The following is a 212808-nucleotide window of genomic DNA, read 5'->3' as shown; positions in this document are numbered from 1 at the left end:
TTAATATTGTTATAGATATTATAACTCACCTCTTTTACTTTTTCTTGAATAATAACATCTTTTTTAAAAGGTTTTTTTTTAGGTTCATCTATACAAGAAATAAATAATAATGAAATTAGAATAATTAGGTATTTCATTTGAATTTTATTTTAAAATTTATAAAAAATAACATTATCGCAAATAAAACAGTTGAAAAAATTAATCCAAATTTATAATCCGTTTTAGTTGCCTCAATATAATAATATAATCTATTTGAATAATTTTTGAATTCAGATTCTTTAAAAATCACGTCTTTAATTCTAAAACCATTTCCAGATGTTCTAACTCTTTCACCAAAATAAGTTTCATAATAAATTGAAGCGATAGGAGTACTGATCGGATAATTGTTTTTGTTAGAACTTTGGATTAAATTGGAATTGTTTTTAGGTAAATAACTGAATTTTCCGAGATGTTCTAAGCTAAATAATAATAAAAAGCCGGCAATAAATGATAATAAAAAAACACCTAATATTTTTTTATTTATAGTAATTGTTTTAGTAGTTTTCATTCAATTCAATATTTAATTGTAAATTAAAAAAATTTTTATGACGAAAAAAGAGCTAAATAAAGTTATTCAAAATAATAGCTACACATTAGAGGATTATCAAATTATTCTGTGTTTTTGTGAAAAATATTACAGAGTTTTTACAAATCCCGATTTTTTTAATGAAGATCTAAGTTTAAACCAATTAAAAGAAAAATTCCAGGATTTTATCATAACGATTTCTAATAAAAATGGAATAGAGCCAAGAGGAATTCTGCAATTTGACATGCTTCTTATTGAATACCAGCGGAAAATCGAACTTGAATTCAAATCGTAATTTTATTTTTTTTATTACTGCTAACACCGTTTAGACCAAAATCTACTGTATTTGTAAGTTTAAATTCAACTTCTTCACCATTATTATTTTGAGAATTTGTGATTTTACCTTTAGTATTTAATAAAAATCCTACTTGCGCGCCAAGATCTAAACTCACATTTTTTAGAAAATATATTTTAGCTTGAACCGGAATATCAATATAATCAAGATCTGTTTCGATAGAATAAAATTCAGAAAAGCTTTTGTCTTTAACATCAATCAAACCACCTTTTCTGTTATAAATAATTTCAGATTGAAGCGAGAATAAATCGTTTAATTCTAATTCGGCAACACCGCCAAAATTTATTCCTGAATTTCCGGTATTAATACTTTTCCCTGTGTGAAAACCGGATAAGTTTCCGCCGGCTTTAATACCAAAGTGAATATTTTTTTGCGCAAAGCCTGAAGTTGAAATTGCCAAAAAAAGAAGAATTAAAATAAATCTACACTTCATAATTAATGAATTTATTTATACGAATGATTAAAAATAAAAAACCCGATTAAAAAATCGGGTTTTTTCGGTCTCTTTTTAAAAGAATTATTTATTGGTTAGCTAAAATCCAATCTCCATTTTCTAATAAAGGAATGGCTTGTTTATATTTTAGCGTTTTATTTTCACCGCTCACTACATTTTTTATGGTTACTTTATCATTTCGACCAATTTTGGGTTGTTCTCTAACAATAGTCTCAGTAACTTGTGGTTGCTGTTGTGCTTGTTCTCCTGCAGCTCTGTTTTGAGCGGCACGTTCATCTATATTGGGGATTTCTTCCTTACTAGTTTCAAGCTTTTCTTTAGGACGTGTTTCACGCGCTTCTTGAATATTATTATTTTCCTGTTGCGGAATTTCACCTTTAAATAAGAATGAAATTACGTCTCTATTCACATTTTCCAGCATTTCTTTGAAAAGTTCAAAGGCCTCGAATTTATAAATAAGTAACGGGTCTTTTTGTTCGTGAACCGCTAACTGAACGCTTTGTTTTAATTCATCCATTTTTCGAAGATGTGTTTTCCAAGCGTCATCTATAATGGCGAGTGTAATATTTTTTTCGAAATCGGTGATGAGTTCTTTTCCTTCGGTTTCGTATGCTTTTGCCAAATTGGTAGCTACTTGCAAGGTTTTGTTTCCATCAGAAAAAGGTACAGCAATTCGCTCGAATCTGTCGCCTTGCTCTTCATAAACACGTTTAATTACCGGGAAAGCTAATTCAGCATTACGCTTCATTTTTACCTGATAATGTTCGTAAGCGTTTTTATAAATTTCAGCTGAAATTTTTTGAGCAGACATTTTTCCGAATTCTTCCTCTGTAATTGGAGAATTCATCGAGAAATAGCGAATTAATTCAAATTCAAAGTTTTTATAATCTGCAGCGTTTTTATTTGTTTCCGTAATCGATTCAGAAATATCAAACAGCATATTTGCGATATCTACGCGTAATCGTTCTCCAAATAAAGCGTGGTAACGACGTTTGTAAATTACTTCACGCTGGGCGTTCATTACATCATCATATTCTAATAAACGTTTACGAACACCAAAATTATTTTCTTCAACTTTTTTCTGCGCACGCTCGATAGACTTTGAAATCATTCCGTGTTGAATAACTTCACCTTCTTCAAGTCCCATTCTATCCATTAATTTAGCGATACGTTCGCTACCGAAAAGACGCATTAAATTATCTTCTAAAGAAACGTAGAATTGTGAACTTCCCGGATCTCCTTGACGACCTGCACGACCTCTTAACTGTCTGTCGACACGTCTGGAATCGTGACGCTCGGTACCAATAATTGCTAAACCACCGGCTTCTTTTACTTCTTTGCTTAATTTAATATCGGTACCACGACCTGCCATGTTTGTAGCAATTGTTACGATACCAGATTTACCGGCTTCTTCTACAATATCGGCTTCTTTTTTGTGCAATTTCGCGTTTAATACATTATGCGGAACGTTTCTGATTTTAAGCATTCTACTTAACAATTCAGAAATTTCTACCGATGTTGTACCAATTAAAACCGGTCTTCCGGCACGTGATAAATTGGTAACTTCTTCGATAACCGCGTTGTATTTTTCACGTTTTGTTTTGTAAACTAAATCTTCTTTATCTTTTCTAGCGATGGGTCTATTGGTTGGGATTTCAACAACATCTAATTCGTAAATTTCCCAGAACTCTCCAGCTTCCGTTACGGCAGTACCCGTCATTCCAGAAAGTTTATTATACATTCTGAAATAATTCTGAAGCGTTACCGTTGCGAAAGTTTGCGTAGCATCTTCAATTTTTACATTTTCTTTCGCTTCAATTGCTTGGTGTAAACCATCGCTGTAACGACGCCCGTCCATAATACGACCGGTTTGTTCATCAACAATTTTTACTTTATTATCCATCACCACATATTCGGTGTCTTTTTCAAATAAAGTATAAGCTTTTAGCAATTGACGTAAAGTGTGAATTCGTTCACTTTTTACGCTAAAATCTCTGAATAATTCTTCTTTTTTCTCTGCTTCTTCTTCTTTCGATAAATTTTGATTTTCGATTTTGGAAATTTCCATTCCCATTTCTGGCATTACAAAGAAATCAGGATCTTCTTTACCGGATAAAAATTCAACTCCTTTGTCGGTAAGATCTATTTGGTTATTTTTTTCTTCAATTACAAAATACAATTCAGCATCAACCTTTGGCATTTCGCGGTTGTTGTCTTGCATGTAATGATTTTCTGTCTTTTGAAGCAATTGTTTAATTCCTTCTTCACTTAAATATTTTATAAGTGCTTTGTTTTTTGGAAGTCCGCGGTAAACTCTTAACAATAAAAAGCCGCCTTCTTTTGTATCGCCGGCAGCGATTAATTTTTTTGCTTCCGCTAAAACACCTACTAAATATTTTCGTTGAACTTCAACAATTTTTGAAATCTGTGGTTTTAAAACGTCAAATTCGTGAACATCCCCTTTTGGAACCGGACCGGAAATAATTAATGGCGTTCGAGCATCATCAATCAATACTGAATCGACCTCATCGACAATAGCATAATTATGTGGACGTTGAACCAAATCACTAGGTGAGTGGCTCATATTATCACGCAAATAATCGAAGCCAAATTCATTGTTAGTTCCGTAGGTAATATCTGCATTGTAGGCTTTTCTTCGCGCTTCAGAATTTGGTCGGTGATAATCTATACAATCTACACTTAAGCCGTGAAAATTAAATAGCGGTGCCATCCAAGCGCTATCACGTTTTGCTAGATAATCGTTTACGGTAACCAAATGAACACCGCGACCGGTTAATGCATTTAAATATACAGGAAGCGTTGCCACTAAGGTTTTACCTTCACCGGTTTGCATTTCGGCAATTTTACCTTGATGCATTGCCACACCACCAATTAGCTGAACATCATAATGGATCATGTCCCACTTAATTTCTTTTCCGGCAGCGTCCCAAGAATTTTTCCAAATGGCTTTTTCTTCTTCTAAGGTTACATAATCTTTAGTTGCAGATAATTCCCTATCGAATGGGGTAGCGGTAACTTCGAGTGTTTCGTTATGAAAAAATCGTTTTGCCGTTTCTTTTACTACGGCGAATGCTTCAGGAAGAATTTCATTTAAAACGTCTTCAGAAATTGTTTTCACTTTTTCTTCTAACGCATCAATTTGAGCATAAATATCTTCTTTTTCACTAATATCTTCTGAGGCTTCAGATTTTTCTTTTAGCGATTGGATTTCTGCTGTAGTTGCTTTGGTAGCTTCAGAAATTTTTTCTTTAAAGCTTACGGTTTTGTTCCGCAGTTCGTCTAAGGAAATTTTTTCTAATTCGCTCTCGAAGGATTTTATTTTATCTACAATGGGCTGGATTGCTTTTACATCTTTTTCAGATTTATCGCCCACGAAAATTTTTAATACAGAGTCTAAAAAACTCATAACGTTTAATGGTTTTAAATAGTATTCAAATGTAAGCAAAAAAAAAGCCTCGAATTGAGACTTTTTACTATTGTTTTTTTGCTTTTCTAATATTCATCTTCATTCCAAAGATAATCATCATCTGTGGGATAATCGGGCCATATTTCTTCGATTGAATCGTATGAGTCCCCTTCGTCTTCGATCGATTGTAGATTCTCTACAACCTCCAGCGGAGCTCCGGTTCTAATTGCGTAATCAATTAATTCATCTTTCGTAGCCGGCCAAGGAGCATCACTTAAATAAGATGCTAATTCTAATGTCCAATACATTTGATTATCGTGTTTAATTTTTGCAAAAATAAATTTTTCGACGTAAATGTCAAGTAAAAAATCTATTATTTCACTATTATTTTTAAGAACTTATGGTTTATAGTGCTTTGCACACTTTTTCTGAAGTGTTTGTGTGTTAGCTTTTTTCGGGCATCCACTTAATTTCTTCAGCGTTTAAATCTTTAGTCAACTTTCGTGCCAGCACAAATAAATAGTCTGATAAGCGATTGAGGTATTTTAAAATATGCTCATCGAAAGCTTCAATGTCATAAAGCGCACTTGTTAAACGTTCGGCTCTTCGACAAACGCAACGTGCTATGTGACAATATGACACGGTTGTATGACCGCCGGGAAGGATAAAATGCGTCATTTCTGGCAAATTTTTATTCATCTCATCGATTTCATTTTCTAATTGCTCGAGATGTGAAGTATTAATTTTTGAAATGTTAAGGCGTTCTTTCCCGTTTTTAAGTTTTGCTTTTGCAGGATCGGTTGCTAATTCTGCTCCGAGTGTGAAAAGATTTTCTTGAATTTGCTTTAAGATAGATTTGGTGTGCTGGTCTATTTCTTGATCTCTAACCAAACCAATATTTGCGTTAAGTTCATCTACGGTGCCATAACTTTCAATACGAATGTGGCTTTTAGGAACTCGCGTACCGCCAAAAAGAGCAGTTGTACCTTTATCTCCGGTTTTTGTATATATTTTCATTGTTTTTCTGTTGAAGTGCTAAAGGTAAAAAATAGAATAGAGAAGTGGTAATTTCTTTCAGGTTGATTCTGGTTACGTTAAATTTTCATTTTCTTCTTCCCGTTCTATTTTTCTTTCTTTTATGCGCTGTTTAAAACTTTTTGCGCTTCGGTTTTCACGGCGAGATTTATTCCTTTTATTGTTGGCGATTACCAAAAAAAATAATACTGCTAGAATAGCAAAAACAAAAAATAGTTGGGTTAGGGGAGAGAAATCTTCAAAATTCATAGGTGTTATTTATGGCGTTCATCGCTTTCAATAATTCCATCGCGTAATCTAATAATTCTATGGGCGTGTTCTGCAATATCTTCTTCGTGAGTTACTAGAATTACGGTATTTCCTGCGGCATGAATTTCATCGAAAAGTTTCATGATTTCAACGGAAGTTTTTGAATCTAAATTTCCAGTAGGTTCATCGGCTAAAATGATGGAAGGTTTATTTACCAACGCTCGTCCAACGGCTACACGCTGGCGTTGACCCCCCGACAGTTGATTTGGTTTATGATCCATCCGATCGCCCAAACCAACATTTTTTAAAACTTCTTTGGCTCTTTCATCTCGATCTTGTTTCGACTTTCCCGCATAAATCATGGGTAAAGCTACATTATCGAGCGCGGTAGTTCTGGGTAATAAATTAAAGGTTTGAAAAACAAAGCCGATTTCTTTGTTTCTTATTTCAGCTAATTCATCATCGGTTAATTTACTTACATCGTGATTGTTTAAAATATAGGTGCCAGAAGTTGGCGTATCTAAACAACCGAGCAAATTCATTAAAGTAGATTTTCCGGAACCGGAAGGGCCCATAAAAGCAACGTATTCTCCTTTTTCGATAGTAAGATCAATTCCTTTTAAAACTTTTACGGTTTCTTGCCCAAGTTGAAAATCTCTTTTTATTTCTTTAATCTCTATTACGTTGCTCATTGCAGTAAACTGTTTTTGGTATGACGTTTTTTAAGATAACTTGTTACAATTACAAACGTATTTTAAAATGCTCTTTGTTTTGTTCTTTTCTGAAAAAAACTAAACCTAAATAAAAAGTATCGATAGTTACAGTAACATTTTTATTTTCTTTTATTTCTTCCCAAGCTTGGTTCATTTCTTTCGACCAATGAAGTCCTTCCATAATCACCAAGCTATCATTATGAATTTTTTTTAGTGCTTCTTCAAAAAGATGAAGTGTGCTTTCTTTTTTTCGCGTATTGCTAATAAAAAAACAATCTATTTTTTTTCGATCTACAGAAATTTCTTCCTGAATAAATTCTTGTCGGCAAAACTCAATATTAGAAAATTCGTGTTTTTCCAATTTTTCTCGCGCTACTTTTTGGGTTTCCTCGCAATTATCAATCGTTACGATTTCGCAGTTTTTATTGGAAGCAAAGCACGACGTTCGAATTCCCATTTGGGTACCAATTTCTAAGACGCTTTTAAATTCCAAATAGTCTATTAAGCGCGTGAGAAATTTGCTCCTTTTCCAAGAAGTGGCATAAACTTTTGCGAGTTTAGAAACTTTATAGGTATTCGCTTTAAAAAAAGTGCTGCAATTTGGTTGAATTTCAACTTTTTGTTCTTCTTGAAATAAATCTTTTCGGTATTCACCAATTTTTCTATATTCCGGGCGGTTTTTTCGATTGTAAAAACACTTGGTAACTAACTGATAGATAAATGGTGAATGAACTCCATGTTGATTGGTAGCTGAAAAAATAAAATTAAAATAAGATTTAAGCTGATACCATCTCATTAGCTTTCCATTTTTGCCGACAAATCGAACCAACGTTCGGTTTTCGCTTCAATTTCATCAATAATCGTTTGTAATTCTTGCGATTTTTTATTGATTTCATCTTCAGCTAAATCGTTTAAAAATTCTTGTTGAAGCTTTTCTTTTTCGCGTTCTAGTTTAGCAATTTCTCGCTCTAATTTTTTATATTCTTTTTGTTCGTTATAGGTTAGTTTTTTCTCGTTATCTGAAGTTTTCCAGTCTTTTTTAGTAACTGTTTCTTCTTTCTTTTCTGAAGTTTCGGGTGAACTGCTTCCTTCATAAGCACGATAATCTGAATAATTTCCAGGGAAATCTTCAATAATTCCTTTTCCTTTAAATACGAATAAGTGATCTACAATTTTATCCATAAAATACCGGTCGTGCGAAACCACGATTAAACAACCCGGAAAATCTAACAAGAAATTTTCGAGTACATTTAAGGTCACAATATCCAGATCGTTAGTAGGTTCATCGAGTATTAAAAAATTAGGGTTTTGAATAAGAACCGTACATAAATATAAGCGTTTTCGCTCTCCACCGCTTAATTTTTCAACAAAATCGTATTGTTTTTTTCTGCTGAATAAAAACTTTTCTAAGAGTTGTTGTGCAGAAATTTGCCGACCTTTTTTTAATGGAATATAATCGCCAAATTCGCGAATCACATCAATTACTTTCTGACCGGGTTTTACCTCGATTCCTTTTTGTGTGTAATAGCCAAACTTTATAGTTTCGCCAATTACAATTTTTCCGTTATCGGGTTTTTGACTTCCAATTAATGTGTTGAGAAAAGTAGATTTTCCTGTTCCATTTTTACCGATGATTCCCAAACGTTCGCCTTGCTGAAAATTATAACTGAAATTTTCAAACAATAATTTATCATCATAAGCTTTTGAAATATTATGGAGCTCGACTATTTTATTTCCGAGACGTTCCATGTTAATTTCTAATTGAACTTTTTGCTCATTTCTGCGTTTTGAAGCGCGTGCTTTTATTTCAGAAAAATCATCTATTCGAGATTTAGATTTTGTGGTTCGCGCTTTGGGTTGGCGCCGCATCCAATCTAATTCTTTTTTATAAAGTTGTTTTGCTTTTTCGGTGTTGGTTTTTTCATTTTCAATTCGCGCATCTCGTTTTTCAAGATAATAGCTGTAATTTCCTTTGTAACTGTAGAGATTTCCTTCGTCTAACTCAATTATTTCATTGCAGACGCGCTCTAAAAAATAGCGGTCGTGCGTAACCATAAAAAGGGTGAAATTCTCTTTTTTAAAGAATTCTTCCAGCCATTCGATCATTTCTAAATCTAAGTGGTTTGTAGGTTCATCTAGAATTAAAAGATCGGGTTTGTCGAGCAACGTGTTCGCTAAAGCAAGCCTACGTTTTTGTCCGCCGGAAAGTAAGTTGACTTTTTGGTCGAGATTTTCGAGCTTTAATTTTGAAAGAATTTGTTTGTATTGCGTTTCGAAATCCCAAGCTTGTTTTGCATCCATTAAATCGAATGCTTTTTGATAGTTTTCGGTATCGTGCGGATTTTTTAGTGCTTTTTCATATTGAGCAATAATGCGCAGGGTTTCATTTTCAGAAGCGAAAATGGTTTCTTCTACCGTAAGATTTTCATCTAATTTCGGGTCTTGTGCTAAAAAAGCGGTTTTTAGATTATTACGGTAATTTACTTGACCGCTATCGGGAACATCATCTAATGCTAAAATATTGAGCAGCGAAGTTTTTCCGGTTCCATTTTTAGCGATGAGTCCAATTTTTTGACCTTCATTTATTCCGAACGAAAGATCTGAAAATAGCACGCGTTCTCCGTATGCTTTGGCAATATGTTCTACTGAAACGTAATTCAAGATGTTTTTCTTGCAAAGTAAAAAATAAAATGCTCAGGAAATTAGTTGCGGTAGGGAATTTTGAAAAAAATAGTTGAAAATGATAATGATTTAGTTAATAATAAAATTTCGTTCAAATTTTATTTCAACTATATTTAAAAAATATAGCTTTTTATTAAACCATTCTAAACTTTTCATCGTATTATTATGCATTTAACCGATAACTTATTATATTAAAAATAAATTTACAAAAACATAATTAAAAGTACGAAAATTTACCCCAATAAATATGTACAAATTAACTGAGAAAGATAATAGAGAAATTCATCACATTCAGTTTAATAAAGAAATTAATCCCTACGGGATATGTGTAAATAAGATAGAATATGAAGAAGATGCGAGCCGAATAGCAAAAATTTATAGGACTTCATTTTATAGAATGATATGGGTTTGTAAAGGAAGTGTTTCTGTAGAATTAGATATGAATACAGTTGAATTAACAAAAGACCATTGTTTATTCATTGGGAAAAACCAAGTCTTTAAGCTCAAGAATTATAAACATTTTGATGCTTATATTGTGGATTTTACAGAAAGTTTTTATGCCAGAACCCAGTTGGATAGTGAACTTCTTCATCAGAGTAACCTTTTTAATAATAAGAAAGGAGTGGTGAAACTTTACTTAGAAGATCCTTATAAAGAGATATTGATTCGTTTTTTAGGTTTTTTCCATAATATAAGTAAAGCAAATTTCAGTCCGTTGTTATATCAATTAGCGCATAATACTGTAGAACGAATGTTGCTTTTTGCAGAATGGAATTTGCAGCAACATGAAAATAGCGAACAAATAAAATCAAATAGTAAAGGATATAGCTTATTAAATAGATTTCAAACCTTAGTAGCAAATCACTTTGTAAAAGAAAAAACAGTAGGGTTCTATGCTGATGAGCTTAAGATTAGCTCTAGAAATTTAGCTAAAATTTGTTCTACATTAAATAAACCCTCTCCCAAAAAAATAATTACCGAACGTATTATTACTGAAGCGAAGCGATTATTAAAATTTACTGACTTGAGTATTAAAGAAGTTTCGTTCCGTTTAGGTTACGAAGAGCCAAATACTTTTATAAAACTGTTTACTTCTAACGTCGGTTTAAGTCCATTAACTTTTCGCGAAAAATATCGAGATTAAACAATTTTACATCTTTTAAGTGTTAATTAAAAGTTAACGAAAATCCATAAACTGTTTTATTGAAAAACTTTAACATTTTTTAATTTAAATCAAATAATTGAAAATCAGTTAATTATGTTATTTAACAATTTTTGTCCATTAATTTAAACTGTTTTTATTGCTCTTAATCGATAAAAATTTATACTTTTGACCCATAGATAAAGTGTAAATTTAATCGATAAAGTGTTAATTAAAAATTTTACATCAATATTGTTACTTATTTTGTTGTGCAGCCAATACGGATATGCACAACAAAGTGCTGATGTAAACTTTAGTGTTAGATTAGGAGATTTTCAAAGTATTGTAGTAAATTCATCTCAAAAAAATGTCGGTGTTGAGATTAATTCGGTCAAAGAGGCTACAAACGGGAAATCTCTCGATAAACAAAACCATATTAAAGTAACGAGTACTTCAAATTATGAAATAAAAGTTTCAACATCAAGTAATCTTAAAGGAGAAAATTCAGAACTGCCTTCTAATTTAATTAAGGTAACTCCTTCTTCCGGCAGTTTTACCACTCCAAATAGTAATTTGAATTATTCACCTGTGTCATTATCATCTACAGAGCAAACTATTATTAGTTCTGGCTCTGGTGATATCGAGCGCTCTTTTAATATGAATTATTTTGTATCGGGTGCAGAAAAGCTATTAAACTCTCCTAAAGGAAATTATTCAACTACAATTTCTTACAGTATTGTTCCTAATTAGTTTTTTAAAAATCTGAATATCAGGTATTTGTGTTAATTTTGTAAAAAAGTATCGTAAAAACGTATTTTTCTACTACAAATAACCTTTTTCATCGTCATATATTTGCATCGTTAATTAAAACACTTTGACCGATGAAAAAATTAATAAACACTTTATTTGTAACTTTTGGACTTTTAGCCTCAGTATCAACTTTTGCTCAGAATTCATCTGACGATACTGAATTAACTGTAAATATTGGAGAAAGCTATTCTATTGAAGTTAACCAAGCAACGGTAGCTATTGATATGAATTTACCTTCTCACTTTACAGGGGGAAATGAGTCTGGCGTTCAAGATAACCACGTAAAAGTTACTGCAAGTGGAGCTTATTATGTAGAAGCAAAAACTTCTGGTGCAACTTTTAATGGACCTTCTGGAACTAGTACATTAGATGTAAGTAATGTTGAATTGGTATTAACAGATGGTGGAGATTTATCTGGAAATCAATCAACTTTATCAAATATAAATTCTCAGGCAACTAATTTAGCACTTTCTGTAACTGAGCAAGAAGTTGTAAATGTTGATGGTGGAGATTTAAATAGAGGTTTCGATGTAAATTATTTAATTCCTGCTGCTAATGCTTCAAATTTTTTGAACCAAGCAAATGGAAACTACACAACTACAGTAACTTATACTATAGTTCCTAACTAAGAAAAGATTTTAATTAAATTATAAATTAGACCTAATCTTTTCAGTATCTAGAATTATACTGTTATGATTAGGTCTTTTATTTGTTAACTTAAAATCTTTTTAAGGTGAACTTATTTTTAAAATCTTTAGGGTTAATAGTAGGTTTATTTCTTTTTTCTTCTCAAGTTTTTGGACAGGTTCAACAAAAAGATGAAGTAGAAATAAGTACTTATATTGGTGATGTGCGAAGCATTAAGATAAATCAGTCGCAATTTAATGTGAACTTATCGATAGATAATCTAGCACAATTAATGAATGGACAATCGCTTACACAACCCAACCATATTCAGGTAACAAGCACATCAGAATATCAAATTGAAGTAGTTGCTTCATCTGAACTACAGGGGAAAACCACTACAATTCCGGTAAACACGGTAAGTATAATTCCGAGTTTAGGGAAATCAAGTACTTATGGTAACACCATTTATTTATCGCCGGTTTCGTTATCTACAAATGAGCAAAGTATAATACAATCGTTTAGTGGAGATGTGTTAAGAACCTTTGATGTTTCCTATCACATTTCGAGTTGGGCAAAATATGTGAATGATAATCCTTCAGATACTTATAGAACTACGATTACGTATAGTATTGTAGCGAATTAAAACTGAACTATTGAAAAAATCTCATTACATATTAATGTTAAGTTTCATTTGGCTTTCTTCTTTTTCAAGTAAAGCACAAATAGGTTCTGCGGCTTCTCAGGTAAATTTAGTAGTTAATGAACTTATGTCACTTGAAATTGAACAGTCTTCGGTAATGATAAATATGAATTTACCTTCGCATTATAAATTTGGAAATAATTCCGGAATTCAGCAAAATCATGTGAAAGTAACCGCTACATCTAATTATACCTTAGCTGTTTCAGCTACAAATCAGAATTTTACACTAAATGGTTTAAATACAAATTTACCTGTCAATATTATTAAAATTGAAGCAAATACTGGAAATTTAAATCCTAATTTCAATTCGGGACAGGTCTCGATTAATTCTGGCGTTTATTTAAATGCATCACAAACTAATTTATTGAATTCCCATTCTAGTGAAACGCTACAAAGTTTTGATGTAAATTATGTAATACCCACAAGTGCTACTCCCAATTTTTTAAATATTCCGTCAGGAAATTATAAAACTACGGTGATTTATACCATAATACCTCAGTGAAATAGAGTGTTTCAATTTAAAATGTACCTTTGTTTTTATATGAGAAAATTATTTAATTATGAAAAAAGCTATTGGTTTATTAGTATTACTTCTTTTTAGTGTAACTTCAACAGTATTCGCACAAGCCGGTATTGCCGTAACCCCTGGAAGAGTTTATTATAATTTAGATCAAGGAGCCGAAGGTTCACAAGTTATTAAAGTTACTAACCCGACAAATACCGAATTAGAAATTGGAGTTTCCTTTAGCGACTGGAATTATTTACCTTCTGGAAGTAATAATATTAAAGAAGCCGGCACGCTAGAAAATTCTTGTACAGATTGGCTTCAAATATTACCCGATACTTATTTTGTCTTAGAAGCCGGCGAAACTAAAAATGTAGAAGTAGCAATGAAAGTTCCTGCTGATGTAGATAAAACTTTACCGGTTAGAACTTCCATGATATTTTTTACACAGTTAAATCCTGGAAAGGCGCAAGATCAAGAAGGCGCTTCTATTCAAGTAACCGTAAGAATGGGTGTGAAAATTTACCATTCTTTCAACACACAATCTTCTAGCGAATTAGAAATTGTAGATTTTAAAAATTATAAAGACGAACAGGAGAATAAAATTGTTCAAATAAACGTAAAAAACAGCGGAGATATTTGGACAAGCGGAACGGTAGAGTGGGAGATTTTCAATAAAAATACAGGAAAAACCCAAACCTTAGCTAAGAAAGAATTTCATACCTTACCGAACGATTTACGGGAAATAAAACAAATTTTACCCGAAGATTTAAAAAGTGGAGATTACACCATTTCAGCAATTTTAACCTATGGCGATAGCGATACTATTAATATCGCCGAGTTAGACTTTTCATTATAAAATTTCATGAAAAATTTCCCCCAATACATATTTTTACTTTTTTTAATTTTTGGTTTTAAAGCTAGTTCATTAGCGCAGGGAAATTCACAAATTTCGCTCGCTGCTGAAGATGGCGGGCAACTTCAGTTTAATACGAATAGCGAATTGGCTAACGGAAAAAATTACCCCAATCAAGTTAGAGCGAGAATTCAAAAATATAATGGAACTAATAACACAAATTATTGGAAACTTACCGTTCGCTTAGCCAGCGATTTTTATCATCAAAACGGAAATTATAGTGTAGATGCTTCTCACGCAAAACTTATTTTTAATCAAGAAAGTAATTATAGTACCAATAATCAATTAATTAATCCTTCAAATGTTCCCGTTCCGTTAAATAAATTTAATGAAGTTTCCCTCATTGAAAGTAACGTTCCTTTAAATACACAAACCCATCGAACCTTCAGTTTTAATTTTTATGTTGAAGGCGGAACACATTTATTAACGATTCCTAATGGGATTTACCAGACTGCTTATGAATTTCGTCTCTACGGAAAACAAAATTTAAGCGATAATTATACGTTAATAGACAATTTTACAACCGGTCAAATTGCACGTTTTCACATAAACTATAACGGAAATTACGGAACGCAAAGCATTTCTTTACAAAATTCAGCTAATGTATTTAATTTCAATTTTTCTACGGCTACCGATTATGCCAACGGAAAATCTAAAACCATTAATCAAGGTTTAAAAATTACGAGTTACAATACACATCAAATTTTGGTAAAAACTTCTAATAGCGTGTTTACCTCTTCAACTTCTTCCGCGACAATTCCGGTTTCAAAATTAAAAGTAAATGTAAATTTAAGCTCGCCCGAAAATAATGTGCAAACTTTCGGACCTTTAAGTTTATCGGCTACAGATCAGGTTCTTATCGAGCGTTCTGCAACCTGGCCGCAAACTTTACTATACGATCTTGAATTCTCGATTCCACCAAATGCTTTGCAAGCAGAAGATATTCAGCATGGCGGGACTTTTAGCGCTTACGTTTTTTTTACAATTGCTCCTAACTAGCAAAACTGAAGTTTCATGCAAAAGCAGCAAGGCTTTTCCATTTTTTTTGCCTTCATTTTTTTCAACTTAACGTTTGGGCAAAGCAATATTTCCTTTGAACTTTCAGAGAAAAAACTGCAAGCTTCTAACGGTGAGATTGTGAGCTTTTATGTAAAGTTGGTCAATTACGAAAATGAAGAAAAAAACGTTTTTGTTGATTTTAAGTATGACGAGCAAAGTATTCGTTTAGCTAATACAAAAGAATCTGCTTATTCTTTATATGCGCGTGATAGTATTTTTATTCCCATTAAAGGAATTATTGCTCAACGTGCCGAAGCGGGAAAAACTACTTTAATTGAAGCGAATTTATTAAATGCTGAAAAGCAATTATTGCATTCAGAAAAAATTTCAGTAAATGTTGAAGAACGAAAAATGATTCGTTTTTACCTGAACAATGAAAATTTAATTTTCGAAAATATTGGCGATACGCTTTCCTATGAAGTAAGAATCGATAACCTCGGCAATACAAAACAGCGCATAAATTTATTATCTCGATTTCCTAAAACGCCAACTTCAGATCAATTAGAGCGCAAAAGAATTGAAATTGAATCTTTTCACGATACCATTATAAAACTCACGCAAATTGTCGATAAAAAAATGTTGAAGCTTGATGATTTTGAAATTTCACTGAAAGCTTTATATGATAACGGCGATATTTTTGGAACGGGAAGAATTCACGTAAATTCTGTAAAACAATCGCGACGTTATCAAGAAGATTTAAAACAGTATGACCCGAATAGTTTTGCGCAAAATAATATTGTAAGTTTCAGCGGACAAAAAAGTAGAGATAATTATCAATATTTTTTTTATGCGAATAATCAATTTCAGTTAAAAAAGGGAACCATTCAATCGAATATCGATTTGAATTGGTGGCAAACCAACGAGCTATTATTGGTGAGAAACACCTGGGTAAAATACGATTCTGATCACATTGGCGTGAAAGCGGGAAATTTATTTCGTTCAGATGTGGTAAATTTAATTGGGCGTGGAGTAGAAGGTTATTATAAAGATAATCATGATAATCGATTAGAAATTGGCGGTTTAAACAAATCTTATACGTTAATAAATAATACACAAAATTCTTACGGAAACGCGGGTTGGGTAGATTTTTCTAGAAAAGGCGGTTGGCTAAAAGATGGTTACAATGTGAGTATGATTTATGATGACGATCCTAATCAAGATTACAAATTGTATATCGGAACTGCGCAAACCAATATTATAAATAAAGAAAAATTAAAACTGAAAGCGAGTACTTCGGTAAGCAGAAGTGAATTACATTCTAACGATAGTATTTCTAAAGATGGCGCTGCGGCAGAACTTATCTTTTTCGCTAAAAAGGGAAGATTTACGTTCAATAGTAATAATTACGCTAGTTCGGGTTATTACGCAGGATTACGAAAAGGAGCTTTAAATTTTACTGAACGCTTAACTTATAATGCCGATAAATTTAATTTTTGGGGATTGTATAATTATTTGCGTTTCGACCCAAAGCAACTAAATCCTGATTATTTTACATTACGTGATTTTACTACAGTTCAATATAGTTTAGGAGTTTCTAGAAGAATGAAAAAATTTTCTATTTCATTAGTTCCTAATTATTATATAGAAGAACGAAGCGGTTTATTAGGTAGTGGAACTAATCTTGAAAAACACCAATTAAAAGCGAAACGAGTTTCTATAAACGCAAGTTATAACGACGCCATAAGTCAACAAAATATTTCATTTAATTGGGAAGGCGGTTATTATTCAACCGATTTAACTAACGAAGAAAAACCGCATTTTAAATTCAATTTAAATTATAATTGGAAATTTTTTAATCTCAGTGCTTATTATCAATACAATAGTTTTTTCTTAGGGGAAGTTTTCTCTAAAATCCGTTTTAATACCACCGATAAATATGAAATTTTAAACCTCGTCCCAACGTTGCAAAAAAGTTTTTTCGATAATAAACTACAAATTCGCGGTGGTGTTTCCTATACGTCAAGCACTTTTACCGATCCTTATTTACAATTAAACGGAAGAATAGATTACCAACTTCCGGCAAATTTCAATGTTTATTTTTCAACCTTTATGAGTGACTTTTCAACCAGTTATTATAATACATCAACTATGCAATTTGGCGTAATTAAGCGTTTTTCGAAGTTGAAAATTGATGAGAAAAGACACGATTTAAAAGTTTACGTTTATTATAATAATCAGAACGATAGTTTAGTGCGAAAACCAGCGGCGGGAGAATTATTGTTGGTAAATGGAAAAGCGTTTAGAACTAATGACAAAGGAATGATTCGTTACAAACGTTTACCGGAAGATTCGTATAATATTCATATTTTTAATACAAAAGAATGGTACGCCGCAGACCAAACTGTCGATCTAATTGATGATACCGAAATAATTATCGGAATGGATAAAACCGTTACCGTAAAAGGAAATGTAAGCTACAAATCTTCAGAATTAAGTTATAACGTACCGCGTGAACTTTCCAGTTTAACGGTGACTTTAATTAACCAAAAAGGCGAAACTTTTAAAGCAAAAACCGATGCTCGAGGAAACTTTAGAGTTTACGTTCCTGAAGGTAAATATAAAGCTTCTATAGAAATGTATAATAGCGCAAGTCGCGTAGAAACTATCGGGCAAAACCAAACGCTAGAGGCTAAAACGGGCGAATTAAAAAATATAAGTTTTACCTTTAAAGTACGCGATCGTAAAGTAGAACGGAAAAAATTTAAATCTAGTGGCTTTTAAATGTTAGACTTTTTTTCGGTTTCTCACTACAGCGAAAAGAAAAATAAATAAAGTTAAAAACTGAGCGATTCGCGCAATATAATCGCCAAAGCGAACATAAAAAGTTTTCTCATTATTTAGCTGAACATTTCCTTTTAAGCTTCCACGTTTTTCATAACCAAGCGATTGTGTAATTTCTCCTTTCTGATTTATAAACGCTGAAATTCCTGTATTTGCGCTTCTCACCACATCGCGTCTTGTCTCAATTGCCCGCAAACGCGCGTAACTTAAATGTTGTTTATGTCCTTGCGTATTTCCCCACCAAGCATCGTTCGTGATAATACTTAAAAACTCGGCGCCGTTTTTTACATAACCTGTTACATATTCGCCATAAACCGACTCGTAACAAATAATAGGAGCTACTTTAGCTGAATTTGATAACGTGAAAACTTCGCGGTTAGGTTGTGTAGTTTTCATCGCTACGGTTCCGCCAAGATCGATCATTATGTTTCCTAAAATAGGTTTTAAAGTAGATTGATAGGGGAAATTTTCTACACCAACCACTAATTTTGATTTATGGTAAAGTTGCTCTTCAGAAGTAGTATTCAATAAAAAAGCTGAATTATAATCGTTAAACCAAATACCTTCTTGATAAAAGTTAGATTGCGGCGTAATATTTTCTTCCTCGTAAATGGTATCGACAAATGAAATTCCGCTTAAAAAATTGAGGTTTTTATTTTTTAGGCTAATCTCTTTTCCGTAGAAATAAGCGTTCGATTGTTTAAATTTTTTCAATTGCGTTCCGTTTGCAAAAACAGTTTCAGGAGCAACAACTAAGGACGTATTATTACTTACTTTTTCTGCTGAAAGTTGCGTTAATAATTCGCCAATTCTACGATCATTCGTGTTGTATTTTTCGGTATACGGATTTATGTTGGGTTGTAAAATAACAGCTTCTAACGACGAATTTTTATCAATTTCATACGCGTCATAAATCATAAAAGAAACCCCTATCGGAAGAAGAATGAGAATTAAATTTTTTAAAATCCCGCGGTATAAAATTCCTTTTTCTCGATATTGAACGTAAAGTAAAAAAGATTTAAAAATGCTGAAGTTTACAAAAAGCACCCAAAGCGTTCCGCCAAAAGTTCCTGTATATTCGTACCACTGGATCCAAGAATAATATTCAGAAAATCCATTTCCCAAATTTAGCCACGGCCAAGAAAATTCCCAACCTAAATGAAGTTTTTCGAAACAAATCCATAAACTGATAAAAAAAGTTGCACCGGCTAAAAAATTAACGCGTTTGGCAATTAAATGATAAATTAAAAAAACCAAACTCATTAATAAGCTGTTGGCTAAAACGGCAAACCACATTCCGAAAGGCGTTGAAAAATAAAGCCAATTTGTAGTAATAATATTCCATGTCAAAAAACTGAGGTAGCTTAAGGCGAAAATTTTTAACCCTCGTTTGTGAACTTCTTTAGTACGAAGTTGAAATTCTGCTAATAATAGTGGAACAAAACCTAAAAATAATAAAGCCGGAAAACCATAGGTTGGCCAACCGAGCGCGAGTAAAATTCCGGTAATAAGGGCAAGAATAAAATATTTCATGCGAGGTTTTTGAGTGATTTCAAAAATAATAAAGCTAGGATGAAAATTACGATTTTATTGAAATTATCTAAAAATACTCCAATCTACCTTTAATGAAAAAACATTAGAATATAAAGCAACGCTTTGATCGCCAATATCAGTAAACGCGTAATCTACATGAATTCCTTTGTATTTAAAACCAACTCCAAAACCAGGTTGAAAACCTACGCGGTAATCGCCGTTAAATTGTTCTACATTTTGAAAATTACCAACGCCGCCGCGTAAATAAACTAAATCTATATAACCGATTTCAAAACCAAGTGCCGGCGAAACGCTCACCGCGCTGGTAGAAATTAAATCGTTGGTTTCAGCAAAGCGCATATTTAAATCTACTTCAGTTTTAAAATCGAAATCGTGGCGAATGGTAAAAGTTTTTGCTAAACCTACTTGTAATTTTGGAAGTGTAATTTCTGTAGTTTCAGGAAGTTTTTGATTTTCTCCCGGAACCGCATTTTGTATCGTTTTAAATTCATCTTCATCTATATTCCACGTGTTATAAGTTGTGGTAATATCGCGTGCCATTGCACCAAATTGCCAGTTATTTCCGGCATCAAATTGAATTCCGACATCAAAACCGAATCCCCAAGAAGTGGCAAAATCACCAATAATTCTTCGAATTACTTTAGCGTTTACACCATAGGTAAAACCATCTAGCGGTAATTTTCTGGCGTAAGAAAAAGTAAAGGCGTAATCTGCTGCTGAAAAAAGACTAATTCTATTGTAATCTATATTTCCTTGTTCATCGATAAGTTGTGTGGTGTTTAAAATATCATCGACCCCGAAGCGAATAACACTAAAACCAACCGCGCTTTTATCATCTAACGGCATTGCGCCGGCTAAATAATCGTAATTGGCAATATTTGCGAAATAACTCGCGTGCATTAAGCCAATTTCGTTGTCTCCCATTTTTACTAAACCTGCGGGATTCCAATAGCCAGAATTTACATCGCCCGTGGTTGCAGTAACGGCATTTGCCATTCCAAAAGCTGCAGCATCGACTCCAATATTCAAAAATTCATTTGAATATTTTCGAACGCTTTGAGCTGAAACCGTCAAAATGTTTAGAAAAAAAATGAATAGAAGTAAATTTCTCACCAAGCTTAAATTTTGCGCAAATATCTTTATTATTTTACAATATAACTTTAATTATACCGAGTTATTGCCTAAAAATGTAAAGTGTAGTTCTAGTTTTGTATTTTAGCATATCTTAAAAACCTGTTGCTAAATGCTAAAAAAACATATTCCGAACATTATTACCTTATTAAACTTACTTTGCGGAAGTATTGGGGTTATTCTGGCTGTTCAAAATAATTTGATAACCGCAGCTTTATTTGTAGGTCTCGGTATTTTCTTTGATTTTTTTGATGGGTTAGCTGCTCGTAGTTTAGACGTACAAAGTGAAATAGGCTTACAATTAGATTCGTTAGCCGATATGGTTACTAGTGGTTTAGTACCGGGAATTGTAATGTTTCAATTATTGAATAATGCTATTGAATATCAACCTGAAACGGCAGTAGTAGATTGGTCGGCTACCAATTATTTAAGTTTCGATATGCCAATTTTACCGTTATTAGGTTTATTAATAAGTTTAGGTTCTGGCTATCGCTTAGCAAAATTTAATGTAGATGAACGCCAAACCGATTCGTTTATAGGTTTGCCCACGCCGGCAAATGCAATTTTAATTCTTAGTCTTCCATTAATTTTAGCTTTTCAGCCTCATCCTTTTGCGGTTGAACTTATTTTAAATCAATGGGTTTTAATAGGCTTAACTATTTTTAGCGCTATTATTTTGAATGCTGAATTACCGTTATTCGCTTTAAAATTTAAAACTTGGGGCGTGAAGGAAAATTGGTTTCGCTACGGATTTTTACTCTTGGCTTTAATTTTATTAGTTACCTTACAGTATCTAGCCCTACCAATATTAATTATTAGCTATGTACTTTTATCAATAATTTTATCGGGAAAAAATAAGAAAGCGTAATTTATTTAAGCTTTTTGAGTTCTTCCAACAGTGAAATAAATAAGCGATCCGGGAAGATGGAAGAAAAATACTATAAAAAACCAATAGAGTTTTTTGTTTCTTCTTAAATTACTTTTTGCAATATCAAAAGCGGCAATTACACTTGGGATAAAGCTTAGAATAAATGCAGTAATTAATATGTTGCTGAGGAAAGGATTCATTCGCTGAAAATTTTATTTATTGAAATAATTTTTTCTTCCGAAGTTCGAAATTCTGACCAAGATATACTTTTCTAACCATTTCATCTGCGGCTAATTCTTCCGGTTGACCGTGTTTTAGAATACTTCCTTCAAACATTAAATAAGTTCTGTCAGTAATTGCTAAGGTTTCTTGGACGTTATGATCGGTAATTAAAATCCCAATATTTTTATTTTTAAGTTGCGCTACAATTCGTTGAATATCTTCTACCGCTACGGGGTCTACACCGGCAAAAGGTTCATCTAATAAAATAAATTTTGGATCGGTCGCTAAAGCGCGGGCAATTTCAGTTCTTCTTCGTTCACCACCCGATAATAAATCGCCTCGACTTTTACGAATATGACCTAAACTGAATTCTTCAATTAAACTTTCCATTTTTTCTTCACGCTCTTTTTTAGAAAGGGAAGTGAGTTCTAAAACACTCATAATATTATCTTCAATACTCAACTTTCTAAAAACTGAAGCTTCTTGCGCAAGATAACCGATTCCGTTTTGAGCCCGTTTGTACATCGGAAATTTGGTAATATCAGATTTATCTAGATAAATTTTACCGGAATTTGGTTTAATAAGGCCAACAATCATATAAAAAGAAGTAGTTTTTCCGGCGCCGTTTGGTCCTAAAAGTCCAACGATTTCTCCTTGGTTTACTTCAACTGAAACGCCTTTTACAACTTTTCTGCCTTTATATGCTTTTACAAGATTGTCTGCTTTTAATTTCATAGATAGTTATCAAAAAAATTAGAAGTGAATTTTATTCTTCAGCTTCGGAATGTTCTTTTTTCTGCTCTAAGATTTCCCAATATTCAAATGCTCTTCTTAAATGCGGAATGACGATTGTTCCACCAATTAATGTGCCAATACTTAAGGTTTCTACAACTTGCTCACGCGTTACACCAGATTTGTAGCTCGATTCTAAATGATATTTTACACAATCATCGCAGCGTAAAACCACCGAAGCAATTAGTCCTAAAAGTTCTTTGGTATTTTTATCTAACGCTCCTTCCGTAAAAGAATTGGTATCTAAATTAAAAATTCGTTTTAATACTTTATTGTTTTCGCCTAGAATTTTATCGTTCATTTTCTGGCGGTAGGCATTAAACTCATCTACTTTATCGATCATTTCTTACTCCTTTTTTGTTAATTGATTTCTAAGTTCTCTTTCGTTGCCTTTTTAAAACTATTCTGGAAATAAAAATACTTATTTCGTATAAAATTAATACCGGAATTGATACAATTACTTGACTAGCAATATCTGGCGGCGTAATTACTGCGGAAACAATTAAAATTCCAACTAAAGCAAATTTTCTATACTTTTTTAAAGCTTCCGGTGTTACAACGCCTAATTTTGTAAGTAAGAAAATAACTATGGGAAGTTCAAAAACTATCCCGCTGGCAAGAGCAGAAGTTCGTACCAAGCCCATATAACTACTTAAGTCGATATCATTAAAAACTTCTTCGCTTACTTGATAACTCCCTAAGAAATTAATCGAGAGCGGAGCTACAATATAATATCCAAAAAGAACGCCTATAAAAAATAATAAAGATGAAATTATGATGAAACCTTTTGAGGCTTTGCGTTCATTTTCGTGTAACGCGGGAGAAAGAAATCGCCAAAATTCATATAAAATATAAGGAAAAGCAATAATGAAACCTGCGGTAATTGCGGTCCACATATGTGCGCTAAACTGTCCCGCCATGGTTCTACTTTGTATTCTAAACGGAATTTCTGTAAAACAAAAACTTTCATCTAAGCTTAAAAATTGAGCAGCTCTGCACAGGATATCATACGTAACAAAATCTGCTTTTTTAGGTCCGAATAAAACAACATCAAAAATAAAACCTTTTGCTAAAAAGGCTATTCCGGCAGCAATTACCACTGCTATTGTAGATCGTATAAGATGCCACCTTAATTCTTCAAGATGGTCGAGAAAAGACATTTCATCGGCACTTTTTTTAACTTTTTTTGCCATACTATATAATTCCTTCTTTTATTAAATTATGAAGGTGCACAATACCTTTATATTTTCCGTTTTCTTCAGCAATTAATTGAGAGATTTCATTTTTCTCCAACAAATCGATCGCATCAACAGCCATCGCATTATTCGAAATTAGTTTAGGGTTTTTTCCCATAATATCTTTTGCGGTTAATTCTGAGAAATCGATGTTTTTAGAAAGCATTCTTCTTAAATCTCCATCGGTTATAATTCCCACAATTTTATCGTTATCAATTACCGCAGTTACTCCAAGCATTTTTTCAGAAATTTCTACAATTACTTGATTAATCTTCGTATTTGGAGTGACTTTTGGTTTTTTATTTTCTGAAGTAATATCACTAATTCGTAAATATAATTTTTTTCCTAAAGCGCCACCGGGGTGATATTTTGCAAAATCTTTACTGGTAAATCCTTTTAAATGCAACAGGCAAACCGCAAGCGCATCGCCAATAACTAATTGCGCTGTTGTACTTGTGGTGGGAGCTAAATTATTAGGACAAGCTTCTTCTTCAATATAAGCATTGAGTACAAAATCTGCTTGTGTTCCTAAAAAAGATTCTTTATTCCCTGTAATGGCAATGAGTTTATTTTTAAAATTTTTAATAAGCGGAACCAAGACTTTAATTTCTGGTGTATTTCCACTTTTAGAAATACAAATCACAACATCTTCTTCTTGTATCGTTCCTAAATCGCCGTGAATCGCATCTGCAGCATGCATAAAAATTGCAGGCGTTCCGGTAGAATTTAATGTCGCTACAATTTTAGTAGCAATAATTGCACTTTTGCCAATTCCTGTAATAATTACCCTACCTTTGGAGTTATAGATATATTCAACGGCATCGGAAAATTCTTGATCTAATAAATTTTTGAGATTTTCAACAGCTTTTGCTTCGTTGGAAATTGTTTCTTTTGCAACCGAAAGTATGTTGTTTTGAAGCATTAATTTTGTAATATTTGAATTTGTAAGTACTAAAGAAATATGTATCTTTAGTATGACAAAGGTATGTAAAATTGTAACATAAAAAATCAGTTTGACAGAAATCGATTTACACCACGAATTAAAAAAATATTTTGGTTTTAGCCAATTTAAAGGATTACAAGAAGAAGTAATTAAAAGTATTGTCGCAAACGAAAATACGTTTGTAATCATGCCAACAGGAGGCGGTAAGTCGCTATGCTACCAACTTCCTGCGCTTATAAAAGAAGGAACCGCCATTGTGGTTTCTCCACTTATCGCGTTAATGAAAAATCAGGTAGATGCTATTCGCGGAATTTCATCTGAACACGGCGTTGCGCATGTTTTAAATTCTTCTTTGAACAAAACCGAAGTAAAACAAGTAAAAGCAGATATTTCTAACGGAATAACAAAACTGCTTTACGTTGCGCCCGAATCGCTTACAAAAGAAGAACATATAGATTTTCTTAAAAAGGAAAATATTTCTTTTTTAGCGATTGATGAAGCTCATTGTATTTCAGAATGGGGTCACGATTTTAGACCCGAATACCGAAATTTAAGAAGAATTATCGGTAGAATTGGAGATAATATTCCCATAATTGCGTTAACAGCAACCGCTACACCAAAAGTACAAGAAGATATTCTTAAAAACTTAGGCGTAACTGATGCAAATACATTTAAAGCTTCTTTTAACCGACCGAATTTATATTATGAAATTCGTCCAAAAACGGCCAATGTCGATGCCGATATTATTCGTTTTGTAAAACAGAATTCAGGAAAAAGCGGAATTATTTACTGCTTAAGCCGAAAAAAGGTTGAAGAATTAGCTCAAACACTTCAAGTAAATGGTGTTTCGGCGATTCCTTATCATGCAGGTTTAGATGCTAAAACACGCGCGAAACATCAAGACATGTTCTTAATGGAAGATGCCGATGTTGTGGTCGCTACAATTGCCTTCGGAATGGGAATCGATAAACCCGATGTACGTTTTGTAATTCATCATGATATTCCAAAAAGTATCGAAAGTTATTATCAAGAAACCGGTAGAGCGGGAAGAGATGGCGGTGAAGGTCATTGCCTCGCCTTTTACGCCTATAAAGATATCGAAAAGCTCGAAAAATTTATGAGCGGCAAACCGGTAGCCGAACAAGAAGTTGGGCATGCACTTTTGCAAGAAGTAGTTGCTTATGCAGAAACTTCTATGTCTCGTAGAAAATTTATTCTTCATTATTTTGGAGAAGATTTCGATGATACAACCGGCGAAGGAGCCGATATGGATGATAATGTAAGAAATCCAAAGAAAAAACACGAAGCAAAAGAAGAAGTTGAGTTATTGCTGAAAACCGTAAAAGCAACCAATCAACTTTATAAAAGTAAAGAAGTAGTTAATACCTTAATTGGAAAATCTAACGCTTTAATAAAATCCCATAAAACCGATGAAAATGCGCTTTTTGGAAAAGGAAAAAATAAAGACGCTAATTTCTGGATGGCATTAATTCGTCAAGTATTGGTTGATGGAATGTTGCGTAAAGATATTGAAACCTACGGTGTAATTAAGTTAACAAAAAAAGGAGAAGAATTCTTACAAAATCCTTCTTCATTTATGATGACCGAAGATCATATTTATGATACCGATGATGCTGAAAATATAATTACTCCCAAGAAAGGCGGCGGGTCTGCAGACGATAGATTAATGAAAATGCTTAAAGATCTTCGAAAAAAAGTAGCGAAGAAAAAAGAAGTTCCGCCATTTGTAGTTTTTCAAGATCCGTCTTTAGAAGATATGGCTGTAAAATATCCTATCACAATGCAAGAATTAATTAATATTCATGGTGTTGGAGAAGGGAAAGCCAAAAAATACGGACGTGAGTTTCTTCAACTTATTGAAAGTTATGTAGCCGATAATGACATTACCCGTCCAGACGATTTAGTGGTGAAATCTACCGGTGCCAATAGTGCGTTAAAACTTTACATTATTCAAAATGTAGACCGAAAATTGCCGCTTACTGATATTGCAGATGCAAAAGGAATGGAAATGAGCGATTTCATAAAAGAAATGGAAGCTATTGTATATAGTGGAACCAAACTTAACATTTCCTATTGGATCGATGAAATTCTAGATGAAGAACAACAAGAAGATTTACACGAATATTTTCTAGATTCTGAAACCGATAATGTAGAAGAAGCCATGGAAGAGTTTGATGGTGAATTTGAAGATGAAGAAATAAGACTTTATCGAATTAAATTTATAAGTGATGTCGCTAACTAAATTTAAAAATCCGAAGTTTTCTTCGGATTTTTTTGTGCTCCAAATTTATTAGGAAGCCGTTTTAGAAGACCTTATATTTGCACTTTCAAAAAAATAACAATTCATGGAAAACGGTTTATACGCAAAATTCAACACTACAAAAGGAGAAATTTTAGTGCAATTAACTTATAAAAAAACGCCGGGAACGGTTGGTAATTTTGTAGGTCTTGCAGAAGGAAAAATAGAAAACAAAGCCAAAGCTGAAGGTGAACCGTACTACGACGGACTTAAATTTCATCGTGTAATTCCAGAATTCATGGTGCAAGGCGGTGATCCAAAAGGAACCGGAACCGGGGGACCGGGTTACCAGTTTGATGATGAAATTCATCCAGAATTAACGCATCATAAACCGGGAATTCTTTCAATGGCAAACGCCGGACCTGGAACAAACGGGAGTCAATTTTTTATTACGCATTTAGAAACTCCATGGCTAGACGGGAAACACACTGTTTTTGGAGAAGTGGTTGAAGGTCAAAATGTGGTAGATTCTATTCAGCAAAACGATAAAATTGAAAGTTTAGAAATTAAACGAGTAGGAGAAGAGGCCGAAAATTTTGATGCTGCAAAAGCTTTTGCAGAATTTAATGAAAGCAAAGCAAAAAGAGAAGCGGAAGCCAAAAAGGAGCAAGAAGAAAAAATCGCGAAAGTAACTCAAGGTTTTGAAAAAACAGAAAGCGGTTTATATTATAAAATCACCCATAAAACCGAAGGAAAAAAAGCTGAAAAAGGAAAAACCGTAAAAGTTCATTATAAAGGAATGTTGTTAGACGGGACCGTTTTCGATTCTTCATTTAAACGAAACGATCCTATTCAATTTCCGGTAGGTGTTGGTCACGTAATTCCGGGTTGGGACGAAGGAATTTTATTACTTGCTGAAGGCGAAAAAGCTGAGTTCGTAATTCCATCAGAATTAGGATCTGGTGAGCGTGGAGCCGGTGGAGTTATCCCGCCAAACGCGGTTTTAATTTTTGAAGTAGAATTAATTTCAGTTTCCTAAACTTAAATAAATATTAAAAGAGAATGTCTGAAAAGGTTAAAAAAAACGTCATTCTAAATTTATTTTAGAATCTCATCTTGCTGAAATACAAATCAGGATGAGAACCTGAATCAAGTTCAGGTTGACGGAAAATAGACTTTTTAGACAGTCTCTTTTTTCTATTGTTCTGCTACGCTTTTTCCTTGTTCCACAAAATTTTTGAAATCTTCCATATATTTTTTGGACTGTTTTTTAAAAGCACCTGGCATTAAAAATCCCATTACTTTTAAAGCCAAACTGCTAAATTGAAATTCACTGTGAGAAATCCATTTTGTTTTTCCTTTGGGTAATTCTTCAAAAAAGTTCTTCTGAATATTATGAACGCCTTTGGTATCGTAAGTTGCATGAAATTCTTCCGGTAAATTATTTTTTAGAACCGTTTCAATCATTTCCATATCACGTTTTCCGAATTTATACTTTAAACGCATTGTAGAACCTTCTTTACCAACTTCACCAGATAGTGGTTTTGCCTCTAGAAGCCCGTGTTGCCAATGCTTTAGATTTTCAACGCTATCCATTTTTTCAATTACTTCAGCTCGTGGAGCGTTAATTATTATTTCAGTGGTATATTTCATGCTTAAAAAAATAAAATTTTAATCACTAAAATACTTAAAATTATTAATCTACGTTAAGCTATAGCTTGCTAAAAGCAATTGTTTTCTTATTTTTGAGCGCATTAACAGAAATCTTTTCAATGAAAAAAATATTCGCGTTACTTTTTATACTTGCCGTAAGTTTTGCAACGAAAGCTCAAGAGGCAGATGAGGTTTTAATGACTATCGATAATAAACCAATTTACAGAAGTGAATTTGAACAAGTTTTTTCGAAAAACCTGAAACTTATTGAAGATAAATCGCAAGAAGATGTCGACAATTATATCGATTTATTTGTGAATTATCAATTAAAATTAATGGCTGCTGAAAAAATGGGCTTAGATACGCTCGAAACCTTTCAGCGGGAATTTTCTCTATATAAGAATCAGCTTGCGAAAAAATATTTAAAAGATAGCGAAGTAACCGAAAAATTGGTGAACGAAGCTTATAAACGTTTGCAAGAAGAAATTAATGCGAGTCATATTTTAGTGCAAGTAAGTGATCAAGCTACTGCAAAAGACACGTTAAAAGCTTATAAAAAAATTGAAGAAGCGCGAAACAAAATTTTAAGTGGTGAAGATTTTGTGACGGTTGCTAAGGAATATTCAGAAGATCCTTCCGTAAGAGCAAATGAAGGAAATGTAGGTTGGTTTAGCGTTTTTAAAATGGTTTATCCTTTTGAAACTGCTGCTTACAATACTAAAGAAGGTGAAATTTCAAAACCTTTTAAAACCCGTTTCGGGTATCATCTTGTGAAAATTAATAAGCGTAGAAAAAATGATGGCGAAGTAAATGTAGCGCATATTCTATTAAATACAAAGGATAAAGATTCGGTAAAAGTAAAACAGCAAATTGAGTTAATTTACGATAAATTACAAAACGGAGCAGATTTTGCCGATCTAGCAAAACAGTTTAGTGAAGACGAAAATACAGCTGTAAATGGCGGAAAGTTGCGAGCGTTTATGCGCGGAACTTTAAACTCTGAAACTTTTCAAGAAAAAGCATTCGCTTTGCAAGATAGTGCCGATATAACCGAACCTTTTCAAACAAAATACGGTTGGCATATTATAAAATTATTCAGCAAAAAACCGATTGGAAGTTTAGAAGAAGAGCGACCACATTTGGAAAATAAAATAAAGTCAGATTCCCGATCACAATTAATAAATGAAAATTTAATTGAAGATATTGAAGAACTTTATGCCGTTAAAGAAAATGAAAATAGAAAGGCGGTTTTTGAGAAATTCAGCAATAAAATAGATCCGAAAATCGAAAATGCAGATGAACTTTTAATCGCTATAAATGGAGAAGGAAAAACGTTTCAGGAATTTGCAGATTTCGTTGAAAAAAAATATTCGGTTTCAAAACGAGGCATAACCGATTTACAAATTCAAAAAGCCTATGAAAATTATAAAAACGATTTTTTAGTCAATTATCATAAAGCACATTTAGCAGAAACAAATCCAGAATACGCTTCCATCGTAAAAGAATATAAAAACGGATTATTACTTTTCGATTTAATGCAAAAGAAAATCTGGAATCCTGCCACGGAAGATACACTTGCGCTTAAAAAATTCTATGAAAATTATAAAGAAAATTATATAAAAGCGACCAGTTATGACGCGGTAATTTATTCTTCAGAGGATAAAAAAACTGTAAAAAAGGTGAGACGTGAATTAAAGAATGAAGATTCGAAAGAAATAATTTCAGAAAAGTTCGATAAAGTCATCATCACGGAAGGGAAATTCACCGAAAATTCGAGCGCGCTTCCTGAAAAATTTAAAGCAAATAAAGGCATTTCGAAAGTATATAAAAATAATGGTGTATTTCTTGTAGTTTCTGTTCACGAAAAAGAAGAAAAAAGACAAAAAACTTTTGAGGAAGCACGCGGAGCGGTAATTTCAGACTATCAAAATACCTTAGAAAAAGAGTGGTTAAAATCGCTTAGAGAAAAGCACGATATCGAAATTAATAAAAAGGTGCTAGAAAAAACAAAGAGAAAATTTGAATAAAACAGCTTACATAATTCTTTTAATAATTAGCCTTAGCAGTTGTTCTTATTTTCAAGAAGAAGAACCGAAACAGGCGTTGGCGCGTGTAAATGATTCTTATTTATATGAAGAAGATTTAAAAAATTCGCTTTCACAGAAAATTTCAAAAGAAGACAGTCTGTTAATGGTGAATAATTTTATAACACGCTGGGCGACAGAACAATTATTAATGGATCAAGCAAAATTAAACCTTCCGTTAGCGAAACAGGAAAAGTTTGAACAACTTGTAGCTGATTACCGAAAAGAACTTTATATCGAAGCTTATAAAGATATTATTATCGGGAAACAACTCGATACCACGCTAACCGAAAATGAAATTGAAGCTTATTTTAACGCAAATCGTGAGAATTTTAAACTCAACCAAGATTTGGTAAAACTGCGTTATATTCATTTAAATAAAAATTTTCCGAAGCTCGACAAAATTGAAGAACGTTTTAAACGTTTTGAAGAAAAAGATATCAAATTTTTAGAAAAAGAATCTTTAAAATTTAAATCTATCTCTTTAAACGATAGTATTTGGGTAAGTGCAAGAAATATTTATGAAGAAGTAAAGCCTTTAAACATCGAAGATAAAGAAGCTTTTTTACAGAAAGATAATTTTTTGCAACTTCAAGATTCTACAGGAGTTTATTTAGTTAAAGTTAAAGACGTACTTTTGCGAAAACAACAAGCGCCTTTAGAATATGCAAAACCTACGATAAAACAAATTTTGCTGAACCGTAGGAAATTAGAATTGGCAAAGAAAATTGAAAAAGAAATAACAAAAGATGCAATTAAAAGCGAAAAATTTGAAATTTATAACTAAGCACTTTTTACTCGTGATATTCCTTCTCGGCGGAATTCACGTAAACGCACAAAATTTAAAAGACAGTACGTTAGTTGTTACTGGTGAAGAAAAAGAAGTTCCGCTAGTAAAAAAAGATACCGTTCAGAAGAAAAAAAGAATGAAAGCCGACGGTGTTGCTGCCGTAGTTGGCGATTATCTTATTTTAGAAAGCGATATCACTAAAATGCGAGAAGATATGAAAAACCAAGGTTTATCTTCTGAAGAAATCACCAATTGCCAATTAGCCGGTCGTTTAATGGAAAATAAATTGTACGTGCATAAAGCCCAACAAGATACTACTATTTTGGTCTCTGAAGCTAGAATTAGCGGAATGACAGACCAACAATTAAGCAGAATGGAGCAACAAATCGGTAGTATGGATAAACTTTTAGAGTTTTACCGAAAAGAAAGCGTAGAAGAACTTCGGAAAGAATTAATTCGAATTAATAAAGAACGTGAGTTAGCCAATTCGATGCAAGATAAAATTGTTGAAAATATAGAAGTAACGCCAGAAGAAGTGCGTGAGTTTTTCAATAAAATTCCAGAAGATGAACGTCCAAAATTTGGTGATGAAGTAGAAATCGCACAAATTGTCATCGAACCTGAAATTCCAGAGGAAGAAAAGCAAAAAGTAATCAAGCAATTAAATGATATTAGAAATGATATTATTGAAAATGGCGCAAGTTTTGCCACCAAAGCTGTACTTTATTCAGAAGATGGTACCAGCGCAAAAGGAGGTAAATTAACAATTACTAGAGAAGATCCGTTAGATAAAGATTTTAAGCAAATTGCATTTAGTTTACGCGAAGGAGAAATCAGCAAACCATTTAAATCTGAATTTGGTTATCATATTGTAACCGTAGACAAAGTCCGCGGACAAAAATTAGATATTCGACATATTATCATCACACCGGAAGTTACTGAGGAAACGGTGAAAAACGCACAGAAAAAAATAGACAGTATCCGAACAGAAATTGTAAAAGGAAATATCTCTTTCGATGAAGCTGCGAGAACACTTTCAGATGAAGAAGAAACCAGAGGGGACGGTGGTAAATTAATAAACCCAACGACAGGAGATACTCGTTTTGAATTAACCAAAGTTGATCCAATAATTTACGATCAGGTTGTAAATTTAAAAGAGAATGAAGTTTCGTTAATTTTAACCGATCAAACCAATACCGGAAAAAAATTCTTCAAAATTATTACCGTAACCAATCGCTATCCAGAACATATCGCCGATTACGCAAAAGATTATTCTAAAATTAAAGAATTAGCTTTACGTGAAAAAAAATATAAAGCGGTAGAAAAATGGCAAAAAGAAACCATTGCAGAAACCTACATTAAAATAAACGGCGAATACAAAAAATGTTCTTTCAATAGTAATTGGCAAAAAAAATAAATTTATATGTCTGATGTTAAAGCAGTAGAAGAATTGGTAGCAAAATATGCCGATTTAAAAAGAGAAATTGCAAAAGTAATTGTTGGTCAAGATGAAGTAATTAATGAAATTTTACTTTCGGTTTTTTCCGGCGGTCACGCATTGTTAATAGGTGTTCCCGGTTTGGCGAAAACGCTAATGGTAAACACAATTTCTCAAGCTTTAGGATTAGATTTTAAACGAATTCAGTTTACGCCAGATTTAATGCCTAGTGATATTTTGGGCTCAGAAATTTTAGATGAAAATAGAACGTTTAAATTTTTAAAAGGACCTATTTTTTCAAACATTATTTTGGCAGATGAAATTAACCGAACGCCGCCAAAAACGCAAGCCGCTTTATTAGAAGCGATGCAAGAAAAATCGGTTACCGTCGCGGGTCACAATTACAAACTTTCCCAGCCTTATTTTGTACTAGCCACGCAAAACCCAATTGAGCAAGAAGGAACATATCCTTTACCCGAAGCGCAGTTAGACCGTTTTATGTTTTCTATTTTTCTGAAATATCCAAGTTTTCAAGAAGAAATAGACGTAGTAAAAAATACGACAGCAGATAAACAAGTAACAATCGCTCCACTTTTCACTGCGGAAGAAATTATAAAATACCAACAGCTTATTCGTAAAATTCCGGTTTCTGATAATGTGGTAGAATATGCGGTAAAATTAGTAGCGAAAACTCGTCCTAACGGAGAATACGCACCAGAAATCATAAAAGAATATGTAGATTGGGGCGCCGGACCGCGAGCTTCACAAAATTTAATTTTAGCGGCAAAAGCCAATGCTGCTACAAAAGGAAAATTTTCACCTGATATTGAAGATGTTCAAGCAGTTGCTAACGGAATTTTGCGTCATAGAATTATAAAAAATTATAAAGCCGAAGCCGAAGGTTATTCAGAAGAGCAAATTATTGCGGAACTTGTTTAGGTTTATTTTTCATATATTTATTAAAAATAAAATAATGAAAAATTATATTTATATATTACTAATTATTTCCATTTTTTCGTGTTCTAGCGACGATGATTCTATTGAAATTAAAGATAGCACTTCAAAAATTGAGCTAGAAAATATTACCACATCATCTGTTAATGTAAAGTGGACGATTAGTGAAGACGATAAATTAGATGGCTCTTTATTTGCCTTATATTTAAATGATGACTTGATTGATGATGAAGTTTCATCTAATGAGTATTTTTTTCAAAATTTAACCCCATCAACTCAATACTCTGTCAAAATTAGTTATGAAAATATAAATAATAACCTTGTTACTTTACAAGAGGATTTTTCCACTTCAGCTACAGGAAAATTATTATTAACCAATTATATTTTTTTGTACTCTTCAGGTAGAGATTCAATAAGTTTAACTTATAATGAAAATGAACAATTGACTCAGAAATTATTTCCTAGAGCCATTCATCCAATTTCTTCTAATTATTATTATAACGATGATAATAAAATTAGCAAACTTAACCGTTTTCCACATTTGAATAAGGTAACCTTTAATTATTCTTCGAATCAAATCGATGAGATAACTATTCTTAAAGGAGATAGTGATGTTTATTATGAATTCTATTATAGTAATTTTACAAATAATTCCTATAATGTAATTCAAACATTAAAAAGATTTGGTGGTAGTGAAGATTTTATTAATGAAAAAAATATCGATTACACATTAAATAGTGATGATTGTCTGTCTAAATTAACGATAACAAATCTAAATACTCAGGAAGTAAATAGCTTAACTTTTAAATATTCTAAAGCTGGAAATCTTATTGAAATGGATTTTGATGGAAATGTATTAAATATTGAATATGATAATAGTAATAATTTCCATACTTATGATGCTTTTCTATTAGATAGCCGTATTTATAATTTTAAAGACTCGGGAGGTTTACTTTTTTTGAATGATGAGTTTATAGAGGTTATAAAGTACCTGCCATTTTTTATAAATAAAAATGTAAATAATCCTACTAAATATATACTTAACGGTAATCTAATAAGAACATTTGATTATGAGTATAATGATTTAAACTACCCTTCGAAAATAACAATTCAAGAGGTAGATTCGAGTATCACTTATCCTGAAATTGAACTACATTATATAAATAGTAAGACTTTATAAATTTTATTTGGACCAAGGTAATCTATGTAAATTAACTTAAGCGCTAATGGTATTATTTTTTCGCATTTAAAAACTCATCGTTCTATTTTGATAATATTTTCTTTAAAATTATTGATTCATTAGATTATTGAAGCCATTTCCTTTAATTCGAAGTAGATAAAATTTTCACGGATTTTTTATCGATTTCCTATTTCTATTATTTAAAATTATGAATATGATAAATATTCGTACCAAATCACTTATTTGGATTCATTATAATTAATTTTTTCTCTATTTAATTGATTTTTTTTAAGTGAATAAGTAAAATCAATGCTTATTTTTAAAATTCATTATAATTCCGTAATTTCGCATTTGTTCAAAAAAATAATTCTATGGCATACGATATTGATATGATAAAAAAGGTTTACGCTCAAATGGCTGAACGTGTTGAAAAAGCACGTAAAGTTGTAGGTAAACCATTAACACTTTCAGAAAAAATTCTTTATTCTCACCTTTGGGATGGCGTTGCAGAGCAAAAATACGAGCGCGGAAAAGATTATGTAAACTTTTCTCCAGATAGAATTGCTTGTCAAGATGCAACAGCCCAAATGGCTTTATTGCAATTTATGCAAGCCGGAAAAAAGAAAGTTGAAGTTCCAACTACCGTTCATTGTGATCACTTAATTCAAGCGAAACAAGGAGCCGCTAAAGATTTAAAAAGCGCAAATGAAACTAGCCATGAAGTTTTTGACTTTTTAGGTTCGGTTTCTAATAAATACGGAATTGGTTTCTGGAAACCAGGAGCAGGAATTATTCACCAAGTAGTGTTAGAAAATTATGCATTTCCTGGCGGAATGATGATTGGTACCGATTCGCATACTGTAAATGCCGGTGGATTAGGAATGGTTGCCATTGGAGTTGGTGGAGCAGATGCTGTAGATGTAATGGCAGGAATGCCTTGGGAACTTAAATTCCCACGTTTAATTGGGGTTAAATTAACCGGAAAATTAAACGGGTGGACCGCTTCTAAAGATGTGATTTTAAAAGTAGCCGGAATTTTAACCGTAAAAGGTGGAACCGGAGCAATTATAGAATATTTCGGGGAAGGTGCTAAAAACCTTTCTTGTACAGGAAAAGGAACCATTTGTAATATGGGAGCTGAAGTTGGGGCAACAACTTCAACGTTTGGTTATGATGATTCAATGGAGCGTTTTTTACGTGCTACAGATCGTAACGATGTTGCCGATGCTGCAAATGAAGTTCGTGAACATTTAACTGGAGATGATGAGGTTTACGCAAATCCTGAACAATATTTTGATGAGGTTATCGAAATTGATTTATCAGAATTAAGACCACATTTAAACGGACCGTTCACGCCAGATTTAGCAACGCCTATTTCTGAAATGAGTAAAAAAGCGAAAGAAAACGATTGGCCAATTGATGTAGATTGGGGATTAATCGGTTCTTGTACCAATTCTTCTTATGAAGATTTAACGCGTGCTGCTTCTATTGCAAAACAGGCGGTAGATAAAAAAATTAAAGCAAAATCTGATTTCGGAATTAATCCTGGTTCAGAGCAAATTCGCTACACTGCAGAGCGTGATGGTTTATTAAAGATTTTTGAAGATCTTGATGCCACTATTTTCACTAACGCTTGCGGACCTTGTATCGGCCAGTGGGATAGAAGTGATCGTAAAGGCGAAGAAAAAAATACAATTGTACATTCCTTCAACAGAAACTTCTCGAAACGAGCTGATGGAAATCCAAATACCCATGCGTTTGTAGGTTCACCGGAAATGGTTGCCGCAATCGCGATTTCAGGTCGGTTAGATTTTGATCCTACTCGTGATAAGTTAATCAATGAAGATGGTGAGGAAGTGATGTTAGAAGAACCACAAGGTATAGAACTTCCTTCTCAAGGATTTGAAGTAAAAGAAAACGGTTATGTTGAGCCACTTGAAGATGGTTCTGGTGTTAGTGTAAGTGTGTCAGAAGATAGCGAACGTTTACAACTATTAACTCCTTTTGAACCTTGGGATGGTAAAAATTTACTAGGCGCAAAATTATTAATTAAAGCAGATGGTAAATGTACTACCGATCATATTTCTATGGCTGGACCTTGGTTACGTTACAGAGGTCACTTAGATAACATCTCTAATAACTGTCTAATTGGCGCGGTAAACGCTTTCAATATGAAAACTAACTTTGTAAAAAGTCAGTTGACAGGAGAATATGGAGGAGTACCGGATACCCAACGTGAATACAAAGAAAAAGGAATTCCTACAGTAGTTGTAGGAGATCATAACTATGGTGAAGGCTCTTCTCGTGAACATGCAGCGATGGAGCCGAGACACTTAGGTGTAAAAGTGGTTATCGTAAAATCTTTTGCTCGTATTCACGAAACCAACTTGAAGAAACAAGGAATGTTAGGGCTTACTTTTGCTAATGAAAATGATTACGATCTAATTCAAGAAGATGATACCTTCAACTTTATTGATTTAGAAGATTTTGCAGAAGGAAAACCTATCACCGTGGAAGTAGTTCACGCTGATGGAACTAAAGATTTGATTAAAACAAATCACACTTACAACGAAAACCAAATTGAATGGTACAAAGAAGGTTCTGCCCTTAACTTAATCAAGAAGTTAAACGCATAATCAAACTTTATAAATAAGAAAAACTCCTGCTGAAAAGCAGGAGTTTTTTGTTTTTAGTTGAAAATAAAGCTTAGTGAAATTCAACTTCTAAAATATTAGGCTTTCCTTTCTTACCTTCATTGGAAATAAAGATTCTATTATCGGGACTTATGGTAATTCCTTCCGGTTGGTTAAACTCCTCTTCGTTTAAGTGATAAAGCTTTTTAAGGTTTCCCTCTTTATCTGAAATTAGAAATTTAGGTTGAGCCCCATCTAAGTAATAGATTTCTTCTGCATCATTGGTAAAGGTTAGTGCAGAAGGTCGCATAAGTTTATGGGTTTTCTTTACCGCTAAGTTTTTAAAAATTTCATCATTTAAATGTATTTTATATTCCGGTAAAAATTGGAACTTCTTTGTTGCTAAGTCAAGGGCGTAGATTCCTTTAAAGGCTTTCTCCTCGTGCTTTTCATCTTTTACCGCAAGTAATAATCGGTTATGCACTTTATCTAAGGTTAAACCTTCTACATTTCTAGAATCATCATTAAAAGTAGCATATTCTGTTACCGTTGGGTCAGTAAGGTAATTTTCTACACCAAAAATAATCCCGTCGCTTCTTAACACGTAAGCATCCTGATGGTTGATTACAATATCTTCATAATCACCTTTATTGGCAAAATCTATGGTATCTTCTAGTTGAGAGGTTTTTAAATTGTAAATAAAGATACTCCCTTCTTCATCTTGAATACAGGCAACTTTATTATTTCCTATCCAAGAAATACCGGAGACTTCTTCTAAAATTTCGGGTAGTTCCCAACGATTAAGAATAGTGTATTCATAATTTTCCTTGGGTTGTTCCAATCTTTTATTGGTAAAAGCAAATACGGTTAGCCCAATAATAAGAAAGAGTCCTAGAATAATTTTTAGTTCAGTTTTCATAGTTGTCGTTTTTTAATCCCAAATGGGGATAGTATTTATTAAATTTCCGTTTGCGTTAAAAAGCTTTTTCAATTCTGTGAACGATTGTTCTATCTCTAGTTGATAATAATTTCTTCCCCTGATATGTATTTGCTCAATTTCATCTAATTGATTCAATTCAAAATTTTCATTTAAAATTTGCTTTAAGTTTTGGGGAAGTTGTGAATAGGAGCAATCTTTTTTATACTTTAAAAGTTCTCCTTTTTTATTGAAAAGTGCTTTATATTCTATAGAGGCTAGTTCAAATTCTGCTTCAAAGTTTTTACCTACCACTTCCCATTCCAATCCTATCGTATTTTGAAAGTTAGATTGAAAGGTGCTCGCTACTACCGACGGCACAGTGGTAAAAGAATGGTCATCCTCTTCTTTGCAAGCTATTAGAAGAAGGTATATGCTTAAGAAGTAGAATAATTTCATCGTTTCTGTTTTTAAATCTGGTGCTAAATTCAGAAACGATTCTGGAAAGAATTTGGAAAGTAATTAGGTGACTTGTGAATTTTTAGTGAAATCTACTATAAATAGGTGGTGACGATCATAAGTGTAAGTAAGCGCTAACCCATATTTATCTGCTATTGCTTTTGCAATGGACAGTCCTAATCCTGTTGAATTTTTACGGGTGTTAACTTTATAAAATCTGGAAAATAATTTTTGATGGTCTAGTTTTCCGGTTTCAGATTCATTTTCAATAATCACTTTTTGCTTGTGAATTTTAATTTTGATAATAGAATTTAGGGAAGCATGAACTATTGCATTTTTGATGAGATTGGTGAATAAAATAACCGCCAAATCTTTATTCATGAATTTTTGAATAGCATCTTGCGAAGAAATACTGATTTTTATATTTCTATGCTTCGCAAAATCTGAAAAATCATAGACAATTTGATTTATAATTTCAGGGATATTTAAATTTTCTTCTTCTACAAATTGTTTATTATCGATTTTAGAGAGTAAGAGCAGTGCTTGATTAAGCCTGGTCATTCTTTCTAAATTCTCTAATACCGAAGCTAATAATGCGATATTCTTAGGAGAAAGCTCCTCTTTTTCAGCAAGTAATTCTAATTTATTAATGCTAATGGCAAGAGGGGTTTGCAATTCGTGAGAAGCGTTTTCTATGAACTGTTTTTGAGCTTTAAAACTATCAATAGATTTTTGTAATAACTTTTTTACCTGAAGGTTTAGTAATTGAAATTCTTCAATGTTAGTTTTTTCGAAATCAATACTTTGTTCTTTCTCAATATTGAAGTTTTTGAGTTTGTTTAATAATGAATAAAACGGTCTCCATAACCTTTTTAAGACCCAATTGTTCAATAAAAGGACTCCAACAATCAACCCAATATAAAGCCATAAAATAGAATAGAGGAGATCTTCAATTAAGTCATCTTCCTCTACCATGGAAGTAATTACTTTTAATTTGTAGTAATTATCATCTTGTCTAAATGCAGTTTCTAAAAGTCTAACCGGCTCATAATCTTTTTCATTTAACATATACATTAATGTGTCCCGATAAGAATCTTTTACATTCCTGATTTCTGAATAGGTGGTAGGATGAATGGTGTAATAGCCATCTTCAAAACTAGTTTTATGGAGGATAGTTGGATCTTTTTTGGCTCTATTAATGACAAGTATTTTTTGATTTTCAAGCCCATCGTCTAGACTATCATAAATCTCGTCCAACATCTGAAAATAGAAAATCAAGGTAAATATTAAAAGGGCAAATAATAAAATTGCCGCAAAATATTTGGTGGTATAATTCAGTAGTTTCATAAACTTACTAACTTGTAGCCAATACCATAAATAGCTTTCACCTCTACTTGCGCTTGGTGATCTTTTAATTTTTTTCTCAGGTTTTTAATTTGAGAATAAATAAAATCAAAACTATCAGTTTGATCAATATGATCGCCCCAAACGTATTCAGCTAAGGCAGTTTTGTTAACCAAGCGGTTTTTGTTAGAAGCAAGGTAAAAAAGAATATCAAACTCTTTTCGGTTCAACAATAATTCTTCTCCCTCAACAAAAGCAATTCTGTTTTCTATATCTATTTTTAGATTTTCAATTTCTATAAAAGTATCACCTTGTAAATTTCTTCTTCTAAAAATAGCTTTGATCCTTGCATTCAATTCGGCCATATGAAAAGGTTTTGGCAGATAGTCGTCGGCACCTAAGTGAAGCCCTTCCAATTTATCATCCAAAGAGTTTTTAGCAGAAACAATAATTACTCCATCTGAAATCCCTCTCTTTTTAAGCTCTTTTAAAATTTCCAATCCGCTTTTACCGGGAAGTGAGATATCCAATAAAATGCAGTCATAATCATAAACACCAATTTTTAAAAAAGCCGAATCATAATCGGTGGCCGTTTCTATTAGATAATCTTCTTTTTCTAAAGTTTGCTTCATATTTTGAAGCATTTCTTCTTCATCTTCTATAATTAAAACTTTCATAGAAATTTAATTTCATGCAAAGATACTTTCAAAACTGGAAAGAAATGGGAAAAGTAAATCGATAAATCATTCCCAATTTATTTCAGATTTGTGTTTTTCTTTTGAGCCGAATTAAAAAATAAAATACTATGAAAATTTTAAAAAGTTTAGTCCTTTTACTATTTATTGGTTTTACTGTAAATGCTCAAGACATGGCTTCTTCTGAGGTACCAACTGCTATTCAATCTCAATTTAAAAAAGCGTATAAAAACGCTACAGATATTGAATGGGAAAAAGAATTGGATAATTATCAAGTAGAATTTGAAATTGAACGAATGGATTATGAAGTTTGGTACACATCTAATGGAAAGCAGGTAAAACTTGAAAAAGAAATTATGCCTAATGAATTGCCTACCGCTATAAAAAGTGCAATTAAAAGTAAGTATAGCGATTACAGTATTGATGATTGTGAACTTCGTGAAGAAAAAGGAAAAACTACTTATTTAGTAGAATTAGAAAAATGGAACGATGAAATTGATGTCGTCTATGATGCTAAAGGAAAACTAATAAAAGAAGTTAAGTAAAAATTAAAAAAAGCTGTCTTTTCAGACAGCTTTTTTTATTTTCGATAATTGAGGTAAATACTTCAATTTTGAATCAAAAATGATAAAATATTTCTTCTTAATTCTTCGGGTTTGTCGAGAAGAAATTTAATTGAATAAATTTCTAAAAAATGCTTTTATAAAAGCTACTGAAAATAAAGACCCCATTATTCTTAAATCTTGCGGAATTTCTGTCTCTTCATCTAAATATTGAAAAATATCTTGAATAGTATTTTTACTGTAAAATTGTTCAAAAATCCATTTTCCTTTTTCGTTTTCTTCCGCTAAAACACTTAAAAATAATTTATCGTAATACTGAAATTTTTTATCGTATAAATCTTTTGTCGGGTTATCTAAATCTTTTAGGTTTTCAATAAGTTGAGCGACTTTTTTTTCGGTGCTTTTAAACGAATATCCTGTAGAAGCTTTTACCCAACCGCCGGCAGTTCCTATTTTGGTGATTTTTGAAGTATTATATTTCTCAAAAGGAAAATCGGTCATCGGGATAATTCCGAATTCTGTTTCAAGAATGCTGTAATTTTCTATATTTAGAAATTGAGCGATATATTGTTGAAGCATTTTATCATATACATTTTCTTCGACTAAAAAAGGCGTGAAAAATGTAAATTCTACAAAAGCTTTTGTCGGTGAAATTGGTAAAATGTAGCTAAAACTGGTTGAATTTTTCCATTGCAGTCGATAATCCATCATTGTAAATGTGGAATCATTAAAAACGGGCTTTTCCGTTTCAATCATCCAGCCTTTAAAATGTTGCTGAATTTTAATAGAATTATTCGGCTGAAAGAATTCTGGTGGAATTCTGCTGTCAAATAAATGCTTGCAATTGTATGAATTTTCTTTTCCGTGAAGTGTAACAGTTTCGTTTTCTTCAACTGCATTAATTTCATCTAAAATAAAAGTGAAATTCGAATGCGAACTAATTTTTTCTTTAGCGAATCGGTAAAAATCAATAGACCGAATCATTTTATAAGAATAGGGTAGAAGCGCTAAATCTATTTTTTTTCTGTCGCTTATAAATTTGCCTTTTTTCCAAGTTTTGAAAATAATTTCATCCCATTTTCCATTTCCTTTTTCCCAAAAACACCAGGTTTTATCGTTTTCACTTTTAGCAGATTTATCGATTAAAGCAATTTTCTTTTCCTTAAAAAATTCATCTTCAGCAAAAGCGAGCGCAAGTTGAAGGCCTGCGAGACCGTTTCCTGCAATTATATAATCGAAATGAGAAGTTGCCATACGCGAAAATACGGCTATTTATTTTTGAAATATTTTAACGGAACAAAGAGCATCCCGAAATTTTCACCTTTTTCTTTTCCTAAATGTTTATGATGAATCTTATGCGCACGACGAATTCCTTTTGCGTACCAATTGTTGGCGTTTCTAAAAAGCTTAAAGCGTTGATGAATAAAAATATCGTGAACGGTAAAATAGGCAATTCCGTAGGCTAAAATTCCTAAACCAATCGGTAAGGTAAACCATACATTTTCGTATTTCCACAGTAAAAAACAACCAATACTTACCAGCGCGTAAAACACAAAAAATAAATCATTGCGTTCCCACCAACTGCTGTGATCTTTGTGATGATGGTCTTTATGAAGTGACCATAAAAAACCGTGCATAATAAATTTATGGGTAAACCACGCCATAAATTCCATAAAACAAAACGTTCCTAAAAATATAAGAATCCAATACAGGGTTTGCATACTAAATTAAATTTAATCGGTACGATATATATGAACGACACAATAATCCTGCCTTTTGATAATCTGAGACCCGAATTCGTTTTTTTCTGATTTCTAAGGACGGAGTTTTTTTTAGTTTACACAATAATTTTGAATAATAAATGTAAGCCGTATAAACGCCAAGTTTTGCTTCAACGGGAAGTTTCGCGATTCCGTGCAAGGCTTGTTTAAAATCTGCCTCGATTTCATCTATAATTTGTTGCTTTGTGGTTTCGTCTAACTGCTCAATATTTGCATTCGGAAAATAGGATCGGCTTAATTCTTCATAATCTGCTTTTAAATCGCGTAAGAAATTTACTTTTTGAAAAGCAGAACCCAACTTCATTGCATCTTCTTTAAGTTCTTCATACTTTTTTTCATCACCTTTTACAAAAACCTTTAAACACATTAAACCAACCACATCTGCGCTTCCGTAGATATATTCTTGGTATTCTTCATCAGAAAGGTAAACCGATTTATGCAAATCTAAGCGCATGCTTTTTAAAAATGCTTTGTATAATTCAGGTTGAATATTATACTTATGAACCGTTTCCTGAAAAGCGTTTAAAATTGGGTTTAAACTAATTTTCTGATCGATCGCTTCATATAAATCTGACTGAAATTTGTCGAGCAAATATTCTTTGTCGTAAGCATGAAACGTATCTACAATTTCATCTGCAAAACGCACAAAACCATAAATATTGTAAATATCTTGCCGAATTGAGGGTGCAAGTAACTTGGTGGCAATTGAAAAAGACGTGCTGTAAGAATGCGTTACCGCTTTACTGCATTGCCTTGATACGCTGTCAAAAAGTGATTTCATAGGTGTTTAATTATGTTTTTCAATAAGATCGGCCACTAATTTTCCTGAAATTAAGGAAGGTGGAACGCCTGGTCCGGGAACGGTTAATTGTCCCGTAAAATACAAGCTTTTTACCTTTTTACTTTTCAGTTTCGGGCGTAAAAATGCCGTTTGAAAAAGTGTATTTGCCAATCCGTATGCGTTGCCTTTATAGGAGTTGTATTCTTCTACAAAATCATTTACGCAAAAGCTCTTTTTAAATATAATATTTTTTCTGACTTCTTGTTCGGTTATGCTTTCAAAACGTGTAATTATCTTTTCGAAATAACGTTCTCTTAACGAATGTTCATCATTTAAGCCTGGCGCTAGCGGAATTAAAAATATTCCGGCTTCTTTTCCTTCAGGAGCAATTTCGTGATCTGTTTTTGAAGGAAAACTTGCGTAAAATAAAGGTTTCTCCGGCCATTGGGGATTGTCGTAAATCGCATTGGCGTGTTTACCAAAATCGACATCAAAAAATAAGGTATGATGATTTACATTCTGAATTTTCTTATCGAACCCGACATAAAATAATAATGAAGATGGCGCGAAAGTTCTGCGTTCCCAATACGTTTCAGAATATTGGCGGTGTTTTTTATCGAGCAACGTTTCAGAATGGTGATAATCGGCGCCGCTGAGTACAATATCTGCTGAAATTTTTTTTCCGTTGGAAATAATTCCGCAGGCTTTATTTTCTTCAACAAGAATTTTTTCAACTGGTGAATTGGTATGAATTTTTACCCCAAGTGATTCCGCTAAATTTTTCATCGCTAAAATAACTTGATACATTCCGCCTTTTGGATGCCAAGTTCCCAATCCGAAATCGGCAAAGTTCATAAAACTGTAGAATGCCGGCGTATCGCTAGGTTTAGCGCCTAAAAATAAAACCGGAAATTCTAATACTTGAATTAATTTAGGATTGCTGAAAGCTTTTCTTACATCTTGGGCAATCGTACTAAAAAATTGATTGAGTTTTTTAGCGGTTTGTGGCGTAATTAATTCGAGAGGAGAAACTCCAGGCCGATAAACCAAATCTTTTATGGCAATATCATAATTTTTTTTTGCTTTATCGATAAATTTTTGAAGCGCTGCTGAACTTCCCGGTTCAATTTCTTCAAAAGCTTGACAAATTTTTTCTAAAGTATCGCCAATAGTAATGCTGTCCTTTTTTCCAAAGAAAACTTTATAAGCGGGATTCAATTTTATAAGCTCGTAATAATCACTAGGTTTTTTATTGAAATCGGCAAAAAAACGTTCAAAAACATCGGGCATCCAATACCAAGTTGGACCAATATCAAATGTGAATCCTTCATTTTTATATTGTCTGGCTCTTCCGCCAATATCATGATTTTTTTCAAAAATTTCAACTTCATACTTTTTTTTCGCTAAATACGAAGCTGCTGCTAATGAAGAAAAACCGGAACCAATTATAATTACTTTTTTCTTCATTACAGGTTTAATATTAATTGATCGATATTTTTAAAAGTTTTAATGCTCTCTGGAAAAGTACTGGTATCTAAGTTTTCTGTTTTTCTCCCTAAAATCCAATAATTGCAAGATACTTTACTACAAATTTCATTTTTAAATTCATTAATGTAGCCTAAAATATCATCTGGTTTTACGGTAAAATAACTTACAAAATGAATATTTTCATAATTTTCAGTAAGATAGCGTAAATCTAGCATTGGTAAACTATGCCCTAAATATATTGTTTTGTAGCCGTGACTTAAAATTTCGTAGGTAACATATAAAAGTCCTAAATCATGAATTTCATCTTCTGGAAGAAATAATACGAAAATTTTATCGGTTTTGGAAGGATTTTGCGTTTGTAATCTTTCAATATTTACATATAATTTTTGCCGAATTAAGTTGGAAATGAAATGTTCGTGTGCTGGATTTATGGTATTTGTTTGCCATAAAGTTCCGATTTCATTTAATAGCGGCATTAAAACTTTTTGAAAAATTTCCCTAAAGTTTTTAGTCTCGAACAGGCTATCATAGGTTTTTATAAATAGCGATTGGTCGAAATTGAACATTGCAACTTTTAACGCTTTAATCGCTCGACTTTCATTGCTATTTAATGTTGAAATACTATTTACAAGCTGGTTTACCTCTTTCTCATTTAATTTAGAGATTCGAGAAATTTTATAGCCGTTTTCGTTTAAGAAAGCGATGTTTAGAATTCGTTGCAGGGCAGAAACATCATACATTCTAATATTGGTGTCGGTTCTGTCTGGCGAAAGTACATCGTAACGTTTTTCCCAAATACGTATGGTATGCGCTTTTATTCCGCTAAGGATTTCTAAATCTTTTATGGTAAAACGTTGTTTAATGTAAGTCATTTTCGATATTATTTCATCAAAAATAAAAATATAACTTATTATTTTGTTTAAAAAATTAGTTAAAAGATTAAACAATATTTTTTATTTAAATTTAATTATGGATTGAATTAAGATTTAAAGTTAAATAGTAATCTTTTTAATGGCTTTATTATTTACTATTTTGGAGTTATTCTGAAAATTATATTGGCTAGATGAAAACGCACTTTTACTAGTAGCTTTCGGACTAAAAATTTTAGCGATTTTATTAACGATTTGGAAGATTTTAATAAGACGCGAGTTTAAATAGATAAGTGAATTCTGAGAAAAAGAATGAGAAATGAGATATTCTTCAGAAGAATAATAGTTATTGATTAAAAACTAATTATTTTTTCTGTAGGTTTTGTAAAAAGAATTGAATTTAAAAAAGTGCCCAGGATGGGAGTCGAACCCATACGCCCTAATGGACACATGGCCCTCAACCATGCCTGTCTACCAGTTCCAGCACCTGGGCTCAGGTTCTCTGCGGAAATTTCTATAAATATGAAGAACAAGAAGTGATCTGGCTGGGGCTCGAACCCAGGACCCTCTCCTTAAAAGGGAGATGCTCTACCAACTGAGCTACCAGATCGTTTGGTAATATCAATAAAAAGTGATCTGGCTGGGGCTCGAACCCAGGACCCTCTCCTTAAAAGGGAGATGCTCTACCAACTGAGCTACCAGATCAAAAAAATATCCGCTGTGCGAATGCGGGTGCAAATATAAAACCTATTATTAATTTATCAAGTCAAAATTGCTATAAATTTGTAAAACTTTAAAAAAACTTCAAATTTCGGTAAATTATAGGGTATGAAAATAGTTTTATGTGGTTATATGGGAAGCGGAAAGAGCAGTGTTGGTAAATTGTTAGCCAGTGAATTAGGCTTAGAATTTATAGAATTAGATCAGGAAATTGAAAAAATAGAGAAAAGATATATTTCTGAAATATTTTCTGAAAAAAGTGAGATTTATTTCAGAAAAAAGGAAAGTGAGGTCTTAAAAAATGTATTGAAAGAAGAAAAATCGATGGTAATTTCACTGGGAGGCGGCACGCCTTGTTATGCGAATAATCTTGAAATTCTTCAACAGAATGAAGAAGTAACTTTAATTTATTTAAAAGTTTCCGTAGAAAAGTTAACTGATCGTTTATTTTCAGAAAAAGCTACACGTCCTTTAATTGCAGAAATTTCTTCAGAAGAAAAACTGGAAGAATTTATACGTAAACATTTATTCGAGCGTCAGTTTTATTATATGCAAAGTGATTTAATTTTAGATACTACAACTATGAAGCTAACTGAAATTGTCGCTATTTTAAAAGAAAAATTAATGTAATTCAACTTTATTGGGCTCGTCAAAACTAACTCGAACCATTTCACTTAAAGAAGTGGAAAGGGAAATTCCTTTAAAATCAGCTTTTACAGGATATTTTTTATGACTTCGATCGACCAAAACAGCGGTTTGGAATTTTTTCAGCGGAACTTCTAAAAAATGTTTTACACCGTAAATTAAAGTTGTCCCGGAATTTAAAACATCATCTACTAAAATAATTGATTTGTTCTCGTAATCGGTAGAAGAAAGTGAAGTTTTTACAGCATTTAACGGCTTTTTCTTGTCAATTTTCACTTCACAGATTAAAATTTTTATGGGTGAAATTTCTTCGAGAAGCGTTTTTAGTTTTTTGGCAAGTTCAAAACCATTACTTGCAATACCGGCAATTATAATTTCTTTTTCATCGAGATTGCTTTCATAAATTTGATAAGCAATTCTTCTTATTTTTTGCTGAATTTGATGCTGATTTAAAATAAGGGTAGTGGCAGTTTGCTTCATAATTATTTTTTTCAAAGATACTTAAATTAGTAACTAAATTTCTTCTTCTGGACCGTTTTCAAACCAATCATCAATATCGCGTCTGTCTTTTTTGGTTGGGCGTCCTGTTCCTTTTTTACGATAATAATCTTTTGAATATTTTAATAAATCTAATTTTTCCAAATTCTCTTTTGGTGTAATGTCATTGGCATAAATATTTACCAATTTAGCGCCAACCCTAGATTCTGGAATATCTAAAACTTCAACAATATAATTAATTTGATTTTTCCGAACCTCAATTTTATCGGTAGGAAAAACTTCCCGCGAAGGTTTCACTTTATCATTATTTACACTTACGTGTCCTTTTTTACAGGCATTTGTCGCAATACTCCGTGTTTTAAAATAACGTATGCACCACAAATATTTATCAACTCTCATAGGCAAAGTATTTAATTGTAATTCACTTCAACAAAAATATAAGAAAATTGTATCTTGCACCCTCAAAAATAAGCAATGATGAAATTAATAAAAATAAGCTTCTTCGTACTATTATCTCTTTTTATTGCATGTTCTCCAGATGACGATAATGGCGTAAAATTAAGAGATCAAGCTGAAGTTGCCGCAGAAGACCAACTTGAAATTGTAGAATACTTAGAAACACATTATTTTCAATTAATTCCTGTTGCCGGAAATACAGACTATCGAGAAATTAAATTCTTTGAAATTACTGAAGAAACACCAGATGAAACACCATTAATCGATTCGGAGTTTTTAAAGTCTAAAATAATAACCCAGAATGAAGTAGATTATACACTATATTATTTACAGGTTAGACAAGGCGCAGAAACTGAATATAAGCCAAGTTTTGCTGATCAAGTAATAACGACATTTAAATTAGAAACTTTAGAGGGAGAATTAGCCAATGAAACGGTTACTCCAGTAAAATTAGATTTACCAATAACCGATATTGCCAGAAGAGGTTTTTCTGAAGGTTTAACAGAATTTAGAGGCGCTTCTGAAGTGACTGAAAATGCAGATGGAACCGTAACTTATTCTGATGATTACGGAATTGGCGCTGTATTTGTTCCTTCAGGTTTGGCATATTTTGCAAATCCACCGCTTTCATCGCCTATTGGTCAATATGAACCTATTATTTATTCATTTCAGTTATATAAAGGAATTCAGACCGATCACGATAACGATGGAATTCCTTCAGAATATGAAGACTTAAATGATGATGGTGTTTTAAATAGCGATGATAATTCTAACCGAGACAATCAAGAAAATTTTATAGATCCAGATGACGATGGTGATGGGATTCTGACTGCCGATGAAATTGAAGTAAACGATTTAAATGGCGATGGAATTATTACGTTAGATGAAATTAATTTTATCGACAGTAATAATGATGGAACGCCAGATTATTTAGATCCAGATATGTAATTCGGTAAAAAACTCAAAGTTTTAAATTTTAAAATAAAAGTACATTTCACCCGTTTCTACCAATGTAAATCTGTTTAGTTAACCCTATGGCAAAAAATCGGGTACTTTTTTTACTTCTTATATTTTTTTGCTCCACTGCAATTGCGCAAATAGGAGGGAAGTATACCTATCAGTTTTTAAATTTGGTAGCTTCTCCACGGCAAGCAGCATTAGGCGGAAAAAACTTTACGATTTACGATTACGATCCTACTTCAGCAATTTTTAATCCCGCGACGATTAATGCTAAAATGGACAATCAACTTTCTGTAAATTATGTGAATTATCTGGGTGATGTAAATTATGGAACGGCTTCTTATGCCTATTTATACGATAGAAGAACACAAGTTTTTCATACCAGCGTAAATTATATAAACTACGGAACTTTTGACGGTTATAATGAATTTGGAGAATCGACCGGAGAATTTGGTGGTGGCGAAGTAGCACTTTCCTTTGGCTACGCGTATAACATTCCATTTTCAGATTTTTATATCGGTGCAAACTTAAAATTAATCTCTTCCAAATTAGAGCAATATACATCGCTTGGTGGAGCGGTAGATCTTGGTATTACTTATTATTATGAAGATTGGGATTTAGTGGTTTCCGGTGTAGTGAGAAACGCAGGAACGCAATTTACGGCTTATGATGAAGTGTATGAAAAACTTCCGTTAGAAGTCGGTTTAGGAATTTCTCAACAAGTAAAAGATATTCCAATTCGATGGCACGTAACTTTAGAAAACTTACAACAGTGGAAGTTAGCTTTTAGAAATACGGCCAGAGATGAAACCGATTTAGAAGGAAATGTGCAAGCAAACGACCCTGGTTTTTTTAATAATATTTTGCGACACACTATTTTAGGGGTGGAACTTTTTCCTGAAGGCGGTTTTAATATTCGTTTAGGCTATAACTTTAGAAGAGGGGAAGAATTAAGAATTGAAGACCAACGTTCTTTTGCGGGCTTAAGTGGCGGTTTTTCTGTTAAATTTAATAAACTTCGCTTAAGTTATACCTACGCACGTTACAATAGTGCGGCAAGTTCCAGCTTTTTTGGGTTGAATTTAGATTTGAATTAAGTTAGTTAAAGCTAAAGCCTATATTAAATTTTAGAGCAATATTATCTTCAAAATCTTCTAAATGATAATTTCCATAGCGATAAAAAGCTCCGGCGCCAAATGTAATGAAACCTACATCAAAGTAATTCAATTTTAAAAGTCTTCCTAATTCCAATCCACCTTCTAAATAAATATCTTCTTTGGTTTCGAAATTATAAAGGACGTAGTCGTTATTTAAATCTCCCCAGCCTAAATTGTGATGAACAATAATTTCCGGATTAAATTTTCCGGATTTAAATAATAAAGAACCAAAATTGTGGCTTAAAAATACATCTACATAACGATCACTTAAAAATTCATAAGGCAACATCGTTTGGAAAGTATTTTCAATTACTACCGGGAAATCATCATCGTGGCTTCCTTCGCCGGTAAATAATAAGTTTCGAGGTAAAACTTCATCTATATAACCCGCTTGAATTCTATAAGAAGTCTTTCCGAAGTTTTTTAGAAAAACATTTTGCTCAATTCTCGCTTCTATTTTGTGGTAGTTAAAATCACCTTCAAATGAACCGTCAAATCCTTGAGTGTATTGCAAAGTAAGAATAGGGAATTGGGTACCTAAACTCGTTTTTTGATAAGGAGTTTGTATAAACTTTTCGCCATACGCATAGCGTAGTTTTATAGAAGCACTTGTATGGTAAAATGGATTGAAATTATAATCTGGTGCTTCAAAAGTATAATTATTGAGTGGTGTAATTTTAGCCTGATTTAATTCAATTTCAGTTAATAAGTATTTAAAACTTCTAAAACCACCGGAGAAGCTGTATTTTTGAATATGGTCTACTTTTTCGATCATAAAATCACGTAGGCCATTAAATATTTCTTCAGAAAGCGATAAACCATAACTGCCAATTTCTTGAATATCGTCCTGATAAGCAGCTTTGACAAAAATATCATTATCCTTAGAAATGATGTATTTTGCACTTAGGCCATATTTCCATTTGTAATCATTAAAACCATAACCAAAGTAACCTCCTAATTCTGTATTTTTGATTAGGTTTTCATTTGTATATAATCCTGCTCCAAGTCTTGTGCCTTCATGTTTATTGTAACCAAACAATTTTGTTAGATCTAAGTCTATCTTGCCAATTGGTATTTTACCCTGTGGAAGTTTATTTGTATAAGAAATAATTTTATCTATTTTCAATTTTTCGCCTAAACTATCTACTACACGATAGGTAATGCTTTCCTCTTCGCTTAACGGAACGGTCCTGTTGGTTTCCCAATATAAATTGTCTTTTTTAGTAGCTTCTTCATCTATTTTTAAGACTACCGCAGAAAAATTTTTGGTGGTTAAATTAGGCTGAAGGTTTACATTGCGGATGTAACTTTTTCCTTCAGCAATAATGAAATTATTACTCTCGCCGGCATCAGTAGAAAACTTTAATGAATAATTTAATTGTTCGGGAAACCATACCTTCTCCGGTAAATATTGATATTGTTGCTGAATTTTTAAATCCATTTTCATTTCTTCAAATGGCGTAGCGATTACATTTTGAATCGCATAGCCTTTTGTGTTGATATAAAGCAAGCCTTTTAATCCTTCAATATTTTTTCCTTCTTTAGGTTGAAATGAAATTAAATGAATTGTATCATTATTTTGAAGAAGCGTTTCTTTTAATTTATAATCGTATTTATTTAAAGCCCCATCACTTATAGGGTTTAAAAAATGCATGTCCATTAATTTAATTACTTCATCATAGAAAGAAAAAGGTTGCATGTTGGTAGCAATGGTGGTAAACATTGGGTTTTTAAATCCCGAAACTTTATTAGCAACGACCGTTTCATTGGTAAGTCTGGGGTGTTTAAACTCTTTTTTAGTGATAGATTCCATCACTAAAATATGGCCTCCTTTAAAAACTTTGTTAAAAGCAGAATCTATTTTTTTTCCATCGCTTTCCACATCAAAAATTACTTTGTTGTAATAATCGTGAGAAAATTCAGGTAAGTTTTCTGGGTGATTTTTCTCTCGATTAGCAATCACTTTTTTTATGATTGGAATAGCGGGATTTTCAGAACTAAGTATTATTTCGCTCAATTGTTCTTCCGATGGTTTTAAAGAAATATTAAGGGAAGAATCGCCAGTAGTAACTTTGATGACCTTTGTTTGAAAACCAATATAGGAGAATTTAAGTTCAGCAGAATTTTCATTCAATGCTATTGAAAATTTTCCGTCAATATCACTAATGGTTCCTATTGAAGGATTATTTTTAAAAGTTACGTTTACAAATGCTAGCGGCTCTTGTGTTTCTTCATTTACAATAATTCCTGAAATTTCTTGTTGAGCAAAAGAAATTAGCGTTATAAAAAACAGAAATAAACTCAATATATTTTTTACCATAAGAATAAGAGCCGTTTAATAAAAGGTGAGTTACTTTTATATTTTCTTCAAACTGATATAAATTAAATAACGCTCTTATTTATATATTATTATTCTTTTTCAATCGGTTTAAAACCGGAAGAATTTAATTCATATTGCATTCGTTTAAAATGACCGCTACCATAAACCAATGCAATTTTTTGTTGTTTTGAAAAACGGATTCGTTCTAAAATATATTCATTTCGCAATTGCATAACAACATAATCATTTTCATAGCTATCATCACAATTATATTTTTCATAAAGTCCGGTTTCCCAATCACAATCATTCAGTTTTATTTTAATTCGATCTTCTTCAAACCTTTTAATTAATTTATCAATCGGAATATCTACTTTATAATCACAATCGGTAATTCCGGTATTTTTCTTCGTTTGGTTTATATATTTTTTTGTGTTGCGAAAAGCACTTGGTAGTGATTTATTTTCCTTTTCTTTATAACCGTGCCCAAGATGAAATCCCATTAGTTTACGTATTTTTCGATATAAAGTATCTTTTTGTAAACTATCTAAATCATTTTCTTTAGTTAACGAAACACCTTCATAAAAAATAACAAAACCTTCATTTCTTAACGAATCTACTTTAAACTTTACTTGCTCATAAAATTTGGGCTTTGCAATATGAGTCATCGGTAAAAATGCTAAGGTTTTCCCCGTCATATTATGTTGTAAAACTTCAAGTTTAGGCTCATCTTTAATAAAAATATCCATTGCCAAACGTGTACAAGAAAAACATGCTAAACAAACAAAAAATAGGAAAAGTATTTTTTTCATTCTAAGGTTTGAAATTGGTGAGTTCTCTAAAATAGCATTATTTTCGCGTATCTAAAAACTGCTCACTTTGAAAAAAATAATCATCGCCATCGACGGGTTTTCATCTACAGGTAAAAGTACCGTAGCCAAACAATTAGCCAAAAAGTTAGGTTACGTTTATGTAGATACCGGCGCAATGTACCGAGCAGTTACGCTATATGCAATGCAACATAATTTCATTTCAAAAGAATATTTTAAAAAAGAAAAGCTTATAAATTCTTTAGCTGAAATTAAACTAGAATTTCATTTTAATACCGAAAAAGGTTTTGCTGAAATCTATTTAAACGGAAAAAATGTTGAAAACGAAATAAGAACCTTAAGCGTTTCACAATTCGTAAGTACAATTGCCGCAGTTCCTGAAGTTCGAAAAATGCAAGTAAAACAGCAACACGAACTTGGTGAGAAAAAAGGAATTGTTATGGATGGTCGCGATATCGGAACGGTAGTTTTTCCACAAGCAGAATTAAAAATTTTTATGACCGCTTCCGCGGAAACGCGTGCGAAACGTAGGTTTGATGAATTAATAGCAAAAGGTGAAAACGTTACCTTTCAAGAAGTAATTCAAAATATTGAAGAGCGCGATAAAGTTGATAGCTCCCGAAAAGATTCGCCTTTAAAAAAAGCTGAAGACGCCATTGTGGTCGATAATTCTCACTTAAATCCAGACGAACAATTCCAAAAAATTCTTCAGTTAGCAAAAGAAAAAATAAAAGCTTGAGGCTTAGTAAAATAGATTTCTTCTAAATATTTGAATATCAAAAAATAAGTTGTATTTTTGCACTCCTTTTTCGCGGCAATTCGGAAAGAGAAAGGGATAAAACTTAATTTTTATAAACGCTTCTATATTTAGCTGTTTAATTTTCCGAAGAAATATAGAATACAAATTTTTAGATCAGCAATGGCTGAAGAAAACAAAAACACTAAAATTCAGGAAGTAGAAGGAATGAAAACCGATTCTCAACCGGCACCTTCTAAACAACAAGAAAATCCTGAAAAATTCTTAGAAGAATTTAACTGGCACAATTACCAAGAAGGAATCGACCCGATTGATGATAAAAAGCTAGAAGAATTCGAACAATTAGTAGCAGAAAACTTTGTAGACACATTAGATGACGAAGTTGTAGAAGGAACTGTAATTAATATTACAGATCGTGACGCAATTATAGATATCAATGCAAAAAGTGAAGGTGTTGTTTCATTAAACGAATTCCGTTACAACCCAGATCTTAAAGAAGGTGATAAAGTTGAAGTACTTATTGATGTGCGTGAAGACGCAACCGGTCAGTTAGTATTATCTCACCGTAAAGCGCGTGTTATCAAAGCTTGGGAACGCGTAAACAGAGCTCACGAAGAAGGAACTATTGTAAACGGTTTTGTAAAATGCCGTACAAAAGGTGGTATGATTGTAGACGTTTTTGGAATTGAAGCGTTCTTACCAGGTTCTCAAATTGATGTGAAGCCAATTAGAGATTACGATGCTTACGTAGGAAAAACAATGGAATTTAAAGTGGTGAAAATTAACCACGAATTTAAAAACGTTGTAGTTTCTCATAAAGCACTTATCGAGGCTGATATTGAAGAGCAGAAAAAAGAAATTATCGGTCAATTAGAAAAAGGTCAAGTATTAGAAGGTACTGTGAAGAATATTACTTCTTACGGTGTGTTTGTTGACCTTGGTGGAGTTGACGGATTAATCCATATTACAGACCTTTCTTGGTCAAGAATCAATCATCCAAACGAGATTGTAGAGCTTGATCAGAAATTGAATGTTGTAATCTTAGACTTCGATGAGGCTAAGACAAGAATTCAATTAGGTCTTAAGCAATTAAGCAAGCATCCTTGGGAAGCTTTAGATCAAGACTTAAAAGTTGGTGATAAAGTAAAAGGAAAAGTAGTTGTAATTGCAGATTACGGTGCGTTTATTGAAGTTGCAGAAGGTGTTGAAGGATTAATTCACGTTTCTGAAATGTCTTGGAGCACACACTTACGTTCAGCTCAAGATTTCGTAAATGTTGGTGATGAAGTTGAAGCGCAAATCTTAACTTTAGATAGAGAAGAGCGTAAAATGTCACTTGGTATTAAGCAATTAACGCCAGATCCATGGACAGATATTACTTCTAAATACCCAGTTGGTTCTCGTCACACAGGAGTAGTAAGAAACTTTACTAACTTTGGTGTATTCGTAGAATTAGAAGAAGGTATCGATGGTTTAATTTATATCTCAGACCTTTCTTGGACTAAGAAAATTAAGCATCCATCAGAATTTTGTAACGTTGGTGATAAGTTAGACGTTGTTGTTCTTGAACTTGATGTTGAAGGGCGTAAACTAAGCTTAGGTCACAAACAAACAGAAGATAACCCTTGGGATAAGTACGAGCAAGAGTTTGCAGTTGGAACAAAACATACTGCAAAAATCGATGAAATGGTAGATAAAGGAGCAACTATCGAATTTAATGAAGATATTACTGCTTTTGTACCAACTCGTCACTTAGAAAAAGAAGATGGTTCTAAACTAGGAAAAGGTGATGAAGCTGAATTTATAATCATTGAATTCAATAAAGAATTCAAGAGAGTTGTAGCATCACATATGTCTATTCATAAAGAAGAAGAGGCTAAAATTGTGAAGCAAGCAGCTAAGAAATCTCAGCAAGAAGACAAGCCAACCCTTGGTGATGCAAACGCAGATTTACAAGCCTTAAAAGATAGAATGGAAGGAAAATAATTTTCTAACTATTTTATAAATATATTAAAAACCCTTTCGAGCAATCGAAAGGGTTTTTTATTGGTTTGGATTTTTAAAAAGTGGAATTAGATACTGTTTTTAACTTTCATAAAAAGCTTTACAACTAAGAAGCACATAAAACCAAAAATTAAGCCCATGATAAATTCAGCGATAATCGAAGGAATTGCATGCGGAATAATATCATGTAGAAAATCTAAGTTATGAACAAAAATACCACCGGAAACTAAAATTAGTGCGATGGTACCAACAATAGTCAATCCTTTAATTACTTTGGGAAGCGCCGCAACTAGAAATTTTCCTAATTTTACTTTAAATCCAGATTTTTGATCACTTTTTTCAATTAAGTAATATCCGGCTTCATCCATTCTAACAATTAAAGCTACAATTCCGTAAACGCCAATTGTTGCAAGCATTGCAATAACACTAACCACAAGAATTTGTTCTACTATCGGTTCGCCAACAACCGTTCCAAGGGCGATAATTACAATTTCTACCGACAATATAAAATCGGTTACGATAGCAGATTTTACGCGTTCTTTTTCAATTGCAAGAATTTCTTCTTTGGTTTTCGCTTCTTTAAGCTCTTCCTTTTTAGATTCGGTATGTGGAACAAAAAAATGATAAATTTTTTCGGCTCCTTCAAAGCCTAAATATAAACCACCGAGAAGTAAAATAATGGTGATTGCGATGGGCAAAAAAGCACTTAATAAAAATGCGATGGGTAAAATAATAAGTTTATTCAGTAATGAGCCTTTAGTAATTGCCCAAAGTACCGGTATTTCCCGAGAAGAAACAAAGCCCGATGCTTTTTCAGCATTTACAGCTAAATCGTCTCCTAAAATACCGGCTGTTTTTTTTGCGGCTACTTTGCTCATTGTAGCCACATCGTCCATTAAGGCAGCAATATCATCTAATATTGCAAAAATTCCTGATGCCATAAATTTATTGAGGTTGAATCTTTAAAAACTTATAGAGATCTTACTTTTTTAAGTTTCTCTTTCCACGTAGCTAATTGTTCTTTGTGGCGTTTTATGTTATTAATAACCTCTTTTACCAACGGATTGCTTTCGTCTGCATTCGAGAAAAATTGCATATTATTTTCTAACTGATTGATTTCAGCTTTGGTTTCGGTAATTTTTTTCCGTAAGAAAAATTCTTCTTTTTCAATTTTTCGATCATCGTCGGCTTCATCTAAGGCTTGAATTCTATTTTCATATTTCATCATTTCAGCCTGCTTTTTATCAACATCTAATTGACTGAAAAGATGATCGAGCGCTTTGTTGAATTTTCCTTCGATATAGCGTTTATTATAGGGTACGCGACCAAGTTCTTTCCATTTTGCAATTTGCTCTTTAATGGTAGAAAGGTCTTTTTTGTGCTCGCCCGATAATTCTAAATTTTTAGTTTCTTCTAATAATTCTTTTTTATTATCAAAAGCTTCCAATTCTTCCTTATTTTCTTCTTTCCGCGAAGCGTGCATTTTATCGAAATAATGGTTGCAAGCTTTTTTAAAGCGTTTCCAAATTTTATCGCTGTCTTTTCGAGGAACGTGACCAATTTTTTTCCAATCGTCCTGAATTTTTTTCATGATTGGAGTCACTTCTTTGTAATCCTCACTATCTTGATGTTTTTCAGCAATTTCGACAAGCGCTAATTTCTTCTCTAAATTTTCGTATTGGTCTTTTTTAAGGTTTTTATAAAAAGCGTTTTTCTTTCTGTTGAATTTTCTAACCGCTTCTTTAAATGCAGACCACGTTTCTTCATTTACATTACGCGGCACTTTTCCCGCTTTAAAAAATGATTCTCGAAGATTTTCAATTTTTTTAATATTTTGCTGCGCTTGATTGTGAGCGTTAATATCTTGCTCGGCGATTTCTTCAATATTTTTAATAATGTCTTGTTTTACCTCAAGATTTTTTTCTTTTTCTTTATCGAGTTCAGCAAAATGCGCTTGTCTATTTTCGTGAATTTGTTTGGTAGCTTCACTAAATTTATCCCAAATATCTTCCCGGTATTCTTTGGCAACGGGTCCGAGATCTTCTTTCCACATTTTGTGAAGCATTTGTAATTCTCTAAATGCTCGATTAATGTTTTTTTCTTGGGCAAGCTCTTCTGCACGAGCGATAATCTTTAATTTTTGTTCAAGATTATGCTTAAAATCCATATCTCTAAACTCGCGATCGAGATGAAGAAAATCGTAAAAATGTTCTACGTGATGATGGTAAGTTCGCCAAATATCTTTGTACTCTTCACGCGGAACGGGTCCAGCTTTTTTCCAGCGATCTTGTAATTCTTTAAATTGCTGAAAATTGCTGTTCATATCTGCGCCGACGCCAATCATTCCTTTTAATTCTTCAATTATTCCTAGGCGTTGTTTTAAATTTTCGTTGAGGTTTTGTTTAAGCTCTTGGTAATATTTATTTCGTTTTTCTTTATAATCGAAATAAACGGTATTGAATTCTTTTTTTACGGGACTCGAGTAGTGAAAATCGATAATGTTTCCACCTTCTTCCAGAAAATCTTCTTTTTTCTGTTCCATTTCTTCTTCAAACTTCGCATCGAATTCCGTTTTTATTTCTTGAACGTGTTCGCGAATGGCTTGAATTTTTTCATTTTTTACCAGGCGTGAAAGTTCGCTTACCAATTCGCCCATATTCATGGCGTGGTAATCTTTCATTTCTATGTCGTGGCGTTTTCCGTTTTCTTCATCTTCACTATCTTCAGCAAGCGAATCGTCCATTTCTTCATGGACATCTTTGTCTTTTGAAGAATCTTCATTTTCTTCAGCTTTTACAGGAGTTTCTTCAGTTTTATCTGAATTTTCTTCTGTATTTTCTGAAACTTCTTCAACTACCGCTTGTTCTGTATTAGAAGGTAGGTTTTCTTCTTCAGAAATTTTTTCAGGAGAAGGTTTTTCTTCAGTTGAATTTTGATCTTCAGAAGTTTTTTGCTGTTCTTCTTGTGCTTTTTTTGCTTCTTCGCTTTCCGGATTTTTTTGCTCTTCAGACATATCTTTCAATGTTTAGGTTCAATTAATTATAGACTTGAAAGATAGTAACTCCCGTTATACTCTGCAAAAAAAAGTAAGAAATGCTTTTGTAAAGCTACATTTTAGCGTTCATTCCAAATATTCCAGGCTTGTTCGGCTTGATATTCCAGCATTTTTTGTCCATTAGAAATTTTACTTCCTTGTTTTTTTCCGTTTGCTAAAAATGTGGTAAGTGGCGGATTGTAAACTAAATCGTACAAAAGATGACGATTATTTAAATATTTATACGGAATTGCCGGCGCATCATTTATATTGGGTGAAGTTCCTAACGGCGTACAATTTATAATTAACGGATGGTTTTGAATGATTTCTTCCGTTAAGTTTTTATAAGAAAGCTGATTGTTTTTTGAGTTTCGTGAAACTTGCTGAAATTCTATTCCCAATGAGTTTAACGCGTGCGTAACAGCTTTAGAAGCGCCGCCTGTTCCTAAAACGAGGGCTTGCGTGTGTTGTTTTTCCAGCAGTGGAAATAAAGATTTCATAAAACCTAAACAATCGGTATTGTAGCCAATTAATTTTTGACCTTCAATTTTTATGGTATTTACCGCTCCAATTTTATAGGCTTCTCCATCTATAGAATCGAGGTAGGGGAGTACCGCTTCTTTATAAGGAATGGTGACGTTTAAGCCTTTTAATTTTTCTTTTTTGGTGATTTTTTTTAGCTCTTCAATCGTATCGATATCAAAATTTTGATAAGTGGCATCGATGTTTTGAGCTGCAAATTTTTTCTCGAAATAATTCTTGGAGAAGGAATATGAAATGTTCTTACCTATTAAACCAAATTTATTCATGAGAAGTTGAATTTTTATTTCCGTAGCGTTCTAAACCAATTACTATTAGAATTCCTATTATAATAAAAAAAATGGCAATCCAAGTGCTTGAATCTTGAATAGTTGGAATATATCGGTCATAATTATCCAATACTGCATTTCCGTTAGCATCTCTTAAGATTTCACCAGAAATATTTTTCTTAAAAATTTTTTCTTTCCACGGCCAAACTACACCCAAAGATCCGGTAATAAAACCAATAATTACAGCGTAGGTTGTATTTTTATAATGCTTTAAAACATAACCCAACAGATGCGATAAAGTTACTAAACCAACTACCGAACCCGCGGTAAATGAACTTAAAACTTGCAACAAACGTATACGTTCTGAATTTTCAGTAAACGAAAAATCTAATTTTACAAGATCGGTTATCGTATCAAATAAAGCGTTAACAGAATCGACTAAAAGTAATACATAATTTCCGATTAAAATAAGAATAAACGAACCGGAAAGTCCCGGAAGTGTCATTCCAGAAACACCAATAATTCCACAGAAAAAGACAAACCAAAGATTGTCGTTTTCGGTAGCGGGTTCGAGTAAACTTATACCGACACCAGCTACAATTCCTATAAAAATAAAAATTAGATTTTTTACCGATTTTAGCCTGAAATCTTTCCCGATATAATAAATAGAGCCGATAATCATTCCGAAGAAAGTCGCCCAAACATAAAGTTCGTAATGTTCGATTAAAAAGTCTAAAATTTTAGAAACACTAAAATAACTAATGATCATTCCGAGCATTAGTAGCCCTAAAAATTTTCCATTGATGTAGCGGTACAAACTATGCCATCTTCCTTTTAGTAATAAGAAAAATGCTTTTCCGTTTACTTTTTGAAGCGAATAAATAAATTCTTCGTAAAAACCGACCACAAAAGCAACCACGCCACCGGAAACGCCGGGAACTTTATTGGCGGCTCCCATTGCTAAGCCTTTTAGTACAAGAAAAAATTTATCTTTAAACGTCCGTGTTTGCTGCATTTGTTTCTGGCTTCTTTTCAGCTAATTTCTCTAAAATAAGGATTAAAAAGAAACCGGCAAGCATTAAAATTATCGCAAACCATAATTGCGGATCTTCGTTATAATTCCAAGGTAAAACCGACTGTTCTTTCGTTACAATTTCTTTATCGTCTAAGGTTATACTTTCTAAAACTTCTTTCCACGGCCAAATTTTATTTAAAGAACCGGCGATAAAACCGGTAAGAACCGCCAACGTAATTGTTTTATAATAGGTAAATAACCATTTTAAAAGTTTAGAAAATGCTAAAAGACCACAAATTGCTCCTAAACCGACAAGGCCAATTTTTTTAAAATTGAAATCGTGAACTGCTTGCGTAATTTCTTGATAAGCGCCTAGTAAAACTAAAATAAAAGCACCTGAAATTCCGGGTAAAATCATAGCGCAAACGGCTAAAGAACCAGAGAAAAACAAATAAATTAAGCTATTATCTGAAGAAGCTACAGGAATTGTAGTTACGTAATATGCTGCAACCGCGCCAATAATTAAAGCCGCGACAGATTTTATATTCCATTGTTCAATTTGTCTGCCAACGTACCAAATACTGGCAATTACCAAACCAAAGAAAAACGACCAAATTAAAATAGGATGATGTTCTAACAGGTAATTTGCCAAACGCATTAACGTAAATACGCTAATTAAAATTCCGCTAAGTAAGGCCAGAACAAAATTACCGTTAAAGCTTTTCCACATTTCTTTAAAACCGTGGTTTTTCCACGTTTTTAAAAGTGATAAATTTACATTGCTTATACTGGTAATTAATTCTTCGTAAATTCCTGAAATAAAAGCGATTGTTCCGCCCGAAACGCCGGGAACCGTATCTGCCGCACCCATTGCAATTCCCTTTAATGAAACAATAAAGTAATCTTTAAAACTTCTTTCTTGCATAGTTTGTAAGTGAAGCGATAAAAGTAATAAATTCTATACAGTTGAAGTTTTTAGTTTGCTTAAATTTAAACTAAATACTCGAGATTCAATTGCTTGAAAAATGAAAATTTCAAAAAGTATAACTTAAAAAAGCAACTATTATTTATTTTGATATTCTTCAATAATAGTTTTTACGCTTTCTCTGTTGAAAATTATTGGAAATAATTCTTCCATTACAATAGCATATTCAGCATCTAATGATAAAGCGTTTTTTAAATGGTAATATCCTTTTGTTCCTTCATTTAAGGTGAAATAAAGTCCGGCTAACCTGAATTCAATTTCGGCAATTTCAGGATAAAATTCAGCAGCTTGAAATAAAACTTTTACCGCGGTTTCATATTCACCTAAATTAATAAGTAAATCGCAACGCGTGATCCAAGTTTCGAGTTCGTAGTTTCCTAATTCAAGACTTTTTTTATAGCCTTTTTCGGCCTCTTCATAAAAATTAAGACGATTATTTATTTTTGCATATCGTTTCCAATACAATACGTTTTCTTCATCAATCGCAATAGCTTTATTGATGTAATAAAGCGCTTTTTGATAATCGAGTTTTTTAAAATGAAAATCGGTAATGGCAAGCCAAGCTTTATCGAGTAACGGATCTTCATTTACCGCTTTCGTATAGTATTGCAAAGCTAGATCTTGATCTTTTATTTTTTCGTAACATTTTCCGATTCGTAAATATGCAAACGCTGTAGGATCGTCTAATTTTAGAGTGATGTGGTAATTTTCGATTGCTTCATTAAAACGCTTCATTTTTTCGAGCACTTTTCCTTTTTCCATGTAAGCACCAATAAATGTATCATCAGAAATAATTGCGAAATCGAAGGCTGTTAAAGCACGATCGTAATCTTTTAAATCGAAATATTGCTTTCCGACTTGATGCCAAGCTACTTCAGAATAAGGATTTTTATCTAAATACATATTTAAATAATCAATCGCTTCTCGTTGTTGTTCTAAAAAGTCGAAACAGTAAATTATGTTGTAAAGTGCCGCATAATCTTCATTGTCTAATTCTAGACATTTCATGAAGTTTAATTTAGCGTTTTTGTAATCTTCTAAAAACATATATTCCATGGCGATAAGCGCGTGAATTTCGGCTTCATCGGCAGAAATATCTAACGCGGTTTCCAACATATTTATGGCTTGTTGATGCGCATCGCGTTTTGAAAAAATATTTGCTTTTTGAATGTAAATTTCTTCGTTAGAAGGCTCAATTTCGTGTAAATTATTTAGAATTTCATCGGCTTCTTTTAATTTATCTTCAAAAATTAGAATTTCAACTTTAAATAATTGAAGATTTGTAGCGTGCGGATGTTGCTCTAAACCAAGCTTTACAGCTTTTTTGGCGAGAGCAAATTTTCCATTTTCTAAATAATGATATATGATTACTTCAAATTCATTTGAATCGAAAAACAAAATATCATTCGTTTTTAACATCGACTCAAATTTCGTAAGAGAGAAATTGTGTTCTTCGTTTTGACTTAAATGCATACACGAAATTTTACTGATTTCTACAATATTAAAGTTAGGTAACCCATTGCAATAATATTCTAAAATCGATTTTTTGTTGTTAACAAAGTAATTAACAGGTAATTTTATTCGATAATCGAGATTAAAATATTAGGAAATTTCTGTAAAAAATAGAAATGAATTCTATAAATTTTTAAGATTTTCCCCCGGCATAAATTAATCAATAGAATCTAAAATTTTCAAAATTATTTTAATCCCTTCTTCCAATTCATTTTCAGAGATGGTTAGCGGTGGTGTTATTCTTACAGCTTTTTTTTCGAACAACAACCAAAACAAAATGAGGCCTTCTTCTTGTGCTTTTAAAATTAATTCGTTCGCAATTTCTTCTGAAGAAACGATGAGCGCCAGCATAAGACCTTTTCCTCTAATCTCTTTAATATGACGATGAACAAGCCTTTTTCTTACAAAATTTTCCTTTTCAATGGTCTTAGCCATTAAATCGGAAGTGGTAATTTCTTTTAAAGTCGCTAAAGCCGCCGCGGAAATTACCGCGTTTCCGCCAAACGTAGTAATGTGTCCCATTTTAGGATTGTCGCTTAACGTATCCATAATTTCTGCGGAAGCAATAAAAGCACCAGCCGGTAAACCGCCAGCCATTCCTTTACCAATTACCAAAATATCGGGAACAATATTATAATGTTGATAGGCAAAAAGTTTTCCGGTTCGCCCAAACCCCGGTTGAATTTCATCTAAAATAAGTAACGCGCCAACTTCTTTACAGCGATTTTTTACCTTTTCTAAATAATTTGAAGTGGGTAAAATAAATCCTGCGCCACCTTGAATAGTTTCCAAAACCACCGCAGCAGTTTTTTCAGTAATTTGCTGAAGATTTTCTTCGTTATTAAAGTTTATAAAATCTATTTCAGGCAATAACGGTAAAAATGGTTTTTTGCGTTCTTCAAAACTCATTAAACTTAACGAACCCATTGTATTACCGTGGTAAGCATTTTTTGCGGCTAAAATTTGTGTTCTTCCTGTGTAACGACGTGCCAATTTTAAAGCTCCTTCTATTGCTTCGGTTCCGCTGTTAACTAAATAGGTTTTTGCTGAGGCAATTTCACTATGTTTTGCAATTAATTGTGAAAATTCTACCGCTGGTTTTTGAGCATATTCGCCATAAACCATCACGTGTAAATATTTTTCTAATTGCGTTTGAATGGCCGCAATAACTTTAGGATGCCGATGTCCTAAACTACAGGCAGAAACGCCGGCTACAAAATCTAAATATGCTTTTTTATCGGTACTGTAAATATAACTTCCTTCAGCCGATTCGATTTCTAGACCGAGTGGATGTGGCGTAGTTTGTGCTTGATATGTTAGAAACTCTTTTTTCAACAGGATAATTACTTATTTTTTAATTGAAGCGTAGTTTTTTCTTCTTCATTTTCTTTGGATTGATGCTGAAGCTTTTCGGGTGTTAATCTCGATTTTTCATTCAGCAGCGGATCGTCGCCTTCTTTCTTTTCATCAAAAAAAGTATCTTCTTCTTCGGGTAACGGAATTCCTTTAATTTTTGGAAGTTTTAATGGGGGTTCATTTAAAAATAAATCTGATTTTTTAGTGAGTTGTTCGTCACCTCGCCAATTAAAACCTCTTAATTTTCGAGCATTTTCAGGAAAATTTTCAGGTAACATCATATCACCTTCAGGATTATTGTAATAATAGATGTTGGTAACCGCTCGGTCTTCAAAAAGAATTTTTATACTTGAGGAAAGCATTTTGTCAATACCGATTAGATTTTTTTCTTCATCTCTTGAATAATAAATGGTTTCAGTATTTTTAATGAAGTTGGCTTCAGAAAGCTCATTTTCTTCATTAAATAATCCGTACATTTCTTTTCCTTTCACTTGATTAAAACCTTTAATGCTGTCTTTTTGAATCATAAAGGCATCGTAAAAAACTTTCAGGCTATCTAATTTGTCGGTTATGGTATCATTTAATAAATGAATGGTATCGCCGGTAAGTTGGTTATTTCCTGACCAAACTACTGGTTTTCCTAACATTTGAGTTAATCCGCTTGGTTCGTCAATATGAATAGAATCGCATTTTCCGCTCATATTGGTTTTGTATATTCTGGTATCATAAAAACCTCGAATAACTCGTTTCTTTGTTTTTCCAGTAATCATTAACGTATCGCTATGAATGTGAATAGAATCTTGTTCTTGTTTCATAGACGCGACGGCGCGTTTCGTGATAAAAACAGAATCTTTAGCTCTAAAAACTTCAGCATAATGACCTTTTACAACAGAACTATTCGCTGTATCGGTAACTTTAATATTATTGGTTGCAGAAGCGAAACTGTTTGTTTGATCGAAAAATATACTATCGCCTTCCAGTTTTCGATTCTCATAATATACCGTAGAATTTTTAACAAAATATCCTTTATCATTTCGGGTATCGTAAAAACCACGTTCGCAATAGACTTTACTGTTTTCGCTGGTAATCGTTGAAGGTCCGTATAAATACGCGTGACCAGTATTGGTATAAAAATCTAATTGTTGCGAATTAATGATGTAATCTTTGTTGGTGACCACCACATCGTTCACAAACGAATATTTTTCATCTTGCATAAAATACCTGCCAATTACACTTTTAATGGTACTCGCGGTATCTTTTACAGTTCCGCCGCTACGGTAAAACGATTCCTGTTTTTTTCGGTCGAAAAATAACGTATCGGTCGTTAAAGTGTTGGATGGAGTTGATAATTTTACATTATTACTGGCGAAAGCAAATTGCGTATTTCCATCATATTCGGCGTATTTGCTGGTTAAGGTTACGGTGTCGCCTTGTTGCATTCTTACATTTCCGAAGGCTTTAAAGAAATCGTCTTTTTGATAAAAAATAGCTTGGTCGCACCAAACTTCAATTCCTTCGTGTGTAAAATAAACTTGCTTATTTACTTTACTGAAAATAAGTGCGCCGGGATATTTTTCTTCATTTTTAATGGTTCGTTCACTATCGTAATCAATTTTTTTTTGCGCTTGTAGTTGTAAAGCAAAAAAAGTGAAAGCGAAAAATATATAGACTTGGAGGTTTTTCAATCGTTTAATTTTGTTCAAAAATACTAATTAATAAGAAAACTATATGAAAGTTGCTCTAATCAAAAAACGCTCCAAAATTTTATTGAAGCGTTCTTTTTAAAAATTATTTCTTTTAAGATCGTAAGATCGTTTGTTTTCTATCGGGTCCTACAGAAATTATGGTAATAGGAATTTCAAGTTCTTTTTCAATAAAAGCGATATATTTTTTGAAGTTTTCAGGAAAATCGGCTTCACTGCTAATTTTAGTGAGATCTTCTTTCCAGCCTTTTACTTCCGTATAGATTGGAGAAATATTTTCTTCTTCAATATTATACGGTAAATGATGAATGGTTTTGCCTTTATATTTATAACCTGTACAAACTTTTAGGGTTTCAAAACCGCTTAACACATCGCCTTTCATCATCATTAATTGCGTAACGCCATTTACTTGAACAGCATATTTTAAAGCGACTAAATCTAACCAACCGCAACGTCTTGCTCTTCCAGTTGTGGCTCCAAATTCATTTCCGATTTTTGCCATTCGCGCGCCATCTTCATCGAAAAGCTCGGTTGGGAAAGGACCGCTTCCTACACGCGTGGTGTACGCTTTAAAAATTCCGTAGACTTCATTTATTTTATTTGGTGCAACGCCTAATCCTGTACAAGCTCCAGCAGCTGTTGTGTTGCTGGAAGTTACAAATGGATAGGTCCCAAAATCGATATCTAACAGTGAACCTTGCGCTCCTTCTGCTAAAATGCTTTTTTCTTCTTTTTGCGCTTGATGAAGGTATTCTTCAGAATCGATGAAAGTCAATTTTTTTAAACTCTCTACAGCTTCAAAAAATTCTTTTTCTAGTTCTTTTAAATTGTATTGAATATCTACATTATAATAAGCAATCATCGATTCATGCTTATTGGCAAGTGTGCGGTATTTTTCTTGCCAATTATCCATTTCTAAATCACCTATTCGTAAACCGTTTCTTCCGGTTTTATCCATATACGTGGGACCGATCCCTTTTAAGGTTGAACCGATTTTCGCTTTTCCTTTGGAAGTTTCAGAAGCAGCATCTAACAAACGATGCGTTGGTAAAATGATATGAGCTTTTCTGGAAATTAATAATTTGGAAATATAATCTAAGTTGAATTTTTCTAGATTATCAAGTTCTTTTTTAAAAATTACAGGATCGATTACCACGCCATTGCCAACTAAGTTTATTGCTTTATCATGAAATATTCCTGAAGGAATGGTGTGTAAAACGTGTTTTATACCGTCGAATTCTAAAGTATGACCCGCATTCGGACCGCCTTGAAAACGTGCGATAATATCATATTTAGAGGTGAGAACGTCAACGATTTTTCCTTTTCCTTCGTCGCCCCACTGTAATCCTAGTAGCAAATCTACTGCCATAAAAAAGTTATTTGGATGATTTTTTATTTCCGTAAAAATAGAGGGAATGATTGGTGATTTCGATATCAAAAACCTCTTCTATTGTTTGTTTAATCGATTGAATTCTGGGATCACAAAACTCGATAACTTCCCCGGTATCGGTTAAGATCACGTGATCGTGTTGGCGGTCGAAATATGATTTTTCGTACTGCGCCTGATTTTTACCAAATTGATGTTTTCTTACCAAACCACATTCCAATAAAAGTTCAATAGTATTGTAAAGTGTGGCACGACTTACGCGGTAATTTTTATTTTTCATGGTAATGTAAAGCGATTCGATATCGAAATGCTCTTCACTATCATAAATTTCTTGAAGAATGGCAAACCGTTCGGGTGTTTTGCGGTGTCCTTTTTCTTCTAAAAACTTTGTAAATACGTTCTTTACAACGGCTTGGTCGTTATTATTTTTTTCGGTACTCTCCATAATTCAGGTTGCAAATTTACGCTTTATTCGCGTGTTACCTTATCAATTCCACTTATTTTTTTAAGGCGATCGATTAATTTTTTTAAAATGGTTTTGTTCTTTACAATTACGGTTATTTTTCCTTCAAAAACACTTTGGTTACTCTTAAATGCAATATCTCGCATATTTACATGAAGGTTGTTCGAAATCTCTTTGGTGATTTCGCTTACCAAGCCTAAATTGTCGAGACCGGTAAGTTTAATAACCGCTTTAAAGTCTTCTTGTGAAGAGTCGATCCATTTTGCCGGCATAATGCGATATGCATAATTACTCTGTAACTGAATGGCGTTTGGGCAATCTTTTTTATGAACTTTAATTCCATCATTTACCGTTACAAAGCCAAAAACAGGATCGCCCGGAATTGGGTTACAGCAATTTGCGAGATTGTATTCAAATTTTTCTTCGTCTTTGCCAAAAACCAATTGGTCGTAATTGGTGGTAATTTCATCTTTTTCTAAATCTTCAGAAACACTCGGTTTTCTACTAATTTTACTTTTGAAGAATGAAACCAGGGCGTTGCTTCGCGAAGCTGCATATTCTTTTAAAGCCGAATTATCGATCGTGCCAATTCCAACGCGATAAAATAAATCGAGACTTGTTTTTAGTTTAAAATACCGGACAAGTTCGTTTACGGTTTTGTCATTAAATGGAATTTTTTGGGTGCGTAATTTTCGGATTAAAACGGCTTTACCGTCTTTGGCTATCGATTTTTTCTCTTCCTTTAAAGAAGATTTAATTTTAGATCGCGCTCTTGCAGTCGTCGCATAATCTAACCAGTTATTATTCGGTTTTGCTTGAGAAGAAGTAATAATATCTACTTGATCGCCACTTTTTAATTCGTGACTCAATGGAACTAATTTCCCGTTAACGCGAGCTCCACGCGTTTTCATTCCTATTTCGGTATGAATGCTGAATGCGAAATCTAAAGGCGTTGCTCCTTTTGGTAATGATTTTAAATCGCCTTTTGGCGTAAAAACGAATATTTCTTTGGCGTATAAATTCAGTTTAAATTGTTCAACAAAATCTACCGCATTCACCTCACTATTTTCTAACGCTTCTTGTAATTTATTAAGCCATTGATCGAGGTTTTTGTCATCTTGCTGTTCGCCGTGTTTGTATTTATAATGCGCGGCGTAACCTTTTTCGGCAATTTCGTTCATCCGTTGGCTACGAATTTGAACTTCCACCCAGCGGCCTTTGGGTCCCATTACCGTGATGTGTAAAGCTTCGTATCCGGTAGATTTTGGTGAAGAAATCCAGTCGCGAAGTCGGGTAGGGTTGGGGCGAAAATGATCGGTTACAATGGAATAAATTTTCCAGGCGATAAATTTTTCGTTTGCCGGTTCGCTTTTATAAATAATTCTGATAGCGAATTTGTCATAAACTTCATCGAATGAAATATTTTGTTTTAAAATTTTCTTCCGAATGGAAAAAATAGATTTTGGTCGACCTTTAATTTCGTATTCTAAATCTTCCTTGTCAAGTGAATCTGAAATAACTTTAGAAAAAGCATTTATATATTCATCTTGCTCTTCTTTACTTTCTTTAATTTTATTTAAAATATCTCGATATACTTCCGGTTCGGTATATTTTAAACTAAGATCTTCTAATTCGGTTTTTATATTGTAAAGTCCGATTCTGTGGGCAAGTGGAGCGTAAATGTATAAAGTTTCCGAAGCGATTTTAAGTTGCTTGTCAGACCGCATCGCATCCATTGTTTGCATATTATGAAGACGATCTGCGATTTTAATGATAATTACGCGAATGTCATCATTTAGCGTAAGTAACATTTTTCTAAAGTTTTCCGCTTGAAGCGAAACATCTTTTTCTGACTTTAAATGACTAATTTTTGTAAGTCCGTCAACAATTCGCGCTACCACTTCGCCAAACATTTGTTCAATATCGGCTAAGGTATATTCGGTATCTTCAACAACATCGTGTAACAAGGCAGATGCAATAGAAGTCGCGTCTAAACCAATTTCTGAAGCTACAATTTTTGCTACCGCAATTGGGTGAAAAATATAAGCTTCGCCCGATTTTCTACGCTGATCTTTATGCGCATCTACCGCAATTTCAAACGCGTGGCGAATAAGCGCTTTGTCTTCATCACTAAGTGAGCGGTAACTTACCCGAAGCAATTCTTTATATTGCTTGGCTATTTTTTTATTTTCTTTTTGAATGTCTTCTTCAGTCATCATCATAGCAACTAATATACTAAAAAGAATTTGTCTTGTTATGGTTTAAATTTTGAATTCGTTGCAATAAAGTTGGATGCGAATAATGAAAAAATACGTAAGCTTTATGCGGTGTTAAATTGCTTAAACTTTTGCTCGATAATTTTTTTAAGCTCGAAATTAAAGCGTTTGCATTAAAAGTGTTTTTAGCGTAATTATCGGCTTGATATTCAAATTTTCTGCTGAGCCAATTCATCACTAAACCTGTAATTTCTGAAATAGGCGTGTATAAAATACCGAAGGTAATTAACCCGATATGGAAACTCGGTTGGTTTACACCTAATGCTTCGGAAAGTAATGGATTTCCCACAAAAAGTGAAAGCAACCATAATGTAAAACCTGTTGTAATTATAGAAGTTATTAGATTGAAAATGATATGTTTTTTCTTGTAATGACCAACTTCGTGCGCTAAAACTGCAACAATTTCATCTTCCTCTAAATCGTTCACCAAGGTATCGAAAAGAGTGATTCTTTTTTCTTTTCCGAAGCCGGAAAAATAGGCGTTGGCTTTGGTGCTTCGTTTAGAACCGTCGATAATAAAAATATTGTCTAAGGTAAAACCGACACTATTAGCGTATTCTTCAATTTTATTCCGAAGTGAGCCTTCTTCTAAAGGAGTTTGTTTATTAAAAAGCGGAACAATTAATTTACTGTAAAACATATTCAGGAATAATGAAAAAACGGCGACTAAAATCCACGCGAAAATCCAAAAGTTTTCTCCCGTTAATTGATAGAACCATATGATAAGCGCTAAAATTCCGCCGCCTAAAATAGCACCCATTAACCAGCCTTTTAGTTTATCTAAAATGAAGGTTTTTTTAGTGGTTTTGTTGAACCCGAATTTTTCTTCAATTACAAAAGTACTGTAATACGAAAATGGCGTGGTCAAAATATCGCTTCCGAACATGATAATTCCAAAGAAAATTAAAGCGATTAAAATAGGGTTATTACTGATGTTTCTGGCGAATTCATCTACTATAGCAAAACCATCGAGAAAGAAAAAAGTTAAAGTCAAAATCAAGGAAAACGCAGAAGTAAGAATCCCGAATTTATAGCGTGTTTTTTTGTACGCTTGCGAACGTTCATATTCTTCTTCATCGTACACATCATCTAAAACTGCGGGAAGTTTATCGTTATAATGTTTTGCATTTAACGCATCTAAAGACTGATCGACAATAAAATTAAGGATGATAATACCAATTAATATATAAAATAAGGTTTCTGGGGTCATAAAGGAATTGAGTAATAAATTAATTTTCAAGCAAAATTAAAATTCTTAATCGAAGTTTCGCTGTCTTTTCGCTTCAAAAATTAAAATTCCTGCGGCGACAGAAACGTTCATCGAATCGATCTTCCCTTGCATCGGGATATGAATATTTTTTGTTGCAGCTTTTCGCCATTCTTCACTTAATCCATCGGCTTCGGTTCCTATGATAATTGCGGTTGCTGAGGTGAAATCTTGATTAGTATAAATTTCAGAATCTTGTAAAATAGCGCTGTAAATCGCGATATTTTTTTCCTTTAAATAAGAAATTATTTCTGAAGTATTTCCGCTAGCGATTTGGTTGGTAAAAACACAACCCACGCTAGAACGAATAATATTCGGATTGTAGATGTCGGTTTTTGGGTTTGCTATTAAAACAGCATCAACTTTTGCAGCGTCGGCAGTTCGCAAAATTGCTCCGATATTACCGGGTTTTTCCGGAGCTTCAGCTACTAAAATTAAGGGATTTTCAGTCTTAAATTTTAAACTTGCTAAATCATTTTCTTTTGCTTTTGCGATTGCTAAAATACCTTCAGTGCTTCCGCGGTAAGCAACTTTTTGATAAACTTCTTTAGAAAGTTCAACTACATTTAATGCTGAAAAATTTTCAGTAAATAATTCTTTTTCCTGAAAAATTTTGTTACAAAAATAAATAGTTTCAAGTTCATAACTTGCTTCGATTGCTAAGGTGATTTCCCGAAAACCTTCAATTACAAAACGTTTTTCTTTTCTTCGGGTACGCGATTTTTCTTGTAATTGTGTAAGATATTTTACGGTTTTATTTTGAAGACTACTAATTTTCTTTTCCATAATTATAAATTTCCCTCTTTTTCAAAATAATTCACCAACAACGCAACTACATAATTATAACTATCGATTCCTTGCGGCTGATTGTTGGCTTGCAAATATCCGCCATAAAATTCTTTAAAATAGGGTTCTAAGGGATTTTCGTGTTTTTTCCAAAATAAATCGACTTCCTGATAATTTTTTTTAATCCCGATTGGCAATACAGCGATTAAATTTTCAGCCTCACACGGGTCTTGCAGAAGCAAATCGCCTAAAGAATATTTTAAAGCAAACGTGTAGCCGGCGTAACGCATTTTAATATTTTTATGATTCATCGTATTTAAACACGCTATAAAATTTGCTTCATTTTCTTTCGCATAACCTAATTGATGTCCTATTTCGTGGCTTATTGTGGTGGGAAGTTTAAATTCTGGAATCCAATTATTTATTTGTGCTTCTCCCGTTAACGGATTCAAATACCCATTAAAACCCATATACGTTAGCGGAATTGTAAAAAGTGAAGGTTTTATGCTTTTTCCGCGATAATGCAGTTCAGGATATTCATTTTCTAAATCGTGATAACCTTGTAGCGCTAAATTTTTTAATTCCGTATGACTAAAGTTGAAATCTACTTTTACCGTATCATTTTTTACAATTGCGTGATGTAAACTTACCGTGCGTTCAATTAATTTTTTACTGAAATTTTTTAATTCCGTTTTTGAATATTCTTTTTCTATGGAAAGTGATTGGTGCAAAGGCAAACGGTAATAATTTAATCCCCAAAAAATGTGAAAAGAAAAATACAAAATCGATAAAAAAGCAAATGTTCTTAAAACCCATTTTTTTGGATTTTTAAAACGCGTTTTTATGCGAATAAAAAGAAAGCGCAGCATTAAAATCAACAAAAACGCATATAAAAAATCGCCGATAGAAAACGGAATCCAGCCTAATAAATACCTGAAAAATTTTGAAATGTGAGGGTAAATTCCTTTACTGTAATAGGTTTCAATAAAATTTGGATGATCTGCTAAAATAGAAATTCCCGCTACTTGAAGAGGGAGTAAAATAGCTAAAATGAGTTCGGTTTTTTTCTTCACAAGTTAAAAATACAAACTAAATCAGCTTCTACAAATTTTATAGTTGAAAGGAGAAACAATATCTTTGTGAAAATTGAAATTTAGTTATGCTGAAGCTTACTCAGAATTACACTAAAATGAATGAAACTCTGTAGTAAATTCAGGTTAAAAAACTTTAAAAAATAAAAAATGAATCAAGAAATAAGAAATTTAGAACCAAGTCAAGTATGGAATAAATTTGCCGATTTAAATGCGGTTCCGCGCCCTTCAAAAAAAGAAGAACGCGTGATTGCATTTATGAAAGATTTCGGTAAAAAATTAGGATTGGAAACCATAGAAGACAGCGCAGGAAATGTAATTATAAAAAAACCTGCAACTTCAGGTTATGAAGATCGCCAAACAATTGTGTTGCAATCACATTTAGATATGGTTCATCAAAAAAATAATGACACCGATTTCGATTTTTCTTCCCAAGGAATAGAAATGCATGTCGATGGCGATTGGGTTCGTGCAAAAGGAACAACTTTAGGTGCCGATAATGGGTTAGGAGTTGCTACAATGATGGCGGTTTTAGAAAGTAAAGAAATTGAGCACCCGGCTATTGAAGCACTTTTCACCATCGATGAAGAAACGGGAATGACCGGAGCAAAAAAATTAGACGAAAACGTACTCGACGGACAAATTCTTTTAAATTTAGATACCGAAGAAGATGATGAAATTGGTATCGGTTGTGCCGGCGGTGTAGATTTAACAGCCACCAAAAATTATACTGAAGAAACGCCGAAAGAAAATTCAAAAGCTTATAAAATTGCGGTAAAAGGTTTAAATGGTGGACATTCGGGAATGGATATCATTAAAGGTTTGGGCAACGCTAATAAATTAATGAACCGAATTTTATACGGATTACAAGAGCAAATCGACATACAAATTGCTAATATTCACGGTGGTGGTTTACGAAACGCGATTCCTAGAGAAAGCGTGGCTGAAGTTGTAGTTGCTGAAGCAGGAGTTGAAGCATTTCAAAAAACGCTTAACGATTTAGCGGAAGCTATTAAAACCGAATACAAATCATTAGAAGAGAATATACATATTGCTGCGGAAGAAATTTCTATGCCGAAAAAAGTAATGGAAGCATCTGCGCAAAAAGAGGTTTTAAATGCATTGTATGTTACGCATAATGGAGTTTATAGAATGAGTCCAGATATTGAAGGTTTGGTAGAAACTTCTAATAACATTGCAAAAGTCAGTCTAGAAAACGGAACGGTTGAAATTTCTTGTTTAACACGATCTTCAGTTGAATCTAACAAATGGGATTTAGCAAATTCATTACGCGCAGGATTTGAACTTGCCGGCTTTAAAGTGAATTTTTCAGGTGAATACCCGGGTTGGGCGCCAAATCCAGATTCAGCTATTTTAAAAGTTTTAGACGAATTGTATGAAAAACAAATAGGAGAGAAGGCCGATGTTGCTGCTTGTCACGCTGGTTTAGAATGCGGAATTATAGGAAGTCACTACCCAAATCTCGATATGATTTCATTTGGACCAACTATTCGCGGAGCGCATTCTCCAGATGAACGTGCCAGTATTTCTTCAATGCAGAAATTTTGGAAATTCTTTTTAGAAGTGCTAAAGAATATTCCAAAGAAATAATCGGGTTTTATTCCGAAAAAATGGCTGTTTGAAAAGTCTATTTTCATACACCTCAAATAAATTCAGAATGAGGTTTTCTTCTACTTTTCAAACAGCTTTTTTTATTCTTCTTTCCATTTAATATTACAACCAATACTTGGTTTTTGCTCTTCTGGAATTTTGCGATTATTTAAAATCGCATCTAAGGTTTCGCGAATGCTTCTTCCGGTAACAGGAATTCCGTTTTTTGGTCTGGAATCATCTAATTGTCCGTGATAAACTAGTTTTAACTCTTCATCAAAAACAAAAAAGTCTGGCGTGCAAACGGCTTGGTAATCTTTTGCTACTTGTTGCGTTGCATCAAATAAATAAGGAAATGTATAATTATATTTTTGGGCAACTTTCCACATCATTGCAGGTTGGTCTTCAGGATATTTTTCGATGTCATTGCTGGAAATTGCTATAAAACCAAAACCCAAAATTCGATAATCATTCGCTAGTCGTACAATTTCTTCTTGTACGTGTTTTACAAACGGACAATGGTTGCAAATAAACATAATTATTGTTCCTTTTTCTCCTTTAAGTTTATTTAAGCTATAGCGATTATTTCTAACCACATCAACTAATTCAAATGATGGAGCTTTGGTTCCTAACGGTAAATCTTTGGAAGTTGTTAATGACATAATTATTTTATTTGAAGAGGTAAATTAATGATTTTTCACGTATTTTTCGGCTAAAAATATTATGGAAATTAATTGGAAAGATTTTCAGAAAATTGAAATGCGTGTCGCAACTATTATAGAGGTTGAAGATTTCCCTGAAGTTAAAAATCCAGCGTATAAAATGCACTTAGATTTTGGCGAAGAAATAGGAATTAAAAAAACGTCAGCACAACTCACAAAACGTTATCAAAAAGAAAATTTATTAGGAAAACAAGTAATTGCGGTGGTGAATTTTCCGAAGAAACAAATTGCAAATATAATGAGTGAATGCTTAGTTTTAGGAGCGGTAAACGGGGGAGATATAACAATAATTCAACCGGAAGCAAAGATTGAAAATGGTTTAAGAATTGGATAAAAAAACAATAATACGGATTAAATGTGTTTTTATGTGTATATTTAGTTAAATTTATTAACTAAAATTATATTATTATGAAAAAAACTATTTTTATCGTATTGTTTTCAATTTTTTTTATAACAAGTAATTCTTATTCGCAATCTTTGGTAAAAACAATTAGTAGCAACTATGACTATATGATGCAACCATCTATTGAGAGTTATGGAAATAATTCTGTTATTGTAAGTACAGTTTCGGATAATGCAAATACAACACTTGGTTATACTGAAGTCTTAGTTAAAATGATTGATAATAATGGAAATCTTGTTTGGTCAAACACATTTAATAGCGGTGGAATACAGGCTTTTGCAGGCTCAGTAACAATTGATTACGATTCTGATGGGAATGGCAAGGAATTAATTGTTGTAACAGGTTCTGTTGTTCAGCCCTCAAACAATACTTATAAGCATATTTTTATATTAAGATTGAATCCAAACGATGGGAGTATTCATGATTTTGATTTTTATCATGGGCAGAATGATACAAGTGTTTTTGGTTTTGATATTGAAACTACTAGTAGTGGTTACATCGTGGTAGGAAGTAAAGTGTTTGACGGTCCTACAGCTAAAGAACAAAGAAAAACAGCATATGTATTTAGTGTTGATAAAAATCTTGAAGAAATTTGGACAAAGAATTATGATACGGAAAACATCAATAATAATTTAAATTTTAACTATCATAACTCTTTTAATCATATTATTAAAGCAGAAAATCATCCGCGCGGTGAATTATATTTCATTTCTGGTAGCGGCACCTCTACGAAAGATAGTGAATCTATTGCAGCAATGGATCTCATTTTTACTAATGGGCAATCTATTTGGGAGGATATGGGAGGTCCTAAAAGCTATGAGTTTCAAAATTTAGGTTTATCACGTTATGATAATTATGCCAATCAGGCATTGTATAATTCTATAACAAATGAATTCTATATAGTTACTAGAGAAGTTGAAAATTGGATTAATATATTAGTTTTAGATGGGCATAGTGGGGATCGCAAACTTTCAAGAGAGGTTATACTTCCATTTGGTTACATGTATAGATGTTGCGCTGCGATTAATTTAGTGAATGGAATAGATTGGTACTCAATGAATGACAATTCTATTCTTTTATCGGGTAATATTTTTTACGATAATAACAAAATGGCAATTTCAAATTATGTCCATCAGTTTTTGATAAAACTAGATATGAGTAGTACAACTGGTAATTATGACTTGTTAGTTTTTGAAAATATAAATCAAAAGAATAAATTATTAGATATAGATTATGATTATATGGTAAAACCAATTACCTATTTGGATCCTAATGATGATTTAAATTTATATCAATATTTTTATAAACCTAAATCATTAGTTTATAATGAAAATACTGACAAAATAAATTTTGTAGGAATGGTTTTTAATGACACTAATGGGGGACAGAATTTAAATTTTTATTCTCTTACTGGAATTCAAAATGAAACCTGCTCAAACTTGGTAACAGATGTAAAAGACGAAATAAACTCTTACATTGAAACTCCTTATTTTAAAGGAATGTTTATTAATCAAGGGATAATTAACCTTGAGGATATGTTCAGTCAAAACATATCATTAAATTTGGATGAGTATTGTTCTATTTTTGCAAAACCAGAAAAGCTTAATTTAGAAAATGAAGATTTTAATAATAAAGTTAGGATTTTCCCAGTACCCAGTAATAATGTTATAAATATTTCTTCACAATTTAAACTACTAAACAATTCTACAGCCTATATATATGATTTAAAAGGAAGAGAAATAATGGATCAAAATATTAATCAAGACAATAATGTAATGATTGATATTTCTAAAATAGAATCAGGTATTTATTTTATAAAAATTATAAATGAAAAGAACGAACTAATTAAGCAGCAAAGAATTATTAAAAAGTAAACAGAAATATAGATAAAAAAAATCTCGCCTTAATAGCGAGATTTTTTAATTTATAATAAAATTAATATTTTAAATATCATCGAAACTTACATCTGTAAAATCATCAGTTGAGGTTTCGCTACCATTTTCAGATACGGTTTCGTATTCTTTTTTAAAGTCTTTTTGGTGACGTTCACTTATAACTTCTTCGCCTTTTTCGTCGATAATATAATCGGTCATTTCTTTTAAGATTTCTTCAAAACCAGCAAAATCTTCTTTGTAAAGGTAAATTTTGTGTTTTTTGTAGTAGAAAGATCCGTCTTCGTTGGTGAATTTTTTACTTTCCGTAATCGTTAAGTAATAATCATCAGCTTTAGTGGCTCTTACATCAAAGAAATATGTACGCCTTCCGGCTCTTAAAACTTTAGAAAATATTTCTTCTCGCTGCATCGTTCCTTTATCGCTCATAGTCGAAAGATATTAGTGTTACGTTTTTACTTTTGTCAAAAATCTTAAAAAAATTAACATCTGCCAAAAAAAATCAACTTTCTTTTTCACTCAATTGCTTTAAATACAATTCTTGATAATAGCCTTTTTTATTTGTGAGTTGATTATGAGTGCCTTGCTGAATAATTTCGCCATCTTCTAACACAATAATTTTATCTGCATTTTTTGCTGAAGAAACCCGGTGACTAACAATAATTGTAGTTTTATCTTTCGAGATTTTATGAAGATTGCTTAAAATTTCTTCTTCTGTTTCGGTATCTACAGCAGAAAGACAATCATCAAAAAGTAAAATATTAGGATCTTTAATAATTGCTCTCGCGATAGAAACACGCTGTTTTTGTCCACCGGAAAGCGTAATTCCGCGTTCGCCTAAAATGGTATCATAACCTTTGCTGAAACCTACAATATTTTTATGAACTGCAGCGTTTTTAGCAGCTTCCATAACTTCTTCATCACTAGCTTCTTCTTTTCCAAATTTTATATTATTTTTAATAGAATCGCTAAAAAGAAACGCATCTTGCGGAACATAACCTGTTGCTTGCCGCAATTGTTTAAGATTATATGCTGTAATCGGTTTGTTGTCTATAAATATGGTTCCTTCAGAAACATCGTATAATCTGCCGATTAATTCTAAAATAGTGGATTTTCCTGAACCGGTTTTCCCAATAATTGCTAAGGTTTCCCCGGGATTTATTTCAAATGAAATATTTTTTAACGCGATAATATTGGTATCGTCGTAAGTAAAGGTGACGTTTTTGAATTTTATTTCTCCTTTTACCGGCGTGTCATTTTCAGTAGGATTTGTAATTTCTGGTTTTTCTTGTAAAAATTCATTGATACGTTTTTGAGAAGCTTCCGCTCGTTGAACCATATCTGCAACCCAACCTACCGTTGCCACCGGCCACGTAAGCATATTCACGTATAAAAGGAATTCTACAATGGTTCCTACGTTTTCAATTTCACCTTCAATAAATCGTTTTCCTCCAATATAAATTACCAGAATATTACTTAATCCTATTAATAAAACCATCAGCGGAAAAAAGAAAGCCTGAACTTTCACCAAATCGATATTTTTCTCTTTGCTAGTATTCGAAAGTCCTACAAAATCTTTATTAATTTGCTGTTCAAGTCCGTAACTTTTAATTACCGAAATTCCGCTAAAGCTTTCTTGGGTAAAGGTACTTAATCGAGAAAGATATTGTTGAACAATGGTACTTCTTTGGTTTATTGCTCTACTTAATTTATAAATGGCGAATGATAAAATTGGAAGTGGTGCGACGGTATAAAGCGTAAGTAGCGGTGCCTTACTTATCATATACGTTAAAACTACTACAAAAAGAGTAATGGTTTGTACACTGTACATTAAAGCTGGTCCCGCATACATTCTCACTTTCGAGACATCTTCGCTAATTCGGTTCATTAAATCACCGGTTCTATTTTTTTTATAAAAATTCAGTGATAAATTTTGGTATTGTTCAAAAACTTCATTTTTCAGATGAAATTCAATATAGCGGGAAACCACAATAAACGTCTGCCGCATTAAAAAAGTAAGAAAAGCCGACATTAATGTCGCGCCGAGAATTAGCAAAATATTGGTGATTAATTCTGATCTAACTGCCGGAATACTTGTGACTTCACCGTTAATATACTGTTCAATAATATTGGTAGAATCCCCAATAAATTGTGGAACATAGAGCGCAAAAATCCTCGCTGCTACGGTAATAATTAGACCAACAAATAAACGGCCTTTGTATTTTAAAAAATATTTATTGAGGTGTTGTAATTCTTTCATTAAACTATAGCTACGTAAAATAATTGATGAATTCTCATTTTAACATCCCAGAATGAATATATAATTTAAATATTCATTATTTTTGCGTAAAATTTTGAGAATAATTTAATCATAAAACATCACAGCTTATGACTGCTGAAATTTTAAATGCAAATGAACTTCACAAAGCCGCACCGGTTTTTGGGCAACTTTCATTTGATGACCACGAACAAGTGGTTTTTTGCAACGACAAAGATACAGGATTAAAAGCAATAATCGGGATTCATAACACAGTTTTAGGACCTGCGCTAGGTGGAACCAGGATGTGGAATTACCAAACCGAATGGGAAGCGTTAAATGATGTTTTACGCTTATCGCGTGGAATGACCTTTAAAAGTGCAATTACCGGACTTAATTTAGGCGGTGGAAAAGCAGTTATAATTGGCGATGCGAAAACCCAAAAAACACCTGAATTAATGCGTAGATTTGGGAAATTCGTAGATTCGCTTAGCGGAAAATATATTACCGCGGAAGATGTAGGAATGGAAACTGCCGATATGGATACCGTTCGCGAAGTTACCAAACACGTAACCGGCATTTCAGAAAGTAAAGGTGGTTCTGGGAATCCTTCTCCTGTAACAGCTTACGGTGTTTATATGGGAATGAAAGCAGCTTCTAAATTCAAATTTGGTTCAGATAAATTAGAAGGAAAAAAAGTGATGGTTCAAGGAATTGGCCACGTAGGTGAAACCTTAGTTGAATATATTGCTAAAGAAGGAGGAAAGGTTATTATCAGCGATATTAATCAAGAACGTTTAGAAGAAGTAAGCAAAAAATATGGCGCTACCATTTATCAAGGTAATGATATTTATGCTGAAGATGTAGATATTTATGCTCCTTGCGCGCTTGGAGCAACCATTAATGATGAAACTATAAGCCGTTTACGTGCAAAAGTTGTTGCTGGAGCAGCGAATAATCAATTAGCTCATGAAATTACGCACGGTCAATTATTAAAAGAAAAAGGAATTGTTTACGCACCAGATTTTTTAATAAACGCTGGTGGAATTATAAATGTTTACGCAGAATTAGAAGGTTACGATAAAAAAGAAACTATGCGTAAAACCGAAAATATTTACGATACGACTTTAGAAATTTTAACCGCTGCAGAACGTGATGAAATTACCACACATCAAGCAGCTTTAAAAATTGCACAAGGAAGAATCGATGCTCGTAAAAAAGAAAACAAATAAGCATTCACTTTCCGTAAATAAAATCATATTTTTGCAGGGCGAAATTAAATTTTCGCCCTCTTTATTTTAAAAATGTTCTTTCAAAAAAAGCTATGTTAACACGAAGACATATCAGAGTAAAAGTAATGCAGAGTTTATACGCATTTGAGCAATCGAAAAATGAAAACCTGCAAGCTGAAGAAAAATTTCTACAAAAAAGTATGGAAGAGATGTACAATCTCTTTTTATTGAATCTTTCCTTGTTTATAGAAATTAAAAACAATGCTCAAGATTTCTTAGAAAAATCCCAACAAAAAATACTAGCTACGGAAGAAGACAAAAATCCGAATCTTAAATTTGTTGAAAATCGCGTTATTCAATTAATAGAAAATAGTGACAAACTATCAAATTTATTAGAAGACCGAAAACTAAATCATTGGAAAAAAGATGATGAATACGTACAAATAATTTGGAAGGAAATTCAGGAAAGTGAAATCTATAAAAATTATTTGGAAACCCGCGATTCCACCTTTAAAGAAGACAAAGATTTTATAATCGATATTTTTAAAAATATAATTGCTCCAAACGATAAACTTTACGAGTATTTAGAAGACAAAAAACTTACCTGGTTAGACGATTTGCCTATTGTAAATACTACACTTTTAAAATTATTGAAAAAATTAAAAGCTTCAGATGAAAGTATTTTTATTCCTAAACTTTTCAAAAATATAGAAGATAAAGAGTTTGCTTCAGAGTTATTAAAGAAAACTTTACTAAATCAAGACCGTTACGAAGAAGACATTACCGGAAAAACACCCAATTGGGATAAAGACCGAATTGCAGAAATAGACTCGGTTTTACTTAGAATGGCGGTATGTGAATTTCTTAAATTCCCTTCAATTCCCGTAAAAGTTACAATTAACGAATATTTAGAAATAGCTAAAGAATACAGCACGCCAAAAAGTAGTATTTTTATTAATGGAATTTTAGATAAACTTTCTAAAGAATATAAAGAACAAGAAAAATTGAATAAAATTGGACGAGGATTAATGTAATAAATGAATTTTTCTTATTTTTAGCGATCGAAAAATATAATTACAAACAATTAAAACCGTAGAAATGAAAAAAGGATTATTAATGTTAGCTGCTGTTGCGGCTATGGTATTTACTTCTTGTAAAGACAACAACGCTTCAGAAAAAGTGGATGAAGAAAATGCAAAAGAAGTAGCAGAGCGTGATGCAAAATCTGATGAATTTGCTAAAATGACATTTGAAGAAGAAATGCATGATTTCGGTACAATTCAAGAAGGAGATGTTGTAGAACACACTTTTTCGTTTACTAACACTGGAGACGCTCCTTTAGTGATTACAAATGCAAAAGGAAGCTGTGGTTGTACAGTACCATCTTGGCCAAAAGGAGAAGAAATTGCTCCAGGTGAAAAAGGAGAGATGACTGTAAAATTCAACTCTAAAGGAAAGCCAAACAACCAAATGAAAACTGTAAGAATTACAGCTAATACTGAATCTGGACAAGAAATGATTAAAATTAAAGCATTTGTTGAGCCACAAGCTAAAGCTGCTTCAGGAAACCCAGTACAGTAATTAATTTATGAGTTTAGAAGGAATCACAGGTTTGTTGCCTTTTTTATTGTTATTTCTAGTGTTCTATTTCTTTATGATTAGACCACAAATGAAAAAACAAAAAGAAGAAAAAAAGTTTGCAGCAGACTTGAAAAAAGGAGACAAGGTTGTTACAAAAAGTGGAATGCACGGCAAAATTATTGATTTTAGCGAAAAGCTAAACGCGGTTATTTTGGAAACCGGAGCTGGAAAAATCACTTTCGATAAAAGTTCTATTTCCTTAGAATTAAGTAAACAACTTAACGCTCCAAAAAAAGAAGAAAAAAAATAAGTATTTATTTTTTCAGTCAATAAAAAAGGATCTCAATTTTGAGATCCTTTTTTATTAGTAACGGCCAAAGGTTTTAATATTCCGAGGCTTAGCTCGAAATTGAATATTTGTTCCTAACGAATGTCTCCGTGGGTTTGCCTCGAGATATTTTACTTTCTATACTTATCATTTAAACCAACTCCATTTTTTATAAGCGGAATTATTTTTTCTAATCTTTTCTGTTTTGTAATGTCGCATTTCGCTTCGGAAATATAATCTGCAAATTCTCGCTGCTTTCCTTTGGTTAACTTTTCAAAAGCAAGTTTTGTTTCACGATCTTCTTTTAACTTTTGTATTAATTCCGGAGGAATGTTAAGTGGTTTAGATTTATTTATTTCTACTTTCTTTCCGTCAAGTTGTAATTGAATAGCTTCTTCAATATATTTCTTTAAGGTATCTAGCTTAGGTTTTTCATCTTTATTAAACCGAATTTGTCGCAAGGCTTTTGTTTTTCCTTCTTGAGTATTTACTAATAATTCAGTGTTCTTTTTTAATAACGATCCGTTAAAAAACCATAATGCATAATGATTTTTAAATGCTCCTAAGCCAATCACATTTTTTTTGTTTACAGTATAAGTTGGCGCGCCCCATTTTACAGTTTCCTCGAATTCGGGAAATGAATTTAAGAAAGTTCGTAATTGAGAAAGTTCATTTTTCCAATGGGAATGTTTTTCTATAAAATCTTCAACTTTTTTTGCAGTCATCAGTTTTATATTTCATTAAATAAAGATACATTTTTTCTCATAGAATTTTTTGCGGCCGTGATGGTAGCGATAGCTTATATAGAGAAAAAATCCTAAAAAAATAAGGTTGGTAGAGCGACTAAAAGAAGCTCCTGCCAACCTTTACTTTTTTTATTTTTTTAAAAATATAACTATAAGCGAACAGCACGAAAAGCCGCTCACAACATGTTAAGCATATTTTTTTGCAGTGAGCTCTGCAATTTTAACGATTACTTCTGTAGCTTTAATCATACTTTCTACGGGAACATATTCATAACGCCCGTGAAAGTTATGACCGCCAGCAAAAATATTTGGGCAAGGTAAACCCATATACGAAAGTTGCGAACCGTCGGTGCCTCCACGAATTGGTTTAATATTTGGTTTCACGTTAATTGATTTCATGGCTTCTTCGGCAATGGCTACAATATGCATCATCGGTTCTACTTTTTCACGCATATTAAAGTATTGATCTTTTATTTCAATTTCAATAACTTCTTTTTCGTGTTGGCCGTTAATTTCTGCCGCTAAATCGAGCATTACTTTTTTACGGGCTTCAAAATGTTCTTTATCGTGGTCGCGAATAATGTAATGCATGTTTGTCTCCTCAACTTTTCCTTCAATTTGAGTTAAGTGGAAAAAACCTTGTCGATCTTCGGTATGTTCGGGTGTTTCAAATCTTGGTAAGGAATTAATGAAATCTTGCGCGATATACATACTATTCACCATTTTTCCTTTGGCATAACCTGGATGAACAATTTTTCCGTGTACTTTAATATCGGCAGACGCGGCATTAAAATTTTCATATTCCAATTCTCCGATTTGGCTTCCGTCCATCGTGTAAGCCCATTCTGCTCCAAATTTTTTCACGTCAAATTTATGTGCGCCACGACCAATTTCTTCATCGGGTGTAAAGCAAATTCTAATATCACCGTGTTTAATTTCAGGATGTTGCATAAGATATTCTGCTGCGGAAACAATTTCGGTGATTCCTGCTTTGTCATCAGCTCCTAATAACGTGGTTCCATCTGTGGTGATTAGCGTTTGCCCTTTATATTGAAGCAAATCTTCAAAATAATCTGGAGAGAGTACAATATTTTTTTCTTTGTTTAAAATGATGTCTTTTCCGTCGTAGTTTTCTACAATTTGTGGATTTACATTTTTTCCGGTATAATCTGGCGAAGTATCAAAATGCGAAACAAAACCAATAGTTGGAACTTTATGCGGAACGTTAGAAGGGATAGTCGCCATAACATAAGCGTGTTTATCAATACTAACGTCTTTCAGTCCTAATTCTTTTAATTCTTCAGCGAGTTTATTGGCTAAATCCCATTGTTTTTCTGTACTTGGTGTGCTCTCACTTTTTGGGTCACTTTCGGTATCGATAGTTACATAACTTGTAAATCTATCGATAATATGTTTTTTGTCGATCATTTTAATATTTTTTTCAAAAATACACATAACAAAAGCAGTTACAAAGTCTTTCTAATAAAGTGGGAGGTTTTTTTATTTTGAAGTACTTTTGCTGAAACTACAAAACCATGTATAAATCTCTTATTCGGAAAGTACTTTTTAAATTCGATCCGGAAAAAGTTCATTATTTTACGTTTTCATTTCTTCAAAAAGCCATTAAAACGCCGGGTGTTTTAAAAGTTTTAAAGAAAAAATATCAAGTAGAAAATAAAAAATTAGAACGAGAAGTATTCGGATTAAAATTTAAAAATCCTGTGGGTTTAGCCGCTGGTTTCGATAAAGATGCAAAACTCTACAAAGAACTTTCAGCATTAGGTTTTGGTTTTATAGAAATAGGAACGTTAACTCCAAAAGCACAATCCGGGAATCCTAAAAAAAGATTATTTCGCTTAAAAGAAGATGAAGCAATTATTAACCGAATGGGCTTTAATAATGGTGGAGTAGAAGCGGCAGTTGAACGCTTAAAGAAAAATAATGGAGAAGTTTTAATTGGGGGAAATATTGGAAAAAATAAAGTTACGCCAAACGAAAAAGCTGTAGAAGATTACAAAATTTGCTTTGAAGCTTTATTTCCTTATGTAGATTATTTTGTGGTAAATGTAAGTTCACCAAACACGCCAAATTTGCGCGCTTTACAAGATAAAAAACCACTTACCGAATTATTACAAACCTTACAAGATTTAAACGCGAAAAAGAAAAAAGTAAAACCTATTCTCTTAAAAATAGCTCCCGATTTAACCGATGAACAATTATTGGATATTATCGAAATCGTAAACCAAACGAAAATTGCCGGCGTTATTGCTACAAATACCACCATTTCTCGAGAAGGTTTACAATCTGAAAATAAAAACGAAATTGGCGGTTTAAGCGGAAAACCTTTAACTAAACGTTCCACAGAAGTGATTCGTTTTTTAGCTGAAAAAAGTAATCATGCTTTCCCGATAATTGGAGTTGGCGGAATTCATTCAGCTAAAGATGCCTTAGAAAAGTTAGAAGCCGGTGCGAGTTTAGTTCAGCTTTATACAGGATTTATTTATGAAGGTCCAAAATTGATTAAAGAAATTAATCAAGCGATTCTGGAAAAATAATTTTGAATGTTGAAATTTTAATATCATTTACTCTAGCGGTTTTTGCTTTGGCAATTTCTCCTGGCCCCGATAATATTTTTGTATTAGTGCAAAGTATTCGTTTCGGTAAAAAACCTGCGTTAGCGGTAGTCGCTGGTTTAATGACAGGTTGTTTAATTCATACTTCTTTAGTTGCCTTTGGAGTTTCGTTATTAATCGTAAAAAACGAAACACTTTTTACCATTTTAAAAATTTTTGGTGCGTGTTACTTATTGTTTTTAGCCTATAAAGTTTTTAAATCTTCAGATGCTATTAAGTTAAACGATGAAAATTTAGAAGCGAAATCTCATTCAAAATTATTCCGACAAGGTTTTATTATGAATGTGCTAAACCCCAAAGTATCTTTATTTTTTTTAGCACTTTTCCCCGGATTTTTATTTAATGAAAATTTATCTGAGACACTTCAGTTTTTCATTTTAGGCGGAATTTTTATTTTAGCTTCGTTTGTTGTTTTTGGAAGCATCGCTTTATTAGCAGGATCGTTAAAAAAATATATCGAAAAACACCCACATTCTGGAAGATTTTTAAAATGGTTGCAAATCTTCGTCTTTATAGGAATTGCACTTTTTATATTGATTTAAAAAGCTTTTACACCATCATATTCTTTTTTATCTTTGAAGTCTATGAGCGAAACCATAAAACTTATCGAATGCCCGCGTGATGCGATGCAAGGAATCAAAGATTTTATTCCAACCGAAAAAAAAGTTCAATATATTCAATCTTTACTGCGTTGTGGTTTCGATACCATCGATTTCGGAAGTTTTGTTTCTCCCAAAGCCATTCCACAAATGGCAGACACAAAAGAAGTTTTAGCACAATTAGATTTAAGCAACACGTCTAGCAAATTATTGGCAATCGTAGCGAATTTACGGGGTGCGCAAGATGCGGTGCAACATCCCGAAATTAATTATTTAGGATATCCGTTTTCTATTTCTGAAAACTTTCAGATGCGAAACACCCATAAAACAATTGCGGAATCAGTCGATATTTTAAATGATATTTTAGCTCTAGCTGAAAAGCATAATAAAAAGGTGGTCGCTTATTTATCAATGGGTTTTGGAAATCCGTATGGCGATCCGTGGAATGTGGAAATAGTAGGCGAGTGGACCGAAAAACTTTCGGCAATGGGAGTGAAAATTTTATCACTTTCAGATACCGTAGGAACTTCAGATCCTGAAACAATTACGTATTTATTTTCAAACTTAATTCCGGCTTATCCCGAAATTGAATTTGGCGCACATTTGCACACCACACCTTCGAGTTGGCATGAAAAAATTGATGCAGCTTTTAAAGCAGGTTGTACACGTTATGATGGAGCAATACAAGGTTTTGGCGGTTGCCCAATGGCGAAAGATGAATTAACGGGAAATATGCCTACCGAAAAAATGGTTTCCTATTTTACTTCAGCAAAGGCAAATCTTCCGATAAAAATGGGAAGTTTTGAATCTTCTTATAATGAGGCTTCAAAGATTTTTAATCAATATCATTAAAAAACGGCTAGCAAATTAATCGCTAACCGTTTTCTCCTCAAAACTTACTTAAACTTAGTTCAAAATTAATTTTTTGGTGGTTGTGTAATTTCCGGCTGCATATTTTAAAATATACGCTCCAGAACTTAAACTTGATAAATCTAGTGACTGATTATAAAAACCATCGGTTTCAATATTTTGCTGAAATACTTTTTTACCGGTCATATCATAAATTGCTACTTTTGCATTTTCAGCTGAATTATTTTCGTATAAAAGTGTAATTCTTTTGTCGGTTGATGGATTTGGGTAAATACTAAAAGAATTTTCAGCATCAAAAACAGTGGTTGATAATGCGTCGGTTACGTCTTCCGTAGTAAAACTTAAATTTCCTGTAGAACCGCCTTCAAAATCTGTAAAATGCAATCGATAGATTGATCCGTCGGCATATTTTACATAGTAGAATAATTCAGGATCAAGTTCATAAGCGCTTCCGTTAAAACTTTTCCAATCGTAACCGATGGTATTAATATCGGTTGAATACGATAAATTACTGGTGTCTCCATTTCCATTAGCTTCAATATTTTCAGCAACGCTTACGTCTGGATTATGAAGCGTTCCAGTTACGGTGTACATCATTCCTCCACCAACATCGGTGGTGTATTTTTTAAACACAAGATCCCAATCTTCCGCTGTAGGAGATGCAATTACTTCACTACCGGTCGATAAATTGTAATAATTGAAAATTCGGTTTGGATTAGAAGTATTGGCTACCGTTGCAGTTGTTTCATTTTCCCAAGTGGAATTTGTTTCATTCCAAGTAGCGTATTTAAATGTGTAAGCTCCAAAATATTCTTCTATGAATAATTTTTTAAATGAACCGTCGGTATATTTCAATACAAAAATAATAGAACCGGTAACTGTATGATCACTCATATTGTATTCTCCCCAGCCCCACGTAGCAGAACCATTATCTAAGGCACCGATTCCCCAATCGGTATCGCTATTATGCAATTGCGTAAAATTAGCAATATTGGCAACGTTTATGTTTGCCCAATCTGAAGGAGTATTGGAAGCTTCATAGACTTCAATACCTTTGCCTTCATTTACACGAATTGCTTTATTACTGTTGTCGATTCTTAAAAATGCCAAATCCCAGTTTTCAGCCGAATAAGTTTCGGTATGATCGGTTGAAATTTTGTAATAAACTTCATCTGAATAGTTGGCTTGAAGGCTTAAATTTACGGTGGTTTCTTGTGCGTTTGCTATAAGAATTCCGCAGAGAATAAATAAAATTGTTATTCTTTTCATGATTAAAATATTTATGGTTGTTTAGAATTAATTTAAAAGTTCATATTCAAAAGAAGGATAACCACGCACGCCGTTTTCATTGACAAAAGCGGTAAATTTTAATTTGTAGATATTTCCTTCGGTATCTTTAATGATGTAAAAACGATCAGTGTGAAGTCCGGTAAAAACATCGCGCCAATTTGCGCCAATTACCCGTTGATCTAATTCAAATTTTTCTTCCTGAACGTTTGAGAAAGAAAAATCTTCAAAATTAATATCGTCCTCAGGTTTTTTAAGTTGATATGCTTGAACATTTGCCAGCGTATTAGTCACTACATAATCTGAAAATCCGTATGCGCCTAAACCACCTTCAGGAAGATCTAGAACTTCTGTAAAAACCGTAAAATTTAAATCCCAATCTTGTTTTTGCGGTTCTACTTCTACTATGTTTTCTGTATTAAAACTGAAAAAAGTAAAGTTGGTAGATGGTGTTTTTGGAATATTTATTTCCTGGTAAGAAGTAGCGTTTAAATCGGCATAGCGTAAAATATATTCATCATTTTCTCGAATAATTTGAATTTTTTTCCAGCCGCGTGCTTCTCCGCCTACTGCAACGCTTCCAATTTCAGGTGTTGCGGTTCCTGCTTTATTGCCAAGTTTTAAAAGATAAATTTTATTTTCGTTTTCATTAATTGAAATTTCATCAATAGCGGTGGCTAAAATATTTCCATCGGGAGCATCTACATATTCGTTAGATCCCGGTACTAAAAATGCCATCTCTTCTTGCAGACTTTCAACATTTGTTTCATTAACTTCGTCAATACTTACATTTCCTAAAGGTGCTGCCATCATAAAAAGTGAAGCATTTAATTTTACCCGAAATTCTTCTCCGGAATAAAAAGCTAAATCCCATTTTTCGCGAAATACTTGTGTCGTATTTTTTCCGCTTAAATCTATATAAACTTGATTTTCTTCATTGGGACCGCCAACTTCGGGAGAAATACTTCCGCCGAGTGAAGCAACATCAGAAAAATTAATTTTGGTTGAAGTGTTTCCTTGCGTAAAAGCATTTTCCAAATTTATTTCTGAAATTGAAAATTCAATAAATGGATTTTCAGTTGAAAAATTTGTATCTGTTTTTGTTAAGTTAAATGAAGTTTCTGTTGCATTTTCTGAAAAGGGAACAATAATAGTTCCTTCTTTTATGGAAGGATTTGTAGAAAACTGATTTTCTTCAACATTATTTAAATTATACGTAATCTTAATTTCGCCATTTTTTGGCGCCGGTGAAGCAAATACTAATGAAATAACTATTTCATTTTTTTCAGCAGAAAAATTTTCTGAAGGATTTTCAAAAGCGACAATAAAATCTTCTTGAGTTGTCGCGTCATCTTTTGAACAAGAACTTAGTATGAGTAAAAAGATGAAAACACTTAAATTTTTTAGTTGTCTTTTCATAATATTTAGAAATTAAGGTTGTATAATAGTTTTATGAAATAAGATCTTCCGTAGCCGAATAGTTGACTTCCTGTTGAGGTTTCGTGTGTGCCGCCACCGATAACTGAAGTATTTACTTGTGTGATATCGAGCATATTTCGTGCGCCTAAAGTGACTTCAAAATTAGTATCGAAAAATGTTTTTCTAACCGAGGCGTTTAGCCAACCATAACCTTCTATTTTTCCACGTTTAACAACTGTTTCTCTTTCGTCATTAAGCTCATTAAAAAATTGTTGCTGCGGTCCGTTGTATTTAAAATACGTTGAAAATGTGGTGTTCCACTTAGGAATATTGTATGAAAGGTTGCTATTAATTTGAAATGCGTAGAGGTAATCATCGTTATAAACTCCAGCACTTTTTAGAATTTTTGATTGTCCCGAAAATCCTACGCCTAAGGTCGCGGTAAATTGATTATAGTTTATTGAATTCCGAAGTGAAGTACCCCAGGTTCTGTATAAATCAATATTATTGTATTGATAGGCCAAGGGAGCATTTTGAATAACAATTAGATCAATTTTGTCTTTTACATCTAAAAACCAGAGCGATAGTTTTGGGGTGAATTTTAGTTCATAATTTTTGCTCCAGAAATTCTTTTTAAGGTGAAGAAAAATTGATTTTCCATATTCAGCATTTAAGTTTTCATTTCCTTGCACATTATGATTTGAGTCCACTAAATAAAAATATAGTTGTTCATAATTGGGGATTTTTGGCGCACTTCCTACAATTGCACGGAGTTGATAGTTGTTTTTAAAGCGGTATTTTCCACTTAAAGAAAGTGCCATTATTGGGTTGAATTTTGAAGAAAAAATTACTCTTGCACCTGGGCGAATAGATAAATTTTTAAAGGGCTCGAGTTCTGAAGAAGCAAAAAAACTATAAGAATTAAGTTGATTACTTTTTGTACGTTGTTCTATATTTTGAGAAGCTAGTCCACTTGCAGAACCAGCATCGATGGTAGTTTCATAACCTAATTCTATATTTGCCTTGTCTGAATCGAAAAAATTATTAAATGTTCCACGTGAGAAAAAGCCTTTTCTTGTATTATAATCATACTGCTCAAGCGTATTTTTTTCTTCGGTTTTAAGTCGATAACTATAACGCTTATAATTTTTTATTTGTTCTTGATAAGCTGCAGAAATATTAAAATTAACTTTTTCATTAATTTTACCTGAAGTATTTAAATGATGATAAAAACGTTCTGAAGTAAAAATCTCATCATTTGCGGTTGGGTTTATGGTTTCCGTAGAAGGATTGTAATTAGAATTAGCGTTGTTAGCGTATTTATTGGTTTCTTCCGTAAAATATTCAAACTTATAGAAAGCTTTAAAATTTTTGTTATCGGTAAAATTTAAAAGCGCTTTTATATTATTTTGTTCTTTTGGTAACCATTCGTAACCTCTTAAACTATCATTTTCTCTAGCACGATTGTAATAACTGATTCCTTTTTTATTATTTAAAAATCCTTGGAAATCATTTCGCGTGTAGAGAATATTTCCGTAGAGTTCATCAGAAAAATTATGACCGATTTTTATAGATTGAATATGGCGACCTTCATCAAAAAAACTGTATTCATTTCCAATAGTTTCTTCTTGAATAAAAGGTGTGATTTGCCAATCGTGTTTTCCACTTTTTTTAGTGATAATATTCACAACGCCGGTAACCGCATCGGCACCATATTGAACGCCCATCGAACCTTCAATAATTTCAATTTGTTCGATATCATCTAGATTTATTTGGCTAATGTCTATTGCGTTTCCAAAACCTTCATCGCCTACAATCGGTACATTATCAACTAAAATTTTTACATATTCTGAATTAAAACCAAATTGCTTAATTCCCGATCTTCCTTCTCCGGCTTGCGGAACAATATTCATATTTAAGGTTTGATTAAGAACATCAGCAAGATTATTGGCAGCCAGCATTTTAATATCTTTTTGAGAAAGAACTTCAACTTCAAACACAGACTTATCTACCGATTGCCGATTATATTGACCGGTTAAAACTACTTCTTTAAGCGAATTATAATGCAGCGAATCTTGACGTAACGAATCTATTTCTTGCGCTTTTGTCTGAATAAAAACTAAAAGTGTCGTTAGAAAAAAGTAACGTTTAATCATTATTTAGAATTGGTCTTAATTAAAAATTTTCAGCAAATATATATTTTATTTTTAACCAATCTAAATAAATTTAATATTTTTGTGCCAAGAAATTTTAACCAAATCTTACCAAAATGAAATTAAAACACTTATTTACAGGAGTATTTGCCGTTGCTTTCGGCTTGTTAGGAAATGCTCAAAAATCTTCGGTTAAAGAAGATAAAAAGGCAATTAAAGAAATGTGCGGTTGCTTTGAAGTAACTTTTAAATACACTGAAACTTTTGCTCCGGAAATAGATTATGAAAAAGCTTACGATTATACTGCAACAGCTTTAGAATGGGCAGAAATGATTGAAGAAGAAGATGATAAACTTTCTATTCAGCATTTATTAGTTATTAACGATACTACTATTATTAAGCACTGGAGACAAGATTGGACTTATGAAGATAGAACGCGTTATGAGTATGATAAAAACAATCATTGGAAATTTGTAAAAGCTCCTAAAAGGGAAGTAAAAGGGCAGTGGACGCAAAGTGTTTATCAAGTAGATGACAGTCCTCGTTACGCTGGTTCTGCAACCTGGATTCACGCCGACGGAAGACATTATTGGGATAATGAAACAGATTCGCCTTTACCCCGAAGAGAATATTCTAAACGAAGCGATTACAATGTAATGAATAGAGGAAATCATGTAGAAATTACAGATTACGGTTGGTTACACGAGCAAGACAATAAAAAAATTATCCGCGAAGATGGAGAGGAAGATGTACTTTTAGTACAAGAAAAAGGCTATAATGTGTATAAAAAAGTACCTGATGAAAAATGTTTAGCGGCTAAAAATTGGTGGACAGAAAACCAAGAATTTTGGGCAAAAGCAAGAAATCAATGGGATGATATTTTTAATAAGAATGAAGATTTAGCCTTAAAAAAAGAAGTTGACGAGCAGCCACTTTTTATGCATCTTTTCCCGATGGATGTAAATACAGATGAAGAAAAAATAGAAGAAACCATTCAACAATTTATTGAAGAGTAAGCAATGAAAAAATTAGCCATTATTCTCATTCTACTTGTTTCTTACGCTTTTGTTGCAATTCCACAAAACGAATTGCAACAAAAGTTCCATAAAGCAATTCGAGGAACCTATAACATTGAAAAATTCGATTTAGCTGAAGTTAAAGTTTCTGCAGAAATTGCAGCCCAAGCAAGTGTAGAAATGAATGAAGGAAATTTATTTAAGATTAAGCAAGAGGAAAATATAATTGGATTCGCTTATTTGGGCACCGCGCCGAGTAAGAAAAAGGAATTTGAATATGTGGTTTTGTTTGATGAATACTTCATTATTAAAAAATCTAAAGTTTTAATTTATCGCGAAAATTATGGTCTGCAAATAGGAACCCAACGCTGGCTGAAACAATTTATAGGAATATCGCCAAAAGATGAAATTGTGTATGGAGAAAATATTGCGGCAATTAGTGGAGCAACAATTTCGGCTTCCTCAATGACGCGAGCTGTAAATAAAGTTTTAAAAACCATAGAATTATTACAGCAGAAAGAAATTTTATAAAATGAATTTAGAAGGAAAATTACATACATTTCCAAAAGCACTAAAATTATTAATCGGCACTTTTCTAATTGTGTTAAGTGTCGGTTATTTTACCGGTTTAACATTTGTGGGAGAAACCACATCAAATTCAGCTAAAGGAATTCAAGAAAATTATCTAGGAAACGAAAATGATGAAAATGCCGAGGTAATGAAGTTCAAAAAATCTGAACGAGAAATGCTCACTATTGTGCATACGCATATTTTATCGATGTCGGTTATATTTTTTTTAGTGGGAGGGTTGGTTTATTTAACTAAAGCGAATTTAAGTATTAAAAAATTTTTAATGATTGAACCTTTATTTTCGGTTCTTTTAACCTTCGGCGGAATTTATTTTATGTGGCAAGGTTTTCATTGGATGCGCTATATTGTAATCTTTTCAGGAATTTTAATGACACTTTCTTTTACTTTGTCTGTACTTCTTATTTTTAGTCAATTAATAAAAAAATGACCATCTGTTTATTAGATGGTCATTTACTATTTCTTGAGTTAAAATTATTTTTTAATAATTTTTAAAGTTTTTGAACCTCCATCTGTTGAAATTTTAACTAAATATATTCCGCTGCTTAACTGCGAAACGTCTTCCGAAGTTTTAGAAGCATTAATTTCTTTTTGAATAAATTTCTTACCTAAAATATTATACACTTCTACAGTCGAAATAAGATAATTATTTTCGATGTAAATTGTATTTTCTACAGTAGTCGGAAAAATACTTAGATTTTGTAGAGAAGAATCTGAAACTCCTAAGGTTTCTGTGACAATAATATCTAATAGCTCACTTTCACAACCATCCGTAGTTTGGCTTACATAATAAGTAGTTCCATCAACTAATTCAGTTGTATCAGGCAAAGGAGTTGTACCATCTGAATCTGAATACCACTGCAAGTTTTGTCCTGTAACATCTAAATCAGCTAAGGTTTCTCCACTTTCAAAAGTTTGGCTATTATTACCAACCGGCATAGCTGGGTCGGTTACAATAATAGCCTCTTCTACTCTAGATGAGTAACATTCAGTTTCTGTGGTGATTTCCCAATTATAGAAATAGTAATAATTTTGACTACCTGGGTTACCATTGAGAATAGCTGAGGTAATAGAACCCACATTATCAATTGATAATGGGTAGTAATTGTTAGGAAGACTATTACCTAGCTCTCTAACCATTTTAAAATCTATAGTTTGTATTATCCAATATGTTTCATTAGCTTGAAGATCGAAATCTACAGGAATCACATGTGGAGTAGTTCCTGAGCCAGCTGGAACATTAAAAGTATGCGAATCGACAACAGCTCCAGAACCATCCCTTAGTTCAACGGTAGTAGATCCAGCTGCTCCATCGTGATAAACTTCGAAAGAATTAAGTGTAAAATTCTGAGTGACATTAATCACCAATCCGCAACCGCTATTATCTATTGAATATTGACCATTTCCTGCTGGAGCAGATCGAGCAGAATTTACAGTAGCCGAACCATAATTTATAGCTTCAGCCCAATAAGATGCATCTGAAGTTAAAGTTGGTGTTGTAAAAGGGCTTCCCATACCAATTTCGTTTCCTCCTGTTGCGGCATCATACCATTTTACTTCTTGTCCATCATGGGTAACGGATAAAGTTGCAATTTCTCCTACACAAATAGAACCCGGTCCAGAAGTCGATGTTATTACTGGATCTGTACATTGAGCCAAAGAAATTCCTGGAAACGATAGTGAAATTATTAATATCAGTTCAATAAATTCACTTTTAAAGTATTCTTTTTTCATCTTATTTGGTTTTTTATAGTTATAAATATAATAATTTTATTAAAATTTTAATATTAATTTATTAAAATAAATTAATTGTTGTTTGCTTTCTATCTAATTTAAAAAGCCTAAATTTGCATGCAATTAAATATTTAATTGCTATGACTGCACACGAAAATAAAATTGTAGGTCAAGGACTAACGTATGACGATGTTCTTTTAGTTCCTGCTTTTTCTGAAGTACTTCCCCGAGAAGTAAATATTCAAACAAAATTCACTAGAAATATTACCATTAATGTCCCTATTGTTTCCGCAGCAATGGATACGGTAACTGAATCTCGAATGGCAATTGCAATTGCGCGTGAAGGAGGAATTGGAGTATTGCATAAGAATATGACTATAGAGCAACAAGCGCTTAAAGTTAGAAAAGTGAAACGTGCAGAAAGCGGAATGATTATCGATCCTATCACTTTACCAATTTCAGCTAAAGTGAGAGATGCTAAAGAATTTATGCGAGAGCATAGCATTGGCGGGATTCCGATTGTAGATGACGAAGGAAAATTACTCGGAATCGTTACTAATAGAGATTTGCGGTTCGAGAAAAATAATGAGCGTGCTATTTCAGAAGTAATGACTTCAGAAAATTTAGTAACCGTTGCAGAAGGAACTTCTCTAGATGAAGCTGAAGATATTTTACAAGCCAATAAAATTGAAAAACTTCCGGTCGTTAATAAAAATAACAAATTAGTTGGTTTAATAACCTTTCGAGATATAACCAAACTTACCCAAAAGCCAACAGCAAATAAAGATCAGTATGGAAGATTGCGAGTTGCCGCAGCATTAGGTGTTACAGCAGACGCAGTGCAGAGAGCTGAAGCTTTAGTAAATGCGGGAGTTGATGCTGTAGTTATCGATACCGCTCACGGTCATACCAGAGGTGTGGTTCACGTCTTGAAAGAAGTAAAAAATAAATTTCCAGATTTAGAAGTAGTGGTAGGAAATATTGCCACCGCAGAAGCAGCAAAATATTTAGTTGAAGCTGGAGCAGACGCTGTAAAAGTCGGTATCGGTCCAGGATCTATTTGTACTACAAGAGTAGTCGCTGGAGTTGGATTTCCTCAATTTTCAGCGGTATTAGAAGTAGCCGAAGCTATTAAAGAAACAGGAGTTCCAGTAATTGCCGATGGGGGAATTCGTTATACCGGCGACATTCCAAAAGCTTTGGCAGCTGGTGCAGATTGTGTGATGCTTGGTTCATTATTGGCAGGAACAAAAGAATCTCCAGGGGAAACGATAATTTATGAAGGACGTAAATTTAAATCTTACCGTGGGATGGGTTCTGTTGAGGCAATGGAAAAAGGTTCTAAAGATCGTTATTTCCAAGATGTAGAAGATGATATTAAAAAATTAGTGCCCGAAGGAATTGTGGGAAGAGTTCCTTATAAAGGTGAATTGGTAGAAAGTATGACTCAATTTATCGGTGGTTTACGAGCTGGAATGGGGTATTGTGGAGCGAATGACATCGATAGTTTAAAGCGAAATGCGAAGTTTGTTCAAATTACATCTTCAGGTATTTTTGAAAGTCATCCCCATGATGTAACGATTACCAGAGAGGCGCCTAATTATTCGAGATAATAAGAGAGTTTATTTTATAAAAAAAGAGATTTATTTTTTGGAGACTTTCTTTATAATTTTTCCTTCTGAAGTTTGAATTTCAGCTAGGTAAAGACCAGTTGGTAAAGAGGAAATATTGATATTGTTTCCGCTTCCTGACCAAATTTTTTTACCATTAAGATTATAAATTATGACAGAAGTTATAGGAGTTTTACTTTCAATAGTTAAGTCTCCTTGTGTGGGATTAGGAAATAAATTTAACGAAATGGTATTTACATTAGATAATGATAACACTTGATCTCTATTCTGAATATAGGCAGAAACAGGAATATATCCCTCTTGATTTACAAAAACCGCATCGGGAACATCTAATTTTATGGTATGATCTCCAGCTTGTAACGTTCCTAAATTAATCACGCGAATTGGTATTTTATCTCCAGGACACCAATTACTATCACTCCAGTCATTTCTATTGGGGTATCCCTGTAAATCACATCTTAGGTAAATACAGTTAGGCTGAGTATTATAAATTCTATAAGGCTCGCATGATTCACCGCCAGGTTTATACATATGAATTTGATTATCATCTAAATAAACAAAATGATTACGTCTGTTATATTCCTCACCTCCGGTATTTGCACCATGATTTGAAGTAATCAAATACAAATTGGCGTTTTCTATTGTTTCAGTTAAATTGAAATCTAAAATTCGGGTAGTTTCTCCCTGTACATCGGTTGCATTATAGTTATTAAGATCTTCTCTACAAGATAAAGCCAATAAAAAATTATCATCTGCATAATCAGGCATATTTGCGTTTTGTGTAGAAGTGAATTCTAGCGTTCCGTAGAAAGTGTCAATTCTCCCTGCACATCCCGCTACCTCATTTTGAGCTGCATAAGGAACACCAAATACTTCAAATTCTACCCAAATATCATATTGTGAAGTTAAATTAGAATCTTTTAAAATTTCTACTACATTATTTAAGTTGAATTCATAAGGAACTTCGGTGGGAGAAACATTTTTATTCATAAATGGAGTAATAATTCTAGCCACTTCAATTCGCATTACTTGAGATGGATCGTAAGTTTGTGTTCCTGTTGGTACAAACGACAAATAAACATGACCAAGACGATCGTAATTATCGCAAGCTGCTTTTAATGTGATATCTAAATGAAGCGTATTTCCTAAGCTATTTAGTTGAGATTGCGTAAGTTTTTTTGCGTATAAAGAATTTTTGTGTCTTATTACTCCGTTAGGAACTGGTTCGTTGACAGTTGCGGCGTAACCATCATAAAATAAGATTTCATCAAAAACTGTGAAGGTAGTTTGCGCTTTTGCTATAAAGCAAACGAATGTAAAAACTACAGTTAAAAGTATTTTTTTGTGCATAAGGGTTGAATATTAGCGTATTATTAATCCAACTAATATAGGGTATTTTTGAATATTAACTTAACAAAAAAAAGATCAGTAACGAATAATTACTGATCTTCTCAAAATTCTTAATACTTATTATTTATTCATCGTAAATATTGCTGTAAGAATTTCCTTCGGTCACAAAAAATTCTCCAGTTACATATCTAAAATGTTTGTCAAGCTTTTTAATTTTTTCTAAATCTTCTTTATCCAAAGAAACTTCAGCGCTTTCTAAATTTTCAACAATACGTTTTTCGTTGGTAGATTTGGGAATAACAGCCGTTCCACGTTGAACTGCCCAAGTGATTAAAATTTGTCCAGCAGAGGCATTATGTTTTTCAGCAATTTCTTTAATAGTATCATTCTCAAGTAATGATGGTTCGTTTTCCGCTTTCATATCATCACTTCTATCGCCACTTCCTAAAGGAGAATAAGCCGTTAGGTGAATATTATTTTCCTTGCAATATTTCAATAATTCATCTTGATGTAAATACGGGTGCAGTTCAACTTGATTCATTTCTGGAATTTGTGAAGTTTCTTTACTTAAACTTTTCAGTTTATTGATGCTGAAATTTGAAACCCCAACATGTTTAACCAAGCCTTGTTTTTTTGCTTCTAACATTGCATTCCAAGTTTCGATTAAAGGAACTTCTTCTAATGATAAAAAATCTTCATCTTTTTCTGGAAAACCTTCTAATCCAGGTCTAAATGCAACCGGCCAGTGCATTAAATAAAGATCTAAATAATCTAATTTTAAATCGTTTAATGTGTTTTTTAAAGCGGGAATAACATCTTCTTTTTTATGAGCGTTGTTCCAAAGTTTAGAGGTTACCCAAACCTCTTCTCGTTTTACTTTTCCTTCTTTAAAAACGTTTTGGAGTGCATTTCCCACTTCAGTTTCATTTCCGTAAACTGCTGCACAATCAATATGTCTATAGCCATTTTTCAGGGCGTGTTCAACAGCTTTTTCTACTTCTTTTGGTTTAGATTTCCAAGTTCCTAAACCAATTACAGGCATTTTATCTCCATTTTTAAATTCTAAATTTTTCATAGCGTTCTAGTTTTTTTACTAATATAAATAGGGAAGTGGGAGATAGAAAAGTTTACAATCACTTTAGCAATACTTTAATATTCAGCTTATCATATATCAATTTTTTTTCATCCGTGGATGAAATTCTTGCACTACTTTTTTTAATTTAGATCGATCGGTATGCATATAAATTTCGGTGGTGGTAATACTTTCGTGTCCTAGCATTAATTGAATTGATCTTAAATCGGCACCGTTTTCCAACAAATGAGTTGCGAACGAATGGCGAAACGTATGTGGACTTATGTTTTTCTCCAATTCCGCTTTTTTCGCTAATCGTTTTATGATGGTGAAAATCATTGCGCGCGTAAGTTGCCGACCTCTTCTATTTAAAAAAAGAGTGTCTTCAAATCCTTTTTGAATGGTTAAATGCGAACGAATTTGAGAAATATAAATATTGATAAGTTTTATTGTATAATTGCTAATGGGTACAAAACGCTGTTTGTTTCCTTTTCCGCTCACCCGAATAAAACCTTCTTCAAAAAATAAATCTGAAAGTTGTAGGGTAATTAATTCTGAAACACGTAAACCACAACTATAGAGTGTTTCTAGAATAGCTTTATTTCTTTCACCTTCAGCTGTACTTAAATCAATTTCTCTAATAAGTAAATCAATTTCTTCCGTAGAAAGAGTGTCAGGTAATTTTCTTCCAATTTTAGGAGCTTCAATTAATTCTAAGGGATTATTGGTTCTATAATCCTCAAAAATTAAATAATCAAAAAAGCTTCGTAAACCCGAAATTAATCGAGCTTGCGTTCTCGCATTTGTATTTTTTTTGGCGATTTCATAAATAAATTGTTGGAGTGTTTCTTCTGAAACAGTTTCAGGTTTTTCATTAGAGTCATTTTCCTCTAAAAATTTAATGAATTTAACAATATCATAAGAGTAATTTTGAATGGAATTGCTGGATAATCCTCGTTCAATTTTAAGGTAATGTTGGTAATTTTTAAGCAGTTGCCTCCATTTATTTCCACTCATATTCGTTGTTTTAAGCCTTTTTCACTTTAAGTCAAATTTAATTTTTATTTGGGAATAATTTTGCAAACTCACTTCTACATTTGTCAAGAATTTAAAAAACAAAAAGCAATGAAAAAATTAATGTTAACAGCTGCATTAGCAGTTTTAGGATTAGGAAGTGCAAATGCTCAAGCCGATTCAGATTTAGTTCAAGTAGGAGTAAAAGGAGGAATTAATTTTTCTAATCTTACAGGTGATGATATTGGCGACACAAAATCTAGAACAAGTTTTAATGCTGGTTTTGTAGCTGAATTACCAATTACAGAACGATTTTCTATTCAACCAGAGGTTTTATATTCTGGTCAAGGTTTTGATATCGAGCAAAGAGATCAAGAAAACTTTTTAGATAATGACGACAATATTGAAGCACAGTTAGACTATATTCAAATTCCGGTATTAGCTAAAATTTATTTATTTGATGGTTTTAATATTCAGGCAGGACCACAAATCGGATTTTTAATTAATGAAGAAATAGACAACGCTCCGCTAGACGATTCTGGTGATACCGATACTGATTTAGCTGAAGATATCGATTTCAGTTTAGCCACAGGAGTCGAATATAAATTTGATAACGGATTCTTTATACAAGCAAGATACAACTACGGATTTACAAAGGTTTTTAAAGAATCAGATTTATTTGGAGATCCAGACATTCATAATTCTGTATTTCAAGCAGGAATAGGTTTTATGTTTTAAACAAACTATAATAACCAAGTTTTGAAAAAGCTGAATTCAACTTGAATTCAGCTTTTTCATTTGAATAAATATAGATATTCTGAACTTTATGATTAAACACACCTAACGGATTCATTTAAAAATAATTTTCTCTTTTTATTTAATATTCAAAATAAATTTTATATTTGTTTTAACAAATCAAAATATTTAATCTATTTATTATGAAAAAAATGTTACTAACAGCTGTAATTGCAGCATTGGGAATTTTTGGAGCAAACGCTCAAGAGGGTTTTAAGTTAGGTGCTCACGTTGGTTTACCAATGGGAGATGCTGAAGACATTACCACATTAAATTTAGGTGTTGATGCGAGTTATCATTGGAATGTTGGAGAGGGTTTTGATGTAGGACTTGCAACTGGTTATACAACTTTTTTAGGAGATGATATTGATACTCCATTAGGTACGGTTGAGGCAGAAAATTTAAGCTACATACCCGTTGCCGCTTCAGCCCGTTATAGTTTTACCGAAAGTATTTTTGGAGGGCTAGACTTAGGATATGCTTTAAGTACTGATGATGAAGTTAGTGATTCAGGATTCTATTATCAGCCTAAAGCAGGATTCCAAACTATTAATTTTGATATTTTTGCATTCTATAAAGGTATTAGTGTGGAAGATGCTACTGCTAGTGCTATAGGTGTAGGCTTTGCTTATAAATTTTAGACTGAGAAAATACTTTTTATATAATTAAAAGCGAAGATGTAAAGTCTTCGCTTTTTTTACGGAAAATACTATCTTTAGCCTATGAAGATATTAATTATAAACGGTCCTAATTTAAATATTTTAGGAAAGCGCGAGAAAGAATATTATGGAACCGAAAACTTCAATGATTATTTTACGCGGTTACAATTTAAGTTAAAAGATGTTGAACTTTCTCACGTTCAAAGTAATAGTGAAGGAGATATTATTACATCAATTCAAGAAGCATCAACTAATTTCCATGCGATTGTTTTAAATGCTGCCGGATATACACATACTTCCATAGCTATTGCAGATGCGGTAAAAGCAATTTCTATTCCGGTTATAGAAGTTCATATTTCAAATGTTTATGCTCGCGAAGAATTTCGTCATAAATCATATATTGCTCCTTATGCTAAAGGAGTAATTACTGGATTCGGTTTAAAAAGTTACGAATTGGCTATTCTTAGTTTTTTAGAACTTGATAAAAATGATTAGAGCCTATTTAAATTGGAGTAGTGGTAAAGATGCAATGTTAGCACTTCACTTACTTCAGGATGAAAAAAAAATCGGTATTGAAAAATTGGTAACCACGGTAAATACAGATCTTAATCGTGTTTCTATGCACGGCTTGCCAATTAAACTACTACAGCAGCAAGCAGATTCTTTACAAATTCCATTGCATCAAATTCCGCTAAGGGGAAATGTTTCCTTAAAAAGCTATAATGAAGTAATGCTGAATCATTGTAAAAAACTTCAAGAGCAAGGATTTACACATTCAGTTTTTGGTGATATTTTTCTAGAAGATCTCAAAGAATATCGTCAACAACAATTAGAAAAACTACAGTTAACACCTGTCTTTCCACTATGGAAAAAAGATACGAAGAAACTTATTAGTAAATTTATTGAGTTAGGTTATAAAGCGATAGTGGTTTGTGTAAATGCAAAATTATTAGATAAATCATTCTGCGGAAGAATTATTGACCATAGTTTTTTAAATGATTTACCAGAAAATATTGATTGGTGTGGAGAAAACGGGGAGTTCCATACATTTGTTTTTGACGGTCCATTATTCAAAAAACCTCTTTCCTTTCGCGTAGGAGAAAAAGTTTTAAAAGACTATAATCCATCTGAAGGAGACGATTGTTTTAAAGATGAAAAAGAACAAAATTGGGATAATAAATTCTGGTATCAAGATTTAAGACCGCAATAATTGACTAGCAATATCAATATTAAAGTTTTCTTATGAATTTTTAACGAGAAGTTGAGAGATTGTCCATCATAATTTTTATTGCTTTGGAGCAAACAAAAAAACTATGATTATGAATAAAAGAATTTTTTTATTACCTGTATTATTTTTAGGACTGCTTTTAGGATCTTGTAATGATGATGACGCAGAAGACGTTGTAGATAGAATTCGCACAATCGACGATATTCCGGTTAGTGAAACAGCAACGATCGATTATCTACCTATAAATATTTTTGAAGTTCCTGTTGAAACCGACATAGATTTGCGTCAAGCACTTGAAAATGAAACCGGAACCGATGAAACAATTAATCAAGTTGAAGAAATTCAATTAGATGATCTTGATATTACATTGGTAAGTGCCGACGATCAAGAAAATTTCGATTTTGTAAACTCTGTAACTCTAGGAGTGCGAACCGATGAATTAGAGTATAAAGAAATCGCACATTTAGATGAAGTTCCTACCGGAAAAACAATGATAGAACTTTCTACAACCGACGATTACTTAGATAACTATGCAAAATCAGAAAGCTTAAAATTAGTCGTTAAATTTGAAAGTACTCAAGATGCTAATAATCTAGAAGTTCGATTAGATATGGAATTCGACGCTAAAATAAACCCTTCCCTGTAAGCGATCGACAATTAAATAGTAGTAGAAAAATCCCGATTTAAAATTCGGGATTTTTTCATGATAGTAGGAAAAAATAATAGTTAAGTGTTTTAATTTAAAACAACCGAATAGTTTTATTTTTCAAGAAAAAAACTACTTATTTTAAAACCAAACGTTATGAAATCTAAACTTTTACTATTGTTTATTATCCTAATTACTTTTTCATCTTGTTCCGATGATGATAAAACAGAAGAAGCAACTCAAATTGGGAAATATTCTATAAAGGGAAAATTTTTAGCACCCAATTCTGTAGATCCCATTGCGCAAGCAAATGTTCATTTATTTTCCAGTAATGCTGAATTAGCAAACACCTTAACGAATGAAACAGGGGAATTTTCCTTTAGTCAATTACAAGAAGGAGAATATAAAGTATTGTTGGAAAAAGGTCATTTTTCTAGTGAAGAAACAGTGGTTATAAATGAAAGCAACAGCGTAAATTCTATTGATATAGGAGATATTGATATTCAAACCTTTCCCAAAATTGTTGTGGTCACTGGACTAACACGTTTTATATGATATTGGTTTAGTAAACCCCATCACAAACGATCCTTTATTTGATATTATTGATGGCGGTTTTGGAAGTAGACCAGAAAAAAATAATGCAGAACACGTTCATCGTTCTCAATATCAAGGACGAAGTAATAACAACACATTAAGTTTAGATGCCAACGTTAATTTTACTTTTCCTGAATTATTAAATGATCCCGCTCTATTAGCTGAATATGACATATTATTTTTCAATTGTGGTTTAGATACTTCGCAAGCTTTTGAAAATTCAAATCTTTATGATTATGTAAATAACGGCGGAATTTTATACGTAACCGATTGGGCATTTCCGTTTTTAGAGCAAATTAATTCATTAGATAATACCAATTATATAATCTATGCAAATCCCTACAAAAGCGGAGTTTCTTTAAGCACAGATGCTACAATTCTGAATAGCAGTTTAAGCAATTGGTTAGATACAAATTTCGGAATCGGTGTAAATGGAGTAGTAACAATAGATGAATTTCTTGGCAGTTGGCAAGTTGTAGAAACCTATGATAACGCAAATGTTATTCCGTGGTTAAATGGAAGTGTAGAATATTTTGACGGAACAACTAACGTAATTAATAATAAAGATTTAGCTTTCACCTATTTAGTAGGAAATGGAGGGGTGTTTTATTCTTCTTTCCATACTGAAAATGAAGAAAGTGGTTTTTCTGACGTAGACAGAATTATGGAATATATGGTATTTGAATTATCCACCTTTCAAACAGTAAATGAAGAAGATTAATTTATAAGCTATCTCAGCTGAAAATAAAAAAGTCCCAATTCTTAGTTGGGACTTTTTTTATGAATAAAATTTTATTTTTAAATATGAATTACTTCATCATAAGCAGCAGCTGTAGCTTCCATCACTGCTTCACTCATGGTTGGGTGAGGGTGAACCGCTTTTAAAATTTCGTGTCCTGTAGTTTCCAGTTTTCTAGCTACAACAGCTTCAGCAATCATGTCGGTTACGCCGGCGCCAATCATATGGCAACCTAACCATTCACCGTATTTTGCATCATAAATAACTTTTACAAAACCTTCTTTTTTCCCTGCAGCACTCGCTTTTCCAGAAGCTGAAAAAGGGAATTTTCCAATCTTTAATTCATAACCAGCTTCTTTTGCTTGCTTTTCTGTCATTCCCACACTTGCGATCTCTGGTGTCGCATACGTACAACCCGGAATATTTCCGTAATCAAGCGCTTCAACCTTCATTCCTTTAATTTTTTCAACACAAAGAATTCCTTCGGCAGAAGCAACGTGTGCTAAAGCAGGACCGGCAACAACATCGCCAATTGCATAAACTCCAGGAACGTTAGTTTGGTACCATTCGTTTACAACAATTTTATCTTTATCGGTTTTAATACCTAAATCTTCTAATCCAATTTTTTCGATATTGGTTTTAATTCCAACGGCAGAAAGAACTACATCAGCTTCGAGCGTTTCTTCACCTTTTTTAGTTTTAACTTTTGCTTTCACAGTTTTTCCTGAAGTATCTACACTTTCTACTGAAGCGTTGGTCATTACTTTTATACCCGCTTTTTTAAATGATTTTTCAAATTGTTTTGAAACATCTTGATCTTCTAGCGGAACCAAATTCGGTAAATATTCTACTACGGTAACTTCAGTGCCCATTGCGTTATAGAAATGTGCAAATTCTACTCCAATAGCTCCAGAACCAACCACAATCATTTTTTTAGGTTGCTTTTTAAGCGTCATCGCTTCACGGTAACCAATTACTTTTTCACCGTCTTGTTTTAAGTTTGGTAATTCGCGAGAACGCGCTCCCGTAGCAACAATTATATGGTCTGCTTCGTAATCTTTTTTATTTCCGTCTTTGTCTTCAACGCTAACTTTTTTACCGGATTTTAATTTTCCGAAGCCGTTTATAACATCAATTTTATTTTTCTTCATCAAGAACTGAACACCTTTGCTCATTCCTTCAGCTACATCTCGGCTACGTTTTACAACAGCATCAAAATCTTTATCTGCTTTTTCAACTTTAAGTCCGTAATCTTCAGCATGATTTAGGTAATCAAAAACCTCTGCACTTTTTAGTAATGCTTTTGTTGGAATACAACCCCAATTTAAGCAAACGCCACCTAAACTTTCTTTTTCAATTACTGCGGTTTTAAAGCCTAATTGTGAAGCTCTAATTGCGGTTACGTAACCTCCGGGGCCACTACCTAAAACGATTATATCATATTTACTCATATCTGTAATTTTTTAAGCTGAATTAAGAATTGCGAATTTAAACAATAATCCCCATAACGAAAAGTTATAGGGATTTTTTAATAGTACGAGAATGTTAGTACTTATTTTTATTTCTCTATGGAAATTGTTTTTAACTGAAAACCTTGCTTTTGAATTGATTGTTGTAACGCTTCAAAGGTTTCAATATTATTGGTAGGATCATTCGCAAAATCTGATGGTACGATTACGGCTCTAAAAGATTGATTTCTGGTATAAAGATTATATTCTTGATCTGTAAATTGTCCAGGATCAAAATTCGCATCAATAATTATTTGAACATCATAAAAGGTATGATTAAATACATATTGAATAATGTTTCCATCATTTAAAAAGAAATTGTGTGGTAATTGAGTCCAAATAGGATTTCCATCATTATCTCTATTTTCAAGTCTATAAACCAACACAGCATCAGAATTTAAAATTTCGAATGGTAAATTTAAAAAAGTTCCATAAGTTCCTGTTTGCCCATTATAATTTAAGTTCACATTAGTATATTCTTGTGTGGTTCCAATTAAACCATCTTGACCATCGAATCCCGGAGGACCTTGTGGACCGCGATCACCTTCACAAGCAGAAAGTACCAAGACAGAAATACAAAATAAAAACAGTTTTTTCATAATTATATAGTTATTAGTGGTTATCAAAATTTATACTGGCAGAATTTACGCAAAAACGCTCACCGGTTTCGGTAGGACCATCATTAAAAACATGCCCAATATGTCCTCCACAATTTGCACATAAAATTTCAGTTCTAATCATTCCAAAGGTTGTATCTTTTTTATATTCAATACTTCCTTCTAAGGCTTTATCGAAACTTGGCCAACCGCAATTGCTCTTAAATTTTGCTTCGCTTTCAAAAAGTTTATTTCCGCAACCGGCACAATAATATTTTCCATCTTCAAAATGCATATTATATTTTCCGGTATGTGGAGCTTCAGTTCCTTTTTTTCGTAAAATTCTATATTGTTCTTCAGAAAGTTCGGCTTTCCAATCTTCTTCAGATTTTTCTATGCTGTATTTTTTCATAATTATTTATTTTCTGATATAAAATCCATGGCGTCACCATTCATACAATAACGCTTTCCGGTGGTTTCCGGTGGACCGTCATTAAAAACGTGACCTAAATGACCGCCGCATTTTGCACATAAAACTTCGTTTCTGGTGTAGCCTAATTTATTATCGGTAGAATAAAAAACGCCTCCATCAATTGGTTTATCGAAACTTGGCCAGCCAGTACCACTTTCAAATTTATTTTTTGTTTTATAAAGCGGATTTTTACAAGCGGCACAAACAAATGTACCGGGTTCTTTAATTTTATTCAACGGACTAGAAAAAGGTTTTTCTGTTCCGGCTTGTCTTAAAATATAATATTCCTCATCACTTAATTGCGCTTTCCATTCCTTTTCAGATTTCTGAATTTCAAACTGCTCGTTCTTAGGTTTTTTCTGAGCATTTCCTTGGCAACTTAGTAGTAAGGAGCAAGCGATAAGAAGGAAACTGAATCTTTTCATAATTAATTTTTAAGTAAACTTACAAATATTGAGCCATTTTATTTTTAGTCGTTTTGTTAAAGCGATGATAAACTTTTAATAGTGTAGAAATCATTTTTGTAATTTTAATTCCAACTAAAAAATCAACCCTTATGAAATGGAAAAATAGCAGTATAATCTTAGCTTTTTTGCTTTTACTAATTTCTTGTAACAAAAATCCGTTTACAGGAAAAAAAACCTTGGCATTGGTTCCGAATTCTGAAATTTTACCCATGTCATTTCAGCAATACAATGAATTTTTAAGCAATAATAATGTAGTAAACGGAACTGCTGAAGCGCGCATGGTGAAAAATGTGGGACAAAAAATTGCAACCGCTTCAGAACGGTGGTTAAATGCAAACGGTTATGAAGGTTATTTAGAAAATTATAAATGGGAATATAATCTTGTAAAAGACGATGCAGTGAACGCTTGGTGTATGCCAGGCGGTAAAATTGTTGTTTATACCGGTTTATTGCCAATCGCACAAGATGAAGCTGGTTTAGCAGTAGTAATGGGACACGAAGTTGCCCACGCGTTGGCCAATCACGGTCAACAGCGAATGAGCGCCAGCCAATTACAACAATTAGGTGCTGTTGCAGGAAGTGTAGCTTTTGAAGAAAATCAGCAAATATTTAGTACAGCGTATGGTTTAGGAACGCAAGTAGGAGTGATGTTGCCTTTTAGCAGAAGTCACGAAACTGAAGCCGATAAAATAGGGTTGACACTAATGGCGATTGCAGGTTATAATCCAGATGAAGCTGCAGAATTATGGCGAAGAATGCAAAAAAACAGTGGAGGTCAAGCTCCGCCAGAATTTTTAAGTACGCACCCGTCTAATGAAACACGAATAAATAATTTAGAAGCTTGGGCTGCAGAAGCAAAAGCTGAGGCTAGAAAATACGGTGTTACTTCTTTTTAAGATTAAAATAATGAGAAAATAAAAAAAGCTCGGAATTTTTTCCGAGCTTTTTTTATTGGCACCGCCAAAGGGTTTAAGACCCCGAAGGCTTGCCTTGTAATTGAAAATTTATTTCTAAAGAAAGTCTTTTAGGCTTTCCCTGAGGTAGTTTATTCATTTTCTGAAGAGAAAGTGGCTTCTACAATTTTTTGTGCTTCCTCTAAATGGGATCGTTCCACCAATAATTGAACTTGTCCCGGAAGTCCGCCACCAAAACCTGCTCGCAAACCAGATTCAAAATTATTTTTTACAATAGAATGAATACTGGCTTTTTTCAAAATAGATTGTAAGTATTGAATGTTTACTTCGCTGCCTGTGTAAACAGTTTCATAGGTAGATTCTTCGTTGCTCATAGTTTTTTGTTTTACGCAATAATTGAAAATTAAAAATCCCGAAGTTTCCTTCGAAATTAAAGTCTAACTCAGGATTTTATTTTTAAGATAACTTACTTAAAAGTAGTGATTTTCGGTTAAGCTGAAATTTCCTTTAAGTAGAGTTTAACGAAAAAAAATTACAAATCTACTTCTACTTGATTGTGCAGCAAGTCTTCAAAAGTTTCTCTTTTTCGAATTAATTTTGCTTCGTCATTATGCCATAAAACTTCAGCAGGTTTAAATCGCGCGTTATAATTACTTGCCATTGAAAAACAATAAGCACCGGCATTTTTAAACGCTAAAATATCGCCTTCTGAGATTTCAGGAATCGGTTTATTATTCGCAAACGTATCGGTTTCGCAAATATAACCTACAACTGAATAAAATCGTTTATGTTTAGTTGGGTGAGTTATATTCATAATTTCGTGCTGCGTTCCATAAAACATCGGACGAATAAAATGGTTAAAACCAGAATCTACTTGCGCAAAAACAGTTGAGGTAGTTTGCTTTACAGAATTTACTTTTACCAGAAAATAACCGGCTTCGCTAACTAAAAATTTTCCAGGTTCGAAGGTTAATGTTAATTCTTTTCCGTAGGTGTTGCAAAATTGATTAAAACGCTTGCTCAATTTTTTTCCGAATTCTTCTACATTGGTGGAAATATCGTTTTCGTGATAAGGAACTTTAAAACCACTTCCGAAGTCTAAAAATTCTAAATCCTTGAAGTTTTTAGCCGCGTCAAATAAAATTTCAGAAGCGTATAGGAAAACTTCAACATCCAGAATATCGCTTCCGGTATGCATGTGAATTCCGTTTATATTCATTTTCGTATTTTCTACAATACGCAATAAATGTGGCATTTGATGAATAGAAATTCCGAATTTAGAGTCGATATGACCTACGGAAATATTTGTATTTCCGCCTGCCATAACGTGTGGATTTATACGAATGCAAACCGGTGTTTTTGGAAATTTTGTTCCGAATTGTTCCAGCACCGATAAATTATCAATATTTATTTGAACACCTAATTCTACTGCCATTTCCAGCTCTTCCATAGAAACTCCGTTAGGCGTATAAATTATTTTATCGGGCGTAACGCCTGCTTCCAAACCTAATTTTATTTCCTGAATAGAAACCGTATCTAAACCGCTGCCTAAATTTTTTAATAATTTTAAAATGTTGATGTTCGAAAGAGCTTTTACCGCATAATTTATTTTAAGATTTTTTACATTTTTAAAAGCGCTGGTCAAACGTTTATATTGTGAACTTATTTTCGCGCTGTCGTAAACGTAAACTGGACTGCCAAAATCTTCTGCAATTTGTAAAAGGTCTTTGTTTTTCATGATAAAATTAAAAAGTTATAAAATAAATTGAGGATAAAAATACTACTTTAAGAAGTGAAAAGACTATAAATTACTTCTTAAAATAATTCGGTTTAAACCGTTTCGAAAATGGTTTTCGTTTTAATAAAAATGGAATAAAAGCAACTGATTTTATTTGTGAAAATGTGGGAAGTGAAGCTAAACTTGTAGCTAAGCCAAAAATAAAATTTGCTTTATTTTGAGTATTAAAAACCATTTGGCGTCAAAACTACGCATTAATGTAGTTGCTTTTCCAGATGGAAGTGTTAAAATTCTTTCCTTTTTTGAAGCCATAAAAAATTGCCATTCCTGCAATCCATTTAAACATAAAAAAAGCGATCATTAGAAATTCTGCGCCGGTTTGGTGGTTCGTAAATAAATTTGAAGGCAATAAAGCGGTAATCGCTACACTAAGAATAAGTAATAAAAGCAGAAAATTTTCGAGACTTTTAAACCACCACATTTTAAATTTCCGAAAAGGGCTAATATCATTTCCCCATTTGTGAATTAAGTAATAATAGCCATTCCCAATTGGAGCGAATAACAACGGGTCGTCTGCATTTTTAAGTTTAAATGCTCTAGATGGCGCCATTATTTTAAATCCATTTAATTCGGTTTGATGGTTTTTTTGTATTTTTTTTATTTTCTGAATAGCTTCATACGGAATTTCATTTTTGAATAAATGTGAATCTAAAAAGCGCAAACGATAATCTATACAAGTTTTCTTAATGTCTGAAAGATGATAAATTTCTGAGGATTCTAAAATCTCGAGATTAAAATTATTTTCAGTTGAAGAATGTTCGTTTTCTAAAAATTCTTGAATAGCGGTTTCTAGTAAAAAGTCGTTTTCTAAACAAGCAAAAACTTGTTGGAGAATATTTTCTTCCGTCACGTGTTTGGCTCGTTCTTTTTTTAGTTTCAGTTCCAAATTAGTTCGCTTCATCTTCTATGGAATTTTTATCTAAAATAAATAATCTTCAAATTCTAGTCAGTTAAAAATCACAGTTTAACAACTTTCCTCAAGCACTTCAATTTGTTAAATATCTATTAAAGTAAAGAAAAAAGAAAACCTTCATCGAGTTATCTTACGTTTATATGGCGAACTAAAAAATTAAATGTTATGAAAAAGCAAAATTTATTAAAGCAGAGTTTATTAGTAATTGTAATCTTAATCGGAAGTTTTTCTTTCGCGCAGACAAAAATGGTTGGCGGAGCTGAAATGTATCCTTCAAAAAATATTATTGAAAATGCTGTAAACTCAAAAGATCACACCACACTCGTAGCCGCGGTAAAAGCGGCAGATTTGGTAAAAACCTTACAAGGCGAAGGACCGTTTACCGTTTTTGCACCCACAAATGCTGCCTTTGAAAAACTACCAAACGGAACGGTAGAGACTTTGTTGAAGCCTGAAAATAAAGCGATGTTACAAGGTATTTTAACTTATCACGTAGCTTCAGGCAAATGGACTGCACGAAAAATCATGAAAATGATTAAGAAAAATGACGGAAAATTCACCTTTAAAACAGTAAACGGTGAAGAATTAACCGCAATGATGGATGGCGATATGGTAAAAATTAAAGACGTGGCAGGAAATGTTGCAACCGTTACAATTGCCGATGTAATGCAATCTAACGGAGTAATTCACGTAATTGATACGGTTTTATTACCAAAAAAATAATTTTCTTCGGAAAATTATACAGCGAAGAAGAATGAAAAAGCGATCGGTTAATGATCGCTTTTTTTCTGCATTCTAATAAAATTATAAACGCCCTTTCCTTCAGCAATTAATGTATCTTCTTCACCTTCTGAAAAAGCGCGCATTCGCACCACCATTATTCTATTTCCTAATCGAACCAATTCTCCTTCCACAATTAAAGCCGCATCTTTAGCTGCTTTTAAATAATCTATTCGCATATCGATGGTTGCCATTTTGTCTTTGGTTGAAGTGCTGTACGTGCTTCCTACAATTCCGCCAACAGAATCCATAACGGTGGCAATTATTCCCCCGTGCCAACGGTCGTTTCTAATATCGCCTACAACTTCTTTTTTAAACGGAACTTTTACCCGTGCAAAACCTTCTTCTAATTCGATTACTTTTAAACCTAAAAACCGATGAAGCGGAATTAAGTTTTCTGCCATTTTAATAATGAATTCTTTATTAATTTCCATAGCAATTTTTAAGTTGAATATTTTAAAATTACTATTTTTCGACATACAAAAAGCCGATTATCAGAAAATAATCGGCTTTTCAAACTTCTAATTTCTTTTAACGAAGTGAAGCGTTTAATTGCTTTTCAAATTGTGTTTGAAATTTATTCATCACCTTGTCAACTTGTTTGTCGGTTAAGGTTTTATGTTCATCTAAAAATGTAAAACTAACTGCATAACTTTTTTTGCCTTCCGGTAATTTTTTGCCTTCATAAACATCAAAAAGTTCTACTTGTTTCAAAATTTTCTTTTCGCTTTTTACGGCTATATCATAAATATCTTGAAAGCTTACCGATTGATCTAATAATAGTGCAAAATCTCTTCGTACAGATGGAAATTTAGCTATGGGTTTAAACGAAATATTTTGATTTTTTACAACTTCTATAACGTTATTCCAATTGAAGTCTGCAAAAATTATCTCCTCTTCGATATCAAATTTTTTCAGTAAAGATTTTTTGACAACTCCAAATTCTACTAATTTATTTTTTTGAAAATAAAGCGCTAAACCTTCAGAAAAATTAGTGGAAGAATTCGGCTTAAAGGAAATTTCGGTAATTCCTAAACGTTCTAAAACACTAGTGATAACTCCTTTTGTAAAAAAAAAATCACTTTTTTTCTCCGGACTGTTCCAGCGTTCTTGCGTTCTTTTACCACTAATTAAAAGTGAAAGGTGTTTTTGCTCTGTTCTTCCCGATGAAAAATTATGGTATGTTTTTCCGAACTCAAAGAATTTTAAATTCTCATTTTTACGGTTAATATTATACGCAGCAGCTTCTAAAGCACTGAATAATAAAGATTGGCGCATTACCGATAAATCTTGACTTAACGGATTTAGCATCTCTACATTATGCGCGGCATTTAAATCTTCAGAAAAATCTACATAATTTTTGCTGGTAAGTGAATTTGCCATCATTTCGTAAAAACCTTGTCCTACCAATTGATGCGCAATTATATTCTGAAGTTTATAATCTTCAAATCGCGTAGAATTAGAAATCGAAGCGTTCAACTTTTCATTAAACTCGATATTATTATATCCGTAAACGCGTAAAATTTCTTCAATAACATCAACTTCACGTTGGACATCTACGCGGTAAGCTGGAATGGTTAACCCTAATCCGCTTTCGGTAACATTATTTACGCGAATTTCTAAGGAAGCTAAAATAGATTTTATGGTTTCTTGCTCTATTTCTTGTCCGATTAATTTATTGATTTTATCGAAGGTTAAAAACACCTGAAAATCTTCAATTTTTTTCGGATAAACATCATCAATATCACTAGAAACATAGCCGCCAGCGGTTTGCTGAATTAAAAGTGCAGCTCTTCGCAAAGCATATTTTGTAATATTCGGGTCAATTCCGCGCTCAAATCGAAAAGAAGCATCGGTATTTAAACCGTGTCTTTTAGCAGTTTTTCGAATACTTACCGGATTAAAATAAGCGCTTTCTAAGAAAACGGTACTTGTTTTTTCGGTCACTCCAGAATGTAGACCACCAAAAACACCAGCAATACAAAGCGGTTTTTCAACATCGCAAATCATTAAATCGTCTTCGTGTAATTCACGTTCGACTTCATCTAACGTTGTGAATTTTGTTCCAGCTTTTGCACGCTGAACTTTTATTTTATTTCCAGAAATATAATCGGCATCGAAAGCGTGAAGCGGTTGTCCTAACTCGTGCATTACGTAATTGGTTACATCAACTACGTTATTTTTTGGGGTAATTCCTATCGCTTTTAATCTGTTTTGTATCCATTTTGGAGACGGACCAACTTTTATTTCAGAAATAGTAACTCCGCAATAACGCGGTGCTAAATCGTAATCTTCAACTTCAATTAAAATTCTTCGGCTTCTATTTTCTACGTGAAAATTACTTACCGATGGAGAATCTAAAGCGGTATTTATTTCCTGCTGAATAAAACCTGCTTTTAAATCGCGTGCTACACCATAATGACTCATTGCATCGGCTCTGTTTGGTGTTAAACCGATTTCAAAAACGTGATCGGTTTCAACATCAAAAACTTTTTTTAGAGGTGTTCCCGGAGAAAGTTTTTCATCAAGCACCATAATTCCGTCGTGACTTTTTCCTAAGCCTAATTCGTCTTCGGCGCAAATCATTCCGTTGCTCACTTCACCACGAATTTTTCCTTTTTTAATTTTCCAAGCTTCGCCGTTTTCGGTATATAAAGTTGTACCCACGGTAGCGACCGGAACATTTTGACCTGCTTCTACATTTGGCGCGCCGCATACAATTTGTACCGGTTCATCTTCACCAATTTCAACCGTAGTTACTTTTAAGCGATCGGCGTTTTCGTGGTTTTCGCAGGTAAGCACGTGACCTACCACAATTCCTTCCAAGCCGCCTTTTACAGATTCAAATTTGTCTATTCCTTCAACCTCTAAACCAAGATCAGTTAAGAGTTCTCCGGTCTTTTCGGCATTCCAATCGGTTTTTATAAATTGTTTTATCCAGTTGTATGAAACTTTCATGAATTATGTGCTTTTTTCGGTTGGCAAAGATAGGATTAATTTTGGCAAATCTAGAAGCAAAATATGGCTAGGTTTTTTGAAATATTGAATTGAATTTAGGCTTATCTTTAAGAACTAATTTTTCTTTTTATGAAAAAATCTATTTTAATTATTTCAATCGTAATTTTTGGCACATTTATAAGTTGTGAAAACCAAGAACCTACTTTTGATTGGCTTGTTGGAAATTGGCAACGAATTAATGATAAGCCTTCAGAAAATACGTATGAAAACTGGCAAAAAGTTGCTGCTGAAAATTACAAAGGAATCGGTTTTACATTAAAAAATGGCGATACTATTTTTAAAGAAAACCTAAGCTTACTAAAGAAAAATGAAACGTGGATATTTCAAGTAGAAGGTGTTAATGAAGAGCCGGTTTTATTTCCTATTGAAGTAATGGAGAAAAATAATTTTAAAGCGCGGAATAATAAAAATCCATTCCCGAAAATAATTGCATATGAATTTAATGGGGAAAATTTAAAAGCTAGAATTGCTGATGATAATGAAGAGGTTTTATTTGTTTTTGAAAAAAAGAAATAGTAAAAATTCAATTTTTTTTAGTTGAACAGTAAAATGAAAGAAATTACAGACTATTGTCCTACAAATAAAAATGACTGGAGAAATTGGCTGAAAGAAAACCATCTAGAAAAAGATGGCATTTGGTTAATTATTCATAAGAAAAGTGCTGAAAAATTTAATTTGACTTGGAGTGAAGCTGTTGAAGAAGCACTTTGTTTTGGTTGGATTGATAGTCTCAAAAAACCAATTGATTCTACAAAATATCGACAGTATTTTAGCAAACGTAAACCAAATAGTACTTGGTCAAAAATTAATAAAGATACTATTGAAAAATTAAGCAAAGCAGGATGGCTTGCTGAAGCAGGAATAAAAAGTATTGCAATAGCTAAAGAAAATGGTTCGTGGACAATTTTAGACAGTGTAGAAAATTTAGAAATTCCTTCAGATTTAGAAATGGAATTTAACAATCACCCAAATTCCAAAACTTACTTTTTAAGCTTAAGTAAATCGGTTAAAAAATCGATGTTGCAATGGATAGTGCTTGCCAAACGAACGGAAACGCGACAAAAAAGAATAAAAGAAATTGCAAGCTGCACTAGCCAACAAAAAAGGCCTAAAAATTTTTGAACACTTGAATAAATATTCCCAATCAACTAATATAATTCCAAATGGTTTTGTCTTTAGCGATAAGATTATAGGTATAACGCACAATTTTATGATCTTTCTCTTCTAAATTCGGATCGTCTTTCAATAGTTTCATCGCATAAAAGCGTGCAGTTTTTAAAATCTGATTGTCTTTTACAATATCAGCGATTTTTAAATTTAAAACGCCACTTTGTTGCGTTCCCATAATATCTCCGGGCCCTCGTAATTTTAAATCTACTTCTGCAATTTCGAAACCGTCGTTGGTTTTTACCATTGTTTCTAAACGCGTTTTACTATCGTTAGAAAGTTTGTGTCCGGTCATTAAAATGCAATAACTTTGTTCAGCGCCACGGCCCACACGGCCACGCAATTGGTGTAATTGTGAAAGCCCAAAACGTTCTGCACTTTCAATAATCATTACACTGGCATTTGGTACATTTACGCCGACTTCAATTACCGTTGTCGCTACCATAATTTGCGTTTCGCCATTTGCAAAACGAGTCATTTCATAATCTTTATCGGCAGGTTTCATTTTTCCGTGAACTATAGAAATTTGGTATTCTGGCATTGGGAAATCGCGTGCAATACTTTCGTAACCATCCATTAAATCTTTGTAATCCATCGTTTCGCTTTCTTCAATTAAAGGATAAACGATGTAAATTTGTCTTCCCTTTTTTATTTCATCACGAATAAATCGAAAAACCTTCAATCTATTATTATCAAAACGATGCACTGTTTTAATCGATTTTCTTCCCGGCGGTAATTCATCAATTACAGAAATATCTAAATCGCCATACAAACTCATCGCTAAAGTTCGTGGAATTGGAGTTGCCGTCATTACTAAAACGTGCGGCGGAATGGTATTTTTCTTCCAAAGTTTAGCACGTTGCGCCACGCCAAAACGGTGTTGTTCATCAATTATAGCGAGTCCTAAATTTTGAAACTGAACTTTATCTTCTAATAGTGCGTGTGTTCCGACAAGAATATGAAGTTCACCCGATTCTAAATTTTCATGAATAATTTTTCGTGCAGATTTTTTTGTGGAACCGGTTAGCAATTCAATCGTGATTCCTAGTTTTTCGCACCATTCTAGTAAACCGTTAAAATGTTGCGTTGCTAAAATTTCGGTTGGCGCCATAATACACGACTGAAACTTATTATCTAGCGCCAGCAAACACGACATAAAAGCGACAATAGTTTTTCCTGAACCCACGTCACCTTGCAATAAACGATTCATTTGTGCGCCAGTTCCTAAATCGTTTCTAATTTCTTTGACAACTCGTTTTTGCGCATTGGTTAATTCAAACGGAAGAAAATTTTTATAAAACTGATTAAAATATTCGCCGACTTCCTCGAAAACAAAACCTTTAATTTTTTGTTTTCGTAATCTATTTTTAACCAATAATTGAAGCTGAATATAAAAAAGCTCTTCAAATTTTAAACGGAATTGTGCTTGTGTTAATTTTTCTGCCGATTGCGGAAAATGCACATTAAAAAGTGCTTCGGTTTTTGAAATTAATTTTAATTCTTTTCGAAGCGATTGCGGCAAGGTTTCTAAAAATCCTTTTTTGTTTTCTAGAAAAACCTGCTGAATAATTTTTATGATTACGCGATTGCTAATACCACGATTGCCTAATTTTTCGGTGGAAGGATAAATAGGCTGCATCGCCACGAGCATATTTTTCTGATGCTCTTTTAGCAATTCCATATCGGGATGCGGCATCGAAAAACTGCCATTAAACCAATTTATTTTTCCGAAAATTATATAAGGTTCATTAATTTTTAAGCTTTCTTTTAACCATTTATGTCCGCGAAACCAAACCAATTCCATTTTTCCGGTTTCATCTACAAAGTCAGCTACCAAGCGTTTTCCTCGTTTTTGCGCAACCGATTTTATGTGTGTTATTTTTCCGACGATTTGAACTTCAGCAGAATTTTGTTGAAGCTCGTTTATTTTATAATAACGCGTTTTGTCGATATAACGGTTTGGAAATAAATTCAGTAAGTCGCCAAATGTATGAATCCCCAATTCTTTCCGAAGTAAATCGGCTCGATTTGGCCCAACGCCTTTTAGATAATCTATGGGAGTTTGCAGATTTCCTGAATTCATAAAACGAAGATAGGAAAACTTCTAAAATGAAATAACTGCAAGAGAGAAAACGATTTTTTGTATTTTGCGGAAGGTTGAATTCAGAAACTATGAAGTATTTTTTGGGAATTGTTTTTTTACTTTTTATTCAGGTTATTTTTTCACAACAGACCGAAAAAGTAGATTTTACTAAAATTGAAGGAAATATTGAAATTTTACCCGAACAAGAATTGGTAAACGGCAACTTAACCGTAGAATTTACCGTAAAGAAAAACACCGATTCTATTTTTTTAGACGCCAAAAAAATGAGTATTTCACTTGCTAAAAATTCACCTTTAAAAGTTAAATTACATGCTGGTGAAGATAAAATTTGGATTATAAAGAATTTTAAAGCCGATAAGAAGTATTCAATAAAATTTAATTATTCCGTAACTCCTAAACAAACCATGTACTTTGTGGGTTGGCAAAATGAAGGAAGCAATCAGGTATTTACCCAAGGTCAAGGAAAATACACTTCGTATTGGCTACCGAGTATTGACGATTTAAACGATAAAATTGAATTCGATCTTTCCTATAAAATTCCTAAAAATTATACGCTAATCGCTAATGGAAAATTAGTTGAAAAAAATACTGAAGCTGAAACGACGACTTGGAAATTTGATATGAAAAATCCGATGAGCAGTTATTTAGTCGCGGTTGTCTTTGGAAATTTTCAAGCTAAAGAAATTTCTTCAGCTAGTGGAATTCCGATGAAACTATATTTTGAACCGAAAGATTCACTAAAAGTAGAACCAACTTATCGCTATTCACAACAAATTTTCGATTTTTTTGAAAAGGAAATTGGCGTTCCTTTTCCGTGGCAAAATTATAAACAAATTCCGGTGCGTGATTTTCTTTATGCAGGAATGGAAAATACAACTGCTACGATTTTTTCAGATATGTGTATGACCGATTCCATAGGATTTATCGACCGGAATTATGTTAACGTAAACGCTCACGAATTAGCACATCAATGGTTTGGCGATTTTGTTACCGAAAAATCTTCCAAACATCATTGGCTTCAAGAAGGTTTTGCAACTTTCTACGCTTTATTAGCTGAAAAAGAAATATTTGGTGAAGATTACTATTATCATAAATTATATGAAACCGCCGAGCAGTTGCGCGAAATGAGCGATAATGGAAAAGGTGAATCTTTATTAAACGAAAAAGCAAGTTCGCTTACTTTTTACCAAAAAGGCGCTTGGGCATTACATGTTTTGCGAGAAAAAGTAGGAGCAGAAGCTTTTAAAAAAGGAGTACAAACTTATTTACTGAAAAATGCTTACGGAAATGTTGAAACATCAGATTTTATTGAAGAAATGGAAAAAGCCAGCGGAAAAGATTTAACCGAATTTGTAAACGATTGGCTAAAACAATCGGCTTTTAAAGCTACACAAGCCTTAGAATCTTTAAAAAAATCACCTTTTATGCTGAAGTATTTTCAGGTTTCAGCTTTACGGAAAAGTGAATTATCAGATAAACGAACTGCTTTGGGAACGGCGTTAAACTTTCCGGTAAATGAATATATTGGGCAGGAAGTGGTTTATCAATTAGCAGAAGAAAATCCGCGGCGAGTTATCGAACTTTACAAAAAAGCTTTTGCGACAAATACGATTTTAGTTCGGCAAGCAATTGCTTCAACTTTAACCGATATTCCGCGAGAATTACAAAGTGAATATGAAAGATTATTAAAAGACGATTCATACTTAACGAAAGAAAAAGCCTTATTTAATTTATGGCAAAATTTTCCTGAAAAAAGGCATCAATATTTAAATGAATTAGCCGGTGTGGAAGGTTTCAGCAATAAAAATATAGAATTATTATGGCTAACACTTAACTTGGTCACGCAAGATTACCAGCCGCAGAAAAAGCAGCAGGTGTATAAACGACTTTCAGGATATACTTCGCCAAAATTTGCTTATGAAATTCGCGAAAATGCATTTGGATATTTATTTCAAATTGACTCGTTTTCCGAAGAGAATTATAAAGATTTGTTGCAAGGTTGCGAACATCAGGTTTGGCGATTCAGAAATTTTTGTCGAGAATTATTAAAAGAATTACTGTCGAATAGTTATCATCGAGAACGAATTCTTCAGCTAAAAAATGAATTTTCTGAAACCCAACAAGAATATTTACAAAAACAAATTTAATAATGCGAGCATTGGTAATTTCTGGCGGTGGAAGTAAAGGAGCATACGCAGGTGGCGTAGCAGAGCATCTTATAAGAATGCAACAGCGTAAATATGATATGTTTGTAGGCTCGTCTACCGGAAGTCTATTATTGACTCACTTGGCTGTAGATAATATTTATAAGCTTCATACAATTTATACCAACGTTAAACAGAGCAGTATTTTTAGTTTAAATCCGTTTATAATTCGGCATAAGAAAAACCGTGAATATGTTACGATAAATTATTTAAATACGATACTGCAATTTTTAAAAAGTAAACGCACATTTGGTGAGAGCAAGAATTTACGCAAACTTATTCAAAAAAATATTACCGAAGCAGAATTTGAGTTTGCAAAGAGAAATGTTAAAGATCTTGTGATAACGGTTTCGAACCTTACTAAAAATATAGTAGAATATAAGAGCATTCACGATTGTTCTTATGAAGATTTTTGCGATTGGATTTGGATATCTTGTAATTATGTGCCGTTTATGAGTTTGGTAAATAAAAATGATTGTGAATATGCCGATGGCGGTTTCGGAAGTGTGGTTCCGATTCGGGAAGCGATTCGGCGTGGCGCTACAGAAATTGATGCGATTATTTTAGAATCTGAAAATATGGAACATACTAAAGTATTGGGGAAAAACCCGTTCTCTTTAATGGTTAATTTATATGGTTTTGTAATCGACCAGATTGAACGAAGCAATATTATTGAAGGTAAATTAGCTGCGGTAAATAAAGATGTGGTGCTTAACCTTTATTATACACCAAGTAAATTAACCGAAAATTCACTGGTTTTTAATAAAGAACTCATGACGAACTGGTGGCAACAAGGCTTTAATTATGCGGCTAAAAAAGCACAAGAATCAAAAGAAAATGAATTGAAAGATCGGTAAGCTACAAAATGCTTTCAACTTCTTTTTTTATATAAGCTAAACCAGTTTCGCTAGGTGCGCTTTTATCTAACAAATCTGTTAAAATAACTTCACGAAGTTTATCGGGTGAGTCAACTTTATCACTCATATTAGTTTTTCTAATTAAAGAAATGGTAGCGTTTTTTGTCGCCCGAATGGCATGCCAACATTTATCGCTTACATAAATTTGTTGTGCTAAGTTATGTTCGAATTCTTTTTCAATCTGCTGAATTAGCAAGTTCTCGTAATCGTGTTTATTATCGTTATAAGGTTTAATTCTTACTAATAAATTTCCTGGATTTATGCGTTCCATAAAAAGTGTCATTCGCTCTAAGGCTTGTAATTTAAATGGAATTGCTTCTTTTTGACTATCGCGTTTCATTAAAAAATAACGCATTTTTTCTTCGTTATTCAAATGTGAACTGAAAAAATAAAAAGCGATAATTCCAATAATTACAGCCGGTAAAACGTAAAATAAGATTTGCATGAAATCGATTCCTTCCATAGTAAAAATGCTAAAGTTAGTTTGCAGTTTAGTAACGTACTTCTTCTTTATTTATTGAAGATTCAGATTGTTTTTTATTATAATTTCCGCCAAGATACTTACATTTTTGCAAAGCACGAATTCCTTCAAAAGGAACTTCCACTTTATGATACTCATAAGCAGCAGCTAAAGTTTTGGTAAAATCTTGATCGCTTAAATTAATATCTACATCATCCATCGTAAATTGACACGGATGTTCGTAACCGCAGGCGTGCGTTACTTCGATAAATTCTTTTCTAAAGTTTTTAAAGTAAAAATTAACCCGTTCAGCTTTTTCGGTAACATTAATTCCTGCTTGTAACCATTTACTTTGCGTAGCAACTCCGGTAGGGCAAGTATTGGTATGACACGATTTTGCTTGAATACAACCCACGCTTAACATTGCTTCTCTAGCTACATTTATACAATCTACACCCATCGAAAAAGCCATTGCAGCTTTGGATGGGAAACCTAATTTTCCACTCCCGATGAAAACAATTTTATCAGTAAGATCATGATTTTTAAAAACTTTGTATAAATCTCTAAATCCATAAGCGAACGGTAAAGAAACGTGATCTGCAAAACTCGGTGGCGCTGCACCGGTTCCACCTTCGCCGCCGTCTATAGTTATAAAATCTGGTCCTTTTTCTTGCTGTTTTATTAAAAGGGCTAATTCGTGCCATTGATCCATTTTACCAATCGCAGCTTTAATTCCTACAGGTAAACCGGTTTCTGCAGCAATATCTTCAATAAAATCAATTAAACCTTGTGTTCCATTAAAAGCAGTGTGATAAGGAGGAGAAATTGCATCTTTTCCCATCGGAATTTTTCTAATATTCGCAATTTCTTTTGTAACTTTTGTTCCGGGTAAAACGCCTCCTTTTCCTGGTTTTGCACCTTGCGAGAGTTTTATTTCAATCGCTTTAATACTAGGATTATCTTCCACTAATTTTTTTAAGGATTCCATGGAAAAGTTTCCGTTTTCATCGCGAATTCCGAAATAAGCCGTTCCTATTTGAAAAATAATATCTCCGCCTTGTTGATGATACGGCGATAAACCGCCTTCACCCGTATTGTGATATGCTGAAGCTTTTTTTACACCTTTATTTAATGAGGCAATAGCTCTCGCGGAAAGACTTCCGAAACTCATTGCGGAAACATTAATTACAGAAGCAGGTCTGTAAGGTTTTTTTCGGTTATTGGCTAATCCCATCACTTTTGCGCAGGGTAAAAAATAAGGATCCTTCCTATTTGGATGCTTTTCAGGCATTACATAAGGAATCATCGCATTATTAACAAAAATATAATTGGTTTCATTAATATCGCGATCGGTCCCAAAGCCTTCATAATTATTCGCATTTTTTGCTGAAGCATAAACCCAACTTCGTTGAATACGATCAAAAGGTAATTCTTCTCGATTGTTCGCTACAATATATTGCCTTAATTCTGGACCAATACTTTCAAGAAAATACCTTAGATTTCCCACTACCGGAAAATTATGTTTTATAGTATGTGTTTTATTAAAAAAAACATCTTTTATAGCAACAAGAACTACAAAAATTAGAATCCATTGCCACCACGTAATTGCTCCTAAAAAAGTTAGAATGCTATCCATAAAATATTTTGAAAACTTGGGTTGTGCTAATATATTTAAAAATACGGCTATAAACTTGCAATAAGCCAATTTGTTTATAAAATAGTAGTATTTCTATAATTCATTTTTATCATTTTTGGTAAATTCACGCCTTAAAACGGAAGAAAATTGGAAAAGTATTTAGCAGAGTTAAATGAAGCGCAATTAGCGCCCGTATTGCATAAAGAAGGACCTTTAATTGTAATTGCCGGAGCGGGTTCTGGTAAAACCAGAGTGCTTACCTATAGAATTGCTTATTTAATGAGTAAAGGTGTAGATCCGTTTAATATTTTGTCGCTTACCTTTACCAATAAAGCGGCGCGCGAAATGAAAAGTCGTATCGCGAGTATTGTGGGGAATAGCGAAGCGAAGAATTTATGGATGGGAACTTTTCACTCTATTTTTGCTAAAATTCTTCGTTTTGAAGCCGATAAATTAGGTTACCCTTCCAATTTTACCATTTATGATACGCAAGATTCTCAGCGTTTAATTTCTGCGATTATTAAAGAAATGGGCTTGGATAAAGATGTGTATAAATATAAACAAGTTTATTCCCGAATTTCTTCCTATAAAAATAGCTTGATTACTGTGAAGGCGTATTTCCAAAATGCTGAATTGCAAGAAGCAGATGCGATGGCTAAGCGTCCGCGATTGGGAGAAATTTATCAGAATTACGTGGACCGCTGTTTTAAAGCTGGAGCGATGGATTTTGACGATTTACTTTTGAAAACCAACGAATTATTAACGCGTTTTCCGGAAGTGCTTCAGAAATACCAAAATCGTTTTCGCTATATTTTGGTAGATGAGTATCAAGATACTAATCATTCGCAATATTTGATTGTAAAAGCCTTGAGCGATAAATTTCAAAATATTTGTGTGGTGGGTGACGATGCACAAAGTATTTACGCTTTCCGTGGAGCGAATATCAATAACATTTTAAACTTTCAGCGTGATTATGATGGCGTTGAAATGTATCGACTAGAACAAAATTATCGTTCCACAAAAAATATCGTGAACGCGGCAAATTCAGTCATCGATAAAAATCAAACCAAATTAGACAAAGTCGTTTGGACGCAAAATGAAGATGGCGGAAAAATAATCGTTAACCGCTTGCTAACCGATGGAGAAGAAGGCCGTTTTGTGGCGAGTTCTATTTTTGAAAATAAAATGGAGCATCAACTTCAGAATGGAGATTTTGCCATTTTATACCGAACAAATGCGCAAAGTAGAGCGATGGAAGATGCGCTACGAAAAAAAGATATTCCGTATAGAATTTATGGCGGACTTTCCTTTTATCAGCGAAAAGAAATTAAAGATGTCTTGGCATATTTGCGATTAATTGTGAACCCGAAAGATGAAGAAGCGCTAAAGCGCGTCATTAATTATCCGGCGAGAGGAATTGGCGCGACCACGATGGATAAACTTTCACTCGCTGCAAATCACTACAAACGTTCCATTTTTGAGGTCATAGAAAACATTGAAAAAATTGATCTCAAAATAAATAAAGGAACTAAAAATAAACTGACCAATTTTTCGAATATGATTAAGCATTTTCAGTTAATTGCTGAAAATAAAGATGCTTTTACCGTTGCTGAAACCGTAGCGAAAAAAACAGGTTTATTACAAGAATTAAAAAAAGACGGAACCCCTGAAGGAATTGCCCGGATAGAAAATATAGAAGAATTGCTTAACGGAATGAGCGATTTTGTGGAAGGACAAAAAGAACTCGCCGATGCCGATGGTTCGTTAACCGAATTTTTAGAAGATGTTGCTTTAGCAACCGATATGGACAAAGATACCGGCGATGAAGATCGTGTAGCGCTAATGACTATTCATTTAGCAAAAGGATTAGAATTTCCATACGTTTATATTGTTGGGATGGAAGAAGATTTATTTCCGTCGGGAATGAGTATGAATACGCGTTCAGAATTAGAAGAAGAACGCCGTTTATTTTATGTGGCTTTAACTCGAGCCGAAAAACAAGCTTATCTTACGTATACACAATCACGCTACCGTTGGGGAAAATTAATTGATGCCGAACCGAGCCGTTTTATTGAAGAAATAGACGAGAAGTTTTTAGATTTAATGGTTCCGCAAGACGATTATAAATATAAACCACTTATTGATTCTGATATTTTTGGTGAAGTAGATAAAAGTAAATTACGGCAAACAAAACCTAAACGAGGAACTCCGCCACCAGCTCATAAACCCACTGAAGAACAATTGCGGAAATTGAGAAGGTTACGGCCAACCGATGCAGATAAACCAAGCAAAAGTGATTCGCCCGCGCTGCAATTAGAAAGCGGACAAGAAGTAGAACATATGCGATTTGGAAAAGGAAAAATATTGAGCATCGAAGGAGTCGGGCAAGATAAAAAAGCCGAAATCGATTTTGAAAATGGCGGCTTAAAAAAATTACTTTTACGTTTTGCTAAACTGAAAGTTTTATAGGTTAAAATTCTGTTAGACTCAAAATAGGTAAAGTATAAAATACTTATCTTTTCTCTAAAAAATGATAAAAGAAGGAAGTAGGGTTCAATGGAAATGGGGCAACGGAACTGCCACAGGAAAAGTTGAAGAAACCTATACAAAAGAAATTACCAAAACCATCGACGGCAGTAAAATTACCCGAAAAGGAGAAGAAGGCAACAAAGCATTATTCATAAAACAAGACGATGGAAGCAAGGTCTTAAAACTTGAAAGTGAAGTTGAAAAAGCCTAATTACAAATTCAAAGTAGCTTTTACAATTGTTAAATAAAAGCTATTTTTTTTATTTTTATTTTAAAAATGAAAGTAATACTTTTAGATTTGCGTGCTTAATGTTTAATAATGTGATTCATGCTTGCGAATTTAACTTTACTAATTCCGGAGAATATTTATAAAAAAGATCCGCAGTCCTCCAAATTAGGAAGAAGAATCTTAGAACATTCCATTTTATACATTAGTAAAAACGGATTAGAATGTTTAACATTCAAAAAGTTGGCTTCAGAAATTAAATCTAACGAAAGTTCTATTTATCGCTATTTTGAAAATAAACATATGCTTATGTTATATTTAATTTCGTGGTATTGGGGTTGGCTAGAGCATAAATTAATTATAAGAACCGCAAATATTGAAGATGATAAAGAAGTTTTGGTAAGAGCTATTAAAGCAATTACCGAAACTCCAAAAAAAGATGAATCTTTTGGATTTATTAATGAGGAAGAATTACATTATATTATAGTTCAAGAATATTCAAAAGCTTTTCAAACCAAAGAGGTCGATGAAGAAAATAAAAATGGATATTTCACTATATATAAACGTTTAATTGAACATTTGGCAGAACTTATAACAAATTATAATCCGTCTTATAAATATCCGTTAACACTCGCAAACACTATTTTGCAAGGAACTTTAAAACAACATTTTTTATATCAGCATTTTCCACAATTGTCAGATTTTAATAAATCAAATGAAAAAGAACCGATTTCAAACTTCTTTTTAAATCTCATTTTTAATAAGTAGTCAAAAATTTATGAGCAATAAAGATCAAATTTCAGCTTGGGGAAAGCTTTATAATCTCTTAAAACTTGAGCGGAAAGATATTTTCCAGGTACTTTACTATGCAATTTTTGCGGGAATTATAAGTCTTACGCTTCCGTTAGGAATTCAAGCGATTATTAATATGATTCAAGGAGCGCAAGTGTCTTCTTCTTGGATTTTGCTTACCTTTTTGGTAACTATTGGCGTTTTTTTCGTGGGAGCTTTGCAGGTTTTGCAATTAGATATTGTAGAAAATATTCAAGAAAAAGTTTTTGCACGAGCATCGTTTGAGTTTATTTACCGATTTCCAAAAATGCGCGTTCGTGAGTTAGAAGATCGCTATCCGCCAGAACTTTCTAACCGTTTTTTTGATGTCTTGACGTTACAAAAAGGACTTGAGAAATTACTGCTAGATTTCCCAACCGCGGTTATTCAAATTATTTTTGGTTTATTGCTGCTTTCATTTTACCATCCATTCTTTATCGCCTTAGGTTCTTTTCTTTTAATTCTTTTATATATTTTCTTTAAGCTTAGTCTTAATAAAGCTTTAGAAACCAGTATTCAAGAATCTAAAAGTAAATATTTAGTCGCTTATTGGATTCAACAAGTCGCTAATAATTTTAAAACCTTTAAGATTTCTTCTAATGAATTTGAGCAAAATAAAAATAATAAATTAGTTGAAAAATACCTGAAATACCGCCAAACGCACTTTAAAGTTGTAAAACACCAATTTAAACAAATGGTGGCTTTTAAGGTGATTGTAATTTTAGGTTTGCTGCTAATTGGCGGTTTATTGGTATTAAATCAGCAAATGAATATTGGTCAGTTTGTGGCTTCAGAAATTATTATCATTTTAATAATTAATTCAGTTGAAAAAATTATGCTGAGTTTAGAAACTATTTATGATGTTGCCACGGCCGTAGAAAAAATTGATGAGGTTACTTCAAAAAAACTTGACCGAAAAGCAGACGCAAATGCAGACGAACTTTCTATCTTTCCACTTATAGCTGAAGAATTAACGCTTGATAATCAAGTTGTCGAGACGATTAAAATTAAAGAAAATTCACGTTTAAATATTATTGCGAGCCATCAAAAAATTTACGATCTCTATCATTATTTAACCGGAATGAAAAAATCGAAACAAGGTAAAGTATATCTTGATCGTAAAGAAATTTCGACCATAAGTTTAGATGAATATCGAAGAAGAATTGCTTTGGTTTCGCATACCGATTATTTTTTTGAAGGGACACTTTGGCAAAATCTAGTACTTAACAACTTAACGGTTTCAGAAAATTTAGTGTATGATTTATTAGAAGAATTTGATGTGCTTAACGAGATTCAAAAACTTCCCGAAACCATAAACACGTATGTTTTTCCGGGCAGTAAATTAATCAGCAAACCAGTTGCTAGAAAAATTTGTTTAATTCGTGCCTTGCTTAAAAAACCTTCCTTGCTTTTTATTGAAGAAGGATTTTTAAACACCGAAAAAGAATTTGAAGCATTGTTGAGTTTCGCTGAAAAATATAAAATTTCAGTTTTAATTGCGACCACCGAAAAGATAAACATGCCGATTGATAGCATTCAACTGAATTCAAAAAAAGGATAAAATATGCTTAACTTAAATAATCGTGATGATATTGATGATGGCGAAAAAGTGAATTTTTCAAAATTTACAGCCTATTCATCTATTGTAAAAAAGCAAACGCACAGTTTACTCTCGCGTATTTTGCTGGGTGTTAGCATTTTTTTACTCATTGTTCTTTTCCTTCCGTGGACGCAAACGATCGAAAGTAAAGGTTACGTAACTACACTTTCGCCAGATCAGCGTCCGCAAACTTTGCAATCGCCAATTCCCGGACAGATTGAAAAATGGTTTGTACAAGAAGGAGATTTTGTTAAGAAAGGCGATACCATTTTACAAATTAATGAGGTGAAAAATGAATATTTCGATCCCTTGTTAATTGAAAGAACAGATTCGCAAATAAATTCAAAAACCAGTTCAGCTGAATCTTACGCAGATAAAGTAAAAGCCCTACAAAATCAATTAAAAGCAACCCGGCAAGAACGTGCTTTAAAATTAGAACAAACTAGAAATAAACGAAAACAAGCCGAACTTAAAATTAAAAGTGATAGCATAGCTTTAGAAGCTGAACGCGTAAATTTATCGATCGCTGAAAAACAATACAACCGAATTGAAGAGCTCTATGAAGAAGGTTTAAAATCACGATTAGATTTTGAACAAAAACAGTCTAAACTTCAAGAAACACAAGCAAAAGTAATAGAATACGAAAACAACTTACTCAGCAGTAAAAATGAATTATTAAACGCGGTAATGGAAATAAATCGTATTCAAGCAGAATATGAAAATAAAATAAGTAAAATTCAAAGTGAAATTTCGTCAACCTTATCTACACAATTCGATACCGAAGCGCAAGTTTCAAAATTGCAAAGTACTCGAAGTAATTATGAAGTACGAAAAGGATTGTATTATGTAAGAGCTCCACAAGATGGCTACATTAATAAAGCGATTATTTCAGGAATTGGAGAAACCTTTAAAGAAGGACAAAAACTGGTTAATATTATGCCGGCAAATTTCAATATTGCGGTAGAAACCTACATTCGTCCAATCGATTTACCTTTAATAAATAAAGGCGATCACGTTCAAATTCAGTTCGATGGTTGGCCGGCAATTGTATTTAGCGGTTGGCCAAATGCTTCCTACGGAACTTATGGCGGAAAAGTAGTTGCTATCGAAAATTTTATCAGCGATAACGGAAAATATCGTATTCTTTTAAAACCCGATCCAAAACACGATAAAGATTGGCCCGAAGCTTTACGTGTGGGTTCTGGCGCAAGAACTTTGGCTTTGTTAGACGATGTTCCCGTCTGGTATGAAATTTGGCGAAAACTGAACAGTTTCCCACCGAATTATTATCAGCAGAAAGAAAAATCTTCAGAAGAATCAAAGAAAAATAATTCATAACAATGCGAATTATATTCTCTTTCATACTACTATTTGGTCTCGCGTTAAATGGTTTTTCACAAGAAGAAGCACAAGAGTTGACTGAAACTTTTTCTTTAGCTGAATTTTTAGCGATGGTAAAAAAACATCATCCGGTAGTGGCACAAGCCAACTTAAAACTTTCTGAAGCAGAAGCGAAATTATTAAAAGCTCGTGGCGCATTCGACCCGAAATTAGAAGGTTCTGTAAAAGAAAAAAATTATACCGGAACCGACTATTATTCACTTTGGAATGGTAGTTTTAAAATTCCAACTTGGTATGGTATCGATTTAAAAGCGGGTTATCAGCAAAACGATGGTTATTATTTAAATCCGCAAAATACAACGCCACAAGATGGTTTATGGAATGCCGGCGTTAGCGTACAATTGGCTCGAGGTTTACTTTATAATGATAGAATGAACGCATTAAAGCAAGCAAAAATTCTTAAGGATCAAAATGAATTAGAGCGCGATATTTTAGTGAATTCTATTTTAGCTGAAGCCACACGAGCGTATGCAGATTGGCAATATTATTATGAAAATAAAAATGTGTTTGAAGAGTTTTTAGAAAATGCAAGAGTTCGTTTCCGCGGAATTTCCAGAACGAGTGAAGTTGGGCAAACGCCCGCTATAGATACCGTAGAAAGTAAAATTACCGTTCGGAATAGACAATTAGATTTAACGCAAGCCAATTTCCAATTGCAAAAAGCAAAATTGGCGATGTCTAATTATTTGTGGATCGATGAAGTTCCCGTAGAATTAGAAGATTATTTAATTCCTGAAATTTCACCACAATCGGTTCCTGCAATTTTAGGAATCGAGCAATTTCTAGGAAATGCAGAAAATTTAGACAATCATCCAGAAATTCGTTCTTTAGAATACGATCTCCAGTCGTACGATTTAGATATTAAGCTGCGAAAAAATAATTTGTTACCCAATATTAATGTAGAATATAATTTTTTAACTGAAGAAGTAGATCAGCCTCGCTATTTAAATACCAACGATTTTAAAGCGGCTATAAACGTTTCTTTTCCATTATTTCTTCGGAAAGAACGCGGAGAACTCCGGCTGGCAAAAGTGAAACGAGAAAATACAAACTATAAACTTTCTCAAAAGGAATGGAATTTAACCAATAAAATTAAAGCCATTGAGCGAGAAATTATAAGTTTACAAGAACAATTAAGCATTATTGAAAATATAATTGAGGAAAATAAAATTATGGTTGATGCTGAAAAACGCTTATTCGACCTTGGAGAAAGCTCAATTTTCCTTATTAATACGCGGGAAAATAAATTGATTGATGCACAATTAAAACAAAACAAACTGCAAAATGATTATTATAATGCTATCGCAAAACTTTTCGAAAATTTGCGGATAATTTTATAAGAATAAAAAATAACATTAATTTTTTTCGTAAATTTTAGCTGTCAAAAAAACCAATACTTATGGCTGAACTTATTCGTATTTATGAAGAAAATCCTTCACCAAAAGCAATAAAAAAAGTAGTCGATGTTTTAAAAAAAGGCGGTTTAGTAATTTATCCGACCGATACCGTTTACGGTTTGGGTTGCGATATTACTAATAATTCCGCATTAGAAAAAATCGCTAAAATAAAAGGTGTAAAACTCGATAAAGCAAATTTTTCATTTATCTGTGAAGATTTAAGTAATCTTTCAGATTATTCAAAACAAATCGATAATCGAACCTTTAAAATTTTAAAACGAAATTTACCTGGTCCTTATACTTTTATTTTACCGGGAAGTAGCAATTTACCAGCTGTTTTTAAAAAGAAAAAAACTGTTGGAATTCGTGTTCCCGACAATGCGGTTTGCAGAGCAATTGTGAGCGCGTTAGGAAATCCTATTGTTTCTACCTCAATAAAAGATAATGACGAAGTAATTGAATATACTACGGATCCCGAATTAATTGCTGAAAAATGGGATAAATTAGTTGATATTGTAATTGATGGGGGTTTTGGTGATAATGTAGCCTCGACAGTCATTGATTTAACCACCGATGAACCTGAAGTGATAAGAGAAGGAAAAGGAGATATAGCGATTTTCTAATCTCCTTTTCACTGTTTTTTTATAAAGAATTATCCATAATTTCTTGAACAACATTAGGGTTTAATAGAGTAGAAGTGTCCCCTAAATTATCGGTATTTTTAGAAGCGATTTTCCGTAGAATTCTACGCATAATTTTACCGCTTCTTGTTTTTGGTAAATCATTCACAAACTGAATTTTTTCCGGTTTAGCGATCGCACCAATGCTTTTAGAGATTTCACCTCTAATTTCTTCGCGTAAAGCATCAGAAGCATCTTTTTCATTATACAACGTCACATAAGCATAAAGTGCAGTTCCTTTAACTTCATGTGGAAATCCGACAATAGCACTTTCAGATACTTTTTCATTTTCATTAATAATATTTTCAATCGGTGCTGTTCCTAGATTATGACCGGAAACGATTATAACATCATCTACACGACCGGTTATTCTGTAATTTCCGGTTGCATCACGATAAGCCGCATCGCCGGTAAAATACATATTTTTATAAGCTGAAAAATAGACGTTTTTATAGCGCTCGTGATCGTTCCAAATGGTTCTTGCAATTGATGGCCACGGCGCTTTTATAGCCAATCTTCCTTCCGCTTTTTGGTTGTTGAATTCAATTTCATTTCCTTCTTCATCCATTAAAGCCGGTTGAACGCCCGGAAGTGGAAAAGTAGCAAAGGTTGGGCGAGTAGCTGTAATTCCAGCTAAAGGAGAGATCATAATCGCGCCAGTTTCCGTTTGCCACCACGTATCAACAATTGGGCAATTTCCTTTTCCAATATTATCATTAAACCAATGCCAAGCTTCTTCGTTAATCGGTTCTCCCACAGATCCTAAAACTTTCAAGGAACTTAAATCGTGATTTTCAACATGAGAAAGTGGCTGTTTTGCTAAAGACCGAATAGCAGTTGGAGCGGTATAAAAATGCGTGATTTTAAATTTTTCAATTATTTCCCAAAAGCGATCATAATCGGGATAACTAGGGACACCTTCAAACATTACCGTTGTTGCTCCGGCAGCTAATGGACCGTAAATTATATAGGAATGTCCCGTAATCCAGCCGATATCTGCGGTACACCAATAGATATCATCATTTTTTGGTTGAAAAACATTTTGAAAAGTGTAAGTCGTTCCAACCATATAGCCGCCAGTGGTGTGAACCATTCCTTTTGGTTTTCCGGTAGAACCTGAAGTATATAAAATAAAAAGTGGATCTTCTGCATCTACTTCTGTTGGATCACATTCAGAATAGGCTTTTTGTAATTCATCGAACCAAAATTTATCGCGTCCTTCTTTCATTGGAGTTGGGTTTACAGTTCTTCGATAAACGATAACGGTTTCAATGGAAGGAGTTTCTTTTAAAGCTTCGTCGCAAATAGCTTTTAATTCAATTGATTTTCTTCCGCGATAATAGTCGTTTGCGGTAATAAGCATTTTACATTCAGCATCATTAATTCGGTTAGCAATTGCTTTACTGGAAAAACCGGCAAACACAATAGAATGAATGGCTCCAATTCTTGCGCAAGCTAACATCGCGATTGCCAATTCAGGAATCATGGGCATATAGATACAAACGCGATCGCCTTTTTCAATTCCGTTTTGTTTTAAAACATTCGCGAAATTGCAAACTTTAATTTGTAGTTGTTTATAGGTTATATGTCTAGATTCTTCACTTGGGTCGTTTGGTTCCCAAATAATTGCTTCTTTATTCGGGTGATTTTTTACATGACGATCCAGACAATTTTCGGATATATTAAGTTTTCCGCCTTGAAACCATTTTACTTCGGGTTTTTCAAAATCCCATTCTAGAGTTTTGTCCCACTTTTTTTTCCATTCAAATTTTTCAGCTACCGAAGCCCAGAATTCTTCAGGATTTTCGACACTGGCTTTATGGGCTTTTTTGTATTCAACAAAAGTTTTAAGTTGAAGATTATCGTTGATTTTCATAAACAGATCGCTTGATTTTTTGTTTTCTTAAATTTAAAAAAATAAGCCTTTTTTTCTGTTAAATAAATACGAAAGTTGAGAATATATTTGCTGTTTAACGGATGATGAAAGAGGTTTAAAAATTATTGTGATCGAAAAAAAATCTTCCGGAATAAAATTTCAGAAGTTTTTAGGTAAGTTTTTCTTCAATAAATAAATTTATTGCAGATTGACTTAAAATTAAGCCTAATGGAAAGAGTAAAATGCTTAAAAATTCAACTCCAATAAGTTTATCAAAAAAATATCCAATACTTAAGCCGAAAAAACCGCAGATAATTAAAACCACACCATGAGCAATTATTCGTTTTTTAGCTGAAGTTATTTCTCTTTTGTTTTCTTCTTTTACGCTTATACCCTTTAGAACAGATAATTTCAAGTTTTTCAAGAAATTATCGAACAAATTTGAAAAAGCTAATGGGGTAATTTGTCCGTTTCCTTCATTTTTATAATTTATAAAAAATCTGTTTGAAGAAATTATAATACGAATTTCTGTATTCCATTTAAGCGGATTAATTGTCCAGCCATCTGCTAGAAGGGAGTTTTTTCTAGCGTAAACAATACTGTCTGAACTTTTTTCTATTCGTTGAAAATTATAATAGGTTAAATATCTATCTATTCTTTCTTCTGCTTGTAATTTATTTTCGAAAGAAAATTCAATATTTCTATTATAGGTTCTCACTAAAAAATATAATTTTCTATAGTATTTTTTTAAAGTTTAATCGGAAAGTTCCATTCCCCATTCTTGAATATCTTTTTCTGTCCATAAATCAGGGAAAAATTTACGTTGTTGAAATTTAGGGTGAAGGTATTTTTTCCATTCAGAACCACCGGTAGCGGTTTTATTTTCACCTTTTTTATCGAGGTAATGTTGCGCGGTTTTAAGATGAACCATTGGCCATTCTACATTATAGAAATGATCGAAATCGCGTAAAGCTGCTAAAAATTCATCTGAAGGATTCTCAAACTTTTTAATTTTTTCAGCTACCGTTTTTCCTTTTAATTTTTTAGCGAGCGCAATAAAACTGTCTAAATATTTTTCTTCAAATAAACGAAGTGTTAAGGTTTTTTTACCGGTTTTTCTATTGTGGCCGGCATCTTTCCAGTAAATATTTTCAAAATAATCTTCGATAGTCGGGTTTTCAGGAAGTCGTTTTTTTCCTTCTTCATTTACCAAATTCTCTAGCGGTGTACAGAAAATTTCTAAGTAACGAAATTGCGCACTTTGGAAACCACTTGCCGGTGCTAAAGTAGAACGAAATGTATTGTAATCGTCATAACTCATTCCGAAACGCATCACATCAAAAGAAGTCATTAATAAATTGGTGTAACGTCGTAAACGTTTAGCTTTATCGATGAAAATTTCTTCGTCTGGAGTTCCTTCTAAGGTAAGTTGTTTTAATTCATGAATCATGAGTTTCAGAACCAATTCTGTAATTTGATGATACATAATAAAGATCTCTTCATCTTTAAAATCGGTTCTTGGTTTTTGTAAAGAAAGTAAGGCATCTACATCAATATAATCCCAATAATTAATGGGTTTTGCTTGAAGCAATCCTTTTAAATAAGTTTCAGGATTTTCTCCTAAGGCTTCGTATTTTTTATCTAATGCAGATAAAATTTCTTCTTTACTCATAATTCGAATTATTTCTCACAAAAATATTAAAATAAGCTGAATAAGAATGATTCTTCTACACTACTTTCTAAAAAGTAATATTGACTTTAATTATAACTTTATAAACAACTCTTTATAAAATTTTTAGGGGGTTTTTATAGTTCTTCCTATTTTTACATTCTGAAAAAAAGACAATTATGACGAATACAAAACCAGAACGTATAAAATGTTTAATCATTGGCTCGGGTCCTGCAGGATATACCGCGGCCATTTATGCTGCGAGAGCCGATATGAAACCTGTAATGTACACCGGAATGGAGCCGGGCGGACAGTTAACTACTACTACAGAAGTAGATAATTTTCCGGGTTATCCTGAAGGAATTGACGGACCAACAATGATGGTGCAATTACAAAAACAAGCAGAGCGTTTTGGAACCGAAGTCCGAATAGGAATGGTAACCGAAGTTGAATTTAGCAAAGAAGTTGGCGGAATTCATAAAGCTTGTGTAGATAATAAAACCTGGGTAGAAGCTGAAACAGTTATTATATCTACCGGGGCAACGGCAAAATATTTAGGATTGCCAAGTGAACAACGTTTACGTGGCGGTGGCGTTTCGGCTTGTGCGGTTTGCGATGGTTTTTTCTATAAAAACCAGAAAGTAGCGATTGTTGGTGGTGGCGATACCGCTGCAGAAGAAGCGACTTATTTAGCTAACATTTGTGAGAAAGTAACAATGTTGGTCCGTAAAGATGAAATGCGCGCATCAAAAGCAATGCAACATCGTGTAACCAGTACAAAAAATATTGATTTACGTTATAATACTGAAGTAGAAGAAGTACTTGGTGAACAAGTAGTTGAAGGTTTACGCATGGTAAATAACGAAACCGGTGAAAAAGAAGATATTGAAATTACAGGTCTTTTTATCGCGATTGGTCATAAACCTAATACCGAAATTTTTAAAGGAGAATTAGATATGGATGATACCGGATATTTAATTACCAAAGGAAAAAGTACCAAAACAAATATTCCGGGAGTTTTTGCTAGCGGAGATGTTCAAGATAAAGAATATCGCCAAGCAGTAACTGCAGCAGGAACCGGTTGTATGGCCGCACTTGATGCTGAACGTTATTTAGCGACAGTTGAAAGTGAGGAAGAAGAAAAAACTGAAGAAGTTTCAGCTTAAAAAGCTTCAAAATTCAAACAATAAAAGCTGTCCTAAGACAGCTTTTATTGTTTTATAAATTCATAATATTCGATAAAAAAGTGTTCTAAAGCGAGCATTTTTTTATTGAAAAATTGAAATACTTCTGGCCAACTTTTCTTGTTATGAATGGTCACATTTTCTAAGGGAAGATAAATATTTGCAATTATTTTACCGGATTCAGTTTCAAAAGTAGGATCGAAAATAAAATTTTTGTCAACTTCAGTTAAAAGTAAATTTTTTAGACTTTCAAACTTTTCAAAATAATATTCTTTAATCAATTCATCTTCGGTGTCAATTATAATTCCGACGCTTGCTTTTTTAGTATCGAAATGAAATTTCAGGTTAATTTCTTTTATTTTGGTATCGTATAAAATCCATTTTTTTAGGCTTTGTTTTCCGAAAGTTGTCCAAAATTCTTTCCTGATTTGTTTCGATTCTTCTCTGCTGAACATTTTATAAAAAATATGCGATTGCAATTCCTACCACAATCGAAATGGTTTTTGAAAAGCTAAATTGATGATTTTTGGAAGATTCGAATAAAATAGTAGTAGAAACATGTAGAAAAATACCGATGACTAAAGCATGAACGTAATTTTCTATTTCAGCTAACACAGCAAAATGTTGATGAAGTAAACTTCCTAAAGGCGTCATTAGCGCGAATAAAATCAGAAAAAATAATATTTTTCCTTTGCTAAGGTTTGACGTCAACAAAAAGGAAGAAATTATAATAGCGACCGGGATTTTATGAACGACTACGCCATATAAAAGATGATGATTCGTGTGAATTGGGTAACCTTCAATTAACGCGTGAATGCACAAACTAACAAACAACAAATAGGGGAAAGTGGTTTTACTTTTATCATGATGTAAATGCCCGTGTTCGGCTCCCTTCGATAGAAATTCTAAGAAAACTTGCAATAAAATCCCTACCATTATGAGCAAGCCAATACTTTTTGAATAATCGATGTAAACTTTTGGCAAAAATTCAAAAATGGTGATCGATAATAAAAAAGCGCCACTAAATGATAATAAAAGCTGAATTGCGTTTTTTTCAACTTTACTGAATTGAGCAATAGCAAAACCGATAATGACTGCTAAAATGGGTAAAAGAATGTTCATTCGCTTTTCCTCGAAATTAAAAAATTAGTTTTTTAAACTACGAAATTTTGTTTTGGTAATTATTGAAAAATTAAAATTAACCGCTCAGATTTTTCAACATTAAACTCGTGAAGATGGTAATCGCCAAAAGTATATTTTAATTCAATATTCGCTTTTTCAAAATATTTTTTAAAATCTTCTAAATGCAAGGCTTTTACACGCTCAATAAATTCATGATTTTCGCCTTCATCTTCAAACTCAATTTTTTTAAATATAAAACCGTTTTCTACCCAACGCGAAATATGAAAATCGATTCCTTTTACGGTTTTAGTTTCTTCGGGAACCAAGTCTGCAATTACTTTCTCCACATTCATAAAATCGATTACGCCGTAACCATTCGGTTTTAAGTTCGCTTTTATCGCTTGTATGGTTTTTAAATTGCTTTCTTCTTTTTCAAAATAGCCAAAACTTGTAAAAAGATTAAAAACCGCATCAAAATTTTCATGGTAAGGTTCGCACATATCGTGAACTTCAAAATGCAAACCCGGTTTTTCTTGCTTTTTTGCCTTTTCAATACTATTTTTTGAAAGATCGACGCCGGTTACGGTATACCCTAATTTATTCAAATAAATAGAATGGCGACCTTTTCCGCAGGCAAGATCTAATATTTTTGCTTCTTTTTTTAGCTGAAGAAAATCTACCAACTGACGCATAAAATCTTGCGCTTCTTGGTATCCTCGATCTTTATATAAAATATGGTAATAATCGGTATCGAACCACGATGCGTACCAATTTGTGTCAAGCTTTGTCATAGGCCGCAAAATTAATGTATTTTTGCCGGAAGAGAACTTTTTACTATGGGAAATAATTATAAAATGATTGCCAAAACCTTATATGGTTTTGAATCGATATTAGCCAATGAATTGCGAAATCTAGGCGCGATAGATGTTAAAGAAGGCGTTAGAAATGTAAGTTTTTTTGGCGATATCGGGTTTATGTACAAAGCAAATTTAAGTTTACGTACGGCAATTAGAATCCTAAAACCCATTAGAAGTTTTAAAATTACTTCTGAAGAAGATCTATATAAGAAAATGTACGCGATCGATTGGACAGAATTTTTAGATGCTAAAGGTTCGCTGGCGATCGATGCGACGGTTCATTCACGTCAATTTACCCACAGTAAATATATTGCCTTAAAAAGTAAAGATGCTATTGTCGATAAATTTAGAAATACCGAAGGTTTTCGCCCAAGTATCGATTTAGATCATCCAGATTTACGCTTAAATATTCATATTGAAGAAAATTCTTGTACCGTTTCCTTAGATAGTTCGGGACAATCTTTACATAAACGTGGCTATAAAAGCGCGACGAATATTGCACCGATTAATGAAGTTTTGGCTGCCGGAATGTTGTTGTTATCGGGTTGGGACGGAAGAACAGATTTTATGGATCCAATGTGTGGAAGTGGAACTATTTTAATTGAAGCGGCGATGATTGCTTGTAATATTCCGCCAAACTTGAATAAAAAAGAATTTGGGTTTGAAAAATGGAAAGATTGGGATGTTGAATTATTCGAGAAAATTGAAGAATCGTGTTTAAATAAAATTAGAGGATTCGAGCATAAAATAATCGGTTTCGATAAAGCTTCTTCCGCAGTTTATAAAGCAAAAGATAATATTGAAAATGCCAACCTTTCTGAATTTATTTCTATTGAACAACAAGATTTTTTTAGAAGTAGCAAACCAGTAGAAGGGAAGTTGCATATGCTTTTTAATCCTCCATATGGCGAACGATTAGAATTGCTGAATTTACCGAAGTTTTACAAAAGTATTGGCGATACATTAAAACAATCGTACCCAAATACAGAAGCTTGGTTTATTGTTTCGAACCTAGAAGCAATTAAAAATGTAGAATTACGTCCGTCAAGAAAAATTAAATTATACAACGGAAGTTTAGAGTCACGTTTATTGAAATATGAAATTTACGAAGGAACTAAAAAAGTGCACAAAAAGCGTTAGTTATCTTCAGTAGAAATCATTTCTTCTTTTTTCTTAGGTGCTTTTTTAAAAAACGGAATTAAATAAGAAATTGAATATCCCCAACCAACGCCAAAATCGCTGTTATCATACGTTCGGTGAAAACCCGGAATGTAGAGATTTGCGAAATTTGTAGGCGAAGGTCCGCCAAAGGAACGTTTCAATTGCGCGTGAATTGCTAGAAAAACATTTGGGAGCACTTCAGCTTTTATACCAAGTTGTAATTCTACCCAGCTGTGTGTTAAACCACCAAATTCTGTTTCGGGTGTTCTAATTTCTCGATCAAAATAACCATCGGTTGTGTAAACTTTGTAGCGATGTAGTGTTTGTGTAAAACTTGCAAAACCATAACGTAAACCTGCGTAAAGTTCATTTTGCATATCTAACCAATTGGTGTACGTGTTATAATTAGCACCGATTTTTATGTAAGTTCCGTTGGTAGTTACATCTAAATAAGGCTCGGTGTACGAATAATCTTCGCCACCAATTTCTCCCGCAACATAATAATTCTTATAAATTCGGTAATCGCCATTAATCTCGAAACCGGAATAATCTTCATCTAATAAAGAGCGAATAGGTTTTGCTAAATCTAACCCGACGCGCAACCCATAGGTTTCTTTAATTGAAAGCGAATCTGGACTGTTCAACGTTTGTATTTGAGCAGCGCCGGCAGTTGCCAAAAGCAAAAAAATACTAGTGGTAAATATATACGTGTACAACGTTTTCATTAACTATATCGGTTTCTTCAACAATAATATTTTCAATCCAATCGGCGTTTGGGTCGTTAGAAATTAAATTCGCTTCTAATTGATAAAATTCAGTTTTATAGTTACAAGCGCGACTTACATAAATTTCATCGGTGGCGTAAGAAAATTGAATTTGATCGCGGTTTCGTTCAGGATTACTCGCTCCGTTTGCAGAAAGTTCACTGTTAATGGTAAAATAATAATTCGTGAAATTTTGATCATTCCGAAGTGGAATAACAGCGACTGTATCGGTCACCGGTTCATCAAAATAAAAATCGGGTTTACTTTCTTCGCGGACATTAAAATTAGTTACTGCTTTGTTTAACGCAGGATTTTCAATATCTCGAAAACTAATTACCAAATTAGGCGTGGTTTGCGTTGCGTCGGGACAAATATCGTCACGTTGACAACTTCCGCCTAAAAAAATACAAAGCAGTATGATTAAATATTTTTTCATTTTCTTAATTCTAAACGAACTACATTTTCTACGTGATGCGTTTGTGGAAACATATCTACCGGTTGTACTTTGGTAACTTTATAATGCTCATCTAGCAAGGCTAAATCTCTTGCTTGCGTGGCAGAATTACAACTTACATAAACAATTCTTTCTGGCAAAATACGAATAATTTGTGCAACCACGTCTTTGTGCATTCCATCACGCGGCGGATCGGTAATAATTACATCTGGATGACCGTGTTTTTCGATAAATTTTTGCGTGAAAACTTTTTTCATATCGCCGGCAAAAAACTCCGTATTTTCAATATTGTTATATTCGGCGTTTTTCTTAGCATCTTCAATTGCTTCAGGAACAGCTTCAACGCCAATTACTTTTTTAGCTTGTTTGGCGACAAATTGCGCGATAGTTCCGGTTCCGGTGTATAAATCGTAGACTAATTCTTCGCCGGTTAATTCAGCAAAATTTCTGGTTATTTTATATAATTCGTATGCTTGCGCAGAATTGGTTTGGTAAAAAGATTTGGCGTTTATTTTAAATTTTAAGCCTTCCATTTCTTCAAAAATATGATCGCGTCCTTTGTAGCAAATCACATCTTGATCGTAAATTGTGTCGTTTCCTTTTTCATTTACGACATATTGTAACGAAGTAATTTCTGGAAAACGTTCAGCAACAAAATCTAATAGCAATTCTCGTTTCGCTTTGTCTTCATAGAAAAACTGAATCAACACCATAATTTCTCCCGTAGAAGAGGTACGAATCATTAACGTTCTTAGTAAACCTTCTTGATTTCGAGCATTAAAAAACGGAATATCATTTTTGGTAGCAAAATCACGAACTTCATTTCTAATCGCGTTACTCGGATCTTCCTGTAAATGACATTTTTTGATGTTCAAAATTTTGTCCCACATTCCGGGAATATGAAAACCTAGGGCGTTTTTATCTTTAATTTCTTCACCGCTGTTAATCTCATTTAAGGTCAGCCAGCGACTGTCACTAAAGGAAAATTCCATTTTATTTCGGTAAAAATAAATGTCTTCACTTCCTAAAATTGGTGTAGTTTCCGGCAATTCTATTTTTCCTAAACGCTTCAGATTATTTTCAATTTCATCTTGTTTATACTGAAGTTGATATTTATAATCCATATTTTGCCATTTGCAACCTCCACAAGTTCCAAAATGTTGGCAAACCGGTTCGGTTCGTTTATCTGAATAGCTCACAAAATTTACTGCCGAACCTTTGTAATATGATTTTCTTTTCTGAAAAGTTTGAATATCAGCTACATCACCAGGAACCGCGTTATCTACAAAAATTACGCGTCCATCGGGAGCAGTTGCAATCGCTTTTCCTTTTGCACCGGCTCCGGTTATTTCGATCGCCTCGAAGCGTTTCTTTTTATTTTTTCTTGCCATAGCGCAAAAGTAACAAGATTTATGAATCTGAAGTTTAGAATCTATCAAACATTTCTTATTTTGCAGGCTAAATAGTTTGCGGATGATTTCTCTCCCTTAAGAAGGAATCGATCATGTTAAATTGAAAAAGAAAAAACAACAAATGTCAGTACCAGCAATTAAATCTTCGGAAGAAGCAATTAAAATAGAAGAAAAATACGGAGCGCATAATTACCATCCGCTACCTGCAGTTTTAAGCAAAGGCGAAGGAGTTTTTATGTGGGATGTGGAAGGAAAAAAATATTACGATTTTCTCGCAGCCTATTCTGCCGTAAACCAAGGTCATTGTCATCCCAAAATTGTAGATGCGATGATCGATCAAGCAAAAACTTTAAGCTTGACTTCTCGTGCTTTTTACAACGATATTTTAGGAAAATACGAAAAATTTGCTACTGAATATTTTGGTTTCGATAAGCTTTTACCAATGAATACCGGAGCAGAAGCCGTAGAAACTGCAATTAAAATTTGTAGAAAATGGGCGTACGAACGCAAAGGAATTCCTGAAACAGAAGCACAAATTATTGTAGCTGAAAATAATTTCCACGGAAGAACAACGACCATTATTTCATTTAGTAATGATGAAGGAGCGCGTAAAAATTTTGGTCCTTATACGCCAGGATTTATTAAAATTCCTTACGATGACACCGAAGCTTTACAAAAAGTTTTAGAAGAGAATAAAAATGTAGCTGGATTTTTAGTGGAGCCAATTCAAGGGGAAGCCGGCGTTTATGTGCCAACTGAAGGATATTTACGTAAGGCAAAAGAATTATGTAAAAAGCATAATGTACTTTTTATTGCTGATGAAATTCAATCTGGAATTGCAAGAACCGGTAAATTATTGGCGGTAGATCATGAAGATGTAAAACCTGATATGATTACCTTAGGAAAAGCTTTATCTGGCGGTGTTTATCCCGTTTCTGCGGTTTTGGCAAATGATGAGGTAATGAATGTAATTCAACCGGGACAACACGGTTCTACTTTTGGAGGAAATCCTGTTGCCGGTGCGGTAGCGATTGCAGCTTTAGAAGTAATTCGCGATGAAAAATTAGCGGAGAACTCTATGAAAATGGGAGAAATCTTCAGAAAAGAGCTTAATAAATATATCGAGAATTCTTCCGTTGTTCATAAAGTTCGCGGAAAAGGATTAATGAACGCGATTTTAATTAATGATTCTGAAGACAGCTCGACTGCTTGGGATATTTGTATGGCTTTAAAAGAAAACGGATTATTGGCAAAACCAACTCACGGAAATATTATTCGTTTTACACCGCCATTAGTAATTACTGAAGAGCAAATTATGGATTGTGTTTCTATTATCACAAAAACATTAGACCAATTTGAAGGGAAAATGTAATTAGAAAAAATTGCTAATTAAAAAAAGCCGATGAGAAATCATCGGCTTTTTTAGTTCAAAAGTTCAAAAGTTCAAAAGTTCAAAAGTTCAAAAGTTCAAAAGTTCAAAAGTTCAAAAGTTCAAAAGTTCAAAAGTTCAAAAGTTCAAAAGTTCAAAAAATTATTCGGGAAATGTGACACTTTCATAAGCGCCGGCATCGGGATTATTTCCGCGTGGTTTTCCTAGAATATCAACTTGGGTTGATGTGGAAGGATTCGCTAAACCATTTGCGGGAGATTCTTCGCTGATAAAAAGTTCGTTTTCTTCTGTGTTTAAGAAAAGTGGTTCTTCATTTAAAACTATATTTTCAAACACAGAAGTATCCTCGAAATTGTACAACGGATTGTCGGTAAACTGATTTTGAAAATCATTAAAACGAATTAAGCAATTTTCAAATTTGTAGTTGAAAGCGGCATCATCAACTTTATTAAAAAGAAGTTCTAAATTTTCGTTTCCGTAGATAATGCAGTTGTTAAAATTGGCTTCAGTTAAATCGGCAACAAATAAAGTTTCTGCAGTTTCTAAATTATTTTCAATTAAAACGGATGGGAAATTTCTAAAGCCATTTCGCCAATAATTTGCAAAGGTGCAATTGGTGAAATTATATTTTCCGCCAAGCGAAAGATTTAAAGAAGCTTGTCCGCTATTATTAATGGCTAAATTTTCACCTACAACATTTCCTGTTCTTGCTAATAAGCCAACGTTTGAACTGTTATAAATCTGCGTGTTTTTTACCGTTAGAGTCGGGTTGTTGGTTCCATCGTTTGAATCCATTAAAATACCGACGGTTGCGTTTTTAATTGTCGCGTGATTTATCGTGTTATTTGTACTTCCATCGGTTAACCAAATGGCAAACCATTGTCCGGGAACATCGCTAAAATCGGGTTCTAACCGGTCACCTTCAAAAATAACTTCATTTTCAAGATTTTCAGTAGAACTTACTTCGCCATTTACTTGTAATGAAGCATTTTCAGCCACTATAATTCCGCTTTCTTGGTGAAAATGAATTCTTGCTCCTGCATCGATTGTTAATGTTTTTCCTGATGGAACTGCGGCTAAACCGTAAATAACGTAAGGTTTTTCACTGGTAAAATTCAGTTCTGTATCGTCTAAGAAAAATCCTTTTTCGGTAATTGGATTTCCTTCTTCATCGTAACCGAAAATTAATTCTTCGGTTGTTCCGTCATCAAATAATTCAGGATAAAGAAAAACCGCATCTTGAACTAAAGTGACCAATTCTACTTTTTGTTGATTGCTTCCGCTGTCAAATTCAATAGCGTCGGTATATAAAAATTCGGTTGCTGATGAGGTTAATTCTTCAATGTTATTGGTGGTTTCAACGAAAATATAAATACTGTCTTTGGCTAAAATGTCGATATTTTCAAAACTTTTACCAGGAATTCCATCTACATTTAGTCTGTAATTAGAAGATTCGCCGCGACCTAATTTTATGGTTGGAATGGTAATATCTTCATTGCTTCGGTTGTGAACGGTAAGGTTATACGTGCTTGAACCAATATTTGTAAAAACCGTATCAAGGTAAACTGTATCTTTTGAAAATTCTAGGTTTCCGCTACTGGGTTCGGTTTCAAAATCTTTTCGGCAAGAGCTTAAAAAAAATATTACACCGACCGATAGAAAGACAAATAGGTATTTCATAAAATTATTTTTCTACAATTTCAACTTCAAAAAGTTTATCCCAGTGTTTACCGGTAACAAATAATTTCTGAGTTTTTTTATTAAAAGCAATTCCGTTTAAAACATCGTCTCTATTATCTAAAAGCGAATTATTGCCTAATTCTTTTCGTAAACCTCTAAAATCGATTAAACCTTCAATTGCACCGGTTTCAGGATTTATAATTGCAATTCCATCTTTTTGCCACGTGTTCGCATAAATTTTTCCGTTTACCCATTCTAATTCATTAAATTTTGTGGAAAGTGATTTGTGGGTTACGGGTTGAATATAGGCTTGTTCCTGAATAGTTTCTGGATCTAAAATCCAAATTTTTTCGGTTCCATCACTTTTATAGAGATTTTTTCCATTATTACATAAACCCCAACCTTCTTTACTGTTCGCATAAGCAAACGATTGAAGTTTCTCTAAGGTATTAACGTCGTAAATGAAGCCTTTATTACTTTTCCAAGTAAGTTGATAAATTTTATCGTTTAAAATGGTAATTCCTTCTCCAAAATAACGCTTCTCTAAATCGATTTGCTTTAAAACTTTTCCGTTTTTATAATCAATTTTTCTAAGAGAAGATTCGCCATTTCTTCCGGTTCCTTCGTAAAGCGTATCATTGTAAAATTCTAAACCTTGTGTAAATGCAGCAGGATCGTGCGGATAAGTATTTATTATTTTATAACCGAAAACTTTGGGTGAAGTAGCAGCGTGTAAAATTATTTCTTTCTCGACAGTAGTTTTATTTCCTTCATTATAAATGGTAGCGTTTAATTGATTTCTACCAAGCGGTTTTTCTAAACTTATATTTTTTGAAGTAAGTTCTGTTGAAGTGTTGAAAATTTTACCTGCGTAAGAATATTGAATGGAGTCTACTTTATCTTTTTTGATTCCTTTTAATTGAATTGAAAAAGGTTTTTTTGCTTGAATATTCTCTCCCTCACTAGAAATATGGATAGAATAATTATTTTTTTTTGAAGAATTTTCGTCACCACACGAAATTAAAGTCGCACCCAAAATAAAGAGCGCCAATAAGTTATAAAATTTCATTTTTCATTCAGTTTTATGCGATGCTAATTTAGGGAATTCCCATTAAAAAAAGCTTGTAAAAAAAGAATAACATTGTATATTTGCAGCGGCAAGTCCCACACAACCAGCTCCTGTTGAATTCCCCCAGGGCGGGAACGCAGCAAGGGTAAACGGTCGTAGCGGTGTGATGTGGGTAGCTTGCCTTTTTTTGTTTTTATACTTTTCTGTATTTAAAAATTTCATCCCGATAATCTTTTTTCAGCTTTCTTAGAAATAGTCGATATTTGCGACTTAATTAATTCTCTATATGTCGAAAGTTGTATTAATTACAGGAGCTTCTTCTGGAATAGGAAAATCTATTGCACATTATTTAATTGAAAAAGGATACATTGTTTATGGTACAAGTAGAAATCCGAGAGAAAAAGTAGTAAATGGTATCAATTTCGTGGCGTTAGATGTCACGAAAACAGAAACCATTCAACAAGCGGTAAAAGAAATTGCTGAAAAAGAAGGTAAAATAGATTTTTTAATCAACAACGCGGGAATGGGAATTACCGGACCAATTGAAGAAACACCCGATGATGAAATTAAGCGCATTTTCGATACCAATTATTTTGGGGTCATAAAAGTTATAAAAGCCGTTTTACCGATAATGCGAAAAAACAACGGCGGTTTTATAATAAATATTACCTCTATTGCTGGTTATATGGGGTTACCGTTCCGCGGAATTTATTCAGCAACAAAAGGAGCGTTGGAATTAACTACCGAAGCTTTCCGAATGGAATTGAAAGATTTCAATATTAAAATGACAAATATTGCACCGGGAGATTTTGCCACTAATATTGCCGCAGGTCGTTATCATTCGCCTATCATCAAAAATTCTCCTTACGAGAAAAAATATAAAAGTACTTTAGATTTAATGGATAAACATGTTGATAAAGGAAAAGATCCTCTTATTATGGCAGAAAAAGTTTATGCCGTAATGCAAGAGAAAAATCCAACAATTCATTATAAAGTAGGAGAGTTTATTCAGAAATTTTCGATTGCCTTAAAACACATTTTACCCGATAAAGTTTATGAAAAAATGTTGATGAAACATTATAAACTGTAATTTTGTAAAACAACTAATTTAAAAGAAATTCCATGAAATTTTTTATTGATACCGCAAATTTAGACCAAATTAAAGAAGCACAAGATTTAGGTGTTTTAGACGGCGTAACTACCAATCCGTCGTTAATGGCGAAAGAAGGAATTACCGGAAAGGAAAACATCATAAATCATTACAAAAAAATCTGTGAGATTGTAGATGGCGATGTGAGTGCTGAAGTAATCGCGACAACTTTCGATGAAATCGTAAAAGAAGGTGAGGAACTTGCAAAATTACACGAACAAATAATTGTAAAAGTTCCAATGATTAAAGACGGAATCAAAGCCATTAAATATTTTAGCGATAATGGAATTAAAACCAATTGTACCTTAGTTTTTTCTGCCGGGCAAGCACTTTTAGCTGCAAAAGCCGGAGCAACTTATGTTTCACCGTTTATTGGTAGATTAGATGATATTTCTACAGATGGATTAAATCTTATCGCTGAAATAAGACATATTTATGATAATTATGGTTTTGAAACTGAAATTTTAGCGGCTTCGGTAAGACACACAATGCACGTGATCGATTGTGCAAAAATTGGCGCCGATGTAATGACAGGACCATTAAGTTCTATCGAAGGTTTATTAAAACATCCGCTTACCGATATTGGTTTAGAAAAATTCTTAGCAGATTATAAAAAAGGAAATCAATAATATTTTTTCTGAAAATAATTCAAAAAAGAGCCTTGTAAATTTTACAGGGCTTTTTTATTGGTTTAAAAATTCCAATATTTTTTGCTCTAAATCGGGACTATCCAGTTGAACTTGTCCGTAAGTTATTTTGCTGTCACGATTAATGAAGAAGGTTCGGTTTAAGTAATTTCTAAAGTAAGAATTTTTAATTCCGCGATCACGAATTTGGTATTCAAAATTGGTATTGTAACCGTAATTTTCTATAGCTTTTAACCAAATAGTGGGTTCCCCTTGATCAAGATTCATACCTATAAAATCTATTTCAGGATAGCGATTTCGTAATTCATTTACAATTTTGTGTTGTAATTTATGATGCGTAGTCGAATAAACTGACCACGTAAAAATAATGGTAGGTCTTTTTATAATATCGCCAATTTCAATTTTATCTAATTTCGAGTTTAAAATCTTTTTATCGGCAACGCTGTTTCCTACAAAATAGGCTTGTTGTATTTCAGCAAGATTAGTTAATTCAGTATATAAATCTTTAGGTAAATTAAATTGTTTTAGTAATTCTACCGTAGAATCTATTTGCGCCTTATTTTCAGAATAAATAATTTCTTTTCTTCCAAATCGACCAATAAAACGATATTTTAATTGAGCCAAAGTGAAAATAGAATCGGCAATTTTTAAGCGGCGTTCTAAATTATTTACATTGTTTAAACTGAAACAATCGCGATTTGCCTTATTATTTATGCAATATTCTATACTTCTGTTTTTTAAGTAATTATCTAAGAAACGCTGGTAGATATAATGCGATTGTAATTCTTTATCATTAAAATTTACTTTTTTGCGGTAATCAAAAAAATCTTCAGGAAATTCATTTCGGTAATCTTTTAAATATTTATTGACTAAAAAAGAATACCGTTCTCGCAAATCGTAAAATTCGTAGTCAATCGTTTTATGGGCAAGTTCTATAAATTCATCAGAAAAATCATATTTATCTTCTAGCGTAGCTAAACGTTCGTCCCGTATTTTTTTTATAGAATCTGTTTTTTTGGCAAATTCTTCCGGTTTAATTTTATAATAGGAAAAAATGAGGTCGTTATTTTTCTCATTCAGTAAATACATTTCCATTAAAAAATTATTCTTTCCTGAACCTTCTGCACTATACATTATCGACTCATCAAATTCAACTGTATTTACCCGAACCATTAAACTATCGCCTTTTTCAATATAAAATAATTGACTCTCAGGCGCGTGTTTAAAAGTAAATAAGCCATGATGTTTTTCAGGGAAATCGTAACTAAAATTATTTTCTTCGTCTAAATAAACTGTGTCTAGAATTTTGTCATCTTTAGCAATAGTAATGTAATCTTCTACTGGATTTACCACTTGGCCGCCAAAAAAAGTATTGTCGTGCTTAGGTTCATCTTCACAAGCTACTAAAACAAGTAAGCAAGATAAAAATAGAAAAGGTAAATTTTTATTCATACGATTGAAAGTCAAACGTTTGGTGTTTTATGAAAGTTTCATAACGTCACAAATATAGCCGAAGCCCGTGCTGAGCGCTGTTAATTACTCGTTAAAACAAAAAGATGAAAAGTTAATGTTTCTTTGAATCAGTTTATTTCCATACTTTTGCAGAAATTTTAAGGACAACTATGTTATCAGTATCTAATCTATCTGTTCAATTCGGGAAACGTGTACTTTTTGATGAGGTAAATACTACCTTTACACAAGGAAATTGCTACGGAATTATTGGCGCCAATGGAGCCGGAAAATCTACTTTTTTAAAAATTCTCTCCGGTAAAATCGACCCGACTTCCGGAAATGTACATTTAGAACCCGGAAAACGTATGTCGGTTTTAGAGCAAAACCACAATGTTTACGATGAATATCCGGTTTTGGAAACTGTTTTGCGTGGTAACAAACCATTTTTTGAAGTAAAATCTGAAATGGACGCTTTATATGCAGACTATTCAGATGAAAATGCCGATAGAATAGGAGAGTTGCAAGTTATTTTTGAAGAAATGAACGGTTGGAATGCCGAGAGCGACGCCGCTTCTTTACTTTCAAACTTAGGAATAAAAGAAGATTTGCATTATTCGTTAATGAAAGATCTTGACGGTAAGCAAAAAGTTCGTGTATTATTGGCGCAAGCGTTATTCGGAAATCCAGATGTACTTATTATGGATGAGCCAACCAACGATTTGGATTACGAAACCATTTCTTGGTTAGAGCATTTTTTAGCCAATTATGATAATACGGTAATTGTAGTTTCGCACGACCGTCACTTTTTAGATGCCGTTTGTACGCATATTTCTGATATCGATTTTGGAAAAATTAATCATTTCAGCGGAAATTATTCCTTCTGGTATGAATCTTCCCAATTAGCCGCAAGACAACGCGCGCAACAAAACAAGAAAGCAGAAGAGAAAAAGAAAGAATTACAAGAATTTATTCAACGTTTTAGCGCCAACGTAGCAAAATCTAAACAAGCTACTTCACGTAAAAAAATGATTGATAAATTAAATATTGAAGAAATAAAACCTTCAAGCAGAAGATATCCTGCCATCATTTTTGAACGGGAACGCGAAGCCGGAGACCAAATTTTAAACGTCGAAAATTTAGCCGCTTCTTTAGATGGCGATACACTTTTTAGCAATATTAATTTAAATTTAGCGAAAGGTGATAAAGTAGTCGTTTTCTCAAGAGATTCTCGAGCAACAACCGCCTTCTATGAAATCATTAACGGAAAACAAGAAGCCAAAGAAGGAAAATACGATTGGGGAATCACTACAAGTCAGTCGTATTTACCGTTAGATAATTCCGATTATTTCGATAAAGATTTAACCTTGGTAGATTGGCTCCGTCAATGGGCAAAAACGGAAGAAGAACGCGAAGAAGTTTATATTCGAGGTTTCTTAGGAAAAATGCTTTTTAGCGGAGAAGACGCTTTAAAAACTGCTGAAGTACTTTCTGGTGGAGAAAAAGTACGTTGCATGTTAAGTAGAATGATGATGCAGCGCGCTAACGTTTTAATGTTAGACGAACCCACAAACCATTTAGACTTAGAATCGATTACCGCTTTTAACAATTCACTTAAAAACTTTAAAGGAACGGTATTATTCACCACGCACGATCACGAATTCTCGCAAACCGTTGCCAATCGTGTTGTAGAATTAACTCCAAATGGCGTTATCGATCGTTATTTAAGTTTCGATGAATATATGAGCGATAAAAAAGTTAAAGAACAACGCGAAAAAATGTATGCCGTAAATGCGTAGGGCGTTTCCCTAACGGGTTGGGCTGTTCGCTATATCTTTTTTAAATTTTGCTCCCGCAGAAATTTAAAAAAGGATGTCGCTGCCATCCCTAACGCAAAAACAGCAAAGAAATAATAAAACCTTTCTAGGTAACTAGAAAGGTTTTTCTATTTTTAGGCTCAACTTTTTTCTCACTTATGAAGCAATTAAAAAAAGGAAGTAGAAAACTCTTAAACGCTTGGGCGTTTTACGATTGGGCAAATTCGGTTTATAGTTTAGTGATTTCTTCAGCAATATTTCCCATATTTTATGGCGCATTAACCATTGTAAAAGAAAACGGAAAAGTAGTTAGTGATACCGTAACTTTTTTAGGAATAGATTTTAATAACGATACGCTTATAAGTTATGTCACCGGACTCGCCTTTTTAGTCGTTTCATTTTTGAGTCCATTTTTAAGTGGAATTTCAGATTATATCGGCAATAAAAAAGCCTTTATGAAATTCTTTTGCTATATGGGTGCGATTGCTTGTATCGGACTTTTTTGGTTCAACCTAGAATTTCTTTGGTTCGGGTTGCTTTGCTATTTTTTGGCACTTATTGGTTTTTGGGGAAGTATTGTCTTTTACAATTCCTATTTACCCGATATCGCTTTTAAAGATCAGCAAGACAGAATTAGTGCAAAAGGTTATTCCTTAGGATATTTTGGAAGCGTAATTTTATTGGTCATTTGTTTAGTCATGATTCTTTTCTATAATAAATTTGGTTTTACCAGTGAAGAATTTCCCACGCGACTTTCGTTTATTTTAACCGGAATTTGGTGGATCGGCTTCAGTCAATACACTTATTATTATTTACCGAGAGGAAATCGAAAACAAAAACTTACCCGAAATGTTTTATTTAACGGCTTTAAAGAACTAAAAAAAATAGCCGAAAAAATAAAACATAATAAAAGCTTACGACGTTATCTATATGCTTTTTTTCTTTACAGTATGGCGGTACAAACTATTATGTTAATTGCTACTTATTTTGGAATTGAAGAACTAGATTGGGGAGACCAAGATTCAACTACCGGTTTAATAGTAAGCATTTTGCTTATTCAAATTGTAGCGGTTTTAGGCGCATTTTTAACCTCTAGAATTTCAGAAAAAGCAGGAAATATTAAAACTTTAATCGGAATAAATCTTATTTGGATTGCAGTTTGCATATTCGCTTATTTTATTACAACACCCGAAGAATTCTATATTGCCGCGGCAAGTGTTGGATTGGTAATGGGCGGAATTCAATCCCTTTCGCGTTCTACGTATTCAAAATTTATTCCCGATAAAGCTATCGATACAGCTTCCTATTTTAGTTTTTACGATGTTTCAGAAAAAATAGGAATTGTAATTGGAATGTTTTCTTACGGATTAGTAGCTCAACTTACCGGAAGCATTCGATATTCAATTTTATTTTTAATCGTTTTTTTTGTATTAGGAGTGGTGTTGTTGCTAAGAGTCCCAAAATCAAAATTTTAAATTAGAATATTTTGTTTAAGTTTGTGAACCTATTAAATATTTAATTATGAGAAAAAACCTGCTTTTAAATTTAGTTTTAGTTTGTCTTACCGTTTTTGGTTTGCAAAGTTGTGATAATGAGCCGTATGAAGGTCTTATAGGAGATGATATCCCTGCTTTAGAATCTAATTTCCAAGTCGATATAGATGGCGAAACTTTTATAGCAGATCAAGCGCAAGCCTCTACTCAAAACGGAGTTACCATGATTACCGGAATTAAGAATAATGGTACTACCGTCTCACTTCTACTTAATGGAAGCGAAACCGGTACTTTTAATTTAGGTCAAGATGGAAATTCGGGAAGTTATGCTGAAATGGGACAAATTCCTTATATAGTTGATATAGATGATACTGATGCAACCGCAACCGTTTCAGAATATAATTTAGAACAAGGTTATATTTCAGGAGTGTTTTCGTTTACTGTAACGCATACTGTTGATGGTGAAAACGAGGAAGAAGTTACTGAAACATTAGAACTTACCAACGGACAATTTACAAATATTCCGTTAACTTCAGACGTTGGTCCTACACCTACAAATGCAACATTTGAAGTTGAATTAGATGGCGAATTATTCACTTCAGATAATGCGCAAGCAAGCATAAGCAATGATGGATTGGAAATGGCGGCAACTAATGGAAATGCCCAAATGACAATTCAAATCTTTGAAGCTTCTGTAGGAACTTTTACCTTAGGTTCTGGAGCGGGTGCAGAAGGATTAATTTTATATGATCCAGATTCTACTAACGAAAACGGACCGGTTTATAGTTCATCGGAAGGAACATTTACGATTTCTGAAATTAATATGGAAAATAATACGGTAACCGGAGTTTTTAGTGGTGTTTTAGAAGAAGCTACAGGACAAACGGGAGATATCGAAATGACTTTAGGTGTTTTTGAAAATATTCCAGTAAGTACAATGCAAGATACAGATTTTGCGACTGCAAAAATAGATGGAGAAGATTTTACCGCAAGTTTATTTCCGGTAGTTTTTCAAGGAAATAATGTTATTGTAACGTTCGATAATGATTTAAATTCAAGTATTGGTTTAAATTTTCCAGCTGATGTTAGTGAAGGGACTTATACCATAACAGATTCACCAAATAATTATTCTGCAACCTACATTGTAGATGATAATGGTTCAGATATAGTTTATAGATCCATTGCTGGAAGTGGTGAAATAGTAATTAATTCAGTTCAAAATGATGTTGTTACAGGAACATTTAAGTTTGATGCTGAAAATGATAATGGCGATAGCGTTTCTGTTACCGAAGGAGAATTTAGTATCGATATAGGATTCTAAATCAGGAAAAATATTCAATACAAAAAACGCTCTGAAATCTCAGAGCATTTTTTTATTCGTCAAATACAGCTCGTAAAATAATTTTAATTCCTTTAAACATACAAAATATAGCGGCAGCACAAGCAACTATACCTAAAATTAAAACCGCTAAAAACAACGGATGGTTTTTATTCCCAAAAGCGCTATAAAGTACCGATGGACCAATAAGAATTAGTGGCAAAGCGCCGGCTAAATATTGTAATCCTTTATATAAAACTTGTTTATTTGTTCTTTTCATTTTTAATAGCATTTATCGCAGCACGAACACTTTTATATTTTTGAAGCGCTAATTCAGCTTTTTTATCATTTATATTCGTTGCTTTTTTTATCATTTTTATGCCGCGTTCTACCAGCTTTTGATTGCTTAATTGCATATCTACCATTCTATTTCCTTGCACTCTTCCAAATTGAATCATCACAGAAGTAGAAATCATATTTAAAACTTGTTTCTGAGCGGTACCACATTTCATCCGTGAACTTCCGGTAACAAATTCCGGCCCTACATTTACTTCAATAGGAAAATCTGCTGTTTTTGCTAACGGGCTTTCGGGATTGCATGTAATACAACCAGTTTTTATATTATTTTTTTTACACGCTTCTAAGCCGCTAATTACGTATGGCGTCGTCCCTGATGCGGCAATTCCCACTACGATATCTTCATCTGTAATTTGGTGATTTTTTAAATCTTCCCAGCATTGGGTTTTACTATCTTCAGCAAATTCTACTGCGTCTCTAATGGCTTTATCACCGCCGGCAATTATACCAATTACCAAATCTTTTGAAACGCCAAAGGTTGGCGGACATTCACTTGCATCTAAAATTCCTAATCTACCGCTGGTTCCTGCGCCAATGTAAAAAAGTCTTCCGCCGTTTTTTAATTTTTCTGAAATAACACTTGCTAATTTTTCAATTTGCGGAATGCTTTTTTCAACCGCCAGCGGAACTAATTTATCTTCTTTATTAATGGAAGCAAGAATGGTATGGAGCGACATTTTTTCCAAATCATCATAATTCGATTCTTGCTCGGTAATTTTTTTGAAATCGGTCATTGTTTTTTATTCAGGTTGAATTTCGTAATCTATAGAATAGGTTTGAGAAATCCTAAAATAGCCTAACGGAAAATTATCAGGATTAGTAATATTTTGTATATTTCCACGAATTGTGGCCGGCGGCGTGCTAAATGGGTTTCCGCCACCGTTACTGGATTGTTCCAGTAAAATTGAAATATAATTATTAAAGCGTTTGCTAATTCCTTGGATAATGATACCAACGTGGTCTCCAGGTTCAAATTCATCGGCATAATAAGTGGAAACTTGATTTCCATTGAAAAGTTCATCGTCTGTATTGTCTAAGACTCTTCCGTTTCTTTCTGAATAAAATTCAAAATAATAATAATTTTCTTCTTCGGCAGGATCGGTAAAATAAGCTTCTATGCTAATAAGATCGGGATCGAAACTTTTCCCTTTTGCTTGTTCTACATAATCAAAAGGAACAGTAGTTTGTAGTTGGGTAACTCCGCGGTATTCTTCATTATTTGAAATAACGCTAAGCTCATAATCTTGATTTTTAATCATGGGTATGATCTCTCTATATTCGCCACTTCCTTCAAACGTTTCAATTAAAGTTAGGGTTTCATGATTAATGGTAACTTTTACTTCAGCATTAGAAACCGGAGCCATTTCATTACTATAAAAAGGAATAGTTTCCGACAATTTTACAAGTAATTGTGATTGTTCAGTATTTTCATATTGCAAGGCTGTCGCTTCGATAACTAATTTTGATTCGCCTTCATCTAAATCAACAGAAATTACATCTTCACAGGCAAAGCAAACAAAAATCGGGAGTATGAGATAAAAATATTTTTTCATAACTTAAAATTTAAAATTGAAAGTAACCGCGGGAATGATACCGAAAATTGAAAGTCGTGTAGCTTCAGTTCTCATGGTGTCATCATTTTCAGAAAAACTAATTGACGCTGCATTTCTTCGATTGTAAAGGTTGTAAATACTGAAAACCCATTCGGTTTTCCAATCTCTACCGATATTTTTTGAAGGTACATACGTTGCAGAAATATCCAGGTGATGAAAATCTGGGAGTCGATTGCTGTTTCGGCTCGAAAAACTAGGAACGGTTATATCATTATAGCTATATTTTCCATTAGGATAAGTTGTTGGTCTTCCGGTTTGATAAACAAAATTTGCACCAAATTGCCATTTTTTGCTCCATTCATAACTTGCAGTAAGCGATATATCGTGTGGTTTATCCCAACCGGTATTATACCATTCTTCGTTATTAATTCCGATTTCTTCAGGTGTTCTGCCTTCGGTTTTTTGTTGACTTTTAGAAAGTGTATATGCAATCCAGCCGGTTAATTTCCCCGTATTTTTCCGGAATAAAATTTCCAAACCATAAGCGCGTGATTCACCGGGTAAAATCACCTGTTCAATTGCATCGTTCGCAATTAAATCTGCGCCGTTAATATAATCTAATCGGTTTTTAATATTTTTATAATAGGCTTCGGTTTCTAAACTAAATGTATTATCAGCAAATTTTTTAAAATAACCTACTGCAAACTGATCGGCTTTTTGTGGTTCAATATAACGTCCGCTTGGTGCCCAAACATCAAGTGGAGTAGGAGCGTCGGTATTCGAAATTAAATGCAAATATTGATTTATGCGTTGGTAACTTGCTTTTACAGAACTGCTCTCGTTTAATTGATAAGAAGCTGAAATTCTTGGCTCTAGATTAAAAAATGTATTGGTAATTTTTCCTTTAGAGATTTCTAAGGTATCAATTATTGGCGCTTTTTCGTAAATTTTTAGATTCTCGTTAAATAATAAAGGTTGATCGTTTTCATAAATATTCACCTTTTCTTGTCCTAATCTGTAAAATGAATTCAGACGAAATCCGTAAGAAACATTTAATTTTTCTGAAAGTTGCTGTTCAGCATCAACGTAAAATGAATTTTCCCACGCATATTTTTTAGTAAGTTGTTTTTCAATTATTCCAGAATCTTCACGCGAGGGATCAATATAACCGGGATTAAATTGATAATAAGAAGCGTTTAATCCATAATTAAGCTGAATATTTTCAGATAAATAATGGTTAAAATCATATTTTAACGCATAATTTCGAATACCACTTTCCCAATTAAAACCAATAAAATCGATGGTTAAACCGAAATAATAATCAGAAAAGCTAGCATAAAGATTCGAATTTATAGCTTCAGAAAATTGATGGTTCCATTGTAATGTAGTCGAAGTATTTCCATAGGTATTTTTAAAACTTTCATTAATATTAAACACATCCCGACCAAAATAACCCGAAAATGTAAGCGAATTATTTTCATTGATAAGAAAATCGAATTTTGTATTTAAATCGTAGAAATAAGCGGAATTAGGATTGTCTATTAATTTTAAAAAAAGATGCGCGTAAGAACTTCTTCCGGCAACTAAAAAGGAACTTTTATTTTTCTGAATAGGTCCTTCTAATACCAATCTGCTACTTACAACGCCAATTCCGCCGCTGGCTTTAAATTCTTTTTTATTTCCTTTTTTTTGCTGAATTGTTAATACCGAAGAAGCTCGACCACCGTATTTTGCTGGAATTCCACCTTTGTAAAGATCTAGCGATTGAACAGCTTCCGGATTAAAAACCGAAAAGAAACCAAATAAATGAGAATCGCTAAATAAAGTAGTTTCATCAAGCAAAACCAAATTTTGATCTGCCGCGCCACCACGAACATTAAAACCCGAAGAACCTTCACCACTATTACTTACGCCTGGTAAAAGCAATAAAGATTTAATTACGTCGCTTTCACCTAAAACAGTCGGTATTTTTTTTATATCTGAAGCATTTAACGTATTTACACTCATTTGTGGCGAACGTAAATTCAGTTCTTTTTTAGATTGTTTTATAATGACTTCACCTAAACTTTCAGAACCTTGTTTTAATGAAATTTCAAGATATTTATCGGCTTTTAAATTTATTTCCTTAGTAATTTGTTGATAGCCGAGTAAAGAAACTACCAGCTTGTAAGAATCGGGTGAAAGTTTTATTTCAAAATAACCATTTTCATCGGTAAACGTTCCTTTGTTGGTATTTTCTAATAAAATGTTTGCTGCAAAAATTGGTTCGTTTGTTTCAAGGTCGGTTAGTTTTCCACTTAATTTTACAGTTTCCTGTGCAAAACCCATCATAAAAAAAAGTACACAACAAAAAAAGAGATAAAATGATTTTACCATTTTTTCGGGTAAAGATACTTTTTTATTCATTATGCAAAAAGTCTTCTTTAAATCATAAATTTTTCCTAATAAAAAGAAGAAGTTAGAAGTGTATATAATTTTCATAATCCCTATTATAGTCGACTTTTATTGAGTTGAAAGTGTTTTTATCTGAAATACAAATGATTATGGTTTTAAATTAGATTAACAATATAGTTTTGTAGTTCTAAAAAATCATGTATATTTGCGCGGCAAAATTAAAGGCAGTTATTGTATGTTTATAGCGTATATAAGTCCTTTAGAAATATTTTGATTTGAAAAAGAAAATTGCAAAAATTTCAGTGTTGCCGGCTATCGGAGCATTGTTTTTTTTAAGTTTCTCAAGTAAAAAAGAGGCAATCACCGCAAGTGTCTCAACCCAACATGAAGCCGAAGTTTATACGGTGGCTTTAGACGAAGAAGGAGAGGAAAACGTCGTTTATCCTGTTCTGAAAAAAAGTTATTTAGGGTTTAAAGAAGCGGTTGGTTTTAAAGAATCCAGAGGAAACTATAAAATCATTAATCAATTTGGCTACCTTGGTAAATACCAGTTCGGTAAAGGAACCTTAGAACTCATCGGTATTTACAACACACAAGAATTTCTTTCTAATCCAGAATTGCAAGAAGCTGCGTTTTACGCAAATGCTTCACGAAATAAATGGATTTTAAGAAGGGAAATTAAAAATTATGTGGGTAAAAAAATGAATGGTGTTGAAATTACCGAATCAGGAATTTTGGCAGCAGCTCATTTAGCCGGCCCTGGAAGTGTGAAAAAATATTTGCGAAGTGGTGGAGTGCAAGGTTTTTCTGATGCTTTTGGCACAAGTATTCGTTATTATTTAAATAAATTTAAAGGATACGATACTTCTTTTGTAGCTCCAAATAGAAAAGCAAAAGCCAAAATTAAAAATAACTTCAAGCGTATTGCCGCACTATAATTGGCTACGTCAAAGGTTTTAATACCTAGAGACTTTTCTCGAAATTTTAAATACTTGTTTGGTAAAATAGCCGTGGGTTTAATCTGATATAGTTGATTAAATTTCTTTTTGAATAATAAAAATCGCCGGTCTTTTATGAAGATCGAGTTTGGTTTTTTTCCATTCGGCTACGGTTTTAGTTTTAATATATTCCGTGGCTAAAGTTACTTCACAACCAATGCAGATTTTTGTAGTAGGTGTTAAATGTTGCAATAAATCTTGGAAGAATTTATCGTTTCGGTAAGGAGTTTCAATAAAAATTTGCGCTTGATTTAATTCCAACGATAAGCGTTCCAATTTTTTGAGATGCTGTTTTCGTTCAGATTTATCAATAGGTAAATATCCATGAAATGCAAAATTTTGACCGTTTAACCCGCTACTCATCATTGTCAAGAAAATAGAAGAAGGTCCAACTAACGGAACCACTTGAATATTTTTTTCATGCGCTAAACGAACAATATCTGCGCCAGGATCTGCAATTCCAGGGCAACCGGCTTCACTTAAAACGCCTACATTTATTCCTTCTGAACAGGGATCTAAAAAGGAAGGTAATTCACTTTCTTCAGTAAATTTATTTAAGAGCTGAAAATGAAGAGAAGGTTGTGATTTATTCGGAACAATTTTTTTTATAAATCGTCGTGCGGTCTTTTCATTTTCAGCAATATAATAATCGATTTCTTCAATCTTTTTTCTAACCGAGAGCGGTAAAGTTTCCAGTGGCGGTTGTTCTCCTAAGGTAGTTGGTATTAAATAAAGTTTCCCCGGTTGAAAATTTGCTTGAAGATTTTCTGCCATATTAATTTATAATAAATTGTTTCGTGTATTGTTGCTGTTGAGCTCCTGTAATTTTAAGGAAATAATTTCCGGCTGACAAATTATTTACTGAAATTATAGTTTCTTTTTTATGCACAGGAATCTCACTTATTTTTTGACCGAGCATAGAAAATAATTCCACTTTTTGAATTAATTCATTGCTTTTTAAAGACAATTGCCCGTTTGTAGGATTTGGATATACAGAAATTTTAATTTTTTCTGAAGAATTAACACTTAAATTCTGATCGACTACTTTGTAAATATCTCCACTTCCAATTCCAGCAACATATAGATTTCCGTTTATGTCTTGACCAAAAGAAGCAAAACTATTTCCCGAAAACGGACCGAAATAGGAAATATTACCATTGGCATCTACGGTAGCAATTTCATCACTACAAAAATCGGCGAAAATATATTTACCGATAAGGTTAGAAAATTCTGTTCCGCGATAAACATAGCCACCGGTGATTGAACATTTATTTGCTCCTGAATTAGTGTGTGAATATTCAGCGAAGGGAAAGGTAATTTCATTTTGAGAAGGACAATTACCCGATGTGTCGAAAACCGTTGAAGCTTCATAACAACGCCAACCGAAATTAGCAGCTTCCGCATTGCTAACTTTGTTTATTTCTTCAAATTCATTTTGCCCAACGTCTGCGATCCAAAGTTCACCGTTCTCAGCATCAAATGAAAACTTCCAAGGATTTCTTAACCCATAAGCATAAATTTCATCTTCAGCATTATTATCATTTACAAATGGATTATCTGAAGGAATATACGGCGCTGGAATGTCAACATCTAAGCGTAATAATTTACCCAAGAGCGTAGTTAAATTTTGGGCGTTGTCATTTGGATCTCCACCGCTGCCACCATCGCCTGTCGCAACATAAAGCATTCCGTCTGGACCAAATGCAATGCATCCGCCGTTATGATTTGAAAACGGTTGAGTTATAGTTAACATAACTGTTTCTGAATTCGCATCGGCTATATCTGGATTTCCGCTATCTACTGAAAATTCAGATAAAACAGAATCTCCAGAAGAATTGGTGTAATACACATAAAATAATCCGTTGGTTTGATAATCAGGATGAAAAGCTAAACCCAGTAAACCGCGCTCTCCGCCCGTTGAAATTTGAGAAGAAATGTCTAAGAAAGGAGAAGAATTTGTGTTACCATTTGTATCTACAATTTGGATCGTTCCCCCTTGTTCTACAATAAAAAGGCGTGTGTCACCAGCGTTTTGAATGTTTAACGGACTTGTAAATCCCGAGGCAAACAATTCAATGTCCAGATCTTCTTGTCCATTTGCTATCCCATAGCAAATGAAAATTAAGCAAAGTAATAATCTTTTCATGATTTTAAGGATTATGGTTTGCTTAAATATACGAAAATAGCGTAATAACTATTTGATTTCGTGCGCAATAATATTTGTGGCTTCGTCTAGCATTTGGTAAACATTTTCGAAGCCATGTTCGCCACCGTAATAAGGGTCGGGAACGTCTTTATTTTCGTCTGGGTAAATTTTATTAAGAATTAAATTTACTTTATCACGATCTTTTTCATTTCGAGCTAAGCTTAAAATATCAGAATAATTCGATTTGTCCATTACAAAAATATAGTCGAAGGTATCGAAATCTTCAACTGAAAATTGTCTTCCTCTTTGCGAAGTTATATCTAACCCGTGTCTTTTTGCAGTTGCAATAGAGCGTTCATCAGGTAGATCGCCAATATGATAATTTGAGGTTGCTGCTGAATCTACTTCAACTTTGTCAGGATCTACTTTCGATTTTAATAAACCTTCGGCTAGAGGAGATCTGCAAATATTTCCTAAGCAAACCATTAACACTTTTGTTTTCATACTTAAAGCGTCAGTTTTTTATTAAGGTCTTCTACAAATTTTTTGAATTGCTTATCGGTCGTAGATAAGTTAGTTACGGTTTTGCAAGCGTGTAAAACAGTGGCGTGATCGCGTTTCCCAATTTGTGTTCCAATACTCGCTAACGAAGCTTTGGTTAATTTTTTCGCAAAAAACATTGCTAATTGTCTAGCTTGAACAATATGACGTTTTCTGGTTTTAGATTGTAACGTATCTACATCCATCTGGAAATAGTCGCTCACCACTTTTTGAATGTATTCTATAGAAACTTCTTTCTTGGTGTTCTTTACGTAATTTTCAACTATTTTTTTAGCCAGTTCTAACGTAATATCTTTCTTATTAAAAGAAGAATGGGCGATAAGCGAAATAATTGCGCCTTCTAATTCACGAATATTCGTTTTAATATTATTGGCTAAATATTCTATAATCTCTTCGGGCATTTCTACGCCGTCACGATATAATTTATTTTTAATGATTGAAATTCGAGTCTCAAAATCGGGTTGTTGTAACTCAGCTGAAAGTCCCCATTTAAAGCGTGATAATAAACGTTGTTCGATATCTTGCATATCAACTGGCGCTTTATCACTCGTTAAAATTACTTGTTTTCCATTTTGGTGTAAATGATTAAAAATATGGAAGAAAACATCTTGCGTTCCCGCTTTTCCTGAGAGTAACTGAATATCATCTACAATTAATACGTCGATAATTTGATAAAAGTGAATAAAATCGTTTCTATTATTCTTTTTTACCGACTCGATATATTGTTGTGTAAATTTTTCAGCTGAAATATATAAAACCGTTTTTTCAGGATATTTATCTTTTATTTCAACTCCAATTGCGTGCGCTAAATGGGTTTTTCCTAAACCAACACCACCAAAAATTAAAAGTGGATTAAACGAAGTTCCACCAGGTTTGTTAGAAACTGCTTGTCCTGCAGATCTCGCCAAACGGTTTGAGTCGCCTTCCAAAAAATTATCGAAACTATAATTCGGGTTTAATTGCGAATCTATTTTTACGTTTCGAATTCCAGGAATGACAAATGGATTTTTAAGTTCCGGACTTTTATTTTTCAGAGGAACATCTACTTCTTGAGATGAAACGTTACTTCGTTGTGAACTCGGAATCTTCTCTGTAAACGGCTGTTTATTTCCGTAAGTGTTTTCCATTTTAATAACGTACACCAATTTGGCTTTTTCCCCTAATTCTCGAGTTAAAGAAACCTTCAATAATTTTACATAGTGCTCTTCTAACCATTCATAGAAAAATTTAGAAGGCACCTGAATGCTTAACGCGCAATCGGTAAGTTTTACTGCTTTAATAGGCTCAAACCAAGTTTTATAGGCTTGTGGAGTAATATTATCCTGAATAAATGAGAGACAATTTACCCAAACTGAGTCAGCAGTTTTACCCATAATCTATTGAAAGTTTATTTATTTGTTATTAAAAAAAAGTCAAAAAATGAGGCGTTTAAAAAGTATTAAACGAGCATCATTTTGGAGCAACAAATATGTGAACAAAAAAAGTAATAAAAAAACAGATTGGGTATTGAATTTATCCTTTTTTTTTCTCATACTTAAAATCTGAATAAACTTACAAAATCTATTTCATAAAATACCGATAAAATCCATGAAAACTTATTCTTCTAAAGTTCGTGTACGTTATGCAGAAACCGACCAAATGGGTGTTGTTCACCACGGGAACTACGCTCAATACTTGGAATTAGCTCGAATTGAGTGGATGGAGCAATTTGGAGTTTCTTATAAAGGAATGGAGGAAAATGGGGTAATGTTACCTATTTATGAAATGAATTTTAAATTTAGGAATCCTGCTAAATTTGATGATATTTTAACCATTGAAACTACCCTAGAAAATGCACCTGAAGTTAAGATAGAATTCAGCTATAAAATTTACAATCAAAATAAAGAATTATTAACAACGGCTTCTACGGTTTTGGTTTTTACAGATATGAAAACAAAAAAAATTACCCGTTGCCCAAAATATATTTTAGAAGCTATCGGAATGTAATTTATTGGGACCGCCAAAGGGTATAATAATCCGAGGCTTGCCTCAAAATTGAATATTTGTTTTATGATGTATGCTTTTTGGGGTTGCTCCGAGGTAGTTTACTCTACTTCTTCAATTTTTACACCGTAGATGTAATCGAAAATATCGTAGATCGATTCGGCTTCATTTTCGCGAACGGAAATAAAAATTTTACAATCAATTAGGAATTCTTGTTTCAGCACGTTTAGATTTTTTTCTTTCAAAACGCGCATCACTTTATTCATATCAGGATAATCGAAGGTGATTTTGTATTCGTTATCAATAGTTTTGGTTACAATTTCTGAATTTTCCAAAGCCAATTGCGCGCCGGTTCGGTACGCATTTATTAAGCCGCCAACGCCTAATTTTGTTCCGCCGAAATAACGAACTACAACTACTAAAATATTGGTAACTTCAAACGATTGTAACTGACCGTAAATTGGCATTCCCGCAGAATTTGAAGGTTCTCCATCATCATTAGCGCGGTAATGTTCGTAACGTTTTCCTAATTGCCAAGCGTAACACCAATGTCTTGCTTTATGGTGTTTTCCTTTTAATTCTTCAATATAAAAATTAACGTCTTCCTCATTTTTCACCGGAAATGCATAGCCTAAAAATTTGCTTCCGCGGTCTTTAAAAAGTCCTTCTTCTCCGGGTTTTAAAATAGTTTTGTAAACGTCTTTTTCCAAATTAATAAGTTGTATAGGCGACTAAAATAATACTTACAATTGCTAACGCAATACCAATCCAATTTTTTCTAAGCAGTTTCTCTTGAAAAAATAGAATTCCTAAAAGTGTAGAAAGCATTACAATAGCCACGTTATTAATTATAAAAACAGTAGAACTGTCTAAACTTCCGCGTAATGCGTTAATAAAAAAGTAAATTGAAAAATAATTGGGAATTCCTAACGCAATTCCGCCAATTAATTCTTTATAAGTGAATTTAATTTTCTTCTGAAAAAACTGAAGCAAACCGGCAATAATTCCTACAACAGCGGCACATAAAAATACACCGGTAGAGAAAAAGGCCACATCGTTTTCGGCTACATAATTTTCTTCTAAAAATTTAATTAAAGTTTCGATAACGCCACTTCCCAGAAAAACCAACAGTGGAAAAATGAGATTTTTTTGTTCCACTTTAATTCCCTTTTTTGTTTTTATGGAAGCCAAATAAACCGCGACTAAGGCTAAAATAATTCCGAGGACTTTTAAAATTCCGGTCGTTTCGTTATAATAAAAAATCACGAATACAATCGGAATTGCTACACTCATTTTACTGGCTACCGAAACCACCGAAAGTCCGCTCTTTTGTGTCGTGGCAGCCATTAAATTAAAAACCGTAATAAATAGAACCCCTAAAATTAAACTTCCTACAAACCAATTTTGTTCGGTAATTTCGGTAAGCGTAATCGGTTTGCTATGCATTACGTAGCCGGCAATTGTTGCCGTAAAATAATTTATTACAATCGCATATAACGTATTGATTTTAAAATTGTCGAGCAATTTAAAAACCACATAAATCATGCTCGAAGACAGAATGCTGAGTAAAAGATAAATCAAAATAAATGTGCGTTTTTAGTGAATAAATCAACAATTTCTTCGGTTTGCGGATTGATATTCCACGTATAAAATCCTAATGCTTTTGCCGCTTCAGTGTTTTCTTTGGTATCGTCGATAAATAAAATTTCTTGGGGTTGTAAATCGTGTTTTTCTAGAATAAATTCATAAATATCGGCATTCGGTTTTCTAAAATTTATTTCGTGCGAAAGGTAAAAGGCGTCAAAACAATTTCTAAAATCTTCAAAGCTTTCCACATTTTCTTTTACCCAATTTATATGAAGTTCGTTCGTGTTACTCAATAAAATTAATTGATACTTTTTTTCTTCTGCCAGTTGCTGTAAAAATTTTAAGCGTTTTTCGGGTAATTCCACTAAAATTGAATTCCATGCTTCTTCTAATTTTTCTGAAGCTGTTTCCGGAAGTTGTGTTTGATAAAATGAAATAAATTCTTCTGAAGAAATCTCACCGATTTCGTATAACTTATTTTGCTTCAGCATTTCTTCAGAAAAAGAAGTCAACCCTAATTCTTGAAGTTTTCGCGCTGTTGCTGGTTTGTCTAGCGTTAAAAAAACATCGCCAAAATCAAAAAGTAGCGTTTTAATCATTTTTATAAATACTTAAATTATTATCACCAATTTCTTCCGAAGCAATTTTATTTCCTACAAAAGTTGGCGCTTTTATGCCTTCTTCTAAAAAAACAGAACCGGTAAAAACGCGCGCTTCATCCCATAAATTTTTATCAATAAAACTTTGCAAGGTTTGTTGACCGCCTTCAATAATTACCGATTGAAATTCTTTCTGATATAAATGATCACAAATTTGCTGCGGAACATTTTCTTCAAAATTAATAGGTATAAAAGTCAGGTTTTCTTGATTTTTAGATGAACTATTTTCTGTAAAAACGAATGTTGAAATTTTTCCATCAAACAAATGGGAGTTTTTAGGAATTTTCAGATTTCTATCAATCACAATTCTCGTAGGATTTTCACCTTCCACTAATCGCGTATTCAATTTCGGGTTATCTTTTATCGCCGTATTTGTTCCCACTAAAATTGCTTGTTCTTCTGAACGCCATTTGTGGACTAATTGCTTACTTTTTTCATTAGAAATCCATACCGGTTTTCGCTCATTTTGCTGAAGTGGCGCGATAAAACCATCTTTTGTTTGTGCCCATTTTAAAATAATATAAGGTCGCTTTTTTTTATGAAACGTAAAAAATCGTTTGTTCAATTCTTGGCATTCTTTTTCTAAAACTCCCAAAACCACTTCGCAACCCGCGTTCATTAATTTTTGAATTCCACGTCCTGCAACTTTCGCAAACGGATCCATCGTTCCGATCACTACTTTTTTAATTCCTTTTTCAATAATTAAATCGCTACACGGCGGCGTTTTTCCGAAATGACTACACGGTTCTAAACTCACATAAATAGTCGCTTTTTTTAGAAGTTTTTTATCTTCAACGGAATGAATCGCATTGACTTCAGCGTGGGGTTTTCCAGCTTTTTGATGCCAACCTTCGCCAATAATTTCATTTTTATAAACCAGTACACTTCCAACCAACGGATTCGGGTAGGTTTTTCCTTCGGCGTTTTTCGCCAGTTGAATGCATCTATTTATATATTTTTCGTGTATTTTCACGCTCAAAGTTTAGCAGCCTGTTTGAGGTCAAAAATAGCATGAATATTCTACAATGAGCAACCCAATTATACGACCGATACAAAAAGAAGATAATCCGTTTGTAGCCAAGATTATTCGTGAAGTTTTGGTAGAAAATGGCGCTCCAAAAGTCGGCACCGCTTATGAAGATGAAACGCTCGATATAATGTTTGAAACCTACCAAGCAGCGCGAATGGAATATTTTGTAGTGGAAGAAAACAATAAAATAATTGGTGCTGCCGGGATTGCCCCTTTGGCTGGAGAAGAAAATTCGGTTTGCGAATTGCAAAAAATGTATTTTTCTGCTGAAGCGCGCGGTCGCGGAATTGGCGCAAAAATGATGGGCGTTTGTTTACATTTTGCCAGAGAAAATTTTTATAAAAAATGCTATTTAGAAACTTTGCCGACTATGAAAGCCGCAAAAAAATTATATATAAAAAGCGGATTTCAAGAAGTTGATTACAGAATGGGAACAACCGGGCATTTTTCGTGTACGGTTTGGATGCTAAAAGAGTTGTAAAATGCAGTTGAATCAATTAAAATTGGAGTTTATAAATGCGTTGCAAAATACGTTTCCTTCCACAGAAATTGAATCGTTTTTTTATTTGCTCACCGAAGCTTATTTAAAAATGAATCGCTTAGAAGTGGCTTTAAATTCCGATACAACAATTACTGAAAAAAATAAGGAACTTTTCTTTAAAGCGATAGAGCGATTAAAAAATCATGAACCAATTCAGTATATAATTGGGAATACCGAATTTTACGGACTTCCTTTTAAAGTGAATCGAAATGTGTTAATTCCACGACCCGAAACCGAAGAATTAATCGAATGGATTATTCAAGATATAAAAAAAATAACCGAAAAAAATTCAACATTCAAGATTTTAGATATCGGTACCGGAAGCGGTTGCATCCCAATTAGTTTGGCAAAAGAACTTCCGAAGGCGAATGTGAGTTCTATAGATATTTCCGCTAAAGCGATAGAATTGGCAAAATTGAATGCAAAAATCAATAACGTTTCGGTTACATTTTTTCAGCAAGATATTTTGGTAACCGAAGACTTAGAGAAAAAATATGAGGTAATTGTCTCTAATCCGCCTTACGTTAGAAATCTGGAAAAAGAGCAAATGCAAAAAAATGTGCTGGATTATGAACCTGAAATTGCATTGTATGTAGATAATGAAGATCCGTTAATTTTTTATAGAAAAATTGCGCAGTTGGCTAAAAATGCATTGACAGAAAACGGCGCTTTATATTTTGAAATCAATCAATATTTAGCTGAAGAATTAAAGCAATTATTACAAAAAGAAGGTTTTCAGCAAATTGAATTGAAAAAAGATATTTACGAAAATTATAGAATGTGTAAAGCAACTTTGTAAATTTATAGAAACAAAATTCTTATTAAAAATGAGTGCAGCTAATTCTGAAAAATATATTAAAAGTATCGCGGTTTTTTGCGCCAGTAGCGAAGGTAACGATGAATTTATTTATCAGCAATCCTATAAATTAGGAAAATCTTTAGCCGAAAAAAATATCGATGTAATTTATGGCGGAAGCAAACTCGGTTTAATGGGACAGGTCGCTAAAGGAGCTTTAGAAAACGACGGAATTGTTTTTGGCGTGATTCCCGATTTTTTAAAGCGAAAAGAAATTGTTCATACCGGTTTAACCGAATTAATTACCACCAAAGATATGCACGAACGAAAGTTAAAAATCCACGAAATTAGCGATGGATTTATTATGCTCCCTGGTGGTTTTGGAACTTTTGAAGAGTTTTTTGAAATCTTAACCTGGGCGCAATTAGGATTGCACCAAAAGCCAATCGGTTTGTTGAATTGTGAAGGTTATTATAACGACTTGTTATCGATGATGAACACCATGATGACCAAAGGTTTACTGAATCCTGAAAATATGGAATTGCTTGTAGTTTCAGATGAAATTGAAGATTTAATTAAAAAAATGCACGAATTCGAGCCGCTTGAAAAACCAAAATGGATGACCGAAGAGCAGACATGATTTTTTTAAATTATTTAAAAAGCGTCATTCTGAATTTATTTCAGAATCTCATTAACTGAATTACGAAATCCTTATGAGAACCTGAAACAAGTTCAGGTTGACGAAAGTAGAATTTCTATAGTCGTTTTAAGGTGAGAAATGCGAGTTTAAAATATTTATGAAAATAAAAAAGCTACATATAAAAAGTAAAAATTTTTCAGAACAACTTCGGTTTTTTGGGGAAGTACTCGAACTTCCTGTTCGAAAAATAAAAGAAACGGAAGCTGAAATAGCTATAGGTTATTCAAAATTAATCTTAGAAAAATCTTCAGAATTTACGCCTTATCATATTACGTTTCATATTCCGCCGAAAAAAATTGAAGAATCGGTAAATTGGTTAAAAAAGCGTGTGGAAATCCAATGTTTTGAAGAGGATGAAATCATCGACTTCAGCAGTTGGAATGCAAAATCGACTTATTTTTACGATAAAGATTTTAATATTTTAGAATTTATTTCGAGAGAAAAGCTTTTTGATGAGATGCTGAATCAAGTTCAGCATGACAAATTCAGTTCAACTCAAATTCTAGGTATTGCAGAAATCGGTTTGGCTACCGATGAAGTTCAATCTGCGTTTAATTTTTTAGCTGATAATTTTCAACTGAAAAAATACAGCGGCGATCTCGAAAAATTTTGTGCTATTGGCGATGATGAAGGTTTAATCATAAGCATCAACAAAAATAAAAAAGATTGGTTCCCCACAAATGATAAAGCTTTTGCTTCTCTATTTCAACTTCAATTTGAACAAGCAAAAAATACGTATCAATTTTCCTTTAAAAATAACATTTTAACTGTTTGCTAGCTATTTACTTTTATGAATATCGACCAAAAAATAATTTCCCTTCGAGAAGAATTACAAGAACATAATTACAACTATTACGTACTAGATCAGCCTGAAATTTCTGATTACGATTTCGATATGAAATTGAAAGAATTACAGGAACTTGAAGCAAAACATCCCGAATTTTACGACGCTAATTCTCCGACCTTACGAGTTGGAGGAGCGGTGACGAAAAATTTTGAAACAGTAGTTCACGATTATCGAATGTATTCGCTTTCTAATTCGTATTCAAAAGAAGAATTGGAAGATTGGGAAATTAGAATTAAAAAATTAGTCGATGGCGAAGTAAATTATACCTGCGAATTAAAATATGATGGCGCATCGATTAGTCTAACCTATGAAAATGGCGAATTGGTAAAAGCTGTAACACGAGGGGATGGAATTCAAGGTGATGATGTGACCAGTAATGTAAAAACCATTCGTTCGGTTCCGTTAAAATTAAAAGGAGATTTTCCACAACGTTTCGATATTCGTGGTGAAATTGTATTGCCTTACGAAGGTTTTGCGAAAATGAACGCAGAACGAGTAGAGCAAGGCGAAGAACCTTACGCGAATCCTAGAAATACAGCTTCAGGAAGTTTAAAATTACAAGATAGCGCCGAAGTTGCTAAGCGTCCGCTGGACTGTTTATTGTATAGTTTAGCCGGTGAAAATTTACCATTTACTACACAATTTGAAGGTTTACAAAAAGCTAGAGAATGGGGATTTAAAGTTCCTTCGGAAGCAGAATTGGCAAAAACAACCGATGAAGTTATGGCGTATGTAAATTATTGGGACGAGCATCGGCACGATTTACCTTACGAAACCGACGGGGTAGTGGTAAAAGTCAACAATCTGCAACAACAAGAAGAATTAGGATTTACCGCAAAATCGCCGCGTTGGGCGATGGCGTATAAATTTAAAGCCGAACAAGTTTCCACTATTTTAGAGAAAATCACCTATCAAGTCGGTAGAACAGGAGCAATTACGCCTGTTGCAAATTTAAAACCGGTACAATTAGCCGGAACGGTTGTAAAACGCGCTTCCTTGCATAATGCCGACCAGATCGAAAAACTGGATGTTCGCGAAGGCGATACTGTTTTTGTTGAAAAAGGCGGTGAAATTATCCCGAAGATTATTGGGGTAGATTTTAAACAGCGCGACCCAAATTCTGAACCAACAAACTATATTGAAACTTGTCCTGAATGCGATACAGAATTAGTTAGAAATGAAGGCGAAGCACTGCATTATTGCTTAAATGCTACGGGTTGTCCACCACAAATTATTGGTAGAATTCAGCATTTTATTTCGCGAAAAGCAATGGATATTGAAGGTTTAGGTGGCGAAACGGTTGCATTGTTGGTCAATGAAAAATTGATTGAAAATTATGCTGATTTATATGAATTGAAAAAAGAGCAAATTCTTCCATTAGAGCGAATGGCAGAAAAATCGGCTGAAAATTTAATCAATGGAATTCAGCAATCAAAAGAAATTCCATTTGAGCGTGTTTTATTCGCTTTAGGAATTCGCTATGTCGGCGAAACCGTTGCAAAAAAGCTTGCCAAACATTACAAAACCATTGAAGCGATTGAAAATGCGAGTCAAGAAGATTTAGAAAATGTAGATGAAATCGGAGAAAAAATTGCCGAAAGTGTAGTTGATTTTTTCAGTATCGAGAAAAACAGAAAATTAATTGAGCGGTTAAAAAATTACGGACTTCAACTGCAAATTTCTGAAGAAGATCTAGCCGGGCAAACCGATAAACTTTCAGGAAATACATTTGTGATTTCCGGTGTTTTTGAGCAAGTTTCAAGAAAAGACCTTAAGAAATTAATTGAAGATAACGGCGGAAAAGTAACGGGATCAATTTCAGCGAAAACAACTTATTTAGTCGCCGGTGAAAATATGGGTCCGAGTAAATTAGCCAAAGCCGAAAAAGTAGGAACAACAATTATTTCTGAAGCAGAATTTTTAGAAATGATCTTAAAATAAAAATAAAGAAACGTTTGATTCTATGCTGAAAAAAATACCATTTATTCTCATTTATAGTAGAATTTTACTTGCTATTATTATAGGAGTAATGACTTTTTTATCGATTGAAAATGCTTCAATTTATATTGTTTCGCTGATGATTTTAGGTTTGCTTACCGATGTTTTCGATGGAATTTTAGCACGAAAGTGGAACGTTTCTTCAGAAAAATTAAGAATACTAGATTCTAATGTCGATCAATTTTTTTGGATTGTAGTTATTGCTTCAGTTTTTTATGCGAATCAAGTTTTTATTATTGAGAATCTAGCTTGGATTTTAGCGATTGTAATTTTAGAACTAGCAACTTATGTTTGGAGTTATTTTAAATTCAAGAAATCGATTGCGACACATTCTTTACTAGCAAAAATCTGGACACTTTCGTTAGTTACTTTTTTAGTTGATTTAACATTAAATTCGTCGAGTTTTATTCCATTTTTTATTTGTGTAGTTTTAGGAATTATTTCCCGATTAGAAATTTTATTTATCATTATTTTCCTAAAAAAATGGACTACCGATGTTCCTTCAATTATAGCAGTTTCAAAGTTGAATAAAGGAATTCCGATAAAAAAGAATAAATTATTTAATGATTAATTTTTTTCTTCTAAAATAGATTTTCTTCTAAAACTAAATATTTAGTAAGATAAAAAGTTAGCAAGAAGCAAATTCCGATTATACTTACATTGGCTATCGCTCGAATTATCCAATTTTGGAGTGAAAAATTATGTTTTAAATGTTTGGTTATTAAAACTGCAATTCCCATTAGAAAGAACCAAATGCTGAAGAAAAATGAAGTTTTTCCGCGGAAAATTATGGTGACGATATCGTGAATCAATCCACAAAAAATAAAAGTAAATAGCAAAGCTATAGCAACAGGAAAAACCTTTTTTAAGGGTTTGAAAATGTATTTTCCTAAGTAAAAACCGAAAATCGGATTCCAATAATTCCAGAAAGTAGAAAAGTTTTTTGCGCCCAACGAACGGTAAAGGTTATTTGGTAAAGATTTAGAACTTCCCGTCGCAACACCATTTCTTTTCTTTATATATTCCGCTAAAGTCATTTTTAAGGTTGGTTAAGTTTTAAACCAAAATTGTAGCACCTTCCGCAGAAATATTATTTTCTTCATCGAAATAGAAATCGATTCTCCCTAAATTTATTCCTGCCCAACCGACTTGATTTACGAGTACATTTTTGTCTTCAGCGTTTTTGGTAATCGTGGGTTTTGGTAAAAAAGTATGGGTGTGACCGCCAATAATTAAATCGATATTTTTGGTTTGCGAAGCCAGTTTTAAGTCATCAATTTTAGCGGAATCGTAATGATAGCCTAAATGTGAAAGACAAATTACAAGATCGCATTTTTCATTTTCTTTTAAGGTTTTCACCGTTTCCTGAGCAATTTCAACAGGATTTAAATATTCAGTTTCTTTATAATTTTTTTTACTGACTAAACCTTCGAGTTCAATTCCGAGTCCAAAAACTCCAATCTTTATTCCTTCTTTTTTGAAAACTTGGTAATTTTTTATTTTCCCATTTAAAGCGGTGTTTTTAAAATTATAATTTGAATTTACAAAACTGAACTCAGCATTGGGAAGTTGTTTTAATAAACCTTCAATTCCATTATCGAAATCGTGATTTCCTAATGTTGCGGCATCGTATTTAAGTTTGCTCATCAATTTGAATTCAATTTCACCGCCGTAGAAATTAAAAAAAGGCGTCCCTTGAAAAATATCTCCTGCATCGAGTAAAAGCGTATTCGGGTTTTCTTTTCGAATTTTATCGATAAGCGTAAATCTACGTGAAACACCACCTAAATTTGGATACTTGGCGTGAGAAGCCGGAAATGGTTCTATATGACTATGAACATCGTTGGTGTGTAAAATTGTAATTTTTTTCTTCGGCTTTGCCGCTGTGAATGATGAAAGTAATGGAAAACCTGCAACGCCTGTTAAAATTCCTGCTGCGGTGGTAGTTTGTATAAAATTTCTTCTTTTCATCTTAATTTAATTTTATAAAACGTTCATCTCTTTTTGGCGCGATAGTATCGTGCTTTTTAAAGTAATCGATAAATAAATTCCGCAGTTTATAATCCATTTCGTAAATCGTGTCGGCTTTGCTGAAAAAATCCATATTATCTCCACCTTGTTGCAAATAATTATTAGTTGCGATGAGGTAATTTTTGGTGGAATCTAAGGGTTTGTTTTGGACTAAGGCTTTCTCGATTTCTCCATTTTCTTTTAAAATAAGTTGCATTCCAGCGATAGGATGCGCGACTTTATTTTCAGCTAAATAATTAAAAAGAGCTCGTATTGTGTTTGCGTTAAGTTGAACTACTACGGCTTCATTTTCAAACGGCATAATATCGTAAGCGGTTTTGGTGGTAATTTTTCCTTTGGCGATGGTAGATCGAATTCCGCCATAATTTAATAGCACGGCATCAAGCGTATCGTTTATACGTTTTAGTAGAATCGGGTTCAGCATTTCTTTAACAGCGTCGGCTTCCATATTTCCAATTGCTGTATTAAATTTTCCGTCGGTTTTATCCAAATCATAAGCCGCGTAAGCTAAAACCGAATTCATTTCTTTTTCAATATTTTCAGCAAAAGGCGCTATAAATTCGTCTAAAGATTCGTTGGAAGTTAACGAAGTATCGATTGCAATTTGTTCGCCTGTAATTTTAGAAACCTTTAAATTTTCTTCTTTACAACTAACGCCGATTAGCAGAAGAAGTGTGTAAAAAAATATTTTTTTCATCTGAAATAATTTTCATCACAAAGGTAAGAATAGATTTTTTGCCTCCTTAGCTGAAATAATTCCTTCTCGTAAATTTTAAGATTTATTAATGATAAAAAAATAAGTTTAGTTTGTAACAAACTCATAAGTTTACAGTCTCATTGAATAACAAAAAATGTTTTATGAAAAAGATAATTTATGCGGCGGCTTTTGCGCTGACTTTAATTGGTTGTAAGTCAACTCAAAACACCGGAAAAGACAAATTAATTCACGCTAATCTAGATTTAGTAAATGTTGAAGACGACAAAGTAATGGTAACGGTTGATCCCGGAAAATTTACTACCGAGGAAACAACTTTTTACATTCCTAAAACCGTTCCTGGAACTTATTCTACCGATAATTACGGAAAGTTTATTGAAAATGTAAAAGCTTTAGATTACGATGGAAATGAATTAAGCGTTACGAAAATTGATGAGAATTCATGGAAAATTAATAATGCTAAAGAGTTCGATAAAATTACCTATTGGGTAAACGATACCTATGATATTGAAGGCGAAGAAGGCGTTTTTTCTCCAGCGGGAACAAATATAACTGCCGGTAAAAACTTTATGCTGAATTTACACGGTTTTGTAGGATATTTTGAAGGCAAATCTGAAAATCCTTATAAACTTTCCATCAGAAGACCTGAAAATTTAATTGGAGGAACTTCGCTAAATAAAATTAGCACACCCACTGAAGATTATGTAACCGATGAATATTCGGTAGATCGTTATTTTCAAGTAACCGATCACCCGATTATGTACGCGGAACCAGACACTACAAGTTTCCAGTTACAGGGAATGAAGGTAAAATTGAGTGTTTATTCTCCTAACAATGTTTATGATGTAAACGATATTCGTCCGAAGTTAGAAGAAATGCTAAATGCACAAAAACAATTTTTAGGTGAAATAAACAACACCAATGTTTATGCTATTTTGTTGTATTTATCTGATGTTCAAAATCCTGATGCAAGAGGTTTTGGCGCGTTAGAACACCACACTTCAACAACTGTAGTTTTGCCGGAAAGTATGCAATTAGCACAGCTTAACGAAACGATGAAAGATGTGGTTTCTCATGAATTTTTCCACATTATTACGCCGCTAAGCGTTCACTCTAAAGAAGTACATTATTTCGATTATAACGACCCAAAAATGTCTGAGCATTTATGGATGTATGAGGGTGTAACAGAATATTTTGCAAATTTATTTCAAGTAAATCAAGGGTTAATCGATAATCAAGCATTTTACGATAGAATGTCAGATAAAATTCAAACTTCAAAACAGTTTGATGATACCATGCCATTTACCGTAATGAGTAAAAATATTCTTGAAGAAGAATACGAAGACAGTTACTATAATGTTTATCAAAAAGGAGCTTTAATCGGAATGGCGTTAGATATTCGCTTACGCGAATTAAGCAACGGCGAAATGGGTATTTTAGACTTAATGAAAAAATTAAGCGACAAATACGGAAAAAATAAACCTTTTGAAGATAAAGATTTAATTCCTGCGATCGTGAAATTAACCTATCCTGAAATTCAGACTTTTTTCGATAAATATGTAAGCGGAGAAACTCCAATTCCTTATGATCAATTCTTTGCGAAAGTTGGAATAGAAGAGAAGCAAACTGAAATGAATACCGGTTATTTATTAAAAGGTCAAGAACCTTACATTGATGGAAAACCTGAAACCAACGAACTTTATTTTAGAAACGGAATCAGCTATAATTCATTCTTAAAAGATTTAGGTGTAAAAGCTGGCGATGTAATTAAAACCATAAACGGAACAGCCTATAATATCGATAATGTTTACGGACTTATTGTGGCATCAAACGGCTGGAAAGAAGGAGATGAAATCATCATGACGGTTGAACGTGACGGCGAAGAAATGAAGTTAAGCGCAACAGCAAAACAACCTACAGATACTAAAACATCACTGCATGAAATGGATTTACCGGAAAATGATCCGCGTGTAGAGTTGAGAAAAGCTTGGTTAAAAAACTAATTATCAGCTATAATATTTCAGTAAAAAGCGGTATAATTTATACCGCTTTTTTTATGAATTTTCTTTAAGAATTCCTGTTAAAAAATCATTATTAAAATCACTACAGAAAACGTACATTTGCGCTTATAGAATAGCGGGAAATGTTTCAGCAATTAAAAAAATATACGGCTCAGAAAAAAGTAGCGCAAGGTTTGGCGTCACATCGACCGGTTTCTATAAAATCACTTCAGAAAGTAATAATTTTAACTACTGAAAAATATATTGAATTTTTAGAAATTTCTCGGTTAGCTTCAGCTTTAGAAATAGAAGAAAAGCAACTTTCAATCTTCGTTTTTTCAAAAGAAGATAAAACAGCAGAAAATTCAAAAGTTTTATTTTCAACTAAAAAAGAATTTGGGTGGAATGGAAAATTGAAAGAAGAAAGCAACGCGAAGAAAGTTCAAGCAGAAAATTACGATCTTCTAATTCATTATTTTGAAGAAGCACCGCAAGAATTATTATTATTAAGTGCGCTTACGCAAGCGAAGTTAAAAGTAGGTTTTCCCGTGATAGAAAATAATTTAAACGATTTAGATATTGCTGCAAAACCTAAAGAAAGTGAAGTTTTTATAAAAGAATTAAAAAAATATTTATCAGTTATAAATCTATAATAAGATGAAAAAATTAATAGGAACCGGAGTCGCGTTAATCACTCCATTTAAAGAAGATTTTTCAGTAGATATTCCGGCATTAAAAAAACTGGTGAATTTTCAAATAGATAACGGCATCGATTACATTGTTGTGCTTGGAACCACAGGTGAATACGCAACACTAACTGCCGATGAAAGAAGCATTGTAAAACAAACTATTATTGAAGAAACCAAGGGTAGAATTCCGTTAGTTTTAGGAATTGGTGGAAACAATACCGCAGCCGTAACCCAACAAGTTCAAGAAGAAGATACAAAAGGTTTCGAGGCAATTCTTTCAGTTTCACCATATTACAGTAAACCTTCACAAGAAGGAATTTACCAACATTTTAAAAAAGTGTCACAAGCGTCTCCGTTACCCGTCATTTTGTATAACGTTCCTGGTAGAACAGGTTCAAATATGTTGCCGGAAACCGTAGCGAGATTAGCAAAAGATTGCAGCAATATCGTTGGAATAAAAGAAGCTGCCGGAAATATAGACCAAGCCATGAAGATGATTGCACAAACGCCAGACGATTTTTTAATAATTTCTGGTGACGATATGATTACTTTACCAATGGTTTTAGCCGGTGGAGCAGGAGTAATTTCAGTAATTGCAGAAGGTTTTCCAAAAGAATTTTCTACGATGGTGAAATTAGGGTTAGAACGAAAAGTAGATGAAGCTTATAAAATTCATTACAAAATAGCGCCGGCGATCGATATGATTTTTGCTGAAGGAAACCCCGCCGGAATTAAATCGGTATTTAAACACCTAAACCTAGCGGAAGATCAAGTGAGGTTACCTTTAGTAAAAGCCAGCGATAATTTAAGCAAACAACTAAAAGCTTTTATCGATTCGCTTTAAAATGAAAAAAATAGAAATACTAAAACTTTCGCCTTGCCGTTGTAAACGAACTAAGGTTTAGTTTTTATAATACAATAGAATACAGTATTTTTGCCAGATGTTTTTAACTATGATGAGAAAAAGTAGCGTAGTAATTTTAATTGCTTTAATAATAAGCAGTTGTAGTCCCTATCAAAAAGTCTTAAAAAATGAAGAGATAAAGCCAAAATACGAAATGGCGGTAAAACTTTATGAAGAAGGACTTGAAACCGGAAAAAACAACCGCTTTAAAAAAACGCTTCAGTTATTAGAACAAATTTTGCCGCAATATCGCGGAACGCCGCAAGGAGAAAAAATTTCGTTCATTTATGCAGATTCTTATTATCAGTTAGAAGATTATTTTGATGCCGGTTACCAATTCGAACGATTTACAAAAGCCTATCCTACAAGTGAAAAAGCAGGAGAAGCCGCTTTTAAATCAGCTAAAAGTTATTACTACGTTTCGCCGCGTTACAGTTTAGACCAAACAGAAACGTATAAAGGAATCGAAAAATTACAAGATTATATTACACGTTATCCAGATGGAGAAAATGTAGCTGAAGCAAATACGTTGCTATCAGAATTACGTGAAAAATTAGAGAAAAAAGCCTTTGAGATAGCAAGACAATATTATCACATCGAAGATTACAAAGCTAGCATCGCGGCGATGGATAATTTTATTGAAAGCTACCCCGGTTCAAAATATATTGAAAGTGCGTATTTTCATAAATTAGATGCCGCTTATTTATTGGCGATAAACAGTTATCAGTATTTAGTAGAAGAACGTCTGGAAACAGCCAGCGAATATTATGAAGATTATGAGAAATATTATGCTGAAGGCGAATTTTCAACAAAAGCATCAGAAATTTCAGCAGATATCAATCAACGTTTAAAGAACTTTTAAGTTATATATGGTTATGGATTTAAAGAAAACAGAAGCGCCGGTGACAACCACCACAATCGACAAAAATAAGGTAGATGCTCCTACCGATAATATTTACGAAGCAATCTCTATTATTTCAAAAAGAGCAAGCCAAATAAATACAGAAATCAAAAAAGAATTATTAGAAAAATTAGACGAATTTGCTACGTATAACGATAGCTTAGACGAAATTTTCGAAAATAAAGAACAAATTGAGGTTTCTAAATTTTATGAGCGTTTACCAAAACCACAATCGCTAGCGGTACAAGAGTGGTTAGAAAACAAAATTTACTACAGAAACACCAAAACTTCTGAAGAGTAAATAATGATGTTGAGCGGCAAAAATATACTTTTAGGCATCACAGCCGGTATTGCCGCTTATAAGACTACTTATCTTGTGCGCTTGTTTGTAAAAGCCGGCGCGCAAGTTAAAGTAGTGATGACTTCCGATGCAAAGCAATTTGTAACACCACTTTCCCTTTCCACGTTATCAAAAAATGAAGTGATTTCCAGTTTTACCGAAGAAGAAGGTGAAGTATGGAATAATCACGTAGAATTAGCGCTTTGGGCAGATTACATGCTTATTGCGCCGGCTACGGCTAACACGCTTTCTAAAATGGCAAATGGCCATAGTGATAATTTTCTTTTAGCCACTTATCTTTCAGCAAAATGTCCGGTTTATTTTGCTCCCGCGATGGATTTGGATATGTACAAACATTCTTCCACAAAAGAAAGTATTCAGAAATTAGAGTCTTTCGGAGATAAAATGATTCCCGTAGGTTCTGGTGAATTAGCCAGCGGTTTAAGCGGAGAAGGAAGAATGGCAGAACCCGAAGAAATAATTTCGTTTATAGAAAACGATTTAAAAAAGAATGCGCCGCTTTTCGGAAAAAAAGTTTTAATTACTGCAGGACCAACATATGAAGCAATCGATCCAGTACGTTTTATAGGAAATCATTCTAGCGGAAAAATGGGTTATGCGTTAGCTGAAGAAGCTGCAAAACAAGGTGCTGAGGTTATTTTGGTGAGCGGTCCTACAGCTTTGTCGCTTTCAAATTCATCGATTAAATTGATTCAAGTTACTTCTGCGCAAGAAATGTTTAATAAGGTTCATGAATTTTATGCTGAAACCGATATTGTTATTGCAGCGGCAGCTGTTTCAGATTATAAAGCGAAAAAGATTGCGGATCAAAAAATTAAAAAAGCGGAAGAAAATCTTACCATTGAATTGGAAAAAAATCCGGATATCTTAAAATCGCTTGGTGAACAAAAAACGCATCAGTTTTTGGTAGGTTTTGCTTTGGAAACTGAAAATGAACTAATCTACGCGCGTGAAAAGCTGGAAAAAAAGAATTTAGATTTTATTGTACTGAATTCTTTAAATGATAAAGGAGCAGGTTTTAAAAAAGACACTAATAAAGTGAAAATTGTAAGTGAAAACGAAGTGAAAAATCTTCCACTGAAAAGCAAACAAGAAGTTGCCGTAGATATTATTCAAGAAATTGTGGAGCGAGTTTTGTAACTTAGTCAATAAATAAAGCTAGAATGAAGAAATTTTTATTAGGTGTTATATTTTTTGTTTCTGTGGTGCGATTGGCTTCTGCACAAGAAATTAATTGTCAGATTCAAGTAGCGGCACAACAAACGGGGAACACGCAACTTTCTATTTTTAATACGTTGCAAACTTCGCTTCAGGAATTCGTGAATGAAAATAATTGGACAAAATTAGATCTTGAAAATCACCAACGTATTAATTGTAGCATTTTTATAAATGTAACCGAGTATAATTCTAATAATTTCAAGGCAACAATACAAGTACAATCCTCACGACCAATTTTTGGATCAACTACCAGTTCGCCAATTTTCAATTTTAAGGATAATCAGTTTAACTTTACCTATACAGAATTTCAGCGCTTAAATTATAATCAAAATACATTCAGCTCTAATCTTGTTTCAACGATTAGTTTTTATATTTATACAATTTTAGGTTTAGATGCTGATACATTTTCACCACTTGGCGGACAAAAATATCACGAAGAAGCACGTTTAATTGTAAACACCGCGCAACAAAGTAGTAACCAAGGTTGGCGTGCAAGTGATGGAAATAGCTCTCGCTTTAAAATTAATTCAGATTTATTATCGAATAATTTTTCTAAATATCGTGAAGCACTTTATACGTATCATCGCGAAGGTTTAGATGTTTTTCATTCAGATTTAGAAGAAGGAAAAAAGAAAATTGTAGAAAGTATACAGATGTTGCGCGAGGTAAATAACCAGCGACCAAATTCTGTATTGTTACGAAGCTTTTTCGACGCGAAATCTAACGAAATTAAAAGTATTTTTAGTGGCGGTCCTTCGGTTTCTATAAAAGAAGTGGTAAATAATTTAAATAGTATGGCTCCACTTTACAGTAAAGAATGGAGTAAAATCACCTATTAATTTTCTTTTCTATTTTGATGTGGAAAGCAAAAATTTCCCCCGTATATTTACATTAAAAATTACAGAAAAATTTGCTTACTTCATTAACCATAAAAAATTTCGCTTTAATTGAAGACGTTCACATTCAATTAAAAAATGGTTTTACTACCATTACAGGAGAAACCGGAGCCGGAAAATCTATTCTTCTTGGAGCTTTATCGTTACTTTTAGGAAAAAGAGCCGATTTAAGTGCTATTCGAAATTCAGCTAAAAAATGTATTGTTGAAGGTATTTTTTCTATTGAAGATTATAAGTTGCAAAAGCTTTTCGACAAAGAAGAATTGGATTATGAAGACCAAACTATAATTCGAAGAGAAATTTTGCCTTCTGGAAAATCCCGAGCTTTTATAAACGATACACCGGTAACTTTGCAAAAACTAGGTGTTTTAGGAAATCAGTTAGTCGATATTCATAGTCAACATGAAACTTTATTTATCGGTGATAGCAATTACCAATATAGCGTAATTGATGCCTTAGCGGAAACAGAAGAATTATTAAAAAATTACAAAAGTTCTTATAAAAATCACCTTCAGCTACAAAAAAAGCTTGAAAACCTTAAACAGGAACAACAAGAAGTTGCTGCGACCTATGATTATAATCTATTTCTTTTAAAAGAATTAGAAGAAGCACAATTGGTTGAAGGAATGCAAGAAGAATTAGAAGCCGAATCACAAGCCTTAAATAATGTAGAATTATTGAAAGAAAATCTTTCGGCAGTAGTTTTTAATTTACAACAAGAAGAAATTGGGGCTTTAGAACGAATTCAGGAAATAAAATCGCGCTTACAAGCTATTGAAGATTTTGGTGAAAAATACGCGAGTTTGTTTGAAAGAATACAAAGCGTTTTAGTAGAACTGGAAGATATTTCGGTAGAAGCAGAGCGGTTACAAGATAATGTTGAAGACGATCCCGAGCGATTAGAATATATTAATGAAAAACTTCAGAAACTATATAATATTCAGAAAAAACATCAAACCGATTCTGTTTCAGAATTATTAGAAATTCAACAAGATTTACAAGAAAAAGTTGAAGCTTCAGAAAATAGCGAAGAGAATTTAGAACGAATTCAACAAGAAATTTCCGAAGCAAAAAAAGAAGTCCTTTTAAAAGGAAAAAATTTATTTGAAAAACGAAAAAAAGCAATTCCTACATTCATCAAACAAATTGAAGCGATTTTAAAAGAATTAGGAATGCCTGAAGCGCGTTTAAAAATAGAACTTGAGCTTTCAGAAAATTTCACTTCTCTAGGAACCGACGAAATGGAATGGAAACTGGCGGCAAACAAAGGAGGAAATTTTTCAAGTTTAAAAAAAGCCGCGAGTGGAGGAGAGCTTTCAAGAATTACACTGGCTATAAAAAGTATTTTAGCAAGTTACAGTCAATTACCTACTATAATTTTCGATGAAATTGATACTGGAGTTTCTGGAGAAATCGCTCAGAAAATGGGGAATATAATGAGTGAAATGGGAAAAGATTTACAAGTTATCGCAATTACCCATTTACCTCAAATTGCTGCGAAAGGAAACCAGCATTTAAAGGTTTACAAAAAAGCAGGTACCGAAGCGACTACAACAAATATTTTAACATTAGAAGAAAAAGATAGAATTCAAGAATTAGCAGAAATGCTCGGCGGAAAACAAAATTCAGATTCTGCAATTGCCCACGCAAAAGCCTTGCTGAACTAAGATTTGTTTTATTATCTTTACCGCATCAACTTACTAAATAATAAACTATGGCTTACAACCTACTAAAAGGAAAAAGAGGAATTATATTTGGCGCATTAGATGAAAATTCTATTGCTTGGAAAACTGCAGAACGCGTGCATGAAGAAGGCGGTTCGTTTGTATTAACAAATGCTCCTATAGCAATGCGAATGGGTTCTATTAAGAAATTAGCAGAAAAAACCGGCGCAGAAATAATTCCTGCTGATGCCACTAAAGTAGAAGATTTAGAAAATCTAGTTGAAAAAGCAACCGAAATATTAGGCGGTAAGCTTGATTTTGTACTTCATTCCATAGGAATGTCTGTAAATGTGAGAAAAGGAAATCATTACACCGACATGAATTATGCTTATACTGAAAAAGGTTGGGATGTTTCTGCAGTTTCTTTTCATAAAACAATGCAAGTGCTTTATAAAAAAGACGCGATGAATGAATGGGGAAGTATAGTTGCGCTTACATATATGGCAGCACAACGTGTTTTTCCAGACTATAATGATATGGCAGATAATAAAGCTTACTTAGAGTCCATAGCAAGAAGTTTTGGTTATTTCTTCGGAAGCGAAAAGAAAGTACGCGTAAATACAATTTCACAATCACCAACGCCAACTACAGCTGGACAAGGCGTAAAAGGATTTGATGGTTTTATAGCTTATGCCGATGAAATGTCCCCTTTAGGAAATGCAACAGCGCAAGAATGTGCAGATTATACCTTAACCTTATTTTCAGATTTAACACGAAAAGTGACTTTACAAAATCTTTATAACGACGGCGGATTCTCTAATATGGGCGTAAGTCAAAAAGTAATGGAAAGTTTTGTTAAGGAAAAATAAATAATAAACTTAAATCTTTAATTACAATAAATTTAAAAACCGCTTAAAAGCGGTTTTTTTGATACTTAAACATAATTTTATAAATTGTGCCGATTTTATTGAGATAATTAACTATAATTTAATAACTTTAGCAGTTGTTAAACTTAAATTGAATTTTATGAGAAAAATTACTTTTTTATTCTTACTGTTTTTATCTTTTTGGTCGGGTTTTGCACAATTTGGTTGTGGCTCTGGCGTGATCCTGACAGACGGATATACAGCTAATGGAATTACAACGCCCGGGGCAGCTGGTGCAGAAGATTGGAATACTAATCCTACAGGCACGAGTATTAACGGTGCTTACTGGGATGATGATGTTTACCTGTTTGAATATACTTCTGGGACTAAATCTGAAAAGATTTCAATGACAATTTTTTCAAGAAAAAGTTGGAATGGTATAGGGATTTTTTCTAGTTGTTCCGGGACAACATTTAGTGGTGAATTAGATGCAAAAGGAACTACTTCTTCAAATTCTACAAAAACAGTTTCTACTATAATAGCACCTTCCACTACAGTATATATAGCTATTGGTCAATGGGGTACGCCTAATGGTCTAGATTTCGATGTAATCGACTTTTCTGTTAGTACTTGTTTTATTCCGGAAAATGTTCAGAACACTTCGGTCACAACCACGACTGGTGATTTTAGTTGGGATTCAGAAGCTACTGCAACTACAGGTTATAATTGGGTTGTTATGGCTGATGGAGATGATCCAATGGTCGATACGCCTATAGCAAATGGTTCTGTAGCACCCGGTAGCACTACTGTAAATGTTACTGGTCTATCGTCTAATACTGATTATGATTTCTATGTACAATCAGATTGTGGAGGTGGAGATTTAAGTAATTGGTCTTCAGTTGTAAGTTTTCTAACTAATTGTAGTGTTTTTCTAGCACCTGTAACCGAAAATTTTAACGATGCTTCTAATTTAAATTGTTGGGTAGAAGCAGACTCTGGAATACCTTCAGCAGGGCCTTCAGGCTTAGGTTCTAGTGCTTGGGTTATAGATGATTTTTTGAATAATAATAATTATACAGATGCTTTTAGAGTTAATTTGTTTTCTGATTCAAAGGAGGAATGGCTAATTTCTCCAGAAATTGACTTAGCTAGTAATGCTTATTACCTTAAATATTTTGTTGCAGAGACAGATTCTAATAATTCTTCTGCGAACGAAGATGGAGGTATGGCATCTACAGATGATGAAGTACAAGTTTTAATCACTACAGATGGAGGTTCTACATGGCAAAACTTAACTACTTATAATTCTGCTAATGTACCTCCACTAGCGGGCAAACAAGAAGCATTAGACTTATCAAGTTATTCAGGTGTCATTCAAATTGCATTTTGGGCTTCTGAAGGTACTAATAATGATGATGCAGATTATGATTTTTTCATTGATGACTTTAGTATTGATTCTAATTCTTGTCTAGCACCATATAATTTAACGATGTCAAATTTAACAGCTACTGATGTTGATTTTAATTGGGTTGATGGTAATTCCACTCCAGCTCCTAATGGTTATAATTGGGTAGTAATGGCAGATGGAGATGATCCAAATATCGGAACGCCTATCCAGAATGGGGCCGTTGTTGCAGGTGTTAATACTGCAAATATAACAGGATTATTGCCTAATACAGATTATGATTTTTATGTACAGTCAGATTGTGGAGGAGGAGATATAAGTGATTGGTCTGTCAAAATGGACTTTTTAACACAATGTGGTATTGAAATTGCTCCTTATACAGAAAACTTCACAGATCCAAATATTCCAGACTGCTGGGAACAAGATTCTGCTGGAGATTGGGATTTTCAGGAAGGCTTTAGTTGGAACACAACAGGTTGTTCTGCTACTCCGGATGACCATACTGGCAACTCTGGTAGTTTTGCTGCGGTAGATATGACAGATACTTCTAATGGAACTTCAGTAATTTTAGAAATGCCTCTTGTTGATATAAGTTCCTTGACAAAGCCTGCATTATATTTTTATATGTTTATGTGTACGCAAGGATACTCACCTGCTAATGAATTATATATAGATGCTTATGATGGGACAACTTGGAATCAAGTAGGTGTTGTAAATACAGGAAGCGCTTCTTGGGAAGAACATGTTTTCTTATTAGCTCCTTATGCTGTTAATGATATTGTTCAGTTAAGATTTAGATCTGAAGAAGGTCCTACAGGTAATACATTCTATGGAGATATTGCAATTGATGATGTAACAATAGATGAAGGGCCTGCTTGCACTACTCCAACCAATATTATGAATAATGGTATTAGCTCAACTAGTGTAGCATACACCTGGGATCCAGTACCATCAGCAATAGGTTACGATTGGGTTGTAATGGCTGATGGAGACGACCCACTAACCGATACACCTGTAGCAAGTGGAAGTACAACTGCTGCAAATAATCGAGTAGTTGTATCTGGTTTAAATTCTTCTACTGATTATGATTTTTATGTTAGAGCAGATTGTGGAAATGGTGATTTAAGTGATTGGTCTTCTAAAGCTAATTTTACAACCGAATGTGCAATTATAAATGCACCATTTTTTGATGATGTTGAGATTCATAATGCTACTACTACTTTTAATGAGTCTGAATGTTGGTACACTGTCCAAACATCTTACGGATGGGATATTAGTGATGATGATACACCATCTAGTGATACAGGACCAAATCAAGCATATAGTGGAACAAACTTTTTCTTTACTGAAGGATCTAGCGGTTCAGCAGGAGATGTAGCTGAACTATATAGTCCTACCATTGATGTGAGTTCTTTAACAGCCCCTGCTTTAATGTTTTATTACCATATGTTTAATGGGGATACTCCTGGTGATATGGGTGAATTGCACGTAGACGTTTATGCGGGAAATTCTTGGAATAACGATGTTATGCCTCCTTTGGTTGGAACTCAACAAACAGCTCAAGCTGATCCTTGGATTGAAAAAATTGTAGATTTATCTTCTTATACAGGAACAATTCAGGTTCGTTTTAGAGCTATTCGTGGAAATGATTATGAAAGTGATATTTCGCTAGATGATATAAGTTTAGGTGAAATGCCAACTTGTTTTTCACCTACAAACGTTCAAGTTACAAATACTACAGGTAACACAGCAGACTTTAGTTGGGATGCTGAAACTACTGCAACAAATGGCTATATTTGGGTAGTAATGGCAGATGGAGACGATCCTAATACAGGTACCCCAATTGCAAGTGGAACTACTCCAGCTGGAACCACCAGCGCGAATGTAACTGGATTAAGTGCAAGTACAGATTATGATTTTTATGTAAAATCAGATTGTGGTGGTGGGGATGAAAGTGATTGGGCTTCTGGTCTAGATTTTCAAACTCCGTGCGCTACATTTCCAGCTCCGTATGTAGAAAATTTTGATAGCACTTCTATACCGAATTGTTGGAGTCAAGATTCGGCAGGGGATTGGGATTTTCAAGAAGGTTTTACTTGGAACACAACAGGTTGTTCAGCTACTCCTGATGACCATACCGGTAATTCTGGTAGTTTTGCGGCTGTAGATATGACTGACACCAGCGCTGGAACTGCTGCAATTTTAGAAATGCCACTTGTAGATGTAAGTACTCTTACCACACCAAGTTTAAGTTTTTATATGTTTATGTGTACACAGGGGTATTCGCCAGCTAACGAATTATACATTGATGTATATGATGGAACAACCTGGAATCAAGTAGGAGTAATCAATTCAGGAAGTGCAGCTTGGGAAGAACATATTTTTGATTTAACTTCTCACGTTAGTAACAATACTGTGAAATTAAGATTTAGATCTTTAGAAGGACCTACGGGTAATACATTTTACGGAGATATTGCAATAGATGATGTTAGAATTGATGAACTGCCAACTTGTTTTGATCCAATAAATATTCAGTTAAACTCTTATACCGCTACTACAGCAGACTTTAGTTGGGATGCAGAACCTACTGCAACCAATGGTTACAACTGGGTAGTAATGGCAGATGGAGATGATCCAAATGTAGATACGCCTGTTGCTAGTGGATCAGTTCCAGCAGGAACATTAACAGCGAATGTTACAGGTTTAAGTGCTGATACTGATTATGATTTCTATGTGAAATCTGATTGTGGAGCGGGTGATCTAAGTCGTTGGAGTTTAGTTTTTGATTTTACAACCTATCCACCGTGTGCAGCACCAACAAATGTCCAAAATACTGCTATTTCAGATTCTACAGCTGAATTTACTTGGGATGTTTCGGCTGATGAAAGTGAAGGTTACAATTGGGTAGTAATGGCAGATGGAGATGATCCTAACACAAATTCTCCTTTTACCGCAGGTTCTGTAGCTTCGGGAATAACTATAGCAAATGTAACTGGTTTAGACGATAATACTGACTATGATTTTTATGTTCGTAGTAATTGTGGAAATGGGAATCTAAGTGAATGGTCAATAATGGTTGACTTTAAAACTGATTTTGGGCCTTGTGTGCCTCCAACTGCCATTAATACAGGAGTAACAGCTACTACTGCTGATTTCCAATGGTTGATATCAGTTGACGAATCAGATGGCTATAATTGGGTTGTGATGGTAGATGGCGATGATCCCTCTACGGATACACCTGTAAAGCAAGGAAGTGTGCCTAATGGTACAACTACTTTAACTGTTTCAGGCTTATCTTCGAAAACTAAATATGACTTTTATTTACAATCTAATTGCGGTGATGGTAATATTGGCGGTTGGTCTGCAGTTGTTAATTTTACTACGAAAGTGGGGCCATGTGGTGTACCTACTGCTATAGCAACTGATAATGTAACAGAGAATTCTGCAACTTTTAGTTGGACTAACCCAGCAGAGCAAACTACAGGCTATGTTTGGAAGGTAGTTGCAAATGGAGGGGATCCTTCTACTAATACACCTGTTGCTGAAGGATACTTGCAATCTGGAACTAATTCAGTAAAAGTAACTGGTCTTTTAAGTAATATATCTTATGATTTTTACATTAAAAGTGATTGTGGAAATGCAAATGTTAGTGATTGGTCATCAGTTCTAGACTTCATTACTGAGAAAGGTTTAGGTGTTAATGATATAGCTTTCCAAAGTTTATCATTATATCCAAACCCAGTGAAATCGAACTTGACAATTTCAGCTAAAAGTAATGTTGAGCAACTTGAGTTGTTTAGTTTATTAGGTCAGAAAGTAAAAACACTTTCTCCTAATAGCACTCAGACGCAGCTTGACTTATCTGGTTTATCATCTGGTACTTACTTATTAAAAGTAACTATTAATGATAGCTCTAAAACTTTTAGAATAATTAAGGAATAAGTTAATCTTATATACTTTATTTAGTAAAATCCCAAAGTTTATAGCTTTGGGATTTTTCTTTGTTTATTTTTGCGCTGTGAAAATATCCTATAGTTTTATAATACCGGTTTATAATCGCCCTAATGAAATTGAAGAATTACTGGCGAGTTTTAAAAATTTAAAAACAAACATTGCATTTGAGATTGTAATTGTTGAAGACGGTTCATCTATTTCTTCTGAAGAAGTGATTGCTCAATTTCAAGATGATCTTACGATTACTTATCTGAAAAAGGAAAACTCAGGTCCTGGGGATTCTCGAAATTTCGGAATGAGAAAAGCAAGCGGAAACTATTTTATCGTATTAGATAGTGATGTGGTTTTACCGGAGAATTACTTGGAATTGGTGAATGATTTTTTAACTGAAAATTATGTTGATTGCTTTGGTGGTCCAGATGAAGCTGATAAAAATTTCAGTGATATTCAAAAAGCTATAAATTTTGTAATGACTTCCTTTTTAACAACCGGCGGAATACGTGGGAATAAAAAAGCCGTTAAGAATTTCGAGCCACGAAGTTTCAACATGGGAATTTCCAAAAAAGCTTTTGAAGCTACGCAAGGTTTTGGAAAAATTCATCCCGGAGAAGATCCCGATTTAGCAATTCGAATTAAAAAAAATGGATTTCAAACGCGTCTTATAAAAAACGCTTATGTATATCATAAAAGAAGAATAAGCTGGCAAAAATTTTATCAACAAGTTCATAAATTTGGAATAGTTCGTGTAATTTTAAATACTTGGCATCCGGAAACATCAAGTCTTGTTTTTTGGTTTCCTAGCTTATTTTTAATTGGATTAATTGCTTCTGTAGCAGCTGCTTTATTCGGAATTTTACTTCCCATTAGCTTATATTTTTTTTACTTACTTTTACTATGTATTTGGGCAACTATTAAAACCAAACGAACCACCATTGGCTTGTTGGTTTTTAGAGCAACGTTAATTCAATTTTTTGGGTATGGCTTTGGCTTTTTAAAATCTACCTATTATATTAGAATATTGGGCAAAAACCCAAAAAAAACTTTTCCTAACCTGTTTTTTCATTAATTAAATGCGATCAATAAAACGCTTTCCTAAATTTCCCTTTAAACGAAAAAACTTTAAAGCTTTCTTGTTTTTTTTAGTATTTGCGGTTTTTATTTGGATTGTAGTTCAGTTTTCTAAAACCTATGAAAAAACTGTTAGCGTTCCTTTAGTTTTTCAAAATTTACCGAAAGATAAATTGCTTGAAAAAGAAAAGGCAAATCTTCGATTGAGAATTCAAGAAAACGGTTTCGGTTTAGCGTGGTTTCAACTTTTTAAACCTGCTGTAAAAGTAGATTTAGAAAAACTTCCGCAGGCCAATAAAAAACTTTTATATATTGTAAGAAAGCAACAAGATTCTATTGCGAAAGAAATAGAATTAAATGTGGAAAGAATAAAATTTTTGCAAGATACAATCGTTATTCCATTTCAGCAAAAAGCGGTGAAAACCGTAAAGATTAATCCGAGTATTGATATTTCTTTTGCACCTGGTTATTCTTCTGAAGAGCAATTGAAATTAATTCCCGATTCTATTAAAATTAGCGGGCCGGAAAAAGTATTAGATACTATTCAGCAATTATTTACGGAAGATTTAGTGTTGAAAAATGTAAGTGACACCTTGAACGGAAGCATTGCAATTGACACTACAAAATTTAAAAATTTAAGTTTTTATAAAACCAAAGTAGATTACAAATTAGCGGTAGAAAAATTCACCGAAGGAAAAATTGAAGTTCCTATTGAACTTATAAATAGTCCAGAAAATCGAGAAGTGAGCATTTTTCCGAAGAAAGCCGTAGTTGTATTCACGGTAAGTTTACAAAAGTTTGAAGCGATTTCTCAAAATGATTTTAGAGTAGTTTGTGATTTTTCTGAACTTCAGAATGAACAAAATTTTCTTATTCCTAAATTGGTGAAAAAACCTGAATTTATTAGCGCTAGCCGATTAAATATTAATAAAGTTCAATTTGTAATTAAAAAATGATGATTGTTGGCTTAACTGGCGGAATTGGTAGCGGAAAAACAACCGTTGCAAAAATGTTTCAAAAACTAGGGATTCCGGTTTACATTGCCGATGATGAAGCCAAAAAGTTGATGGAAACTTCTAAAATCATTAAAAAAAAGATTTCTGAATTATTAGGAGAAGAAGCTTATTCTGAAAATCTGCCCAACAGAAAATGGATCGCTTCTAAAGTTTTTTCAGATAAAAATTTATTGGAATCTTTAAATGCTATTATTCATCCGGAAGTAAAAAAACATTTCCATTCTTGGGTAAAAAAACAAGATTCTCCTTACGTTTTATATGAAGCTGCTATTCTTTTTGAAAAAGACGGTTATAAAGATTGCGATTATTCCATATTGGTAAAAGCTCCACAAAAAATCAAAATTCAGCGCTTAAAAAAACGTGATAATTCATCTGAAGAAGCAATAAAAGCACGAATGAATAATCAATGGAGTGATGAAAAGAAAGAAAAACTAGCCGATTTTGTAATTGAAAATACCGACTTAGAAAGCACAAAAGCCCAAGTCACAAATCTTCACGAACGCCTTTTAAATAAAGGTATCGCTTAATGTTAACATTTGGTTAAACCGTTTAAAATCTAAATGTTAAAATCTTACTTTTGAGGGCATGAACAAAAAGTTATTCTTACTCCTCATACTGTTGATGAGCCTTTCGTTAATAGGAATTATTTTCGTACAAGGCTATTGGATCAAAAATACAGTAGAAAGTAACGAAGAACAATTTTCATATAATGCGAAACAGGTTCTTATTAATGTTGCCGATCAAATTGAAAAGCAAGAAATTGATAAGTATTACGTGCAATATGCTACAGTAGCAGATTCTTCAAAACCAACAAGCGCAAGACTTAGCGAGCTTTTTCAGATAAAACAAGATCAACTTACCAACGAAACTTTTTTCTATTCAAACAGTATTCTGCAAGAAGATTATAAATTAGCATCTTCGTTTTTAAGTGGAAATAAAGATAGTATCGATTTTAAAAAATTGACTAAAAAGGAAGTAAAAGTCACAAGAATTCTTAGAAATGATCAGATCGATGCGCCGGCAAATTTAAGTGCTGAAGAAAAATTTCAGCGAATTTCGCGTTTAAAAGAAGACGAAAAATATTATTTATTAGATGCCATAAAAGAAAAAGCATCACAACTTCCTATTTATAAACGAATTGATACTGCTACCGTAACTGCATTAATCGATGCACAACTTAGCGCGCGCGATATTAAATCTAATTATGATTTTGGAATTTATAGCGATTTTTTAGCTACCAAAGTAAAATCTGAAGATTTCGAACTTAAAAATACATCAACTACTTACGGTATTCCAATTTTTAAATCGCCTAATACCAATTACAAACTCTACATCAATTTTAAAGACAAGAAAAAAGAAGTACTTTCTTCTATCGCATTAATGTCTTTATTAAGTATAATTTTCACCTTAATTATTGTAGTAGCTTATTCTAGCGCACTTTCACAATTAATTAAACAGCGTCAAATTTCACAGATAAAAACCGATTTTATCAATAATATGACGCACGAATTTAAAACGCCAATCGCAACGATTAATCTGGCATTAGATTCGGTTAAAAATCCAAAAATAGCAAGCGATCCTGAAAAGATTCAGCGTTATATGAAAATGATTCGGGATGAAAACAGAAGAATGCACGCTCAAGTTGAAAATGTCTTGCGGATGTCTAAGCTTGAAAAAAATGAACTGAATATTAAAAAAGAGCGTCTAAAATTGCACGAAATTGTAGAAGACGCTATTACGCACGTTGAACTAATCGTTGATGATAAAAATGGCTATGTTCAAACGCATTTTGGAGCTTTAAAATGTTCAATTTTAGCAAACGAATCTCATTTTACAAACGTTATTGTAAACATTTTAGATAACGCTGTAAAATATTCACCAGATGCACCGAAAATTGATATTTATACTGAAAACGTAAAAAATTATATCATTTTAAAAATTCGTGATCAAGGAAAAGGAATGAGTCGTTCTGTTCAGAAAAAAATATTCGAAAAATTTTATAGAGAACATACCGGCGATATTCACGATGTAAAAGGTCACGGCTTAGGTTTGGCTTATGCTAAACAAATTGTAACCGATCATCACGGAACGATTTCGGTACAAAGTGAAAAAGGAAAAGGAACAACATTTATAATTAAATTACCACTAATATCTTAATATATGGAAACTGAAAGCAAGAAAATTTTATTAGTAGAAGACGATCCAAACTTCGGAATTGTCTTAAAAGATTATTTAGCAATGAACGACTATGAAGTCACTCACGCTAAAAACGGAATGGAAGGTTTTGAAAAGTTTAAAAAAGACGATTTCGACCTTTGTATTCTTGATGTAATGATGCCTTACAAAGATGGTTTTACATTGGCGAAGGAAATTCGAGAGAAAAATGAAGAAATTCCTATTATCTTTTTAACCGCAAAAGCGATGAAAGAAGATGTTTTAAAAGGTTATAAAGTAGGAGCAGACGATTACTTGAATAAACCGTTTGATAGTGAAGTTTTATTAATGAAAATTAAAGCTATCATGCAACGTAAAGCAACCGATAGCATTGCCGATAGTAAGCAATTTGAATTTAATATTGGCGATTTCCATTTAAACTCTAAACTTCGTTTTTTAACTTATAGAGAAGAAGAACCGGCAAAATTATCGCCTAAAGAAAATGAACTTTTACGTTTGTTGGCTTTACACGAAAATGACTTAATGCCACGTGAGTTGGCGCTTACCAAAATTTGGAGAGATGATAATTACTTCACATCCAGAAGTATGGATGTTTACATCGCTAAATTACGTAAGTATTTAAAGAAAGATGAAAACGTTGAAATTTTAAACATTCACGGAGAAGGTTTCCGTTTAGTAATTCGCAACAAAGAAGAAAACGCGTAAACTAAGTTTAAAATTAATTCAATTTCAGTTTCAAAAACTTCTTCATAATAGCCAACTTGGTTATTGTGAAGATGTTTTTTGTTCTATATAATTAATTATTTCTTCAACATTGCTATTATAATTAAACCACTTTATTTCGGGATCCTTCCGAAACCAAGTGAGCTGTCGTTTTGCAAATCGGCGTGTATTTTTCTTTATTTCGCTTATAGCTTCGGGGAGAGAATATTTTCCTTCTAAATAAGAAAATAATTCTTTGTAACCCACGGTATTTAAGGCGTTTAAATTCCGATATTCATATAATTTTTTAGCTTCTTCTAACAAGCCATCTTTCATCATTAAATCTACCCGCAATTCTATTCGTTCGTAAATTTTTTCGCGCTCTGCCGTTAATCCAATTTTAATCGATTTAAAATCTCTTTTTTTGGGAGGTTTATTTAGGTAATAAGAATAATTATGGGAACTTCCCAAGCAAATTTCTAATGCGCGCATTACTCTATGCGGATTTTCTAAATCTACTTTTTTAGCATATTCAGGGTCTAATTTTTTCAGTTTTTCTTGTAAAGGAAAAATGCCTTTTTGCTGAAATTCTTCATTTAAAGCTGTTCTAATTTTTGGATCAACTTCAGGGAATTCATTTAAACCTTCGTGAATTGCTTTTAAATACAAACCACTTCCGCCAACTAAAAATAATTTATCGTGTTGCTGAAATAAGTTATTGATTTTCTGAATTGCATCGCGCTCAAAATCTCCCACCGAATAATTTTCTTCAATAGAAATATGTTGAATAAAATGATGAGGAATTGCTTCTAATTCTTCCGTAGTTGGAACTGCAGTACCAATTTTCATTTCTTTAAAAAACTGCCGAGAATCTGCTGAAATAATTTCCGAAGAAAAATAATTTGCCAGCTGAATGCTTTTAGAGGTTTTTCCGATAGCAGTGGGACCGATAATGGAAATTAAGTATTTGTGCTGCATTAGAGTTTATATCCGCATTTATGACAAAAATTTGCTTTGTTGAAATGCTGTTTTTCGTTGCAATTATAGCAAGATTGGGTATTATTCAAAATTTCTTTTCGGCTAATTTTAGAATATTCGGCACTTACAATTCCTGTGGGAACTGCAATAATTCCGTAACCCATAATCATAATAACCGCGGCGATAAATTGCCCGAGTGGCGTTACCGGATGAATATCGCCAAAACCAACTGTAGTCAATGTTACAATACACCAATAAACACTAATGGGAATACTGGTGAAACCGCTTTCTGCACCTTCAACAATATACATTACCGTCCCGAAAATGAGTGAGAGAACGACTACCGCAAAGAGAAAAACCAGAATTTTGGCTCGACTATCGCGTAAAGCAACCATCAATTTATTTCCTTCACCAATATATCGGTTGATTTTTAGTATTCTGAAAATTCGTAATAAACGTAACGCTCGAATTGTAAATAAGGCTGCACCTCCGGTTATAAACATTGATAAATAAAGTGGAATAGTAGAGAGCAAATCTATAATTCCATAAAAACTAAAAATATAGCGGGTGGGTTTTCTTATAACCACAATTCTGGCCACATATTCAAGTGTAAATAAAATGGTAACAACCCATTCAGCATAAAAAAGTAAATCATAAATCCACTGGTCTAAGCCTTTTATACTTTCAATCATTACAAAAATGATGCTGAGTACAATGACGATAAGTAAAACAATATCAAAAGCTTTTCCCGCAGGTGTATCGGCTTCATAAATTATTTCATGAAGTTTTTCTCTCCAGTTTGGTTCTTTTGTTTGTGATTGTTTCAACCGAATATTATTTGGTGAATTGTAAAAATAGAAATTTGTTGATAAACTTCAATTTTTAAAACTCAAGGATTTTTAGTGGTTTTCTTTTCCGAAGGTAACTTTGAATAATATGCTGCGTATCGCGATTATTTTGCATTGGGGTAATAATATTTTTAATAATCTCGATATTGGTCACTTGAAAATTTAAATTGAAATAACCCATTCCTTGAAAATCGCCGTCTTCAATTAATAAAACACTTTTTTCATCGACTTCACGACCGCGATCGATAATGAGCATATTTTTATTTTCATAACTATATTTATCGATTACTTTTTGCACTTTTTGGTTATAACTTTCTGCACTTTCTAAACCAACACAAGCGCCTTCGCATTTTTTTATGCTGTAATTAAAACAACTTCCGCTTGTTTTGTGTAAACCGGTTAATTTTTCGCATAAGCCAAATTCTTCAACAATTTTTTCTAAACTACTTTTTGCTTGTGCTAAATTGGTGAAAGTGATGATATTTTTTTTATCAGGATCTGCTTTACCAATTTTTAATTGAAGATATCCTTCTTTATTTTTTTCTTTATAAAGCGCGTGTGAGAAAATATCTTTTTTTAAAGCACGATTATATTTGGGTTTATTTTTTTTGATTTCTTCGTTTTCTTTCAGCAATGCTAAGAGCTCATTTCCGCTCGCTTCGTAAGTAACGATAGAAACTTCAGATTGAATTTTTTTTGATTTATGATTTGTATTCGTAAAATGTTGATTAATTCTTTTTTTTATGTTTTTACTTTTGCCGATATAAATAACGTCTCCTTCCTCGTTATGCATATAATAAACTCCAGTAATAGCAGGAAGTTCATCAATAATTCTTATTAATTTTGTGTCAATTTGAATTTTGGGATTGCTTCTAACCGAACGAGTCACAATTTCTTTGTGAATATCTTTATTTAATAAAAGTTTGAAAAGTTTTACCGTAGCAAGTGCGTCGCCACTTGCGCGATGTCTGTCGGTTAACGGAATTCCTAAGTTTTTCACTAATTTCCCCAAACTATACGAAGGCATATTCGGAATTAGTTTTTTTGAAAGTTCTACCGTACAAAGCGATTTTCGATGATAATCGTAACCTAAGCGGCGATATTCAGTTCGTAAAATTCTATAGTCAAATTTTGCATTATGAGCAACAAGTACGCAATCTTCAGTAATTTCTATAATTCGTTTGGCAACTTCATAAAACTTTGGAGCGTTGCGCAACATTTCATTATTAATTCCGGTAAGTTTTATCACAAATGGTTGAATGGGTCGCTCCGGATTAATTAAGCTAATAAATTGATCTATAATTTCTTGCCCATCGAATTTGTAGATAGCGATTTCGGTAATGCCTTCTTCATTATACTTTCCGCCAGTAGTTTCTATATCGAGTATCGCGTACAAAAAATCTATTTAATAATTACGTTCTCCAAAAATTGAGCTTCCTATTCTAATCATATTACTGCCGTGTTTTAGCGCCAATTTATAGTCGCCACTCATTCCCATTGATAAATATTTAAACTGATGTTTTTCAGCTAATTTATCGTATTGTTTTTTTAGGAATTCAAATTCTTGTTCAATTTGAGCTTCATTTTCTGTAAAAGTCGCCATTCCCATAAGACCGACAATTTTCACATTTTCCATAGCAGAATAAGCTTCAGAAGTTAATATTTTTTCAGCTTCAGTTCCTTCCATTCCGTATTTTGAATCTTCTTCTGCGATTTTTAGCTGCAGTAAACATTCAATTACACGATCTTCTTGTTTGGCTCGTTTATTAATTTCTTTTAAAAGTTTCAGTTTATGAACTGCGTGAACCAAACTAACATACGAAGCCATATATTTTACTTTGTTGGTTTGCACGTGACCAATCATATGCCATTCTATATCTTTTGGTAAAGCTTCATATTTATCGGTCATTTCCTGAATTTTGTTTTCCCCAAATACATGTTGCCCGGCTTCGTAAGCTTCCAGAATATCTTCGTTCGGTTTGGTTTTAGAAACTGCTACAAGGGTTGCTTGAGGAGAAATTTCTTCAGTATATTTTTTTATATTTTCAGCAATAGACATATCGCTATTTTTTTAAAATTCGTAAATGGTAACGCCACTTCTTAATTTAGGTTGAATGTAGGTAGATTTTGGCGGCATTGTTAAACCTTCTTCAGAAATTTGTTTCATTTCTTCTACACTTACGGGAAGCATTCCGAAACCGACTTTAAATTCGCCGCTATCTACAACGCCTTTTACGTAAGTCATTCCGTTTTTTCCTTCAGAATAATCTATTCTATTATCATTTCTTAAGTCTGATATTCCTAAAATTGGTTCTAAAACTGTGGCGTACAATATTTGTGCGTCAAGTTTAGAAAGCGCATCGGTAAATTTATAAGCAGATTTTCTAAGGTGAAGCGAATAAAATTCGCCATCTAAATACATGCTAAAATGATGTTTTTCTTTAGGTTTGTGATATTCTAATCCGCGATTTTCTATTCTGAAAACTGCATCGAGTTGAATAAGAAATTCTTCTTTCGATAGGTTATTTAAATCACGAACTAACCGATTAAATTCGTGTATTCGTAAATCGCTTTCAGGAATAATAAAACTCATGAAATAATTATACGCTTCGGTTCCATTGTGTTTTTTATTCTGCTCTTTTAAATCTTGTGCCAATAAATAAGATGAAGCCGAGCGATGATGACCGTCGGCAATATACATTTTAGAAATTCCGGCATATTGTGCTTTAATTTTTTCGACGTTATCGGCGTCATTTACTTTCCATAAATAATGCGTATCTCTAAACGTTGTGGTAAACTCATATTCTGCACGTGTTTTAGTTACTTTCGCAATTATTTCAGATAAAATAGAATCGTCGGCGTGCGTTAATAAAACCGGTTCTGCATTAAAACCTACAATTTTTAGGTAATCTTTAAAGGTATTTTCGCGATACGCAATGGTATCTTCGTGACGTTTTATGGTGTTTTTTTCATAATCTTCTACACTTGCTGCGGCTATAATTCCGGTGAACATTTCTCCGTCACGGTTTATAATTCGATAGACATAATAGCAAGGTTTTTCTTCTTTGATAAAAATACCGTCTTCGCGAAATTCTTGATAACGATTCTTCACCAATTTAAATCGCTCTTGACCCGAAATTTCTTTGTGGTATTTATACCCAGGATTTACAATATGAAGAAATGAAAACGGATTGTTATCCAAACGCGCTTCCCTTTCGGCTTGTGTATAACTTTGGTAAGAGCGAGCAGCAATTAAACTTACTTTATCTCGCGTGGGTCGAACGGCTCGAAAGGGAACTATGTTTGGCATAAAATAATTTATATAAACTGTTCAGCTACTTTTTCAGCTTTTTTACTTTGACTGTAATCGTAGAAACCTTCTCCTGATTTTACACCGGTTTTTCCAGCTCTAACCATATTTACAAGTAATGGGCAAGGTGCGTATTTTGGATTTTTAAATCCGTCGTACATTACCTCTAAAATAGAAAGGCAAACATCTAGACCAATAAAATCTGCTAATTGTAAAGGTCCCATCGGGTGAGCCATTCCTAATTTCATTACGGTATCAATTTCTTCAACGCCGGCTACATTATTATAAAGCGTTTCAATAGCTTCATTTAGCATTGGCATTAAAATTCTGTTAGCCACAAAACCAGGATAATCGTTTACTTCGGTAGGAACTTTTTTCAAGTTTTTTGAAAGCTCCATAATGGTTTCAGTAACTTCATCTGAAGTATTGTAACCTCTAATAATTTCTACCAATTTCATAATCGGAACCGGATTCATAAAATGCATTCCGATAACTTTTTCTGGTCTTTTCGTAACCGAAGCAATTTTTGTAATAGAAATAGAACTGGTATTAGAAGCAAGAATAGTTTCTTCTGGACAAGCTTCATCTAATTCTCTAAAAATATCTAGTTTTATTTTTTCATTTTCAGTAGCAGCTTCTACTACTAAACCAGCATATTCTACACCTTCTTCAATTGAAGTATAAACGGTAATGTTTTCTAAGGTTTGTTTTTTTTCTTCTTCAGAAATCTTTTCTTTTGCGACCATTCTGTCTAAATTTTTAGTGATGGTTGCAATTCCTCTAGAAAGATTTTCTTCTGAAATATCGATTAATTTTACTTTGTAACCGAATTGGGCAAAAGTATGTGCGATACCATTTCCCATTGTTCCGGCTCCAATTACAGCAATGTTTTTCATGAAATATTAGTTTTATTTTTATTGTTCGAAACTTTTGATCACGGCTTTCGCCACTTTTAAAGCTTCTGTAGCTTCTTCAAAAGTTACTCTTGTTTTTGTATTATTAATTATTGCATCTGCAAAAGTTTCTAATTCTTCTAAAATAGCATTATTAGGCGAAACTTCTGGATTGTCAAAATAAATTTGCTTTTTGTCCCCTTCAGCATTTTGCAAAATCATTGCAAATTCATCAGGTTCTTGTGGCGCATTTTTCATTTTTACTACTTCGCATTTTTTCTCTAGAAAATCTACTGAAATATATGCATCACGCTGAAAAAATCGTGCCTTTCGCATTTGCTTTAACGAAATTCGGCTTGCCGTTAAATTGGCAACACAGCCGTTTTCGAATTCTATTCGGGCATTCGCAATATCTGGCGTGTCGCTAATTACGGAAACGCCACTTGCATTTACTTTTTTTACTTTCGATTTTACAACGCTTAAAACCGCGTCGATATCGTGTATCATTAAATCCAGCACAACGGGAACATCTGTTCCTCTTGGATTAAATTCCGCTAAACGATGCGCTTCGATAAACATCGGGTTTTCGATTTTTGGAACCACCGCTTGAAATGCAGGATTAAACCGCTCTACGTGACCTACTTGACCTTTTACGCCTTTTTCTTGCAGTAAACGGGTAAGTTCTTCAGCTTCTTCAACCGTATTGGTGATTGGCTTTTCTATGAATAAATGTTTTCCGGCTTCAATTGCTTGAACAGCAACATTAAAATGCGATAGTGTAGGAGTTACAATATCGACCACATCTACGGCGTTAATTAATTCTTTTACGCTTTTAAAACGTTTGTAATTAAATTCGGAAGCGACTTCTTCAGCATATTTTTCGTTGGCATCGTAGAAACCGATTAATTCATATTTTTCAGATTCATTTAATAAGCGCAAGTGAATTTTCCCTAAATGTCCCGCGCCTAAAACTCCTACTTTCAGCATATTTCTTAAGTATTTCCCACAAAAATACTATTTCTTTTAGGAAATTAATATTAATTTTTTAGAAATAAGGGTTAAATTCCGTTTTCAATAATTTAGCATATTTTTAATCTCTCTTTAATAAATTCGGCATGAATTATTTAGAAATTTTTAAACGGATTCTTCTCTTATTTCAGCTAAATCACGTAAGATTTTAGTTGAATTTTGGCTAATTTTACATTAAAATTTGAAAGCTTGAAAGATTCATTTAGACAACAAGGAAAACGGAAACAACTAGTTGAAACCATTAAAGAAAAAGGAATTACCGATGAAAAAGTTTTAGCTGCTATTGGTAAAATTCCGCGTCATCTTTTTATGGACAGCAGTTTTGAAGATCACGCTTATCAAGATAAAGCTTTTCCTATTGCCGCAGACCAAACTATTTCACAACCGTTTACGGTAGCTTTTCAAACTCAATTATTGGCAATTAGTCCAGGAGAAAAAGTGTTGGAAATTGGCACGGGAAGTGGCTATCAAACCGCGGTTTTATGCGAATTAGGAGCAAAAGTTTATAGTATCGAGCGTCAGCAGGAATTATATAGAAAAACAAAACGCTTTTTAAATGAATTGGGTTACCGACCGAAATTTCTAAGTTTTGGTGATGGTTACAAAGGCTTACCAAGTTATAAAGATTACGATAAAATAATAGTAACCGCCGGCGCGCCATTTGTTCCGAAACCATTATTGAGTCAATTAAAAATTGGAGGAAAAATGGTAATTCCTGTAGGAATTGAAAACCAAACAATGTACCTTTTTACTCGAAAATCTGCTAAAGAATTTGAGAAAAAAGAATATGGCGAATTTAGATTCGTTCCTTTATTAGAAGATAAAAACTAGCAATTATTCAATTTTTTTTAACTATTAAAAACTAAACACAACTTATTATGAGAAAATTAATTTTTTTAGTGACAGTTATGCTTTTTGTGGGAAATTTAAAAGCACAAGAAGTAGATTTTGGTATAAAAGCGGGAGCGAATTTTGCTACGTTAAGCGATGTAGATAATGCTGACAGAAAAACAGGATTTCAAGGTGGAATTTTCGCTGGTGTAAAATTTAATGATTCTTGGGGAATTCAAGCAGACTTGCTTTATTCGCAACAAGGATCTGAATTTGATGCTGACAAGGTAAACCTTGATTATATAAATATTCCGGTGGTTTTAAAATATTACTTAATTGGCGGACTTAATTTACAAGCCGGACCACAATTCGGGTTTATGGTAAATGATGATTTTCCTGAAGCTAATGAAATTGGAGACCAGATAGAAACTAACGATTTTGATATTTCAGGTGCTTTTGGCGTTGGGCTCGATTTAGCATTTGGTTTGCGACTTGATGCACGATATAACCTAGGTTTTACCGATGTTTCTGATAATACTAAAGGAAAAAATGCTTTTTATTCCGTAACTATCGGCTACTCATTTTTATAACCCAATACTAATTCCAAACATTACGCCGTCGTCTTGCCAAGTTCCTTGGTAAGCGCGGACGTAATCTATGCGCAGAAAACGAAATTTTCCGAAACCAATATTGCTCATTCCTACGGAATATTCAGAATAAGGTTTGTTTCCTGTGGTCCAAAGTGCGTTTACGCCGGCAACCATGTTAAAATTCAATTTATTGATAAACGGAATTTTTCCTAAAATCCAACCTTGAAAATTATGTTCTACATGTAATTCTCCGTATTCTTCGTTGGTACTCGCAGAATAATAGGGAAGAAGGTTAAATTGATAAATTTGGTCGCTCAATTTTACGTGCGTTAAGTTTCCGTTGAAATGTTTGTAATCAACAAAAGCCATTTCTTCAGCATTAAAAAACGCGCCACCTTTTAGCATGTAAGAAAAATTTCCTTTATTCTGTAAATCTAAATCTTGTATTGCGGTTAATGTAACATGATCAAAATTATATTCTTCAATAGTTGAGGCAAATCCTTTTTCATAACTCGCGTATAAAGTAGGATAATCGGAATTACTTACATTATATTTCCCATCGGGATAATTGTAATATTTCTGATCGAAATTAATTCTTCCGGTCACACTTAATTTAGCGATATTGTGTTCCTGAAAAGGGGCAGAACTAAAATTTCTAGGTTCTAAGGGATTATTAGACGTGAATGCTTCTTCATCTTCAATAATTTCAGCATCATTAAATAACGGATTTCTGCGCTCAAAACTTGCCGACGTATATAAACGAAATCCGTTAAAAAGCTCTTCGGAATAAGAAGCTTCTACAAAAGTTCGGTCGTAAAGCTTTAAATAATTTTTATCAAAAAATAATGTGGCTACAGAATTTACAATTGGTCTAATTGGTTCGGTATCGTTAATTTGCTTGGCTTCAATTCCGCCTTCAATAGTAAAATACGGGCGAGAATTATTATTGAATTTTTTTCTGAAACCGCCGGTCATTCGGTAGCGATCGTCTGCTAAACCGTAATTCATAGAAGAGAAAAGCTCCCAATATTTTTCATTTTCTTCTTGCTCTTTTCTGAAATAAGTATCTAAAGTTAAATTCCAACCTTGTACGGTATTGTATTGAACACCCATTACCGGCGCGCTAATATCGAACGATAAACCGTGGTAAGAATCTGCCCAATGATAGCCGAATAAAATATCGTCAACGCCAAATCGATTCCGTTTATGATCTACCGAATCTTTATATTTTTTTGAAGAACGAATTTCTTGTAAACTGTCCTTTTTTACATAATCATTAATTTCTTCTGAAGTAAGCGGAATAGGACGAATATTTTGCCAGTACAACGAATCTTTTTTATTCGCATTTTCAGCAAAACTTAAAATTTCTTGGCTAAAACTATCTTCTGTAAAATCAGGATTAAAATCGTAATCGCTATAGACAGCGGTAAATCTTCCGCTACCTTTTATGCCGAAAATTTTCCAACTAAAATCTACTTTTTGCGAAAGTTTTACCCATAATTCATCTTTTGTAGAATAGGTAAAGTTTTGTTGAAATGTTATTTTTTCAATCGGTGCCACTTGAATAGCACTTCCTGTAGTGGTTAAATCGACTCCAAAAATTTCCCAATCGTCTTCAACAATATAAATTAAACCTGAAAAAACCCGATCTTTTTCCCGTTTCGGAATTACTTTTATTTTATTAATGAGTTTTCCGTTTTCGTCGTAAAAAATTCCTTCTAGTTTGTAATCGTAATAATTGAAAGCGTAATCTGCAATAGGCGAAACCACTTTTGCATTGATTTCTATGGTATTATCGTAAAACGAAAAATAAGCATCGCGCGCGCTATTAATGCTGAAACCATTATCATTTCCGCTAACTTTTGAAGCGGTAATTTTCTCATAAAAATCGTCTGGAGCGCGGTATTTTATTTCAGAAATCGTTTCAGATAAATAAACAATTCCGCTTCGGGTAGAATCTAAGCTTCCGCCGAGATCGCCAACTTCAGCACCTAAAATTTTTTCTGGGGCGTCTTCAATTTTCCACAATCCGCGGGAATAAAAATCTGCTGTATATTTTTCAATTTTTAATTTATTTCGCTTTCTAAATTCAATAGCTTTTCGAATAACACGATTAGCAGGATTTTCGTTAGAATTGACCACAACTTCATCTAAACTGGTCGATTCTTCTTGCAAAGAAACGTTTAACGTGTAGGGAAATTCTTCAATCGAAATTTGTTTTTTTAAGGTTTTATAGCCTAAAAATTGGAATACTAAAGTTGTTTCGCCTTTTTTCTGATATTCCAATTCGTAGTTTCCCTCTTGGTTAGAAGTGGTTCCTTTAAAACTGTTTTCAATATAAATATTTACGTAAGGTAAAGTTTCTCCGTTGGTGTCGGTTACTTTTCCGGTTATTTGACTAAAACTTAGGCTGCTGCAAAACAGGAAAAATACGAATAGCAGTTTTTTCAAAATAGATAGTTTAGTTGAACTCTTTTTTTATGCGGTCTAATTTTCGTTTGTTCTCCCGATCTTTTATGGTTTCTCGCTTATCGTGTACTTTTTTACCTTTACATAAACCAATTGTTAATTTTGCTAAACCGCGATCGTTAATGAATAATCGCAACGGAATTATGGTAAGACCCGATTGACTTACTTGTTTTTCTAGTTTTCTAAGCTCAGTTTTATTCAGCAATAATTTGCGTTCACTTTTTGGGTTGTGGTTAAAATGCGTGGCGTGCGAATATTCTTCAACATGCATATTAATAACGTATAATTCGCCGCGGTGAAACTCGCAAAAACTTTCGGCAATTCCGGCTTTTCCAGCTCGAATAGATTTAATTTCTGTTCCGGCTAATTTTATTCCGGCGGTAAATTTATCTAGAATTTCGTATTGAAATTTAGCTTTTCGGTTCTTTATATTTATTCTGTTTTTTTCCATAGTAATCGCTAAAATAGCAAGCTTTTTCTACTTTATAACATTTTTATGTATCTAATAAGACCTTTTCGGTTTATAAATGTTACAAAATGTAATTAAAAATTATATGAATCGATGAGCGACTTAAAATCTTTCCTTATTTTTGCTAGCAAATTGTTAAAAAATGAAACGAATTTTACTCGATAATCGAGACTTAAACTCTCAGAAAGTTCTATTGAAATTAAAATATTCTTTTCGCATAGAAAACGGAGCGAGATTGATTAAAAGTGGTTTACTTCTTTTATTGATGTTAAGCGTATTTCAATCGTGTAAAAAAGATGAAAAACGACCTGATGATAACGGAAAAGGCGCTAAAATTATAGATAAAGTTGTTGAAAATGCAGGAAGCGAAAATTACGATGCTTCCACTATAGAATTTACTTTTCGTGATCTTCAATACAAAAGTGTTCGCGACTGCGGAATGTACGAATTAATGCGAACTAAAATTACTGCTGAAGGCGATACCATAACCGATATTGTAAGAAATGAAGGGTTTACGCGCTTAACAAATAACGAAACTACTCCGCTAGCAGATTCTCTACAAATAAAATACAGCAATTCTGTAAATTCGGTGCACTATTTTGCACAATTACCTTTTGGGTTGAACGACCAAGCGGTAAATAAATATTATTTAACCGAAACGTTTATAAAAGATAAAGCTTATCATGAAATTGAAGTAACGTTTGATGAAATTGGTGGCGGTTCAGATCACGATGATATTTATGTTTACTGGGTAAATACCAAAACATTTACTATCGATTATTTCGCTTACTCTTATAAAACAAATGGCGGCGGAATGCGATTTAGAGAGGCCTTTAACCCGAGAACCATTAAAGGAATTCGTTTTGTAGATTATAAAAATTACGCTCCCGAAGAAGGAACTTCACCAGATTTAGAAAATATGGAAAAGTTATTCAATGAAAATAAATTGAAACAGATTTCCACCATTGAAACTAAAAATATTGAAGTAACCTTGTCTGATAAAAACTGCGCGTAAATTACTTTAAATGATAATGTTTAAAACTACTTTTCTTTTTTTCTGAAGGAAGAATTTTTACCGTATATAAACGGTTGTTTTCATTATCTGGAATAAACTTATATTTTTCTTTACCCAGAATTTTATTAATGAATTTCGGAGTCGTATCTACGTGGCCGACAATTAGCACGTTTTTCCCTTTTGTTTCTTCTTGAAATTCTTCAGAAAATAAATTATTTGCCTCATATTTTTTTATCTCAAGTCCAAATTTTTCAGCCGTTGGCGTTGCGGTTTGTATGGTTCTTTTATAATTGGTGCTGTAAATCAATTCAATATTTTTATCAGCTAAAACTTCTGCCCAAAATTCAGCGCGCTTTTGGCCTTTTGGTAATAAATCTGGATTACTTGTAGATTGGCTACGGTCTTTTTCACCGTGACGAATAAAATAATACGTTGTGGTTTGTTGTGAAATTTCGGCAGGTTTATTCATACTTGTTTCTGTTTGCGAAGTGTTTTTTTTACAAGAATAAATTAGAATGATAAAAAAAGGAAGGTAAAATAAATTTTTCATGGGTTTATTATTTCCATCAAGATCACTTGATTGAGTTGTTTTTTAAAGCTGTTAAAATTATTATCTGCTATTAAAAGTAAGGTTTTATTTCCGTTAGGCAATTGCGGACCGAAACAAATTCCTTCAATATTTTCGATACTTTTTTGAGTTAGTTTTTTCCGGACATCGTCGAAATCAAAAAGTAAAAATTTCTCGGCAGGTTTAATTTCTTCTTTTTTTAATCGTTCAAGCGTTAAAGTTTTTGTTGCTGAAGTTGCATCGACTAAAAATAATTTTACGTGATAGGCTTTTTTTCCTCTTCCGGCTGAAAAACTTCGTTCAACTGAAATAAATTTTTGTGGCGCGTAATTTAAAATTGCAGTTAATCCGTTTAAAGCAAAAGGCAAAATAGGAATTCTGGAAATAGAATTTAAGCGATACGCAAACTGATTTTCGGTAATTCCTTCAGAAGAAAATTTAGTAAATCGAACGAGTGATTTTCTATTGAAAAATGTAGATTTTGGTCCGTCGTTTTTTAACGGAAGTTCATTCGCTACCCAAAAACCTTCAGTAGAATTATCGCGTGCTAAAGCTTCGAACATTCCGTTATTTCTAGCGTTTTCTAAAGTTGAAAAATAGGAGGGAAGCTGATATTTTTTTTGAATATTTCCTTGAAAATCGGTTTTTAAAATTGCTGCGGAAATTCCAGCGTTAATTAAACCTTCGCTACTTACTAAAAATGTTTTCTCTTCGGGATTGGCAATAATTCCTTCAAAATCTACAGGTTTAATGTTTCGGGTTGAATCGGTCACTTTAATCATTTTATCAATAACTAGCGTGTCGATTTTTTTATTTTTTATTTGAAGTTGAAACCGATAAATTCTAGGGTTGGAAGATTGATCGCAAATCGCGTAGAAATGCTCACCATCAAAATCAACATCAGATAAACCGCCTATCGGGATTCCTTGAAAAGTAAGCGAATCTTCCAATACAAAATCATCTAAAAACCGAACGTTTAATTGGTTTGCTGAAACCGATTTTGAACTTCCGCAACTTATTAAAAGTAGAAAAAATATAATAAAAAGACTACTTTTTACTATTCTTAAAAATACCACTTTTAAATATAACATCTCTTTAAGATAAAAATAGGAGTTCATTGGCAAAAGAGCATTTTATATTAAGCTACATTTACTATTATAAATCATTAAAAACCAAAACTTATGAACCAGACTGAATTAGAAGGAAAATGGAACCAAGTAAAGGGGAAATTTAAGCAAAAGTACGGAAAAGTAACAGATGATGATACTACTTTTTCTGAAGGGAAATTTGATGAAATGTTAGGTCGTCTTCAAGAAAAGACCGGAAAATCTAAAGAAGAGCTTCGAAAAGAAATTGAAAAGTTATAATTTAGAAAAATTGCTATGAAAAAGAAAACCTCGTTTTTAAATAAACGAGGTTTTTTTATGAATTTATGTAAAAGAAAGGTTTTTATTCTTTTCCTATTCCTACCAATTCTACATCAA

General features: G+C 33.1%; 199 protein-coding genes, 3 tRNA genes and 1 other RNA gene (1 of these 203 cut by a window edge). 93 read left to right on the top strand and 110 right to left on the bottom strand.

Translation table 11 applies throughout. The annotated features are described in order from the left end of the window. Positions 1–133 precede the first annotated feature (133 nt). Complete coding sequence (locus tag ACFFGL_RS02255; RefSeq protein ID WP_309727401.1) at positions 134–547, bottom strand: hypothetical protein; 414 nt, start codon at positions 545–547, stop codon at positions 134–136. 37 nt (positions 548–584) lie between these two features. On the opposite strand from ACFFGL_RS02255, the gene ACFFGL_RS02250 reads away from it, so the two are divergent. Further along, positions 585–860, top strand: a complete 276-nt coding sequence (locus ACFFGL_RS02250) for a hypothetical protein (RefSeq protein WP_309727400.1) — start codon at positions 585–587, stop codon at positions 858–860. Here the strand turns inward: ACFFGL_RS02250 and ACFFGL_RS02245 are convergent. From ACFFGL_RS02245 to ACFFGL_RS02210, 8 genes are all read right to left on the bottom strand, one after another. Next, positions 850–1353 (bottom strand): porin family protein, encoded by a 504-nt coding sequence (locus tag ACFFGL_RS02245; protein ID WP_309727399.1) that lies wholly within the window; start codon positions 1351–1353, stop codon positions 850–852. The two genes, ACFFGL_RS02250 and ACFFGL_RS02245, sit on opposite strands and share 11 nt — an antisense overlap. 88 nt (positions 1354–1441) lie before the next feature. Then, positions 1442–4801 carry a preprotein translocase subunit SecA gene (gene secA, locus ACFFGL_RS02240; protein ID WP_309727398.1) on the bottom strand — a complete coding sequence of 1120 codons (3360 nt, stop codon included), beginning with the start codon at positions 4799–4801 and terminating at the stop codon, positions 1442–1444. Between the two features lie 86 nt (positions 4802–4887). Further along, on the bottom strand, positions 4888–5109 hold the full coding sequence (locus tag ACFFGL_RS02235; RefSeq protein ID WP_013187564.1) for a DUF2795 domain-containing protein: 222 nt from the start codon (positions 5107–5109) through the stop codon (positions 4888–4890). A gap of 136 nt (positions 5110–5245) precedes the next feature. Beyond that, on the bottom strand, positions 5246–5818 hold the full coding sequence (locus ACFFGL_RS02230; RefSeq protein WP_309727397.1) for a cob(I)yrinic acid a,c-diamide adenosyltransferase: 573 nt from the start codon (positions 5816–5818) through the stop codon (positions 5246–5248). Between the two features lie 72 nt (positions 5819–5890). Beyond that, on the bottom strand, positions 5891–6085 hold the full coding sequence (locus tag ACFFGL_RS02225) for a hypothetical protein (RefSeq protein WP_309727396.1): 195 nt from the start codon (positions 6083–6085) through the stop codon (positions 5891–5893). Positions 6086–6090: 5 nt separating this feature from the next. Further along, positions 6091–6777, bottom strand: coding sequence for an ABC transporter ATP-binding protein (locus tag ACFFGL_RS02220; RefSeq protein WP_309727395.1), 687 nt, complete (start codon positions 6775–6777; stop codon positions 6091–6093). Between the two features lie 49 nt (positions 6778–6826). After that, on the bottom strand, positions 6827–7594 hold the full coding sequence (locus tag ACFFGL_RS02215; protein ID WP_309727394.1) for an O-methyltransferase: 768 nt from the start codon (positions 7592–7594) through the stop codon (positions 6827–6829). Next, positions 7594–9459 carry an ABC-F family ATP-binding cassette domain-containing protein gene (locus ACFFGL_RS02210; protein WP_309727393.1) on the bottom strand — a complete coding sequence of 622 codons (1866 nt, stop codon included), beginning with the start codon at positions 9457–9459 and terminating at the stop codon, positions 7594–7596. The genes ACFFGL_RS02215 and ACFFGL_RS02210 overlap by 1 nt, the downstream gene beginning before the upstream one ends. 268 nt (positions 9460–9727) lie before the next feature. Between ACFFGL_RS02210 and ACFFGL_RS02205 the strand changes: the two genes are divergently transcribed. The 8 genes from ACFFGL_RS02205 to ACFFGL_RS02170 all read left to right on the top strand — a co-directional run bounded on the left by ACFFGL_RS02205 (position 9728) and on the right by ACFFGL_RS02170 (position 17959). Continuing rightward, positions 9728–10624 (top strand): helix-turn-helix domain-containing protein, encoded by an 897-nt coding sequence (locus ACFFGL_RS02205; protein WP_309727392.1) that lies wholly within the window; start codon positions 9728–9730, stop codon positions 10622–10624. Between the two features lie 222 nt (positions 10625–10846). Beyond that, positions 10847–11371, top strand: a complete 525-nt coding sequence (locus ACFFGL_RS02200) for a hypothetical protein (protein ID WP_309727391.1) — start codon at positions 10847–10849, stop codon at positions 11369–11371. Between the two features lie 131 nt (positions 11372–11502). Further along, positions 11503–12060 carry a hypothetical protein gene (locus ACFFGL_RS02195; RefSeq protein ID WP_309727390.1) on the top strand — a complete coding sequence of 186 codons (558 nt, stop codon included), beginning with the start codon at positions 11503–11505 and terminating at the stop codon, positions 12058–12060. A gap of 104 nt (positions 12061–12164) precedes the next feature. Next, positions 12165–12701 carry a hypothetical protein gene (locus ACFFGL_RS02190; RefSeq protein ID WP_309727389.1) on the top strand — a complete coding sequence of 179 codons (537 nt, stop codon included), beginning with the start codon at positions 12165–12167 and terminating at the stop codon, positions 12699–12701. Positions 12702–12735: 34 nt separating this feature from the next. Next, a complete protein-coding gene (locus tag ACFFGL_RS02185) occupies positions 12736–13260 on the top strand; it encodes a hypothetical protein (protein ID WP_378927877.1) in 525 nt (174 codons plus the stop codon). Between the two features lie 58 nt (positions 13261–13318). After that, complete coding sequence (locus ACFFGL_RS02180; RefSeq protein ID WP_309727387.1) at positions 13319–14122, top strand: fimbrial biogenesis chaperone; 804 nt, start codon at positions 13319–13321, stop codon at positions 14120–14122. Positions 14123–14128: 6 nt separating this feature from the next. After that, positions 14129–15178, top strand: a complete 1050-nt coding sequence (locus ACFFGL_RS02175) for a hypothetical protein (protein WP_309727386.1) — start codon at positions 14129–14131, stop codon at positions 15176–15178. Positions 15179–15193: 15 nt separating this feature from the next. Next, positions 15194–17959, top strand: coding sequence for a hypothetical protein (locus ACFFGL_RS02170; RefSeq protein ID WP_309727385.1), 2766 nt, complete (start codon positions 15194–15196; stop codon positions 17957–17959). A gap of 3 nt (positions 17960–17962) precedes the next feature. Here ACFFGL_RS02170 and lnt read toward each other — a convergent pair whose 3' ends face one another. Beyond that, a complete protein-coding gene (lnt, locus tag ACFFGL_RS02165) occupies positions 17963–19552 on the bottom strand; it encodes an apolipoprotein N-acyltransferase (protein WP_309727384.1) in 1590 nt (529 codons plus the stop codon). Between the two features lie 63 nt (positions 19553–19615). After that, positions 19616–20686, bottom strand: coding sequence for a putative type IX sorting system protein PorV2 (locus ACFFGL_RS02160; RefSeq protein ID WP_445352046.1), 1071 nt, complete (start codon positions 20684–20686; stop codon positions 19616–19618). Between the two features lie 130 nt (positions 20687–20816). Between ACFFGL_RS02160 and ACFFGL_RS02155 the strand changes: the two genes are divergently transcribed. After that, positions 20817–21572: a CDP-alcohol phosphatidyltransferase family protein gene (locus tag ACFFGL_RS02155; protein ID WP_309727382.1), complete on the top strand. Its 756-nt coding sequence runs from the start codon at positions 20817–20819 to the stop codon at positions 21570–21572. Between the two features lie 5 nt (positions 21573–21577). Here ACFFGL_RS02155 and ACFFGL_RS02150 read toward each other — a convergent pair whose 3' ends face one another. The 5 genes from ACFFGL_RS02150 to ACFFGL_RS02130 are packed head-to-tail and all read right to left on the bottom strand — an operon-like array spanning position 21578 to position 24743. Further along, positions 21578–21772: a PLDc N-terminal domain-containing protein gene (locus ACFFGL_RS02150; protein ID WP_374708751.1), complete on the bottom strand. Its 195-nt coding sequence runs from the start codon at positions 21770–21772 to the stop codon at positions 21578–21580. A gap of 16 nt (positions 21773–21788) precedes the next feature. Next, positions 21789–22529, bottom strand: coding sequence for an LPS export ABC transporter ATP-binding protein (lptB, locus tag ACFFGL_RS02145; RefSeq protein WP_309727381.1), 741 nt, complete (start codon positions 22527–22529; stop codon positions 21789–21791). 31 nt (positions 22530–22560) lie between these two features. Next, a complete protein-coding gene (locus ACFFGL_RS02140) occupies positions 22561–22929 on the bottom strand; it encodes a carboxymuconolactone decarboxylase family protein (RefSeq protein ID WP_309727380.1) in 369 nt (122 codons plus the stop codon). Between the two features lie 28 nt (positions 22930–22957). Next, a complete protein-coding gene (gene tatC, locus ACFFGL_RS02135) occupies positions 22958–23779 on the bottom strand; it encodes a twin-arginine translocase subunit TatC (protein WP_309727379.1) in 822 nt (273 codons plus the stop codon). 1 nt (position 23780) lies between these two features. After that, on the bottom strand, positions 23781–24743 hold the full coding sequence (locus ACFFGL_RS02130; RefSeq protein WP_309727378.1) for a KpsF/GutQ family sugar-phosphate isomerase: 963 nt from the start codon (positions 24741–24743) through the stop codon (positions 23781–23783). An 85-nt stretch (positions 24744–24828) separates the two neighbouring features. On the opposite strand from ACFFGL_RS02130, the gene recQ reads away from it, so the two are divergent. Next, positions 24829–27027: a DNA helicase RecQ gene (gene recQ, locus ACFFGL_RS02125; protein ID WP_309727603.1), complete on the top strand. Its 2199-nt coding sequence runs from the start codon at positions 24829–24831 to the stop codon at positions 27025–27027. A gap of 103 nt (positions 27028–27130) precedes the next feature. Next, complete coding sequence (locus tag ACFFGL_RS02120; protein ID WP_309727377.1) at positions 27131–28063, top strand: peptidylprolyl isomerase; 933 nt, start codon at positions 27131–27133, stop codon at positions 28061–28063. Between the two features lie 158 nt (positions 28064–28221). Here ACFFGL_RS02120 and ACFFGL_RS02115 read toward each other — a convergent pair whose 3' ends face one another. After that, entirely contained in the window at positions 28222–28677 is a 456-nt protein-coding gene (locus tag ACFFGL_RS02115) for an SRPBCC family protein (RefSeq protein ID WP_309727376.1), read from the bottom strand. Positions 28678–28796: 119 nt separating this feature from the next. On the opposite strand from ACFFGL_RS02115, the gene ACFFGL_RS02110 reads away from it, so the two are divergent. From ACFFGL_RS02110 to ACFFGL_RS02085, 6 genes are all read left to right on the top strand, one after another. After that, positions 28797–30704, top strand: coding sequence for a peptidylprolyl isomerase (locus ACFFGL_RS02110; protein WP_309727375.1), 1908 nt, complete (start codon positions 28797–28799; stop codon positions 30702–30704). After that, entirely contained in the window at positions 30697–31548 is an 852-nt protein-coding gene (locus ACFFGL_RS02105; RefSeq protein ID WP_309727374.1) for a peptidyl-prolyl cis-trans isomerase, read from the top strand. Before ACFFGL_RS02110 ends, ACFFGL_RS02105 begins: the two co-directional genes overlap by 8 nt. 13 nt (positions 31549–31561) lie before the next feature. Continuing rightward, positions 31562–32968, top strand: coding sequence for a peptidylprolyl isomerase (locus tag ACFFGL_RS02100; RefSeq protein ID WP_309727373.1), 1407 nt, complete (start codon positions 31562–31564; stop codon positions 32966–32968). Positions 32969–32974: 6 nt separating this feature from the next. Next, entirely contained in the window at positions 32975–33928 is a 954-nt protein-coding gene (locus tag ACFFGL_RS02095) for an AAA family ATPase (protein ID WP_309727372.1), read from the top strand. A 34-nt stretch (positions 33929–33962) separates the two neighbouring features. Next, a complete protein-coding gene (locus ACFFGL_RS02090) occupies positions 33963–35123 on the top strand; it encodes a fibronectin type III domain-containing protein (protein WP_309727371.1) in 1161 nt (386 codons plus the stop codon). A 371-nt stretch (positions 35124–35494) separates the two neighbouring features. Continuing rightward, the gene (locus tag ACFFGL_RS02085) at positions 35495–37759 is read left to right on the top strand and encodes an aconitate hydratase (protein WP_309727370.1); all 2265 of its coding nucleotides are present in this window, start codon (positions 35495–35497) and stop codon (positions 37757–37759) included. Between the two features lie 70 nt (positions 37760–37829). Here ACFFGL_RS02085 and ACFFGL_RS02080 read toward each other — a convergent pair whose 3' ends face one another. The 4 genes from ACFFGL_RS02080 to ACFFGL_RS02065 form a co-directional block, all read right to left on the bottom strand. Then, on the bottom strand, positions 37830–38675 hold the full coding sequence (locus ACFFGL_RS02080) for a hypothetical protein (RefSeq protein WP_309727369.1): 846 nt from the start codon (positions 38673–38675) through the stop codon (positions 37830–37832). Between the two features lie 12 nt (positions 38676–38687). Next, positions 38688–39131: a PepSY-like domain-containing protein gene (locus ACFFGL_RS02075; protein WP_309727368.1), complete on the bottom strand. Its 444-nt coding sequence runs from the start codon at positions 39129–39131 to the stop codon at positions 38688–38690. A gap of 63 nt (positions 39132–39194) precedes the next feature. Then, positions 39195–40478 carry a PorY family sensor histidine kinase gene (gene porY, locus ACFFGL_RS02070; protein ID WP_309727367.1) on the bottom strand — a complete coding sequence of 428 codons (1284 nt, stop codon included), beginning with the start codon at positions 40476–40478 and terminating at the stop codon, positions 39195–39197. Then, positions 40475–41152 carry a response regulator transcription factor gene (locus ACFFGL_RS02065; protein ID WP_309727366.1) on the bottom strand — a complete coding sequence of 226 codons (678 nt, stop codon included), beginning with the start codon at positions 41150–41152 and terminating at the stop codon, positions 40475–40477. Before ACFFGL_RS02065 ends, porY begins: the two co-directional genes overlap by 4 nt. Before the next feature lie 128 nt (positions 41153–41280). Here ACFFGL_RS02065 and ACFFGL_RS02060 point away from each other — a divergent pair, with 128 nt between their 5' ends. Continuing rightward, positions 41281–41715, top strand: coding sequence for a PepSY-like domain-containing protein (locus tag ACFFGL_RS02060; RefSeq protein WP_309727365.1), 435 nt, complete (start codon positions 41281–41283; stop codon positions 41713–41715). A gap of 126 nt (positions 41716–41841) precedes the next feature. Here ACFFGL_RS02060 and ACFFGL_RS02055 read toward each other — a convergent pair whose 3' ends face one another. The 8 genes from ACFFGL_RS02055 to ACFFGL_RS02020 form a co-directional block, all read right to left on the bottom strand. Beyond that, complete coding sequence (locus ACFFGL_RS02055; protein ID WP_309727364.1) at positions 41842–42987, bottom strand: lycopene cyclase family protein; 1146 nt, start codon at positions 42985–42987, stop codon at positions 41842–41844. Between the two features lie 14 nt (positions 42988–43001). After that, positions 43002–43454 (bottom strand): sterol desaturase family protein, encoded by a 453-nt coding sequence (locus ACFFGL_RS02050; protein WP_309727363.1) that lies wholly within the window; start codon positions 43452–43454, stop codon positions 43002–43004. A gap of 1 nt (position 43455) precedes the next feature. Beyond that, a complete protein-coding gene (locus tag ACFFGL_RS02045; protein ID WP_309727362.1) occupies positions 43456–44295 on the bottom strand; it encodes a phytoene/squalene synthase family protein in 840 nt (279 codons plus the stop codon). A 6-nt stretch (positions 44296–44301) separates the two neighbouring features. Beyond that, positions 44302–45762, bottom strand: a complete 1461-nt coding sequence (locus ACFFGL_RS02040) for a phytoene desaturase family protein (protein WP_309727361.1) — start codon at positions 45760–45762, stop codon at positions 44302–44304. Beyond that, on the bottom strand, positions 45762–46655 hold the full coding sequence (locus tag ACFFGL_RS02035) for a MerR family transcriptional regulator (RefSeq protein WP_309727360.1): 894 nt from the start codon (positions 46653–46655) through the stop codon (positions 45762–45764). Before ACFFGL_RS02035 ends, ACFFGL_RS02040 begins: the two co-directional genes overlap by 1 nt. A 406-nt stretch (positions 46656–47061) precedes the next feature. Beyond that, positions 47062–47145: transfer RNA gene (locus ACFFGL_RS02030), tRNA-Leu, on the bottom strand. A gap of 44 nt (positions 47146–47189) precedes the next feature. After that, positions 47190–47262, bottom strand: a tRNA-Lys gene (locus tag ACFFGL_RS02025). Positions 47263–47284: 22 nt separating this feature from the next. Then, positions 47285–47357 (bottom strand) — tRNA-Lys (locus ACFFGL_RS02020). A gap of 123 nt (positions 47358–47480) precedes the next feature. On the opposite strand from ACFFGL_RS02020, the gene ACFFGL_RS02015 reads away from it, so the two are divergent. Continuing rightward, positions 47481–48002, top strand: coding sequence for a shikimate kinase (locus ACFFGL_RS02015; RefSeq protein ID WP_309727359.1), 522 nt, complete (start codon positions 47481–47483; stop codon positions 48000–48002). Here the strand turns inward: ACFFGL_RS02015 and ACFFGL_RS02010 are convergent. Both ACFFGL_RS02010 and ACFFGL_RS02005 read right to left on the bottom strand, forming a co-directional pair. After that, positions 47994–48497 carry a phosphoribosyltransferase family protein gene (locus tag ACFFGL_RS02010; protein WP_309727358.1) on the bottom strand — a complete coding sequence of 168 codons (504 nt, stop codon included), beginning with the start codon at positions 48495–48497 and terminating at the stop codon, positions 47994–47996. The two genes, ACFFGL_RS02015 and ACFFGL_RS02010, sit on opposite strands and share 9 nt — an antisense overlap. A gap of 33 nt (positions 48498–48530) precedes the next feature. Continuing rightward, positions 48531–48914: an RNA-binding S4 domain-containing protein gene (locus tag ACFFGL_RS02005; protein WP_309727357.1), complete on the bottom strand. Its 384-nt coding sequence runs from the start codon at positions 48912–48914 to the stop codon at positions 48531–48533. 75 nt (positions 48915–48989) lie between these two features. Here ACFFGL_RS02005 and ACFFGL_RS02000 point away from each other — a divergent pair, with 75 nt between their 5' ends. After that, entirely contained in the window at positions 48990–49919 is a 930-nt protein-coding gene (locus ACFFGL_RS02000; protein ID WP_309727356.1) for an FKBP-type peptidyl-prolyl cis-trans isomerase, read from the top strand. A gap of 86 nt (positions 49920–50005) precedes the next feature. Next, the gene (porQ, locus tag ACFFGL_RS01995) at positions 50006–51028 is read left to right on the top strand and encodes a type IX secretion system protein PorQ (protein ID WP_309727355.1); all 1023 of its coding nucleotides are present in this window, start codon (positions 50006–50008) and stop codon (positions 51026–51028) included. A 1-nt stretch (position 51029) separates the two neighbouring features. Here porQ and ACFFGL_RS01990 read toward each other — a convergent pair whose 3' ends face one another. Together ACFFGL_RS01990 and ACFFGL_RS01985 are read right to left on the bottom strand one after the other, a co-directional pair. Then, on the bottom strand, positions 51030–53408 hold the full coding sequence (locus ACFFGL_RS01990) for a DUF5686 and carboxypeptidase-like regulatory domain-containing protein (protein WP_309727354.1): 2379 nt from the start codon (positions 53406–53408) through the stop codon (positions 51030–51032). 89 nt (positions 53409–53497) lie between these two features. After that, positions 53498–54217, bottom strand: a complete 720-nt coding sequence (locus tag ACFFGL_RS01985) for a hypothetical protein (RefSeq protein WP_309727353.1) — start codon at positions 54215–54217, stop codon at positions 53498–53500. Between the two features lie 67 nt (positions 54218–54284). Here ACFFGL_RS01985 and cmk point away from each other — a divergent pair, with 67 nt between their 5' ends. Both cmk and rpsA read left to right on the top strand, forming a co-directional pair. Next, a complete protein-coding gene (gene cmk, locus ACFFGL_RS01980; RefSeq protein ID WP_309727352.1) occupies positions 54285–54974 on the top strand; it encodes a (d)CMP kinase in 690 nt (229 codons plus the stop codon). A 180-nt stretch (positions 54975–55154) separates the two neighbouring features. After that, positions 55155–56978, top strand: a complete 1824-nt coding sequence (rpsA, locus tag ACFFGL_RS01975; protein WP_309727351.1) for a 30S ribosomal protein S1 — start codon at positions 55155–55157, stop codon at positions 56976–56978. A gap of 86 nt (positions 56979–57064) precedes the next feature. On the opposite strand, the gene ACFFGL_RS01970 is transcribed toward rpsA, so the two are convergent. The 14 genes from ACFFGL_RS01970 to ACFFGL_RS01905 all read right to left on the bottom strand — a co-directional run bounded on the left by ACFFGL_RS01970 (position 57065) and on the right by ACFFGL_RS01905 (position 74662). Then, complete coding sequence (locus ACFFGL_RS01970; protein WP_309727350.1) at positions 57065–57937, bottom strand: DUF808 domain-containing protein; 873 nt, start codon at positions 57935–57937, stop codon at positions 57065–57067. Positions 57938–57966: 29 nt separating this feature from the next. After that, positions 57967–60009: a DUF349 domain-containing protein gene (locus tag ACFFGL_RS01965; RefSeq protein ID WP_309727349.1), complete on the bottom strand. Its 2043-nt coding sequence runs from the start codon at positions 60007–60009 to the stop codon at positions 57967–57969. Between the two features lie 101 nt (positions 60010–60110). Next, the gene (locus ACFFGL_RS01960; RefSeq protein ID WP_309727348.1) at positions 60111–60839 is read right to left on the bottom strand and encodes a shikimate dehydrogenase family protein; all 729 of its coding nucleotides are present in this window, start codon (positions 60837–60839) and stop codon (positions 60111–60113) included. Further along, positions 60832–61854, bottom strand: a complete 1023-nt coding sequence (locus ACFFGL_RS01955) for a DUF368 domain-containing protein (RefSeq protein ID WP_309727347.1) — start codon at positions 61852–61854, stop codon at positions 60832–60834. Before ACFFGL_RS01955 ends, ACFFGL_RS01960 begins: the two co-directional genes overlap by 8 nt. After that, on the bottom strand, positions 61832–62779 hold the full coding sequence (locus tag ACFFGL_RS01950; RefSeq protein ID WP_309727346.1) for a DUF368 domain-containing protein: 948 nt from the start codon (positions 62777–62779) through the stop codon (positions 61832–61834). Before ACFFGL_RS01950 ends, ACFFGL_RS01955 begins: the two co-directional genes overlap by 23 nt. 138 nt (positions 62780–62917) lie before the next feature. Beyond that, a complete protein-coding gene (locus tag ACFFGL_RS01945; protein ID WP_309727345.1) occupies positions 62918–64312 on the bottom strand; it encodes a tetratricopeptide repeat protein in 1395 nt (464 codons plus the stop codon). Positions 64313–64507: 195 nt separating this feature from the next. Then, positions 64508–65686, bottom strand: coding sequence for an aspartate aminotransferase family protein (locus ACFFGL_RS01940; protein WP_309727344.1), 1179 nt, complete (start codon positions 65684–65686; stop codon positions 64508–64510). A gap of 8 nt (positions 65687–65694) precedes the next feature. Further along, positions 65695–67392, bottom strand: a complete 1698-nt coding sequence (locus ACFFGL_RS01935; protein ID WP_309727343.1) for an OstA-like protein — start codon at positions 67390–67392, stop codon at positions 65695–65697. 112 nt (positions 67393–67504) lie between these two features. Beyond that, positions 67505–68779: an adenylosuccinate synthase gene (locus ACFFGL_RS01930; protein WP_309727342.1), complete on the bottom strand. Its 1275-nt coding sequence runs from the start codon at positions 68777–68779 to the stop codon at positions 67505–67507. A 7-nt stretch (positions 68780–68786) separates the two neighbouring features. Next, a complete protein-coding gene (locus ACFFGL_RS01925) occupies positions 68787–69242 on the bottom strand; it encodes a Fur family transcriptional regulator (RefSeq protein WP_309727341.1) in 456 nt (151 codons plus the stop codon). A gap of 23 nt (positions 69243–69265) precedes the next feature. Next, on the bottom strand, positions 69266–71476 hold the full coding sequence (locus ACFFGL_RS01920; protein ID WP_309727602.1) for a RelA/SpoT family protein: 2211 nt from the start codon (positions 71474–71476) through the stop codon (positions 69266–69268). A 19-nt stretch (positions 71477–71495) separates the two neighbouring features. Continuing rightward, positions 71496–72746 carry a M48 family metallopeptidase gene (locus tag ACFFGL_RS01915; RefSeq protein ID WP_309727340.1) on the bottom strand — a complete coding sequence of 417 codons (1251 nt, stop codon included), beginning with the start codon at positions 72744–72746 and terminating at the stop codon, positions 71496–71498. Between the two features lie 45 nt (positions 72747–72791). Next, the gene (locus ACFFGL_RS01910; RefSeq protein WP_309727339.1) at positions 72792–73589 is read right to left on the bottom strand and encodes a TrmH family RNA methyltransferase; all 798 of its coding nucleotides are present in this window, start codon (positions 73587–73589) and stop codon (positions 72792–72794) included. 2 nt (positions 73590–73591) lie between these two features. Further along, entirely contained in the window at positions 73592–74662 is a 1071-nt protein-coding gene (locus tag ACFFGL_RS01905) for a DUF3810 domain-containing protein (protein WP_309727338.1), read from the bottom strand. 168 nt (positions 74663–74830) lie between these two features. Between ACFFGL_RS01905 and ACFFGL_RS01900 the strand changes: the two genes are divergently transcribed. Continuing rightward, a complete protein-coding gene (locus tag ACFFGL_RS01900; protein ID WP_309727337.1) occupies positions 74831–76291 on the top strand; it encodes an aminoacyl-histidine dipeptidase in 1461 nt (486 codons plus the stop codon). A 101-nt stretch (positions 76292–76392) separates the two neighbouring features. On the opposite strand, the gene ACFFGL_RS01895 is transcribed toward ACFFGL_RS01900, so the two are convergent. Continuing rightward, complete coding sequence (locus ACFFGL_RS01895) at positions 76393–76953, bottom strand: thioredoxin family protein (protein ID WP_309727336.1); 561 nt, start codon at positions 76951–76953, stop codon at positions 76393–76395. 61 nt (positions 76954–77014) lie between these two features. On the opposite strand from ACFFGL_RS01895, the gene ACFFGL_RS01890 reads away from it, so the two are divergent. Both ACFFGL_RS01890 and ACFFGL_RS01885 read left to right on the top strand, forming a co-directional pair. Then, the gene (locus tag ACFFGL_RS01890) at positions 77015–77347 is read left to right on the top strand and encodes a tRNA-binding protein (protein ID WP_309727335.1); all 333 of its coding nucleotides are present in this window, start codon (positions 77015–77017) and stop codon (positions 77345–77347) included. Positions 77348–77421: 74 nt separating this feature from the next. Beyond that, the gene (locus tag ACFFGL_RS01885) at positions 77422–79290 is read left to right on the top strand and encodes a T9SS type A sorting domain-containing protein (protein ID WP_309727334.1); all 1869 of its coding nucleotides are present in this window, start codon (positions 77422–77424) and stop codon (positions 79288–79290) included. A gap of 69 nt (positions 79291–79359) precedes the next feature. Here ACFFGL_RS01885 and ACFFGL_RS01880 read toward each other — a convergent pair whose 3' ends face one another. Further along, on the bottom strand, positions 79360–79737 hold the full coding sequence (locus tag ACFFGL_RS01880; protein ID WP_309727333.1) for a PUR family DNA/RNA-binding protein: 378 nt from the start codon (positions 79735–79737) through the stop codon (positions 79360–79362). A 73-nt stretch (positions 79738–79810) separates the two neighbouring features. Next, positions 79811–81568: an ABC transporter ATP-binding protein gene (locus tag ACFFGL_RS01875; protein ID WP_309727332.1), complete on the bottom strand. Its 1758-nt coding sequence runs from the start codon at positions 81566–81568 to the stop codon at positions 79811–79813. Between the two features lie 128 nt (positions 81569–81696). Between ACFFGL_RS01875 and ACFFGL_RS01870 the strand changes: the two genes are divergently transcribed. From ACFFGL_RS01870 to yajC, 4 genes are all read left to right on the top strand, one after another. Then, a complete protein-coding gene (locus tag ACFFGL_RS01870; protein WP_309727331.1) occupies positions 81697–82797 on the top strand; it encodes a Glu/Leu/Phe/Val family dehydrogenase in 1101 nt (366 codons plus the stop codon). Between the two features lie 92 nt (positions 82798–82889). Further along, the gene (gene nusB, locus ACFFGL_RS01865) at positions 82890–83831 is read left to right on the top strand and encodes a transcription antitermination factor NusB (RefSeq protein ID WP_309727330.1); all 942 of its coding nucleotides are present in this window, start codon (positions 82890–82892) and stop codon (positions 83829–83831) included. Positions 83832–83895: 64 nt separating this feature from the next. Beyond that, positions 83896–84378: a DUF1573 domain-containing protein gene (locus ACFFGL_RS01860; RefSeq protein ID WP_309727329.1), complete on the top strand. Its 483-nt coding sequence runs from the start codon at positions 83896–83898 to the stop codon at positions 84376–84378. Between the two features lie 7 nt (positions 84379–84385). Continuing rightward, positions 84386–84688 (top strand): preprotein translocase subunit YajC, encoded by a 303-nt coding sequence (yajC, locus tag ACFFGL_RS01855; protein WP_309727328.1) that lies wholly within the window; start codon positions 84386–84388, stop codon positions 84686–84688. A 149-nt stretch (positions 84689–84837) separates the two neighbouring features. Here the strand turns inward: yajC and ACFFGL_RS01850 are convergent, their stop codons facing one another. Further along, positions 84838–85431, bottom strand: a complete 594-nt coding sequence (locus ACFFGL_RS01850; protein ID WP_309727327.1) for a YdeI/OmpD-associated family protein — start codon at positions 85429–85431, stop codon at positions 84838–84840. A 207-nt stretch (positions 85432–85638) separates the two neighbouring features. Further along, a complete protein-coding gene (gene pepT / locus ACFFGL_RS01845) occupies positions 85639–86880 on the bottom strand; it encodes a peptidase T (RefSeq protein ID WP_309727326.1) in 1242 nt (413 codons plus the stop codon). Positions 86881–86987: 107 nt separating this feature from the next. Between pepT and ACFFGL_RS01840 the strand changes: the two genes are divergently transcribed. Genes ACFFGL_RS01840 through ACFFGL_RS01830 form a run of 3 tightly spaced genes read left to right on the top strand, consistent with a single transcriptional unit; the run spans position 86988 to position 89536 of the window. Beyond that, a complete protein-coding gene (locus tag ACFFGL_RS01840; RefSeq protein WP_309727325.1) occupies positions 86988–88007 on the top strand; it encodes a quinone-dependent dihydroorotate dehydrogenase in 1020 nt (339 codons plus the stop codon). Positions 88008–88009: 2 nt separating this feature from the next. After that, positions 88010–88627, top strand: coding sequence for a LysE family translocator (locus ACFFGL_RS01835; RefSeq protein WP_309727324.1), 618 nt, complete (start codon positions 88010–88012; stop codon positions 88625–88627). A gap of 42 nt (positions 88628–88669) precedes the next feature. Beyond that, positions 88670–89536: a hydroxymethylglutaryl-CoA lyase gene (locus tag ACFFGL_RS01830; protein ID WP_309727323.1), complete on the top strand. Its 867-nt coding sequence runs from the start codon at positions 88670–88672 to the stop codon at positions 89534–89536. 54 nt (positions 89537–89590) lie between these two features. On the opposite strand, the gene ACFFGL_RS01825 is transcribed toward ACFFGL_RS01830, so the two are convergent. The 3 genes from ACFFGL_RS01825 to ACFFGL_RS01815 are packed head-to-tail and all read right to left on the bottom strand — an operon-like array spanning position 89591 to position 94416. Then, entirely contained in the window at positions 89591–90823 is a 1233-nt protein-coding gene (locus ACFFGL_RS01825) for a T9SS type A sorting domain-containing protein (RefSeq protein WP_309727322.1), read from the bottom strand. A gap of 27 nt (positions 90824–90850) precedes the next feature. Then, positions 90851–92260, bottom strand: coding sequence for an HmuY family protein (locus ACFFGL_RS01820; RefSeq protein ID WP_309727321.1), 1410 nt, complete (start codon positions 92258–92260; stop codon positions 90851–90853). A 5-nt stretch (positions 92261–92265) separates the two neighbouring features. Next, the gene (locus ACFFGL_RS01815) at positions 92266–94416 is read right to left on the bottom strand and encodes a TonB-dependent receptor plug domain-containing protein (RefSeq protein ID WP_309727320.1); all 2151 of its coding nucleotides are present in this window, start codon (positions 94414–94416) and stop codon (positions 92266–92268) included. Between the two features lie 113 nt (positions 94417–94529). Between ACFFGL_RS01815 and ACFFGL_RS01810 the strand changes: the two genes are divergently transcribed. From ACFFGL_RS01810 to ACFFGL_RS01800, 3 genes are read left to right on the top strand one after another with little or no spacing between them, the layout of a single operon-like run. Next, on the top strand, positions 94530–95429 hold the full coding sequence (locus ACFFGL_RS01810; RefSeq protein ID WP_309727319.1) for a DUF6607 family protein: 900 nt from the start codon (positions 94530–94532) through the stop codon (positions 95427–95429). 3 nt (positions 95430–95432) lie between these two features. Further along, positions 95433–95960: an FMN-binding protein gene (locus ACFFGL_RS01805; protein ID WP_309727318.1), complete on the top strand. Its 528-nt coding sequence runs from the start codon at positions 95433–95435 to the stop codon at positions 95958–95960. Between the two features lies 1 nt (position 95961). Then, positions 95962–96447 carry a hypothetical protein gene (locus tag ACFFGL_RS01800; protein WP_309727317.1) on the top strand — a complete coding sequence of 162 codons (486 nt, stop codon included), beginning with the start codon at positions 95962–95964 and terminating at the stop codon, positions 96445–96447. A 44-nt stretch (positions 96448–96491) separates the two neighbouring features. Here ACFFGL_RS01800 and ACFFGL_RS01795 read toward each other — a convergent pair whose 3' ends face one another. Beyond that, positions 96492–97676 (bottom strand): T9SS type A sorting domain-containing protein, encoded by a 1185-nt coding sequence (locus ACFFGL_RS01795; RefSeq protein ID WP_309727316.1) that lies wholly within the window; start codon positions 97674–97676, stop codon positions 96492–96494. Between the two features lie 215 nt (positions 97677–97891). Between ACFFGL_RS01795 and guaB the strand changes: the two genes are divergently transcribed. Continuing rightward, complete coding sequence (guaB, locus tag ACFFGL_RS01790) at positions 97892–99364, top strand: IMP dehydrogenase (RefSeq protein WP_309727315.1); 1473 nt, start codon at positions 97892–97894, stop codon at positions 99362–99364. A gap of 30 nt (positions 99365–99394) precedes the next feature. Here guaB and ACFFGL_RS01785 read toward each other — a convergent pair whose 3' ends face one another. The 3 genes from ACFFGL_RS01785 to xerD all read right to left on the bottom strand — a co-directional run bounded on the left by ACFFGL_RS01785 (position 99395) and on the right by xerD (position 102821). Further along, a complete protein-coding gene (locus ACFFGL_RS01785) occupies positions 99395–100732 on the bottom strand; it encodes a peptide-N-glycosidase F-related protein (RefSeq protein ID WP_309727314.1) in 1338 nt (445 codons plus the stop codon). Positions 100733–100856: 124 nt separating this feature from the next. After that, the gene (locus tag ACFFGL_RS01780; protein WP_309727313.1) at positions 100857–101807 is read right to left on the bottom strand and encodes an aldo/keto reductase; all 951 of its coding nucleotides are present in this window, start codon (positions 101805–101807) and stop codon (positions 100857–100859) included. Between the two features lie 96 nt (positions 101808–101903). Next, entirely contained in the window at positions 101904–102821 is a 918-nt protein-coding gene (gene xerD / locus ACFFGL_RS01775; protein ID WP_309727312.1) for a site-specific tyrosine recombinase XerD, read from the bottom strand. A 108-nt stretch (positions 102822–102929) separates the two neighbouring features. Here xerD and ACFFGL_RS01770 point away from each other — a divergent pair, with 108 nt between their 5' ends. The 6 genes from ACFFGL_RS01770 to ACFFGL_RS01745 all read left to right on the top strand — a co-directional run bounded on the left by ACFFGL_RS01770 (position 102930) and on the right by ACFFGL_RS01745 (position 106701). Beyond that, on the top strand, positions 102930–103556 hold the full coding sequence (locus ACFFGL_RS01770) for a porin family protein (RefSeq protein WP_309727311.1): 627 nt from the start codon (positions 102930–102932) through the stop codon (positions 103554–103556). A gap of 200 nt (positions 103557–103756) precedes the next feature. Further along, the gene (locus ACFFGL_RS01765; protein ID WP_309727310.1) at positions 103757–104254 is read left to right on the top strand and encodes a hypothetical protein; all 498 of its coding nucleotides are present in this window, start codon (positions 103757–103759) and stop codon (positions 104252–104254) included. Positions 104255–104335: 81 nt separating this feature from the next. Further along, the gene (gene aroQ, locus ACFFGL_RS01760; RefSeq protein WP_309727309.1) at positions 104336–104767 is read left to right on the top strand and encodes a type II 3-dehydroquinate dehydratase; all 432 of its coding nucleotides are present in this window, start codon (positions 104336–104338) and stop codon (positions 104765–104767) included. Beyond that, the gene (locus ACFFGL_RS01755) at positions 104760–105482 is read left to right on the top strand and encodes a Dph6-related ATP pyrophosphatase (protein ID WP_309727308.1); all 723 of its coding nucleotides are present in this window, start codon (positions 104760–104762) and stop codon (positions 105480–105482) included. The genes aroQ and ACFFGL_RS01755 overlap by 8 nt, the downstream gene beginning before the upstream one ends. A 109-nt stretch (positions 105483–105591) precedes the next feature. Then, the gene (locus ACFFGL_RS01750) at positions 105592–106146 is read left to right on the top strand and encodes a hypothetical protein (RefSeq protein WP_309727307.1); all 555 of its coding nucleotides are present in this window, start codon (positions 105592–105594) and stop codon (positions 106144–106146) included. Positions 106147–106302: 156 nt separating this feature from the next. Beyond that, positions 106303–106701 (top strand): carboxypeptidase-like regulatory domain-containing protein, encoded by a 399-nt coding sequence (locus ACFFGL_RS01745; protein ID WP_309727306.1) that lies wholly within the window; start codon positions 106303–106305, stop codon positions 106699–106701. 837 nt (positions 106702–107538) lie between these two features. Here the strand turns inward: ACFFGL_RS01745 and lpdA are convergent. From lpdA to msrB (ACFFGL_RS01725), 4 genes are all read right to left on the bottom strand, one after another. Further along, positions 107539–108930, bottom strand: coding sequence for a dihydrolipoyl dehydrogenase (gene lpdA, locus ACFFGL_RS01740; protein WP_309727305.1), 1392 nt, complete (start codon positions 108928–108930; stop codon positions 107539–107541). Between the two features lie 107 nt (positions 108931–109037). Then, the gene (locus ACFFGL_RS01735; RefSeq protein WP_309727304.1) at positions 109038–109586 is read right to left on the bottom strand and encodes a hypothetical protein; all 549 of its coding nucleotides are present in this window, start codon (positions 109584–109586) and stop codon (positions 109038–109040) included. A 13-nt stretch (positions 109587–109599) separates the two neighbouring features. Continuing rightward, entirely contained in the window at positions 109600–109995 is a 396-nt protein-coding gene (gene msrB, locus ACFFGL_RS01730) for a peptide-methionine (R)-S-oxide reductase MsrB (RefSeq protein WP_309727303.1), read from the bottom strand. Between the two features lie 2 nt (positions 109996–109997). Beyond that, positions 109998–110480: a peptide-methionine (R)-S-oxide reductase MsrB gene (gene msrB / locus ACFFGL_RS01725; protein ID WP_309727302.1), complete on the bottom strand. Its 483-nt coding sequence runs from the start codon at positions 110478–110480 to the stop codon at positions 109998–110000. 131 nt (positions 110481–110611) lie between these two features. On the opposite strand from msrB (ACFFGL_RS01725), the gene ACFFGL_RS01720 reads away from it, so the two are divergent. Continuing rightward, positions 110612–111418, top strand: a complete 807-nt coding sequence (locus ACFFGL_RS01720) for a M48 family metallopeptidase (protein WP_309727301.1) — start codon at positions 110612–110614, stop codon at positions 111416–111418. 149 nt (positions 111419–111567) lie between these two features. Here the strand turns inward: ACFFGL_RS01720 and ACFFGL_RS01715 are convergent, their stop codons facing one another. The 3 genes from ACFFGL_RS01715 to ACFFGL_RS01705 all read right to left on the bottom strand — a co-directional run bounded on the left by ACFFGL_RS01715 (position 111568) and on the right by ACFFGL_RS01705 (position 114135). Beyond that, positions 111568–111810: a putative signal transducing protein gene (locus ACFFGL_RS01715; RefSeq protein ID WP_309727300.1), complete on the bottom strand. Its 243-nt coding sequence runs from the start codon at positions 111808–111810 to the stop codon at positions 111568–111570. A gap of 158 nt (positions 111811–111968) precedes the next feature. Beyond that, entirely contained in the window at positions 111969–113174 is a 1206-nt protein-coding gene (gene lysA / locus ACFFGL_RS01710; protein WP_309727299.1) for a diaminopimelate decarboxylase, read from the bottom strand. A 247-nt stretch (positions 113175–113421) separates the two neighbouring features. After that, entirely contained in the window at positions 113422–114135 is a 714-nt protein-coding gene (locus ACFFGL_RS01705) for a hypothetical protein (RefSeq protein ID WP_309727298.1), read from the bottom strand. Between the two features lie 177 nt (positions 114136–114312). Here ACFFGL_RS01705 and ACFFGL_RS01700 point away from each other — a divergent pair, with 177 nt between their 5' ends. After that, positions 114313–114870: a fasciclin domain-containing protein gene (locus ACFFGL_RS01700; protein ID WP_309727297.1), complete on the top strand. Its 558-nt coding sequence runs from the start codon at positions 114313–114315 to the stop codon at positions 114868–114870. Between the two features lie 47 nt (positions 114871–114917). Here ACFFGL_RS01700 and ACFFGL_RS01695 read toward each other — a convergent pair whose 3' ends face one another. Further along, positions 114918–115361, bottom strand: a complete 444-nt coding sequence (locus ACFFGL_RS01695) for a hotdog fold thioesterase (protein ID WP_309727296.1) — start codon at positions 115359–115361, stop codon at positions 114918–114920. Positions 115362–115458: 97 nt separating this feature from the next. Beyond that, positions 115459–117885 carry a phenylalanine--tRNA ligase subunit beta gene (pheT, locus tag ACFFGL_RS01690; protein WP_309727295.1) on the bottom strand — a complete coding sequence of 809 codons (2427 nt, stop codon included), beginning with the start codon at positions 117883–117885 and terminating at the stop codon, positions 115459–115461. 129 nt (positions 117886–118014) lie between these two features. Between pheT and ACFFGL_RS01685 the strand changes: the two genes are divergently transcribed. Both ACFFGL_RS01685 and ACFFGL_RS01680 read left to right on the top strand, forming a co-directional pair. Further along, complete coding sequence (locus ACFFGL_RS01685) at positions 118015–118461, top strand: hypothetical protein (RefSeq protein ID WP_309727294.1); 447 nt, start codon at positions 118015–118017, stop codon at positions 118459–118461. A 33-nt stretch (positions 118462–118494) separates the two neighbouring features. Further along, positions 118495–119067, top strand: coding sequence for a YdeI/OmpD-associated family protein (locus ACFFGL_RS01680; protein ID WP_309727293.1), 573 nt, complete (start codon positions 118495–118497; stop codon positions 119065–119067). A gap of 22 nt (positions 119068–119089) precedes the next feature. Here ACFFGL_RS01680 and recG read toward each other — a convergent pair whose 3' ends face one another. Further along, on the bottom strand, positions 119090–121195 hold the full coding sequence (gene recG / locus ACFFGL_RS01675; RefSeq protein WP_309727292.1) for an ATP-dependent DNA helicase RecG: 2106 nt from the start codon (positions 121193–121195) through the stop codon (positions 119090–119092). An 89-nt stretch (positions 121196–121284) separates the two neighbouring features. Between recG and ACFFGL_RS01670 the strand changes: the two genes are divergently transcribed. Continuing rightward, complete coding sequence (locus ACFFGL_RS01670) at positions 121285–123363, top strand: M1 family metallopeptidase (RefSeq protein WP_309727291.1); 2079 nt, start codon at positions 121285–121287, stop codon at positions 123361–123363. Between the two features lie 2 nt (positions 123364–123365). Beyond that, positions 123366–124277: a patatin-like phospholipase family protein gene (locus tag ACFFGL_RS01665; RefSeq protein ID WP_309727290.1), complete on the top strand. Its 912-nt coding sequence runs from the start codon at positions 123366–123368 to the stop codon at positions 124275–124277. 1 nt (position 124278) lies between these two features. Here the strand turns inward: ACFFGL_RS01665 and ACFFGL_RS01660 are convergent, their stop codons facing one another. Then, entirely contained in the window at positions 124279–124800 is a 522-nt protein-coding gene (locus ACFFGL_RS01660) for a DUF7935 family protein (protein WP_309727289.1), read from the bottom strand. Positions 124801–124828: 28 nt separating this feature from the next. Then, the gene (locus ACFFGL_RS01655; protein ID WP_309727288.1) at positions 124829–126433 is read right to left on the bottom strand and encodes an FMN-binding glutamate synthase family protein; all 1605 of its coding nucleotides are present in this window, start codon (positions 126431–126433) and stop codon (positions 124829–124831) included. A 147-nt stretch (positions 126434–126580) separates the two neighbouring features. On the opposite strand from ACFFGL_RS01655, the gene ACFFGL_RS01650 reads away from it, so the two are divergent. The 7 genes from ACFFGL_RS01650 (at position 126581) to ACFFGL_RS01620 (ending at position 135040) form a co-directional block, all read left to right on the top strand. Continuing rightward, positions 126581–128902, top strand: coding sequence for an ATP-dependent helicase (locus ACFFGL_RS01650; RefSeq protein ID WP_309727287.1), 2322 nt, complete (start codon positions 126581–126583; stop codon positions 128900–128902). 61 nt (positions 128903–128963) lie between these two features. After that, the gene (locus ACFFGL_RS01645) at positions 128964–129173 is read left to right on the top strand and encodes a hypervirulence associated TUDOR domain-containing protein (protein ID WP_309727286.1); all 210 of its coding nucleotides are present in this window, start codon (positions 128964–128966) and stop codon (positions 129171–129173) included. Positions 129174–129290: 117 nt separating this feature from the next. Then, complete coding sequence (locus ACFFGL_RS01640) at positions 129291–129956, top strand: TetR/AcrR family transcriptional regulator (protein ID WP_309727285.1); 666 nt, start codon at positions 129291–129293, stop codon at positions 129954–129956. Between the two features lie 10 nt (positions 129957–129966). Then, the gene (locus ACFFGL_RS01635; RefSeq protein ID WP_309727284.1) at positions 129967–131580 is read left to right on the top strand and encodes an ABC transporter transmembrane domain-containing protein; all 1614 of its coding nucleotides are present in this window, start codon (positions 129967–129969) and stop codon (positions 131578–131580) included. 3 nt (positions 131581–131583) lie between these two features. Continuing rightward, a complete protein-coding gene (locus tag ACFFGL_RS01630) occupies positions 131584–132957 on the top strand; it encodes an HlyD family secretion protein (RefSeq protein WP_309727283.1) in 1374 nt (457 codons plus the stop codon). A gap of 2 nt (positions 132958–132959) precedes the next feature. Further along, positions 132960–134360: a TolC family protein gene (locus tag ACFFGL_RS01625; RefSeq protein ID WP_309727282.1), complete on the top strand. Its 1401-nt coding sequence runs from the start codon at positions 132960–132962 to the stop codon at positions 134358–134360. A 59-nt stretch (positions 134361–134419) separates the two neighbouring features. Then, a complete protein-coding gene (locus ACFFGL_RS01620; RefSeq protein ID WP_309727281.1) occupies positions 134420–135040 on the top strand; it encodes an L-threonylcarbamoyladenylate synthase in 621 nt (206 codons plus the stop codon). Between the two features lie 19 nt (positions 135041–135059). On the opposite strand, the gene acs is transcribed toward ACFFGL_RS01620, so the two are convergent. From acs to ACFFGL_RS01605, 3 genes are all read right to left on the bottom strand, one after another. Continuing rightward, positions 135060–136973, bottom strand: a complete 1914-nt coding sequence (acs, locus tag ACFFGL_RS01615) for an acetate--CoA ligase (protein ID WP_309727280.1) — start codon at positions 136971–136973, stop codon at positions 135060–135062. 169 nt (positions 136974–137142) lie between these two features. Continuing rightward, positions 137143–137691, bottom strand: coding sequence for a hypothetical protein (locus ACFFGL_RS01610; protein WP_309727279.1), 549 nt, complete (start codon positions 137689–137691; stop codon positions 137143–137145). A 36-nt stretch (positions 137692–137727) separates the two neighbouring features. After that, positions 137728–138645 (bottom strand): tryptophan 2,3-dioxygenase family protein, encoded by a 918-nt coding sequence (locus ACFFGL_RS01605; RefSeq protein ID WP_309727278.1) that lies wholly within the window; start codon positions 138643–138645, stop codon positions 137728–137730. Between the two features lie 176 nt (positions 138646–138821). Between ACFFGL_RS01605 and trxB the strand changes: the two genes are divergently transcribed. Continuing rightward, positions 138822–139808 carry a thioredoxin-disulfide reductase gene (trxB, locus tag ACFFGL_RS01600; RefSeq protein WP_309727277.1) on the top strand — a complete coding sequence of 329 codons (987 nt, stop codon included), beginning with the start codon at positions 138822–138824 and terminating at the stop codon, positions 139806–139808. Positions 139809–139852: 44 nt separating this feature from the next. Here trxB and ACFFGL_RS01595 read toward each other — a convergent pair whose 3' ends face one another. From ACFFGL_RS01595 to ACFFGL_RS01585, 3 genes are read right to left on the bottom strand one after another with little or no spacing between them, the layout of a single operon-like run. Continuing rightward, the gene (locus tag ACFFGL_RS01595; RefSeq protein WP_309727276.1) at positions 139853–140281 is read right to left on the bottom strand and encodes a DUF4268 domain-containing protein; all 429 of its coding nucleotides are present in this window, start codon (positions 140279–140281) and stop codon (positions 139853–139855) included. A gap of 1 nt (position 140282) precedes the next feature. Continuing rightward, positions 140283–140948, bottom strand: a complete 666-nt coding sequence (locus ACFFGL_RS01590) for a ZIP family metal transporter (RefSeq protein WP_309727275.1) — start codon at positions 140946–140948, stop codon at positions 140283–140285. A 59-nt stretch (positions 140949–141007) separates the two neighbouring features. Beyond that, complete coding sequence (locus ACFFGL_RS01585; protein ID WP_309727274.1) at positions 141008–141739, bottom strand: SAM-dependent methyltransferase; 732 nt, start codon at positions 141737–141739, stop codon at positions 141008–141010. A gap of 45 nt (positions 141740–141784) precedes the next feature. Between ACFFGL_RS01585 and ACFFGL_RS01580 the strand changes: the two genes are divergently transcribed. Next, positions 141785–142945, top strand: coding sequence for a THUMP domain-containing class I SAM-dependent RNA methyltransferase (locus tag ACFFGL_RS01580; RefSeq protein ID WP_309727273.1), 1161 nt, complete (start codon positions 141785–141787; stop codon positions 142943–142945). Here ACFFGL_RS01580 and ACFFGL_RS01575 read toward each other — a convergent pair. Genes ACFFGL_RS01575 through rlmD form a run of 3 tightly spaced genes read right to left on the bottom strand, consistent with a single transcriptional unit; the run spans position 142942 to position 145575 of the window. Further along, positions 142942–143691 carry a DUF6048 family protein gene (locus ACFFGL_RS01575; protein ID WP_309727272.1) on the bottom strand — a complete coding sequence of 250 codons (750 nt, stop codon included), beginning with the start codon at positions 143689–143691 and terminating at the stop codon, positions 142942–142944. The two genes, ACFFGL_RS01580 and ACFFGL_RS01575, sit on opposite strands and share 4 nt — an antisense overlap. After that, the gene (locus ACFFGL_RS01570) at positions 143657–144166 is read right to left on the bottom strand and encodes a DUF6452 family protein (RefSeq protein ID WP_309727271.1); all 510 of its coding nucleotides are present in this window, start codon (positions 144164–144166) and stop codon (positions 143657–143659) included. The genes ACFFGL_RS01575 and ACFFGL_RS01570 overlap by 35 nt, the downstream gene beginning before the upstream one ends. After that, positions 144163–145575 (bottom strand): 23S rRNA (uracil(1939)-C(5))-methyltransferase RlmD, encoded by a 1413-nt coding sequence (gene rlmD / locus ACFFGL_RS01565; protein ID WP_309727270.1) that lies wholly within the window; start codon positions 145573–145575, stop codon positions 144163–144165. Before rlmD ends, ACFFGL_RS01570 begins: the two co-directional genes overlap by 4 nt. A gap of 142 nt (positions 145576–145717) precedes the next feature. On the opposite strand from rlmD, the gene rocD reads away from it, so the two are divergent. Next, positions 145718–146968 carry an ornithine--oxo-acid transaminase gene (rocD, locus tag ACFFGL_RS01560; RefSeq protein ID WP_309727269.1) on the top strand — a complete coding sequence of 417 codons (1251 nt, stop codon included), beginning with the start codon at positions 145718–145720 and terminating at the stop codon, positions 146966–146968. Between the two features lie 159 nt (positions 146969–147127). Here the strand turns inward: rocD and ACFFGL_RS01555 are convergent, their stop codons facing one another. Then, a complete protein-coding gene (locus ACFFGL_RS01555) occupies positions 147128–148666 on the bottom strand; it encodes a hypothetical protein (protein WP_309727268.1) in 1539 nt (512 codons plus the stop codon). Positions 148667–148670: 4 nt separating this feature from the next. Further along, entirely contained in the window at positions 148671–149735 is a 1065-nt protein-coding gene (locus ACFFGL_RS01550; protein WP_309727267.1) for a glutaminyl-peptide cyclotransferase, read from the bottom strand. Between the two features lie 86 nt (positions 149736–149821). Here ACFFGL_RS01550 and ffs point away from each other — a divergent pair. The 3 genes from ffs (at position 149822) to fsa (ending at position 151514) form a co-directional block, all read left to right on the top strand. Continuing rightward, positions 149822–149921, top strand: an RNA gene (ffs, locus tag ACFFGL_RS01545) — signal recognition particle sRNA small type. A gap of 100 nt (positions 149922–150021) precedes the next feature. Further along, a complete protein-coding gene (locus ACFFGL_RS01540; RefSeq protein WP_309727266.1) occupies positions 150022–150825 on the top strand; it encodes an SDR family oxidoreductase in 804 nt (267 codons plus the stop codon). A 32-nt stretch (positions 150826–150857) separates the two neighbouring features. After that, on the top strand, positions 150858–151514 hold the full coding sequence (fsa, locus tag ACFFGL_RS01535) for a fructose-6-phosphate aldolase (protein WP_309727265.1): 657 nt from the start codon (positions 150858–150860) through the stop codon (positions 151512–151514). Between the two features lie 54 nt (positions 151515–151568). Here fsa and ACFFGL_RS01530 read toward each other — a convergent pair whose 3' ends face one another. Beyond that, positions 151569–152984 carry a TlpA family protein disulfide reductase gene (locus ACFFGL_RS01530; RefSeq protein WP_309727264.1) on the bottom strand — a complete coding sequence of 472 codons (1416 nt, stop codon included), beginning with the start codon at positions 152982–152984 and terminating at the stop codon, positions 151569–151571. Between the two features lie 170 nt (positions 152985–153154). On the opposite strand from ACFFGL_RS01530, the gene ACFFGL_RS01525 reads away from it, so the two are divergent. The 3 genes from ACFFGL_RS01525 (at position 153155) to ACFFGL_RS01515 (ending at position 157612) form a co-directional block, all read left to right on the top strand. Beyond that, a complete protein-coding gene (locus ACFFGL_RS01525; RefSeq protein ID WP_309727263.1) occupies positions 153155–154780 on the top strand; it encodes an ABC-F family ATP-binding cassette domain-containing protein in 1626 nt (541 codons plus the stop codon). A 176-nt stretch (positions 154781–154956) separates the two neighbouring features. Beyond that, entirely contained in the window at positions 154957–156273 is a 1317-nt protein-coding gene (locus ACFFGL_RS01520; protein WP_309727262.1) for an MFS transporter, read from the top strand. 46 nt (positions 156274–156319) lie between these two features. Next, positions 156320–157612, top strand: coding sequence for a DUF6252 family protein (locus ACFFGL_RS01515; RefSeq protein WP_309727261.1), 1293 nt, complete (start codon positions 156320–156322; stop codon positions 157610–157612). A 52-nt stretch (positions 157613–157664) separates the two neighbouring features. Here the strand turns inward: ACFFGL_RS01515 and ACFFGL_RS01510 are convergent, their stop codons facing one another. From ACFFGL_RS01510 to ACFFGL_RS01495, 4 genes are read right to left on the bottom strand one after another with little or no spacing between them, the layout of a single operon-like run. After that, a complete protein-coding gene (locus tag ACFFGL_RS01510) occupies positions 157665–157889 on the bottom strand; it encodes a DUF6095 family protein (RefSeq protein ID WP_309727260.1) in 225 nt (74 codons plus the stop codon). Further along, positions 157873–158700 carry an N-acetylmuramic acid 6-phosphate etherase gene (gene murQ / locus ACFFGL_RS01505; RefSeq protein WP_309727259.1) on the bottom strand — a complete coding sequence of 276 codons (828 nt, stop codon included), beginning with the start codon at positions 158698–158700 and terminating at the stop codon, positions 157873–157875. The genes ACFFGL_RS01510 and murQ overlap by 17 nt, the downstream gene beginning before the upstream one ends. A gap of 6 nt (positions 158701–158706) precedes the next feature. After that, entirely contained in the window at positions 158707–159519 is an 813-nt protein-coding gene (locus ACFFGL_RS01500; protein ID WP_309727258.1) for a DUF4249 domain-containing protein, read from the bottom strand. A 3-nt stretch (positions 159520–159522) separates the two neighbouring features. Beyond that, entirely contained in the window at positions 159523–162000 is a 2478-nt protein-coding gene (locus tag ACFFGL_RS01495; protein WP_378927835.1) for a TonB-dependent receptor, read from the bottom strand. A gap of 188 nt (positions 162001–162188) precedes the next feature. On the opposite strand from ACFFGL_RS01495, the gene ACFFGL_RS01490 reads away from it, so the two are divergent. Continuing rightward, positions 162189–162851, top strand: coding sequence for a peptidoglycan-binding protein LysM (locus ACFFGL_RS01490; RefSeq protein ID WP_309727256.1), 663 nt, complete (start codon positions 162189–162191; stop codon positions 162849–162851). Positions 162852–162947: 96 nt separating this feature from the next. Here the strand turns inward: ACFFGL_RS01490 and ACFFGL_RS01485 are convergent, their stop codons facing one another. Genes ACFFGL_RS01485 through dnaA form a run of 4 tightly spaced genes read right to left on the bottom strand, consistent with a single transcriptional unit; the run spans position 162948 to position 166991 of the window. Then, a complete protein-coding gene (locus ACFFGL_RS01485; protein ID WP_309727255.1) occupies positions 162948–163685 on the bottom strand; it encodes an SAM-dependent methyltransferase in 738 nt (245 codons plus the stop codon). A 1-nt stretch (position 163686) separates the two neighbouring features. Continuing rightward, positions 163687–165057 carry a PQQ-dependent sugar dehydrogenase gene (locus ACFFGL_RS01480; protein WP_309727254.1) on the bottom strand — a complete coding sequence of 457 codons (1371 nt, stop codon included), beginning with the start codon at positions 165055–165057 and terminating at the stop codon, positions 163687–163689. 48 nt (positions 165058–165105) lie between these two features. Further along, positions 165106–165561: a low molecular weight protein-tyrosine-phosphatase gene (locus tag ACFFGL_RS01475; RefSeq protein WP_309727253.1), complete on the bottom strand. Its 456-nt coding sequence runs from the start codon at positions 165559–165561 to the stop codon at positions 165106–165108. Positions 165562–165563: 2 nt separating this feature from the next. After that, on the bottom strand, positions 165564–166991 hold the full coding sequence (dnaA, locus tag ACFFGL_RS01470) for a chromosomal replication initiator protein DnaA (protein ID WP_309727252.1): 1428 nt from the start codon (positions 166989–166991) through the stop codon (positions 165564–165566). Positions 166992–167205: 214 nt separating this feature from the next. Between dnaA and ACFFGL_RS01465 the strand changes: the two genes are divergently transcribed. Beyond that, positions 167206–167604 (top strand): acyl-CoA thioesterase, encoded by a 399-nt coding sequence (locus ACFFGL_RS01465; protein WP_309727251.1) that lies wholly within the window; start codon positions 167206–167208, stop codon positions 167602–167604. 98 nt (positions 167605–167702) lie between these two features. Here the strand turns inward: ACFFGL_RS01465 and ACFFGL_RS01460 are convergent, their stop codons facing one another. The 4 genes from ACFFGL_RS01460 to ribD are packed head-to-tail and all read right to left on the bottom strand — an operon-like array spanning position 167703 to position 170820. Further along, on the bottom strand, positions 167703–168317 hold the full coding sequence (locus ACFFGL_RS01460; protein WP_374708752.1) for an IMPACT family protein: 615 nt from the start codon (positions 168315–168317) through the stop codon (positions 167703–167705). Continuing rightward, on the bottom strand, positions 168313–169182 hold the full coding sequence (locus ACFFGL_RS01455; protein ID WP_309727249.1) for an EamA family transporter: 870 nt from the start codon (positions 169180–169182) through the stop codon (positions 168313–168315). The genes ACFFGL_RS01460 and ACFFGL_RS01455 overlap by 5 nt, the downstream gene beginning before the upstream one ends. Next, positions 169179–169787, bottom strand: a complete 609-nt coding sequence (locus tag ACFFGL_RS01450) for an HAD family hydrolase (protein ID WP_309727248.1) — start codon at positions 169785–169787, stop codon at positions 169179–169181. Before ACFFGL_RS01450 ends, ACFFGL_RS01455 begins: the two co-directional genes overlap by 4 nt. Then, positions 169780–170820, bottom strand: a complete 1041-nt coding sequence (ribD, locus tag ACFFGL_RS01445) for a bifunctional diaminohydroxyphosphoribosylaminopyrimidine deaminase/5-amino-6-(5-phosphoribosylamino)uracil reductase RibD (RefSeq protein WP_309727247.1) — start codon at positions 170818–170820, stop codon at positions 169780–169782. The genes ACFFGL_RS01450 and ribD overlap by 8 nt, the downstream gene beginning before the upstream one ends. Positions 170821–170872: 52 nt before the next feature. Between ribD and ACFFGL_RS01440 the strand changes: the two genes are divergently transcribed. The 6 genes from ACFFGL_RS01440 (at position 170873) to ACFFGL_RS01415 (ending at position 176330) form a co-directional block, all read left to right on the top strand. Then, positions 170873–171358, top strand: a complete 486-nt coding sequence (locus ACFFGL_RS01440) for a GNAT family N-acetyltransferase (protein WP_309727246.1) — start codon at positions 170873–170875, stop codon at positions 171356–171358. A gap of 1 nt (position 171359) precedes the next feature. Beyond that, positions 171360–172217 (top strand): peptide chain release factor N(5)-glutamine methyltransferase, encoded by an 858-nt coding sequence (gene prmC / locus ACFFGL_RS01435; protein ID WP_309727245.1) that lies wholly within the window; start codon positions 171360–171362, stop codon positions 172215–172217. 28 nt (positions 172218–172245) lie between these two features. Next, positions 172246–172854, top strand: coding sequence for an LOG family protein (locus ACFFGL_RS01430; RefSeq protein WP_309727244.1), 609 nt, complete (start codon positions 172246–172248; stop codon positions 172852–172854). A 157-nt stretch (positions 172855–173011) separates the two neighbouring features. After that, positions 173012–173692 (top strand): VOC family protein, encoded by a 681-nt coding sequence (locus ACFFGL_RS01425; RefSeq protein ID WP_309727243.1) that lies wholly within the window; start codon positions 173012–173014, stop codon positions 173690–173692. A gap of 12 nt (positions 173693–173704) precedes the next feature. Then, the gene (gene ligA / locus ACFFGL_RS01420; RefSeq protein WP_309727242.1) at positions 173705–175702 is read left to right on the top strand and encodes an NAD-dependent DNA ligase LigA; all 1998 of its coding nucleotides are present in this window, start codon (positions 173705–173707) and stop codon (positions 175700–175702) included. A 22-nt stretch (positions 175703–175724) separates the two neighbouring features. After that, entirely contained in the window at positions 175725–176330 is a 606-nt protein-coding gene (locus ACFFGL_RS01415; RefSeq protein ID WP_309727241.1) for a CDP-alcohol phosphatidyltransferase family protein, read from the top strand. Between the two features lie 10 nt (positions 176331–176340). Here ACFFGL_RS01415 and ACFFGL_RS01410 read toward each other — a convergent pair whose 3' ends face one another. The 3 genes from ACFFGL_RS01410 to ACFFGL_RS01400 are packed head-to-tail and all read right to left on the bottom strand — an operon-like array spanning position 176341 to position 178487. Then, the gene (locus ACFFGL_RS01410; RefSeq protein ID WP_309727240.1) at positions 176341–176796 is read right to left on the bottom strand and encodes a hypothetical protein; all 456 of its coding nucleotides are present in this window, start codon (positions 176794–176796) and stop codon (positions 176341–176343) included. 19 nt (positions 176797–176815) lie between these two features. Continuing rightward, positions 176816–177730, bottom strand: coding sequence for a bifunctional metallophosphatase/5'-nucleotidase (locus tag ACFFGL_RS01405; RefSeq protein WP_309727239.1), 915 nt, complete (start codon positions 177728–177730; stop codon positions 176816–176818). 1 nt (position 177731) lies between these two features. Then, positions 177732–178487, bottom strand: a complete 756-nt coding sequence (locus ACFFGL_RS01400; protein WP_309727238.1) for a 5'-nucleotidase — start codon at positions 178485–178487, stop codon at positions 177732–177734. A 161-nt stretch (positions 178488–178648) separates the two neighbouring features. Between ACFFGL_RS01400 and ACFFGL_RS01395 the strand changes: the two genes are divergently transcribed. The 15 genes from ACFFGL_RS01395 (at position 178649) to ACFFGL_RS01325 (ending at position 198327) form a co-directional block, all read left to right on the top strand. Next, a complete protein-coding gene (locus ACFFGL_RS01395; protein WP_309727237.1) occupies positions 178649–180508 on the top strand; it encodes a M61 family metallopeptidase in 1860 nt (619 codons plus the stop codon). Positions 180509–180648: 140 nt separating this feature from the next. After that, a complete protein-coding gene (locus ACFFGL_RS01390; RefSeq protein ID WP_309727236.1) occupies positions 180649–181158 on the top strand; it encodes a DUF6913 domain-containing protein in 510 nt (169 codons plus the stop codon). A 4-nt stretch (positions 181159–181162) separates the two neighbouring features. After that, positions 181163–182038 (top strand): 4-hydroxy-tetrahydrodipicolinate synthase, encoded by an 876-nt coding sequence (gene dapA, locus ACFFGL_RS01385; protein ID WP_309727235.1) that lies wholly within the window; start codon positions 181163–181165, stop codon positions 182036–182038. A 109-nt stretch (positions 182039–182147) separates the two neighbouring features. Next, positions 182148–182960 carry an outer membrane protein assembly factor BamD gene (locus ACFFGL_RS01380; RefSeq protein WP_309727234.1) on the top strand — a complete coding sequence of 271 codons (813 nt, stop codon included), beginning with the start codon at positions 182148–182150 and terminating at the stop codon, positions 182958–182960. Positions 182961–182973: 13 nt separating this feature from the next. After that, complete coding sequence (locus tag ACFFGL_RS01375) at positions 182974–183300, top strand: DNA-directed RNA polymerase subunit omega (protein ID WP_309727233.1); 327 nt, start codon at positions 182974–182976, stop codon at positions 183298–183300. Beyond that, on the top strand, positions 183301–184500 hold the full coding sequence (coaBC, locus tag ACFFGL_RS01370) for a bifunctional phosphopantothenoylcysteine decarboxylase/phosphopantothenate--cysteine ligase CoaBC (protein WP_309727601.1): 1200 nt from the start codon (positions 183301–183303) through the stop codon (positions 184498–184500). Between the two features lie 23 nt (positions 184501–184523). Beyond that, on the top strand, positions 184524–185417 hold the full coding sequence (porD, locus tag ACFFGL_RS01365; protein ID WP_309727232.1) for a type IX secretion system protein PorD: 894 nt from the start codon (positions 184524–184526) through the stop codon (positions 185415–185417). Positions 185418–185488: 71 nt separating this feature from the next. After that, positions 185489–187141 (top strand): DNA repair protein RecN, encoded by a 1653-nt coding sequence (recN, locus tag ACFFGL_RS01360; protein WP_309727231.1) that lies wholly within the window; start codon positions 185489–185491, stop codon positions 187139–187141. A 47-nt stretch (positions 187142–187188) separates the two neighbouring features. Continuing rightward, positions 187189–188007, top strand: a complete 819-nt coding sequence (locus ACFFGL_RS01355) for an enoyl-ACP reductase FabI (RefSeq protein ID WP_309727230.1) — start codon at positions 187189–187191, stop codon at positions 188005–188007. 157 nt (positions 188008–188164) lie between these two features. Next, a complete protein-coding gene (locus tag ACFFGL_RS01350; RefSeq protein WP_309727229.1) occupies positions 188165–193351 on the top strand; it encodes a fibronectin type III domain-containing protein in 5187 nt (1728 codons plus the stop codon). Between the two features lie 76 nt (positions 193352–193427). Next, the gene (locus ACFFGL_RS01345; RefSeq protein ID WP_309727228.1) at positions 193428–194429 is read left to right on the top strand and encodes a glycosyltransferase; all 1002 of its coding nucleotides are present in this window, start codon (positions 193428–193430) and stop codon (positions 194427–194429) included. A 64-nt stretch (positions 194430–194493) separates the two neighbouring features. Next, on the top strand, positions 194494–195387 hold the full coding sequence (locus ACFFGL_RS01340) for a YbbR-like domain-containing protein (protein WP_309727227.1): 894 nt from the start codon (positions 194494–194496) through the stop codon (positions 195385–195387). Further along, positions 195384–195974, top strand: coding sequence for a dephospho-CoA kinase (coaE, locus tag ACFFGL_RS01335; protein ID WP_309727226.1), 591 nt, complete (start codon positions 195384–195386; stop codon positions 195972–195974). Before ACFFGL_RS01340 ends, coaE begins: the two co-directional genes overlap by 4 nt. Positions 195975–196032: 58 nt before the next feature. After that, a complete protein-coding gene (locus ACFFGL_RS01330) occupies positions 196033–197604 on the top strand; it encodes a sensor histidine kinase (RefSeq protein WP_309727225.1) in 1572 nt (523 codons plus the stop codon). Positions 197605–197607: 3 nt separating this feature from the next. Next, a complete protein-coding gene (locus tag ACFFGL_RS01325; protein ID WP_309727224.1) occupies positions 197608–198327 on the top strand; it encodes a response regulator transcription factor in 720 nt (239 codons plus the stop codon). A 60-nt stretch (positions 198328–198387) separates the two neighbouring features. On the opposite strand, the gene miaA is transcribed toward ACFFGL_RS01325, so the two are convergent. From miaA to ACFFGL_RS01290, 7 genes are read right to left on the bottom strand one after another with little or no spacing between them, the layout of a single operon-like run. Further along, positions 198388–199302 (bottom strand): tRNA (adenosine(37)-N6)-dimethylallyltransferase MiaA, encoded by a 915-nt coding sequence (gene miaA, locus ACFFGL_RS01320; protein WP_309727223.1) that lies wholly within the window; start codon positions 199300–199302, stop codon positions 198388–198390. Continuing rightward, entirely contained in the window at positions 199302–200129 is an 828-nt protein-coding gene (locus ACFFGL_RS01315; RefSeq protein WP_309727222.1) for an ion transporter, read from the bottom strand. The genes miaA and ACFFGL_RS01315 overlap by 1 nt, the downstream gene beginning before the upstream one ends. A gap of 55 nt (positions 200130–200184) precedes the next feature. Continuing rightward, a complete protein-coding gene (locus ACFFGL_RS01310) occupies positions 200185–201546 on the bottom strand; it encodes an exonuclease domain-containing protein (RefSeq protein ID WP_309727221.1) in 1362 nt (453 codons plus the stop codon). A 9-nt stretch (positions 201547–201555) separates the two neighbouring features. After that, a complete protein-coding gene (locus tag ACFFGL_RS01305; protein WP_309727220.1) occupies positions 201556–202209 on the bottom strand; it encodes a YggS family pyridoxal phosphate-dependent enzyme in 654 nt (217 codons plus the stop codon). Between the two features lie 12 nt (positions 202210–202221). Then, positions 202222–203460 (bottom strand): DUF1015 domain-containing protein, encoded by a 1239-nt coding sequence (locus ACFFGL_RS01300; RefSeq protein ID WP_309727219.1) that lies wholly within the window; start codon positions 203458–203460, stop codon positions 202222–202224. 8 nt (positions 203461–203468) lie between these two features. Further along, entirely contained in the window at positions 203469–204356 is an 888-nt protein-coding gene (locus ACFFGL_RS01295; RefSeq protein ID WP_309727218.1) for a 3-hydroxyacyl-CoA dehydrogenase family protein, read from the bottom strand. Between the two features lie 18 nt (positions 204357–204374). Continuing rightward, on the bottom strand, positions 204375–205340 hold the full coding sequence (locus ACFFGL_RS01290; RefSeq protein ID WP_309727217.1) for a Gfo/Idh/MocA family protein: 966 nt from the start codon (positions 205338–205340) through the stop codon (positions 204375–204377). A 231-nt stretch (positions 205341–205571) separates the two neighbouring features. Here ACFFGL_RS01290 and ACFFGL_RS01285 point away from each other — a divergent pair, with 231 nt between their 5' ends. Continuing rightward, positions 205572–206213 carry a protein-L-isoaspartate(D-aspartate) O-methyltransferase gene (locus tag ACFFGL_RS01285; RefSeq protein ID WP_309727216.1) on the top strand — a complete coding sequence of 214 codons (642 nt, stop codon included), beginning with the start codon at positions 205572–205574 and terminating at the stop codon, positions 206211–206213. Positions 206214–206260: 47 nt separating this feature from the next. Continuing rightward, positions 206261–206803: a porin family protein gene (locus ACFFGL_RS01280; RefSeq protein ID WP_309727215.1), complete on the top strand. Its 543-nt coding sequence runs from the start codon at positions 206261–206263 to the stop codon at positions 206801–206803. On the opposite strand, the gene ACFFGL_RS01275 is transcribed toward ACFFGL_RS01280, so the two are convergent. Then, on the bottom strand, positions 206798–209254 hold the full coding sequence (locus ACFFGL_RS01275) for a DUF5686 and carboxypeptidase regulatory-like domain-containing protein (RefSeq protein ID WP_309727214.1): 2457 nt from the start codon (positions 209252–209254) through the stop codon (positions 206798–206800). The two genes, ACFFGL_RS01280 and ACFFGL_RS01275, sit on opposite strands and share 6 nt — an antisense overlap. 10 nt (positions 209255–209264) lie before the next feature. Then, positions 209265–209723 (bottom strand): SsrA-binding protein SmpB, encoded by a 459-nt coding sequence (smpB, locus tag ACFFGL_RS01270; RefSeq protein ID WP_309727213.1) that lies wholly within the window; start codon positions 209721–209723, stop codon positions 209265–209267. A 160-nt stretch (positions 209724–209883) separates the two neighbouring features. Between smpB and ACFFGL_RS01265 the strand changes: the two genes are divergently transcribed. Then, a complete protein-coding gene (locus ACFFGL_RS01265; RefSeq protein WP_309727212.1) occupies positions 209884–210756 on the top strand; it encodes a DUF6503 family protein in 873 nt (290 codons plus the stop codon). A gap of 1 nt (position 210757) precedes the next feature. Here the strand turns inward: ACFFGL_RS01265 and ACFFGL_RS01260 are convergent, their stop codons facing one another. Together ACFFGL_RS01260 and ACFFGL_RS01255 are read right to left on the bottom strand one after the other, a co-directional pair. Next, complete coding sequence (locus ACFFGL_RS01260; RefSeq protein WP_309727211.1) at positions 210758–211225, bottom strand: phosphoglycerate mutase family protein; 468 nt, start codon at positions 211223–211225, stop codon at positions 210758–210760. A 77-nt stretch (positions 211226–211302) separates the two neighbouring features. Next, positions 211303–212415, bottom strand: a complete 1113-nt coding sequence (locus tag ACFFGL_RS01255; RefSeq protein WP_309727210.1) for an esterase-like activity of phytase family protein — start codon at positions 212413–212415, stop codon at positions 211303–211305. A gap of 90 nt (positions 212416–212505) precedes the next feature. On the opposite strand from ACFFGL_RS01255, the gene ACFFGL_RS01250 reads away from it, so the two are divergent. Further along, positions 212506–212691: a CsbD family protein gene (locus tag ACFFGL_RS01250; RefSeq protein WP_309727209.1), complete on the top strand. Its 186-nt coding sequence runs from the start codon at positions 212506–212508 to the stop codon at positions 212689–212691. An 82-nt stretch (positions 212692–212773) separates the two neighbouring features. On the opposite strand, the gene ACFFGL_RS01245 is transcribed toward ACFFGL_RS01250, so the two are convergent. Continuing rightward, positions 212774–212808: the 3' portion of a peptidylprolyl isomerase gene (locus tag ACFFGL_RS01245; RefSeq protein ID WP_309727208.1), read on the bottom strand. 1048 nt of this gene lie beyond the right edge of the window; the window shows 35 of its 1083 coding nt (coding positions 1049–1083); its start codon lies off the right edge, out of view; it ends in the stop codon at positions 212774–212776.

The sequence above is a fragment of the Mesonia maritima genome (assembly GCF_042433895.1).
GTDB lineage: Bacteria > Bacteroidota > Bacteroidia > Flavobacteriales > Flavobacteriaceae > Mesonia > Mesonia maritima.
Note: the sequence above shows the minus strand (reverse complement) of the source record. Positions and strands in the feature narration are given on the sequence as shown.

Coding starts and splice junctions, on each gene's coding strand:
- ACFFGL_RS02090 (WP_309727371.1), top strand. CDS start 33,963: ATGAAAAATTATATTTATATATTACTAATTATTTCCATTTTTTCGTGT.
- ACFFGL_RS01810 (WP_309727319.1), top strand. CDS start 94,530: ATGAAATTAAAACACTTATTTACAGGAGTATTTGCCGTTGCTTTCGGC.
- ACFFGL_RS01570 (WP_309727271.1), bottom strand. CDS start 144,166: ATGAAAAAATATTTAATCATACTGCTTTGTATTTTTTTAGGCGGAAGT.
- ACFFGL_RS02115 (WP_309727376.1), bottom strand. CDS start 28,677: ATGAAATATACCACTGAAATAATAATTAACGCTCCACGAGCTGAAGTA.
- ACFFGL_RS01520 (WP_309727262.1), top strand. CDS start 154,957: ATGAAGCAATTAAAAAAAGGAAGTAGAAAACTCTTAAACGCTTGGGCG.
- ACFFGL_RS01395 (WP_309727237.1), top strand. CDS start 178,649: ATGAAAAAGATAATTTATGCGGCGGCTTTTGCGCTGACTTTAATTGGT.
- ACFFGL_RS01300 (WP_309727219.1), bottom strand. CDS start 203,460: ATGCCAAACATAGTTCCCTTTCGAGCCGTTCGACCCACGCGAGATAAA.
- recG (WP_309727292.1), bottom strand. CDS start 121,195: ATGAATTCAGGAAATCTGCAAACTCCCATAGATTATCTAAAAGGCGTT.
- ACFFGL_RS01330 (WP_309727225.1), top strand. CDS start 196,033: ATGAACAAAAAGTTATTCTTACTCCTCATACTGTTGATGAGCCTTTCG.
- ACFFGL_RS01955 (WP_309727347.1), bottom strand. CDS start 61,854: ATGCAGCAAACACGGACGTTTAAAGATAAATTTTTTCTTGTACTAAAA.
- ACFFGL_RS01680 (WP_309727293.1), top strand. CDS start 118,495: ATGAAAGAAATTACAGACTATTGTCCTACAAATAAAAATGACTGGAGA.
- ACFFGL_RS01280 (WP_309727215.1), top strand. CDS start 206,261: ATGAGAAAATTAATTTTTTTAGTGACAGTTATGCTTTTTGTGGGAAAT.
- ACFFGL_RS01950 (WP_309727346.1), bottom strand. CDS start 62,779: ATGCAAGAAAGAAGTTTTAAAGATTACTTTATTGTTTCATTAAAGGGA.
- smpB (WP_309727213.1), bottom strand. CDS start 209,723: ATGGAAAAAAACAGAATAAATATAAAGAACCGAAAAGCTAAATTTCAA.
- ACFFGL_RS01510 (WP_309727260.1), bottom strand. CDS start 157,889: ATGAAAAGAACAAATAAACAAGTTTTATATAAAGGATTACAATATTTA.
- ACFFGL_RS01925 (WP_309727341.1), bottom strand. CDS start 69,242: ATGGAGAGTACCGAAAAAAATAATAACGACCAAGCCGTTGTAAAGAAC.
- lptB (WP_309727381.1), bottom strand. CDS start 22,529: ATGAAATTAAAAGCAGACAATCTTGTAAAAGCATATAAAGGCAGAAAA.
- ACFFGL_RS01660 (WP_309727289.1), bottom strand. CDS start 124,800: ATGGAAGGAATCGATTTCATGCAAATCTTATTTTACGTTTTACCGGCT.
- ACFFGL_RS01515 (WP_309727261.1), top strand. CDS start 156,320: ATGAGAAAAAACCTGCTTTTAAATTTAGTTTTAGTTTGTCTTACCGTT.
- ACFFGL_RS01755 (WP_309727308.1), top strand. CDS start 104,760: ATGATTAGAGCCTATTTAAATTGGAGTAGTGGTAAAGATGCAATGTTA.
- porQ (WP_309727355.1), top strand. CDS start 50,006: ATGGCAAAAAATCGGGTACTTTTTTTACTTCTTATATTTTTTTGCTCC.
- ACFFGL_RS01605 (WP_309727278.1), bottom strand. CDS start 138,645: ATGAGTAAAGAAGAAATTTTATCTGCATTAGATAAAAAATACGAAGCC.
- porY (WP_309727367.1), bottom strand. CDS start 40,478: ATGAAACTACTGAATTATACCACCAAATATTTTGCGGCAATTTTATTA.
- ACFFGL_RS01350 (WP_309727229.1), top strand. CDS start 188,165: ATGAGAAAAATTACTTTTTTATTCTTACTGTTTTTATCTTTTTGGTCG.
- ACFFGL_RS01390 (WP_309727236.1), top strand. CDS start 180,649: ATGTTTCAGCAATTAAAAAAATATACGGCTCAGAAAAAAGTAGCGCAA.
- ACFFGL_RS01965 (WP_309727349.1), bottom strand. CDS start 60,009: ATGTCTGAAGAGCAAAAAAATCCGGAAAGCGAAGAAGCAAAAAAAGCA.
- ACFFGL_RS01890 (WP_309727335.1), top strand. CDS start 77,015: ATGGAAATTAATTGGAAAGATTTTCAGAAAATTGAAATGCGTGTCGCA.
- ACFFGL_RS01325 (WP_309727224.1), top strand. CDS start 197,608: ATGGAAACTGAAAGCAAGAAAATTTTATTAGTAGAAGACGATCCAAAC.
- murQ (WP_309727259.1), bottom strand. CDS start 158,700: ATGACCGATTTCAAAAAAATTACCGAGCAAGAATCGAATTATGATGAT.
- ACFFGL_RS01960 (WP_309727348.1), bottom strand. CDS start 60,839: ATGAATAAATTTGGTTTAATAGGTAAGAACATTTCATATTCCTTCTCC.
- ACFFGL_RS01900 (WP_309727337.1), top strand. CDS start 74,831: ATGAATCAAGAAATAAGAAATTTAGAACCAAGTCAAGTATGGAATAAA.
- ACFFGL_RS01550 (WP_309727267.1), bottom strand. CDS start 149,735: ATGAAATTTTATAACTTATTGGCGCTCTTTATTTTGGGTGCGACTTTA.
- ACFFGL_RS01480 (WP_309727254.1), bottom strand. CDS start 165,057: ATGAAAAGATTATTACTTTGCTTAATTTTCATTTGCTATGGGATAGCA.
- ACFFGL_RS01525 (WP_309727263.1), top strand. CDS start 153,155: ATGTTATCAGTATCTAATCTATCTGTTCAATTCGGGAAACGTGTACTT.
- ACFFGL_RS01530 (WP_309727264.1), bottom strand. CDS start 152,984: ATGAATAAAAATTTACCTTTTCTATTTTTATCTTGCTTACTTGTTTTA.
- ACFFGL_RS01465 (WP_309727251.1), top strand. CDS start 167,206: ATGAAAACTTATTCTTCTAAAGTTCGTGTACGTTATGCAGAAACCGAC.
- ACFFGL_RS01770 (WP_309727311.1), top strand. CDS start 102,930: ATGAAAAAATTAATGTTAACAGCTGCATTAGCAGTTTTAGGATTAGGA.
- ACFFGL_RS01265 (WP_309727212.1), top strand. CDS start 209,884: ATGAAACGAATTTTACTCGATAATCGAGACTTAAACTCTCAGAAAGTT.
- aroQ (WP_309727309.1), top strand. CDS start 104,336: ATGAAGATATTAATTATAAACGGTCCTAATTTAAATATTTTAGGAAAG.
- ACFFGL_RS02040 (WP_309727361.1), bottom strand. CDS start 45,762: ATGAAGAAAAAAGTAATTATAATTGGTTCCGGTTTTTCTTCATTAGCA.
- guaB (WP_309727315.1), top strand. CDS start 97,892: ATGACTGCACACGAAAATAAAATTGTAGGTCAAGGACTAACGTATGAC.
- ACFFGL_RS01655 (WP_309727288.1), bottom strand. CDS start 126,433: ATGGATAGCATTCTAACTTTTTTAGGAGCAATTACGTGGTGGCAATGG.
- ACFFGL_RS01735 (WP_309727304.1), bottom strand. CDS start 109,586: ATGAAAAAACTGTTTTTATTTTGTATTTCTGTCTTGGTACTTTCTGCT.
- tatC (WP_309727379.1), bottom strand. CDS start 23,779: ATGGCAAAAAAAGTTAAAAAAAGTGCCGATGAAATGTCTTTTCTCGAC.
- ACFFGL_RS01825 (WP_309727322.1), bottom strand. CDS start 90,823: ATGAAAAGAATAACAATTTTATTTATTCTCTGCGGAATTCTTATAGCA.
- ACFFGL_RS01430 (WP_309727244.1), top strand. CDS start 172,246: ATGAGTGCAGCTAATTCTGAAAAATATATTAAAAGTATCGCGGTTTTT.
- ACFFGL_RS01250 (WP_309727209.1), top strand. CDS start 212,506: ATGAACCAGACTGAATTAGAAGGAAAATGGAACCAAGTAAAGGGGAAA.
- ACFFGL_RS01380 (WP_309727234.1), top strand. CDS start 182,148: ATGATGAGAAAAAGTAGCGTAGTAATTTTAATTGCTTTAATAATAAGC.
- ACFFGL_RS01820 (WP_309727321.1), bottom strand. CDS start 92,260: ATGAAAAGACAACTAAAAAATTTAAGTGTTTTCATCTTTTTACTCATA.
- yajC (WP_309727328.1), top strand. CDS start 84,386: ATGAGTTTAGAAGGAATCACAGGTTTGTTGCCTTTTTTATTGTTATTT.
- ACFFGL_RS02110 (WP_309727375.1), top strand. CDS start 28,797: ATGAAAAAAATATTCGCGTTACTTTTTATACTTGCCGTAAGTTTTGCA.
- ACFFGL_RS01850 (WP_309727327.1), bottom strand. CDS start 85,431: ATGACTGCAAAAAAAGTTGAAGATTTTATAGAAAAACATTCCCATTGG.
- ACFFGL_RS01830 (WP_309727323.1), top strand. CDS start 88,670: ATGAGCGAAACCATAAAACTTATCGAATGCCCGCGTGATGCGATGCAA.
- ACFFGL_RS01410 (WP_309727240.1), bottom strand. CDS start 176,796: ATGACTTTAGCGGAATATATAAAGAAAAGAAATGGTGTTGCGACGGGA.
- ACFFGL_RS02235 (WP_013187564.1), bottom strand. CDS start 5,109: ATGTATTGGACATTAGAATTAGCATCTTATTTAAGTGATGCTCCTTGG.
- ACFFGL_RS01450 (WP_309727248.1), bottom strand. CDS start 169,787: ATGATTAAAACGCTACTTTTTGATTTTGGCGATGTTTTTTTAACGCTA.
- lysA (WP_309727299.1), bottom strand. CDS start 113,174: ATGAAAAACAAAGACCTTTTACAAATTGCAGAAGATTTTGGCAGTCCA.
- ACFFGL_RS02170 (WP_309727385.1), top strand. CDS start 15,194: ATGCAAAAGCAGCAAGGCTTTTCCATTTTTTTTGCCTTCATTTTTTTC.
- ACFFGL_RS02015 (WP_309727359.1), top strand. CDS start 47,481: ATGAAAATAGTTTTATGTGGTTATATGGGAAGCGGAAAGAGCAGTGTT.
- ACFFGL_RS01295 (WP_309727218.1), bottom strand. CDS start 204,356: ATGAAAAACATTGCTGTAATTGGAGCCGGAACAATGGGAAATGGTATC.
- ACFFGL_RS02245 (WP_309727399.1), bottom strand. CDS start 1,353: ATGAAGTGTAGATTTATTTTAATTCTTCTTTTTTTGGCAATTTCAACT.
- ACFFGL_RS01870 (WP_309727331.1), top strand. CDS start 81,697: ATGACTGCTGAAATTTTAAATGCAAATGAACTTCACAAAGCCGCACCG.
- ACFFGL_RS01800 (WP_309727317.1), top strand. CDS start 95,962: ATGAATTTAGAAGGAAAATTACATACATTTCCAAAAGCACTAAAATTA.
- ACFFGL_RS01880 (WP_309727333.1), bottom strand. CDS start 79,737: ATGAGCGATAAAGGAACGATGCAGCGAGAAGAAATATTTTCTAAAGTT.
- ACFFGL_RS02120 (WP_309727377.1), top strand. CDS start 27,131: ATGGAAAACGGTTTATACGCAAAATTCAACACTACAAAAGGAGAAATT.
- rlmD (WP_309727270.1), bottom strand. CDS start 145,575: ATGGCAAGAAAAAATAAAAAGAAACGCTTCGAGGCGATCGAAATAACC.
- ACFFGL_RS02085 (WP_309727370.1), top strand. CDS start 35,495: ATGGCATACGATATTGATATGATAAAAAAGGTTTACGCTCAAATGGCT.
- dnaA (WP_309727252.1), bottom strand. CDS start 166,991: ATGGGTAAAACTGCTGACTCAGTTTGGGTAAATTGTCTCTCATTTATT.
- ACFFGL_RS01415 (WP_309727241.1), top strand. CDS start 175,725: ATGCTGAAAAAAATACCATTTATTCTCATTTATAGTAGAATTTTACTT.
- ACFFGL_RS02130 (WP_309727378.1), bottom strand. CDS start 24,743: ATGCTTCAAAACAACATACTTTCGGTTGCAAAAGAAACAATTTCCAAC.
- ACFFGL_RS02195 (WP_309727390.1), top strand. CDS start 11,503: ATGAAAAAATTAATAAACACTTTATTTGTAACTTTTGGACTTTTAGCC.
- ACFFGL_RS01840 (WP_309727325.1), top strand. CDS start 86,988: ATGTATAAATCTCTTATTCGGAAAGTACTTTTTAAATTCGATCCGGAA.
- ACFFGL_RS02035 (WP_309727360.1), bottom strand. CDS start 46,655: ATGACTTACATTAAACAACGTTTTACCATAAAAGATTTAGAAATCCTT.
- ACFFGL_RS01875 (WP_309727332.1), bottom strand. CDS start 81,568: ATGAAAGAATTACAACACCTCAATAAATATTTTTTAAAATACAAAGGC.
- pepT (WP_309727326.1), bottom strand. CDS start 86,880: ATGATCGACAAAAAACATATTATCGATAGATTTACAAGTTATGTAACT.
- ligA (WP_309727242.1), top strand. CDS start 173,705: ATGAATATCGACCAAAAAATAATTTCCCTTCGAGAAGAATTACAAGAA.
- ACFFGL_RS02075 (WP_309727368.1), bottom strand. CDS start 39,131: ATGAAATTATTCTACTTCTTAAGCATATACCTTCTTCTAATAGCTTGC.
- ACFFGL_RS02150 (WP_374708751.1), bottom strand. CDS start 21,772: ATGAATCCTTTCCTCAGCAACATATTAATTACTGCATTTATTCTAAGC.
- ACFFGL_RS01355 (WP_309727230.1), top strand. CDS start 187,189: ATGGCTTACAACCTACTAAAAGGAAAAAGAGGAATTATATTTGGCGCA.
- ACFFGL_RS02140 (WP_309727380.1), bottom strand. CDS start 22,929: ATGATCGATAAAGTAGATGAGTTTAATGCCTACCGCCAGAAAATGAAC.
- ACFFGL_RS01990 (WP_309727354.1), bottom strand. CDS start 53,408: ATGGTAAAAAATATATTGAGTTTATTTCTGTTTTTTATAACGCTAATT.
- ACFFGL_RS01260 (WP_309727211.1), bottom strand. CDS start 211,225: ATGAATAAACCTGCCGAAATTTCACAACAAACCACAACGTATTATTTT.
- ACFFGL_RS02065 (WP_309727366.1), bottom strand. CDS start 41,152: ATGAAAGTTTTAATTATAGAAGATGAAGAAGAAATGCTTCAAAATATG.
- ACFFGL_RS01695 (WP_309727296.1), bottom strand. CDS start 115,361: ATGGAAATTAATAAAGAATTCATTATTAAAATGGCAGAAAACTTAATT.
- ACFFGL_RS01970 (WP_309727350.1), bottom strand. CDS start 57,937: ATGGCATCAGGAATTTTTGCAATATTAGATGATATTGCTGCCTTAATG.
- ACFFGL_RS02220 (WP_309727395.1), bottom strand. CDS start 6,777: ATGAGCAACGTAATAGAGATTAAAGAAATAAAAAGAGATTTTCAACTT.
- ACFFGL_RS02225 (WP_309727396.1), bottom strand. CDS start 6,085: ATGAATTTTGAAGATTTCTCTCCCCTAACCCAACTATTTTTTGTTTTT.
- ACFFGL_RS01765 (WP_309727310.1), top strand. CDS start 103,757: ATGAAAAAAATGTTACTAACAGCTGTAATTGCAGCATTGGGAATTTTT.
- xerD (WP_309727312.1), bottom strand. CDS start 102,821: ATGAGTGGAAATAAATGGAGGCAACTGCTTAAAAATTACCAACATTAC.
- ACFFGL_RS02000 (WP_309727356.1), top strand. CDS start 48,990: ATGATGAAATTAATAAAAATAAGCTTCTTCGTACTATTATCTCTTTTT.
- ACFFGL_RS01625 (WP_309727282.1), top strand. CDS start 132,960: ATGCGAATTATATTCTCTTTCATACTACTATTTGGTCTCGCGTTAAAT.
- ACFFGL_RS02060 (WP_309727365.1), top strand. CDS start 41,281: ATGAAAATTTTAAAAAGTTTAGTCCTTTTACTATTTATTGGTTTTACT.
- ACFFGL_RS01920 (WP_309727602.1), bottom strand. CDS start 71,476: ATGACTGAAGAAGACATTCAAAAAGAAAATAAAAAAATAGCCAAGCAA.
- ACFFGL_RS01440 (WP_309727246.1), top strand. CDS start 170,873: ATGAGCAACCCAATTATACGACCGATACAAAAAGAAGATAATCCGTTT.
- rpsA (WP_309727351.1), top strand. CDS start 55,155: ATGGCTGAAGAAAACAAAAACACTAAAATTCAGGAAGTAGAAGGAATG.
- ACFFGL_RS02055 (WP_309727364.1), bottom strand. CDS start 42,987: ATGGCAACTTCTCATTTCGATTATATAATTGCAGGAAACGGTCTCGCA.
- ACFFGL_RS01945 (WP_309727345.1), bottom strand. CDS start 64,312: ATGCATTTAAGTCAAAACGAAGAACACAATTTCTCTCTTACGAAATTT.
- dapA (WP_309727235.1), top strand. CDS start 181,163: ATGAAAAAATTAATAGGAACCGGAGTCGCGTTAATCACTCCATTTAAA.
- ACFFGL_RS01720 (WP_309727301.1), top strand. CDS start 110,612: ATGAAATGGAAAAATAGCAGTATAATCTTAGCTTTTTTGCTTTTACTA.
- ACFFGL_RS01305 (WP_309727220.1), bottom strand. CDS start 202,209: ATGTCTATTGCTGAAAATATAAAAAAATATACTGAAGAAATTTCTCCT.
- prmC (WP_309727245.1), top strand. CDS start 171,360: ATGCAGTTGAATCAATTAAAATTGGAGTTTATAAATGCGTTGCAAAAT.
- ACFFGL_RS02215 (WP_309727394.1), bottom strand. CDS start 7,594: ATGAGATGGTATCAGCTTAAATCTTATTTTAATTTTATTTTTTCAGCT.
- ACFFGL_RS02255 (WP_309727401.1), bottom strand. CDS start 547: ATGAAAACTACTAAAACAATTACTATAAATAAAAAAATATTAGGTGTT.
- ACFFGL_RS01885 (WP_309727334.1), top strand. CDS start 77,422: ATGAAAAAAACTATTTTTATCGTATTGTTTTCAATTTTTTTTATAACA.
- ACFFGL_RS01815 (WP_309727320.1), bottom strand. CDS start 94,416: ATGATTAAACGTTACTTTTTTCTAACGACACTTTTAGTTTTTATTCAG.
- ACFFGL_RS01930 (WP_309727342.1), bottom strand. CDS start 68,779: ATGGCAGTAGATTTGCTACTAGGATTACAGTGGGGCGACGAAGGAAAA.
- ACFFGL_RS01915 (WP_309727340.1), bottom strand. CDS start 72,746: ATGACCCCAGAAACCTTATTTTATATATTAATTGGTATTATCATCCTT.
- ACFFGL_RS01595 (WP_309727276.1), bottom strand. CDS start 140,281: ATGTTCAGCAGAGAAGAATCGAAACAAATCAGGAAAGAATTTTGGACA.
- ACFFGL_RS01425 (WP_309727243.1), top strand. CDS start 173,012: ATGAAAATAAAAAAGCTACATATAAAAAGTAAAAATTTTTCAGAACAA.
- ACFFGL_RS01780 (WP_309727313.1), bottom strand. CDS start 101,807: ATGAAAAATTTAGAATTTAAAAATGGAGATAAAATGCCTGTAATTGGT.
- ACFFGL_RS01670 (WP_309727291.1), top strand. CDS start 121,285: ATGAAGTATTTTTTGGGAATTGTTTTTTTACTTTTTATTCAGGTTATT.
- ACFFGL_RS01700 (WP_309727297.1), top strand. CDS start 114,313: ATGAAAAAGCAAAATTTATTAAAGCAGAGTTTATTAGTAATTGTAATC.
- ACFFGL_RS02095 (WP_309727372.1), top strand. CDS start 32,975: ATGTCTGATGTTAAAGCAGTAGAAGAATTGGTAGCAAAATATGCCGAT.
- ACFFGL_RS01910 (WP_309727339.1), bottom strand. CDS start 73,589: ATGGAAAAGAAAATTAGTAGTCTTCAAAATAAAACCGTAAAATATCTT.
- ACFFGL_RS02080 (WP_309727369.1), bottom strand. CDS start 38,675: ATGAAAACTGAACTAAAAATTATTCTAGGACTCTTTCTTATTATTGGG.
- ACFFGL_RS01500 (WP_309727258.1), bottom strand. CDS start 159,519: ATGAAAAAATATTTTTATCTCATACTCCCGATTTTTGTTTGCTTTGCC.
- lpdA (WP_309727305.1), bottom strand. CDS start 108,930: ATGAGTAAATATGATATAATCGTTTTAGGTAGTGGCCCCGGAGGTTAC.
- acs (WP_309727280.1), bottom strand. CDS start 136,973: ATGAAAATCAACGATAATCTTCAACTTAAAACTTTTGTTGAATACAAA.
- ACFFGL_RS01400 (WP_309727238.1), bottom strand. CDS start 178,487: ATGAAAAAAATATTTTTTTACACACTTCTTCTGCTAATCGGCGTTAGT.
- ACFFGL_RS01575 (WP_309727272.1), bottom strand. CDS start 143,691: ATGAAAACGTTGTACACGTATATATTTACCACTAGTATTTTTTTGCTT.
- ACFFGL_RS01555 (WP_309727268.1), bottom strand. CDS start 148,666: ATGAAATACCTATTTGTCTTTCTATCGGTCGGTGTAATATTTTTTTTA.
- ACFFGL_RS01895 (WP_309727336.1), bottom strand. CDS start 76,953: ATGTCATTAACAACTTCCAAAGATTTACCGTTAGGAACCAAAGCTCCA.
- ACFFGL_RS01580 (WP_309727273.1), top strand. CDS start 141,785: ATGGGAAATAATTATAAAATGATTGCCAAAACCTTATATGGTTTTGAA.
- ACFFGL_RS01485 (WP_309727255.1), bottom strand. CDS start 163,685: ATGGCAGAAAATCTTCAAGCAAATTTTCAACCGGGGAAACTTTATTTA.
- ACFFGL_RS01805 (WP_309727318.1), top strand. CDS start 95,433: ATGAAAAAATTAGCCATTATTCTCATTCTACTTGTTTCTTACGCTTTT.
- ACFFGL_RS01540 (WP_309727266.1), top strand. CDS start 150,022: ATGTCGAAAGTTGTATTAATTACAGGAGCTTCTTCTGGAATAGGAAAA.
- ACFFGL_RS01750 (WP_309727307.1), top strand. CDS start 105,592: ATGAATAAAAGAATTTTTTTATTACCTGTATTATTTTTAGGACTGCTT.
- ACFFGL_RS02180 (WP_309727387.1), top strand. CDS start 13,319: ATGAAAAAAGCTATTGGTTTATTAGTATTACTTCTTTTTAGTGTAACT.
- coaE (WP_309727226.1), top strand. CDS start 195,384: ATGATGATTGTTGGCTTAACTGGCGGAATTGGTAGCGGAAAAACAACC.
- miaA (WP_309727223.1), bottom strand. CDS start 199,302: ATGCAGCACAAATACTTAATTTCCATTATCGGTCCCACTGCTATCGGA.
- ACFFGL_RS01785 (WP_309727314.1), bottom strand. CDS start 100,732: ATGCACAAAAAAATACTTTTAACTGTAGTTTTTACATTCGTTTGCTTT.
- ACFFGL_RS01590 (WP_309727275.1), bottom strand. CDS start 140,948: ATGAACATTCTTTTACCCATTTTAGCAGTCATTATCGGTTTTGCTATT.
- ACFFGL_RS02010 (WP_309727358.1), bottom strand. CDS start 48,497: ATGAAGCAAACTGCCACTACCCTTATTTTAAATCAGCATCAAATTCAG.
- ACFFGL_RS02175 (WP_309727386.1), top strand. CDS start 14,129: ATGAAAAATTTCCCCCAATACATATTTTTACTTTTTTTAATTTTTGGT.
- ACFFGL_RS01585 (WP_309727274.1), bottom strand. CDS start 141,739: ATGACAAAGCTTGACACAAATTGGTACGCATCGTGGTTCGATACCGAT.
- ACFFGL_RS02185 (WP_378927877.1), top strand. CDS start 12,736: ATGTTAAGTTTCATTTGGCTTTCTTCTTTTTCAAGTAAAGCACAAATA.
- ACFFGL_RS02230 (WP_309727397.1), bottom strand. CDS start 5,818: ATGAAAATATATACAAAAACCGGAGATAAAGGTACAACTGCTCTTTTT.
- ACFFGL_RS01255 (WP_309727210.1), bottom strand. CDS start 212,415: ATGTTATATTTAAAAGTGGTATTTTTAAGAATAGTAAAAAGTAGTCTT.
- ACFFGL_RS01985 (WP_309727353.1), bottom strand. CDS start 54,217: ATGAAAAAAATACTTTTCCTATTTTTTGTTTGTTTAGCATGTTTTTCT.
- ACFFGL_RS01290 (WP_309727217.1), bottom strand. CDS start 205,340: ATGCTGAAAGTAGGAGTTTTAGGCGCGGGACATTTAGGGAAAATTCAC.
- ACFFGL_RS01715 (WP_309727300.1), bottom strand. CDS start 111,810: ATGAGCAACGAAGAATCTACCTATGAAACTGTTTACACAGGCAGCGAA.
- ACFFGL_RS01405 (WP_309727239.1), bottom strand. CDS start 177,730: ATGAAAAGAAGAAATTTTATACAAACTACCACCGCAGCAGGAATTTTA.
- ACFFGL_RS01685 (WP_309727294.1), top strand. CDS start 118,015: ATGAAAAAATCTATTTTAATTATTTCAATCGTAATTTTTGGCACATTT.
- msrB (WP_309727302.1), bottom strand. CDS start 110,480: ATGAAAAGATTCAGTTTCCTTCTTATCGCTTGCTCCTTACTACTAAGT.
- ACFFGL_RS01495 (WP_378927835.1), bottom strand. CDS start 162,000: ATGAAAATTATATACACTTCTAACTTCTTCTTTTTATTAGGAAAAATT.
- ACFFGL_RS02050 (WP_309727363.1), bottom strand. CDS start 43,454: ATGCAAACCCTGTATTGGATTCTTATATTTTTAGGAACGTTTTGTTTT.
- ACFFGL_RS01645 (WP_309727286.1), top strand. CDS start 128,964: ATGATAAAAGAAGGAAGTAGGGTTCAATGGAAATGGGGCAACGGAACT.
- ACFFGL_RS01640 (WP_309727285.1), top strand. CDS start 129,291: ATGCTTGCGAATTTAACTTTACTAATTCCGGAGAATATTTATAAAAAA.
- ACFFGL_RS02250 (WP_309727400.1), top strand. CDS start 585: ATGACGAAAAAAGAGCTAAATAAAGTTATTCAAAATAATAGCTACACA.
- msrB (WP_309727303.1), bottom strand. CDS start 109,995: ATGAAAAAATACAGCATAGAAAAATCTGAAGAAGATTGGAAAGCCGAA.
- ACFFGL_RS01705 (WP_309727298.1), bottom strand. CDS start 114,135: ATGAAGCGAACTAATTTGGAACTGAAACTAAAAAAAGAACGAGCCAAA.
- ACFFGL_RS01620 (WP_309727281.1), top strand. CDS start 134,420: ATGGCTGAACTTATTCGTATTTATGAAGAAAATCCTTCACCAAAAGCA.
- ACFFGL_RS02205 (WP_309727392.1), top strand. CDS start 9,728: ATGTACAAATTAACTGAGAAAGATAATAGAGAAATTCATCACATTCAG.
- ACFFGL_RS01665 (WP_309727290.1), top strand. CDS start 123,366: ATGCGAGCATTGGTAATTTCTGGCGGTGGAAGTAAAGGAGCATACGCA.
- nusB (WP_309727330.1), top strand. CDS start 82,890: ATGTTAACACGAAGACATATCAGAGTAAAAGTAATGCAGAGTTTATAC.
- rocD (WP_309727269.1), top strand. CDS start 145,718: ATGTCAGTACCAGCAATTAAATCTTCGGAAGAAGCAATTAAAATAGAA.
- porD (WP_309727232.1), top strand. CDS start 184,524: ATGAAGAAATTTTTATTAGGTGTTATATTTTTTGTTTCTGTGGTGCGA.
- ACFFGL_RS01630 (WP_309727283.1), top strand. CDS start 131,584: ATGCTTAACTTAAATAATCGTGATGATATTGATGATGGCGAAAAAGTG.
- ACFFGL_RS01745 (WP_309727306.1), top strand. CDS start 106,303: ATGAAATCTAAACTTTTACTATTGTTTATTATCCTAATTACTTTTTCA.
- pheT (WP_309727295.1), bottom strand. CDS start 117,885: ATGAAAGTTTCATACAACTGGATAAAACAATTTATAAAAACCGATTGG.
- ACFFGL_RS01635 (WP_309727284.1), top strand. CDS start 129,967: ATGAGCAATAAAGATCAAATTTCAGCTTGGGGAAAGCTTTATAATCTC.
- fsa (WP_309727265.1), top strand. CDS start 150,858: ATGAAATTTTTTATTGATACCGCAAATTTAGACCAAATTAAAGAAGCA.
- ACFFGL_RS01375 (WP_309727233.1), top strand. CDS start 182,974: ATGGATTTAAAGAAAACAGAAGCGCCGGTGACAACCACCACAATCGAC.
- secA (WP_309727398.1), bottom strand. CDS start 4,801: ATGAGTTTTTTAGACTCTGTATTAAAAATTTTCGTGGGCGATAAATCT.
- trxB (WP_309727277.1), top strand. CDS start 138,822: ATGACGAATACAAAACCAGAACGTATAAAATGTTTAATCATTGGCTCG.
- lnt (WP_309727384.1), bottom strand. CDS start 19,552: ATGAAATATTTTATTCTTGCCCTTATTACCGGAATTTTACTCGCGCTC.
- ACFFGL_RS02045 (WP_309727362.1), bottom strand. CDS start 44,295: ATGAAATCACTTTTTGACAGCGTATCAAGGCAATGCAGTAAAGCGGTA.
- ACFFGL_RS02155 (WP_309727382.1), top strand. CDS start 20,817: ATGCTAAAAAAACATATTCCGAACATTATTACCTTATTAAACTTACTT.
- ACFFGL_RS01475 (WP_309727253.1), bottom strand. CDS start 165,561: ATGAAAACAAAAGTGTTAATGGTTTGCTTAGGAAATATTTGCAGATCT.
- ACFFGL_RS01860 (WP_309727329.1), top strand. CDS start 83,896: ATGAAAAAAGGATTATTAATGTTAGCTGCTGTTGCGGCTATGGTATTT.
- ACFFGL_RS02005 (WP_309727357.1), bottom strand. CDS start 48,914: ATGAGAGTTGATAAATATTTGTGGTGCATACGTTATTTTAAAACACGG.